The organism is Roseateles sp. GW821-FHT03B02 (assembly GCF_059421025.1).
Genome location: NZ_JBWKUV010000003.1, coordinates 1 through 220054, shown reverse-complemented (window position 1 = coordinate 220054; position 220054 = coordinate 1). Strand labels below are relative to the sequence as shown.

Sequence of the window (220054 nt, the reverse complement as noted above, 5' to 3'; positions counted from 1 at the left end):
CGTGGGGCTGCGGCAGATGTTGCCCATGCAGAAGAAGAGGATGCGGCGCGTCATGGCCGCATTCTCGGACGGGCTAGAAGCGCAGGTCGGCGCGCAGCGAGATCACGCGGAAGGTCTTGTTGCGCGACCAGCTGTCGGTCACCAGCGTGTGGCCGGTCAGCGTGTCGACGTTGACCGCCTCGGACGCGACCTGCGCATCGCGCGGCAACAGGTTGGCCAGTGACAGCCGCCAGTTGATGCCGTCGCGCACCGAGCCGCTGGCCCAGGACAGGTAGGCGTCGAACTGGCGGCGGGCGGTTTCCTCGCGCCGCAGGTTTTCGGTCTGCTGCACGCGGCTGGCCGGCACGTAGTTGAAGTTGAAGCCGCTGCCGAAGTTCTGGCCCAGCGCCTTCCAGCGGTGGTCCAGGCCGAAGTTCAGGCTGCCGCGCGGCTGCTGGTCGAGCCGCGCGTTGGCGCCGGGGATGCCCCTGACCTTGCTGTCGAACACGGCGACGTTGAAGCGCAGCAGCAGCAACTGCCACTCGGGCGGCGCGTCTTCCCAGACCTCGTCCAGCCGGGCCTTGACCTCGAACTCCACCCCCATGGTGCGGGCGCCTTCCATGTTGCGCGGGCGGCTGACCCAGCGCGGCGATGCGTCCCAGGGCACGGTCTCCAGCTCCAGCCGGCTGCGGATCAGGCTCTTGATGTCGCGCACGAAGGCGCTGCCCGACACGATGCCGCCGGTGGGCAGCCAGTGCTCCAGGCTCAGGTCCACGCCGGTGGCGAGTTCGGGCTTGAGGTCGGGGTTGCCGGCGCGGTCGGCATAGGTGGGCAGGTTAGGGCCGGTAGGGTAGGTGGTGTTGATGGTGGGTCGGGCGATCAGGTCGTTGAGGTTGGGCGAGCGGTAGCTGCGCGTGAGGCTCAGGCGCACCTGGTCCTTGGGCATCGACTCGGGCTTCCAGAGCAGGTGGAAGAGCGGCGAGGTGACCTGGGACACGTTGCGCGTGTCGGGCATCAGGCCGCTGCCGTCGGCGCGGGTCTCGATGCGCTCGTAGCGGATGCCCGCGTAGACCGACCATTGCTTGCTCGGGCTCCACTCGTCCTGCGTGTAGCCGGCCAAGCGCTGGTTGCGCGAGCCCAGCGTGTCGCCGAACTTCTGCAGCGCGAGGGACTCGACACCGTCGACGAGCGTGCGGCGCACCTGGCTGCGGCGGCTCTGCTCGCCCTCGACGCCGCTCACCCACTGGTGCTCCTGGGCGGTCTTGAGGCTCCACTTGGCGCCCAGGCTGGTCTGGTCTTCGTCGGTGACGTTGTGATCGTCCTGCACGCGCTGCAGGTCCACGCCGACGTCCTTCAGGCTTTCGCGGCGCTGGCTGTTGCTGGTGTTCTTGAAGCCGCCGCGGCCCAGGCGGAAGTCCCAGCTTTCGCCCGGCTGGGGGCGCCAGTTGGCCGACAGGTTGAGGCGCAGGTTGTGCATGCGGCCGTCGAAGTCGCTGTTGACGTCGCGAAAGCGCGTGAAGCCCACGGCGTTGTTCTGGCTGTGGCCCTCGTTCTGCGACAGCGCGAAGAAGGGCGCGAGGTTGAAGCTCAGCGTGTCGCTGTATTTCCAGCGCAGGCGCGCATTGCCGTTGAGGTTCGCGCTGTTGCCGACGCTCGTGCCCTGTTGCACGGTTTCATTGAGCACCTGGCCGGTATCGGTGTCGACCACGCGGTTGTGCGAGTCGATGTTGTTGAAGCGCCGGTGCAGGCCGCCGTTGGTGGACATGGCGCCGACGAACTCGTCGCCGTTCGGCCCGCCCCACTTGAGGTTGCGCGTCCAGCTGAAGTCGGCCTGCGGCTCGCCGCGGTCCCGGCCCAGCGTGAAGCGCAGCTCGTGGTTGGCCTTCTGCAGCGGCTCGCGCAGGATGATGTTGATGGTGCCGGCGATGGCCCGTGCGCCGGTCTCGGCGGTGGGGGCGCGGTAGATCTCGATGCGCTCGACCTGGTCGGGCGGCAGGTCTTCCACCGCGAAGCCGGCGGGGGCGCGCTCCCCGTCGACGAGGATCTGCGTGAAGCCGGCGCCCAGGCCGCGCATGCGGATGTCGCCACCGCGGCCTGGGCGGCCGCCGAGGGTCACGCCGGGCAGGCGGCGCAGCACGTCGCCCAGCACGGTATCGCCATAACGGTCCAGGTCCTCGCGCTCGATGACGATCTTGCTGGCCGTGCTGTTGCGGCGGCGGCTGTTGGCCGTGGGGCCGCTGCTGACCTCGACGCGGTCCAGCCGGTTGGCCACGCCGCTGGCCGCCGCAGCGGGGGCGCTGGCGGCGGCCGGGGGCTTCGGGGGAGCGGGCGTCTGGGCCGCGCTGACAGCGCAGGCACACAGCGCGGCCAGCGCGAGGAGGAGGCGGCTCATGGCCGCGCATTCTGCTGGCTGGGCCGTTACGCCCGCTCACGTAAAGCGCTCATTTACATGAGCGGAAGTTATGGGCGCTTGGGCGTCAGAAGCGCCAGCCCAGACCCACGCTGGCCAGCGTCGGGTTGACCTTGAACTTGCCGGCAGACGCACCGTTGGAGTAAACGGTCGTGCCGAGCTGAACCTTCTTCAGGTCGAAGTTCAGGTAGGTGCCCTTGGTGATCTCGACGTCGGCACCGATCTGGAAGGCCGCGCCGAAGCTGTTGTGCTTGATGCCGGGCTTCAGTGCCGCGGCCACGGCGGGAGCGAACTCGACCGACGAGAAGTTGGTGTAGTTCACGCCGGCGCCGACGTAGGGGCGCACGGTGCCGGTCGGGTTGAAGTGGTACTGCAGCGTCAGCGTCGGCGGCAGGTGCTTGAGCGAGCCGATCTCGGCGCCGTTGGAGTACAGGCGCTGCTTCTGCGGATAGGTCAGGATCAGCTCGGCCGCGATGTTCGGAGCGATGAAGTAGCTGAAGTCGATCTCGGGGAAGGTCTTGTTGTTGATCGACAGGCCCAGGCCCGTGCTGTCCTTGTTGGCCGAGTCGAGATGCAGGGCGCGCACGCGCACCAGCAGGGGGCCTTCGTCGGCCTGGGCCAGCGGGGCGGCCAGGGCGGCGAGAACGGCGACGAGGGCGGGAACTTGCTTGAACATGGATGGCTCCTGTGAATGGGGCGGCGCCCCGATGGAGTCATTCCACGCCGGGCGTCCTCCGGCGAATTTGATGCAGCGCAACATGGTCGCGCCGCCCTGCCCGCGGAGGCGGTGTGGCTTTGTGCTGGGTCAATCTCGGGCCAGATTGCTTGGGGCTCCGCGCAACAGCGCGGCCGCCCCGCCACCGCCTCAGCTGCGCCAGGGCAGTTGCAGCTCGCGGCCGTCCGGCCAGCGTGTCGGCGCCGGCGTCTGGCCGAACACCGCCAGCGTCTCCAGCGGCACGCTGCCGGTATTGAAGATCTGGTGGGGCCGGCCGCCGGGCAGCACCAGCAGCTGGCTGGCGTCGAAGCGCAGCGCCTGGCCGTCCACATGCACCTCGCCGTTGCCGGCCAGGCAGAACACGACCTCGTCGCAGTCGTGCATATGCGGCGGCGTGGCGCAGCCGGGGGCCATGCTCTGGCGCCAGACGGAGAGCTGCTGCAAGCCTTCCGGCGCGCCGGCCCAGGTGGCATGGGCGACGCCCGGCAGCTCGGTCAGTTGGGGAGGGGATTGTTCAAGGACATACATGAAGACTCCGTGCGGTTCGAGAGAAGGGAGTCGCAGTGTCCGGGCCGATGACTAGACCGTGAAGAGGCGTGAGATGAATAACATTGCCGAAAGAAATTCCTTAATCGAGGTCTGCCATGCAGGGACTGCAGCCGCTCATTGCCTTTGCCCAGACGGCTCGTCGCGGCAGCTTCGCCGCGGCCGCGCGCGACCTCGGCGGCACGCCCTCCACCATCGCCAAGAGCGTGGCGCGGCTGGAAGCCTCGCTGGGCGTTCGGCTCTTTCATCGCACGACGCGCCAGGTGTCGCTGACGCCGGACGGCGAGCGCCTGTTCCGCCGCTGCGAGCGCGTGCTGGCCGAGCTGGACGACCTGCAGGCCGAGGCCGCCGGCACGCGTGCGACGGTGGGCGGCGTGCTGCGCATCGACGCGCCCATCACCTACGGCCGCAAGGTGCTGATGCCGGTGCTGGCGGAGCTGCTGCGCCGGCACCCCGAGTTGCGCCTGGACCTGCGCCTGCAGGACAGCTATGCCGACCTGATCCGCGACGGCCTGGACGCCGCGGTGCGTGTCGGCGAGCTGCAGGACTCGCGCCTCGTCGCGCGGCGCTTCGACGAGCAGCACCTGGTGCTGGTGGCCAGCCCGGCCTATCTCGCAGCGCGGGGGCGGCCCGAGCGCGTGGACCAGCTGGCTGGTCATGCGGCCGTCGTGTTTCGCCTGCCGAGCACCGGCCGGCAGCGCCCCTGGCAATTCCGCAGCGGCCGCCAGGTGGTGACGTTGCTGCCCGAGCCGGCCGTGGAGGTGAACGATGGCGAGGGCCTCGTGGCCGCCGCGGTGCAGGGCCTGGGACTGGCCCAAGTGCCCGACAACATCGCGGCAGACGGGCTGGCCAGTGGTGCGCTCGTGGAAGTGCTGCAGGCCTGCCGGCCGGCGGCCATGCCGATCAGCGTCGTCATGCCTACGGCGCGCATGCAACCGCCGCGGGTGCGCGTGCTGCTGGAGGCCTTGGCGGCGATGAAGCGGGGCTGAGGCGGCTCAGCGCCCCAGACCGAGGCGCTTGCAGAGCTCCAGCGTCAGCGCGCTCTGGTTCAGCGTGTAGAAGTGGATGCCCGGCGCGCCGCCGTCGATGAGGCGCTCGCACAGCCGCGTGATGACGTCCAGGCCGAAGGCGCGGATGCTGGCGGCGTCGTCCATGAATCCTTCCATCTTCATCTGCACCCAGCGCGGGATGTCGATGCCGTCGCGCTGTGCGAACTGGGCGATGCGGCCGTAGTTGTGGAAGGGCATGATGCCCGGCACGATGGGCTGGGTGACGCCCAGCTTGCGGGCCTCGTCGACGAAGTGGAAATAGGCGTCGGCGTTGAAGAAGAACTGCGTGATCGCGCCGTCGGCGCCCGCCTTCATCTTGTCGGCGAAGTGCTGCAGGTCCTTGGCGGCGTAGCGCTGCTGGGGGTGGACCTCGGGGTAGGCGGCCACCTCGATGTGCCAGTCCTCGCCTTGCGTCTCGCGGATGAAGCTGACCAGCTCCGACGCGTAGCGGAACTCGCCCGCTGTGGCCGTGCCGCTGGGCAGGTCGCCGCGCAGCGCGACGACGCGGTGGATGTTCCTGGCCCGGTAGGTGGACAGGATCTCGGCGATGCCCTCACGCGTGGAGCCCACGCAGCTCAGGTGCGGCGCCGCCTCGAAGCCGGCGGCGGCGATGTCCATCACCGCGCTGAGCGTCTTGTCGCGCGTGGAGCCACCGGCGCCGTAGGTGACGCTGAAGTACTGGGGCTTGAGCGCGCCCAGCTCCTGCACGACGGTCTTGAGCTTCTCGACACCGACCGGGGTGTTGGGGGGGAAGAATTCGAAGGAGACAGGGGTTGTCATCGGGACGCCCACAAGAAGAATTCGCGGTTGCCATCACCGCCGGTGATGGGGCTGTCGAAGTAGTCCAGCACCTTCAGGCCTAACGCCGTGCAGGCCAGGCGCACGCGGGCTTCGAGGCGGGGATAGTCGGCCTCGTCCTTGACCAGACCGCGCTTGTCCAGCGCCTGCGGGCCCAGCTCGAACTGCGGCTTGATCAGCACCAGCAGGTGGCCGTGCGCCTCCAGCCAGGGCAGCAGCTCGGGCAGGCTGCCCACCATGGAGATGAAGCTCAGGTCGCCGACGATGAGCGGGAAGCCACCGGTGGGCGCGTGCGGGCGCAGGCTGTCGAGCTCGCGCACATGGGTGCCTTCCAGCGCCGTCACGCGGGCATCGCCCTTGAGCCGCTCGTGCAACTGGCCGTGGCCGACGTCCACGCCGACGACATGACGCGCGCCCTGGGCCAGCAGGCAGTCGGTGAAGCCGCCGGTGCTCTGGCCCACGTCGAGCACGGTGATGGCCTTCACGTCGGTCTTGACGTGGGCGAGGGCGCCTTCCAGCTTGAGCCCGCCGCGCGAGACGTAGCGCAGCTCGGCGTCGTCGGTGACGCGCAGCTGGGCCGTCTCGGGCAGGTCCTCGCCGGCTTTCTTCAGCGCGGCCCAGCCGGTGGGCGAGGCCCATTCGGCCACGCCGTGCTGGATGAGCCGCTGCGCGGCCGAGCGCGTGGGCGCCAGGCCTTGGGCGACGAGGAGCTGGTCAGCGCGCATCGGCCTTAATAGCGATACGTATCGGGCTTGTAGGGGCCGGCCTTGGGCACGCCGATGTAGGCGGCCTGCTCCTCGGTCAGCTCGGTCAGCTGGGCGTTCAGCGTGGACAGCTGCAGGCGCGCCACCTTCTCGTCCAGGTGCTTGGGCAGCACGTAGACCTTGCCGATGTCGTAGGCGTCCTTGTGGGCGTAGAGCTCGATCTGGGCGATGGTTTGGTTGGCGAACGAGGAGCTCATCACATAGCTCGGGTGGCCCGTGCCGCAGCCCAGGTTCACGAGGCGGCCCTTGGCCAGCAGGATGATGCGCTTGCCGTCCGGGAAGATGACGTGGTCGACCTGCGGCTTGATCTCTTCCCACTCGTACTTTTCGAGCGCCGCGACCTCGATCTCGTTGTCGAAGTGGCCGATGTTGCAGACGATGGCGTTGTTCTTCATCGCCAGCATGTGCTCGTGGCGGATGACGTTCTTGTTGCCGGTGGTCGTCACGAAGATGTCGGCCTTGTCCTGCGCGTATTCCATCGTCACGACGCGGTAGCCCTCCATCGCGGCCTGCAGCGCGCAGATGGGGTCGATCTCGGTGACCCAGACCTGGGCCGACAGCGCGCGCAGCGCCTGGGCCGAGCCCTTGCCCACGTCGCCGTAGCCGGCCACGACGGCGATCTTGCCGGCCACCATCACGTCGGTGGCGCGCTTGATGCCGTCCACCAGGCTCTCACGGCAGCCGTAGAGGTTGTCGAACTTGCTTTTGGTGACGGAGTCGTTGACGTTGATGGCGCGGAACAGCAGCGTGCCCCTGGCGGACATTTCCTTCAGGCGGTGCACGCCCGTGGTGGTCTCTTCCGTCACGCCGATGATCTCGGCGCTCTTGCGCGTGTACCAGCTGCCGTCCTCGGCGACCTTCTTGCGGATGGCGGCGAACAGGATGCGCTCCTCCTCGCTGCCGGGGTTGGCCAGCACGGACAGATCCTTCTCGGCCTTCTGGCCCAGGTGCATCAGCAGCGTCGCGTCGCCGCCGTCGTCCAGGATCATGTTGGGGCCTTCGCCCGGCTCGCCCTTGCCGGCGAACTCGAAGATGCGGTGGGTGTAGTCCCAGTAGTCCTCCAGCGTCTCGCCCTTGTAGGCGAATACCGGCGTGCCGACGGCGGCCAGCGCGGCAGCGGCGTGGTCCTGCGTGGAGAAAATGTTGCACGAGGCCCAGCGCACTTCAGCACCCAGGGCCTGCAGGGTCTCGACCAGCACGGCCGTCTGGATCGTCATGTGCAGCGAGCCGGTGACGCGTGCGCCCTTGAGCGGCTGGCTGGCCGCGTATTCCTTGCGGATGGCCATCAGCGCCGGCATCTCGTGCTCGGCGATCTTGATTTCCTTGCGGCCCCAGTCGGCCAGCGACAGGTCCTTGACGATATGGGCGGGGAGGTTGGCGGTCATGAGCGGGCTCCTTCAAGCGAATGAAGCCGCTGGCGATGACGGTGCGAGGGGAGATCAATCCTCACCCAGGCACGGTCGGCCAGCGGGTGAGCGCAGTTGCAGGGGGCTGAACTTCCGAGCCTGGCCTCAATGTGTGAGGTTGCAACGCTCCTCGGAAGGAGGCGACATTCTACCCGCCCGCGCTGCGCAGAAGCGAGATGTCCTCGCGCGGCGGGGCGCCGAAGAGGCGACGGTATTCACGGCTGAACTGGGAAGGGCTCTCGTAGCCGACCCGGTGGGCGGCGCTGGCGGCGTCCAGGCCGTCGCCCAGCATCAGGCGGCGCGCCTGCTGCAGCCGCATCTGCTTCTGGAACTGCAGCGGCGAGAGCGCCGTCAGCTGCTTGAAGCGCAGGTGCAGGGTCGATGGGCTCATGTGGGCAAGGGCGGCCAACTCGTCGATGGACAGTGGCTCGGCGAAGCGGCGCGTCAGCTGTTCGATGACGCGGTTGAGCCGGCGCGCGACGCCGTCGCCCTGGGCCAGCGTGCGCAGTCGCGGACCCAGCGGCCCGGTCAGCACGCGGTAGAGGATCTCTCGCTGCACCAGCGGCGCCAGCGTCTTCAGATCCTGCGGACTGTCCAGCAACTGCAGCAGGCGCAGGGCGGCGTCCAGCAAGGGTGCGGTGACAGGGGCGACATGCAGGCCGGCGTCGCCGTCGTCGGGCCGCGCATCACCGTCCAGCAGCAGTTCGGCCAACGCCTGCGTTTCGCAGCTCAGGCGCACGCAGACATAAGGCGCGGCCGGGCTGGCCTCGATCACCTGGCCGCGCGGCAGCATGGTCATGGGCACGACCAGGCATTGCATTGCGTCGTAGTGCACCACGCGCGCGCCCAGCTCCGCGCGTTTGCGCCCCTGCAGCACCAGCACGAGGCCGGGTTCGTAGACTGCCGGCAGGGCTTTGGCCGGGGCGCTGGCGCGGATCAGCCGCAGCCAGGGCAGGGCGGTCGCATGCAGGCCGTCGCCGGGCGCGCGGGCCAGAGCGGCGGCGATGGTGCGCTCGCGCAGGGCCTGCAGGTTGTCGTCGTTGGGCATGCGGGCGATTGTGCAAACGCTGCGCTTGGCCTGGCGCGTCCGGGGCTTTGGCTCGGAGGATCGGGCAAGCTTGCGCCAGCTTTGTGCTGGGCGAGGACGGCCTGGCTTCCTAAGCTCTCGGCATCGCTTTCGATCATTCGTTCAAGGAGTTCGCCATGACGCAACCGCAACTGCCCCGCCGCCGCCTCGGCGGCCAGGGCCCCGAAGTCTCGGCCCTGGGCCTGGGCTGCATGGGCATGTCCGATTTCTACGGTCCGGCTGACGATGCCCAGTCGCTCGCCGTGCTGAACCATGCGCTGGACATCGGCATCAACTTCCTCGACACGGCCGACATGTACGGCGTGGGTGCCAACGAACGCCTGCTGTCCCGGCTGCTGGCCGGGCGCCGCAGCGAGGTGGTCATCGCGACCAAGTTCGGCAATGTGCGCGCGTCCGACGGCACGGTGCTGCGCATCGACGGCAGCCCGGCCTATGTGCGCGAGGCCTGCGACGCGAGCCTGGAGCGCCTGGGCGTGGACCGCATCGACCTGTACTACCAGCATCGCGTCGACAAGACCGTGGCCATCGAGGAAACGGTGGGCGCGATGGCCGAGCTGGTCCGGGCCGGCAAGGTCGGGCATCTGGGACTGTCCGAAGCCTCGGCCGCCACCATCCGCCGCGCCCACGCGGTACACCCCATCGCCGCCGTGCAGACCGAGTATTCGCTGTGGAGCCGCGACGTCGAGGCCGAGATCCTGCCGACCTGCCGCGAGCTGGGCATTGCGCTGGTGCCCTACAGCCCGCTGGGCCGCGGCTTCCTGACCGGTGCCATCCGCTCGGCCGAGCAGCTGGCCCCCGACGACCGCCGCCGCATGCATCCGCGCTTCCAGGGCGGGAACCTGGATCACAACCTGGCGCTGGCCGATTCGCTGTCCACGCTTGCGAAGCAATGGGGCCACACGCCGGCCCAGCTGGCCCTGGCCTGGCTGCTCGGCCGCAGTGACAACATCGTGCCCATCCCCGGCACGCGCAGCGCCGCCCGCCTGGACGAGAACGCGGCCGCCGCGCGCATCGTGCTCGATGCCGGCCAGCGCGACCAGATCGAGACCTTGCTGGCGGTGCACGCCGTGGCCGGCACGCGCTACCCGGCGGCGCAGATGGGGGCGCTCAACGTGTAGTGCTGCGGTAGGCCCAGAAGCGCGGCAGCAGGAAACCCGTCGCGACGACGCCGGCCAGGCAGATCGCGCCGCCGATCCAGATGGCCGCCGGCACGCCCCAGGCATCGGCCATGAAGCCGGCCCGCGCATTGCCGATCAGCGGGCCGGTCAGGTAGCTGATCATCTCGATGCCGGCCAGCCGCCCGCGCAGCGTGTTGGGGATGGTTTCGTTCCAGATCGTGCCGCGGAACACGCCGCTGACCATGTCGGCCGCGCCCGCCACGGCCAGGCATGCGAGGCCCAGCGTCAGGCTGGGCGCGAAGCCCAGCGCGACGATGCCGATGGCCCACACGGCCGCCGCGACGACGACGGCGCGGCCATGGCGCGAAACCTTGCCCGTCCAGCCGCTGAACAGGCCGATGACGAGCGCGCCCACCGACATCGCCGACAGCAGCCAGCCCACCGATTCGGTGCGCCCGTCCGCCGCCGCCATGGCCGGGAACAGCGCCACGGGAAAAGCGAAGGCCATCGCGACGATATCGACGATGTAGGTGCCCATCAGCTCGGGCCGCACCCAGGCGAAGCGCAGGCCTTCGGCGAGGTCGGCCAGCAGGTGCGGGCGCTCGCCGGCGGCGTCCAGCCTGCCGATGGCCTCGCGCGGGATGCGGGCGATGAAGAGCAGTGCGGCGATGAAGGTCGCGAAGTCGAAGACATAGGCTCCGACCGCGCCCCACCTGGCGAGCAGCAGGCCCGCCAGCGCCGGCCCCGCCACCATGCCCACCGTGCCGCGCACCGAGGACAGCGCCGCCACGGCGGCGAACTCCTCGGGCCGCGCCAGCTTCTGCGTCAGAGCCTCCAGCGCCGGGCGGTGGAAACCGCTGGCGCCCTGCAGCACGGCCACCAGCACGTAGATGACCAGCACGTCGGGCGCGGCGCGCAGCGCATTCGTCAGCAGCCCGGCCAGGCACAGGGCCATTAGCGCTTCGGAGGCGATCAGCAGCCGCTTGCGGTCCACCCGGTCCGCCACTGCGCCGCCGAGCAGGCCGCAGACGACGACCGGGATCAGCTGGACCAGGCCCAGCAGGCCGACCTGGGCGTTGGAGCGGGTCAGCTCGTAGAGCTGCCAGGGCACGGCCACATAGCTGACCATGGTGCCCAGGCCCGAGATGAACTGGCTGGCGAAGAGGCGTCGGAAAGCGGTGTTGCGGCGCAGCGGGCCGACGTCAAGAAGCATTCAGCGGGCCTGGCTTTCGAAGCGGGCGAAGCGCGCTTCCAGGTCCCATTGCAGGCGGGCCTTGGTGTTGGCGGCGAGGAAGTCGCGGCAGCGCACCGTGCGCGGGTCGCGGCCGGGGTGTTCGCCGGCGCAGGCGGCCGTGAAGCGGCCGCTGCCGGTATCGGCCAGCAGGGCCTGGCCCTCGACAAAGCCGTGGTGGAGGGCGTTGCGCGACAGTTGCTTGAAGTCGCGGTAGCTCAGCTGCGGATAGGTGGCCGCCGCGCGCTGGTACTCGTTTGTCAGGTCGATGCGGAACACGCCCTCGTCGTCGGCCGACAAGGCCGTCGGCACGCCGAACTGGCGGTAGAGCAGGAAGGGGTGCTGGTCGCCCTTGAGGTCGTGGACGATGGCATTGCTGGTCAGGTTTATCTCGACGGCGATGCCGCGCCTGGCCATGTCGCGCAGCGTGTCGAGGGCGCCCGTTTCCAGCCCGATGGACTCGCCATGGCCGATGCGGCGGGCGCCGGCGATGGCGAGGGCCTGGCGGATGTGGTCGCGGAAGTCCTCGGGCGGCACCAGGCCGAAGCCGAACTCGCCGGCATGCAGGCTGACATTCACCTCCGGGTAGAGCTTGCCCAGGGCGCCGATGACGCTCATCTGCTCGGTGTAGTGGCGCAGCGTGCTGGGGTCGTCCTCGGGCGCGACGAGGTTCAGTCCCGCCCAGCGCGGGTCGGCCTTCGCCAGCAGGAAGGCCAGCGCAATCTGCGCGTTGACCTGCTCCGGCGGGAAGGTGCGGATGACCTGGGCCAGGTAGCGCAGGGCGACCCCGCAGCCGGGTTCGGCCGCCGTCTCGTCGCAGTGCGACAGCTCGCGCCAGCGCTTCTCGATGCGGTCCAGCTCGATGCGCGTGTCGGCCACGATCTTGTGCAGGGCCGGATGGTTCGCCCAGTCGCCGGCCGGCCGGTCGGCGCGGAAGGCGCCGGGCTCGGCGGCCGCGACGGCCCGCGCCTTGTCCATGCCCCAGGACTGCAGCAGCTCCAGATACACCGTGTTCTCGGCGCCGCGACGGTTCGTGGCCTCGCGCAGCATGTCGCCTTCGCGGCCCAGCGTGCCGGGGATGAAGCGGCCGAAGGTGTCGAAAACCTGGTCATGGCCGGACTTCGGGCCGCGCTCGTAGTTGCGCACCGAGTAGGCGTCGACGAGCTGGCGGTAGTTCACCGAGTCGGCCGCGTGGTCCTTCATCGGCGGCCGCGAGGCGTCGCAGGGCGGGAAGCTGATCTGCCCGGTGGCGGGTGCCACGCATTTGCCGTCGGCTGCCGCCCACTGGATGATGTTCTCGGCGTAGATGCTGCCGTCCAGGTGGTTGTGCAGGTCGCCGCCCTTGGGGAAGCTGGCCATGAACTGGCGCAGCAGCCAGGGGTTGCCGCGCAGCTTCTGGAAGGCGGCAGCCGTGCCCGCCTCGTCGGCCCGGGCACCGCCCATGAGCGCGAGGGTGGACAGCAGCAGGGCGGCGAGGCGGTGCATGGCGATTCCTTTCAGTCGTCGAGTCCCAGGAAGACGTGCAGGCGCTGGATCTCCTCGTCCAGCGCCGCCTTGAAGCCGGCCTCGCGCGGCGCGCGGCCGCTCACGTAGCCGCAGTCCATCTTCAGCTGCCCGCCCTTCACCCCTGCATTGGCCCAGCCGATGATCTGGTCGCGCCACAGCAGCGGCAGGGCGTAGTGGCCGCGCACCCGCTTGGCCGCGGGCGTGTAGGCCTCGAAGCGGTAGGCCCAGCCCCACAGCAGCTCGAAGCGGCGGCGGTCCCACACCACCGGGTCGAAGGGCGCCAGCAGCCGCACCTGCGACGGGATGCGCCAGCCGCGCGTCGGGTCTTCGTCGGCGGGCCAGTACCAGTCGCTGCCGTCGACCCGGGCGTGGGCCAGGCGGGCCTTGGCGCGGGCGAAGGTCGGCTTGCGCAGGTGCTGCCACTGGTGGGCAGCGTTGAAGAGCATGTTGATGAGCTGGGACAGGCTGCCGGCCGGCAGCGGGGCGTACTTCTGGATCAACACGTCGGCCATCGCGTCCATGGCGGCCTGCGGGTCGGGATGGGCTTCCCAGGCGGGTGCGAGGCGGTAGACGCGCGTGCCGCTGTCGCGCCGCACGACATCGAGGTGGCCGCGGTAGTGCAGGCCGTCCAGCAGCTCGGTGGACAGGCGGCTGTTGCCGCCGAACCAGTTCTTCACCGGGCCGTGGCCCAGGGCGGCATCGACCTCCGCCGGGTGGGCCTCGCCCAGGCGCTCGACCTCGGCGAGCACGGCGTTGGCCAGCTTCCAGCGCGGCTTGTCCCAGACGCGGCGCGCGGTGCGCGGGTGCATCAGCGCGCGCAGCTCGGGCGTGACGAAGCCGTAGTTGATGAAGAAGTCTTCCTGCAGCGGCAGGCGCGGGTAGCGGCGCTCCAGGTCGCCGGCCTGGTAGCCCTTGACGCGGTGGCGCAGCGTCAGGTCCTGGGCGCGGGCCGGGGCGCGCAGCGGGTCGGCCTGCACGAAGCCGCCGAGCTTCTCGACGGCCTTGAGCAGGGTGGTGGGCGTGAACAGGCTGCGCGCGACGGCGTGGCGGCGCAGCGCCGCGATGTCAAAACCTTGAGGCATTCGAGCTGGTGTTCGGCTGGGCCTGCCTGCGGGCGTACATGTCGGCGTCGGCGTGGCGCAGCAGGCTCTCGGTGTCCTGGCCGTCGTCGGGATAGAGGGCGATGCCGAAGCTGGCGCCGACGACGAAGTCGGCCGGGGCCAGGCCGGCCAGCGCCTCCAGCGGCGTGCGCATGCTGGCCTCGAGGTGGTCGCGCGCGGCCTCGGCGTCGGCACGGTTCTCGACCGACTCCAGCAGCAGCACGAACTCGTCGCCGGCATATCGGGCCACGATGTCGCCGATGCGCACGCCGGCGCGCAGGCGCTGCCCCGTCTCCTTGAGCACCGCGTCGCCGACGCCATGGCCGAAGCGCTTGTTGACCTCCTTGACGCGTGCCAGGTCGACGAACATGACGGCGAAGGGCCAGCGGTCGCCACGGCGGCGTTGCTGCAGGATGCGGTCCTCGATGCGGCGCAGGATGGCGCCGCGGTTGGACAGGCCCGTCAGCTGGTCGGTCAGCAGCCGCCGCTGCATGTCGGCGAAGCTGCGCGCGAGGTCACCGAGCTCGTCGGTGCGGTGCACCTCGGGAGGCTCGTCCAGCACGCCGTCGCCGACGCGCCGGGCTGCCTCGGCGAGCTCGCGCAGTTCGCGCGTGACGATGCCGAGCACCAGCCAGCCCAGGCCCAGCGCGACGATGACGCCCAGGCCGGCCAGCACGGCGGCCTGCACGAAGTTGCGCTGAACGCCGGCCAGGAAGTCGGCGCGCGGCGCGGCGACGACGACGAGCCAGTTCAGGCCCAGCGCCGGGTCGACGCGCGCATAGCCCAGCTGCACGGTGCGGCCATCTGTGTCGCTGAAGCTGTCGGTGCGCGGCGCCGTGCCCAGCGCCTCCGGCGCGGCGGCCGTGCGCTGGCGGACCGCATCGAAGGCGGCAGCGACGAGGGCGTCGGCGCTCTGAGCGGCGTTCAGCCGCTCGTGCTGACCGCTGGCCAGCGTCTTCATGTGCGCGCCGCGCGACACGCCGACGAGCTGGCCGTCGGTCTCGACGACCATGGCGACCGCGTTCTCGGTCAACGCCAGCCGCTGCAGCAGGGCGTTGACCTGCTTGAGCGGCAGGTCGGTTGCGGCCACCCCCTCGGGTTCGCCGACATCGTTGCCGACGCGCTTGGTGCGCGTGACGACGAGGTCCAGCGTCTTGAAGTCGATGTAGACGGGCGTCCAGCTCAGCGGCGCCGGGTTGGCCAGCGCGGCCTGGTACCAGGGGCGCTCGCGCGGCTCGAAGACCTTGTCCTCGGTGACTGGCGAGCGCAGGTCGCCGGTGATGCCGCTGAGCCGGTAGATGGTGCGCGGCCCGGTGCCCTCGGTGCGGGTGCGCAGTTCGGCCTCCAGCTCCGAGAAGCGCCACAGGCCGAGGAAATGGCCGTGGCGGTCGCCGTAGTAGACGTAGTTGTTTGGGTCGCGGTGTACCGAGGTGGCCAGCCAGAAGCGGGTGCGCAGCGTGTCCAGCTCGCGGCCGACGTTGTCGGGCGCCGGCAGGCCGGTGGGGAAAGCGGCCTCCAGCACGGCGTCGGCGCCGCCGACGTGGCGTTCCAGGGACACCGTGATACGACTCACGGCTTCCACGAGCAGTTGGCCGGACAGCGTGCCCACCGTGTCGCTCCCGGCACGCCAGGAAAGGCCCCCCATCAGCAGCACCAGGGCCAGCACGAGCACGACATAGGGCAGGGTCAGCAGGCGGCGCAGGCTGATGCGCGCGGGCAGGGCCCTCAGAAACATGCGCTCTCCATCAGAAATGGGGGATGGGCAGGCCGCCGTCGGCCACGCTGGCCGTACGCAGCAGCTCGGCGGCCGAGCCGCAGCAGCTCGCCGTAGGTGTTCAGCATGTGTGATGCCAGACCTGCAGCTCGCCATGCGCCAGGAAGCGCCTCTGGGGCGGCTGGCCGACGTTGATGCGCGGGTTGCAGGCGTCCATGGGCGCAGCATAGCGGCGCGGCCCCCGGCCCGGCAGGGACTTAGAATCCTGGGTTGCTTGCGCCTGGACCTGCGGTCGAGGCCGCGGCGGGGTTCGGTCTCCGCCAGGCGCACCGTCAATTTCCGAGTGAACCTCCAAGGAACGCAACGTGTTTATCTCCAACGCCTACGCCCAGGCCGCCCCGTCCGCCAGCCCCGACAACGGCCTGCTCGGCATGCTGCCTCTGGTGCTGATGTTCGTGGTGCTCTACTTCGTCATGATCCGGCCGCAGATGAAGCGCCAGAAGGAGCACAAGGCCATGATCGAGGCGGTGCAGAAGGGCGACGAAGTCGTCACCGCCGGTGGCCTGATCGGCAAGATCGCCAAGCTGGGCGACAACTTCATCCACCTCGAAGTGGCCAATGGCGTGGAAGTGCAGCTGCAGCGCAGCGCCATCACCCAGGTTCTCCCTAAGGGCAGCTTGAAGTAATTGGCCGCGTGCCCATCTCCCGGGCCACGCCGTCCGGGCGATGACTGCGCCGCACAGGCGCTGACAAGGACCTCCCCATGAACCGCTACCCGCTCTGGAAGTACGCGATCCTGCTCGTCGCGCTGCTGATCGGCACCCTCTACACCCTGCCCAACCTGTTCGGCGAAGCGCCGGCGGTGCAGGTGTCGAGCGCCAAGGTGACCGTCAAGATCGACACCTCGATGACCACGCGCGTCGAGGCCGCGTTGCAGCAGGCCGGCGTCAAGGCGGACTTCGTCCAGTTCGACGGCAACTCGGTCAAGGCGCGCTTTGCCGACACCGACACTCAGCTCAAGGCGAAGGACGCGATCAGCAAGGCCCTGAACCCCGATGCGGCCGAGCCGACCTACATCGTGGCGCTGAACCTGCTGTCGCGTTCGCCGCAATGGCTGTCCAGCCTGCATGCCAACCCGATGTACCTGGGCCTGGACCTGCGCGGCGGCGTGCACTTCCTGATGCAGGTCGACATGAAGGCGGCCCTCACCAAGAAGGCCGAGGCGCTGACCGGCGATGCACGCACCATGCTGCGCGACAAGAACATCCGCCACGCCGGCATCAGCCGCGACGCCAACACGGTGGTCATCGCCTTTCGTGACTCCGAGCAGCGCACGGCGGCGCAGAACCTGCTGAGCAACCAGCTGCCCGACGTCATCTGGACGCCGCAGGGCGAGGGCGCCGAGCTGCGCCTGGCCGGCAACCTGAATCCCAAGGCCCAGGTGGCCGTGCAGGAAGCGGCGCTCAAGCAGAACATCACGACGCTGCACAATCGCGTCAACGAGCTGGGCGTGGCCGAGCCCGTCATCCAGCAGCAGGGGCTGGACCGCGTCGTCGTGCAGCTGCCCGGCGTGCAGGACACGGCCAAGGCCAAGGACATCATCGGCCGCACTGCCACGCTGGAGCTGCGCATGGTGGACGATGGCGCCGAGGCGTTGGAAGCCCTCAAGGGCAACGGCCCCGTGCCCTTCGGCACCGAGCGCTTCATCGACCGCGGCTTCGGCCCCATCATCGTCAAGCGCCAGGTGGTGCTGACCGGCGACGCGCTGGTCGACGCCCAGACCGGCTTCGACGAGAACCACCAGCCCTCGGTGGACCTGACGCTGGACGCCAAGGGCGCCCGCATCATGAAGGACCTGTCGCGCGAGAACATCGGCAAGCGCATGGCCATCATCCTGTTCGAGAAGGGCAAGGGCGAGGTCGTCACGGCGCCGGTCATCCGCAGCGAACTCAGCGGCGGCCGCATCAAGATCTCGGGCGCCATGACGACGCAGGAGGCCAACGACACGGCCCTGCTGCTGCGCGCCGGCTCGCTGGCCGCGCCGATGGAGATCATCGAAGAGAAGACCATCGGCCCCAGCCTGGGCAAGGAAAACATCGAGAAGGGCATCGCCAGCGTCACCTGGGGCTTTGCCGCGGTGGCCGCCTTCATGTGCGTCTACTACCTGCTGTTCGGCGTGTTCTCCTCGCTGGCCCTGGGCTTCAACCTGCTGCTGCTGGTGGCGGCGCTGTCGCTGATGCAGGCCACGCTCTCCCTGCCGGGCATCGCCGCCATCGCGCTGGTGCTGGGCATGGCTATCGACTCCAACGTGCTGATCAACGAGCGCGTGCGCGAGGAGCTGCGCGGCGGCGAGTCGCCCCAGCAGGCCATCCGCCTCGGCTACGAGCGCGCCTGGGCCACCATCCTGGACTCCAACGTGACAACGCTGATCGCCGGCGTGGCGCTGCTGGTGTTCGGTTCCGGCCCCATCAAGGGCTTTGCCGTCGTGCACTGCCTGGGCATCCTGACCTCGATGTTCTCGTCCGTCGTGTTCTCGCGCGGCCTCGTGAACCTCTGGTACGGACGCCAGAAGAAGCTCAAGAGCGTGTCGATCGGCCAGGTCTGGAAGCCTCAGGACGACAAGCCTGGCGAGACGACCGACGTGGCTGCCAAGGCCTGAGGAACGTAGAACATGGAACTCTTTCGCATCAAGCGCGACCTGCCGCTGATGAAGCACGCGTTGGTCTTCAACGCGATTTCCTTCATCACCTTCGCGGCCGCCGTGTTCTTCCTGGTCACCCGGGGCCTGCATTTCTCCATCGAGTTCACCGGCGGCACCGTCATCGAGGTGGCGTACCCGCAGGCGGCCAACATCGAGAAGACCCGCCACGTCGTCGAGAAGATGGGCTTCGGCGAAGTCCAGGTGCAGAACTTCGGCTCCTCGCGCGACGTGATGATCCGCCTGCCCGTGCGCGGCGACGTCAAGCAGACCGAGCTGGTCGACAAGGTCTTCGGCGAGCTGTGCAAGGACGAGTCCGGCACCATCAGCCAGCACCAGATCGTCACGCCGCAGGGCGAGCAGGTCAGCAAGCAGGTCTGCAAGAAGGCCGACGGCACCGAACCCATCGTGCTGTCGCGCTCCGAGGTCGTCGGCCCGGCCGTCGGCGCCGAGCTGGCCCAGGATGCCGCCAAGGCCCTGGCCGTGACGGTGGCCGGCATCATGATCTATTTGGCCATCCGCTTCGAGTGGAAGTTCGCGCTAGCCGGCATCATCGCCAACCTGCACGACGTGGTCATCATCCTGGGCTTCTTCGCCTTCTTCCAGTGGGAGTTCTCGCTGGCGGTGCTGGCGGCCATCCTGGCGGTGCTGGGCTACTCGGTGAACGAGTCCGTCGTCATCTTCGACCGGGTGCGCGAGGCCTTCCGCAAGTTCCGCAAGATGAACACGCACGAGGTCATCGACCACGCGATCACGTCGACGATGAGCCGCACCATCATTACCCACGGCTGCACGCAGCTGATGGTGGTGTCCATGCTGCTGTTCGGCGGCCCGACGCTGCACTACTTCGCCGTGGCGCTGACCATCGGCATCCTGTTCGGCATCTACTCGTCGGTGTTCGTGGCCGCGGCCATCGCGATGTGGCTGGGCGTGAAGCGCGAGGATCTGATCAAGGCGGCAGCGAATCGTGACGACCCCAACGACCCGAACTCCGGGGCCGTCGTGTAGAGTGAAGCGAAGCCCGCAACCCCGCCGAGTCGCCCCCTTAGCTCCATGACCGCCGCCCGCAACCAGGCCCTGGCCACGCAGGCACGGCGCGTCTATCTCGAAGCCCTGGTGCGCGGCATGACGCCGCTGGTGGCTGCGGTGGGCCAAGGGGCGGGCAACCTGCTGGCCCAGGGCGCGCCGCACGCCGTCATGATGGCGCGGCGCGATGCGGTGCAGGCCTGGCAGAAGTCCGGCCCCAACTGGCAGATGGCCGTCGTCGCGGCCCTGCGCCATGCAGCCGTGCATGGCGTCACCGACAACGCCCGCGAGCACGAGCCGACGGCGCCGGCCTCGTCGCTCAAGATGAGCCTGGTCGACGACTCGACCATCGAGCGCGAGATCACGAGTTCCCGCCTGGCCCTGGTCATGATGGACCGCGCCACCTGGGAGTTCACCGACCTGCGTACCCGCATGCAGGCCCTGGAGGCGCAGGACGACCTCGATCCGCTGGACCTGCTGCGTGCCCACGTCGTGGCCCGGATCGCGCTGGACGCCTGGAGCCGCGTCGGGCTGGACGCCAACATCTGGCAGTTGCTTCACCATGAGCTGCACGAGGAATTCGCCCAGCTCATCAGCGAGGCCTACCACGAGACCAACCGCTGGCTGATCGCGCAGAAGGTGCTGCCCGAGGTGGACCTGCGGCCCTTCATCCGCCGCACCGCCCAGGCCGCCAAGGACGCGGTGGCCGCGGCCGGCGGCATGCCGCCGCCCCCGCCCATGTCGCCCGGCCCGGGCCTGGGCCCCAGCACCGGCTCGGCGCCGATGACGGGCCTGCCGGCCGCCCGCAGCAAGGCGAGCAGCCAGGCCGACGAGGTCATGGCCCAGCTGCAGCGCGTGCTGGCCCGCCATGTGCCCGGCTTCCCGGTCACCAAGAGCCAGGTGCCGGCCCGGCCGGGTGCCGGCAAGCCCAGCCTGGCCGATGTGGCGCCCGGCCAGGCGACAGGTTCGTCGGCGGACGCGTCGTTGGCGGCCGGCGCCAGGCCGTCGCTGGCCGATGCGCCGCCCCTCGCTGCGTCGCCGCGCCTGATGGGCGCCATCAAGCATGCGCAGGAGTCTCTGCAGCGCCGCCCGGCCGTCGGCTCGGAATCCGGCGGCGGCGGTGCGGCCACGAGCGCACCCCGGGCGCTTGAGGAAATCGGCGCCCGCAACCAGGCCTTCAAGCAGGTCCTGAAGCAGGCCGCGAACAACCCGGCCGAGCGCGCGACCATCGAGATCGTCGCGATGATGTTCCAAAGCATCCTGACCGAGGAGCGCATCCCGGCCACGGTGCGGGTCTGGTTCGCTCGGCTGCAGATGCCGGTGCTGCGCGTGGCCGTCAGCGAGCCCGACTTCTTCGCCGCCGCCGATCACCCGGCGCGCCGCCTCATCGACCGCATGGGTGCCTGCGTGATGGGCTTCAACACGGCCCACAATAGTGGGCCCGGCGCCGAGCGTGCCAGCAGCGATGCGCTGGAGCGGGAGATCAAGCGCGTCGTTCAGGTCGTCGAGGCCTACCCGGATACCGGCCGGCGGGTCTTCTCCACCGTGCTGACCGAGTTCGAGAAGTTCCTCGACCACTATTTCGAGAACGAGAACCAGGCCTCCAAGCGCGGCGTGTCGCTGGCCCAGCAGGTCGAGCAGCGCGAGACGCTGGCCATCCAGTACACCATCGAGCTGCGCAAGATGCTGTCCGAGGTGCCGGTGCAGGACGGCGTGCGCGACTTCCTCTTCCACGTCTGGGCCGATGTGCTGGCCGTCACGGCCGTGCGCGCCGGCGCCCAGTCAGACGTCACCAAGGTCATGAAGCGGGCCGCGGCCGACCTGATCTGGAGTGCCAGCGCCAAGGCCTCGCGCGAGGAGCGCGCCGACGTAATCCGCCGCCTGCCACCGTTGCTCAAGACCCTGCGCGACGGCATGAGCCATGCCGGCCTGCCCATCGACAAGCAGGACGAGCATGTGCGCCAGCTCAACAACGCCCTGGCGGCAGCCTTCACGGCCAAGACGGCCGCCATCCCACGCGAGCGTCTGGACGAACTGATGGACCAGCTGGAAACGCTGGAAGCCCTGCTGCCCGAGGACATCGAGGGCGGCGACAGCCATGTCGACGAGATGCTGGTGCGCGACCTCTCGGGCCACGAGTCCGAGGGCATGGAGGTCGTCGCCGAGGGCGGCTCGGCGCCGACACCGGCCATGGTGGCCTGGGCTCGCGAGCTGCAGGTGGGTGGCTGGTTCATGCTCGACTACCGCGGCCGCAACGAGCAGGTGCAGCTGGCCTGGCGCGGCCTGCGCAAGCAGCTGGCCCTGTTCGTCACGCCCAAGGGCCGCGGCGTTCTGTTCTCGCTGAATCGCATGGCGGCCTTCCTGCAGGCCGGCCTGCTGCTGCCGGCCCAGGACGAGGCCCTGACCGTGCAGGCCACGCGCAAGGCCCTGGCCAAGCTGGATGCCGACCCCGATCAGCTGCTGAAATGAAAAACGGCGCGAGGGACGTCAGTCCCTCGCGCCAGGCGGGCCCCGCTGAACGCGGGCATGGCCGGTCCCCGAGGGGACGAGTCCGCTTGCGGCATTTGGCCGCATGCAGACTCGGACGGGCCGGCTTGGGAGTGGCCGGGCGCTCGGCCCGAAAACAAGAACGGCGCCTGAGGCGCCGTTTTGCCGTGCAAGATCCGGTCAGTGGATCAGCCGGTCTTCCGGCGCGACGAAGAGCTCGTCCAGGATCAGCGCATCGGGCTCCTCGCCCAGGCTCCAGAACACCATCAGCACGATGATCTTCAGGTCTTCCAGATCCATGGGGGCGCCGGAGATGGCCATGGCGCGGTCGATGACCATCTCGCGCATCGGCCCGGGCAGCACGCCGGCGGATTCGAGGAAGCTGATGAAGCCGACCGAAGCTTCGCCCAGATGCTCGACCTCGGCGGCCGAGTAGACGCGCATCGCACGCTCGCTCTGCTCGCCCTGGTAGGACTCACCAGACGCGGCCAACCCGTCGAGCCAGTTCAGCGCCTCCTGGATCTCGTCATTCTCGAAGCCCACCGCCGTCAGCTTGCGCGCGAGCTGCGCATGGTCGGGGCAGGCGTCCGGGCGCCAGTAGGTCTCGTAGAGATAAACCAGGACATCGAACATCGTGAGGGGATGATAGCCCAGGGTCCGGCGGAGGGCGGACGCGAATAACCCCTCGGATACGGCTCTGATATCCGGGGTTAAGCTCGTCATCCCTGCCGGCGGCGCTGGAACAGCTGGCCCGCCAGTCGCGCGATCTGGCCGTCGAGTTCCAGCTCCAGCAGGGCCGCGCTCAGCTCAGCCGCGGGCCAGCCGCTGCGGGCCATCAGGGCGTCCATGCTGACAGGGTCGAAACCCATGGCGTCCAGCAGCGCCTGCTGCTCGTGAGGTGTCTCGGCGGGGGCCTCGGCCGCCGCCGGCGCGGCGCCCAGGGGCGGCGGCAACTCCTCCAGCACGTCTTCGGCCGACTCCACGAGCTTGGCGCCCTGGCGGATCAGCGCGTGGCAGCCGCGCGCCTGGGGCGAATGGATCGAGCCTGGAATGGCGAACACCTCGCGGCCCGCCTCGGCGGCGAGCCGGGCCGTGATCAGCGATCCCGACTGCACGGCCGCCTCGACGACCAGGCAGCCCTGGCTCAGGCCGGCAATGATGCGGTTGCGCTTGGAAAAGTTGGCCGACAGCACCGGCATGCCCAGCGCGTACTCGCTGACGATGAGGCCGCCGCCGGCCAGCAGCCGTGCGGCCAGATCCGCGTTGCGCCGCGGGTAGACCTGGTCCAGCCCAGTGCCGACGACGGCGATGGTCGCGCCGCCGGCGTCCAGCGCGCCCTCGTGGGCGGCGGCGTCCACGCCCAGGGCCAGGCCGGAGACGATGGCGTAGCCGGCGCGGGCCAGCGCACGGGCGAAGGCGCGGGCGTTGTCGCCGCCCTGGGCCGTGGGGTTGCGGCTGCCGACGACGGCGATGGACGACGCCGCCAGCAGCTCGCGGCGGCCCTGCAGCCACAGCAGCAGCGGCGGATCGGCCGTGGCCAGCAGGCGGGGCGGGTAGTCAGCGTCGCCCAGCGCCAGCAGGGCGTGGCCGGGTTCCGCCAGCCAGTCCCGCGCCTTAGCGATCAGCTCGTCCAGATGTTCCGGCGGCTGGTTGAAGGCCTCGCGCTGCTTGCCGGGCAGGGCCTGGTCCAGCGCCACGGCGGGCAGCTCGAACACGGCCTGCGGGCTGCCGGCCATGGCCAGCAGCCGCCGAGCCGTCGCCGGGCCCACGCTCTCGGTGAGCCGCAGCCAGTCGGCCAGCTCGGCCCGGTCGAGCATCAGGGCTGGGTGAAGCGGTCGCCCGGCCGGACGGCTTCCTTTACCGAGATGATGAGGGCGTAGGACACGCGCTCGTAGACCTCGAAAACGAAGAGCACGCCATGGCGCTCGTCCGGCAGCTTGATGGCCTGGGCCTTTTCCTGCGTCTTGTCCATGGTGACGGCGCCGTCCCGCCACAGCGCCAGCACATGGCCGCGCTCGACGCCGTCGCGCTTGCCGCGGTTCAGGGCAACGATCTGGTTCTGCCCCGCATTCAGGGCTTCGCCGTAGATGGCTGCGATCTGACCCGCCATGGCCTTGTCGGGCGCGTGCGGCACATAGCGGTCCAGATTGCGCGGCGGCGTCGGGGCGAGGCGGTCGCCGAGGCCGACTTCCTGCTTGGCCAGCTTGATGCGCATCGTGGCCGGGACGATTTCGGTCTTGCCGTCGGCCAGGCTGCGCTCCTCGCCGGGGCGGGTCAGCTCGGCCGTGCCGACGTATGGCGCCTCGTAGCCGAGGATTTCCTTCGTGGCCGGGTCGCGCAGCGGCCGTGCGGTGCGGAAGACGCGGAAGTCCGTCGCGCCGGCGAAGTCCCCGCGGGCGTAGGCCAGGTCGCCCCTGCCCAGCAGCACATGGCCTTCCTGGGCGGCGACGATGCGCGGCGCGGTGGCGAGCTGGTCGGTCTCGAACACGACGGCGTCGGTCAGGAAGGGCTGGATCAGGTGCAGCGGGATAGCCGTGATGGGGTCGGCGTCCAGCCCGGCGATGCGCATCTGCGGGCGCAGCTTGACCGTGTCGCCAGCGGTGGCCCCGCCGACACCCTGGGCCAGCTGCAGCCGGGCGCGGCCGTCCACCTTGACGAGCAGCAGCACCTGGCCGGGGTAGATCAGGTGGGGGTTGCGGATCTGGTCGCGGTTCATGCCCCAGAGTTCGGGCCAGCGCCAGGGGCTCTTCAGGAACAGCTTGGAGATGTCCCACAGCGTGTCGCCGGCCTGCACGGTGTGCTGGTCGGGGGCGTTGGGGGCCAGTTCAGCCAGTGGCACGCCGGCGGTGGCGACCTGGTCCGCCACGCGGCGCTGTTCGGCCGTGACGGGCAACTGGCTGGTCTGGGCCCAGGCCGTGGTCGTTGCGAGGGCGAGGCAGGCCGCAAGGACGGGAATGTGGGCGGGGCGGGCAGCGGGCATCGGGCTCGGTCTCCGAAGGGATTGCCGGATCGGCGAAAATCCGCGTGATTCTGCCCGCATTCAACCTGGCCGGCTCCCGCTTGCGAGTGCTTACAAAGCACGAGGCGTGGCCGGCGGCCCACACCCCATGGCTCAACTGCATATCCTCCGCTACCCCGATCCACGCCTGCACACCGTCGCCAAGCCCGTGGCCGCGGTCGACGAGCGCATCCGCCAGCTCGTCGACGACATGCTGGAGACCATGTACGCCGCCGACGGCGTGGGTCTGGCCGCGACGCAGGTGGACGTGCACGAGCGGGTCGTCGTCATCGACACCTCGCAGGACCGCGACACGCCGCGGGTGCTGATCAACCCGGAGCTGGTCAAGACCAGCGAGCGCATGGTCGACGGCGAGGAGGGCTGCCTGTCGGTGCCGCAGATCTATGACAAGGTGCCGCGCCACGCCGAGGTGACCGTGCGTGCAACCAACCGCGACGGCGAGGTCTACGAGTTCGACGCCGACGGGCTGCTGGCGGTCTGCGTGCAGCACGAGATGGACCACCTGATGGGCAAGGTCTTCGTCGAGTACCTGAGCCCGCTCAAGCGCGACCGCATCAAGACCAAGATGGTCAAGAAGACGCGCGAAGAGGAAGCGGAAGCCAGGAAACGCAACCAGCGGCTCTGACCGGCATGCGCGTCGTCTTTGCCGGCACGCCGGAGTTCGCCGCCGTTGCACTGGATGCCCTGCTGGCCGCCGGCTTCACGGTGTCGCTGGTACTGACCCAGCCCGACCGCCCGGCCGGGCGCGGCATGAAGCTGCAGGCGTCAAGTGTGAAGCAGCGCGCCGTCGCGGCCGGCATCCCGGTGGCCCAGCCGCAGGGCCTGAAGCTGGACGGCAAATACGCCTCCGACGCCGCCGCGGCCCGCGAGGCGCTGCTGGCGGCGCACGCCGATGTCATGGTGGTCGCCGCCTACGGCCTCATCCTGCCGCAGTGGGTGCTGGACACCCCGCGCCGCGGCTGCCTGAACATCCATGCCTCGCTGCTGCCGCGCTGGCGCGGCGCGGCCCCCATCCACCGCGCCATCGAGGCGGGCGACGCCGAGACCGGCATCACCATCATGCAGATGGACGCGGGCCTGGACACCGGCGACATGCTGCTGGTCGGCCGCGAGGCCATTGCTGCCTCCGACACGACGGCCTTGCTGCATGATCGCCTGGCGGCCATGGGCGGCCGCCTGATCGTGGAGGCCTTGCAGGCGCCGAGCCTCGCGCGCACGCCGCAACCCGCCGCGGGCGTCACCTACGCCCACAAGATCGAGAAGGCCGAGAGCAGCATCGACTGGCGACAGCCCGCCGCCGAGATCGAGCGCCGCCTGCGCGCCTTCGACCCCTTCCCCGGCGGCGTGGCGACGCTGGCCGGCGAGGCCGTCAAGATCTGGCGGGCCGAGCTGGCCGAGGGCCGCGGTGCGCCGGGCGAAGTCATCGCCCCGGGCCCGGTCGTTGCCTGCGGCCAGGGCGCGCTGAGGCTGACCGAGCTGCAGCGCGCCGGCGGCAAGCGCGGTCCGGCCGCGGCCTTTCTGCAGGCACGGCCCATTGCCGTGGGCGAGCGCTTCGACGCTTGAATTCGGGTTGGCGTGGCACCATCTGCCACATCACCCGTCACTTCGAAAGCGAGCCGAGATGTTCAACCTCGTGAAGACCGCCATCCTGATGGCCGCCATCACGGCGCTGTTCATGGCCGTGGGCGCCATGATCGGCGGCCGTGCCGGCATGCTGATCGCGCTGGCCGTCGCCGTCGGCATGAACTTCTTCAGCTACTGGTTCTCGGCGGACATGGTGCTGAGGATGTACAACGCCCGCGAGGTGGACGCCAGCTCGGCGCCGCAGTTCTACGGCATGGTGGCCGAACTCAGCGCACGCGCCGGCCTGCCCATGCCGCGCGTCTACCTGATCGACGAGGCCGCGCCCAACGCCTTCGCCACCGGCCGCAACCCCGAGCACGCCGCCGTGGCCGCGACGACGGGCATTCTGCGTGCGCTGACCGAGCGCGAGCTGCGCGGCGTCATGGCCCATGAACTGGCCCATGTCGCCCACCGCGACATCCTCATCAGCACCGTCAGCGCGACCATGGCCGGCGCGATCTCCATGCTGGCCAATTTCGCGGCCTTCTTCGGCGGGCGCGACGAGAACGGCCGCCCGACCAACCCCATCGCCGGCATCGCCGTCGCGCTGCTGGCGCCGCTGGCTGCCAGCCTGATCCAGATGGCCATCAGCCGCGCGCGCGAATTCGAGGCGGACCGTGGCGGCGCGGAGATCTCCGGCGATCCGGCAGCCCTGGCCTCGGCGCTGGACAAGATTCACCGCTTCGCCCAGGGCATCCCGCTGCCCACCACGGAGGCCCACCCCGAGACGGCGCAGATGATGATCATGAACCCGCTGTCCGGTGGCGGCCTGCGCAGCCTGTTTTCCACCCACCCGTCGACGCAGGAGCGCATCGCGCGCCTGCTGGCGATGGCCCGGCGCTGACTCAAGTTCGCCGCCGCGGCGCCGATACCTGAGCAGATGAAGCGACTTCTCCTCGCCCTGCCCCTGCTCTCAGCCCTGTCGGCCTGCGAGCAGCTGGGCATCGACGACCCGGTCAAGCTGGCCGCAGCCAAGGAGGCGGAGGGCAAGGCCATCGGCAGCGCCTGCCGGCACGCCATGCGCGCCATCGAGGACTGCTACGTGCTCAACCCAAAGGCGCAGAAGGCGGCCGTGTACACCGGCTGGCGCGAGATGGACGAGTACATGCGCGAGAACAAGCTCGAAGGCATCGCGCCCGTCGTGCCCCGTCCGGGCGCCAGGCCCGCGCAGGCCGCCGAGGAGGCCGAGGCCAAGGCGGCCGAGAAGCCCGCTGAAAAGGGCGCCGACAAGACCGTGGACAAGACCGTGGACAAGGCCAAGGCCCACTGAACAGCGCGCCCAGCCGCATTTCGGGCCGCGAATCCTGCGCATCGTCGCGCCGCCCTCGGCCAGGCGTGGTGCGCTCGGCACCATGGCGACCATCACAACCCCGATGGAGCCCGTCATGAACCACTCCCGCCGCCTTTTCGCCCTCGGTCTCGTGGCCGCCGCCGTCCTCAGCGGCTCCGCCCAGGCCTGGAGCTGGAGTAACAACAGCGAGCGCGTCAACGGCAACGGCGACATCGCCACCGAGGCCCGTGACCCCGGCGCCTTCGACGGCGTCGCGCTGACCGGCGGCTTCAACGTCGTCATCCGCCAGGGTTCGGGCAACAAGGTCGAGGTCAAGGCCGACCGCAACCTGCTGCCCTACATCGAGACTCGCGTGATCGAGGGCGGCAAGGGCCGCACGCTGCAGATCGAGCCCAAGAAGGGCTTCAACATCAGCTCGTCCAGCAACCCCAGCTTCGTCATCGAGATGCCGGCGCTGCGCGCGGTTTCGGTGGCCGGCTCGGGCACGATCAAGGTCGAGGCGATGAAGACCGGCGGCGTCGACGCGGCCATCGCCGGCTCCGGCGACATCCGCTTCGCCGGCCTGGACGCCGAGCGCCTGGGCATGAAGGTCAGCGGCAGTGGCGACATCGTCGCGGCTGGCCGCTGCGGCAGCGCCAGCGTCTCCATCGCCGGCAGCGGCGACGTGAAGGCCGCCGACCTGGTGGCCGAAGAAGTCAAGGTCACCATCGCCGGCAGCGGCGATGCGCAGGTCAATGCGACCAAGCGCCTCAACGTATCCATCGCCGGCAGCGGCGACGTGAAGTACGCCGGCTCGCCCGAGATCACCTCCTCCATCGCCGGCAGCGGCAAAGTCCGTCGCCTCGGCCAGTGATTGAAGTGCCGCCGACAATGGCGGCATGACTCTGTTTTCGAGGCTGCGCGCGCTGGCGGCCGACCCCGATTTCCGCCAGGGTGCGCGCGACATGGCCTCGCCCTCCCTGGGCCTGGCCGCCTGGGGCCTGGTGACCGGCGTGACGATGGTCAAGAGTGGCCTGAGCCTGCCGCTGGCCTTCGGCATGTCGCTGCTGGTGTTCGCCGGCAGCGCCCAGCTCACGGCCCTGCCGCTGATCGCCTCCGGCGCGCCGCTGTGGGTGCTGCTGGCCACGGCCTTCTGCGTGAACCTGCGCTTTGTCATCTTCAGCGCGCAGTGGCGCCACTACTTCGGCCATCTGCCGCGCCTGAAGCGGCTGACGCTGACCTACTTCGCGGCCGACCTGAACTTCGTCTACTTCATCAAGCGCTACCCTGACCCTGTGCCGGCGCGGCCGCAACGGCGCTACTTCTGGGGCGGCGTTGCGGTGAACTGGCCGACCTGGCAGGCCTGCTCCTTCACCGGTATCCTGCTGGCCGACCGCATCCCGACACACTGGGGCATCGGCTTCGCCGGCGTGATGGCGCTGCTGGGCCTGTCTTACTCGCTGCTGACCGAGCGGGTGCTGTGGTGGGTGGCCGTCACGGCCGGGGCTGTGTCCATCGCGACCTACTCGCTGCCGCTCAAGCTCAACATCCTCTGCGCCATCGTCGCGGCAGGCGCCGTCGGTTGGTGGCTGGATTCCCGGAGGGCCGGGCGATGAGCGAGGCCCTGGCCTGGGTCGCCCTGTTCGGCCTGGGCGCCATCACCGTGCTGACGCGCGGCTTCTTCATGATCGGCAACGAACCGCTGCCCATCCCGGACTGGCTGCGCGAGTTGCTCAAGGTCGCGCCGCTGGCGGCGCTGGTGGCCGTGGTCGCACCCGAGATCTTCATGACGCAGGGCCATGTCATCACGACCTGGCAGGACGCCCGTTGGCCGGCCGCGCTGGCCGCCACGGCCTACTACTTTTGGCGCAAGGGCATCCTTGGCACCATCGTCGTCGGCATGGCCGTCATGCTGCCGTTGAAGCTCGGTCTCGGTTGGTAACCGCGCCGGACCGCCCGCGCGCGAGAATGCCGGCAGTATTTCTCACCAACTGCCCCGTCCGACCATGAACGTCATCCGCTTCTCCGACCTGATCGCCGCCGGCAAGGTGGCCGGCCAACGCGTCTTCATCCGCGCCGACCTCAACGTGCCGCAGGACGACAACGGCAAGATCACCGAGGACACCCGCATCCGCGCCTCGCTGCCGGCCATCAAGATGGCCCTGGACGCCGGCGCCGCCGTCATGGTCACGTCCCACCTGGGCCGCCCGACGGAGGGCGAGTTCAAGCCCGAGGATTCGCTGGCGCCGGTGGCGGAGCGCATGGCCGAGCTGCTGGGCCGCCCCGTGCCGCTGCAGCGCGACTGGGTCGACGCCGTCTCCGTGGCGCCGGGCCAGCTGGTGCTGCTGGAGAACTGCCGGCTCAACAAGGGCGAGAAGAAGTGCAGCGAGGAACTGTCCAGGAAGCTGGCCGCCCTGTGCGACATCTTCGTGCACGACGCCTTCGGCACCGCCCACCGTGCCGAGGCCACGACCTACGGCATCGCCAAGTTCGCAAGAACGGCCTGTGCCGGCCCGCTGCTGGCCGCCGAGATCGATGCCATCACCAAGGCCCTGGCCAACCCGCGCCGGCCGCTGGTGGCCATCGTCGCCGGCTCCAAGGTCTCGACCAAGCTGACCATCCTGCAAAGCCTGGCGAGCAAGGTCGACGGCCTCATCGTCGGCGGCGGCATCGCCAACACCTTCATGCTGGCGGCCGGCCTGAAGATCGGCAAGTCGCTGGCCGAGCCGGATCTGGTCGACCAGGCCAAGGCCGTCATCGCCGCGATGGCCGCGCGCGGTGCCGAGGTGCCCATCCCCGAGGACGTCGTGACGGCCAAGGCCTTTGCCGCCGGCGCGACGGCCTCCGTCAAGGCGGCCACCGACGTCGAGGACGATGACCTCATCCTCGACATCGGCCCCAAGACCGCCGCCAGGCTGGCCGAGAAGCTCAAGGCCGCCGGCACCATCGTCTGGAACGGCCCGGTCGGCGTCTTCGAGTTCCCCGCGTTCGCCCATGGCACCGAGGCCATCGCCCGCGCCATCGCCGAGAGCGTCGCCTTCAGCATCGCCGGGGGTGGCGACACGCTGGCGGCCATCGCCAAGTACGGCATCGAGAAGGACGTGGGCTACATCTCCACCGGCGGCGGCGCCTTCCTGGAAGTGCTGGAAGGCAAGACCCTGCCGGCCTTCGAGATCCTCAGCAAGCGCGCTGCGGGCTGACGCAAGTCCGCCCCTGGCGGCGGACCGATTTCACGCACCCACTCGGGCGTTGTGACAATTTGTTGCAGCCGGCCGCCAGAATGTCCGGATGGTCCTGCGCTGGCTGCTCGCTCTGCTCGTTGTCGCAACGTTGCTCGGGCTCTATGCCAACGAGCACTGGATGACGCGCAGCCTCGCGTTGGACGGGCGCGGCCCGGCGCAGCGCCTTCAGCTGGTCGATGACAGCAGCAGCGGCGGCGCGAGCCACGCGGTGCTGGTCGAAGGGGCAGCCGGCGGGCCGCTGGCCATGCGCTGCGAGATCAGGCCCGGCTTCCAGTGGCCCTACTGCGAGATGCAGATCGAGATGCTGGGGCATGACCTCGATGCCGGCGGCTTCAGCCACATCCGGCTGTGGCTGCATGCCGAGGGCCCGACGCTGGACAACAGCGCGCCGCAGCTGCGCGTTTTCCTGCGCAACTTCCATCCCGCCTATTCGGCCACGGGCCAGGGCGTCGATCTCAAGCCTCACGAGGTCGTCTTGGCGCCCGGCGCCCAGCCCCTGCCGGTGGAGCTGCGGCTGTCGCAGTTCATGATCAGCTCCTGGTGGGCCCAGAGCCATCCGCTGCCGGTGGCGCTGATGGGTCCGCAGATGGACCGCATCCGCGTCTTCAGCCTCAGCACCAGCGGGCAGGTTGCGCCGGGCGTGCATTTGATCCGCCTGGATCGCGCCGAACTGGTGGGCAACTGGATCGCCCCGGAGACTTTCCGCCTGGGCCTCGTCGGCCTGTGGATGTTCAGCCTGCTCGGCTATCTGGCCTGGGAGAGCTGGACGGTGCGGGGGCGGCTCAGGCGCTCGATGACGCGCTCGCGGGCGCTGGAGAAGATGGCCCTGCGCGACCCGCTGACCCGCGTTGCCAACCGCGACGGTCTGAACCGCGCGCTGGAGCTGCTGCTGCAGGTGCAGGGCGACATGAGCTTCCCGCTGTCGATCGTGTTCGTCGATGCCGACCACTTCAAGCGCATCAACGACGAGCATGGGCACGACGTGGGTGACCATGTGCTGGTGCTGCTGGCCCGCACGCTGCGCGCCAACCTGCCGCGTGACGACCTGCTGGCGCGCTGGGGCGGCGAGGAGTTCGTCATCGTGATGCCGCAGACCCCGGCCGAGGAGGCCGTGGCCGTGGCCGAGCGGCTGCGCCAGGTCATGGCGCGCACCGAGTGGCCGGCCGGCCTGACGGTGACGGCGAGCTGGGGCGTGGCCCAGGCCGTGACGGCGGCGGAGGTGGACACCGCCTTGCGCGAGGCCGACCAGGCCATGTACCGCGCCAAGCGCGACGGGCGCGACCGCGTGATATCGGCTTCTGCATAGATCGCCAAGAAACCTGCATCGCGCGGGGCCTGAAACGCGGCGTAATCTTCCGGGTTCCCTTCCGGAGATGTGCTGCCATGGAAAAGAACAACGCTCCCTTGTCGCCTGCCGAAGCCGCGCTGCGCGACGCTGCCCGTGACTATCACCGCGCGCCGACGCGCGGAAAGATTTCCGTCACGCCCACCAAGGCGTTGAGCAACCAGCGCGACCTGTCGCTGGCTTACTCGCCGGGCGTGGCCTATCCCTGCCTGGACATCGAGCGCGACCCGGCCCTGGCCGCTGACTTCACGTCGCGCGGCAACCTCGTCGGCGTCATCACCAACGGCACGGCCGTGCTGGGCCTGGGTGATATCGGTCCGCTGGCGGCCAAGCCGGTCATGGAAGGCAAGGGCTGCCTGTTCAAGAAGTTCGCCGGCATCGACGTCTTCGACATCGAGCTGGCCGAGCGCGACCCCGACAAGCTCATCGACATCATTGCCGCGATGGAGCCGACGCTGGGCGGCATCAACCTGGAAGACATCAAGGCGCCCGAGTGCTTCTACATCGAGCGCGAGCTGTCCAAGCGGATGAACATCCCCGTCTTCCACGACGACCAGCACGGCACGGCCATCATCTCGTCGGCCGCGCTGCTCAACGGGCTGGAGCTGGTGGGCAAGGACATCGGCAAGGTCAAGGTCGCCGTGTCGGGCGCGGGCGCAGCAGCCATCGCCTGCCTGGACGTCATGGTGGGCCTGGGCGTGAAGCGTGAGAACGTCTTCGTCTGCGACTCGCGCGGCGTCATCCAGAGCGAGCGCGAGGACGCCAAGGCGGGCAAGCTGGACGAATCCAAGCAGCGCTACTGCCAGATCACCGCTGCCCGCACGCTGGCCGACGTGGTGGCTCGCGCCGACGTCTTCCTGGGCTGCTCCGCCGCCGGCGTGCTGACGGCCGAGATGGTCAAGACCATGGCCGACAAGCCCATCATCCTGGCCCTGGCCAACCCCGAGCCCGAGATCCGCCCCGAACTAGCCAAGGCCGTGCGGCCGGACTGCATCGTGGCCACGGGCCGCAGCGACTACCCCAACCAGGTCAACAACGTCCTGTGCTTCCCCTACATCTTCCGCGGTGCGCTGGACTGCGGCGCCACCAAGATCACCGAGGGCATGAAGCTGGCCTGCGTGCGCGAGATCGCGGCGCTCGCCAAGGCCGAGACGAGTGATGAGGTCGCCGCGGCCTACGCCGGCCAGGAGCTGGCCTTCGGCCCCGAGTACCTCATCCCCAAGCCCTTCGACGCCCGCCTCATCCTGCGCATCGCGCCAGCCGTGGCTGCGGCGGCAGCCGTGGATGGCGTGGCCACCCGGCCCGTGGCGGACCTCGACGCCTATCGCCAGTCGCTGGAGCGCTTCGTCTACCAGACCGGCATGTTCATGCGGCCCGTGTTCACCGCCGCCAAGGCCGAGAAGGCCCGCGTCATCTACGCCGAGGGCGAGGACGAGCGCGTGCTGCGCGCCGTGCAGGTGGCGCTGGACGAAGGCCTGTGCCGGCCCACGCTGATCGGCCGCCCCGAGGTGCTGGCCTCACGCATCCAGCGCGCCGGCCTGCGCCTGAAGCTGGGCGAGGACGTGGCCGTCATCGACCCCGAGGACGACCCGCGCTTCCGCCTGTACTGGGAGGCTTACCACGCGCGCATGAAGCGCAACGGCGTGACGCCCGAGATGGCCAAGTCGGCCGTGCGCCGCTCCAACACCGCCATCGGCGCGCTGGCCATCGAGCTGGGCGATGCCGACGCGATGATCTGCGGCATGGTCGGCCGCTTCGACCGCCACCTGGAGCAGGTGCGCGAACTCGTCGGCCTCAGCGCAGGCGCCCGCCAGTTCGCCGCGATGAACGCGCTGATGCTGGAGAGCATGACCCTCTTCATCGCCGACACCTTCGTCAACGACGACCCGACGGCCGAGGAGCTGGCCGACATCGCCGCCATGGCCGCCGAGGAGGTGCGCCGCTTCGGCCTGCCGCCCAAGCTGGCCTTCGTCAGCCACTCGATGTTCGGCTCGTCCACGCGTCCGTCGGCGATCAAGATGCGCCGTGCCCACGAGCTGTTCTCCGCCGCTCACCCCGAGGTGGAGTGCGACGGCGAGATGCACGGCGACGCGGCCCTGTCCGAGAGCGTGCGCCAGGCCTTCCTGCCCGACAGCAAGCTCACGGGTGCGGCCAACCTGCTGGTGCTGCCGACGCTGGACGCCGCCAACATCCTCTTCAACGTGCTGAAGATCAGTGCCGGTCACGGCGTGACGGTGGGCCCCATGCTGCTCGGCGCGGCGCGGCCGGTGCACATCCTGACGCCCTCGGCCACGGTGCGCCGCATCGTCAACATGACGGCTCTGGCGGTGGCTGACGTGCGGGAAGCGCGGCTCGCGAAGGGCTGAATTGCGCCAGCGCCACGCCGGCGAGGATGACGCCGGCGCCCAGCAGCTTGTGGGCGCTGAACTGCTCGCCGCCCCACAGCCAGGCGGCCAGGCCGGCCACCAGCGGCATCAGGTAGATCAGCGGCGCGGTGCGGGCCACGCCGCGCTTCTCGTTGGCCCAGCCCCAGGCCAGCCAGCCGATGAAGCCGCCGCCGGCCACCTGCCACAGCGTGCCGCTCCACACCCAGTGCGGCTGGGCCCGCCAGTCGATGGCGGTCAGCTCGGGCCAGCACCACGCCAGCATCGGCACGGTGCAGACCAGGCTGCCGTAGCCCAGCACCGTCACGCCGCCGTGATGCTGGATCAGCGGCTTGGCTGCAACCGTGTAGTAGCTGAACAGCGCGGCGGCGGCGAGCAGCGTCAGGTCGCCCAGCGAGGCCTGCCAGTCCGCGGCCAGCAGCTTGTCGGACGTGAACAGCAGAGCGCCGGTGGCGGCGGTCGCCACACCCGCCACCTGGCCGGGCGACAGCCTCTCGATGCCGCTCAGCCGCAGGATCAGCAGCGTGAACACCGGCCCGCAGGCCAGCAGCACGCTGGCGCTGAAGGCCGTGGAGCCCTGCATGCCATAGGCCGACAGCAGCAGATGCAGGCCCTGGCCCACCAGGGTCAGCCGCACCAGCGGCCAGACCTCGCGGCGGTCCAGCCGTGGCCAGCGCAGGCCGAAGCGCCAGCACAGCAGGGCCACGGCGCAGACGGGCACCAGCAGGTAGCGCAGGCCCAGGAAACCCGCTGGCCCGACTTGGTTGAACAAGGCCTTGGACAGCGGGAAGTTCAGCCCCCAGGTCAGCACCACCGCGAGGGCGGCGGCAAGAGGCGCGGCGGAACGGTCAGTCATGCCGGCATGTTCTCATCCGGTCTTCACGCTGTTGCTGGCCCGTAACCGATGACGACCTCCGAGCCCCTGCCTCGCCTCGCCCCGCTGGACCCCGTCCACCCCGACGCCCAGGCGCTGATCCGCCAGTCCGAGGCGCTGATGACGGCCCTCTACCCGAGCGAGAGCAACCACTTCGAGCCCGCCGAGGGGCTGCGCCCGCCGGGCGGCGCGTTCTGGGGGCTGTGGCTGGGCGAGACGCTCGTGGGGTGCGGCGGCGTCAAGTTCCAGGCGCCCGAGGGTGAGCCGCCCTACGGTGAGATCAAGCGGCTTTTCGTGCTCGACAGCGCCCGTGGCCGCGGCATCGCGCGACAGCTCATGGCGCAGCTCGAAGCGGATCTCCGCGAGCGCGGCGTGACCCTGGCACGGCTGGAGACAGGTGTCCACCAGCCCGAGGCCCTCGGCCTGTACCGGCGCCTGGGCTATGTCGAGCGCGGGCCGTTTGGCGACTACGTGCCCGACCCGCTCAGCATCTTCTTCGAGAAGGCGCTGACTTGAAACGCAACGAAACTCCGGCGGGGCCTGGCGGACCATAATTCCGCGCCCCCCAGACATTCGAGACAAGCCATGACCCGCGCCACCAAGATCGTCGCCACCCTCGGCCCAGCCTCCAACACGCCGGAGGTGCTGGAACAGATGATCCGCGCCGGCGTCGACGTCGTGCGGCTGAACTTCTCCCACGGCAAGGCCCAGGACCACATCGATCGCGCCACCATGGTTCGCGCGGCGGCGGCGCGCGTGGGCAAGTCGGTGGCCATCATGGCCGACCTGCAGGGCCCCAAGATCCGCGTCGGCAAGTTCGAGAACAACAAGATCGAGCTGGTGCCCGGCGCCAAGTTCGTGCTCGACGCCGACCGCACCGAGCTCGGCACGCAGGACATCGCCAGCCTCGACTACAAGGAGCTGCCGCGCGACGTGAAGCCCGGCGACACGCTGTTGCTCAACGACGGTCTGCTGGTACTCATCGTCGAGGCCGTGCGGGGCGCCCAGGTGCACACCGTCGTCAAGCTCGGCGGCGAGCTGTCCAACAACAAGGGCATCAACAAGCAGGGCGGCGGCCTGACGGCGCCGGCGCTGACCGGCAAGGACATGGAGGACATCAAAACCGCGATGTCCTTCCAGTGCGAATACTTGGCGGTGAGCTTCCCCAAGAACGCCACCGACATGGAGATGGCGCGCCAGCTCGCCAACGTGGCCGGCGAGCCCTACCGCCACAAGCCGGCCATGATCGCCAAGATCGAGCGCTACGAGGCCATCCCCCACCTCGAAGCCATCCTGAAGGCCAGCGACGGCATCATGGTTGCCCGCGGCGACCTCGCCGTGGAAGTGGGCAACGCGGCCGTGCCGGCGCTGCAAAAGCGCATGATCAAGCTGGCCCGCGAGCTGGACAAGGTCGCCATCACGGCCACGCAGATGATGGAGTCCATGATCGTCAACCCGGTGCCCACGCGCGCCGAGGTCAGCGACGTGGCCAACGCCGTGCTGGACGGCACCGACGCCGTCATGCTGAGCGCCGAGACGGCCGCCGGCAAATACCCGGTCGAGACCATCGAGCAGATGGCCGCCATCGCGCTGGAGGCCGAGCGGGCCGAGTTCGTCACGCTGGACACCGACTTCGCCGGCCGCCAGTTCGGCCGCATCGACCAGTCCATCGCCATGGGCGCGCTGTTCACCGCTCACCACCTCGGCTGCAAGGCCATCCTGGCCCTGACCGAGTCCGGCTCGACGGCGCTGTGGATGAGCCGCCACCGCATCCAGGTGCCCATCTTCGGCCTGACGACCCAGGTCGTCAGCCAGCGCAAGATGGCGCTCTACCGCAACGTCACGGCCCTGCTGATGGACAAGTACGAAGACCGCGACCAGGCCCTGGCAGCGGCCGAGAAGATCCTCGTCGACCGCGGCGTGCTGATGCCCGGCGACACCTACGCCATCACCTGCGGCGAGCCCATGGGCTACCCGGGCGGCACCAACATGCTGAAGGTCTGCCGGGTCGCCTGAGCGGACGAGTGGCTGAGCGGGCGATGGACATCAAGGTCCTGTTCCCGACGCTGGTCGGCGTCAGCCAGGCCGACGCCGCGACCTTCGCCGCCATCCAGGCCGAGGTGCTGGCCAGCGAGGCGCGCATCAAGCCGCTGCTGGCGCCCGCCTGGGGCGACCAGGTCTGGTCGTCCTTCGAGGCCGAGAAGCATCTCTTCGTCGCCGCCGGCCTGCACCGGCTGCGCGCCTTCGTCGAGTCCAGCATCCTCGACTTCGTCGCCCGCACGCGCGAGTCGGCCGCCGACATGGCCTTCGTCGACGACTACTCGCAGAGCTGGATCAACGTGACGGCGCGCCACGGCTACCAGGAGCGCCACAACCACGAGCGCGAGGCCGTGGGCCTGCCCATCAGCGGCGCCTTCTACTTCCGCACCAACGGCCAGGACGGCGACCTGTCCATCATGCCGGTGGACATGCAGACCAAGCTCTTCGATCCCGAAGTCATCGCGCCCGCGGTCGGCCAGCTGGTGCTGTTCCGCTCCGAGGTCTTCCACCGCGTCGGCGCCAACCTGACCGACTCGGACCGCATCTCCTTCAGCTTCAATTACCTGCTGCGCCGCCGCGGCGCCTGAGCGCCGCCGCTGCCCGCACGCTGGCGGGCGGGTAAGGCTGCGGTCAGTCCGGCATAAGGCGCGTGTCATGGACTGCGGCAAGAATGCAGGCATGTCTGCCGTGACCCGAGATCCCGGTGCCAGCCTGGACGTGGTCCTGCCGGCGTTCAATGAAGCGGCCAATCTGCCGGCCCTTTTCGGGCAGCTGCAACGCGTGCTGGGCCCGCTGACGCCGCGCTGGCGCATCCTGCTCGTCGACGACGGCAGCAGCGACGACACCGGTGCGGTGGCGCTGGCCGCGCGTGCCGCGGGCCTGCCGCTGCGCTATGTGAAGCTGTCGCGCAACTTCGGCAAGGAGGCCGCGCTGACCGCCGGCCTGGCCCTGGCCGACGCCGACCGCGTGCTTCTGATGGACGCCGACGGCCAGCATGCGCCCGAGCTCGTCGCCGCCATGCACGCGGCCTGGCTGCGCGGGGCCGACATGGTCTGCGCCGTGCGCGCCAACCGAGACGAGGAGGGCGCGCTCAAGCGCTGGGGGACCCGGCTGTTCTACCGCATCGTCAATGCCTCGACCCGGCTCTACATCCCGCCCGATGCAGGCGACTTCCGGCTGCTGGACCGCTGCGTCGTCGACGCCCTCAACGCACTGCCGGAGCGCAACCGCTTCATGAAGGGGCTGTACGCCTGGGTGGGCTTCCGCACGGAGTTCCTGCCCTACACCCCGCGGCCGCGCGCCAGCGGCCGCAGCCACTTCTCGATGAGCCGTCTGCTGCACCTGGCCTTCAATGGCGTGACGGCCTTCAGCAACCTGCCGCTGCGCATCTGGAGCGCGCTCGGCGGCCTGGTTGCGTTCTGTGCCCTGGCCTACGGGGGCTGGATCGTGCTCGAGCACCTGCTCTACGGCCATCCCATCCCCGGCTGGCCGACCGTGGTGGCCGGCCTGATGTTCTTCAGCGGCGTGCAGCTGCTGTCCATCGGCATCATGGGCGAGTACATCGGCCGCATCTTCGACGAGGTCAAGCACCGGCCGGTCTACCTCGTCGCGCAGGACAGCGGCAACCCGCCATGACGCCGCCGCGCCGGCTGGCGGTCTGCGCCGACGACTATGGCCTGGGGCCGGCCATCGATCGCGGCATCCTGGCGCTGGCGGCACGGGGGCGCATCACGGCGCTGAGCTGCCTGGTCACGGCGCCACGCTGGGCGGCAGCCGGCCCGGCCCTGCAGGACTGCGCCGCCGCCGCCGGCCTGCACTTCAACCTCACCGAGGGCGAACCGCTGAGCCCGGCGCTGCGCCGCCACTGGCCGCGCCTGCCGAGCCTGGGCGCCCTGCTGACCTGGGCCGCCCTCGGCCACCTGCCCGACGCGGTGGCCGACGAATTCCAGGCCCAGCTGCAGCGCTTCGTCGCCGTCGCCGGCCGGTCGCCCGCCTTCATCGACGGCCACCAGCATGTGCATGCCCTGCCGGGCGTGCGGCCCTTGGTGCTGGCCGCCGCGCAGGGCCTGGGCCTGCCGCTGCGCAACACCGGCCGGGTGCTCGGCCCCGGCTTCGCCTTCAAGCGCCGCGTCATCGAGGCCTGCGGCGGCCGCGCGCTGGCGGCCGAGATGCGCTCGCGCGGCTGGCCCGTGGCGCCGGCCCTGGTCGGCGTCTACGGTTTCGATCCGCGCGCCGACTACCGCGCGCTGATGCGGGGCTGGCTGCGCAGCGCACCCGACGGCGCGCTGCTGTTCTGCCATCCGGCCCTGGGCGGGCCCGATCCCGGCGATGCCATCGCCGCCGCGCGGGCCCGCGAGATGGCCTACCTGGCCAGCGATGCCTTCGCGGCCGACCTGGCGGAGTTCGGCGTCACTCTCGGCTGAACGACCAGACCCGGTTGACCGCATAGCCGGCGAGCATGACGACGACGGTCGCCCCGGCCTGGGCCAGCAGATAGTGCAACCCGAGGCGCACGCCCGCGGCGACCAGCCCCATGCCCAGCAGCGCACCGGCGCCGGCCGTGACGTGGAAGCGGCACCAGGCCGGCGCCCAGCGGCCGCGGTGCGCGAAGGTGTAGTGCCGGTTGGCCCAGAACGCCACCTGCGCGCCCAGCAGCGCGCCAGCGCCGGAGGCCAGCCAGGCCGGCCAATGCCCCGCTTCCACGGCCAGGGCCATCAGCGCGTAGTGCGCGGCCGTCGCGGCTCCGCCGACGGCGGCGTAGCGCCCCAGCCGCTTCACGGACAACCGGCCGGGCGCGGCAGCTCGAACAGCGTCCCGCGCCGGCCGCTGAGGACGGGGCGCGCCCCGGGAAGCGCGTCTTGCGGCGCGGCCACGAGCCAGATCCGCCCCGGTGCGCAGCGTTCGCGCGCCAGGCGCTCCGGAGTCCACAGCACCCGGCTGCCGCCCGCCGGATCGAAGCGTGCGGCATCCAGCAGCTCGCGCTGCCAGTTGTCGCCGCCCTGGCTGCGCAAGGCATCCCAGTCGGCCAGCACGGCCGGCGGCACCGCGAGGCGGGCCTGCAGGCGCAGGTCGAAGAAGGGCTCGCCGGCCAGCAGCACGCGGTCGCCCGCGGCCAGGCGCTCGTGCAGGGCCCTGCCTAGGTCGGCATGGTCGGGCTGGCCCCAGCGCACGACGGCGGGCACGCTGGCCGCGCAGACGAGCGCGCCCGCCATCCAGGCGGCACGCGCGCTGCGCCGGCCGCGCCAGGCCTCGGCCAGCAGCAGGGCTAGCGGCAGCAGCGCCGGCAGCGCGTAGCCGACGAGCTTGGAGCGCGGCAGCGAGAAGAAGGCGACGATGACGACGATCCACCAGAGGTCGAACCCCAGCCGGCGCAGCGCGGCGGGCAGGCGCAGGCTCAGCGGCAGCGTGCCCAGCGGCAGCACGGCGAGGAAGAACCACCAGGGCTGGGCATTGTTGAAGCGCGCCTCGGTGTAGCGGCGGAAATGCTGCTCGACGACGAAGTAGTCGAAGAAGCCCGGGAAGCGCTGCTGCATGCCCCACATCCAGGGCAGGGCAATGGCCGCGAACAGGCCCAGGGCCAGCGGGTGCAGCGCGAAGCGCAGCGCCGCCCAGCGCCGGTTCCACAGCAGCCAGGGCAGCACGACGAGGCCGGGCAGCACCGCGCCGATCAGGCCCTTGGACAGCAGGGCAAGGCCCATCGCGGCCCAGGCCAAGCACAGCCAGCCGAGGCTGTGCCCCTCGGGGGCCAGTGCCCGCCGCGTGCTGACGATGGCCAATGAGATCCAGCCCGCCACCAGCATGTCGTGGTTGGCGTACTGGCCGCCCAGGTAGAACAGCGGCAGCACCGCCAGCACGGCCAGGGCCTGCCGGGCGCCGTCTAGCCCGAAGCGGGCGCGCGCCTCGATCCACAGCGCCAGGCCCAGCAACCAGGCGCCCAGCAACGGCGCTGCACGCAGGGCCAGCGGCGTGGGGCCGAGCAGATGGATGGCCGCCATGTCGATCCAGTACATCAGCGGCGGCTTGTGGAAATAGGGCAGGCCGAAGAGGGTGGGGGTCAGCCACTGGCCGTCCGCCAGCATCTCGAAGGCCACGCCGCCGTAGCGCCCCTCGTCGGGCAGGGCCACGGGCCGCCAGCCGGCCAGGGCGGCGAGCCACAGCGCCAGCAGCGCGAGCGGCCACCAGGAGGGCAGGCGGCGGGACAGGGATTCGGGCAGGCGCATGCCGACAGCCTAGGGGATGCCTGTGACGCTGCTTGTCACGGAGCTGGTGGCGGGCTTGCGCGCAGGCGTCAGCGCGGCCGCGTCATCTCGTGACGATGTCGCGATGGAAGAAGGCCATGCGCGCCAGCAGCCTGTTCTGCGCGCCGAAGGGCACGCCGGCGGCATCCATGGCCCATTGCAGGTTCTCGACCAGCGCGTTGAAGGCGGCGCGGTCGATGCCCAGGTGGGCGTGCGCGTCCTTCATGCCGACGCCGTCGTAGACGCAGGGGCCGCCGGCCACGACGCAGAAGTAGTCGGCCAGCACCCGCTTGAGGTGCTTCATGTTGATGCCGTCGAAGTAGCGCGCGATGCGCGCGTCCTGCAGCATGCGGTCGTAGAAATCGTTGGTGAAGGCCTGGATGACCTCCTTGCCGCCGAGCTCCCGGTAGAGCAGGTCGTCGGCCGCCACCGGCGCGGTGCCGGGCATCACGGTGCTGGCCCGGGAGTCCTGGGCCTGAGCCAGCGGGGCCGCCAGGGCCAGGGCGAGGGTGGCGAACAGCAGGCGGGACTTCATCGGGCGGTCGTGGGAGAGGGTGACGGGCCAGTCTAGCGGGGCCACCCGCGCCGTGGCGCGCAGGCGTGGCGGGTTTTGCGTGCGCCGGTCACATTCGGGCCGGGGTCGATCGGCCCCTGCCCGCCTCGGAATTGGCAGGCGCGGCATGATGCAGCCCCATGGTCGGCACAAGGCGTCGTTGGGGGCGGAGGATGCTGGGCGGCGTGGCCGCCCTGCTGCTGTGCCCGCTCGCCGGCGCGCAGCCGCCCCGCCCGCTGGTGATGCTGGTGGAGACCAGCGCGCTGATGCCCCAGGCCCGTATCGAGGGCGAGCGTGTCGTCGAAGGGCTGCACCTGGACATCGGCCAGGCCCTGGCCCGGCGTCTGGGCCGCGACCTCGTCGCCCGGCCCGTGCCGCGCAAGCGTCTGGCCGAGGCCCTGCAGCGCGGCGAGGGCGACCTGCTGTGCGACTACCAGAGCGACTGGCTGCCCGGCGCCTTCGCGTGGAGCCGCCCCTTCATCCCCGACCAGGCCCTGTTGATCAGCGCCGCCACGGCCCCGGCCCCGGCCGGGCTGACGGCGCTGGCCGGCCAGCCGGTGGGCACGGTGCGCGGCTACGTCTACCCCGAGGTGTCGGACGCGCTGCGCGCCAGCTTCATGCGTGACGATGCCCCCGACGCGCTGACCAATCTGCAGAAGCTCGGCCTCGGCCGGGTGCAGCACGCGCTGACGGGCAGGCGCGCGCTGGAGTACCAGCAGCGCATCGGCCACTTCAAGCTGCCGCTGCACCCGCCGCTGGTCGTCTCCGAGGTGCTGGCGCAATGTGCGCTGTCGGCCAGCAGCCCGGTCGGGCTGGCGGCGTTGAACACGGCCATCCAGAGCCTGGTTGGCGAAGGCGAGCTGAACCGGCTGCTGGCCAGGTATCGCTAGCCGGCCAGTTCCCGGTGCAGCCAGGCCCGGGCCAGCGCCCAGTCGCGCTTGACCGTCGTGCGGCTGAGCTGCAGCACGTCGGCAATCTCCTCCAGTTCCAGCCCGCCGAAGAACTTCAGCTCGACGACCTTGGCCGCACGCGCGTCCTGCTGCTCGAACGCCAGCAGCGCCTCGTGCACGCGCAGCACGTCGGCGTCGATGCCGCCAGCCACCTGCTGGGCCTCCGTCAGCGTCAGCGACACCAGTGCCGCCTCGCGCTTGGCAGCCTGCTTGGCCATGGCGTGGTTGATGAGGATGCGTCGCATCATCAGCGCGGCCACGCCCAGGAAGTGGCTGCGGCTCTGCCACTCGGTGCGGGTCTGCTCGGCCATGCGCATCCAGGCCTCGTGGGTCAGCGCCGTAGCGCTCAGCGTGTGGCCGGCGGCTTCGCGCCGCATCTGGGCGGCGGCACAGCGGTGCAGCTCGTCGTACAGGCTCTGGTTGAGGGCGTCGGACGGCGCGGCGGGCGGGCTCATGCGGAAATTCTTGCATGGCGCATGGTCCTCGCGGCCCGGATCGGCTGCGTGTGCAGATGCAAGCCGCCATGCCCCGCCGAATCCCTATCCCCGCCGCCGACATCGCGCCACAGCACGCGATGCTGATTGCCCGCATGGTCAACCGGCGCTGATTGGCAATACTCGCCGCCCATGCAGGGAACCCCCATCCAGGACGTTGCGCGCTGGGCGCGGCTGAAAGCGCTGTTCGACGCTGCCGCCGAGGCCGGGCCGGCGCGGCGCGAGGCGCTCATCGCCGAGGCCGATCTCGCTGCACAGGATCTGGCCGAGTTGCGCAGCCTGCTGGCCCACCACGAGGAGGCCGCGGGCGAGCGGGGCTTCCTGGCCAGCCCGGCGGCCGTGCCCGGGCCGGCCGCGCGGCTGGGCCAGCGCCTGGGCAACTGGACGCTGGTGCAGGCCATCGGCGCGGGCGGCATGGGCGAGGTCTTCGAGGCCCGCCGCGCCGACGGTCAGTACGAGGGCCGGGCCGCCGTCAAGCTGCTCAAGCGCGGCATGGACAGCGCCGCCGTGCTGCAGCGCTTCGCGCAGGAGCGCCAGGCGCTGGCGCGGCTCAGCCATTCGGGCATTGCGCGGCTGCTGGATGCTGGCGCCAGCGCCGAAGGCCTGCCCTATTTCGTCATGGAGCACGTGGACGGCCAGCCCATCGACCAGGCCGCGCTGCCGCTGGACCTGGAGCAGCGCCTGGGACTGTTCCTGCAGCTGGCCGATGCCGTGGCCCATGCCCACCGCAACCTGCTGGTGCACCGCGACCTCAAGCCCGGCAACGTCCTCGTCGATGTCTCTGGCCAGGTCAAGCTGCTGGACTTCGGCATCGCCAAGGCCCTGGACCCGCTGGAGGGCCTGGACGGCGGCGAGACGACGGTGGGCGGCCAGCGCCCCTACACGCCCAACTACGCCAGCCCCGAGCAGGTGCGCGGCGAGCCGGTCAGCACCGCCACCGACATCTACAGCCTGGGCGTGCTGCTCTACCAGATGCTCACCGGCACACGGCCCACCGGGCGCAAGGCCACCACGCCGGCCGAGGCCGCGCGCAGCGTGCTGGAAGAGGCGCCCACCCGACCCAGCCGGCTGTCGCCCACTGAGGCGGTGGACCCGCAGTGGCTGCGCACGAGGAAGCGCCTGGAGGGCGACCTCGACAACATCCTGCTGAAGGCGCTGGAGAAGCAGCCCGGCCGCCGCTACGCCAGCGTGGACGCGCTGCGGGCCGACGTGGAAGCCTTCCTCAGCGGCCACCCGGTCAGCGCCCGCGCGGCCAGCGTGGGCTATCTGTTCAGCAAATGGCTGGGCCGCAACCGTGTGGCCGCCGGTGCGGCGGCGCTGGGCCTGCTGGGTCTGGTCACCGGCCTGCTGTCCACGCTGCTGCAGGGGCATGTGACGCTGGCCCTGGGCGTGGGCGGCATGGCCGCCGGCCTCGTGCTCGCGCTGGTGCAGGCCCGCCGGGCGCAGCTGGCGCGCGACGAGGTCGCCCGCGCGCGCGATGCCGCCACCCGCAACCTGGCCGAGCTGCGCCACCTGGCCAACAGCATGGTGTTCGAAGTGAACGACGCGTTGGAGCAGGGGCTGATCGAGGGGCGCCGCCAACTGGTGCGCACGGCCGAGCAGTCGCTGGAGCGCCAGGCCGAGTTCGGCCCCATGGGCGACGCCGAGCGCATCGCGCTGGGCTGGGCGCTGGCCCGGCTGGCGCGGCTGGAAGGGCACGAGAACGCGAACAACCTGGGTAATGCGCGCGGCGCGCTGATGCACTACGACCGCGCGCTGGAAGTGCTGGAGCCGCTGGCGCCACGCCAGCAGGCCTCGGCCGACTGGCATGCCGCCATGGCGGCGGCGCTGGAGGGGCGGTACGCGGTGATGCGGCAGATGCGCCGCTCCGAGGCGGCTTTCGAGGCGGTGGAGCGCGGCGCGGCCCATGCCGGCCGCGCCGCCGCGCTGCGGCCCGAGGCGCTGGCCCTGCACCGGCAGGCCTGCAACCTGCGCGTGCTGGTGGCCGAGCAGCGTTACTCCATCATCCGCACGCACGGCCTGTGCCGGCTGGCCGAGGCCCGGGGCTATGGCGACGAGGCGCTGCAGGCGGCACGCGATTTCGTTGCCCGCGCGCCGCAGGAGCCCATGGCCTTGCGCTGCCTGGCCTTCGCGCTGCGGCTGGTGGCGGGCTACCAGGCCATCGGCGGACAGATGGACCTGGCGCTGGCGACCGATGCCGAGGGCCTGGCTGCGCTGGCGCAGGGCATGGCGCTGCCGGGCGGCCAGGCGGTGCGCACGTCCGACTTCGCGCAGTCACGCATCCGCCGCGCCATCACGCTGCGGGCCGTGGGGCGCTACGACGAGGCGCAGCTCGTGCTGGAGCCGGCGCTGGCCCAGGCCCAGGGCGACCTGCTCGCCAACCCCGGCGACGACCACCGCCAGCGCCAGTTCGTGGCCGTCACGCAGACGCTGCTGGACCTGTGCCTGCACCGGGGCGACGAAGCCTCTGGCCCTGCGCTGTACGAAGGCGCGCGCCGCCGGCTGCCCGAGCTCACGGCCCAGCGCCTGGCCGACCCGCTAAACCGCTGGAGCTGGCAGCATGCATGGATGGACAGCCTGATGGCGGTCAGCCATGTGCGCTGCGGCGCGTTGGGGGAGGCCGAGGCGCTGACGACCCGGCTCACGGCTTGGACGCGCGACGGCGTGCTGATCCTGCGCGAGGATCCGGGCGCGCTGGACGCAGAACTCGAAGCCAACCTCCACATCGCTTGCGCCCACCTGGCCGCAGCCCGTGGCGACGCGGCGGCATCGGCCACGGCGGCACAGGCCGCGCAGGAGCGACTGGACGCGATGCGGGCGCTGCGGGACCCCACCGATGCCATCGAAGGCCTGCGCAGCTGGCAGCTGCTCGTGCGGCTGGCGCAGGGCCTTGCGGACGGACCCCAACAGGCGGCCGTGGTGGCGCGGGCCTGCGAGCAGCGCAGGGCGCTGGTCGGGCGTGGCTGGATGAGCGCCGACGACGACCGCGCCGAAAGCCGCTGGCTCAGCCTTGCAGGCCGCGTCAGGCCAGTGGCCTGACCCTTCGGCAGGCGTCGAACAGCGCGCAGGCGCTGTTCTCGGTCCTGCCTCAGCCTTCGCTGATGCGCTTGGACAGGTGGGCCAGCGCTTCCTCGACCTGGTCGACCAGCACCAGGCAGAGGTCGCCCGGCTGCAGGCGAGCCAGCGCGCGGTCGATGGCGATGAACTCGCCGACGATCTCGTCGATGTGCCTGGTCCGCGAAGCACCCTGCAGGCCCGCGCGCAGCAGCGCCACGACCTCGCCGGCCTGGCGGCCGCGCTGGCAGGCATCTTCGTAGAGGATGACCTCGTCGAAGGCTGCGCCGAGGATCTCGGTCTGCACGCGGATGTCCTCGTCGCGGCGGTCGCCGGCGCCGCTGATGACGACGACACGCTTGTTCGCCGGCATGGCCGCGACGGCGCCGACGAGAGCCTTCATCGCGTCGCCGTTGTGACCGTAGTCGGCGATGACGGTCGCGCCGCGGTAGTCCATCACGTTGAAGCGGCCGGGTGCGTTGTCGGCGTCGTTGGCGAAGCTGCCCACGCCGCGGCGGATGGTGTCCCAGTCCAGGCCCACGGCCCAGGCCGCCGCCACGGCGGCCATTGCGTTCTCGACCTGGAAGCCGATGACGCCGCCGCGCGTCAGCGGCACGTCGCGCAGCGGGATGCTCTCGCGCCACACGCCCTGGGCGGCGACGAGCTGGTCACCGTCCACGTAGACGCAGCGCTTGCCCTGGGCGCGGTGGGTGGCCATCAGCGGGTGGTGGCGGTCGGCGGCGAAGTAGATGACCTGGCCGGGGCAGACGGCGGCCATCTGGGCCGTCAGCGGGTCGGTCGCGTTCAGCACGGCGTAGCCGGTCGGCGCCACGTTCTGCACGATGACGCGCTTGACCAGCACGAGGTCTTCCGCCGTGTGCAGGAAGTTCATGCCCAGGTGGTCGCCCGCGCCCACGTTGGTCACGACGGCGACCTGGCAGCGGTCGAAGCCCAGGCCTTCGCGCAGGATGCCGCCGCGGGCGGTTTCCAGCACGGCGGCTTCCACGTCGGGGTGCATTAGCACGTTGCGGGCGCTCTTGGGGCCGGAGCAGTCGCCGCTGTCGATCTGGCGGCCGTCCACGTAGACGCCGTCGGTGTTGGTCATGCCGACCTTCAGCCCGCAGCTGGCGAACATGTGGGCGATCAGGCGGGTGACCGTGGTCTTGCCGTTGGTGCCGGTGACGGCCACGACCGGGATGCGGCCGTCCTCGGCCTTGTTGCCGCTGCCGAACAGGTGGCCGATGATGCCCTCGCCGACGTTGCGGCCCTTGCCGAAGCTGGGGCTCAGGTGCATGCGCAGGCCCGGCGCGGCGTTGACTTCGACGATGCCGCCGTTGATCTCCTCCAGCGGGCGCAGCACGCTCTCGGCGACGACGTCCACGCCGCAGACATGCAGGCCCACGACCTGGGCCGCCGCAATGGCGCGGGCTGCCACCTCGGGGTGCACGTCGTCGGTCACGTCGGTGGCGGTGCCGCCGGTGGACAGGTTGGCGTTGTTGCGCAGGATGACGCGCTGGCCCTTCTCGGGCACCGACTCGGGGGCCAGGCCCTGCTGCACGAGGCGGGCGACGGCGATGTCGTCGAAGCGGATCTTGGTCAGCGACGTGGCGTGGCCATCGCCGCGGCGCGGGTCGGCGTTGACCTTGTCGACGAGCTGCTTGACGGTGTGCTGGCCATCGCCGATGACATGGGGCGGGTCGCGGCGGGCGGCGGCGATGAGCTTGTCGCCGATCACCAGCAGCCGGTAGTCGCCACCGGGCAGGAACTTCTCGACCATGACCTGGCCGATCTCGTCGGCGGCCTTGTAGGCGGCTGCAATGCCTTCACGCGTCGTCACGTTGACGGTGACGCCCTTGCCCTGGTTGCCGTCCTGCGGCTTCACGACGACGGGCAGGCCGATCTCCAGCGCCACGGCCCAGGCGTCGTCCACCGACTCGACCGGGCGGCCGATGGGCACGGGCACGCCGGCGGCCTGCAGCAGGCGCTTGCAGAGGTCCTTGTCCTGGGCGATGGATTCGCTGACGGCGCTGGTGGCGTCCACCTCGGCGGCCCAGATGCGGCGCTGTTTGGCGCCCCAGCCGAACTGCACCAGGCTGCCCTGCGTGAGGCGGCGGAAGGGGATGCCGCGGGCGATGGCCGCGTTGACGATGGAGCCGGTGGATGGGCCGAGGCGGATGTCCTCGTCCAGCTCGCGCAGCGCGGCGATGACGGCGTCGTCGTCGAACTCGCCGTCGCCCAGTGCGGCCTGGATGAGCTTGACGGCCTGCTCGAAAGCCAGGCGGCCGACGTCTTCCTCGCTGTACTCGATGACGATCTGGTAGGTGCCAGCCTCGGGCGTCACATGGGTCTGGCTGAAGGTGACCGGGCAGCCGGCCTGGGCCTGCAGGGCCAGCGTGGCCTGCTCCAGCACCTGGGCCAGCGAGGTGTCGGCGCGCAGTTCGCCGATGGTGGGGAAGAGCTGGCGCAGGCGGGCCTCGAAGCCGGGCAGGCGTTCGAGCGAGCGCTCGGCCTCGCTGCAATGCACGACGGCCTCGATGGTCGTGTGGCGGCTCCACATGTTGGGGCCGCGCAGGGCGCGGGTGCGGGAAACGTCCATTTGGGTTTCGAGTTAGGCGAGGTGGAGTTCGGGGACGAAGGTGTCGAGGCCGGCAGCGATGAGCTCGGGCGAAATGCCCAGCGCCCAGGCGGCGGCGACGGCAGCCAGCAGGGTGGCGGCGTCGGTGGTGCCGGCGCCGAAGCGGCGCAGCAGGGCGTCGATGTTGGCGCCGGGCGTCTCGGCCGGGCCTTGGGCCAGCACGGCGGCGCCGCCGCGCAGGAAGACGGCGCGGCCGCCGCGGTCGCGGTGATGCTGGACGGCCTCCAGGCTGCCGTCCTCGGCGTAGAAGACGACCTCGCCATCGCTGAGTTCGGCCATATCCACGAGGCGCGGGTGGGCGGCGTTCAGCACGCTGGCGCCGTCGCTGAGCACGACGTCCACCTGCGTGCGCAGCACCTTGTAGAGCTGGTCGATGTCCTGCACGTCGAAGTCGGCGAGGGACTCGATGCCGTCCAGGTCGGTGACGACGCCGACGAGGGCGCGGTCATAGGCCAGGCCGTCGCGCAGGATGGAAGCCGCGTCGTTCTCGACGACGACGGCGTTCACGCCGCGGTTCATCAGCAGCCGGTGGGCGGCGTCCCAGCGTGCGCTGTTGGTCTTCTCGACGCGGCGCGTGCCCAGGAACAGGCCGTCGCGGCAGGCCAGGCCGACATGGCGGCCGTTCAGGTGCAGCAGCCAGGCGACGAGGCGGGTGATCTGCGGGCCGCCGCGCGAGCCGGCCACGCCGACGATGGGGATGCGGCCCGACTCGTCCTCGGCGAAGAGGTGGTCGATGATGGCCTGGCCCACCGGCTGAGGCGCACCGCCGGCGGGCTTCAGGTGCATCAGCAGTCCCGGGCCGGCGTTGACTTCGACGATGGCGCCGCCGGTCTCGGACAGGGGCTTGGAAATGTCCTCGGTGACGAGGTCCACGCCGGCGATGTCCAGGCCCACGGTGCGGGCGGCCAGCGAGACGGCGTGCGCGACCTCGGGGTGGACGTCGGGCGTGCAGTCGATGGCGACGTTGCCGTTGCGCTGGATCAGCACGCTCTTGCCCGCGGGCGGCACGGCCTCAGGCGAGAAGCCCTGGCGCTGCAGGTCCAGCAGCACGACGGCGTCTTCGCCGAGCTGGATCCGGTTGAGCGGGAAGTCCTCGGTCAGGCCGCGGCGCGGGTCGGTGTTGATCTGGCTGTCGACCAGCTCGGCGATGGTCTGCTTGCCGTCGCCGTGCACCCAGGCCGCTTCGCCACGCGCGGCCGCCACGACCTGGCCGCCCACCACCAGCACGCGGTGCTCGTTGCCGCGGATGTAGCTCTCCACCAGCACGGACGAGCCCTCCGCATCGGCCAGCTTGAAGGCGGCCTCGCAGTCGATCTCGTTGGCGATGTCCAGCGTGACGCCGCGGCCGTGGTTGCCGTCGCTGGGCTTGATGACGACGGGCAGGCCGATGTCCTTGGCGGCCTCCCAGGCGTCCGCGGCGCTCTTGACCTCCTGGCCCGCGGGTACCGGCACGCCGACGGCCTTGAGCAGTGTCTTGGTCAGGTCTTTGTCGCCGGCGATGCCCTCGGCAATGGCGCTGGTCATGTCGGTCTCGGCCGTCCAGATGCGGCGCTGACGTTGGCCGTGGCCCAGCTGCACGAGGTTGCCGTCGTTCAGGCGAATGTGGGGGATGCGGCGGTCGGTGGCCGCGGCCACGATGGCGGCGGTGGAGGGGCCGAGGTAGCAGTCGTCGAGCTTGTCGCGCACGCGGGCCACGGCGGCGGGCACGTCGAAGTGCTCGTCGTTGATCATGGCCATGATCAGGGCGTGGCCCTCGGCCAGTGCCGCGCGGGCCACCTGCTCGTCACGGGCGCGGAAGACCATGCGGTAGACGCCGCGCTTCGAGGTGGAGCGCGTCTGGCCGAATCCGGTGGGCATGCCGGCCAGGTTCAGCAGCTCGATGACGATGTGCTCCAGCACATGGCCGCACCAGGTGCCTTCGCGCAGCCGCTCGATGAAGCCGCCGCGCTCGCCGACGCCGCAGTGGTGCTCGATGAGGGCGGGCAGGGCGGTGGTTAGGCGGTCGTTGAAGCCGGGCAGCAGGTGGCTGGGGAAGTCCTCCAGCTCGCCGAGGTCCAGCCAGACTTCCAGCACCGGCCGGTAGGTCCACATATTGGGCCCGCGCAGGTAATTGACGCGCAGCAGGCGGATGTCGTTCTTCTTGCTCATGGGGTCGGGAGTGGGTGCAGGAGAGCGCGTGGAATTGTGCGCCGAAGTCATGGCCGAGAATTGCGACAGTCCGTCGGAACGAACAACAACATGCAAGACCTTCCTCCCACCATAGCGCCTCATCCTCAAATGGCCGCCCTGCAGGGGCGACTCCTTGCTGGCGAGAACGTGGTGGCCACGCTGGAGGTTGACCTGGACGCCGAAGGACGCTTCGCCCGGGGCCTGATTGCGCTGACGAATTCACGCCTGCTGGCTTGCGAACCCGGCGCCGGGGCCTGGCGCGAGCAGGCCCTGGCCCCGGGCCAGAGCCTCAGGCTCAGCGACCACGGCGGTCTGGCCTTCATGGAGCTGTTCGACGCGGCGCAGCGCCTGGCCCGCTGGCGCTTCACGCTGGCCTGCAATCCGGCGGCCGTGCGCTTCGCCGACGCCTTCGACCGCGAGCAGCAGCGCCTGGCCGGCCAGGCGCCGCGTGAGCCGGAGGACGACGAGGGCGAAGACTTCGATTTCGGCGAGGCCAGCAAGCCGCCCAGCACCTGGGTGCTGCTGCGTCTGTGGCGCTTCGCGCGGCCCTACCAGGGACAGTTGCTGCTCGGCTTCGCGCTGATGCTGGGCGCGACCGGCGCGACGCTGGTGTCGCCCTACCTGACCATGCCCCTGATGGACAAGGTGCTCATCCCCTTCCAGAACGGCCAGGCCATCGACCCAGGGCTGGTCATGCTGCTCTTGAGCGGGCTGTTCGGTGCGGCGCTGTTTTCCTGGGCGCTGGGCTGGGCCAAGACCTATCTGCTGTCGCTGGTGTCGGAACGCATCGCCGCAGACCTGCGCACGGCGACCTTCGAACACCTGCTGGGGCTGTCGCTCGAATACTTCGGCAACAAGCGCACCGGCGACCTGATGTCGCGCATCGGCTCGGAAACCGACCGCATTAGCGTTTTCCTGAGCCTGCATGCGCTGGACTTCATCACCGACGTGCTGATGCTGGCGATGACCTCCATCATCCTGTTCAGCATCCACCCGGGCCTGGCGCTGGCTACGCTGGTGCCGCTGCCTTTCATCGCCTGGCTGATCCACTTGGTGCGCGACAAGCTGCGCACCGGCTTCGAGAAGATCGACCGCGTCTGGGGCGAGATTACCAACGTGCTGGCCGACACCATTCCCGGCATCCGCGTCGTCAAGGCCTTTGCGCAGGAGAAGCGCGAGGCCCAGCGCTTCCGCGAGGCCAACCAGAAGAACCTGCAGGTCAACGACCGGCTGAACAAGACCTGGAGCCTGTTCACGCCCAGCGTGGCGCTGCTGACCGAGATGGGGCTGCTGGTGGTCTGGGGCGTGGGCATCTGGCTGATCTCGCACCAGAGCATCACCGTGGGCACGCTGACCGCCTTCCTGGCCTACATCGGCCGCTTCTACGGCCGGCTGGATTCGATGAGCCGCATCGTCTCCGTCACGCAGAAGGCGGCGGCCGGCTCCAAGCGCATCTTCGACATCCTGGACCACGTCTCCAACGTGCCCGACCCCGTGCAGCCGCTGCCCTTCCACGACGTGACGGGCGCCATCTCCATGCAGGGCCTGAACTTCCGCTACGGCTCGCGCTCGGTGGTTCGCAACCTCAACCTGGACATCCGCCCCGGCGAGATGGTGGGCCTGGTGGGCCACAGCGGCTCGGGGAAGAGCACGCTGGTGAACCTGATCTGCCGCTTCTACGACGTGACGGAGGGCAGCATCAAGGTGGACGGCGTGGACCTGCGCCGCATCAAGGTGGCTGACTACCGCCGCCACATCGGCCTGGTGCTGCAGGAGCCCTTCCTGTTCTTCGGCACCATCGCCGAGAACATCGCCTACGGCAAGCCGGAGGCGACGCGCGACGAGATCGTCGCCGCCGCCCGCGCGGCCCATGCCCACGAGTTCATCCTGCGTCTGCCGCATGGCTACGACAGCCTGGTGGGCGAACGCGGCCAGGGGCTGTCGGGCGGCGAGCGCCAGCGCATCTCCATCGCGCGGGCGCTGCTGATCGACCCGGCCATCCTCATCCTCGACGAGGCGACGAGCGCCGTGGACACCGAGACCGAGAAGGAGATCCAGCGCGCGCTGGACAACCTCGTCAAGGGCCGCACGACGATTGCCATCGCGCACCGCCTGTCCACGCTGCGCAAGGCCGACCGGCTGGTGGTGATGGACCGCGGCGAGATCGTCGAGCTGGGGCCGCACGACCAGCTGATCGCCAAGCAGGGCCACTACTGGCGGCTGTGGGAGGCCCAGGCACGTCGCGTCGATGCCGAAGAGGCGGATGACGCCGGCCTGATGGTCGTGGCTCCCAACCCGAACGCGCACACGGTGAACGCATGAGCACGCTTCCTTTTCGCGACCTGCAGCTGGACGCTTTCGGCAAGCTGGTGCTGACCGACCTGAACGGCGTCGCCCACGCCGGCGTGACGCCGGTGCGCGCGCATCCGATCTCGGCGCCCGACGAGGGGGTGTCGCTGGTCGGCGTGCACGGCCACGAACTGGCCTGGGTGCCGCGCCTGCCCGGCCTGCCCGACGGCCCGCGCCGCCTGCTTGAAGCCGAGCTGGCCGCGCGCGAGTTCCACCCGACGCTGCAGCGCCTGATCTCGGTGAACACCTTCGCGACGCCCAGCACCTGGCGTATCCAGACCGACCGCGGCGAGGTCGACTTCGTGCTGAAGAGCGAGGAAGACATCCGCCGCCTGGAGGAAGGCCGGCTGCTGATCACGTCCAGCCACGGCGTGCAGCTGCAGGTGCCGGACCGCTGGGCGCTGGACAAGCACTCCAAGCGGCTGCTGGAACGTTTTCTCTGACGCAAGAAAAAGCCGCCTGGGAAGAGGCGGCTGATGCGGAAGACGCAGCGGCTCAGCTCGCTTCGCTCATCTGCGACTGCAGGTAGTTCTGCTCGCCCACCGTCTTGACCAGCTCCAGCTGGGTTTCGAGGTGGTCGATGTGCTCTTCGGTGTCATCGAGGATCTGCACGAAGATCTCGCGGGAGACGTAGTCGCGCACGCTTTCACAGTGGGCAATGGCCTCCTTCAGGTGGGCATGGCCGGTCTTCTCGATCTTCAGGTCGCATTCCATCGTCTCGACGGCGTTCTCGCCGATCAGCAGCTTGCCGAGGTCCTGCAGGTTCGGCAGGCCCTCCAGCGTCAGCACGCGTTCGATGAGCTTGTCGGCGTGCTTCATCTCCTCGATGGACTCCTCGTACTCGTGCTTGGCCATCTTCATCAGACCCCAGTTTTTCAGCATCCGGGCATGCAGGAAGTACTGGTTGATGGCGGTCAGCTCCAGCTTGAGTTGCTGGTTCAGGTGGACGAGGACTTGTGCATCGCCTTTCATGGGGAGCTCCAGAACGTGAAATCGGCACGCAGTATCGCGAGCGAAAGCCCCTCGGCAAATCCGCTCTTTTTGCAAATGAGATCGATTCGCATTAATATTGCGTCCATGATTGTCTGTGTCTGCCACCGCGTCTCCGACCGCGACATCGCGATTGCCGCATCCAGCGGCTGCCCGAGCTTCGAGGCCCTGCAGGACGACCTGCGCGTGGCCACCGCCTGCGGCGCCTGCCGCGACTGCGCCTGCGCGGTCTTCGAGGAGGCCCGCGTGGACGGCGGCGCGCCGCGCGCCCGCGGCATGGCGGTGGCTGTGCAGGCCCTGATGGCCGCCTGAACTAGAATTCAGCCCGGCGCCGACATTCCGGCGCTTTTTTGTTGGCTTGTTTCCTGAACGTTGTTGTGAATCCCGCAGCCGCTCTGGAGCGGGCCGCACAGCACGACAACAGCAAGGAAATTCCATGAGCACCCTCCAGACCGGCACCGTCAAATGGTTTGACGACGGCAAGGGCTTCGGCTTCATCACGCCGGCCGACGGCAGCAAGGATCTGTTCGCCCACCACAGCGAAATCAAGAACAACGGCGGCTTCCGCACGCTGGCCGAAGGCGCCCAGGTCGAGTTCGAAGTGAAGCAGGGCCCCAAGGGCCTGCAGGCCGCGAACATCCGCGCGCTGTAATTCACGCGTCGCCCCCACACAAAGCCCGCGCCTGGCGCGGGCTTTGTGCTTTCCGGGGCTGCACAACGACAATTGAAGGCCATGTCCGCCCTGCCCGCCACCGCCCCGAAGGCCCTGACCGCCTACCGCCCGTTCTGGGCCAAGCGCTTCGGCCCCGCGCCCTTCCTGCCGATGAGTCGGCAGGAGATGGAGCAGCTCGGCTGGGATTCCTGCGACATCGTCATCGTCACGGGCGACGCCTACGTCGACCATCCCAGCTTCGGCATGGCCGTCATCGGCCGCACGCTGGAGGCCCAGGGTTTCCGCGTCGGCATCATTGCCCAGCCGGACTGGAATAGCGCCGACGCCTTCAAGGCGCTGGGCAAGCCCAACCTGTTCTTCGGCGTCGCGGCCGGCAACATGGATTCGATGATCAACCGCTACACGGCTGATCGAAAAATCCGCAGCGACGACGCCTACACGCCGGGCGGCGAGGGCGGCAAGCGGCCCGACCGTGCGACGCTGGTCTACACGCAGCGCTGCCAGGAAGCCTTCAAGGACGTGCCCGTCGTCATCGGCGGCATCGAGGCGTCGCTGCGCCGCATCGCGCACTACGACTACTGGCAGGACAAGGTGCGCCGCTCCATCCTCGTGGACAGCAAGGCCGACCTGCTGGTCTACGGCAATGCCGAGCGCGCCATCGTCGAGATCGCCCACCGCCTGGCGCGCCGCGAGCCCATCGAGGCGCTGACGGACGTGCGCGGCACCGCCTTCATGCGCCGCACGGGCGACCCGACGGTCGAGGGCTGGTTCGAGCTCGATTCGACCGAAGTGGACCGCCCCGGTCGCATCGACGAGCTGATCAGTCCCTACCAGGAGATCAAGCAGGAAACTTCCTGCGCGACCGAACCTGAATCCGCGTCGGCGCCCAAGCCCATCACGATCCACAAGACCGGCCGCATCACGATGCCGCCGCGCGACCACACCGTCGTGCGCCTGCCGGCCTACGAGAAGGTCAAGAGCGACCCGGTCCTCTACGCCCACGCCAACCGCGTGCTGCACCTGGAGACCAACCCCGGCAACGCGCGCGCGCTGGTGCAGCGCTACGACTTCAACGGCATTGAGCGCGATCTCTGGATCAACCCGCCGCCCATCCCGCTCTCCACGCCGGAGATGGACCACGTGTTCGACCTGCCCTACGCGCGCAGCCCGCACCCGCGTTACGCAGACGAGCAGGGCGGCCACGACGGCGCGACCAAGATCCCGGCGTGGGAAATGATCCGCTTCAGCGTCAACATCATGCGCGGCTGCTTCGGCGGCTGCACCTTCTGCTCCATCACCGAGCACGAGGGCCGCATCATCCAGAGCCGCTCGGAAGACTCCGTCATCCGCGAGATCGAGGAGATGCGCGACAAGGTCAAGGGCTTCACCGGCATCGTGTCGGACCTGGGCGGCCCCACGGCCAACATGTACCGCATCGGCTGCAAGAGTCCCGAGATCGAGGCCGCCTGCCGCAAGCCCAGCTGCGTCTACCCCGGCATCTGCCCGAACCTGAACACCAGCCATGACCCGCTCATCAAGATGTACCGCCGCGCGCGTGCGCTGCCGGGCGTCAAAAAGATCCTCATCGGGTCGGGCCTGCGCTACGACCTGGCCGTGCAGTCGCCCGAGTACGTGAAGGAGCTCGTCAGCCACCATGTCGGCGGTTATCTGAAGATCGCGCCCGAGCACACCGAGAACGGGCCGCTGTCCAAGATGATGAAGCCGGGCATCGGCACCTACGACCGCTTCAAGCAGATGTTCGAGGCGGCGAGTGCGGCGGCCGGCAAGAAGCAATACCTGATCCCCTACTTCATCGCCGCCCACCCCGGCACCAGCGACGAGGACATGATGAACCTCGCCGTGTGGCTGAAGAAGAACGGTTTCCGCGCCGACCAGGTGCAGACCTTCTACCCGAGCCCGATGGCCACCGCGACGGCCATGTACCACTCCGGCATGAACCCGCTGAAGGGCATCAGCCGCGACGAGACCCGTGGCGAAAAGGTCGACATCGTGCGCGGCGAGCGCCGCCGCCGGCTGCACAAGGCCTTCCTGCGCTACCACGACGCCAACAACTGGCCGCTGCTGCGCGAGGCGCTGAAGGCCATGGGCCGGGCCGACCTCATCGGCAACGGCAAGCACCACCTGATCCCGACCTACCAGCCCGTCACCGACGGCAGCTACGAGAGCGCGCGGCGCAAGAACTCCACCACCGCCAAGCCCGCCGCCCAGGCGCCGATGAAGGCTGCCAAATCAACGATGACGGCGCGCAAGGGCCAGCTCTTGACCCAGCACACGGGCCTGCCGCCGCGGGTGACGGGGGGCGGCCGCAGTGCTGCGCCGCGTCCGGGCAAACCCGCAAAACGTTGAGGCGAATCGCGGGACTTTTGTCCCCGCTTTTCGTGGCGGCCGGCGTGAGGATGCACTACGCTTGCGGCTCTTGACGAGAAGAGGCCGCCGCACTGGCCGCCCAAGCCCGGAGCCCTGGCCCCCATGCAAGAGACACCCGCCGCTGACGACGATCTGCTCGAACTGCTCGACGAGCCCGAGCACGCAGACGGCGAACACCGCCACAACGACCGGCCCTGGCGCATCCTCATCGTCGACGACGACGGCGACGTCCACAAGGCCACCGAACTGGCCATGCAGGGGCTGACCGTCGAAGGCCAGCCCCTCGTCTTCCTGCACGCCAGCTCCGCTGCACAAGCCCGCCAGTTGCTCGCCAGCGAGGATGACCTCGCCGTCGTGCTGCTGGACGTCGTCATGGAGAGCGAGGACGCCGGCCTGCAACTGGTGCGCCACATCCGCGACGAGTTGCGCCTGAACGCCGTGCGCATCGTGCTGCGCACCGGTCAGCCCGGCTATGCGCCCGAGATCGAGACGGTGCAGGCCTATGACATCAACGACTACAAGACCAAGTCCGAGCTGACCCGCACCCGGCTCTACACCGTGCTGACCGCCGCCGTGCGCTCCTACCGCCAGATCTGCGCGCTGGAGGCCAACCGCCGCGGGCTGGAGATGATTGTCGAGAGCAGCACCTCGCTGTCCCGCATGCGTGGCCTGTCGCGTTTCGCGGAAGGCGTCGTCACGCAGCTTTGCGCCTTGCTGGGCATCCTGCCCGAGGGCCTGGTCTGCGCCCAGGTGGGTGGCGAGAACGGCGACGAGGTGCGCATCGTGGCCGCCGCCGGCCAGTACAGCGGCCTGATCGACCGGCCGCTGGCCCAGGTCAAGATCGCCGCCGTGCGCGAGCGGCTGGAACGCTGCCTGCGCGAGCAGGCCAACCTCTATGACGACGGCACCTGCCTGTACTTCGGCATGGGCCAGGGCCGCGCGATGGCGGCCCTCGTGGACGTGGGCCGCGAACTCGACGAGCTGGACCAGCAGCTGCTGCGCGCCTTCTGCTCCAACATCGCCGTCGGCTTCGAGAACGTGGTTCTGTACAGCCAGCTGCTGGACCAGGCCTACAACGATCCGCTGCTGCGCCTACCCAACCGCAACCGCTTCGTCGAGCTGCTGGACAAGAACCTGAAAGACCCGTCCGGCGTCACGCTTGCGCTGATCGACATCGACGACTTCTCCGACATCAACGACGCCTTCGGCCACCACTTCGGCGATCAGGTGCTGCAGGCCGTCGTGCACCGCATGAGCGAGATGCTGGGCCTGAACACGGCCATGGCCCGCGTCGGCGCCGACACCTTCGGTGTGCTGGGCGAGCACGCCAAGGTCTGCCCCGAGAGCGTGCAGGCCGTCTTCGCCGATCCCTTCATGGTGTCCGGCGAACGCCTGCAGCTGTCCGCCACCACCGGCCTCGTGCGCCTGGGCGAATCCACGGCCGTCGGCTCCGAGCTGCTGCTCGACGCCCAGATCGCGCTCAAGCGCGCCAAGCAGCAGCAGCGCGGCTCGTCGCAGTACTTCTCGGCCGCCATGGGCAGCGACGCGCGCGAGCGCTTCAAGCTGCTCAAGGGCCTGCGCGCCGGCTTCGAGGAAAGCCAGCTGTTCGTCGTCTACCAGCCGCAGGTGGACATCGTCAACGGCCGCGTCATCGGCGCCGAGGCGCTGCTGCGCTGGCGCGCGACGGACGGCCGCTTCATCCCGCCCGACCAGTTCATCCCGCTGGCCGAGCAGAGCGGCCTCATCATCCCCATCGGCGAATTCGTCATGCGCACCGCCTGCGGCCAGCTGAAGAAGATGCAGGGCCTGGGCCACGCCGACTTCCGCATGGCCGTCAACGTGTCGATGGCCCAGTTCCGCCACCCCGGCTTCATCGACATGCTGGCCCGCGCGCTACAGGACTGCGGGGTCGTCGGCCAGAGCATCGAGCTCGAGATCACCGAGTCCATGGCCATGGAGGACGCCGACCTCGTGCTGCGCGTGCTGGCCGACATCAAGCGCCTGGGCTTCAGCGTCGCCATCGACGACTTCGGCACCGGCTTCTCGTCCTTGAGCCAGCTGCGCCAGCTGCAGGTCGACCGCCTGAAGATCGACCGTGCCTTCGTGCAGGAGGCGCAGTCCTCCACCGCCGGCTCCACCATCGCGCAGATGGTCGTCAACCTCGGCCGCGGCCTGGGCCTGACCGTCATCGCCGAAGGCATCGAGACCGAGGAGCAGCGGCAGTACCTGATCGGCCTGGGCTGCCACGAAGGCCAGGGCTGGCTGTTCGCCAGGCCCATGCCGGCCGATCAGCTCGAAAGCTTCATGGCGAGCTGAGCCCGGGGGCTCGGGAGCGGCCCGCAACAACTCCGCGGCCCCTAAACTGCGCCGTCACTCGACGACAGCCAGGAGCGCTCATGAGTCTCGCGAAGATCCTCGTCGCCCAAGGTGGCGGCCCCACCGCCGTCATCAACCAGAGCCTGGTCGGCGTCGTGCTCGAAGCGCGCCGGCAGGCCGGCGTGGGCAAGGTCTACGGTGCCCGGCACGGCGTGCGCGGCATCATCAACGAGGACTTCGTCGACCTCACGCAGGAGACCAGCCACAACCTGGAACTGGTGGCCGGCACGCCCGCCTCGGCGCTGGGCTCCACGCGCGACAAGCCCGACGCGGCCTACTGCCACGAGATCTTCACGGTGCTGAAGGCTCACGGCATCACGCACTTCTTCTACATCGGCGGCAACGACTCGTCCGACACCGTGCGCATCGTGTCTGAGGAAGCCCAGGCCGCGGGCTACGCGCTGCGCTGCATCCACATCCCCAAGACCATCGACAACGACCTCGTCGGCAACGACCACACGCCCGGCTACGCGTCCGCCGCGCGCTTCGTCGCCCAGGCCTTTGCCGGTGCCAACCTCGACAACGCGGCGCTGCCGGGCGTCTACGTCGGCGTCGTCATGGGCCGCCACGCCGGCTTCCTGACCGCCGCCGCGGCTTTAGGCAAGAAGTTCGACGACGACGGCCCGCACCTCATCTACCTGCCCGAGCGCAGCTTCGACAACGAGCAGTTCCTGCGCGACGTGAAGGCCACGCACGAACGCTTCGGCCGCTGCGTCATCGCCGTCAGCGAGGGCATCCACGACGCCTCCGGCACGCCCATGCTGTCCAAGCTCGCGGGCGACCTGGAGCGTGATGCGCACGGCAACGTGCAGCTCAGCGGCACCGGCGCCCTGGCCGACCTGCTGTGCGAGGAGATCAAGGCCAAGCTCGGCATCAAGCGCGTGCGTGGCGACACCTTCGGCTACCTGCAGCGCAGCTTCCTCGGCTGCGTGTCCGACGTGGACCAGCGCGAGGCCCGCGAGGTGGGCGAGAAGGCCGTGCAATACGCCTTCCACGGCGACCGCGACGGCTCGGTCGCCATCAAGCGCACCGGCACCTATGCGGTCGACTACGCGCTGCTGCTCCTGGCCGCCGTGGCCGGCAAGACGCGCACGATGGAAGACCACTTCATCACCGCCAGCGGCACCGACGTGACCGACGCCTTCCGCCTCTACCTGCGCCCGCTGCTGGGCTCGGGCATGCCGGATGCGTTCCGGCTGCGACCCAACCCCGTGCCCAAGGTGCTCAACCGCGGCTGATCACGGCTTCGGCTTGATGAGCCGGGGATGCCAATCGTTGACGGCCAGCAGTGCGGCCGAGCCGAAGTGGCGGTGCACGTCCGCCACCATCTCGCCGTTGACGATGACGGGGTCGGTGTCGACAGCCTTGCGAGCGGCCTCCACGTCCTTGGTAGCGAAGATGAACAGCCCGCGCAGGCCGTTCTGGCCGTCCAGCGGGCCCGCATACACGAGCAGGCCCTCCTTGGCCAGGCGCTCCATGTTGGCGAAATGGCCCTTGAACATGGCATCGCGCTCGGGCCCGTCGGGCATGCGTTTGGGGCCGGTCTTCAGCAGCACGAAGACGTAGGGACGCAGGCCGTTGTCGTTGGCGCCCCAGGCCTGGGCCTTGGCGGCGTCGTAGGCGGGGGCTTCCTGGGCGTGGGCGGACAGGGCGCTCAGCAGGGCGAGGGCGCAGGCGGCGGCGATTCGTTTCATGGTGTGGCCGAGCAGCAGTCGCAATGCGAGCATTGAACCGCACCCCAGCTTCAGCGAGACCGCGATGAAACCCACCCCACCCGGCTGGCCTCGGCTGTCATCGGCCCTCTACTGCGAGAACGCGCGTGAGGCCATCGCCTGGTACGCACGAGCCTTCGGCTTCGAGGTCGAGATCGTCGTCGACGCGCCCGACGGCAGCGTCATGCACAGCGAGCTGCGCTACGGCGAGGCCATCGTCATGGTGGCTGAGGGCAGCGCAGCGCGCGGGCCGAAGTTCGGCGTCGCGGGCCGCGCGCCCAGGGTCATCGGCGGCGCGGTCACGCAGTCGCTCTTCCTTTACGTCGACGATGTCGACGCCCATTGCGCCCAGGCGCGTGCGGCCGGCGCCGTCGTGAGCTACGAGCCGGTGGACAACGACTACGGTGCCGACTACTGGTGCGACCGCAGCTATGGCTGCATCGATCCCGACGGCCACCTGTGGTGGTTCAGCCAGCGGCTGCGCAACCCGCCCGGGGCGGCCTGAAGCGCGGAGGATTTCACGCCCGCCGTGCGCTTCACGGCGGTGTCACGGGCCCTGCAAACGGGCTGGACAAGATGCGCCCGTCCCGCAGGATGCCCGAGGAGCCGTCATGTCCCAGTCCGTCATTCCCACCAAGACCGAGCTTGCCCGCCAGTTGCTGGCCGGCCCCCGCGGCAGCCTGCCCGCACCGCTGCGCATGCTGCTCATCAGCGTGGACGGCCAACGCACCGAGGCCCAGTTGCTGGATGTGGCCCGCTCGCTGGGCCTGGGTGCGCAGGCGCTGCGGGGCCTGCAGCGCGAAGGGCTGGTCAGTGTTGGCGCCGAGCCGCCGCGCTCCGGAGCGCCCGCCGCGCCGGCGCCGGCCGATGGGGCCGAGGGCCTGCGCCGGCTGATGCGGGCCAAGATGTTCGCGCTCGACCTGGCCGGCCGCATGCTGGCCGGGCGGGATGCCGAACTGCGTGCCCGCGCCCGCGCGGTGGACACCGAGTCGCGCTTTCTCGACTGGATGACCGAGGCCTGCGCCAGCATCGAGGCGGCTTCCAGCGCCGAGCGCGCCCAGCTGTTCCGGGCGCGCGTGGCCGACGCCATCGCCTGAGAACCCCCTGCCGAAAGGCACTTGCCTGCGGGCGCTCGAATCTTCTACATTTGTAGTACGACAACTGTAGAAGCAAATCATGGACGAGGAACCGGGGGCCGGCGAGGTGTCGCTCAGCGATCTTCAGCTGAGCCTGATGCGCGTACTGTGGGCGCGCGGCGAGGCCAGCACGGCCGAGGTGGCCGAGGCCTTGCGCGGCGAGCGCGACCTGGCGCACACGACGGTGGCGACTCTGCTGACGCGGCTGGAGAAGCGCGGGCTGCTGAGCAGCCGCCGCGAGGGCCGGGCGCTGCTGTACCAGCCGCTGGTCACGCAGGCCGACGTGCAGCGCTCCATGGTGGGCAGCCTGGTCGACAGCCTGTTCGCCGGCCGCGCCAGCGCGCTGGTCAGCCACCTGCTGGACGCGCGCGGTGTCGACGCCCGGGAACTGGCCGAGCTGCAGGCCCTGCTGAAGCAACGCAAGGGAGACGCGCCATGACCGATGTGCTGCTGACCTGGCTGTGCAGCTATCTGCTGCACAGCAGCCTGTTGATGGCCGGCCTGTGGGCCGCCGAGCGCGCTGGCGGGCTGGCGCGGCTGTCCACGTCCACGCAGGAGTGGCTGTGGCGCCTGGCCCTGCTCGGCGGCCTCGTCAGCGCCAGCCTGCCGCTGCTGTCCGCGTCGCCGCCGCCGGCGCCGGTCGACGCCGTGCGGCACGTGCTCGTCGCGTCGCCCGACGCGCGGCCCGTCGTGGTCGAAGAGGTGCCGGCCGTCGCGGCACGGCCCAGCGCCCAGCTCGGCGCCCTGCCCATCACGGCGAGCATCGCGCCCAGGGCGCATGACCTGGCCATTGGCTTCGTCGCCGCCTGGCTGCTGGGGGCCGCGCTGATGGGCGCCGGCCTGGCCTTGCAGTGGCTGTGGCTGCGCCGGGCCGTCAAGCGCCTGCCCGAACTGGCCGACGCGCGTTGGCGGCACCTGGCCGCGCGCCTGGCCGCCGACATGGGCCTGCCCCGGCCCGCGCTGCGTCATGCCCGTGCCGGCTGGGCCAGCCCGCTGCTGGCACCGGGTCGCGTCCTCTGCCTGCCGGCCTGGTGCCTGGCCCTGCCCGACGACGAGGCGCGCGCCGTGCTGGGCCACGAACTGGCCCATCTGCGCCGGCGCGACCCCGCCTGGCGCCTGCTCGCCGCCATCGTGAAGGCGCTGCTGTGGCCGCAGCCGCTGAACCGCGTCGCGCTGCAACGCCTCGACCTGCTCGCCGAACTGGCCTGCGACGCCGCAGCCGCCGCGCCCTCGGGCCAGGGCCTGGCGCTGGCGCAAAGCCTGCTGCGCTGCGCCGAGGCCCTGAAGGCCCAGGGCGGCCGGCACGGCCCGGCGCTGGCCTGCGGTGCCGCTAGCGCCGGCTCGCCGCTGCTGGCCCGCGTGCGCCGACTGCTGAAGGCCGAGGGCGAGGCCGCGCCGCGCGAGCGCCGCGGCCTGCGCTGGGGCCTGGTGGCGGCCATGCTGGCCGCGCTGGTCGCCCTGCCGGCGGTAGTCGTGAGCCACACCGACGGGCGTGAACTGCTGGAGCGTTTCGACCTGGGCGGCATCACCGACGGCCTGACGATCTCCACGCGCGGCACGCGCATGTACAGCCGCTACCCCGGCGGCAGCTTCAGCGTGACGCTGGACGGCAAGGTTGACTTCGGTGAGGCCGAAGACGAGGTGCAGGCGCTGACCGGCACCCTCGTCGTGCGCGAGCGCGAAGGCGGTCTGGCGCGCGAGATGAAGCTCGTCTCCATGGGCGAAGGTCGCATCCGGAGCGAGTACCGCGTCGGCGGCGAACCCGCCGCGCTGGACGAGGCCGGCCGCCGTTGGTGGGCCAAGGCCGTGCTGCGCATGGCCGAGCACCTGACCGATCCGCTGGTGCGCGCGAGGAAGCTGTTCGCCAAGGGCGGCCTCGATGCCGTGCTGGCGGACGTCGACAAGCCCGGCGAGGACTACGCGCGCCGCCGCCGCATCGAGGCTGCGCTCAAGCTGGACGGTCCGGTGCCGCCGGCCGCGCAGGACCGGCTCATCGCCGCGTCGGCCGGCCTGCAGGGCGGCTTCGAGCGCCGCGAGGCCCTGAGCGCGATCGCCCGGCTGCCGCTGGCGCAGCCGCAGCAGCTGGCCTGGCTGAAGGCCGCGGGCGGCATCGACGGTGACTTCGAGCGCCGCGAGGCCCTTGCGGCGCTGGCACCGCGCCTCATCGCCAGCCCCGCCGTGCTCGCGGCCTGGGGCGAGGCGGCGGCCCGGATCGGCGGCGACTTCGAGCTGCGCTCCGCCATCGAGGCCCAGGTGGCCGCGATGCCGCAGCCCCCGGTGCTTGCCGCCGCGCTGCAGGCCGTGGCCCGCCTGCAGGGCGACTTCGAGAAACGCGAGGCCCTGGCCGCCATCGCGCGCCGCCTGCAGGGCGACGAGGCCGAGCTGGTCGACGCCTATGCCCGCGCCGCGGCGGGCATCGGCGGCGGCTTCGAGCGGCGCGAGGCGCTGAACCAGTTGCTGGACCGGCCGCGGCTGGGACCGGCGGGCCTGGAGCGCGTGCTCGCCAGCGCCGAGGGCATGGAGGGCGGCTTCGAGCGCCTGCAGGTGCTGCTGCGCGTGGCCGAAAAGATGGGCCAGGCCAGGCCGGCGGACGCCGCCCTCGTCGAGCGCGTGCGCCGCGCCGGGCGCGGCCTGGGCGAGCATGAGCGCGGCCAGATCGAGAACGCGCTCGACCGGCTGAGCTGAGGGCGGCGAGGGCCCGGTGTAGCCAAAGTCACTTCCGCGCCGCGGGCCTTGCTGCCATGCTGCGCGCCGGTCGCCATTCCGGACGGAGCCCATCTTGCAAAGACGCATCTTCATGAGCAGCGCGGCGCTGGCCGCCGCTTCCACGGCGGCCGCTGCCGAGCCCGAGGCCGCCGCCATCGAGGCCTGCGCGCTCGACTACATCGAGGGCTGGTACGCCGGCGATGCGGCGCGCATGGAGCGCTCGCTGCACCCCGAGCTGGCCAAGCGCATCGTCGCGCGCCGGCCCGACGGGCGCAGCGTGCTGCAGACCATGGGCGCCATGACGCTGGTGCAGTCCACGCGTGCCCGCGCCGGCAAGCCCGAGACGGGCAGGCGCGCCGACGTGAAGATCCTCGACGTCTTCGGCCGCGTCGCCAGCGTGCGCGTGGACGCCGAGGGCTGGATCGACTACATGCACCTGGCCCAGGAGGACGGGCGCTGGCGCATCGTCAACGTGCTGTGGGAGTTGCGGGCCTAGCCGATCTATTCGGGCATGGCCCGGATCAGCTTTTCCAGCCCCACCCGTACCTTCAGCCCGGCCAGCGGCACCACGGCGGCGATGCCGAACTCGGGCTTGGTGGTGTCGCGCCGTGCGGGCTCCATGCGCAGATTGCCTTCGCGGTCGGTCAGCACGGCCACGAGGGGCGTGTTGGCGCTTTCGCCGCGGCGCATCACCATGCCCACTTCGCCGGATTTCAGCCGTACCGTGCAGCCCGGCGGGTACAGGCCGAACTCCTTGATGAGGGCGGCGGTCAGCGCGTCGCCCTTGGCGGATTGGTACTGCAGCCGCGCCGCGGCGTCGGCCAGCATCGGCGGGCGCTTCAGCCGCGGGCTGAGCTTGGCGGTGAAGCAGTCGGCGCTGTGCACCAGCTGCGCCACCTCGTGCACCTTGACCGGCCGCCTCGGGTAGCCCGAGCCGTCGTGCTCCTCATGGTGCTGGCGCACGGCCTCCAGCCATTCGGCGTCCGTCACGCCGGCCATCTCCAGCATGGCCGCGCTGCGCTCGGGATGGGACTGGATCTCGGCACGCTGCAGCGGCGTGACCGGCGACACCTGGGTCACCAGCTTGTTCTGCAGTTCGGCCATGGCGATGTTCATCGTCAACGCCGTGCGCAGCGCGCATTGCCGCTGCTGCGCCGACCAGCCCAGCCGCGTGGCCGCCAGGCAGGCGGCCGTGGCCGTGTGCACGGCGTGCCTGCTGGCATACGAGGTCGGGCCACCGTCGACGGCCTCGGTCCGAACCGCCTGCAGGATGGCCAGGTCGGGGTCGCGTTCGATGAGGGCCATCAGCGGGCGGGAGGCATGGTCCAGCGACTGGGTGAAGTCGCTCGTCGGGCTGGCGCGCAACAGCCGCCCCACCTCGCCCATGCTTTCGTCCCAGTAGGCCGGCAGCTGGTCGCGCCGCGCGTTGGCGATCCTGCGGGCCGCGTCGTCGAACTCGCGGACGTCCACCGTCGCTTCGCGCTCGATCAGCTTCTCCAGCTGCTCGGTGCTCTCGAACTGATGGCCCCGGGCCAGCAGCAGGCGCCCGCCGACATCGAAGATGCCGAACGGTGTGGGCTTGCCCGCCTGAAAACGGGTCTTGTGCAGACTCAGAGGCTGAAAGTTCATGGCCTACCGCGAGTGGCCCGCATCGTCTCCAATGCGCCCCGGCCAACCCAACGTCCTTGTTTTTATGACGGGCGGATTACAGCCGGGGTCGGCAGGCCTTGTGCAAGTTTTTTAAGCAGTCAGTTGTGACAACCGACACGTCAGATTCGTTGCAATCGAATGAAATTTCTCAGCTTGCGCGCTTGGCGAGCACCGCTCGCGCCACGCGCGACACCGGCGAGCGGCCCAGCACCTTCGAGATGAAGGCGCCCGCGTCCACCAGCTTATCGAGGTCGATGCCCGTGGCGATGCCCAGGCCGTTCAGCATGAAGACGACGTCTTCCGTGGCCACATTGCCGGTCGCGCCCTTGGCATAGGGGCAGCCGCCCAGGCCCGCCACGCTGGCGTGGAAGCTGTGCAGGCCCAGCTCCATGCTGGCGTAGATGTTGGTCAGCGCCTGGCCATAGGTGTCGTGGAAATGGCCCGACACCTCTGGGGCAGGGAAGTGCTTGAGCGCGCGCTCCATCGCCGCCTGCACCTTGCGCGGCGTGCCGACGCCGATGGTGTCGGCGATGTCGATGGCGTCCACGCCCAGCGCGCGCAGCGGCTTGACGACGGCCTCCACCTGGTCGGCGCTGATCTCGCCCTCGTAGGGGCAGCCCAGCGCGCAGGACAGCGCTGCGCGCACCTTCACGCCGGCCGCATGCGCGCCTTCGATAACCGGCGCGAAGCGCTCCAGGCTATCGGCGATGGAGCAGTTGATGTTCTTCTGCGTGAAGGCCTCGCTGGCCGCCGTGAAGACGAGGATCTCGTCGGGCTGGGTCGCCAGCGCCGGCTCCAGGCCCTTGGTGTTGGGCACGAGGACCGAATAGCGCACGCCGGGCTTGCGCTGGATGGCGGCCATCACGGCCGTGTTGTCACCCATCTGCGGCACCCACTTCGGGCTGACGAAGCTGGTGACCTCGATTTCCTTGAGCCCAGCGTCCTGCAGCATGGCGACCAGGGTCGCCTTGTGCTCGGTGGCGACGTTGGCCTTCTCGTTCTGCAGCCCGTCGCGCGGGCCGACGTCGAGGATCTTGACGTGCGAGGGCAGGGCCATGGTTCAGGCCTCCAGCTTGAGGAGTTCCGCGCCGTCACCGACCTGATCGCCCACGGCGAACAGCAGCTCGGCCACGGTGCCGTCGCGCGGCGACGAGATGGTGTGCTCCATCTTCATCGCTTCCATGACGGCCAGGGGCTGGCCCTTGGTGACGGTGTCGCCGGCCTTGGCCAGGAAGGCCACCAGCTTGCCGGGCATGGGGGCCGTCAGGCGGCCGCCTTCGGCCGCGCCGTCGCCGGCATGGGCGATGACGTCCACCTCGGTCAGCACGGCCGAACCGTCGGCGCCGAAGACGGCGACGCGTTCGCCCTGGGCATAGGTCTTCACGCGGATGCGTTCGTTGCCGAGGAAGAGTTCATGCGTCTCGGCATCGCTGCTCTGCACGGCGAAGGCGATGGCCTCGCCCGCGACCGTCAGCGTCATGCCGCCGCGGTGGTGGCGGGACAGCAGCACCTCGTGATGGCTGCCGCCGGCTTCGAGGTCGAAGCGGCGAGTGGCCGAGCCGAACAGTCGGAAGCCATCGCGGGCGCTCCACGGGTCGGTGTCCTGGGTCGCGCCCTCCACAGCCAGCGTGTGGGCGACGACGGCGGCGGCGCTGACGCGCAGCGGCAGGCTGGGCTGGTCGAACAGCTGGGCCTTCTCGCGCTCGATCAGGCTGGTGTCGAGATCGGCGCCCGCGAACGACCGGGTGGCGGCGCAGCGGCGCAGGAAGGCGACGTTGGTGTGCAGGCCGACGATGTGGGTGTCGCGCAGCGCGGTGTCCAGGCGGGCGAGCGCCTGGGCGCGGTCCTCGCCCCAGACGATGAGCTTGGCGATCATCGAGTCGTAGAAGGGGCTGATGGCATCGCCCTCACGCACGCCAGCGTCGATGCGCACGTTGCCGCGCTCAAACGCCACGTGGGCGGGCCAGCGGGCCACGTCCAGCGCGCCGGTGGCAGGCAGGAAGCCGCCGTCGGGGTTCTCGGCGCAGATGCGGGCCTCGATGGCGTGGCCGTGCATGCGCAGCTCCGATTGCTTGAGCGGCAGCGGCTCGCCGGCCGCGACGCGCAACTGCCACTCCACCAGGTCCTGGCCGGTGATGGCCTCGGTGACCGGGTGCTCCACCTGCAGCCGCGTGTTCATCTCCATGAAGTAGAAGCGGCCGTCTTGTTCAGCAATGAACTCGACCGTGCCCGCGCCGACATAGCCGACGGCCTTGGCCGCCGCCACGGCGGCGTCGCCCATCTGGGCGCGGCGCTCCGGCGTCATGCCCGGCGCGGGCGCCTCTTCCAGCACCTTCTGGTGGCGGCGCTGCACCGAGCAGTCGCGCTCGAACAGGTAGACGCAGTCGCCGTGCGAGTCGCCGAAGACCTGGATCTCGATGTGGCGCGGGCGCTGCACATAGCGCTCGATCAGCACCGCATCGTCGCCGAAGCTGTTGATGGCCTCGCGCTTGCATGAGGCCAGGGCGGCATCGAACTCGTCGGCGCTGTAGACGGCGCGCATGCCCTTGCCACCGCCGCCGGCGCTGGCCTTGATCAGCACGGGATAACCGATGCGATCGGCCTCTCGCTTGAGCAAGGCCGGTTCCTGGTCGGCCCCGTGATAGCCCGGCACCAGCGGCACCTGGGCGGCTTCCATCAGGCGCTTGGACTCGGCCTTCAGGCCCATGGCCAGGATGGCGCTCGGCGGCGGGCCGATGAAGACGACGCCGGCATCGGCGCAGGCCTGGGCAAAGGCCTCGTTCTCGCTCAGGAAGCCGTAGCCTGGGTGCACGGCCTCGGCGCCGGTGGCCTTGGCCGCGGCGAGGATGCGTTCCCACTGCAGATAGGAGTCGCGCGGCGCCGGCCCGCCGATCAACACGGCCTCGTCACAGGCCTTGACATGCTGAGCATCGGCATCGGCCTCGGAATAGACGGCGACCGTCTGGATGCCGAGGCGCTTGGCAGTCGCGGCCACCCGGCAGGCGATCTCGCCGCGGTTGGCGATCAGGATCTTCTTGAACATCTCTCTTGTCTCCTCAGCCGTCTTCTTGTGGATTCGGGATCGGGGCGCGCTTCAGGTCGATGGGCCGTCAGCGCGCGGTGTCACAGGGATCAGTGGGTGCAGACCTGCACCTTGGCCGCCGCGTCGGACGGCGTCAGCTCGGCCTCCGTCGAGCAGCGCATGCCCAGGCGCTCCAGCAGCGCGCGGTCCTTCTCGGCCTGCGGGTTGCTCGTCGTCAGCAGCTTGTCGCCGTAGAACATGGAGTTGGCGCCAGCGAGGAAACAAAGCGCCTGCATGGTCTCGGGCATTTCCTCGCGACCAGCCGACAGGCGCACCATGGCGCGCGGCATGGTGATGCGGGCGACGGCGATGGTGCGGATGAACTCCAGCGGGTCCAGCGGCGCGGTGCCGGCCAGCGGCGTGCCTTCGACCTGCACGAGGTTGTTGATGGGCACGCTCTCGGGGTAGGGGTCGAGGTTGGCCAGCTGCACGATGAGGCCGGCGCGCTGGCGGCGCGTCTCGCCCATGCCGACGATGCCGCCGGAGCAGACCTTCAGGCCTTGCTGGCGCACGCGCTCCAGCGTGTCCAGGCGGTCCTGGTAGGTGCGGGTCGTGATGATCTGGCCGTAGAACTCGGGCGCCGTGTCGAGGTTGTGGTTGTAGTAGTCGAGGCCCGCCTCCTTGAGCTGCTCGGCCTGGCCGTCTTCCAGCATGCCGGCGGTGAGACAGGTCTCCAGGCCCAGCGCCTTGACCTCGGAAATCATCTCGCCGATGGCCTCCAGGTGGCGGGGCTTGGGCGAGCGCCAGGCAGCGCCCATGCAGAAGCGTGTCGCGCCGTTCTGCTTGGCGGCGCGGGCGGCTTCCATCACTTCTTCGAGCGGGATCAGCTTCTCGGCCTTGAGGCCCGTGTCGAAGTGAGCCGACTGCGGGCAGTAAGCGCAGTCCTCCTCGCAGCCGCCGGTCTTGATGGACAGCAGCGTCGAGAGCTGCACCGCGTTGGCGTCGAAGTGCTCGCGGTGCACCTGCTGGGCGCGGAACAGCAGGTCGTTGAAAGGCAGGTCGAACAGGGCCACGACGTCCTTGACCGTCCAGGGGGTGGCCTGGCGGCGCTCGGCGTCGGTGGTGGGGGTGAGGGTCTGGATCTGGTTCATGCGGGGAGGTGTCCGAGCAGGGGTTCGAGCGACAGATGGCGGGCCATCGTGGCGTGGTCGGCGTGGGCCAGGCGCGGCACATGGCCGAGGCAGGGGGCGGCGAGGCCGCGCTGCAGAGCTTGCAGATTGTCGGTGACGTGAGGCTGACGCTCGTCCACGGTGTTGGCCACCCAGGCGGCCAGCGTCAGGCCGCGGGCGCGCACGGCCTCGGCCGTCAGCAGCGCGTGGTTGATGCAGCCCAGGCGCAGGCCGACGACGAGGATGACGGGCAGGGCGAGGTCGGCGGCGAGGTCGGCGGTGTCCCAGCTGTCGTTCAACGGCACGCGAAAGCCGCCTACACCTTCGACGAGGGCCACGTCGGCCCGGCCGCCGACCCAGCGCAGCGCATGCAGCAACGGTTCGCGGACGATGGCCTCGTCCTCGATGCGCGCGGCGATGTGCGGCGCGCAGGCGGTGCGCAGCTGCAGCGCGCCCACCTCGGCGGACGTGAGGCCCATGTTGCCGGCGGCGCGCAGGCGCTCGACGTCGTCGTTGAGCCAATGGCCGTCGATGAAGTCCTGGCCGGCGGAGACGGGCTTGAGCGCGGCGACGCGGCGGCCAGCGAGCGCGAAGGCGTGGGCCAGGCCGGCCGTGACAGCGGTCTTGCCGATCTCGGTGTCGGTGCCGGTGATGAAGAAGCCCTTCACGCTGCGCACTCCTGCGCGGCGGCGGCGCGGTCCAGCGCCGTCAGCAGCGTGTCGACGTCGGCGGCGGTGTGCGTGCCGCACAGCGTGATGCGCAGCCGCGCCGTGCCGGCGGCCACCGTGGGCGGGCGGATGCCCGGCACGCGCAGGCCGGCGCTCTCCAGCGCGGCGGCCAGGGCCATGACCTCGGCGTTGCCGCCGACGATCAGCGGCTGGATGGGCGTGGCCGCATCGGTCAGCTGCCAGCCCAGGCGCGGGTGGCGGTCGATGAGGGCCAGCAGGCCGTCGCGCAGCCGGGCCTGCAGCGCGACGAGGTTGGCTCGGCGCTGCGTGCCGACGGGGCCTTCGATCAGTGCGAAGCTGGTCAGCAGGGCATGCTCGACGGCCGGCGGCGAGGCGGTCGAGAAGATGAAGTTGCGTGCGGCCTGCAGCAGGTAGTCGACGATGGTGGCGTGGGCAGCGACGAAGGCGCCCGCGAGGCCGGCGGCCTTGCCGAGCGTGCCGACCAGGATGAGGCGCTCGCTCTTCAAGCCGAAGTGCTCCAGCGAGCCGCGGCCTGTTTCGCCCAGCACGCCAAAGCCGTGGGCGTCGTCGACGATGAGCCAGGCGTCGAATTCCTCGGCCAGGGCCAGCAACTCGGGCAGGGGTGCCAGGTCGCCGTCCATGCTGAAGACGGCGTCGGTGACGATGAGCCTGACCTTGGCCGTGCTGGCCGCCAGCAGCGAGCGCAGGCCGGCCACGTCGGCATGGCCGTAGCGCGTGACCCGGGCCTTGGCAAGCCGCGCCGCGTCGATCAGCGAGGCGTGGTTGAGCTGCTCCGAGAAGATCTCGGTGTGCTCGTCGCCCAGCGCCGCGACGACGGCGAGGTTGGCCATGTAGCCGGTGCAAAAGCCGATGGCGCGGGCCTGCGGGATGTGCGGCGCGTACCAGCGCGCGAGGGCGTCGGCAACGGCTTCGTGGGCGGCGCTGTGGCCGCTGACCAGGGGCGAGGCCCCCGAGCCGCCGCCCCAGCGGCGTGCGCCTTCGGCCAGAGCCTCGGCGATGGCCGGCTCGGCGGCCAGGCCCAGGTAGTCGTTGGAGCAGAACATCAGCAGCTCGCGGCCGTTGATGGTCTGGCGGGGGGCGGTGCCGCTGTCGGCGCGGCGCAGGCTGCGCTTGAGGCTCTGCGCCGAGATGGCGGCGAGCTTGGCGCTCAGGTGTTCAAGCAAGGACATCGTTCAATGTCGCCGTCACGGCCCCGGCCAGGAAGGCCGCGGTCGCGTCGTCGATTAGGTAGGGGGGCATCAGGTAGACGGTGGCGCCGATCGGTCGGATCAGCAGCTCGTGTGCGCGCGCCGCAAGATGGAAGCGCTCGGCGAAGCGGGGTGGTGCTTCAGGCACATCGAAGGCCAGGATCATGCCGCGTTGGCGGAGGTGGGTGATGCGTGAGGACAAGGGCGCGAAGGCGCGCGTCAGGCGTTCGGCCTGGGCGCGGTTGGCGTCGAGCTGGCCGGCATCGAAGCGGTCCAGCACCGCGTTGGCTGCGGCGCAGGCCAGCGGGTTGCCGGTGTAGGAGTGCGAGTGCAGGAAGCCGCGTGTGACGTCTTCGCTCCAGAAGGCGGCGAACACCTCGTCCGTCGTCAGCACCAGGGACAGCGCCATCGTGCCGCCCGTGATGCCCTTGCTCAGCAGCAGGAAGTCCGGCCACTCGGTGCCGGTCTGCTCCCAGGCGAAGAAGGTGCCGGTGCGCCCGCAGCCCACCGCGATCTCGTCGGCGATGAGGTGCACGCCGAACTCGCGCGTCAGCTCGCGCAGGCCGCGCAGGTACTCGGGCGAGTACATGACCATGCCGGCCGCGCCCTGGATCAGCGGCTCGACGATGACGCAGGCGATCTGCGCATGGCGTTCGGCCAGCAGGGCGCGCATCGCGGCCAGGGCCTCGGCTTCGTTGCCCAGTCGGCCATCCGGCGACGTGACGATGTGGGCGCGCATCAGCAGCGGGTCGTAGGCGTCGCGGAAGACCTGCACGTCGGTCACGCTGAGCGCGCCCAGGGTCTCGCCGTGGTAGCTGTTCTTCAGGCAGACGAACTCGCGCTTGTCCGTCAGGCCGCGGTTCTTCCACGAATGAAAGCTCTGCTTCAGCGCGATCTCGACGGCGCTGGCGCCATCGCTGCCGAAGAAGACGTGACCCAGCGCGCCGGCCGTGCGCGCCGACAACCGCTCGGCCAGGCGCACGGCCGGCTCGTGGGTGCAGCCGGCCAGCATCACATGCGGCAGGGTGTCGAGCTGGTGCTTGATCGCGTCATGCAGTGCGCGGTCGCTGTGGCCGAACAGGTTGACCCACCAGGACGAATTGGCGTCGAAGTAGCGCCGGCCGTCGGTGTCGAACAGCCAGGGGCCGTCGCCGCGGGCGATGGGCAGCGGCGGCACGGCGTCCAGGCGCGCCATCTGGGTGCAGGGGTGCCAGACGGCGGCGCGGCTGCGGTCTTGGAGGGAGGTCATGCGAGGGCAGGGCGGCGCAACCGGCGAAGGAGCGCACGCAGGAATTTGAAGCAGAACCAGATCAGCGCGGCCATGACGGCCAACGCCAACGCCAGCAGCGGGAAGAAGACGAAGGGATGGGCCAGGGCCAGCCACAGCATGGCCGGCACGGCCAGGTCGCCCATCAGCGACAGGCCGATGTTGGAGAAGGGTTCGGGCGAGGTATTGGCCGCCGCACGCGTGCTGGCCTTGGCGACATGCGAGGTGGCTGCAAGCCCGGCCCCCAGCAGTGCAGCGACGATGCCCCAGGCCTGGCCGTGGTCGCCCGCCCAGCCGCTGACGACGCCGGCCACCAGGGCTGCGCCGGCGGGGATGCGGATCAGCGTGTGCAGGGCGTCCCAGGCGCTGTCCAACAACGGGACCTTGTCGGCCAGGAACTCGAACAGGGCCAGCGCCGCGGCGCAGCCCATCACCAGCGGCGTGCCGAGGATCTGCAGCCCCGGTGGCAACGCAATCCACCCCCAGTGCCCGGCGATGCCGACCAGCAGCACCGTCAGGTACAGGCGCAGGCCGCTGGCCCAGCCGAGCGCGGCGGCCAGGGCGAGCAGGTGGACGGCGTCGAGATCCATCGTCAGGCCAGCCAGCTCGGCTTGCTCTTGCCCAGGAAGCTCTGCACGCCCTCACGACCTTCGGCGCTGGCGCGGATGTCGGCGATGCGGCGGGCGGTGTCGTCACGCAGCGCGGGCGTGATCTCACGGCTGGCGACGTCCTTGACGAGCTGCTTGCAGGCGCGCGCGGCGGCTGGGCCGTTGGCCGTGATGGCCGCCACCAGCTCGTCGACCTTGGCATCCAGCGCCTCGGCCGCGACGACCTCGTGCACCAGGCCCAGGCGCCTGGCCTCGTCGGCCGGGAAGCGCTCGGCCGTCACGAAGTAGCGCCGCGAGGCCTGCTCGCCCAGGGCCTTGACGACGTAGGGCCCGATGGTGGCGGGCAGCAGGCCCAGCTTGGCTTCCGACAGGCAGAAGCCCGCCGTCTCCACCGCCACGACGATGTCGGCGCAGGCCACCAGGCCGACTCCGCCGGCGTACACATCGCCCTGCACGCGGGCGATGACCGGCACCGGGCAGGAGTAGATCGCCCACAGCATGTCGGCCAGGCGGGTGGCGTCGGCATGGTTCTCGTCCCAGCTGTAGCCGGCCATGGCCTTCATCCAGTTCAGGTCGGCACCGGCGCAGAAGGCCTTGCCCTCGGCGGCCAGCACGATGGCGCGCAGGTCGGCGCGCAGGCCCAGCTCGGTGAAGGTGGCAGCCAGTTCGCCGATCAGCACCTCGTTGAAGGCGTTGCGCACCTCGGGGCGGTTCAGCGTGACACGGGCGACGTGGCCGGCGGTGGTGACGGTCAGGCAGGTGGTCATGGCGAGGTCGCTTCGGGTTGGGCCGCAGCCAGCGGCTTGCACATCAGCACGGAACGGTAGGTCTTGCCGGCCCACTGCACGGCGCCCACCTCGGCATAGCCGCGGCGGGCGTAGCGGCTGCGCAGCGCGGTGGCCGGTTCGGCGGTGTCCAGGGCGATTTGCTGCAGGCCCTGTGCCGCTGCCCAGCGCTCGGCGGTGTCGATGAGCTGCTCGGCCACGCGCTGGCCGCGCCAGTCGGGGTGAACGCCCAGCTGGGACAGGATGGCGGTGCCCGCCGTCGTGTAGAGCGGCGGCGGTGGGTCGGCGATGTAGGCCTCGCCCGCGGGCTTGGGGCCGCGCACGGCCACGGTGCCGATGATGCGGCCGTCGGCGACGGCGACGAAGCCCTGCGCGTCGGCCAGGCGCTGGCGCGTGACCTCGACGGGCTGGTCCACGGCCGTGAAGTTCCAGCCCTGGGCGGCGAGGCTGGCATAGGCGGCGTGCAGCAGCCGCGTCAGGTCTTCGATGCTGTCGGCCTTGCTGATGGGGCGGATGGCGATGGGCGTCATGGCGTGACCGGCTGTCGGCAGATCGTGAGGATGGGCAGCTGCGCCTGCTGTTCACGCAGCGCGTCGACATCGGCCTCGTGGCGGGGCTGCAGGCGTTCGAGGGTGGGCATCAGCGCTTGGCCGCGCTGGCCGCTGGTGCAGAACTCGCCGGCCGCGTCGCGCAATTGCCTGACGCGCAGCTCGCTGGCGGGATGGGTGTCGTCACCGGTCCGGGACTTCAGCGGCAGGCGGGCGATCAGCGCCGGCCAGTCGGCCGCGAGTTGCCGGACGGGGTAGCCGGCCAGCCCCGCAAGGAACAGGCCGAGCCGGTCGGCGTCCAGCTCCATCTGCAGTCGGTCTTTCGGCGCCTCCTCGTGAGGCGGCGGCGTCCTGCGCTCCAGCATGGGCGCGGCGGCGGGCGGCTGGCCCGCCATTGCGACGCCGGTCAGCGCATGGCCCAGCACCAGATGGGCGATTTCATGGCCGCCGATCAAGGCCAGCTCGGGCTCCGCCAGCAGCTCCAGCAGGGGCTGCGTGACGACCACATTGCCCATGAGGGAGAACGCACGCACGCTGTCGCCGGCGATGGCCTGGATCTGGATCGTGCAGCGCTTGCTGCCGTCGGTCGCCCGTTCACTCAGCCGCTCGCACCAGGGTGCAGCGGCGGCCTGCAGCCGCAGCTGCACGCGCGCCAGCTCCTCGGCGGTCGCAGCCTGGCTGGCGGGCAGGTGCAGGCCCAGGGCCGCTGCCAGCGACGCGATGAGGGCGGCAGGGGGGCGCATCACATCCGGAACACGCCGAACCGGGTGTCCGGGATCGGCGCGTTCAAGGAGGCCGACAAACCCAGCGCCAGCACGCGGCGCGTGTCGGCCGGGTCGATGACGCCGTCGTCCCACAGCCGGGCGGAGGCGTAGTAGGGGTGGCCCTGGTCCTCGTACTGCTGGCGGATCGGCGCCTTGAAGGCTTCTTCCTCTTCGGCGCTCCAGGCGCCGCCCTTGGCCTCGATGCCGTCGCGGCGGATGGTGGATAGCACGCTGGCCGCCTGCTCGCCGCCCATCACCGAGATGCGCGCGTTGGGCCACATCCACAGGAAGCGCGGCGAGTAGGCGCGGCCACACATGCCGTAGTTCCCGGCGCCGAATGACCCGCCGATGATGACGGTGAACTTGGGCACCTGGGCGCAAGCCACGGCCGTCACCATCTTGGCGCCGGCGCGGGCGATGCCGTCGTTCTCGTATTTGCGGCCGACCATGAAGCCGGTGATGTTCTGCAGGAACACCAGCGGGATCTTGCGCTGGCAGCACAGCTCGATGAAGTGGGCGCCCTTGTTGGCGCTCTCGGCGAACAGGATGCCGTTGTTGGCGACGATGCCCACCGGCATGCCCTCGATGTGGGCGAAGCCGCAGACCAGGGTGTTGCCGTAGCGGGCCTTGAACTCATCGAACTCCGAGCCGTCGACGATGCGGGCGATGACCTCGCGCACGTCGAAGGGCTTGCGGGTGTCGGTGGGGATGACACCGTGCAGCTCGGCCGGGTCGAAGGCCGGCGCCTTGGGCGGCTGCATGGCCAGCGGGTTCGCCTTGGTCCAGTTCAGCCGCGCGACCGACTGGCGAGCGATGGCCAGCGCATGGGTGTCGTTGTTGGCCAGGTGGTCGGCCACGCCGGACAGGCGTGTGTGCACGTCGCCGCCGCCCAGATCTTCGGCCGTGACGACCTCGCCGGTGGCGGCCTTCACCAGCGGCGGGCCACCCAGGAAGATGGTGCCCTGGTTCTTGACGATGATGGTCTCGTCGCTCATGGCTGGCACATAGGCGCCGCCGGCCGTGCAGGAGCCCATGACGACGGCGATCTGCGGGATGCCTTCGGCGCTCAGGTTGGCCTGGTTGAAGAAGATGCGGCCGAAGTGGTCGCGGTCGGGGAAGACCTCGTCTTGATTCGGCAGGTTGGCGCCGCCGCTGTCCACCAGGTAGAGGCAGGGCAGGCGGTTCTGCTGCGCGATCTCCTGCGCGCGCAGGTGCTTCTTGACGGTGATGGGGTAGTAGGTGCCGCCCTTCACCGTGGCGTCATTGCACACGATCATGCAGTCCACGCCCGACACGCGGCCGATGCCGGCCACCACGCCGCCGCCCGGGGCCGCGTTGTCGTACATGTTCAGGCCGGCCAGCGGGGCCAGTTCGAGGAAGGGTGTGCCGGGGTCCAGCAGCATCTCCACGCGGTCGCGCGGCAGCAGCTTGCCGCGTGCGGTGTGCTTGGCGCGCGCGGCCGCGCCGCCGCCTTGGGCGATCTGTGCGAGCCTGGCGTTGAGGTCGTCGATTAGCCCGCGCATCGCGTCGGCATTGGCCTTGAAGTCGGCCGAGCGAGGGTTGAGCTGGGTGGTCAGAACCGGCATGGTGTCTCCCGGCGAGCTTGCCGAATCAATGATTAAGCAAGACTCAATTTATGGATGGCAGCCTCGTGAGCCGCGCGAGGGGCGTCAGAATAATCCAGGGTGAACACGGATGCAATGCCGACTTGAGTGTTACTCAATAATTGCGCAGAATGCGGCCCCGATGACGATTACCGCCGCCCCGCCCCAGCGCCGTTCTCCCGCCGGCCCCAAGGCCGAGCAGCGCGTGCGCGACATCCTGCGCGTGGGCCGCGAGGTGTTTGCCGAGCGCGGCTACGAGCGCGCCACGACCACCGAGGTGGCCCAGCGCCTCTCCGTCTCGGAGGCCACCGTCTTCACCTATTTCCGCAGCAAGCGCGAGCTGTGCATGCGTGTCATCCAGGACTGGTACGACGAAATCATCGCGGCCATCGAGGCCGGCCTGCCGCGCAGCGCGCCGGTGCGCGAGCAGCTGGAATTCATCGTGCTGACGCATCTGCGGCTCTTCCTCATCCAGGGCACGGGGCTGTGCGCGCTGGTGCTGTCCGAGGGCCGCACCAAGGGCCAGGATCTCGGCGAGGGTTTCGTCGAGCTGCAGCGCCGCTACACCGCGCCGCTGATGGACCTGCTGGCGCGCGGCCAGGAGGCCGGCGAGGTGCGCAGCGACATCCCGCTGCGCCTGCTGCGCTCCCTCGTCTTCGGCCCCATGGAGCACATGCTGTGGGACGTGGTGGTGGCCGGCCGGCAGATCGACGTCGAGGCCAGTGCCCGCGATCTCGTCGCCCTGCTGTGGCCGGCGCTGCAGGCGCCCGACCAGGAGCTGCTGCGCCTGCGCCGCCTGCGCGGGCAGTTGCTGGACGCGCTCGCCCAGGCCTAGCGCGTCCAGGACTGCACCAGCACCGTCTCGCAAACCTTGAACAGCAGCCAGGCCGCCATCGCCGCCAGCGTCGAGGCGAGCAGTTCCAGAAGCTGGCGCAGGCCGCCGTCCTGCAGACCCTGCCAGCCGTAGTCCGACAACAGGGCGGCATTGGCACTCACCAGGCGCACCAGATCCAGCGTCAGCAGCCCGAAGCTGATGAAGCTCAGCACCATGATGCCGAAGCACGCGATGCGGTGGCGGCGCAGCCAGCCGATGAAGCCCGAAATCGTGAGCATTGCGCGCACTCCTCCCGTGTTCGGCATTCTCCGGCATCGCTAGGATCGCAGCTCCTGCGAGGGAAAGGGAGGCTCGGATGAATGCGATGAGAGTCTGGCTCGCCATGGGTCTGCTGCTGGCCTGCGGTTGGGCACGTGCGCAAACCGAGGCGGTAGACGCCGACTGGCGCTACCGCATCCAGCCCGGCGACACGCTGATCACGCTGACCGACGCCTGGCTGGCGCCGCCCAGGACCTGGCGCGACCTGCAGAAGCTCAACCGCGTGCCCGATCCGCTGCGCCTGATGCCCGGCTCGACGCTGCGCATGCCCATCGCCTGGCTGCGGCGCGAGGCCGGCGTCGCCGAGGCCGTGTTCGCACGCGGCCAGGTCACGCGCCAGCGCGGCAGCGCGACCCTGGAGCCGCTGACGGCAGGCGCCACGCTGCAAAGCGGCGACCGCATCCGCACCGGCGCCCAGTCCAGCGCCAGCCTGCGCTTTGCCGATGGCTCGCGCCTGCTCGTGCCGCCCGACAGCGACGTCACGCTCGACCAGCTGCTGGTGCTGGGCCGCGGCGCGCTCCCCGCGGTGCGCATCGGCGTGCAGCAGGGCGGCGCGGACAGCCGTGTCGCGCCCAACGCCCAGCGCGTGCCGCTGTACGAGATCCGCACGCCGCACGTGAACCTGGGCGTGCGCGGCACCGAGTTCCGCGTGCAGACGGCCGGGGCGCAGAGCCGCATGCAGGTGCTGTCCGGCGCGGTGCATGCCGACGGCCTGGGCCCCGATGTGGCGGCCGGCCAGGGCCTGCTTGCCGAAGGCTCGGCGCGCTCGGTCGGCGCGCTGCTGGCGGCGCCCGACCTGTCCGCCATGCCCAGGCTCGCCGAACGCCTGCCGCTGCAGCTGAGCTGGGCGGCCTCGCCGGCCGGCGCCACCGGCTGGCGCGCCCAGCTCTACGCCAGGGGCGACTACGACAGGCTGCTGCTCGACGCCCGCGTGTCCGGGCCCAGCGTCGCCTGGGCCGAGGGCCGCGAGCTGGCCGACGGCGACTACAGCCTGCGCCTGCGCGCCATCGACGCCCGCGGCCAGGAGGGTGCGGCCGCCGACGTCGACATCCGCCTGCAGGCCCGCCCCGAACCGCCCTTCATCCAGGCGCCGGCCCAGGGTGCCGTCAGCTACACCGGCGGCATTGCGCTGGCCTGGAGCCGCAACACCGTCGCACCCAACGTGCGCCTGCAGATCGCGCGCGATGCGGCGTTCAAGGACCTGGCCCTGCAGCCGCCGCCGCTGGACGCGGCGGGCTACGACGCCAGGCTGCCGGACGGCGTCTACCACTGGCGCATCGCTGCCGTGGAAGCCGGCGGCCGCGCCGGCCCCTTCGGCGATCCACAGAGCTTCGAGCTCAAGCCACCGCCGCCCGCGCCGCCGCCGGCCGAGCCCGAGCTCAGCGGCGACCAGCTCAGGCTGCGCTGGCGTGCCGACCCGGGCGTCACGCGCTACGAGCTGGAATGGGCCCGGACCGAGGCCTTCGACGGCGCCGACGTGCAGCGCTTCGCCACCGACAAGGCGGAGCTCGTCATGCCCAAGCCGTCGCCCGGCAAGTACTTCCTGCGCGCCCGGGCCTTCAACGCGGCCGGCGCGGCCAGCCCCTGGGGGCAGGCGCAGATGATCGAGCAGCCCTATCCGCGCTGGCTCTGGCTGCTGCCGCTGCTCCTCGTGCCCCTGCTTTGAAACGCTGGCCCTGGCTTGCCCTGCCCGCCGCCCTCTTGCTGTGGGCGCTGCTGAGCCTGACAGGCGCCCAGGCGCGCATCGACCGCACCCTCGGCGACCTGCTGCTGCGCGCGGCGGCGCCGCGTGCTGCCGCGGCCACCAGCGTCGTCGTCGACATCGACGACGCCTCCCTGCGCGCGCTGCGCCAGCCTCTCGGCGAGTGGCCGTACTCGCGCGAGGTCTACGCGCTGATGCTGGACTACCTCGGCCAGGCGGGTGCCCGCCTCGTCGTCATGGACATCGTCTTCACCGGTCCGCGCGAGGGCGATGCGCGGCTGGCGCAGACGCTGGCCGCCGGCCCGCCGGTGGTGTTGGCCGCCGCGGGCCTGCGCCAGCGCGCGGCCGTCGAGCTGGCAGCGGCCAGCGCCGCCGAGCAGCGTGCCCTGGCGCGCCTGGGCGCCGCCCACGCGCCGGGCCTGGACTGGGACGCGCTGACGGCCCCCGCCGACACGCTGCTGGACGCGTTGACCGAGCCCGCCAGCCTGGGACTCATCTCCGTGGCGCTGGACGACGACGGCCTGCTGCGCCGCCTGCCGCTGCTGCATCGCGTGCAGGGTCGCAGCCTGCCCAGCCTCGCCTTTGCCGCCCGTCTGCGCGCCGACGGGACGCCCGCCTGGCGGCGCGAGGGCGGCGCGCTGGTGGCCGGTGCGCGCCGCTGGCCGGTCGACGAGGACGGCCGGCTGCGCCTGCGCCTGCCGCTGCTGGAGCGAGGCGAGGGCGGCGAGGCGCCGCGCGTGTCCTGGCAGCGGCTGATGCGCGCGGCGCTCGGCGAAGCGGAGGACGCCGAGCTGGCGCGCCTGCTCGCCGGCCGCAGCATCTTCGTCGGCAGCAGCGCGTTCTTCGCCGACGAGGTCATGACGCCGCAGGGCCGCCTCTCCGGCGTGGCGTTGAACGCGGCCGTGTTCGAGGCCCTGGGCGCGGACCCGCTGCCGCTGCTGCGCGACGAGGGCCCGGCCGTGTGGGCGCTGGACGCGCTGCTGCTGGCCGTCGGCGCCCTGCCGCTGCTGCTGCGCCGCCAGGCCCTTGCCGCGGGGCTGGGGCTGGCGGGTATCGTGCTGCTGCCCTGGGGCGCTGCGCTCGCCGGCCTGCTGGCCACGCCCGCGCCGGGCCTGTGTCTGCTGGCGCTCGCACTGGTGCTGACCGCCATCGAGCACGAGCGCCATGCCCGCCAGCGTGAACGCGAGCTGACGCGCGAGCGCGAGCTGGCCGAGGCGCGCAGCCGCGCCAAGACCGAACTGCTGGCCCAGGTCAGCCACGAGATGCGCACGCCGATGAATGCCGTGCTGGGCTTCTCCGACATCCTGGCCCGCTCGCCGCTCAAGCCCGAGCAGGCCCATTACGTCGAGGTGCTGGGTCATGCCGGCCGCCAGGTCTTCGCCCTCATCAACGACCTGCTGGACAACGCCCGCATCGAGAGCGGCCGGCTGGAGCTGGCCTCGCATCCCTTCAACCTCGTCGACCTCGTCGAGCTGCAGCTGGAACTGCTGCGCGAGCGCGCCCAGAGCCAGGGCCTGTGGCTGCGCGTGTTCGCGCGCACCGAGGCCGCGGGCTGGGTGCTGGGCGACCAGCAGCGTGTCGCGCAGATCATCACCAACCTCGTCGGCAACGCGATCAAGTTCACCAAGGCCGGCGGCGTGACGGTGGAGCTGTCGCGTGACGGCGAGGGCAGGATCGTCATCAGCGTGCAGGACACCGGCATCGGCATCGCGCCGGACCGGCTGGAGCGCATCTTCCAGCCCTTCGCGCAGGCCGATGCGGCCATCGCCCGGGAGTTCGGCGGCACGGGCCTGGGCCTGGCCATCACGCGCAGCCTCTCAAGGCTGATGGGTGGCGACGTCAGCGTGCACAGCCGCGTCGGCGAGGGCAGCCGCTTCGAGGTCACGCTGGACCTGCCCGACGCCCACCCGCCCCAGGCCGACCTGGCGGAGCCGCGCGCCGAGCGCGTCGCGCCCGACCATGCGCTGGCCCTGCTGCTCGCTGAAGACAACGACGTCAACGTCCTCGTCATCGAGGGCATGCTGGCGCCCCTGGGTCACCACATCACGCGCGTGTCCGACGGGGCCCGGGCGCTGGCCGCGCTGCGCGACGGCGACTTCGACCTGGTGCTGATGGACATGCAGATGCCCGGCATGGACGGCCTCGCCGCCACGCGGCAATGGCGGGCCGTCGAGGCGGCCGAGGGGCGGCCGCGCACGCCCATCGTCGCGCTGACGGCGAATGCCTTCGACGCCGACGTGCAGCAGTCCCTCGAAGCGGGCTGCGACGCCCACCTCACCAAGCCCATCAGCCTGGCGGCGCTGCTGCAGGCCCTGGCCAAGTACGCGCGGGCCTGACAAGCCGGGGATGGCAATGCCTGAGTGATGTACGGGGGCACTGCTTCTGGCTAGAGTGGCCGGCTTCCCATCCCGCTGCAGGAGCTCGCCATGATCAACATGACCGTCAACGGTCGCGCCGTCGCGCTGGACGCCGACCCCGACATGCCCCTGCTGTGGGCGGTGCGAGAGGAGCTCCAGCTGACCGGCAGCAAGTTCGGCTGCGGCGCCGCCCAGTGCGGCGCCTGCACCATGCACGTGGGCGGCAGCCCGGTGCGCGCCTGCATGACGCCCATCTCCTCGGTGCAGGGCCCCGTGACCACCATCGAGGGCATCGCCAGCGACAAGGTCGGCCAGGTCGTGCAGGCCATCTGGGTGGAGCATGACGTGGCCCAGTGCGGCTACTGCCAGAGCGGCCAGGTCATGAGCGCCGTGGCCCTGCTCAAGGGCAACAGCAAGCCGACCGACGCGCAGATCGACGCGGCCATGGCCGGCAACATCTGCCGCTGCGGCACCTACACCCGCATCCGTGCCGCCATCCACGCGGCCGCGGCCAAGCTCGCCTGAGGGGAATGACATGCTGAATCCACGCCGCATTGATCAGGCCATGAGTGGCGGCCTGTCCCGCCGCGCCTTCGTCACCACCACCGTCGGCGGCGCCGTCGGCCTGGCCTTGTTGCCGGGCGTGTCGCTGGCGCAGGACAAGGCCAAGCCCGGCTCCAAGCCGACCGAGCAGCCGCTGGCCTTCGTCAGCATCGCCCGGGACGGCACCACCACCATCCTGTGCAACCGCATGGACATGGGACAGGGCATCGAGACCGGCCTGGCCATGATCTGTGCCGAAGAGCTGGAGGCCGACTGGGGCAAGGTCCGCACCGGCTTCGGCGACCAGAAGGCCGAGTACGTGGACCCGCTGTTCGGCATCCACCTGACCGGCGGCTCCAACTCGGTGAAGAACAGCTACCAGCAGTACCGCGAGCTGGGCGCGCGTACCAAGGCCATGTTGCTGGCCGCCGCGGCCCAGAGCTGGGGCGTGCCGGCTGCGTCGCTGAAGGCCGAGAACGGTGTCATCTCGGGCGGCGGCAAGAGCGCCGGTTATGGCGAGTTCTTCGACGCGGCCATGAAGCTGGCCGTGCCGGAGACTGTCACGCTGAAGGACCCCAAGAGCTTCAAGCTCATCGGCAAGCCCACGGGGCTCGTCGTCAGCCAGGCCAAGAGCACTGGCACCCAGGCCTATGGCATGGACGTGCAGTTGCCCGGCATGGCGGTCGCCGTCATCCAGCGCCCGCCGGTCTTCAACGGCAAGGTCGCCAAGCTCGACAGCAGCGAGGCGATGAAGGTCAAGGGCGTCAAGGCCGTGCTGCCGGTGGCTCTGGACCGCGGTGGCCAGGGCGTGGCCGTCGTCGCCAGCGGCTACTGGGCCGCCAAGAAGGGCCGCGATGCGCTGAAGGTCGACTGGGACATGGGCGGCGTCGCCAAGCCCGACACCGGGGCGCTCACCAAGCAGTACCTGGCGATGGCGAAGACGGCCGGCACGCCGGCACCCAAGCCCGAGTTCCAGGCCGATGTGAGCGCCTGGGCCAAGGCGCCGAAGAAGATCACGGCCGACTTCGTCTTCCCCTACCTCAACCACGCCCAGATGGAGCCGCTGGCCTGCACGGTGGACCTGAAGGCCGACCGCTGCGACTTCTACTACGCGGCCCAGATGCCCGGCATCGACGCGATGAACCTGGCCAAGACGGTGGGGCTCAAGCCCGAGCAGGTGCAGATCCATGTGCAGATGGCCGGCGGCGGCTTCGGCCGGCGCGCCACGCCCGCGACCGAATGGCCGCGCGAGGCGGCGGCGGTTGCCGTGGCGCTGGCGCAGGCCGGCAAGCCCATGCCGGTCAAGGTGATCTGGAGCCGCGAGGACGACGTCAAGGCCGGCTACTACCGGCCCATGACCGTGCACCGCGCCGAGATCGGCTTCGACGCCGCCGGCAAAGTGCTGGGCTGGCAGCACCGCATCGTCAGCCAGAGCATCCTGAAGGGCTCGCCGCTGGAGGGCTTCGGCTACCAGAAGGGCGTGGACGGCACGACGACCGAGGGCATGCGCGAGCCCTACGACATCCCGATGAACCTCAGCGTGCACCACCCCGAGGTCAACGTGCCGGTGCTGTGGTGGCGCTCGGTGGGCTCCACGCACACGGCCTACGTCATGGAGACGCTGGTCGACGAGATCGCCTTCGCCACCAAACAGGACCCGGTGGCCTATCGGCTCAAGCTGATGGAAGGCAACGCCAAGGCTGACCGCCATCGCGCGGCCCTGCAGGCGGCGGTCGACAAGAGCGGCTACGGCAAGCGCAAGCTCAAGGCCGGCCAGGCCTGGGGCGTGGCGGTGCACGAGAGCTTCGAGTCCGTCGTCGCCTACGTCGTCGTCGCGAGCATGAAGGGCAAGGGCAAGGACCGACAGCCGGTGCTGCAGGAAGTGCACGCCGGCGTGCACTGCAACCTCTGCGTGAACCCCAAGGCCGTGGAGACCCAGGTGCAAGGCGCCGCCATCATGGCCCTGGGCACGACGATGCCGACCCACCGCGTGACGTTCAAGGACGGGGCCGTCGAGCAGAACAACTTCTACGACATGGCCATGCCGCGCATCACCGACGCGCCGCCGGTGATGACGGTCAGCATCGTGCCGAGCAACGACCCGCCCAAGGGCATGGGCGAGCCGGGCGTGCCGGCGCTGGCACCGGCCCTGGCGAACGCGGTGGCGCGGCTGACGGGCCAGCGGCAGCGGGAGTTGCCGTTCAGGTTCGCCTGAACCGTCGCCCGGGGCTCGGGCCTCGGCCCTCCCCCGGCAGGCCGTTTTTCGGCGGCGCGGCTATCTGCTGCGCCGGGCCTGGTCCTCGGCGCTCGCGCTCGCGCTGGCCGGGGCGCCGCCGGTCCGCCCGCGGTCAGCGCCTGGCGCGACGGCGTGCGCCGGCTGCGGCGAGCAGGGCCGTGAGCGCCAGGCCGGCCGTCATGGGCTCGGGCACCTGGCCGGTCGCGGTGGCGATGGGGTCATTGTTGGGGTCGCCCGAGGTCGAGCCCGCGCCGCAGACGGCCGCGAAGGCGGCGCTCGGCATCTGGCCGCTGCTGTCATAGAGCACGGCTGAGCAGGTGGTGGTGGTCCTGATGTTGCCGGAGGCTTCCGACGTCATCACGTAGGAGATGTTGTGGTCGGCGTTGCCCGGCAGGGCGAGCAGCGGGATGGAGTAGCTGCCGCCGGCGATGCCGTAGCTGAAGTAGCCCGGGCCTTCCTTGCTGGTCCAGCCCACCGACAACGGGCCGCCGTGGTCGTAGCTCTTGGTGATGGCGCCGCCGGCGCTGACCTCGGCGCTCCAGGCCTCGTCGAGGTAGGTGGTGCCGTCGATGACGAGCTTGATGGACAGGCTGGCCTTCTGGAACTCGCCGGCCATGAAGGCCGTGCTGCCGAAGGCGCCCACCTGGCCGGGGTTGATGATGAACGCGAAGTCGGCGGAGTCGCTGCCCCCCTGGGTGCCGATGATGGATGCGATGCCCTGGGCGAAGTAGGTGTTCTCGCCCGAGGCGCGGGCGCCGAAGCTGGACGGGCTGTTGTCGCAGGCATAGGCGTGGATGCCGATGTTGTCGACGCCGGCGCCGTTGAACTCCGTCGAGTCCTGGCCGGCGATGTTGCCGCAGGGACCGCTCGCGGCCACGGTGCCGCCGGGGCCGCTGGAGGTGCCGACGTTGTAGGCACCCGTGCCCGTGTAGGTCAGGCCGGCCCAGGCCGGGGCGGTCAGGGCCGTCAGCACGGCGGTCAGGCAGAGGTTCTTTAGGGCGGACATGACGGGCTCCTTGAGCGCAATGCCCGGATGCTAGGGGGCGGCCCGCACCTCGTGTGTCCCCGTCTTCGGTTTCATTTCACGTCGGGCGCCGGCGCGTAGCCGGCCTGCGTCAGCGCGGCGGCCAGCGCGTCTCGCGGCAGGCCGCTGTCGACCTCGGCCGTGCGGGCCTCGCGGTCGATGCGGACGACGGCCTGGGCGTCGGCCGCCTTCAGCGCGTCGGTGATGGCGGCGACACAGTGGCCGCAGCTCATGTCGGGCAGGGTGAATCTATGCATCTCGGACTCCGGGGCTGGCATCATGCCTTCATGCACATCATCGCCCTCAGCGGCGCGCTGCGCCGCGCGTCCTACAACACCGCCCTGCTGCGCGCCGCCGCCGCGATGGCGCCCGCGGGCGTCACGATCGAGCTGCGCACCCTGCACGGCATCCCGCTGTACGACGGCGACGTCGAGGCGCAGGGCATCCCCGAGGAGGTGACCACGCTGCGCGAGGCCATCCGCGCCGCCGACGCGCTGCTCATCGGCACGCCCGAGTACAACAACTCGATTCCCGGCGTGCTGAAGAACGGGCTGGACTGGCTGTCGCGCCCCAGCGGCGAGGGCGCCAAGCTGTTCGGCGGCAAGCCGACCGGGCTGGTGGGCGCCACGCCGGGCGGCTTCGGCACCGTGCAGTCGCAGGACGCCCTGCTGTCCGTGCTGCGCACCTTCGGCTGCGACTTCTGGATGGCCGGGCGCCTGATGGTGTCGCGGGCCGGCACGGTCTTCGATGCCGACGGCAAGCTCGTCGACGACAAGGTGCTTGAGCAGTTGCAGAACTTCGTCCAGGGCTTTGTCGCCTTCGTGGCGAAGAGGACGGCAGCATGAGCCTGCACATCGAACGCATCACCAGCCACGTCGGCGACGTCGGCGGCATCCCCATCCAGCGTGCCCTGCCAGCCAAGAGCCGGCGCGTCATCGGCGCCTGGTGCTTTGCCGACCACGCCGGCCCGGCCACGCTGCCGCCCGAGAAGCGCATGAACGTCGGGCCGCATCCGCACACGGGGCTGTCCACCTTCAGCTGGATGATCGAAGGCGAGATCCTGCACCGTGACAGCCTGGGCTCGGAGCAGGTGCTGCGCGCCGGCCAGGTCAACCTGATGACGGCCGGGCATGGCATCGCGCACAGCGAGGAGTCGCTGTCCGACCGCATCCACCTGGCGCAGCTGTGGATCGCGCTGCCGGATGCCGAGCGGGAGAGGGCGCCGAGCTTCCAGCATTTCCCCGACCTGCCGCGCTGCGCGGTCGGCGGCTTCGACGGCACGCTGCTGGTGGGCGAACTGGACGGCCAGCGCTCGCCGGTGCCCAGCTTCACGCCGCTGCTGGGCGTGGACCTCGCGGCCGACGGCCCGGCCGATGCGGTCATCGCGCTGCAGCCCGGCTTCGAACACGGGCTGATGCTGCTGGAAGGCGAGGTCGAGATCGCGCCTGCCAGCCACGACGCGGTCGAGACCGTTGCGCCCGGCACGCTGCTCTACATTGGGCCGGGCTGCGCGTCGGTCGAGCTGCGCTGCACGTCGGCCACGCGCCTGCTGCTGCTGGGCGGCGAGCCCTGGTCTGCGCCGCCGCTGCTGTGGTGGAACTTCGTCGGCCGCGAGCCGGCGGAAATGCAGGCCTGGGCGGAAGACTGGGCGCGGGAGGACGGCGGGCGCTTTGGTGAGGTTCAGGGCTACGTCGGCCCGCGCATCCCGGTGCCGCCGGTGCCGCCGCTCAGGCGGACCTGAACGTCAAAGGCCTGCGGGATCGCAGTCCGTGATGGCCTGGCTGGCGGGCGGTTCGCAGCGATAGATGCCGCCGTCAAAACGGCAGCTACGGTGCGATGTGACGGACTTGCTCGCCTCGAAATCGGGCGTGTAGCGACTGCGATGATCGGTGAGGCGCAGGTCTTGCCAGCCGCGGGTCTGTCGAGGGCTCACACTCAAGGTCGTGGACGCCTCGTCCCACGCGTCTTGGCCGATCACGCCCATTCCGGCATCCTGCCAACCCATGGCCTGGCAGAACACGGGGCGCAGGCGGCGACCTTCGGCGACGTACAGCCTCAACGGCGTGCCGCTGCGGCTGTTGGCCAGCGTATTGCCCCGGTCGCTGCTGAAGCGTAGCCCGAGAGCGCGCACACCCGGCCGGAGCAGATAGGGCGCCAAATCCAGGCTCAGGCTGGATCCGCCGATGTAGGTGGTGGCGTCGGCATCCACGGTGGCGCGATGGCTGCTCAGCGTCTGATCCTTGGTCAGGTCCACCAGCGCGATGACCACGTCCCAGGCCTGGTCGCCGTAGGCGCCTATGCCGGGTTTCTCGAAGGCCATCACTGCTGCGGCCACGCGGCCTGGAGCTGCCGGCCAAGGTCGGCAGTCGCTGGCTGTCAATGCGCCTTTGTGCCTGCCCGCTGCGGCGCGCAAGGCTGCCTCGATGGCGTCGTTGCAGCCGCTGTCGCCCTGTGCCCATGCCGAGCCGGCGAGTACCGCCAGGAGGAGTAGTGCGATGCGCCTCACCCCGCCCTCGCACTCATCACCAACGCCGCGATGCGCGGCGTGGTGTTCACGGCCACCAGCTCGATCTGCGGGTTGGCCTTGGCGAAGACGCGGAAGAGCTCGTCCGTGAAGCCGTGGCCCACGTCGATCACGCCGTCAAAGTCGATCTCCGCGCGCTTGAAGGTCGTCAGTCGCAGGCCGACGCGGCGGGCGGCGGCGCGCGAGTCCAGCGCCTGGCCTTCGGTCGTCAGCAGGCGCAGCTGCACGCGGGTCTGGTCGAACTCGATGCCATCGCCCTGGATGCTCCAGGCTTCCATGACGCCGTCCAGCGTGCGCGTCGTGTTCAGCGCGATGGCCATGTAGATGCTGCTGCCCTGGCGGGGCAGGGCGCGGCCTTTCTTCCAGCCGGCGCTTTCCCAGGCGCGGCGCTGGTAGGCGGTGTTGTTGGCGTGGATGTCGAACACGTCGGCCAGCTGGCTGCTGAAGAACAGGCCGCGGCCGGTGTGGGCGTCGGGCGCGCTGGTCAGGCGCCCCTTGCTCAGCTCCAGCATGGCGTGCTGGGTGTCCTCCAGCTGGAAGGCGGTGCAGATCTTGTCGAACACGCCGATGCCGTCGTCGCTGACGAGCAGCTGCACGTGGGTGGGCGTCTGGCGCAGCGACACGGTGACGCTGCTGCCGCCGGAGTGGTCGGCCGCGTTGTTCACGAGCTCGGTGAAGCCGTGCTGGATCATGCGTTCGACGTGTTTCGGCAGCGCGAAATGAGGCGCGAAGTCGCGCTGCCAGGGCAGATCTTCCTGCAGGCCGTGCAGGGTGTAGCTGCGCGCCACCTGGCGCAGGCTGCCGGGGGAGAAGACGGGCCGGCGGCCGGTGCCGGAGCGGGCCAGCCAGCCGGCGTCCACCAGGCGCTTCAGTGCCGACAGCACCGCCCGGTGGCTGGCCCCGGTGCGCTCCTCGATGTGGGCCGCCAGATCCAGGGAATGCTCGCTGGCCGCCGCCGTGATCCAGTTGGTGAGGTGGTCGAACACCAGTCTTGTCATCCGCGCATTGTGCTGACTACTCTCATCCGCGGGGGATGGGGCGCGCCCTGACTCCATAGAATCCCCAACCAGTTACGGCGCGGTTACCAAGTACGTTGGGAGTCGCAGTCGGCCAGATTTCTCAACTCCACCGGGGACATCCCATGCCTCTCGTTTCCATGCGCCAGTTGCTGGACCACGCCGCCGAAAACGGCTACGGCATCCCAGCCTTCAACGTCAACAACCTGGAGCAGGTGCAGGCCGTCATGGCCGCGGCCGACGAGGTCGGCGCGCCGGTCATCCTGCAAGCCTCGGCCGGCGCCCGCAAATACGCCGGCGAGCCCTTCATCAAGCACCTCATCCAGGCCGCGGCCGAGATGTACCCGCACATCCCGCTGGTCATGCACCAGGACCACGGCACCAGCCCCAAGGTCTGCGCCGGCGCCATCGACCTGGGCTTCGGCTCCGTGATGATGGACGGCTCGCTGATGGAGGACGGCAAGACGCCGTCGTCCTTCGACTACAACATGGAAGTCACCCGCAAGGTGGTCGACATGGCGCACGCTGTGGGCGTCACCGTCGAGGGCGAACTGGGCTGCCTGGGCAACCTGGAAACCGGTGACGCCGGCGAGGAAGACGGCATCGGTGCCGAGGGCAAGCTGGATCACTCCCAGATGCTGACCGACCCCGAGGAAGCCGCGGTGTTCGTCAAGGCCACGCAGCTGGATGCGCTGGCCATCGCCATCGGCACCAGCCACGGCGCTTACAAGTTCAGCCGCAAGCCCACGGGCGACATCCTGGCCATCGGCCGCGTGAAGGAGATCCACGCGCGCATCCCCAACACCCACCTCGTCATGCACGGCTCGTCGTCGGTGCCGCAGGACCTGCTGGCCATCATCAACCAGTACGGCGGCAAGATGAAGGAGACCTTCGGCGTGCCGGTCGAGGAGATCCAGGAAGCCATCAAGCACGGCGTGCGCAAGATCAACATCGACACCGACATCCGCTTGGCGATGACGGGCGCGGTGCGCAAGTTCCTGGCCGAGAACCCCGACAAGTTCGACGCCCGCGAATGGCTCAAGCCTGCCCGCGAGGCCGCCAAGGTCATCGCCAAGCAGCGCTACATGCAGTTCGGTTGCGAAGGCCAGGCCGGCAAGATCAAGGGCCGCACGCTGGTCGACATCGCCGGCGCCTACGCCCGCGGCGAGCTGGCGCAGAAGGTGCAGTGACGGCTCACGCCTTCACCTACGGCTCGCTGATGTGGGCCGACATCATGGCCCGCGTCTGCGGGCGTGAGTTCGCCAGCGAGCCGGCCTTGCTGGCCGATCACGTGCGCCGCCCGGTGCGCGGCCAGGACTACCCCGGCCTGCAGGCGGCGCCCGGCCAGCGGGTGGCGGGCCGGGTCTACCGCGACGTCGATGCCGCCGCCTGGGCGCGGCTCGATGCCTTCGAGGGCGAGGAGTACGAGCGCGCCGATGTCGTCGTCGCGCTGACCGACGGCAGCATGCTGCCGGCCCAGGTCTACCGCTTTCGCGCCGCATTCGCCGACCGCCTGCTGCCAGGCGACTGGGACGTCGAGGCCTTCGGCCGCGAGGGCCGGCAGCGTTTCATCGCCCGCTACGCCGGCTTCGATCTGATCGCGCCGCGCTGAAGTCCCGGCAATAAACCACGCTCCAGGGCGGCGAGGCGACCTGCCCAGGGAACACAATCCCCGCCATAACTCCACCGTAGTGGGAGTTTGGAGCGGGAGATGGACGAACTGACCGGGGCCGTCGCGCGGGCCGGCTTCCTGCCTCAAGGCTACTGCTTCCAGTGGTCGCCCGGCCTGCTGTGGACCATGGTCGGCGCCGACCTCGCCATCGCGCTGGCCTATTTCTCCATCCCCCTCGTCATCGCCCGCTACGCGCGGCAGCGCCCGCAGGTCAACCTGGGCAGCCTAGCGACGCTGTTCGCCGTCTTCATCTTTGCCTGCGGCGTCACGCATGTGCTGGACGTCTGGACCATCTGGCGCCCCGACTACGCCCTGCAGACGGCGGGCAAGGTCTTTACCGCCTGCGCGTCGGTGCTGACCGCCGCCGTTGCCTGGCGGCTGATGCCCACCCTGCTGGCCCTGCCGTCCATCGACGAGATGCGCAGCGCCAACGACGCGCTGCGCCGCGAGGTGGACCGCCGCACCAGCGCCGAGGACCATCTGCTGGAGACCGAGCAGAGCCTGGCCGCGACGCTGGCTGCCATCGATGCCGGCTTCATCACGACCGACGGCGAGGGCCGTGTCACGCGCATCAACGCCGTGGCCGAGCGCATCACCGGCTGGCCTGCGCAGGAGGCCCTGGGCCGGCCGGTCTGGGAGGTCTTCCAGCGCGAGGGCATGCCGGCGGCGCTGAAGGCGGGCAACCCCTTTGCCGTCGTCCGCGCCTGGCAGCAGGACGGGGCCTTGCGCCGTCAGGCCATCTGCGTCGCGCGCGATGGCAGCCAGCATCCGGTCGAGATCCATGCTGACCTGACCCGCCATGCCGACGGCCGCGAGCGCGGCATCGCCATCGTCTTCCGCGACGTCGGGCGCCTCACCGCGGCCGAAGCCGAGGTGCGCCGCCTGGCCGCCGTCGTCGAGTCCTCGGCCGATGCCATCGTCGTGAAGACGCTGGAAGGCCGCATCACGAACTGGAACGCGGCGGCCGAGCAGATGTTCGGCTACACCGCCGCGGAGGCCGTGGGCCAGCCGGTGCAGATGCTGATCCCGCCCGAGCGGGAGGCCGAGGAGATGGGCATCCTGAGCCGACTCGCCCAGGGGCAGTCGGTGCCGCCCCTGCGGACCGTGCGCATCGCCAAGGACGGCCGGCGCGTCGAGATCTCGGCCCAGGTTTCGCCGCTGCGCGACGCGGCCGGCCGCGTCATCGGCGGCATCAAGTCGGCCCGCGACCTGACCCACCAGCGCCAGATCGAGGCCGCGCTGCGCCAGAGCGAGGCACGGCTGCGCTTCGCGCTGGAGTCCGCCGCCATTGGCGACTGGGAGCTGGAGCTGGAGACGGGGCTCATCCACCGCTCGCGCCGCTACGATCAGTGCTTCGGCCTCGTCGATCCGGCCGGCACCTGGGACCGCGGGCGCCTGCTGGCCGCCGTGCATGCCGACGACCGCGCCATGGTCGACGCCGGCCTGAACGCCCTGCTTGAGCCGAGTCAGGGCCAGCAGCCCTGGCATGCCGAGTTCCGCGTCCTCTGGCCCGACGACAGCGTGCACTGGCTGCGCCTGGATGCCCGCGTCACGCGCGACGACGCGGGCTCGCCGCGGCTGGTGGGCATCGCGGCCGACGTGACGGCCATGCGCACCGCCGAGCAGGCCCGCCAGCAGGCCGTGTGGTTGGCCGCCGAGAACCGCCGCGTGCAGGAGTCCAGCCGGCTCAAGAGCCTGTTCCTGGCCAATATGTCGCACGAGCTGCGCACGCCGCTGAATGCCGTCATCGGCTTCTCCGAGCTGCTGGCCATGAGCGACCCGCCGCCCGACCCGGCGCGCCAACGCCAGTGGCTGCAGCACATCGCCAGCAGTGGGCGCCACCTGCTGAACATGATCAACGACGTGCTGGACCTGTCCAAGATCGAGGCCGGCAAGATGGACTTCCATGCCGAGCCCGTCGAGCTGCCGGCCCTCGTCGACGACGTGATGGCCACCATCGCGGTGCTGGCCGCGCAGCGCGGCCTGAGCCTGGCGTCCGCCATCGCGCCCGAGCTGCGCGGCCTGGTGCTGGACCCGGCGCGGCTCAGGCAGGTGCTGCTGAACTACCTGTCCAACGCCATCAAGTTCACGCCGGCCGGCGGCCGCGTGGCGCTGCGCATGGTGGGCGAGGGGCCGCGGCTGTGGCGGCTGGAGGTGGAGGACAGCGGCATCGGCATCCCGCCCGACCGGCTCGGGCAGCTCTTCGTCGAGTTCCAGCAGCTGGACGACGGCCTGGCCAAGCAGCACCAGGGCACCGGCCTGGGCCTGGCGCTGACGCGCCGGCTCGTGGAGGCCCAGGGCGGCCGGGTCGGCGTCTACAGCGAGCCCGGCCGGGGCAGCCGTTTCTACGCCGTGCTGCCGCGCCAGCCGGTCGACGCCACCGCCCAGGCGCCGCGGCCGGCGCACCAGCAACTGGTGGCGCTGCGCGACCACCCGCTGCGCGACGGCGTGGCGCGCGAGCTGTCGCAGGCCGGCGTGGCGGCCGACACCGCCGCCACGGCCGCCGAGGTGCTGCGGCTGGCGCGCGTGCGCCGCTACACCGAGCTGGCCATCGACCTCGGCCTGCCCGATGCGCCGGGGCTGGGCATGCTCGCCGCCCTGCGCAGCGGCGGGCCGTCCATGCACGCGGCGGTCAAGGCGCTGGCCCTGACGCCGGCCTCGGGTGCCGGCGTCGCCTTCCCGGTGGCCGACGTGCTCGCCAAGCCGCTGCGCCGGCCGGCGCTGGCGCGTGCCCTGGTGCCGCTGCGCGACCGCCTCGGGCCGGGGCGGCCGGTGCTGGTCGTCGACGACGAGGCCGGCTCCCGCGAGCTGATGTGCGCGGCTCTGCAGGCGGCCGGCGTCGAAGCCGTCGCCGTGGCCGGTGGCGCCGAAGCCCTGCGGTGCCTGCCGGCCCTGCAGCCCGCCGCCGTCGTGCTCGACCTGATGATGCCCGGCGTGGACGGCTTCCAGGTGCTGCACGAGCTGCGCCGCGACCCGCGCTGGGCCGAGCTGCCGGTCATCGTCTGGACGGCGCTGGTGCTGGGCGTCGACGAGATCGAGGCCCTGGCACGCTCGGCGGCCAGCATTGCCGGCGCGGGCGAAGGCCGCTCGCTGGCCGAGGTGCGCGACGCCCTGCTGCGCGCCGCGCAACTGGACCGCCGCGGCCGCCGCCGCGCGGGGAGCTGAACATGGCCGGTGAACGCGTCCTCGTCGTCGACGATAACGAGCTCAACCTCGACCTCGCCCAGTACGTGCTGGAGGCCGACGGTTTCGTCGTCGACCGCGCGCTGCATGTCGACGAGGCCTGGACGCGGCTGCGGGCCTGCCGGCCCGACATCGCCCTCGTGGACATCCAGCTGCCCGGCGTCGACGGCCTCAGCCTGGTGCGCGCCATCAAGGCCACGCCCGACCTCGCCGATCTGCCCGTCATCGCCTTCACTGCCTACGCCATGCAGGGCGACGAGCAGCGGTTTCGCGCGGCCGGCTGCGACGGCTGCCTGACCAAGCCCATCGACGTGCACAGCTTCGCGGGCATGGTCCGGCGCTATCTGGCCGGGCAGGGCAGGGCGGCAACCTAAAATCCGGCGCCTTCTCCCTGAGCCGTGCCGCCATGCCCCAAGCCCTGTACGAATCCAGCCTCACCTCCCTCCCCCTGCTCGGCCGCGGCAAGGTGCGCGAGAACTACGCCGTCGGCGAGGAACGCATCCTGATGGTCGCCAGCGACCGCCTGTCGGCCTTCGACGTCATCATGGGCGAGCCCATCCCGGGCAAGGGCGCGCTGCTGACGAAGATGGCGCTGTTCTGGTTCGACAAGCTGGACGGCATCGTCCCCAACCACCTGACCGGCGAGGACCCGCTCTCCGTCGTCACCGGCGCCGAGCGCGAGCAAATCCGCGACCGCGCCATGCTCGTCAAGCGCCTGAAGCCCCTGCCCATCGAAGCCGTCGTGCGCGGCTACCTGGCCGGCAGCGGCTGGGCCGAGTACCAGGCGAGTCAGAGCGTCTGTGGCGTCAAGCTGCCGGCCGGCCTGCGCAACGCCGACAAGCTGCCCGCCCCCATCTTCACGCCCGCCACCAAGGCCGAGATGGGTGACCACGACGAGAACATCTCGTTCGAGCAGGCCGCCGCCATCATCGGCACCGAGCTCGCCACCCGCGTGCGCGACATCTCCATCCAGCTCTACCAGCGCGCCGCCGACTTCGCCCTCACCAAGGGCATCATCATTGCCGACACCAAGTTCGAGTTCGGCCTGGACGCCGACGGCACGCTGACGCTGATGGACGAGGTGCTGACGCCCGACTCCTCGCGTTACTGGCCCGTCGAGAGCTACGCGCCGGGCAGCAACCCGCCCAGCTACGACAAGCAGTTCGTGCGTGACTGGCTGGAGGCCGTGCGCATCGACGGCCAGCCCTGGGGCAAGAAGGCGCCGGCGCCGGCCCTGCCTGCCGAGGTCATCGCCAACACGGTGCAGAAGTACGAGGAAGCCTTGCAGCGGCTGACGGCATGAGCGCGACGGGGCCGGTGAAGCTGCGCAGCCGGCTGGCGCAGAAGCTGGACGGCGAGATCGCCGCTGCTGCTTCGATGCCGGCGCGTGCCGCGGTGCTGCAGGCCCAGCGCGCCATCCTGTGGCTGCGCCACGGCCGCGAGGCCGAGGCCCGCCAGGAGCTGAACCGCCTGCAGGCCCGCGCCCTCGCGCATCCGCGCATCGAACTGGCCGCCTGGCTGCACCTCGCCGAGGGGCTGACCGCCTATTTCAGCGCCTTCGGCGGCGGCGCCCGCGAGCGGGTGCGCCGTGCCCAGGTGATGGCCCAGGCCGCGGGCCTTGCGTCGCTGCAGGCCTTGTGCGACGCCTGGCTGGCGCAGATGGCCTTCGTCGACCGCGACATCGACCGCCTCGTCGTCCATGCCGCGGCCGTGCTGGCGGCGCCGGCGGACACCGCCGCAGCCTGCCGCGTCGCCTCGGCGCTGGGCATGGCCTGGGATCTCGCGCTGGGGGCCCAGGACGAGGCCACCGCTTCCGCCTGGTACGCCTGGGGCCGCCGTGCGGCCAGCGCCGATGGCGACGACGCCGGCCTCGCGGCCCTGCTCTACAACCAGATGCAGATGCGCGCCCTGCGCATCCGCCATGCTGCCCTGGCCGGCGAACCCGGCGAGGCGCCGGCCGTGCTGCTGGGCGTGGACTCCATCGGTCATTTCGACGACGCCGTCGGCGGCTCGGCCCGCGCCGACCTGACGCCGCTGCTGCGCGCCCAGCTGCTCACCGTGCAGGGCGACTTCGCCGCCGCCGCCGCGCTGCTGGAGGCGCACCTGCCCGAGGCCGTGGCCGCCGGCCTGGCCCGCACCGGCGGCAGCCTGCTGGCCGACCTGGCCTGGTGCTGGGCCAACACCGGCGAGTCGCTGCGCGCCCGGGCGCTGGCCGACCAGGCCGCCGTCGAGGTGCTGGCCGAGGACTCGCCGCACTGCGATCTCGACGAGCGTGCAGCCCTTCACGCCCGCCTGGCCCAGGTCTACGCCCGGCTGCGCGAAGACGCACTCGCCGCCCGCCACGGCGACGCCGCCCAAGCTGCCTGGTCCGACGATGCCGCCCAGCGGCGCCTGTGGGTGACCCGGTTGAGCGAGGCCGGAATGGGCAGTCCAGCACGCTGACCGGGCTTTCTCCCGAGGGCTGGCGTGTCCGGCCTGCGTTACCCTCGCCGGCCTATGACCGCCGACGCCCGCGACGACGAAGCCATCAACGCCTTGCCGGTGGGCACCCGCTTTGGCGAGCTGGAAATCCTCGGCACGCTGGGCGTGGGCGGCTTCGGCATCGTCTACCTGGCGCGTGACCACTCGCTGGAGCGCGAGGTTGCGATCAAGGAATACATGCCCAGCCAGTTCGCCTCGCGCGACGGGCAGTCCCAGGTGTCGGTGCGCTCGGTGTCCATGAAGGAGACCTTCGAGCTCGGCCGGCGCAGTTTCGTCAACGAGGCCAAGCTGCTGGCCCGCTTCGACCATCCCTCGCTGCTCAAGGTCTACCGGTTCTGGGAAGCCAACGGCACCGCCTACATGGCCATGCCGCGGCTGGTGGGCCAGAACCTGCGCGAGGCCCGCAAGGCGCGCCCGACGCCGCCGCCCGAGGCCTGGGTGCGCCGCATCTTCGACGCAGTGCTCGGCGGCCTGGAAACGCTGCACGCCCAGCATGTCTGGCACCGTGACGTCGCGCCCGACAACATCTTCATGCCGGCCGACGGCAGCCCGCCCATCCTGCTGGACTTCGGGGCCGCCCGCCAGGCCATCAGCGACCGCACCCAGGTCTTCACGGCCATCCTCAAGCCCAGCTTCGCGCCCATCGAGCAGTACGCCGAAGCCACGACGCTGAAGCAGGGCCCCTGGACCGATTTCTACGCGCTGGCCGCGGCCATGCACGAGTTGCTGACCGGCCGCCCGCCGCCGCCGGCCACGGCCCGCGCCATGGGCGACGAACTGGCGCCGCTGGCAGTGCCGGGCTATTCGCCGGGCTTCCTGGCCGGCCTGGACTGGGCCTTGCGCGTGGCACCGCACCAGCGGCCGCAGAGCGTGGCGGCCTGGCGGGAGGTGCTCGACGGTCGCGCCGAAGTGCCGCTCGCCCAGCCCGCACCGCCCCGCGCCGCGCCACCGGCGCCAGCGCCCGCCGAGCCGCTGGACCTGGAGTTCGCCGACACCGTGCAAGGCACGCCCTCGCAGCTGGACGACGACCCCGGCGCGACCGTTGTCGTGCCGCTGCGCAAGAACACGCCGCCACCGCCGCCACCGCCGTCGCCGTCGCCGTCGCCGTCGCCGGCAGCCGCGCCGAGCCGGGCTGCGCCCTCCTCGCCCCGCGGTTGGCAGGGGCCGGTCATGGTGGGCGGCGGGGTCGCCGCGCTGGCGTTGCTGGGCCTCTTCGTCATGCAGCTGCGCAGCAGCCCGGCCAAGCCTGAGGCCGCGATGCCGGCGGCTTCGATGGCGGCGCCGGCTTCGCTGGCCGCGTCGCCGGCCGAGGCGGCGACACCGGTGGCCAGCGCGCCGGCCCCCCAGCCGGCGCCGGCGCCGGCATCGGCCCCGCTGCCGGTGGTCACGCCGCCCAAGCCCGCTGCTGCCTCGGCGGCGACCCCCATGCCCGCTCGCACCGCCTCGTCTGCCGCGTCCTCGCCGCTGCGACGGGACGCGGCCTCCAGGCCCGTCGTCACCGAGAAGGCCGGCGACTTCCGCCCCGTGCCGCGCAGCCCGGTGTTCGCTGCGCCCGAGCCGGCTGCGTCCGGCAATGCCGGCGGCAATTCCGCGAAGGCCGGACCGGCCTCAGCAGCGCCCGCGCCGTCCAGCGAACCCAAGACGGCCAACGAGGCCTGCGGCGGCCGGGTGCTGTTCGCGCGCGCCTGGTGCATCGACCGGCAGTGCGAGAAGCCCATCTACAAGGACGACCCCGAGTGCGTGCGGCTGCGCGACATCCGCAACAGCCGCGCCAACCACTGACCCGCGAGGGTCAGAACAGGGCCATCGACAGCTTGCGGCGGTACTGGTCGATCAGCGGGTCGCTGTGCACGACCGCCGCCTTGCCGGCCAGTTCCAGCGTGCCGCTCTTGGCCTCGGCGGCCGGCTTGGGCGCCGGCTTGGTCAGCAGCTCCAGGATGGCTACATAGGTCTTGCGCGCCGCCTGGTCCATCCAGGCCTTGTCGCGCATGATGATTTCCAGCAGCTCGTCCATGGCCTCGGTGAAGCGCTGGCCGGCCAGATGCGTCTGGGCCAGCGCGAAGCGGGCGTCGAAGTCGCGCTTGTTGGCGGCGATCGCAGCCTGCAGCGCGGCCGGGTCGGCGCCGGCGGCGGCATCGAAGGCGGCCAGCCACGTGGCCAGGGCGGCCAGGCGGGGCGAGGGCACCAGCGTGTCGGCGGCCTTGGCGGCCACCGGGGCGAAGGCTTCGCGGGCCTCGGGCACCAGGCCGAGCTCCAGCAGCGCCTTCACGTAATCGAAGCGGGCCACGTCGTTGGACGGGTCGGTCTGCACGGCGTGGGCGAGCTTGCCCAGCGCGGCCTCCAGGTCGCCGCCGGCCATCAGCTCCTCGGCGGCCGCGACGTCTTCCTCGGCCTCCAGCATCTCGCCCGGCGGCACATGCTTGTCCAGGAACTCGCGGATCTGCGCCTCTGGGATGGCGCCGACGAAGCCGTCCACCGGCTGGCCGCCCGCGAACATCACGCAGAAGGGGATGGAGCGCACGCCGAACATCTGACTGAGCTGCGACGCGATCTCGGGCACCTCGTCGCTGTTGAGCTTGGCCAGCGTGAAGCGGCCGGCGTAGGCGGTCTCTAGCTTCTCCAGCATGGGGCCGAGCGTGCGGCAGGGGCCGCACCACGGCGCCCAGATGTCCAGCAGCACGGGGCGCTGCTGAGAGGCGACGATGAGTTCGGCTTCGAAGTTCTGGAGGGTGATGTCGATCATGGCGGACAGGAGATTGGGCCCGAACGGGAGGTGGAGCCCCGGCTTCTACAATTCAAGGCTTTCCTGAGCTCCGGAGCCTGCCTTGTCTATCTCAGCCCCCTCGAACCCGGACGCCGTCATCGGCATCGTCATGGGCTCCAGCAGCGACTGGGAGACGATGAAGCTGGCGGCCGAGATTCTGACCGAGTTCGGCGTCGGCTTCGAGGCGCGGGTCGTGTCGGCCCACCGCATGCCCGACGAGATGTTTGCTTACGCCGAAGCCGCCGCGGGCCGCGGGCTGAAGGCCATCATCGCCGGCGCCGGCGGCGCTGCCCACCTGCCGGGCATGCTGGCGGCCAAGACGACGGTGCCGGTGCTGGGCGTGCCGGTCGCCAGCCGGCACCTGCAGGGCGTGGACTCGCTGCACTCCATCGTGCAGATGCCCAAGGGCATCCCGGTAGCGACCTTCGCGATCGGCAACGCCGGCGCGGCCAACGCGGCGCTGTTCGCCGTGGCCATGCTGGCGACGTGCGATGCTGTGCTGCTGGCCAGGCTGAATGCCTTCCGCGCGAAGCAGACGGCGGCCGCGCAGGCCATGACCGAGGATCTGCGTTGAGCGCGCTACTCCCGGGCGCCGCGACGCTGGGCGTCCTCGGCGGCGGCCAGCTGGGCCGTATGTTCGTCCACGCGGCTCAGGCGCTGGGCTACCGCTGCGTGGTGCTGGACCCGGATGCCGTCAGCCCGGCCGGCTCCGTCGCCGAAATACACGTCAAGGCCGACTATCTCGACCCGGTGGGCCTGGCCCAGCTGGCGCGCGACTGCGACGCCATCACGACCGAGTTCGAGAACGTGCCGGCCGTGGCGCTGCAGACGCTGGCCGGCATGCGCATCGTCGCGCCGGCCGCGGCAGCCGTGGCCGTCTGCCAGGACCGCGCGGTCGAGAAGGCGCATTTCGAGGCCGCCGGCGTGCCGTGCGCGCCGTACGCCGTCATCACCAACGACATCGAGCTGGCCGCCGTCGACCCGACGCTGCTGCCCGGCATCCTGAAGACCAGCCGCATGGGCTATGACGGCAAGGGCCAGGTGCGCGTGGGCACGGCTGCCGAGCTGGCCGAGGCCTGGGCCAATCTGAAGCGCGTGCCCTGCGTGCTGGAGCAGCTGCTGCCGCTGAGGTTCGAGCTCAGCGTGCTGGTGGCGCGCGGCGCGGATGGCCAGATGGTCAATTACCCCGTCCAGCAGAACCTGCACCGCGGCGGCATCCTGGCCGTCACCGAGGTGCCGGCGCCCGACGTGCCGCCCGAGGTGGAGAAGCTGGCCGTGGCCGCCGCCCGCCAGGTGGCCGAGGCGCTGGGCTATGTCGGCGTGCTCTGCATCGAATTCTTCTGGCTGGACGACGGCCGCCTGGTCGTCAACGAGATGGCGCCGCGGCCGCATAACTCCGGGCACTGGACGATGAACGGCTGCGACATGTCGCAGTTCGAGTTGCAGGTGCGGGCCCTGGCCGGCCTGCCGCTGCCCGAGCCGCGTCAGCATTCGGCCAGCGTCATGCTGAACCTGCTGGGCGACCTGTGGTTCGGCGAGGAAGGCGGCCCGACCCCGCCCGCCTGGGACCGCGTGCTGGCCCTGCCGGGCACGCATCTGCATCTCTACGGCAAGTCGGACGCACGCCACGGCCGCAAGATGGGCCACCTGAACATCACGGCCGAGACGCCCGAAGCGGCGCATGCCGTTGCCGTTCAGGCCGCTGCCATCCTGGGCCTGCCCACGGATTTCTGATGTCCGCACTGCCCGGCAACGACGCTGACGCCGTCCAGTCCGCCGCCCGGCGCCTGGCGGACGGTGAGCTGCTGGGCCTGCCGACCGAGACCGTCTATGGCCTGGCCGCGCGGGCCGACCGGGACGTCGCCGTGGCGAAGATCTTTGCCGCCAAGGGCCGCCCGGCCGACCATCCGCTCATCGTCCACGTGCTGGACGCTGCCGGCGCCGAGCCGTTTGCCGACCACCTGCCCGACACCGCGCGCCGGCTGATGGATGCCTTCTGGCCCGGCCCGCTGACCGTCATCGTGCCGCGCGCGTCCGGCGTGGCCGAGGCCGCCGCCGGCCGGCAGGCCACCGTGGCGCTGCGCTCGCCGGCCCATCCGGTGGCCCGCGCCGTGCTGGCGGCTGCGCGCAAGCTGGGTGTGCCGGGCGTGGCCGCCCCCAGCGCCAACCGTTTCGGCCGCGTCAGCCCGACGCTGGCCCGCCACGTGGTCGAGGAATTCGGCCCCGGGCTGATGGTGCTGGACGGCGGCGCCTGCGAGGTGGGCATCGAATCGAGCATCGTCGACTGCAGCCGCGAGCGGCCCGCCCTGCTGCGGCCCGGGCTGATCAGCCGCGCCCGCATCGAGGCGGCGCTGGGCGAGGCCCTGGCCGAGCCCGACGCCGCCGCGCCCAAGGCTTCCGGCACGCTGGCCGCCCATTACGCACCCAGCGCCCGCGTGCGCCTGCTCGACGCCGACCGGCTGGCTTTACTTTTTGCGACAGCGGCGGCCAGCGGGGGGCTGGAAGGGGTGGCGGTATATTCACGCGCCCAGCTGCCGGCCTGGCGCTGGCAGCCGCAGCCGGGCGACCCGGCGGCGGCGGCCCACGAGCTGTTTGCGGTGCTGCGGGCCCTGGATGCGGCCGGCGCCCGCGAGATCTGGGTCGAGGCGCCTCCGCGCGACCCGGCCTGGGATGGCGTGCGCGACCGGCTCAGCCGGGCCGCCGCCGCCTTCACCGATTGAGTTTTCCTGCCCTGAGTTGATCGTCATGCAACGTGTTGTCTCCAAGAAAATCAAGCGCGGCCTGGTCCTGGCCGCGGTCGCGGCGGCCGCGCTGATCGCCGGCTGCGGCGGCGGCAGCACGCAGCAGATCGACCCCTTCGCACCGACCCGCGTCATCGCCTTCGGCGACGAGAGCGGCACCATCCTGCAAAGCGGCAAGAAGTACGGCATCAACGGCCTGAACGCCGACACCAAGCTGGTGGACTGCCGCCTGAACCCGAACTGGAGCCAGATCCTGGCCAGCGGCTTCGCCTTCGTCTACCCGCAATGCAACAGCGACTTCGTCGCGCTGCCCCAGGGCATCATGTACGCGGCGGCCGGCGTCAAGGTGGCCGATGTGCGCGACAAGATCGACCAGCACCTGTCCAACGACCGTTTCGGCCCCAAGGACCTGGTGTCCATCATGGTCGGCGTCAACGACATCCTGGAGCTCTACCGCCAGTTCCCGGCCCAGAGCCGCGACTCGCTGATCAACGAGGCCAAGGCCCGCGGCAAGCTGCTGGCCGAACAGGCCAACCGCATCGCCAATGCCAACGGCCGCGTGCTGGTGGGCACCATCTTCGACGTCGGCCTGACGCCCTTCGGCCAGAAGGAAAAGCAGCAGCAGACCGACATCGACCGCGCCATCTTCCTGGATGACCTGAGCACGGCCTTCAACACTTCGCTGCGCCTGAACCTGCTCAACGACGGCCGCCTGATCGGCCTGGTGCTGGTGGACGAGACCATCCAGCAGATCGCGCGCTTCCCCGCGGCCTTCGGCTACGTCAATGTGGTGGATGCGGCCTGCCGCAACGACGTCGCCCGCCAGGACTGCACGACCGATACCCTCGTTACCGACGCCAGCACCACGCAGTGGCTGTGGGCGGGCGACACCTTGCTGGGCCCGAGCGCACAGCAGCGCATCGGCACGCTGGCGCTGACCCGCGCCAGGAACAACCCGTTCTAGATTTAGCCCACCCCTACCGGCTTCGCCGGCCCCTCAAGGGGCACTCCGCGCTGCCCGGCTAAGCCGGATCAGCGGGAGTCGCTGGAGGGGCGGCCGGCCTTCGGCGGCCTGGCAAGGCTCAGGCGGTGTTGGTGCGCAGTTCTCTGCGCAGGATCTTGCCGACGTTGCTCTTGGGCAGCTCGTCGCGGAACTCGATGAACCTGGGCCGCTTGTAGGCCGTCATCTGTTCGTGGCAGTAGGCGGTCAGGTCTTCCTCGGCCAGGGCCGGGTCGCTCTTGACGACGAAGAGCTTGACCGCCTCGCCGGACTTGGCGTCCGGCACGCCGACGGCGGCGCACTCGAGCACGCCGGGGTGCATGTTGACCACCTGCTCGATCTCGGTCGGGTAGACGTTGAAGCCGCTGACCAGGATCATGTCCTTCTTGCGGTCGACGATGCGCACATAGCCGCGCTCGTCCATGATGCCGATGTCGCCGCTCTTGAAGAAGCCGTCGGCGTACATGACGTTGGCGGTTTCGTCGGGGCGCTTCCAGTAGCCGGCCATGACCTGCGGGCCGCGGATGCAGATCTCGCCGCGCTCGCCGATGGGCACGTCGCGGCCGTCGTCGTCGCGGATGGCGATTTCGGTGGACGGCACCGGCAGGCCGATGCTGCCGTTGAAGGCGCGCTGGTCCAGCGGATTGATGGTGGCCGCCGGCGAGGTCTCCGACAGGCCATAGCCCTCCACCACCGGGCAGCCGGTGACCTTGAGCCATTTCTCGGCCGTGGCCTGCTGCACGGCCATGCCGCCACCGTTGGAGATGACCAGCTCGGAGAAGTCCAGGCGCGAGAAGCCCGGTTCGTTGGCCAGCGCGTTGAACAGCGTGTTGACGGCCGGGAAGATGTGGACCTTGTGGCCGCGCAGGGTGTCGATGAAGCCGGGGATGTCGCGCGGGTTGGGCACCAGGATGTTCAGGTGGCCCATGCGCGCACCGAGCATGAAGCAGGCCGTCAGCGCGAAGATGTGATACAGCGGCAGCGCGCAGACGTTGGTGAACTGCATGTTCTGGTCGGGCAGCCTAGCCAGCATGGGCTGGAACCAGGCCTCGACCTGCAGGATGTTGGCGACGATGTTGCGGTGCAGCAGCGTCGCGCCCTTGGACACGCCGGTCGTGCCGCCGGTGTACTGCAGGAAGGCGACGTCATCGGGGCCGAGTTCGGGCTTCTTCAGATGCAGGCGCTCGCCGTGGCTCAGGGCCTCGTTGAAGCGCACCACGGTGCGGCCGTCGCCCACGGGCAGACGGAACTCTGGCACCATCTTCTTCAGGTGGCGCACGGCGAAGTTGATCAGCGGGCCCTTCCACCAGTTCAGCAGGTCGCCCATGGAGGCGAGCACCACGTGCTTCACGTCGGTGGCGGCGATGACCTCTTCCAGCGTGTGCGCGAAGTTCTCCAGCACGACGATGGCGCGGGCGCCGGAGTCCTTGAGCTGGTGCTCCAGCTCGCGCGGCGTGTACAGCGGGTTCACGTTCACGACGACGAAGCCCGCGCGCAGGATGGCCGCGATGGCCACGCCGTACTGCAGCAGGTTGGGCATCATGATGGCGACGCGGTCGCCCTGCTTGAGCCCCTGGGCCTGCAGCCAGGCGCCCAGCTGCGTGGAGAGCTGGTCGATCTCCGCGAAGCGCATGCGCTGGCCCATGCAGATGGCCGCGTCGCGCTGGGCGTGCTTGCGGAAGGCCTCGTTCAGCAGGTCCACCAGCGAGCCGTAGACGCCGGTGTCGATCTGCGCTGGCACGCCGGCCGGATAGCTGGCCAGCCAGGGCCGATCGTGCGAGGTGAGGCGTGAGCTCAGCACGGGGGCGTCATCCAGGGTGGCAACGGCGGCGGTCATCGGCGGGCCTCGGCGGAGAAAGGTCGCTGATCTTGTGTTCCGCCGTGTAACCCGACTAGGGGACTTGCCCTACGTCGCGGCGGCGACAAGACATTCAGTTACCGCTGAAGAGGGCGCGCGCCAGCGCGTCCTCGCGCTGCTTCACCGTGGCCAGGAATTCGCCGGCACCCTTCATGGCACGGAAGGTGTCGAAGCCGCTTTCGAGGAAGCTCTGCAGCGCGCCCAGCCCCGCCATCTGCGCCGGGCCGCGCATCAGCCTCAGCGTCTGACGCAGCAGCGGCTTGCGCGTGAGCCGGTCCAGCGACTGGCCCACGGCCATCGTCAGCTCGATCTGCTGCTGGCGCGAGTCCGGCTCGCCGCAAGCGCGCCAGGCGATGCCGTACCCGGCCGGCGTGATGTCGGGCGACGGCAGGAGCTCGGCCATGCGCGTGTCCAGGCGCTCGGACAGCGCGTGCAGTCGGGCCAGCCGGGCCACCGTCTCGACGACCTCCTCGGGGAAGAGGCGGGTCAGTGTCGGGATGACGCGGGCGAACTGGGCGTCGCGCTGCTGGAAGTCGTCCGGCCCGTAGAGCTCGTGCAGGAAGAAACGTGTGGCTGCCTCGTAGCGCGGGTGGGCGAGCAGGTCGGCGTAGGTGTCGGCGAAGCGGCGCTGCTGCCAGCCCTTGAGGGCCTGGACGCGCGCCTCGAGCACGGGGTCGGCAGCGCGGCGGGCGCGTTCGGCATCGACGGCACGCAGCTCCTTCAGCAGGGATTCGGCACTCAGTTCATCCATGGGGCCCGATCATTCTGCCCGCTTAGACTGGGGCGATGAACGGGAGGCTGCAGAGGATCTGGGTGCTCATGCGTCTGGCGCTGGCGCTGGCGGTGGGATGGTTGGCCGGCTGGGGCTGGGGGCTGCTGACGCTGGGGCTGCAGAGCCTCGTGCTGGCCTGTGGCTTCATCCAGCTGCGCTGGGTGAACCGGCCGGCGCCCGGCTGGGGCCAGTTGCTGCGCGCCTGGCTGGGCGAGGCCATGGCCAGCGAGCTGGCGTTTTCCTGGCGCCAGCCCTGGTGTGAATGGGCCGAACCCGACCACCTGCCTGCGGGCGCCCCGGCTGGCGTGCTGCTGGTGCACGGCTTCTCCTGCAATCGCGGGCGCTGGAACGGCTGGATGCGGCGGCTGCGCGCGCAAGGCGTGGCCTTCGTCGCACCGTCGCTGAAGCCGGCCTTCGGCAGCATCGACGCCTATGCCGACGAGATCGAGGCCGGCGTGCAGAAGCTGAAGACGCTCACCGGCCGCATGCCCGTGCTCTGCGCCCACAGCATGGGCGGGCTGGCACTGCGCGCCTGGTGGCGCAAGTTCGGCACCGACCACGAAGCGCCGCACGCCATCACGCTGGGCTCGCCCCACCAGGGCACGCGCATGGCGGCGCTGGGCATCGGCGTCAACGCCGCGCAGATGCGCCAGGGCAGCGCCTGGCTGGCCGAGCTGCCGGGCCTGCCGGACGTGGACTGCTTCTGGACGCCGTGCGACCAGGTCGTCAACCCGGCCGAGACGGCCATCCTGGGCGGCTCACGCGCGCACCGCGTGGACGGCGTGGGCCACATGGGCCTGGTTCATTCGGACCAGGCCTGGGGACTCCTTCAGGAGGCCCTTCGTGCCTCGTGCCTTCAGACCGCCTTGGCCGGCTCGTCCTTCAGCACGCCGCGGCGGATCTGATCCAGCTCGATGCTCTCGAACAGGGCCTTGAAGTTGCCCTCGCCGAAGCCCTCGTTGCCCTTGCGCTGGATGAGCTCGAAGAAGATCGGGCCGATCACTTCCTTGGTGAAGATCTGCAGCAGCAGTTCGTTGTCGGCGCCCAGGTGGGTGGCGCCGTCGATGAGGATGCGCAGGCGGCGCAGCTCGTCGACCTTCTCGCCGTGGTTGGGCAGGCGCTTGTCGATGAGGTCGAAGTAGGTGTCGATGGTGTCCTGGAACTGGACGCCGGTGCTCTTCATGCCTTCGACCGTGCCGTAGATGTCGGTGGTGCCTAGCGCCACGTGCTGGATGCCCTCGCCGTGGTACAGGTCCAGGTACTCGGCGATCTGGCTCTTGTCGTCGCTGCTCTCGTTGATCGGGATGCGGATCTTGCCGCAGGGGCTGGTCATGGCCTTGCTCTTCAGGCCGGTCAGCTTGCCCTCGATGTCGAAGTAGCGCACCTCGCGGAAGTTGAAGAAGCGCTCGTAGAACTCCGACCACTCCTTCATGCGGCCGCGGAAGACGTTGTGCGTCAGGTGGTCGATCTCGGTCAGGCCGTGGCCCGCCGGGTTGGCGTCCACCGGCTGGCCGTCGGCACCGAGCAGCGGCACGAAGTCCACGTCGTAGATCGAGATGTTGCCGATGGCGCCGGCCTTGGCGCCGCCCTTGCCCTGCCAGCGGTCGACGAAATAGATCAGGGAGTCGCCGATGCCCTTGATGGCCGGGATGTTCAGCTCCATCGGGCCGGCCTTGTTGTCGAAGCCCCAGGCGCCCAACTCCAGTGCGCGCTGGTAGGCGTGGGCGGCGTCCTGCACGCGAAAGGCGATTGCGCAGATCGACGGCCCGTGCAGGCGGGCGAAGCGCTGGGCGAAGGAGTCGGTCTCGGCGTTGATGATGAAGTTGACGCCGCCCTGGCGGTAGAGCGTCACCTTCTTGTGGCGGTGCTTGGCGACGGCCTTGAAGCCCATGGTCTCGAACAGCTTGCCGAGGGCGGCCGGATCGGGGGCGGCGAACTCGATGAACTCGAAACCGTCGGTACCCATCGGGTTGTCCCAGGGCGTGAACTTGGCCATGTCTGCCTCGCGAGGTGAATGTCGGAAGCTGAAAATTCTGCGGCGCCAGGCTCGCAGAATTCATGCAAATTTTGGCGCCGCGCCTTGATCTGGCGCAGGAATCGTGCGTTCGTCAGGGCGGCGGCGCCGGCCATTCGGTCAATCCGTAGGCGGCCAGGATGGCTTTCAGGCGGCCGCTGCGGCGCAGCTTGGGCATGCCGTCGTCGAACAGGCGCGCGTACTCCTGCGCCTTGGGGTGGCCCGGCGAAATGGCCATGTAGGCATAGCTCGGCGTCTCGCAGCCGGCCACGCGCGCAGCCAGGGCGGGATGCTGCTTGAGCGCGTAGGCGACCAGGCTCTCTTCCTCGATGAAGGCGTCCAGGCGGCCCAGTTGCAGCCGTCGCAGCATGCGCTCGGTCAGCCCGTCGCCGGTGTGCACCTCGAAGCGCTGCGGCGCGGCCTTGATCGCGGCGTCCAGCGTCGCGCCGTAGGCGTAGTCGCGGATGATGCCGACATGCTGCAGTTGCGCCAGGCTGGCCGCGTCGCGGTAGATCCAGCGGCTGTCGGCCCGCACATAGGCGCAGTAGCGGTTGCGCGAGATCGGCTGCGCGGGGAAGACGAAGTCCGGTGCCTCGTCCCGGGCGGTGGATGGCGTGGCCGCGTAGGTGCCGGCGCGCACGTCGAGCAGCGCGCGGCTGTAGTTCTCGTTGACCAGGCGCACATGGTGACCGGCGGCCGTGAAGATCTCGCGCACGATGTCCACCGTGAAGCCCTCCTGCGCCGCGCCGGCCTTGCAGCTGAAGGGGCACCAGTAGTCTGGCGAGGCCAGCACGATCTCGTCCGCCCGCGCCAGCGGCGCGGCGGCGGTGAACAGCAGCAGGGCCGCCAGGCGTCGAAGGTTCGGGGGTTTCACGGGATTCGAGACTTTAGGCGGCCCCAGGCGCAGGAAGGCTGCACAATTTCCCGCATGGACGCCTCCATCGAGCTCGACGCCATCGACCGCCGCATCCTGCGTGCACTGCAGACCGATGGCCGCCTGACCTACGACGCGCTGGCCGCCGAGGCCGGGCTGTCGTCGTCGGCCGTGCTGCGCCGCGTGCGCCGGCTGGAGGAGGCGGGCGTCATCGCGGCCTACGTGGCCCTGGTGCCGCCGGAGCGCGTGGGTCTCGGGCTTACGGCCTACCTGAACGTGCGCCTGGAGAAGCAGACCGACAACCCGTTGCGCAATCCGCGCGACCTCTTCCGTGCCGCCGTGCAGACCTGGCCCGAGGTGGTGGAGTGCGCCGCGCTGACCGGCGAGATGGACTACCTGCTGAGGGTGCTGGTGCAGGACATGCAGCATTACGCCCGCTTCATCAGCGACACCCTGCTCAAGCACCCCAGCGTGCAGGATTGCAAGACCAGCTTCGTGCTGGAGCGGCTGAAGAACACGACGGCCGTGCCCGTCTGAAATCACCCGGGTTGAACCGGGAAGGCGGCCGGTGGCATTCACCGGCCATGACGGCGGTCGACCCGTTCTCCCCCCACCCCGATCCCGGCCAGATGCTGGGCTGGCTGCCGCGACTGCGGCGCTACGCCCGCGTGCTGCGGCGCAACCGCGAGGACGCCGACGATCTGCTGCAGGACACGCTGGAGCGCGCCTGGTCGCGCGCCGGCCTCTGGCAAGAGGTGGGCGACATGCGCACCTGGCTGTTCAGCATCATGCACAACCTGCACGTCGATGCGCTGCGGCGCGGCCGGCTGGAAACGGTGGACCTGGACGAGCAGGCGCCCGAGATCCCCGTCGCCGCGGCCCAGGCCGAGCGCCTGATCCTGCGTGACCTGCAGAAAACCCTGCTGGCCCTGCCCGAGGAGCAGCGCGAGGTGCTGCTCCTCGTGGCGCTCGACGGTCTGGGCTATGCGGAAGTCGCCCAGGCCCTGGGTATTCCCATGGGCACCGTCATGTCCCGCCTGTCGCGCGGCCGCGAGCGCCTGCGTCACCTGATGTCGCAGGAGGCCCGGCGGTCGAAGTTCTAGAGGGGTGGGGAATAGCCCGCCGGGGCAACCGTCCATGCAGGGAGGCCGCATCGGCCCCGTCAACTAAATCCTTGTGGAGTCAGCATGCGCCTTCTCGTCTCGATCTCCGCCACCCTGGCCCTGCTTGGCCTGCCCCTGGCCAGCCAGGCACTCGATGGCATCACCGGCCCCAAGGGCGACTTCCTCGTCACCTTCGCCGGCAGCATTGCCAGCAGCGATCTGGATGTGCTGAGCGCCAGCGTCTTCTACAACGCTTCCACCGATGTCTTCACGCTGACGGCGACGCTGGACGGCAGCGTTGGCAGCACGGCCACCGGCTTCTACGTCTGGGGTGTCAACCGCGGCGCTGGCACGACCGGCTTCAGCAGCCTGGGCCTGAACGGCGTGCGCTTCGACCGCGTCATCATCCTGCGCCCCGATGGCACGGGCACCGTGGCCGGCGTCGGCGCGCTGCCGGCCGGTTCCGTGACGATCAGCGGCAAGACCATCACCGGCGTCGTCAGCGGCAGCCTGCTGCCCGGCACCGGCTTCACGAACAAGCTGGACTACACCTTCAACCTCTGGCCACGCGACGGCGCCTTCGCCGGCAACGCCGCCATCTCGGACTTCGCGCCCAACAACGCCAACTTCACGGCAACGGCGGTGCCGGAGCCCGGCACCGCCGCGCTCGGCGCGCTGGGCATGGCCGCGCTGCTGGCCTGGCGCCGGCGTCAGTCGAAATCGTGAAGCAGCTTGAGGGTGTGGGCTTCGCCGAGGTTCAGCAGCATGGCGATGTCGTGCAGGTCGTCCGGCACGCCGGCATTGTCCCAGCCCCGCGCGGTGTGCCGCGCCAGGCGCACGGCCAGCTGCACGCAGCGCACCTGCGGGTCGCGGCCGTCCTTCTCGCTGGTGATGCGCGTCAGCAGCTCGGGCAGGTGCCAGCGCCGCATCAACGCCTGTTCCAGGTCGCCCAGCGTGATGCCCAGCATCTGGCGCTGGGCGGCGGCGCTGCGCAGATGCCGGTCGGCCTCCTGCAGCGCGGCGATCTGCAGCGCCAGGTCCGGCGCATGCACCCACAGCAGCATCTCGGCGAAGTCGTGCAGCAGCGCGGCGCTGTGGATGATGGCGGCATCGGGGTCGGCCCGGTGGGCGGCAAAGCCCAGCGCGAAGCGCGAGGCGCGCTCGGCACGCTGCAGCACGCGCGACAGGCCGAGCAGGGCCTCCTCGTGGTCGGCCAGTACGGCTTCCAGCGTCGGCTGCGGGCCGAAGGCGCGGAAGAACGGCGAGATGCCCGTCAGCACCAGGGCCGCGGTCACCGTCTCGGCGTCGGCCCGCAGGCCGGCATTGCGGCTGCGGCGCTGTTCGCTGGCGTGCACCAGCACCTTCAGCGTCATCAGCGGATCGGTGGCGATCATCTCGCCCAGGCCATGGGCGTCGACATCGTCCTCCGTCGCGCGCATGTGCTCCAGCGACTCGGCCGTTTCGGCCAGCACCGGGATCTCGGCTCGCGCGAAGGCATCCACCCAGGCATCCAGGCTGGGCAGCGGGGCGGTCAGGCGCAGAGTCTCGGCCATGATGGCTGGATGCTAGGCCCGGGCGGGGCCGCCTGCTCGTCGGAGGCGGCCCCGATTTGCGGCTCAGTTCACAGCCTGCGCACGCCTTCCAGCTGGGCGATCAGTTTTCCGTCGACGTAGAGCGCCCCTTCGGGCGCGCCCGCTTCGGCATAGAACTCCAGGTGATTGCGGGCGCGGCGGCGGCGGTAGGCCTGCGAGAACACCAGCTTGACGGCACGGGCGGCGCGCTTGATGCGTTTCCAGCGCAGGGCCCAGGCATCGTGGGTTTCGGCGGCGTCGGGGCCGCGCAGTTCGATCAATCTCATGAGGGTCTCCTTGGCACCTTGCCGGCGGCCCTCATCACATGGATCAGGCATGGATGAGGCCGGGGCGGTGCGCTTGTGTCAGGGGCTGTCGTCGGGGAAGCGCTCGCGCAGCAGTCGTCGCAGATCCAGGCGGGCCTGCTGGCGTTGGGCGCGGGCGTCGTGCGGGCTCTGATGTCGGCCGGCCTGGCGTTTCAGGGCCGGCGCGACGAGCGGATTGCGCGGTTTGCGCAGGTTCAGTTGCATCGGACGGGGAGAGGTGAACTGGGGCATGGCGTGCTCCGGTTGAAGCCGCGCGCGGCGCGGCGGGCAATGCAGCGGCTCGACCCGGGAGGGGCCTGCGTCTGCGCGAAAGGGAACGGAGTGCCCGGGGCTTGCGCTCGAGACAAGCTGGCCGGGCGGGTCAGGGGTTGGTGTGCAACCTCGCTGCGACGCCTGGGGACTGCAACGTCACAACTTGCGCAAATGATAAACAAACGTTGATCTTGCGCAAGCGGTTTTTATCCAACATCCCTAATCTGGAGGGATCGGCCTGTCCACTGACGGATGTGCAGATCGATCTGCGCAAGCCGGCGCATGCCGCCCGACTCGCGGGCCGCCTGCGCTCAGCGCTTCTTGGCCTTGAGCGGCGCGATGCCGGACTGCAACCTGCGCCACTCGTCCAGCTCGGCCTGGGGGCTGGGCGCGGCCGGTTTGGGCGCTGCGCGAGGCGCGGCGGCAGGCTCGGGCGTCAGCACCTCGCCGAGCAGATCCAGCAGCCGCGTGCGGGCGCGCTGCGGGTGGCGGCGGTAATAGGTGAGGACGAGACCGATGATGAAGCGCTCGTCGTCGTCCTGCGGCATGCTGGGCGGCGTCTGCGCCGGGGCAGTGGCCGGCGCCAGTGCGGCGGCCATGCTGGCCAGCGGAGCGGGCGCCGGGGCTAGGCCGTGCTCGATGTCCATCCAGCCCGGCGGCTTGTGGCAGAGCTGCTCGAACTGCCGCGCCAGGCGCTCGCCGATCTGCCGCGAGCGGCCCTTGATCTGGCTCCAGTAGCTGGGCTGGATCTGCAGGCGCTCCGCGAAACGGCGCTCCAGACCGCGCAGGGTGGCGGCATCGGGGTGTCTGACGGTGGCGCTGACGAACTCTTCGAACAGCCGCATCGCGTTGTCCAATCGGATCTGCGCGACGTCGCGGGGGGCGCTGGGCATGGGGCGCAATGATAAATGAGCGTTGACCAACGCCCCTTGCCCCGGCGCGCGGGGCTCAGTCGACGTCGTCGCCCGCCTTGTAGGCGCCAACCAGGCTGGTCTGCGTGTTCGGCGGCACCGCCTCGTAGTGCGACAGCAGCAGCGTGTAGCGCCCCTCGCCGGCCGTCATGGCATTGAGCCTGGACTGGTAGCTCGCCAGCTCCGCCAGTGGTGCCAGCCCTTGCACGACCAGGCTGCCCGGCACGGCCGCCCGCGTGCCGTTGACCTGGCCGCGGCGTGAGGCCAGGTCGCCGGTGATGTCGCCGATGCTGTGCTCCGGCGCCGTGATCTCCACCTGCACGATGGGCTCCAGCACCAGGGGCCGGGCCTCGCGCACGGCCTCGATCAAGGCGCGGCGACCGGCGGTGACAAAGGCGATTTCCTTGCTGTCCACCGAGTGGTGCTTGCCGTCGTAGACGACGACGCGCAGGTCCACCAGCGGGTAGCCGGCGATGACGCCGCTGGCCAGGCCTGAGCGCACGCCCTTCTCGACGGCCGGCATGAACTGGCCCGGAATCGTGCCGCCCTTGACCGCATCAACGAACTCGAAGCCCGCGCCGCGCTCCAGCGGCTCGATGCGCAGGTAGACCTCGCCGAACTGCCCCGCGCCGCCGCTCTGCTTCTTGTGGCGGTAGTGGCCCTCGGCCGGCGCCGACACCGTCTCGCGGTAGGCGATGCGCGGCGGCTCGGTGACGACCTCGCCCTTGTAGAGCTCGCGCAGCCGCTCCAGCAGCAGGCGCAGGTGCAGCTCGCCCAGGCCATAGACCAGGGTCTGGTGCGTCTCGCCGGCCTGCTCGATGCGCAGGCAGGGGTCTTCGTCCACCAGCCGGCTCAGCACTTCCCAGAGCTTCTGCTCGTCGCCGCGGCGCGCAGGGCTGATGGCCAGGCCGTGCACGGGCGTCGGGAAGTCCAGCGGCTTGAGGAAGATGTGCTCGTCCTCCTGCGCGTCGTGCAGCACGGCGTCGAAGGCGATGTCATCGACCTTGGCGACGGCGCACAGGTCGCCCGGCAGCGCCTCGTCAATGTCGACGTGCCTGGCGCCCTGCAGCATGAAGAGGTGGCCCACGCGGATGGGCTTGCGCGCGTGCCCGACGAACAACATGCCGCCCTTGGCGACGCGGCCCTGGTGCACGCGCATGACGCCCAGCTTGCCGAGGTAGGGGTCGGACACGATCTTGAAGACGTGGGCCAGCACATGGCCGGCCGGGTCGGGGCGGGCTGGATACGGCTGGGGCTCGGTGCCCTTGCCCTCCAGGAAGGGCGGCGGATTGCCCTCCGCCGGGTTGGGCATCAACGCCTCGATGGCCGCGAGCAGCTCGGCGATGCCCGCGCCCGTCCTGGCCGAGCAGAAGCAGACCGGGATCAGGTGGCCTTCGCGCAGCGCCTGCTCCAGCGGCGCGTGCAGTTCGCGCGGGTCGACATCGCCGTCGGTCAGGTAGCGGTCGACGAAGGCCGCATCCACTTCCACGACCTGTTCGACCAGCGCGCGGTGCGCCTCGGCCACGGACGAAAAATCGGCCTCTAGTCCGTCGGGAGGAGAGGCCGCGAAGAAGCAGTCGGCGACGCGCCTGGCCCCCTGGGCCGGCAGGTTCAGCGGCAGGCATTCCTTGCCGAACACCTCGCGGATCTGCGCCAGCAGCGCGGGCAGGTCGGTGTCCGGGCAGTCGATCTTGTTGACGACGATCAAACGCGCCAGCCCGCGCTCGCCGGCGGCGGCCAGCAGGCGCTGGGCCATCAGCTCGATGCCGTTCTGCGCATTGATGACGACGATGGCCGTGTCCGCCGCCTCCAGCGCCGGCAGGGCCTGGCCGACGAAGTCCGGCGCGCCGGGCGTGTCGATGGCGTGCACGCGGATGCCGCCGTGCGTGAAGTGGGCTAGGCTCGATTGCAGCGAATGCCCGAGGCGCTTCTCCAGCGGATCGTGGTCGCTCACCGTGCTGCCGCGCTCGATGCTGCCGGCCTGCGGGATGACGCCGGCATGCGCCAGCAGCGCGTCCAGCAGCAGCGTCTTGCCGGCTGCCGCCGGGCCAACCAGCGCGACCGTTCGGATCGCGCTCACTCGTGAATCCAGGCCTTCGCTCATCTGGCAGCCCTCCTCGGTGGCAGCGCCAGCGTAGAAGAACCGGCCCGGCCCGGCAAGGGCAGAATCGTTTCATGCATGCCCCATTCGCTTCAACCACGGCAACACTCGCCCTCGCCCTGTCCTCGCTCGCCAGCGTGGCCCAGGCCCAGCCCCTGCCGGCCGACGAACTGAAAGCCATGCTGGCCGAGGTCAGCCCGGCGCGCATCGAGGCGCGCATCCGCCGGCTGGTGGGCTTCGGCACGCGGCACACGCTGTCCGACATCGGCTCCGACACCCGCGGCATCGGCGCCGCGCGGCGCTGGATCACGGCCGAGCTGTCGGCCTGCAGCAAGGCCGCCGGCGGGCGGCTGCAGGTTGAGGAGCAGAGCTTCATCGAACCGGCCGGCAACCGCGTCGGCCAGCCCACCGAGCTCGTCAACGTCGTGGCCACGCTGCCCGGCCGCGGCGCGAGCAAGGGCCGCGTGCTTGTCGTCAGCGGCCACTACGACTCGCGCAACAGCGACGTGATGGACTCGCTGGGCGAGGCCCCCGGCGCCAACGACGACGCCTCGGGCACGGCCGCCGTCATGGAGCTGGCCTGCGTGATGGCGCGGCGGCAGTTCGACGCCACCCTCGTCTTCATGGCCGTGCCGGGCGAAGAGCAGGGCCTGCTGGGCGCCGCGCAATGGGCGCGCGAGGCGCGGGCGGCGAACACCAACGTCGAGGCCATGATCACCAACGACATCGTCGGCAGCTCGCGCGGCGACGCCGGGCAGCACGACGCCAGGCGCCTGCGCCTCTTCGCCGACGGCCTCGATCCCCTCGTGCGCCTGTTGATCGCCGCCAACGCCAACCGCCCGGCCAGCGATGCCGACGCCAAGGCCATCGCTGCGATGCAGGCCGAGCTGCTGCCGCTGCTGCAGGCCGGCGGCAGCGAGGACCTGCCCACCCACCAGCTCGGCCGCCACATCAAGTCGGCCGCGGAAGCGGCCATGCCCGGTTTCACGGTGCAGCTCATCCAGCGCCGCGACCGCTATCTGCGCGGCGGCGACCACATCCCCTTCCTGGAGCGCGGCTATGCCGCCGTGCGCATCAGCGAGCCCTTCGAGAACTTCGCCCACCAGCACCAGAACCCGAGGACCGAGAACGGTGTCGTCTACGGCGACCTGCCCGAGTTCGTCGACTTCCCCTACGTGGCCGACGTGACGCGCGCCAACCTCGCCGGCCTGGCCACGCTGGCCTGGGCCTCGGCGCCGCCCAAAGGGGTGCGGCTGGACGCCCGCGAGCTGACCAACGACTCGACGCTGGAGTGGCAGGCCAGCGACGACCCCGAGCTGGCCGGCTACCGCATCGTCTGGCGCGACACCGACTCGGCCGCCTGGCAGCAGGCCAGGGACGTGGGCAAGGCCACGCGCGTGACGCTGCCCGTGTCCAAGGACAACGTCGTGTTCGGCGTGCAGGCCGTGTCGAAGAAAGGCTTCGCCGGCCTGGCCAGCTACCCGCTGCCGCGTCGCTGACCCGCCGTCGCCGTTCGCAAAACTTGCTTACCGCGCGGCGCGCGGCTTTGCGCCATGATGGCCCCGCCGTCACCGCCAGGGCTCTTGCATGAGCACGACCGCCACGCCCGTTCCGCCCTGTGCCCGCATCGCCGCGCTGATCCTGCTGATCGGCGCCACGGCCTGCGGCGGAGGTGGTGGTGGCTCGAGCGCGGAGCCGGTGGTGTCACCGGCCTCCGCGCCCACCTCGTCAGGTTCGCCGCGCGCCACGGCCCAAGCGGTCAGGCTGAGCAATCCCTGGGGCCTGGCCGAGTTGCCCGACGGCAGCTGGCTGGTCACGCAGCGCACCGGCGGCGTCGTGCGCGTGGCTGCCAACCTGGCCGGCAGCCAGGCCGTCAGCGGTGCGCCCGCCGTTGACAGCGCCGGCCAGGGTGGCTTGCTCGACATCGCGCTGGACCCCGACTTCGCCACCAGCCCCTGGGTCTACCTGAGCTATGCCGAGCCCGGCAGCGGCTCGGAAACGGGCAGGGCCGGCACGGCCGTCGCGCGGGCCCAGCTGGTCGGCAATGCACTGCAGGGGCTGACGGTCATCTTCCGCCAGGCGCCCAAGGTTGGTGGCAGCGGGCACTACGGCTCGCGCCTCGTGTTCGCGCGCGACAAGACGCTGTTCGTCACGCTGGGCGAGCGCCAGCTGGGCAGCCCGGCGCAAGACCTCGCGCAGACGCTGGGCAAGGTCGTGCGGCTGAACCGCGACGGCAGCCTGCCGGCCGACAACCCGGTCTTCGCCGGCGGCGCGCGGGCGGGCATCTGGAGCCTGGGCCACCGCAACCCGCAGGGTGCGGCGCTGCATCCGGTGACGGGCGAGCTCTGGGTGGGCGAGCACGGCCCGCAGGGCGGCGACGAGATCAACATCGCCCGCGCCGGCGCCAACTACGGCTGGCCCAGCGTCAGTTACGGGTGCAACTATGGCGATCCGGTCGGCGACGCCTGCCGCATCGGCGGCGGCACCCACGCGCCGCGCTTCGTCGAGCCGCAGACCTTCTGGGTGCCGACCTCCATCGCGCCCTCGGGCATGGCCTTCTACGGCGGCGAGATGTTCCCGCAATGGCGGGGCAGCCTCTTCGTCGGCGCGCTGGCCGGCCAGGCGCTGTGGCGGCTGACGCTGTCGGGCGACACCGTCACGGCGCGCGAGGCGCTGTTCGCCGAGCTCGGCGAGCGCATCCGCGCCGTCAAGCCGGCCAGCGACGGCGCGCTGCTGATGATTGCCGACAGCGGCAAGCTGTATCGGGTGGCGCGCTAGCAGGGCAGGCCGGAGGTCTGCGCCGAGCAGGACTGGCTGTCCAGCTGCAGCACCAGCCCGTCCTGCGTGCGGCCGGTGATGCGCAGCAGCTTGTAGGCGTTGTCGGCCAGCGCCGCGTTGCCCAGCGTCGCGCTCAGCGCCGCGGCCGTCGCGCTGCCGGCCAGCTCCAGCTCGCTCAGCTTGCTGCTGCAGGCGTTGTCGGTGCACAGCAGCGCGCGGTTCACGGCCAGGCCGCTGCGCGGGAAGGTCCAGATCGGGCCGTAGTTGATCTTGGCGTTGACGGCCCCCTTCAGCGAGGCCAGCGCCGTGGCCGAAGCCGCCGCCAGCGCCGGCCAGGGCTGGCCGCTCTGGCTGGTGGCGGCCAGGGGCAGCAGGCCGGCCACGTCGACGCTGATCGCATCGCCGTCCAGCCCGCCCAGCGGTGCGCCGCAGACGCTGTCCTTGAACAGCTCGATCTTCAGCGCCCGGCCGACGCGGGCGAAGTTGCGTGCGATGGCGTCGCCGTCGGCGCCGCTGCTCACCGGCACGGCGACGATGCTGTTGCCCCGCGTGGCGCCGCTGAAGACGTCGAGGCTGGGCGTCGCGTCGTTGGCGCTGACGCTCCACAGGCTCAGGTACTCACCGTTGCCGGCCTTCTTGAAATAGGCCAGCGCCACGTCGTTGCCGCTGGCGTCCTTCTGGCTGACGCGGGCGCACTGCAGCACGCCGCCGCCGCTCACGCCGACGGCGGGGATGCTGACGTCCAGGAAGCGCGCGTAGGCGTCGGGTGCCGCGCTGTCCACGCGCCGCGTCAGCACGAGGCGGGCCGCGGCCGTGGCCTGCACTTCCAGGCGGTTGCCCAGGAAGGCCCAGCCCGCGGGCCGCTTCACGGCGGCCTGCTCCACGCCCAGGCGGCGCTGAAAGCCCTTGCTGTTCAGGTAGACGAAATCGACGCGGCACAGCGGGTCGCTGCCGCCGATGCTGCAGCGGCCCAGCGTGGTGGGCAGCAGCTTGCCGCCGAACATGACCTCGCCCTCGCCCAGCACGCCGTTCAGCCGCAGGCAGATGACCTGCGCCGCCTGCACGGGCCCGACGAAGGCGGACGAGACCGCATCGATGCTGGCGCGCACGCCGGCGTCCATCAGCGTGGCCAGGCCGCCCTGCGCGCTCTGGCAGGCGGTGTTGTTGGCGGTCGCGGCGATGAGCTTGACGAACAGCGCGTCCAGACCGGTCAGGTCCACGCTGGCGGCGGCGGCATCGAAGCTCAGGCCGCCCTGGGTGGTGCCCGGCTCCAGGTAGGCCGTGCCGCTGCCCAGCCGCGCAGTCAGCGACACGAAGGCCTTGGTGTCGGCGCCTAGACCGACGGCCACGGTGTCGAGCACGCGGTCATAGCCGGTGTGCGAACCGGGCGTCAGCGCGCCCGCCAGCAGGTCGAAGTCGCTGGCCAGGCCGGCGTCGGCCAGGGCCGGGGCGATGGCCGTGCGCAGCTGGGTCTGGGCGCTGGCCAGGGCGGCATCCGCCAGCGTCGCCAGCGCGCCGTTCATCAGCGTCTCCGGCGACTGGCCGCTGGCCAGCACCGTGATGGCGCTGCTCAGCGGTGTCAGGTTCAGCGTGCCGCCGTTGTTCGTCACACCCCAGACGCACAGCGGCTTGTCGCCCACGCTGCCGCAGGCCTCGACGCGGAAAGGGCCGGCGCCGCTCAGCGTGATGGGGCCGTACGCGCCGGTCGAGGCCGTGACCGCCTTGCCGGTGGCGATGGCCTTGCCGGTCGGGTCCAGCACGCGGACGGTGGCGCCGCTCAGTGACAGGCCGGCGGCGACAACGCCGGAGACCGGTGGCGGCGGTGGCGGCGGCGGTGTCGGGGTGGGCGACGGTGCGGGGCTTGGGCTCGGAGACGGGCTCGGCGCCGGACTAGGGGAAGGGCTCGGGCTGGGCGCCGGGCTGGGCGCTGGCGACGGCGCCGGGCTGGGTGACGGTGACGGTGACGGTGACGGTGACGGTGACGGTGACGGTGACGGTGACGGTGACGGGCTGGGCGTCGGCACGGGCACCGGCATGGGCATGGGCAGGGGGCTGGGCGTCGCAGCCGGCGGTGGCGGCGTGGCGGTGTCGGGCGCGGGGCTGCCACCGCCGCCGCCGCAGGCGGCCAGGGCCAGCAGCATGGGCCAGGCATAGGCCGAGGCGCGCCGCGGGGCCGGCGGCGGGGTCAGTGGGGGCAGGGCATGGGAGGGGGCAGCGTCGGGCATCCGGGCCAGCCGCGCGGGCGCGGCACAACGGGCAGGGGTGTGCCGGACTTTAGGCCGCCCCGCCCGGCCGCGGTGACCGGAACTGCGGGCCCGGTGCGGCCTTTTGCGGCCGATCAGTCGTGGCCATGCCCGTGGCCTCGACCGCGACCGCGGCCGCGGTCGTGATCGTGGTCGTCCCAGTCATCGCGGCGCTCGCGCCGGACGACGACGTTCTGGCGGTACCAGCCGTCTTCGACGAAGTAGACCGGTGCACCGCAGGCGCCGTACTGGTCGCAGTAGTGGCGCCAGTCGCGACGGTGGCCCGGCGGCACCCACAGGTAGACCGGGTCGGCACGGTAGACCGGGCGGCCGATGATGACGGGCTGCGGCGCGATTAGCACGGGCTGCGGGTAGCGGCCGATGTCGACCCGGCCGTAGACGCCCGGCTGGCTGAAACCAATGGAGACGCCGACATCGGCCGCGCGGGCCGCCGGCAGGGCGGCCAGCCCGGTCAGGCCCAGGACGGCGGGCACGAACCAGCGAGTGAAGGGGTGGCGGCGGTTGGTCATGGGGTTCTCCTTGTGGATGCGGCGGTGCCGCGGCCTCCAGTGAACGCGAACGGCGCGGCCGGCCTTGTCAGCCCGGCGCGGCGGCTTTTGTAGGACAGGCGGCGATGGCGCGCGAATGCGGTCTTGTCCTACAGGGCGGCGCCCGCCCTGCCGACGTCTTCCGGTGATCACCGGCGTCAAGCTTGCCCGTCTTGGCGACGGAGGAAGCATCGATGAGCGAACCCATGGCCATGTCGGCCGCCGAGCTGGCGCTGGCGCAGAACGCACGCTTCCTGGAGCGTTGCAGCCGGCTGGCCGGCGTCGGCGCCTGGGAATGGCAGGCCGACACCGAAAAGCTGACGCTGTCGGACTCGGCCTGCGAGCTGCTGGGCCTGCCGGCCGGCCAGGTGCCGACGCTGGCGACCCTGCTGCAGCGTTTCGGCCCCGATGGTGCCGCCATGCTGGACGCCGCCCTTCAGCGCGCCGCGAGCGAAGGTCAGGGCTGGGACGTGGAGCTGCCTTGCGACACCGACCGGGCCGGGCGGCGTGTGCTGCGCGTCGTCGGCCGGCCCGACGAGGACGGCGGCGGGCGCCGCGTCGGCGTCGTCATGCTGGACGTCAGCGAGCCCGCCGAGGTGCGCGCCGAGCTGGAGCGCACGCTGGAGCGTCTGGCCTTGGCCACGCACAGCGGCGGCATCGGTGTCTGGGAGCTGGACCTGCAGAACTCTCGCGGCGGCCAACTGGTCTGGGATGACGCCATGTGGCGGCTGCACGGCGAGGCCGCACACGGCCAGCAGATCGGCCTGGCGGGCTGGCGCCGGCGCCTGCATCCGCAGGACCGCGGTGCGGCCGCCCTGGCGGTGCGCGATGCCCTGCGCGGCGGGCCGCAGCTGGAAGGCGAGTGGCGGGTGTGCTGGCCCGACGGCAGCATCCATGTGCTGCGCGGCTCCGGCCGCGTGCTGCGCGACGCCGCCGGCCGGCCGCTGCGGCTGTCGGGCGTGTGCTGGGACGTCAGCGAGGCCCGGCGGCTGCAGCAGCAGCTGCAGGAGCAGAGCGAGCTGCTCGAAGTGACGCTGCAATCCATCGCCGACGCGGTGCTGACCACGGATGCGCAGGGCCGCGTCACCTGGCTCAACCCGGTGGCCCAGCGGCTGACGGGCTGGTCCGCCGCCGAGGCGCGCGGCCAGCCGGCCAGCCGCGTCTTCGTCGCCCAGCGCGAGGACGGCGGCGAGGCGCTGGCCGACCCGGTGCAGCGCTGCCTGAGCAGCGGCCGTCCGACGCGCCTGGCCGCCGGTGCCATGCTGCTGTGCCGCGATGGCGAGCTGCGCGCGGTGGACGACTCAGTGGCCCCCATCCGCGACGCCGAGGGGCGGGTGCTCGGGGCCGTCCTCGTGTTCCGCGATGTGACCCAGCAGCGCCGCCAGTTCGACGAGATCCGCTGGCGCGCCAGCCACGACGGCCTGACCGGCCTCGTCAACCGCGTGGAATTCGGCCAGCGCCTGGCGCGCACGCTGGAACGCGCCCGGCGCGACGGCAGCCAGCATGCGCTGCTGGCCTTCGACCTGGACCGCTTCAAGCTCGTCAACGACCACTGTGGCCATGCGGCTGGCGACGAGGTGCTGCGCGAAGTGGCGCGCCGCCTGGAGGCCGGCGTGCGCGGGCGCGACACGGTGGCCCGCCTGGGCGGCGACGAGTTCGCTGCCATCCTGGAGAACTGCTCGCTGGAAGAGGCGCTGCACGTCGCGCAGAAGCTCTGCGACGCGATGGACCAGTACCGCTACGTGCACGGCGAGCAGCGCTTTCGCATCGGCACCAGCATCGGCGTGGCGCCGCTGGACGCGCGCTGGCCCGATGCCGACACGGCGCTGCGCGAGGCCGACGCCTGCTGCATGACGGCCAAGGAGCAGGGGCGCAACCGCGTGCAGGTCTGGGCGCCCGACGATGCCGTGCTGCGCGCCCACCAGAGCGAGCACCGCTGGGCGACGCGGCTGCAGCAGGCGCTGGACGAGGACCGCTTCGAGCTGGACCTGCAGCGCGTGCTGCCCGCTCAAGGGCTGGACGATGGCCGCCTGCGCGGCGAGCTGCTGCTGCGCCTGCGCGAGCGCGACGGCGGCCGCGTGCTGCCCGGTGCCTTCATGGCGGCGGCCGAGCGCTTCCACCTCGCGCCGCGGCTGGACCGCTGGGTGCTGCGCCAGGCCGTCGAGCTGCTGCAGCGCGAGGGCGCGCCGGAGATCGCGTCGCTGTCCATCAACGTGTCGGCGCTGACGCTGCAGGACGCGGCCTATCACCAGGAGGCCCGTGCGCTGCTGACGGCGCTTGGCCCGGCGCGCGCGGCGGCGCTGTGTCTGGAGATCACCGAGACGGCCGTCATCACGCGGATGGACGAGGCGGCGCGCTTCATCCAGCAGATGCAGGCCCTGGGCGCGCGCATCGCGCTGGACGACTTCGGCGCGGGCGCCGCGTCCTTCAGCCACCTCAAGGTGCTGCCGGTGAACCTGCTGAAGATCGACGGCCAGTTCGTGCGTGCGCTGATGACCGACCCGCTGGACCAGGTGGCCGTGCGCAGCTTCGTCGACGCCGCCCGGACGCTGGGCCTGACGACGGTGGCGGAATGCGTGGAGACGCCCGAGGTGCTGCAGGAGCTGGTGCGGCTGGGCGTTGGCGAGGTGCAGGGCTTTCTGCTGCACCGGCCGCAGCCGCTGGCCGAGGTGCTGGCCGGGCTCGAAGAGGCAGTGGCGGCCTAACGTCGTGCCGCGGCGGGCTGCGAGGCGGGGGCGGCTTGGGCCAGCACGGCCTCGGCGGGAGGCTGCTCGCTGCCGTCGGCCACGGCGCGCAGCGACACCTGCAGGCCGCGCGACAGCTGGCCCTGCCAGTCGTTCAGCATTTCGCCGGCCTGGCGCATGGCCAGGCTCAGCTGCACGTCCAGTGGCCGCGGGTCGTCGATGAGATTGAGGCCGGCGCTGGCGCCCAGCGAGCCTACGGCGACGACGAGGGCCAGCGCATGGAACCGACGGCTGTGCAGCGGCGGCGAGATGGCGTCGGCATCGTGCGAGACGACGGGCATGGCGGGCAGGGGCCGCTGCGCGGGCATCTGCTCATGCCAACCCTCGGCGTGCGGCGATTTCGGGAATTGCATGGCCCTCTCCTTGGTGGCGTCCGAGCAGGGCGCCGGCCGGCGCGCAACTCGCTGGCCCTGAGTTTGGGTCGCGCTCCCGCGCTGCCATGTCGGCAGGCGCGGGCTTGGCCTGTAGGACGGGCGGAAGACCGGTGGCAGGCCGGCTCAGGAGCGGATCGGCGCGCCCAGCTCGCCCGGCATGGTGGCCGGCGGCGGCTCGGGCTCGGGGTCCGGCTCGGCCAGCGGCAGCCGTGCCAGCACCAGCGTGCCGCGCCCCGGGGCGGAGAGCAGCTGCAGGTTGCCGCCCAGGCTCTCGATGCGGTAGCGCATGCCCAGCAGGCCGTGGTGGCCGGCACCCACGGCCTCGGGGTTGAAGCCCTGGCCGTCGTCGCGGATGTGCAGCTGCAGCCAGTCGTCGGCCGCGCTCAGGGACACACGCACATGCCTGGCCTTGGCATGGCGCAGCACGTTGGTCAGCGCCTCCTGCACGAGGCGGTACAGCGCCAGCCGGCCGGCCCCGTTGGTGGGCACGTCGGCCAGCTCCAGGCTGAGCTGCAGGCCCGAGCGCTGGGCGAACTCCGTGGTCAGGATCTCCAGCGCAGGGATGAGGCCGAGGTTGGACAGGGCCGAGGGGCGCAGGTCTTCGATGATGCGGCGCTTCAGCGCGATGCCCTGGTCGAGCAGCTCGCTCATGTGCCGCAGGCGCTCGTCGATCTCGGGCGCGGCGGTCTTCGTCATGCGGCGGATGCGCGCCACGTCGAGCTTGGCGGCCGTCAGCAGGGCGCCAAGCTCGTCGTGCAGCTCGCGCGCCAGGTGGGCGCGCTCGTCTTCTCGCACCGTCTGCAGATGCTGGGCCAGCTCGGTCAGCTCGGCGGTGCGGCGCACCACTTCGCGGTCCAGGCGGTCGCGCTCCTGCGCCAGCTCGCGCGCATGCTCGCGGCGCGTGCGGTGCAGGGCCTCGTTGCGGCGCAGGAAGACGGCCAGGCCGAATAGGCTGATCAGCGTCAGCAAGTGCACGCCGAGGCGACCGTAGGTGAGGGAGCGGAAGACGGCGTCGCGCTCGGTGGCGATCTGGATCAGCTCGTGGCGGTCCAGCTGGGCCACGGCCTCGCGCACGGCCTGCATCTTCTCGCGGCCGATGTCGGACTCGACGAGGCCACGCCAGGCCGTGTCCTGCCCGTCGCGGTAGAGCTTGACGACGAGCTGCAGCTCGGAGAGCTTCTCGCTGGCGCGCCGGCTGGCGTCGGCCACCAGGGCTTCCCACTCGGAGCTGGCGTACTGGCCACGCAGGCGGGCGAGCACGCTGGGCAGCTCCTCCTCGGCGAGCTTGATGGGCGCGAGATAGTCGTCGCGCCCGGTGAGCAGGTAGCCGCGCTGGGCCGTCTCGGCGTCGGTCAGCAGCTCGCGCAGGCGCAGCCCGTCGTTGCGTGCGACGTGGCGGGCCTGGCTTTGCTTGAGGGCCTCGTCGGCTCCCCAGAAAGCGGCCTCGCTGACGCCCATGACGGCGGCGGCCGCGAGTGCCGCGAAGAAGATGGCCAGGCCGCGCTTGCGGCTGGCGCCCTCCAGCCAGGGGTCGAGATGGCGAAGCACCAGCAGCCGCTCAGTTGGCCGCGGCTGCAGGGCGCGCTGCTGAGGCATGCTCGGCCAGTTCGGCGCAGTAGCTGATGAGGTCGTCGAGCTCGCGGCTCTTGTCGAAGACGCGCTCCGCGCCCAGGCTGGCGCAGCGGCGGCGCATTTCTTCGGTGGCGTAGTTGGTGAGCACGACGCGCCGGGCGCGCACGCCGAGCTGCTGCGCGGCCTGCAGCACGCCCAGCCCGGTGCCGGAGCGCAGGAAGACGTCGACGATGAAGAGGTCGGCGTTGGCGTCGGGGTCGCGCTTCATCCAGCGCACCGCGCCGGCCTCGTCGGCCACCGACCCGACCACCTCCACCTGGGCCAGCTCCTCCAGCGTCGCGATGAGGTTCTCCAGGATCACCGGACTGTCTTCGACGATGAAGGCTTTGAGTGCTGGCATGGCCCGACGACTGCGGTGGGGAGGATGAGGCTGAAGTATGAACCGCTTCGGCCCCGGGGCGGCAGCGCCGGCAGCGCATCGCGCTGTAGGAATTGTCCTAGGAGCCGCCTTCTGCCGCGCAGGCTTCGCGGCCGCTGGATCAGGTGCCCTGGCGCACGGCGATGTCGTTGCGCACGGCGACGACGCCCGAGGTTTCGCGGGCCAGCTTTTCCGCCATGGCCTTTTCCTCGAAGGACTTGGCGAAGCCCGACAGCTGCACCGTGCCCTTCAGCGTCTCGACACCGATGGACATGGCGCTGACGGTGGGGTCGGCAGCGAACTTGGCCTTGACGCGCGTGGTCAGCGCCGTGTCGTCGACGTAGGCGCCCACGGTCTCCTGGTTGCGCGTGACGGCGCAGCCGCTGGTGGTGGCCAGCGTGGCGACGAGGGCGGTGGCGATGGCGGCGGTCAGGATGGATTTGTTCAGCATGTGGATCTCCTCTGTGGGTGGGGCGACTCCGGGAGCCGCTGGAATCACTATCGCGCCGGCCCGAAGGCGCGGGCATAGTCCCGCGGCGCGGCCCCTTGTCGGATTCGGCCGGCGTCGATGTAGGACGGGAGCTCTCGCGGCCGCTGCGGCCGGCTGCTACGCTGACGGTCACTCCAAGGACTGAGCTTTCACCATGATCCGTATCGGCATCGTCGACGACCACGCCATCGTGCGCACCGGCCTGCGCCAGTACCTGTCCGACCACGTCGACCTGCGCGTCACCGGCGAGGGGGCGAGCGGCCACGATGCGCTGGAGATGGCGCGCGGCGGCGAGGTGGACGTGCTGCTGCTGGACATCTCCATGCCCGACCAGAGCGGCGTCGACGCGCTGGCGGCTATCAAGGCGCGTTTCCCGGAGCTGCCCGTGCTCATTCTGAGCGGCTTCCCCGAGGCGCACTACGCGACGACGCTGCTGCGCCAGGGCGCCAGCGGCTACCTCAACAAGGAATGCGATCCCGAGGAGATCGCCAACGCCATCCGCCTGGTGTCGAGGGGGCGGCGCTACATCAGCCCGGCCGTGGCCGAGCAGCTGGCCGACAGCGTCGTCGGGGGCTCGGGCGCCGGCGGCGTGCAGGACAAACCGCCGCACGAGGCGCTTTCCGAGCGCGAGTTCCAGGTCTTCCTGCGCCTGGCCAAGGGCGAGACGGTGGGCCATATCGCCGAGGCGCTGTTCCTCAGCGTGAAGACCGTCAGCACCTACCGCACCCGCGTGCTCGAAAAACTCAAGCTGCAGACCAATAGCGACCTGACCTACTACGCGCTGAAGAACGGGCTGATTCAGTAGACGGCTTCGTCGCCGTCGGCGGGCGTGTCGACGCCCAGCGCCCAGGGGTGGGCGGATTCATAACCCAGATCGGGCTCGGCGCACTTCTCGGCGCGCGACCACCAGGCCGTCAGTGCCGGCCACAGCGGACGCCGTGCGCCGGTCTCCGACGAAGGGGGCGGGGGGAGGATGGCGTCGTCGGCCATGAGCAGCTCCAGCAGGGATGTGGCCCACAGCATCGCGGGCGAGGCCTGCGGGGCCTATCGGCTGGCGGCGTCTTGGACTGTCGGCGCGGACTGACAGGGTTGACCCTGTCAGTCCGCCAGCGCAGCGGCCAGGATCTGCGCGGCCTGCGGCACGGCCCGGGTGCCGACGAGGCGGCCGTCGCCGCCGAAGCGCGTGGCGACGAAGGCATCGGCCGCGGCCGGGGACGACTGCTCGCGCATCAGCAGCGCCTGCGCGCACAGCACCAGGCCTTGCGCGACGCGGCGGGCCTGGGCTTCCAGCGCGGCCGGGTCGCCGGTCAGCAGGCGGTGCAGGGCCTGCGCCTCGGCCTGCACCGGCGCGTCGGGGCTGGCGGCGAAGCCGTCGAGCAGGGCCAGCGCCACGTCGGGCTCGCGGGCGACGGCGCGCAGCACGTCCAGCGCCATGACGTTGCCCGAGCCCTCCCAGATGGAGTTGACCGGCGCCTCGCGGTACAGGCGCGCGAGCACACCGTCTTCCACATAGCCGTTGCCGCCCAGCAGTTCCATCGCCTCGCCGGTGCATTCGATGGCGCGCTTGCAGACCCACAGCTTGGCGGCCGGGGTCATCAGCCGCTGCCAGGCCGGCTCGCCGTGCTCGAAGCCGCGGGCCAGGCGCAGCATCAGCCGCATCGCGGCCTCGCTCTCCAGTGCCAGGTCGGCCAGCACGGTCTGCATCAGCGGCTGCTCGGCGAGGCGGCGGCCGAAGGCGTGGCGCTCGCGCGCGTTGTGCAGGGCCTGCACGAGCCCAGCGCGCAGCAGCGCCGCGCTGCCGATAACGCAGTTCAGCCGCGTGTAGCCGGCCATCTCGATCAGCGTCGGGATGCCGCGGCCCTCGTCGCCGACGCGCCGCGCCCAGGCGCCGTGAAACTCCACCTCGCTGCTGCAGTTGCTGCGGTTGCCGAGCTTGTCCTTGAGCCGCATGACCTGGACGGCGTTGCGTGCGCCGTCAGGTGCGTAGCGTGGCAGCCAGAAGCAGGTCGGGCCCGCCTCGGTTCGGGCCAGCACGAGATGGGCGTCGCTGCTCGGCGCCGAGAAGAACCATTTGTGGCCGGTGATCAGGTGGCTGCCGTCGGCCTGCTCGACGGCTGTCGTCGTCACGCGGCGCAGGTCGGAGCCGCCCTGTTTCTCGGTCATGCCCATGCCCACCCAGATCGAGGCCTTGTCGGCGATGGGGGCCTCGCCCGGGTCGTGCTCGTGGCTGAAGAGCTTGTCGCGCAGCGGCGCGAACAGCTCGGGCTGCCTGGCCAGCACCGGAATGGCGGCCTGCGTCATCGTGGCCGGACAGAGGGACCCGGCTTCCACCTGGCCGTGCAGATAGCAGCCGGCCGCGAACTGGGCCCAGCGGCCGGGCGTGTCGGTGGCAAATGCGTCGGCGACGAGCCCCTGGCGGCGGTACATCGCCAGCAGCGCATGCCAGGCCGGGTGGAAGTCGACGAGGTCGACGCGGCGGCCGCGCGCGTCGAACTGGCGCAGCTGCGGGCCGTGGCGGTTGGCGTCGCGTGCGAGCTGGGCGGTCTCGGGGCTGCCGAGTTCGGCGCCGTAGCGCGTCAGCGGCTCGACGGCCTGCGGTGCGGCTTCACGCAAGGCTGCCAGCAGGGCCGGGTCGCTGCCGAGCAGGTTGTGGCCGCCCCATTCGTCGACGAGGTTGTCAGATGGGTTCATCTCGGAGTTTCAGAGTGATTCGGGCCGAGCGCCGGGCCTCCCCAAGCCGGCCCGTCCTGGCGATGTGAATGCGGCTCAACGCCGCATGCATCGCCGTCCCCTGGGGGACCGGCCAACGTACCCGTTGGACGAGGGGCCACGTCAATCGGAGACTCCGGGCTCGGCCATCAGCTGGCCGCGGCCGGCGCGCTGGGCTTCGTAGAGGGCCGTCTCGGCGCGGCGCTGCAGGTCGGCGATGCCGCGGTCACCCGGGCGCAGCTTGGCCCAGCCGGCGCTGAAGGACAGCGGCATGCCCAGCTCGGCCGGCGCGCGCTCGGCCAGGGCCGTGCGCAGGCGCTGGTCCAGGGCCTGCGGGCCTTCGGGCAGGCAGCGGGCCATCAGCACGCCGAAGCGGTCGCCGGCCAGCCGTCCGGCCAGGTCGCCCAGGCGCATCTGGGCCTGCACGCAGCTGGCGAACAGGGCCAGCGCGCGGTCGGCGAAGTCCATGTCGCGCTCGGCCTGCAGCGTCTCGAAGTCGTCGAGGTCCAGCACGACGAGGGCCAGCGGCTCGTCGTAGCGGCGGGCCATGGAGATCAGGTCCACCGAGCGCTTGGAGAAGGCCTCGCGGTCGGTCAGGCCGGTGAGGCCGTCGGTCTGTGCCAGGCGGGCGAGCTCGGCCTCGATCTGGCCGCGCCAGGCCAGCAGCAGCATGGGCAGGGCCAGCAGCAGCGCGAGCTGGCCGGTCAGGGCCAGCAGCAGGTCGGGGCGGGCGGAGGGGCTGCCGAACGCCGTGACCACGGCGCGGCTCAGCAGGGCGGCCAGCAGCGGCAGCACGGCGGCGAGGCCCAGCAGCCGCCAGCGCCGGCTGTTCAGGCCCTGCACGACGCTGCTGCGGCCGGGCAGCGTCAGCGCCACGCCCAGCCAGGCCAGCTGGGCGCCGAGGATGAAGTCGGCCAGCGTCTGCGCATGGCCGGGGTCGGTGCCCAGCAGGGCATGGCCGGTGGCCAGCAACAGCGGCGCAGCCGCCATGGCCCAGCGGCCCGACCGCGGCGTCAGCCACAGGCCCAGGGCCCACCACAGCGCCGACAGGCCCAGGCTCAGCACGGCCAGGCCCGTGCTCTGCAGGGCCTGCGGCGCGGCGAAGCGGCCGCTGATGGCCGGGCTCGCGAGGGCCAGGCCCAGGGCCAGCGCCAGCATGCCGCCCTGGGCCCAGCGTCCGCCGGCATTGGCACCGCGCCAGCCGATGAGCGTGACGAGCACCAGCGCCGCGGCCAGCGCCTGCATCGGCATCAGCGCGAACAGGGCCTGCGTGAAGCTCATTTCTTCACCGGGATGGGTGTCTCGCGCGGCACCGGTACGGCGGTGACGCTGTTCTGCGGCGAGCCGTCGATGAGGCGGTCGGAGTAGGTCAGGTAGACCAGCGTGTTGCGCGCCGGGTCGACGAGGCGGACGATGCGCAGCCGCTTGAACACCAGCGAGATGCGTTCGTTGAACACCTCCTCCTGGCGCGCCAGCGGCTGGCTGATCGTGACGGGCCCGACCTGGCGGCAGGCGATGGAGGCCTCGGCCTTGTCCTCGGCGATGCCGATGGCGCCCTTGATGCCGCCCGTCTTGGCGCGCGAGACGTAGCAGGTGACGCCCTGCACCTTGGGGTCGTCGTGCGCATCGACGACGACCTTGTGGTCGGGGCCGATGAGCTTGAAGGCGGTGTCGACCGAGCCGATGGGCTCGGCGCTGGCCAGCGTCGCGGCGGCCAGCAGGAGGGCGAGGCTTGCTTGCTTCATCGGGCCAGTCTAGAGCGAACAGGCACCGGCGGGGCTCGGAACGGCTGTCTGCCGCCCGGTGAAGCGCGGCTGCTCCGGGCGGCCCAGGTCGAAGTGGCTGAGCTGGTCGCTGCGCTGGTTGCAGACGTAGAGGTGGCGGCCGGCGCGGCAGGCGCTGCGCGGGTAGCTGCCATGTACCCAGTGATGGTCCAGCAGGCGCGGACGGCGCGGCTGGGCCAGCGAGATGACGGCCAGGCTGTCGTGCAGGCGGTTCAGTGCGTAGAGGTGGCGGCCGCTGGGCGCGACGAGCAGGTCGGATGCGTAGCTGGTGCCGGCGAAGCCGTCGGGCAGCACGGAGATCTCGCTGAGCAGGCGCGGCCCGGCCTCGGTGAGCTCGACGGCGGACAGCGTGGACGATTCCTCCTGCAGCACATAGACCCAGCGCGGGTCTTGCGCGTGGAAGGCGAAGTGGCGTGGGCCGGAGCCGGGGCTGAGCGCGAGCTCCCGTGCACCGGCCTGCGGTGCGCCGGTGGCGAGCGGCCAGACGAGCAGGCGGTCGCGTCCCAGGTCGGTGCCGAGCAGCCAGCGGCCGTCGGGGCTGGCCTGGATCATGTGGGCGTGCGGCGCGTCGTGGCCGCTGCTCGCCTGGCTCCCGGGCGGGCCGTTCACGGCGCGGGCAGGGCCGGGGCGGCAGTCCGGGCCGGCGCAGCCGGGCCAGCTCCGGGCGTCGCCCAGTCGGCCGTCGGCCAGCAGCGGCAGCGCGGCGAAGCGGGCGTCGCCGTAATGGGCCACCCAGGCATGGCCCGCGCTCACGGAAAGGTGGGCGGGGCTGCGGCCGCCGCTGGGCTGGCGCTGCAGCAGTTCGAGCCGGCCGGCGGCGTCCTGGGCGTAGACGGCGATGTGGCCGCTGCCTTCCTCGGCGGCGTAGACCTGCGAGCCGCTGGCCGCCAGCCAGCTCGGGCTGTTGGCATTGGGGGTGGTGCCCACCGGCTTCAGGCTGCCGTCGGCGGCGATGGCAAAGCTGTACAGCCCCAGGCCGAGCGGCGCGTAGGTGCCGATGTGCAGGTGGCGGCGGGGGGGGGTGGCGGTGGCGGGCATCAAGGGGAGGGCAGACAGGCTCAGCAGGCGGCGGCGGTTCATGAGAACTGGGTCGTGATGGCATCGACGACGTGGTCGTCCTCGTCGGCGATGGCCATCCAGGTCCATTTGTCGAAGGTGGTGCAAGGGTGCGACGGCCCCAGCACCACGCGCTCGCCGATGGCCGGGCCCTGGCAGGCGGCCGGGTCCCAGCGCAGGTAGGCGTGCTGGTCGTTCAGGCCGGTCACGCGCCAGCCCGCCGGTGCCCGGACCCGCTCTGCACCGCGCAGATGCCAGACCGGCACCGGCCAGCCGGCGTCGAAGGACAGGTCGCGCCGGCCCGCGTTCAGCAGCGCCAGGCCCGGCTCAGGAGTGGAGAGCACCTGGGTCCAGACCTCCAGCGCCGGCTGCAGGCTGGGCGAGCCGAGCGGCGTACCCATGCGCTCGTCCATGGTCTGCATGTAGCGGCCGTAGTGGGCATGGTCGTGGCACACGTAGCAGCCCGAGCGCAGCAGGCCCACGCGCCGGGATTGCCCCGGCCGGGCTGACAGCAGCGGCGCGACGAGGTCGAACGCCGCCGAGCCGCCGCCGCTCAGCCACATCGGCCGGGCGTCGGCGTCGAGCAGGCCCTCGGCCTCGATGGCGTCCAGCAGGGCCTGGATGCGCGCCAGCCATTGCTGCATCAGCGCCCGGTCGGGCTCGGTCTCGCCCCGGATCTGCAGGCCCTCGTAGAAGCCGATGCCGCGCAGGCGCAGCGCCGGGTGGGCCTGCAGGGCGCGGGCCAGTGCGAGGGCCGGGCCGTGCTCCCGCACGCCGCAGCGTGAGGTGCCCAGTTCGAGCAGCACGTCCAGCCGGGCCTCGCCGGCGCCGCACGTCGCCCAGTGCGTGGCCATGAGGTCGAGCTGGGCCTGCGAATCGACGAAGAAGGCCAGCTCCACGCCGGGGTGGCGGCGGCGCAGGTCCAGCAGCTCGGCCAGGTCGGCGGCGCTGACGAGCTGGTTGGCGATCAGCGCCCGGCGTGCGCCCGCGGCCAGGCCGACGCGCAGCTGGTGCACGTTCGCAAACGTCAGGCCCCAGGCGCCGGCATCGAGTTGGCGGCGAAAGAGCTGCGGGCTCATCGTCGTCTTGCCGTGTGGCGCGAGCTGCACGCCGTGGCGCTCGGCAAAGGCCTGCATCCAGGCGATGTTGTGGGACAGCGCCTGCTGGCGCACGACGGCCAGCGGCGTCGGCAGCTCGCGCAGCCGCCAGCCGCGCCCGGCCACGTCGGCCAGCGGCAGCGGCGGCTCAAGCGCGGGGAAGCCCTTCAGCCAGGGGCCCAGCCAGCCGGGGCGCGGGGTGGTGGAGTCGTCTTGTGCCATGCCGACATCATCAGCGAACCACGGTCAGGGCCTGCGGCAGCACGCGCACGCCGATGTCGGCGGCCGAGGGCAGGGGTTCGCCGTCCAGGGCCAGTGGCACAGGGGCGGGGCTGGTGAGGCGCAGCGACCGGAAGCCGCTCAGGTGCACGCCGTGGTGGCGCAGGTGCTGGCCCGTCAGCAGCAGCGGCATCATGGCCAGGGCGCCCAGACGGCCGAAGGCGCCGACGCGCAGCAGCTGCAGCTCGCCGTCGTCGATGCGCGCCCCCGGCGCGGCCGGCATGCCGCTGCCATAGCTCGGCGTGTTCAGGCTGGAGGCGAACAGCATGGGCCCTTCGTGCAGCAGCCGGCCGTCGGCCTCGATGCGCAGCGGGTAGACGCGCAGCCGGCCGATCTCCGTCAGCGTGGCCCAGAGGTAGCGGGGCTGGCCGCGCAGCCACTTCGGCGCGGCCTGGGCGCGGATGGCGATGGCCGCGTCGAAGCCGGCCGTGACGCTGGACATGAAGAGCCGGCTGCCGCCCCCGGGCGTCGTGATCTCGCCGAGGTCCATGCCGGACGCCGGCGCGCGCTGCGCGTGGGCCAGGGCTTCGCGCCAGGACATGCGCGCCAGGCCCAGCGCGCGGGCCAGGTCGTTGCCGGTGCCGCCGGGCAGCAGCGCGAGCTGCAGCTTGCGGGCGACGAGGGCGGGCAGCAGCTGGTGCACGGTGCCGTCGCCGCCGGCGACGATGACACGGCTGCCCTCGGGCAGCGCCAGCAGGCGCTGGCGGGCGCTGTCTACATCGTCGGGCAGCACCAGCGGGACCTGGGCCAAGGCCTCGCGCAGCGGGGCGGCGAGGGCAGCGCAGCGGCCGTTGGCGGCGTGCGGGTTCAGCAGGCACAGGGCCGGAGTCAGGGCGGGAGCGATCACGCCGGGCATTGGAGTCGCCGGTGCCCCGTTGCGCCATCGGCGCAGACCCTGGCGACGCCTGCCGCCGGCGCTGCCTACACTGGGCGCACCCCCCAACAAGAACAAGGCGCCGCCCGCGCATGTCGCTGCACGTCCCCACCCTGGTGCTGATGCTCGTCCTGGGCTTCGGCCTGCTGACGCTGCAGCTGTGGATGGCCGGTCATGGCGCGTTGAACCGCGGCGAGCTTGGGCGGCTGGGCTGGGCGGGGCTGGCCCTTTGCGGCGGCTTCGTCTTCTTCGCGCTGCGGCCGTGGCTGCCCGGCTGGGCCGTGCTGCTGGGAGGCAACTGGCTGCTGATGGCAGGGCTGGCAGGCCTCGCCTCGGCTGTCTCGCGGCATCTGCTGAACCGCGAGCTGCCGGCCTGGCACCATGGCCTGCTGCTGGCCGCCGCCCTGGCGGTGCCGATGGTGCTGCAGGTGTCGGCGCCGGTGCGGGCGGGTGCGATGTCGGCGGCCATGGCGGTGCTGCTGCTGCCCGCCACCGTCGCCGCGCTGCGCCTGGGCTGGCGGGCCGAGCTGAGCTTTCGCGTGGTCGCGCTGATGCTGCTGCTGGCCAGCGCGGCCTTGTGGCTGCGCGTGGGCTTCGCGGCCTGCTGGCTGCGCGCGCAGCCGGCCGAGGCCGAGCCCTGGCAGACCGGCAGCGGTGCCATCTTCATGCTGGCCTTCATGGCCGTGCTGGCAGCGGGCTTCGGCTTCGTGCTGGCCAATTTCGAGCGCATGGCCAGCCAGATGCGCAAGCTGGCCAGCGTCGACGGCCTAACCGGCGCCGTCAACCACACCACGACGGTGTCCCTGCTTGCCCACGCACTGGAGCGCGGCCGGCGGGAGGGGCAGCCGGTGGGCTTCGTCATGCTGGACCTGGACCACTTCAAGCGCGTCAACGACCAGCACGGCCACGCCATCGGCGACCAGGTGCTGAAGGCCGTGGCCGCCTGCACGCGCTCGCGGCTGCGCGGCTCGGACGTGCTGGGGCGCCTGGGCGGCGAGGAGTTCGGCCTCGTGCTGCCAGCCACCGGTGCCAGCGGCGCCAGGCATCTGGCCGAGCAGGTGCGACTGGCCGTGGAGGGCCTGGAGCTGCAGGGCGACGGCGGCCGGCCGCTGCGCGTGACGCTGTCGGCCGGCGTGGCCGAGGCGGCGCGCAGCGACACGCCGGAGACGCTGATGCACCTGGCCGACAAGGCCCTCTACCAGGCCAAGCAGAAGGGGCGCAACCGTGTCGTCGTGGCCGACGAGTGGATGCGCAACTCGACGCTGCAGTCGGTTATCAGCTGATCAGCAGTTCTCGTACTTCCAGTGGCGCGACTTGCCCTCGGCCAGCCACTCCACGGCCTGGGCGATGCGCCTGGCGCGCGTCTCCTCGCGCTTGGCCTCCAGCACCCACTCCAGGTAGTCGCGCTGCTTGCCGGGCGCAAAGGCGTCGTAGTGCTGCCTGGCGGCGCTGACCCGGGCCAGCGCGGCGGCGAAGTCGACGGGCATCTCCAGCGGCGGGCGCGGCGCCCGGTCGGGCTTGCGTGCCCGTGGCGCACCGGCCTGCAGCAGGGCCGCGGCAGCCTTGATCTGCTTGCGCAGCTCGGTGCGTGAGGGCAGGTCGGCCGGGGTTTCGATGCGGCCGAAATCGCCCATCGCGCCCGCCTCGCCCGGCGCCGCGCCCTCGCGCGCCCAGAAGCCGAAGGCGCAGTGCGCCTTGAAGGCCGACATGCCGCACAGCAGCTTGCCGGCAAGCAGGAAATGGGGGCGGCTCCACTTGATGGTCTCGACGACGTCGGGGCAGGCCGCGTGCACGTCTTCGCGCAGGCGCTCAAGGATGGGCCGGGCGAAGTCCGGCGCGCCGGCGAGATAGGCGTCGATGCGCGGATCGGGCGTGGGCATGCGGGCAGTCTAGACTTCCGGCCCCCGAACCGTTCCTCCGGACTCACCCTTGCGCCGCCTGCTGCCCCTGCTGCTGTTTGCCGCCACCGCGGCCTCGGCCCAGCTGCCATCGCTGACGCTGGAGCAGCTGCCTCGGCCGACCATGCCGCCCGGCGAGCGCGGCCCCGTCGTGCCGGCCCAGGTGGAGCGCTGGCGCCAGGACGCCAAGGCGCTGGAGTACGGCGATGGCGTCAAGCGCGACGAGGTGGCTGCCGCCAGGCTCTACTGCCGCGCGGCGCGCTATGGCGACGCCGAGGCCCAGTACAGCCTGGGCTGGATGCTGACCAATGCGCGCGGCATCCAGCGCAACGACGCCGAGGCCGCCCACATGTTCGCCGCCGCCGCCGAGCAGGGCATGGAGCAGGCGCAGAACATGCTGGACCGCATGGGCGGCACGCCGCTGGGCGACCCGCCGCCCTGCCTGCGCCCGCCCGAGACCGACCCGCCGCTGGCCGTGGCGCCGCCGCCTCCGGTGCGGGGTGCCAAGCCCGTGTCGCTCTGGGCCACGCTGCCGCTGCCGCCGCAGGCGCCGCCGGCCATCGTCAACTACGTGAAGCTGATCGCGCCCGAGTACCAGCTCGCGCCGGCCCTGGTGCTGGCGGTGATGGCCCAGGAGTCCAACTTCGACCCGCTGGCCGAATCGCCCAAGAAGGCGCAGGGCCTGATGCAGCTGATACCAGACACGGCACTGCGCTTCAAGGTCACACGGCTGCGCGACCCCTCGCAGAACATCCGCGGCGGCATGGCGTACCTGCGCTGGCTGCTGGCCTATTTCGAGGGCGACGTGATGCTCGCCCTGGCCGCCTACAACGCCGGCGAGAAGGCCGTGGACCGCTATCTCGGCGTGCCGCCCTATGCCGAAACGCGGCTGTACGTGCGCAGGATCATGGCCGCCACCGGCGGCCAGCGCCTGCACCCCTTCGACGCCAGCGTGACGACGGCCTCGCCCATGCTGCTGCGTGTGAAGGTCGCGATGCAGGCGCTGCAGCCGCGGTGAACGACGTCCGCCGTGAGATAAATCATGCCGCCCACGCGCCGCGTGCCAGCGAGGCGGCGCGTTGCAGGCATCGTGCCGACTGAGCCCACTTCGACCCCCATGGAACCCCTGCACGCCGACACGCTGCTGCGCGTCTACCAGCTCGTCACGACCATGCTGGCGCTGGCGACGCTGGGCGGTGCCTGGCATCTGAAGTCCGAGCGTTCGCTGTGGCTATGGGCCGGTGCCTTCGCGGCGGCCGCGCTGACCCAGCTCGCTCGGGCCATCGCCATCACGGTGGAGGCGCCGCGCACCTTCTGGGTCGTCGGCCATCTGGGCGGGCTGCTGTCGGCCCTGCTGCTGCTGCTGGGCCTGCGCGTCTACCTCGGCCTGCCGCTGCGCTGCCGGCTGCCCGTGGCGCTGGCGGCAGCGGTGAGCGTCGCCGCCTTCGCGCTGACGGCCTGGACCGGCGTGTTCTGGCCCTCGCTGACGCTGACCCTGCTGGCCACCGCGGCCCTGACGATGCCGGCCGCCCATGCCGCGCTGAGGGCGTGGCGCGAGCAGCACGGCTTTCCGCTGCTGCTGCTGGCGGGCGACCTCGTCATCAGCGCCGTCGTCGAGGTGGCGCGCGGGCTGGCCGTCAGCCCGCTGATCGCCACCACGCGCGAGGAGCTGATGCAGTACAACGCCATCGGCCTGCTCGTCACCATCGGCCTCGTTATCGGCCAGGCCCTGGCCATGCTGCTGCTGTTGCAGGACCGCGCGCTGCGCCAGATCGAACGCCTCATCGAGGTCGACGTGCTGACCGGCCTGCTCAACCGGCGCGGCTTCGACGAGCGGCTGCGCCGCCTACTGCAGCGCGGCGCCGCCCATCCGCCCGTGCTGGCGCTGCTGGACGTGGACCATTTCAAGCGTATCAACGACACGCATGGCCACGCGGTGGGCGATGCGGTGCTCAGCGGCATCGGCGAACGCCTGCGCGAGACGCTGCGGCCGCTGGACCTGGCCGTGCGCCTGGGCGGCGAGGAGTTTGCCGTCATCTGGGCGCAGCCCGAGGCGGGCGGCGAGGCGCGCCTGGGCGAGCGGCTGCGCGAGGCCGTGGCCACGCAGGCCTTCCTCACGGCGGCCGGTCCGCTGGCGGTGACGGTGAGCGTCGGCGTGGCACGGGCCCATGGCGCCAACGAGGCGCCCGAGGCCGTGTTTAGCCGCGCGGACGCGGCGCTCTACGAGGCCAAGCGGGCCGGTCGGGATCGGGTCGAGCTGGCGGCCTGAGCGGGCCGCCTACATGCTGCGGCGGTACTGGCCGCCCACCTCGAACAGCGCGCCGGTGATCTGGCCCAGCGAGCACACGCGCACGGCGTCCATCAGCACCTCGAAGACGTTGCGGTTCTCGATCACGGCCTGTTGCAGCTTGGCGAGCATGGCCGGCGCCTGGGCGGCATGGCGGGTGTGGAAGTCCGCCAGTCGGGTCAGCTGCGACTGCTTTTCTTCCTCCGTCGAGCGCGCCAGCTCGATGTGCTCGGGCACCGGCTCGCCCTTGGGGTTGCGGAAGGTGTTGACGCCGATGATGGGGTACTCGCCGGTGTGCTTGAGCATTTCGTAGTGCATCGACTCTTCCTGGATGCGGCCGCGCTGGTAGCCGGTTTCCATGGCGCCGAGCACGCCGCCGCGTTCGCTGATCCGCTCGAACTCGGCCAGCACGGCTTCTTCGACCAGCTCGGTCAGCTCGTCGATGATGAAAGCGCCCTGCGACGGGTTCTCGTTCTTGGCCAGGCCCCATTCGCGGTTGATGACGAGCTGGATGGCCATCGCGCGGCGCACGCTTTCGTCCGTGGGCGTCGTGATCGCCTCGTCGTAGGCGTTGGTGTGCAGCGAGTTGCAGTTGTCGTAGACGGCGATCAGCGCCTGCAGCGTGGTGCGGATGTCGTTGAAGGCGATCTCCTGCGCATGCAGGCTGCGGCCCGAGGTCTGCACGTGGTACTTCAGCTTCTGTGACCGCTCATTGGCGCCGTAGCGGTCGCGCATGGCCACGGCCCAGATGCGGCGCGCGACGCGGCCGAGCACCGTGTACTCGGGGTCCATGCCGTTGCTGAAGAAGAACGACAGGTTGGGCGCGAAGTCGTCGATGTGCATGCCGCGCGCCAGATAGGCCTCGACAAACGTGAAGCCGTTAGACAGCGTCAGCGCCAGCTGCGAGATCGGGTTCGCGCCGGCCTCGGCGATGTGATAGCCCGAGATCGACACCGAGTAGAAGTTGCGCACGTTGTGGTGCACGAAGTACTCGGCGATGTCGCCCATGACCTTCAGCGAGAACTCGGTCGAGAAGATGCAGGTGTTCTGGCCCTGGTCTTCCTTCAGGATGTCGGCCTGCACGGTGCCGCGCACATTGGCCAGCACCCAGTCCTTGATCTTGGCGGCTTCGTCGGCCGTCGGCTCGCGGCCGTTGTCGGCCTTGAACTTGGCCAGGTTCTGGTCGACGGCCGTGTTCATGAACATGGCCAGGATCGACGGCGCCGGGCCGTTGATTGTCATCGACACCGACGTGGTCGGGCTGCACAGGTCGAAGCCGTCGTACAGCACCTTCATGTCGTCCAGCGTCGCGATGCTCACGCCGGAGTTGCCCACCTTGCCGTAGATGTCGGGCCGCGGCGCCGGGTCGGCGCCGTAGAGCGTCACCGAGTCGAAGGCGGTGGACAGGCGCTTGGCGGGCATGCCCTCGCTGACCAGCTTGAAGCGGCGGTTGGTGCGGAAGGCGTCGCCCTCGCCGGCGAACATGCGCGTCGGGTCCTCGCCCTCGCGCTTGAAGGCGAACACGCCGCCCGCGTAGGGGAAGCTGCCGGGCACGTTCTCCAGCATCAGCCACTTCAGCAGCTCGCCGTGGCATTCATACGTCGGCAGCACGACCTTGCGGATCTTGGTGCCCGACAGGCTCTGCGTGACCAGGGCCGTGCGGATTTCCTTGTCGCGGATCTTCACGACGTACTCATCGCCGGCATAGGCCTTGACCATGTCGGGCCACTGGGCGAGCAGTTGTCGAGCGTCGCCGTCGAGCTTGCTGCGGCGAGCGTCGGCCAGTTCGCCGAGGACGGTGCGGGCGCCGTTCTTCTCGGGGTTGGCGGCCTGCAGCATCGCGCGGCTGGCTTCGAGCTGCTGGATCTCGCGGGCCAGCGCGGCCTGACGTCGGGCGCGGGCCTTGTAGCTGCGCACGGTGTCGCTGATGTCGGCCAGGTAGCGCACGCGGGCCGGCGGCACGATGGGGGTCTGGTGGGTGCTGTGGCGGGTGCTGACCGGCGGCAGGCGGCCTTCGGCGAGCTTCAGGCCCAGCTCACCTAGCCGCCCCTTCAGCGCCTGGTACAGCGCCGTCACGCCGTCGTCGTTGAAGCGGCTGGCCATGGTGCCGAACACGGGCATCGCGTCGGGCGACTTGTTGAAGGCCTCCCGGTTGCGCTGCACCTGCTTGCTCACGTCACGCAGCGCGTCGAGCGAGCCCTTGCGGTCGAACTTGTTGATGGCGACGAACTCGGCGAAGTCCAGCATGTCGATCTTTTCGAGCTGGCTGGCGGCACCGAACTCGGGCGTCATCACGTACATCGGTACGTCCACCAGCGGCACGATGGCCGCATCGCCCTGGCCGATGCCCGAGGTCTCGACGATGACGAGGTCGAAGCCCGCCACCTTGGCCGCGGCGATGACGTCGGGCAGGGCGGGAGAAATCTCGGAACTAAAGTCGCGCGTGGCGAGCGAGCGCATGAAGACGCGTGCGCCCTGGCCCCAGGGGCTGATGGCGTTCATGCGGATGCGGTCGCCCAGCAGCGCGCCGCCGCTCTTGCGGCGGGAGGGGTCGATGGAGATGAGGGCCACGCGCAGCGCGTCGCCCTGGTCCAGGCGCAGGCGGCGGATCAGCTCGTCCGTCAGGCTTGACTTGCCGGCGCCGCCGGTGCCGGTGATGCCGAGCACCGGTGTCTTGATGGTCTTGGCCTGCTCCCGCAGCGCATCGACGATGGCGCCATCGGCCTTGCCGTTCTCCAGCGCCGTCAGCAACTGGGCTAGCGACCGCCAGGCGGCTTCCGAGTGGCCGGTGATGGCTGACAATGCCTTTGGCGCATGCACGCTGAAGTCCTGGTCGGCTTTCATGACCATCTCGCCGATCATGCCCTGCAGGCCCATGCGCTGGCCGTCCTCGGGGCTGAAGATGCGCACGCCGTGCTCGGCCAACTCGCGGATCTCGGCCGGCACGATGACGCCACCGCCGCCACCGAAGACCTGGATGTGCGCGCCGCCGCGTTCTTTCAGCAGCTGCACCATGTACTTGAAGTATTCGACGTGGCCGCCCTGGTAGGACGAGATGGCGATGCCCTGCGCATCCTCCTGCAGCGCCGCGGTGACGACCTCGTCCACCGAGCGGTTGTGCCCGAGGTGGATGACCTCGGCGCCCATGCCCTGCAGGATGCGCCGCATGATGTTGATGGCGGCGTCATGCCCGTCGAACAGGCTGGCGGCGGTCACGAAACGGACCTTGTGGGTCGGGCGGTACTCGGCGAGCGCCTTGTAGTCGGCGGCGAGATCGGTCATGGCTGTCTCCTTGCTCGGTCGGGATTCTAGGTCGCCAATTGACGTTAACGTCAATTGAGCGTGTCGCTAGGGTTATCCGGACCCGGCGACCGTGCAGGCTGCCACGATGATGCGCACCTCGCCACACCCGGCGTTTGCACCCCAGAAGCATGAGCACCTCATCGCCCGCCACCACGCCCGAACTGGGCACCGAACTGACCCTGCGCGGCATCGTGCTGGGCATCCTGATCACCCTGGTCTTCACCGCCGCCAACGTCTATTTCGGCCTCAAGGCCGGGCTGACGTTCGCGACGTCCATCCCGGCCGCCGTCATCGCCATGGCCCTGCTGCGCCGTGCCGCCGGCAACTCCATCGGCGAGACCAACATCGTGCAGACCATCGCCTCGTCGGCGGGCACGCTGTCGTCCATCATCTTCGTGCTGCCCGGCCTGGTGATGATCGGCTGGTGGACGGGCTTCCCGTACTGGATGTCGGTCACGCTGTGCGCGCTGGGCGGCACCCTGGGCGTCATGTATTCCATCCCGCTGCGCCGGGCGCTGGTGACCAACTCGCCGCTGCCCTACCCCGAGGGCGTGGCCTGCGCCGAGGTACTGAAGGTGGGCCACGCCAGCGACAGCGGCGAAGGCAGCCGCCAGGGGCTGGCGGCCATCGTCGTCGGCAGCGTGGTGTCCGCCGGCTTCAGCATCGTCGTCGCCACGCAACTGTTCGCCGCGAACATCGCCCAGTACTTTCGCCTGCCCGGCGGCGGGAAGAGCGGCGCCTCGGGGTACGACCTGAACTTCAGCTTCGCGCTGCTGGCCGTGGGCCACCTCGTTGGGCTGTGGGTGGGCATCGCCATCCTGGTGGGCGCCTGCATCGCCTGGCTGGGCGGCGTGCCCTGGCTGACGTCGGGCGTCGAGGGCGTTCCCGAGGCGGTGGCGCTGTTTGCCTGGAGCAAGAAAGTGCGCTTCATCGGCGCCGGCACCATCGCCGTCGCGGCGATCTGGACGCTGGTGAAGCTGGCCAAGCCGGTCGTGGCCGGTCTGCATTCGGCAGCCATGTCGGCGCGTGTTCGCAAGGCCGGCAAGGCCGACACGTTGCCGCGCAACGAGCGCGACATTCCCATCGGCACGGTGGGCCTGATCACGCTGGCCTGCATGCTGCCCGTCGGCTTCATGCTGTCGAGCTTCGCCACGTCGGCGGGCCTGGCCGACCAGCTGGGCCTGCTGGTCGTCGGCGGCGTGGTCTACGTGCTGCTGATGAGCTTCTTCGTCGCCGCCGTCTGCGGCTACATGGCCGGGCTGATCGGCTCGTCCAACAGCCCGCTGTCGGGCGTGGGCATCCTGGTCGTCATCGGCGTGTCGCTGCTGCTGGCGCTGGTCGTGAAGCCGCTGCTGCCGGCGTCCACCGGTCAGGCCCTCGTCGCCTTCGCGCTGTTCGTCACGGCCGTCGTGTTCGCGGTGGCCACCATCTCCAACGACAACCTGCAGGACCTCAAGACCGGCCAGCTCGTCGATGCCACGCCCTGGCGCCAGCAGGTGGCGTTGATCATCGGCGTCGTGGCCGGCGCCATCGTTATCCCGCCGGTGCTGGATCTGCTGAACCAGGCCTACGGCTTCGCCGGCGCGCCGGGTGCGGACGCCAAGAAGGCCCTGGCCGCGCCGCAGGCCGCGCTAATCTCGGCGCTGGCCAAAGGTGTCATCCAGGGCGACCTGAACTGGAACCTGATCGGCATCGGCGCGCTGATCGGCGCGGCCTGCATCGTCGTCGACGAGGTGCTGAAGCGCTCGACCTCGGGCAAGGCGCATCTCGCGCCGCTGGCCGTCGGCCTGGGCATCTACCTGCCGATGAATAGCACGCTGATGATCGTCGTCGGCGCGGTGGCGGGCTGGTGGTTCGAGAAGCGCGCCGCCGCCAAGCGCGACCCCGAGGCCACCAAGCAACTGGGCGTGCTGATGGCCTCCGGCCTCATCGTCGGCGAGAGCCTGCTGGGCGTCATCTTGGCAGCCGTCGTCGTGTTCTCCGGCAACGGTGCGCCGCTGGCGCTCGTCGGCGAGAGCTTCGCCACGGCCGGCCAGGTGATGGGCCTGCTGGCCTTCGCCGGCATCGGCGTCGGCCTCTACGCCTGGCTGCTCAAGCGCAGCGGCTGAAGGTTCAGGCCAGGCCCAGCAAGGCCTCGCAGGCCTGCCAGCCCAGCATCAGCAGGGCGACCGACGAGGTCAGGGCGCCCGCACCCATCGTGAGGGAGGCCAGCATCAGCAGGCCGTCCCGCGCGACCAGCGCGACGCCGGCCAGCATCAGCGAGACGGCCGGCAGCAGGTTGCCGAAGGGGATGGGCAGGAAGATCAGCACCGCCATGACCAGCGTCAGCGGCCCCAGCCACCAGCGCGCCCACGGGCCGGCCAGCAGTGCGAGGCGGGGGCGTGTGACGTGGTGGAGTTGCTCATAGAGGCGGGCCAGCAGCGTCAGGCTGCGGCTGGCGCCCTCGTGCGGCAGGTGCAGGCGCGCCAGCCGCGGGGGCAGGGCGCCGTGCGGGGCCAGCCACAGCGTCAGCCCGAGCAGCGCGAGGCCCAGGCTGAGCAGCATGCCCACGCCGGGGATGGGCAGCAGGCAGGGTGCCGCCAGCAGCACCAGCAGGCTGGCCTGCCAGGCGCCGCCGTGGGCTTCGGCCAGCACCGCCAGCGGCACGGGGCCGGGCGGCAGTTCGCCTGCGGCGCTGCGCAGGCGGGAGGCCAGCTCACGGATGCTCATGCGTGGCCTCGCGGTCGGGAGAACGATCAGTCGTCCGAACCAGCGAAGCCGAAGAGTTGCAGCAGGCTGGTGAACAGATTGAAGATCGACACGAACAGGCTGACCGTGGCGAGCACGTAGTTGGTCTCGCCGCCGTCCACGATCTGCTTGGTTTCGAACAGGATCAGGCCGGCCGACAGCAGGGCGACGACGGCGGAGACCGTCAGCGCCAGCGCCGGGATCTGGAAGAAGATCGCAGCGAGGCCCGCCAGCATGGCCACGACCATGCCGGCGAACAGGAAGCCACCCATCCAGGACAGGTCGCGCTTGGTCGTCGTCGCATAAGCCGACAGCGCCAGGAAGACGGCGCCGGTGGCGCCCAGCGCGAGCATGACGGCCTGGCTGCCGGCCGGCAGCGCCAGCGTGCGCGTCAGCAGGGGCCCCAACGTCCAGCCCATGAAGCCGGTCAACGCGAACACGAGGCCCACGGCGGCACCGCGGTTCTTCAGCTTGTGGATGCCGAACAGCAGGCCGAAGTAGGCGACCAGCGTCAGGATGATGCCGGGCGAGGGCAGGTTGAACGCCACGGCAGCGGCAGCGACGGCAGCGCTGAACAGCAGCGTCATCGACAGCAGCGCGTAGGTGTTGCGCAGCACGCGAGGGGCGGTGCCGCGGTCGAGCGTCGTCCCGTAGGGCAGGGCGATGGCGTGGGGGCGGGTTTGCATGGCAGACCTCCAGTTAGAAACGCTCGCAGCGTAGGCAGCGCGGACATCAAATAAAAGCAGAGAATGGCGAAGAATTTCTTCGTCATAACTTGTTGGGTCCGCCTCATGAGCATGAGTTTTAGCTACCGCCACCTCTACTATTTCTGGGCCGTGGCCAAGGAGGGCGGGCTGACGCGTGCGGCCGAGAAGCTGGGCCTGTCCGTGCAGACCGTGTCGACCCAGGTGCGCGAGCTGGAGCAGGCCCTGGGTGCGGCGCTGCTGAAGCCGGCGGGTCGCGGGCTGACGCTGACCGAGGCCGGCATCGCCGCGCTGGAGCAGGCCGAGCAGATCTTCCAGATCGGCGAGACCCTGCCCGAGCGGGTGCGCGACGCCGCCACGGCCCCGGCCATGCGCCTGGCCGTGGGCATCTCCGACGGCCTGCCCAAGCTCGTCGCCCACCGCCTGCTCGCGCCCATCCTCGACACGCCGCAGCTGCGCCTGCTGTGCCACGAGGACGAGTTCGACGACCTGCTGGGCGACCTGGCCTTGCACCGGCTGGACGTCGTGCTGGCCGACCGGCCGGCGCCAGCCAACCCGAACCTGCGCGTCTACAGCCATTCGCTGGGCAGCTCGCCGGTGGCGTGGTACGCCCACCCGCGCTGGGCGGCCGCGGCGGCGCGTGACTTTCCCGCGTCGCTGGCCGACGTGCCGCTACTGCTGCCCACCTCGCACGCCGCGCTGCGCCCGCGTCTGGACCATTGGCTGACCGACCTCGGCCTGCGCCCGCGCGTGACAGGCGAGTTCGAGGACAGCGCCCTGCTGGCCACCTTCGGCAGCGAGGGCCTGGGCGTATTCCCCGCCGCCACTGCCGTGGACGACGCGCTGACGGGCCGCTACGGCCTGGTCAACGTGGGTGCGGCCGTGGGCGTGGCCGAGCAGTTCTACGCGGTGGGCACGGACAAGAAGATCAGCCACCCCCTCGTGCGGCGGCTGCTCCCGCAGGTCAGCCCAGCCTGAAGGCCGACACCGACTCGGCCAGCCGCTGCGCCTGCTCGCGCATGGACTGGGCGGCGGCGGCGGACTGCTCCACCAGCGCCGCGTTCTGCTGCGTCATCTGGTCCAGTTGGGTGACGGCCTGGTTGACCTGCTGGATGCCGTCGCGCTGCTCGCTGGCGGCGGCGGCGATCTCGCCGATCAGGTCGGACACGCGGCGGACGCTGCCGACGATGTCGTGCATCGCCTGGCCGGTCTGCTCCACCAGTGCGGCGCCCTGTTCGACGTTGTCCACCGAGGCGCCGATCAGCGACTTGATCTCCTTGGCCGCCTCGGCGCTGCGCTGGGCAAGCGAGCGCACCTCGCCGGCCACCACCGCGAAGCCGCGGCCCTGCTCGCCGGCACGCGCGGCTTCCACCGCGGCGTTCAGCGCCAGGATGTTGGTCTGGAAGGCGATGCCGTCGATGACGCCGATGATGTCGCCGATGCGGCGCGAGCTGTCGGTAATGCCGGCCATGCTGGTCGTCACCTGGGCCACGACGCTGCCGCCCCGCTGGGCCGCCTCGGCGGCGGACACAGCCAGCTGGTTGGCCTGGCGGGCCGTGTCGGCGCTCTGGCCCACGGCGCCGCTCATCTCCTCCATCGAGCTGGCCGTCTCCTCCAGGTTGGAGGCTGTCTGTTCGGTGCGGGCCGAGAGATCGTGGTTGCCTTGGGCGATCTCGCCCGCGGCGGTGGATATGGACTCCACCGAGCTGCGCACCTGGCCGATGGTGGTGCGCAGCGAGTCCACCATGGCCTGCATCTGGCCCATCAGGCTGTCGCTGCGGGCCGAGTGCAGGCGCAGGCTGAGGTCGCCGCGCGCCACGTCCTGCATGGCCGCGATGGCCACGCGCGGCTCGCCGCCCAGCTGGCCCAGCACGCTGCGCGCGATGGCCAGGCCCAGGGCCACCGTGATCAAGAGCACGACGGCGCCGACGCCGATCTCCTGCAGCGCCGCACGCCAGACCAGCGCCTTGACGTCGTCCAGGTAGAGGCCCGAGCCCACCATCCAGTTCCAGCCGGGGATCTGCACGACGTACTGCAGCTTGGGCACCGCATCCTTGCCACCAGGGCGCGGGAAATGGGTGTCAACGAAGGCTCGCCCATTGCCCGAGGCGCGCAGGCCGGCCACCATGTCCTGCAGCGTCTTGCGGCCGTTGCCGTCGACGATCTTGTCCATCATGTTCTTGCCCGACCACTCCGGCTTCATTGGGTGCATGACGCTGACGCCGTCCAGCGTCCAGGCATAGAAGTACTCCGTCTTGCCGTCGGCCCCGCCGAAGCGCGCTGCGCGGATGGCCTCGCGGGCGGTGGCCTGGGCGGCGTCTTCGGGGATCTTGCCGGCGGCGGCCTGCTGTTGCAGGTCCAGCACGTGATTGCTGAGGGACTGCAGGGCCGTCTGCAGCACCTCGCGCCGCCCGGTCATGATGTCGTTGTAGGCCTGCACCGTGTTGATCACCACCAGCAGGATCACGCCGGCAATGGCCGTGGCCAGCAGCAGCGCGATGCGCCGCTGGAAACTCATCTGGTTCAGCATGTCGTCTCCTCGCGGGCGCCGTGGTTTGTCGTGCTTGCTACAGTTGACGTTTACGTCAATCAAATGCGCCCGGCCATTCCGTTTTACTGCGGGCCGTACCGGGCGGACAGGAGACTTTCCCCATGAATCTGCCCGGCCTCAACTTCCAGCTCGGCGAGGACATCGACGCCCTGCGTGACGCGGTGCGCGCCTTTGCCGACGAGGAGATCGCCCCCCGCGCGGCGGAGATCGACCGCAGCGACCAGTTTCCGATGGACCTTTGGTGCAAGATGGGCGAGCTGGGCGTGCTGGGCATCACCGTGCCCGAGGAATACGGCGGCGCCAACATGGGCTATCTGGCCCACATGGTGGCCATGGAGGAGATCAGCCGCGGCAGTGCCTCGGTGGGCCTCTCCTACGGCGCGCACAGCAACCTGTGCGTGAACCAGATCAAGCGCAATGGCAACGACGCGCAGCGCGCCAAGTACCTGCCCAAGCTGATCAGCGGCGAGCATGTCGGCGCGCTGGCGATGAGCGAGCCGGGCGCCGGCTCCGACGTCGTCAGCATGAAGCTCAAGGCCGAGGACAAGGGCGGCTTCTACCTGCTCAACGGCAGCAAGATGTGGATCACCAACGGGCCGGACGCCGACACGCTGGTGGTCTATGCCAAGACCGAGCCCGAGCTGGGCGCGCGCGGCGTGACGGCCTTCCTCATCGAGAAGGGCATGAAGGGCTTCTCCATCGCGCAGAAGCTCGACAAGCTGGGCATGCGCGGCAGCCACACCGGCGAGCTGGTGTTCCAGAACGTCGAGGTGCCGGCCGAGAACGTGCTGGGCGCGGTGAACGGCGGCACCAAGGTGCTGATGTCGGGCCTGGACTACGAGCGCGCCGTGCTGACCGGCGGGCCGCTGGGCATCATGCAGAGCGTGATGGACAACATCGTTCCCTACATCCACGACCGCAAGCAGTTCGGCCAGAGCATCGGCGAGTTCCAGCTCATCCAGGGCAAGGTGGCCGACATGTACACGGTGCTGCAGGCGGCGCGGTCGTTTGCCTATACCGTGGCCAAGAACCTCGACATGCTGGGCGCCGAGCATGTGCGCCAGGTGCGCAAGGACTGCGCGAGCGTCATCCTCTGGACGGCCGAGAAGGCCACCTGGATGGCGGGCGAGGGCATTCAGATCTTCGGCGGCAACGGCTACATCAACGAGTACCCGCTGGGACGCCTGTGGCGCGACGCCAAGCTCTACGAGATCGGTGCCGGCACCAGCGAGATCCGCCGCATGCTGATCGGCCGGGAGCTTTTTGCCGAGACCATGTGATGGTCGGGGGGACTGACCACAAGCCGCGCAGCGGCGCCGTTGCGGCGAAGGCTCATGTCCGCAATGCGGATGTGTGCCGCAGCCAGACGATGTAACAGCACGCTGAGAAAATGCCGTCATGACGAACGCAACGAACCACGAACTGCAGGACCTGCTCGACAACAACAAGCGCTGGGCCGCCGACACCGAGGCCCGCGAGCCGGGCTTCTTCTCGCGCCTGCTCAAGCAGCAGACGCCGCAATACCTCTGGATCGGCTGCGCCGACAGCCGCGTGCCGGCCAACGAGCTGGTGGACCTGCTGCCGGGCGAGCTGTTCGTGCACCGCAACGTCGCCAACGTCGTCGTGCACTCGGACCTGAACTGCCTGTCGGTCATGCAGTTCGCGGTGGACCAGCTCAAGGTGCGCCACATCATCATCGTCGGCCACAGCAACTGCGGCGGCGTGCGCGCGGCGCTCTACGACATCCGCGTCGGCCTGGCCGACAACTGGATCCGCCACGTGCAGGACGTGCGCAACGACCACCACGCCTGGCTGGGCAGCCTGCCCGAAGACCGCCGCGTCGACGCCCTGTGCGAACTCAACGTGCTGCAGCAGGCCCGCAATGCCTGCCAGACGACGGTCGTCCAGGACGCCTGGCAGCGCGGCCAGGAGGTCGTCGTGCACGGCTGGGTCTACGGCCTGCACAACGGCCTGCTGAACGACCTCTCGATGACGGTGGCGGGTGCGGCCGATGTCGAACCGGCCTACCAGCGGGCGCTGGCGGCCCTGAAGATCCGCCACGCGACCGCTGCCGCCTGAGGCGGCCCCGCCTCGGGATTTCAGCGCTGGCTGCTGCGGCGGATCCGCAGGCCGATGGTCGACAGGCCGAGCCCCAGCATCAGCCAGGTCGTGGGTTCGGGCACGGGAATCAGTTCGGCATAGCCGGTGACGGCGGCCAGATCCCGGCCGCCGCTCAGCGTGAACTGGGTCTGGAATTCCCAGTAGTCGTAGCTGCCGGTGCCGCCGCTCGTGGCGGCAAAGGTGCCATATGTCGTCGAACCGGCGGTGGCGGTGCTCAGGCCGGTGCCGACGCCGACGCCTGCATTGGCCTGCGCCGTGTTGCCCTGGCCCAGCCAGACCTGCTGCACCTTGTTGCCGTTGGCCACCGTCGTGCCGAGGGCCAGGCCGGGCGTGCCGGCGTTCGTCACGTTGTTCAGCGCGCCGCTGATGTCGGCATAGATCGAGTACGCGCCGGCAACGCTGGGCACCAGGCTCTCGCCCTGGGTGTAGGTGTAGGTCTGGGTCGCGCTGGTGTTGTTGCGGACCGCGAAGCCATAGCTCATGTCGGGGTCGACATTGCCGGCGGCGTAGAAGCTGAAGCTGCTGCGCCAGGGGTTGGTGCCATTGGCGGTGTCGGTGCCCACGCTGCCATCGGCGCGCAGCCAGCTGTGCCATTTGATGACCGTCTGCGGCGTGAAGGTCTGGCCCTGGCTGTTGACGACGGTGACGGGGACCGCCGCGTCGTTGGCGCCAGCGCTCCACAGCCCCTGGGCGTCGCTGATGCCGCCGGCCGCGATCTGCGTGTTGACGACGAGGCTGCCCGTGGCCGGGTCGATGCTCAGCAGCGGCGCGAAGTCCAGGTTCCAGCTGAAGCCGGCGCTGTCGGCGATCGTCAGCCGGCCGCTGGCCGAGCCGCTGGCCGAGCCGGCCTGGGCGGACAGGGTGGTGAGCAGGGCAAGGGCGGCGCCGGCAAGGGGCAGCAGCGCGGCACGCGGGGGGCGGGCAGGGCGAGTCATGGCATCTCCTGGGGGGTGACGGGGATGGCGTCACTATGCGCAGCCATGAAGTCAGAATGCCGCTCGCCCCCGCGCTCCACCCCCGGCCGATCAGACTATGCTGTGTGAACGCTGGCGCACCGGCTGCGCCGACCGGCCCAGGGCAGGCTTCGGCCGCCCGCCTCGCTTGGCTCTACACGCCCGCCGATGACCGCGCCCCTGTTCCCCCATAAGCTCACCGACGCCCGCGCCTTCGAGATCGCCCAGGCCCTGCTCGGCGGCTTCGACCGCCACTACAAGCTCTTCCGCGCCACCTCCGCCCAAGCCAAGGGCCGCTTCGAGCGCGGCGACTGGGCCGGCCAGCAGCGTGCCCAGGCCTTGCGCATCGAGTTCTACGACGCCCGCGTGGCTGAGGCCAGCGCGCTGCTGGAAGCACGCTTCGCGGCGTCTGCGCTGCCGATGGACGTCTGGCAGCAGGTCAAGCTGCACTACATCGGCCTGCTGACCAACCATCACCAGCCCGAACTCGCCGAGACCTTCTTCAACTCGGTGTGCACGCGCATCCTGCACCACGCCTATTTCCACAACGACTTCATCTTCGTGCGGCCGGCCATCTCGACCGAGTACATCGAGAACGACGAGCCCGCCGCGCGGCCCACCTACCGCGCCTACTACCCCAGGCCGGCCACGCTGCGCGACACGATCAAGCGCGTCATCACCAACTTCCAGCTCGACGGCGAGTTCGTCGACCTGGCCCGCGACGCCGAGCGCGTGCTGGCCGCCGTGCAGCGCCAGCTCGGCGACTTCCGCTGGCGCGCCAACTTCCAGCTGCAGGTGCTGGCGAGCCTGTTCTTCCGCAACAAGGGCGCCTACGTCGTCGGCAAGATCATCAACGGCTTCACCGAGACGCCGTTCGCCCTGCCCATCCTGCGCCGCGAGAGCGATGGCCGCTTCTACATCGACGCGGCCCTCTTCGGCGAGGACGACATGGCCGTGCTGTTCAGCTTCGCGCGCGCCTACTTTCTCGTCGACATGGAAGTGCCCAGCGCCTATGTGCAGTTCCTGCGCTCACTGATGCCGCGCAAGCCGCGCTCCGAGATCTACTCGGCCCTGGGCCTGCAGAAGCAGGGCAAGAGCCTGTTCTACCGCGACTTCCTCGCCCATCTGCGCCACTCCGGCGACCGCTTTCGCATCGCGCCCGGCATCAAGGGCATGGTGATGCTGGTGTTCGACCTGCCGAGCTTTCCCTTCGTCTTCAAGGTCATCAAGGACTTCTACCCGCCGCAGAAGGACACCACGCGCGAACTCATCCAGGGCAAATACCTGCTCGTGAAGACCCACGACCGCGTCGGCCGCATGGCCGACACGCTGGAGTACACCCGCGTCGCCTTCCCGCGCCACCGCTTCGAGGAGCAGTTGATCGCGGAGCTCAGGCACTTCTGCCCCAGCCTGCTCGAGGAGAACGGCGACGACCTCGTCATCCGCCACCTCTACATCGAGCGCCGCATGGTGCCGCTGAACATCTACCTGCAGGACGCGACGCCCGAGCAGGTCGAGCGTGTCGTCATCGAGTACGGCAACGCCATCAAGGATCTCGCCGCCGCCAACATCTTCCCCGGCGACATGCTGTGGAAGAACTTCGGCGTGACCCGCCACGGCAAGGTCGTGTTCTACGACTACGACGAGATCGAATACCTCACCGACTGCAACTTCCGCCGCGTGCCCGAGCCGCGCAACGAGGAGGAGGAGATGTCAGGAGAGGTCTGGTATGCGGTCGCGCCGCGCGACGTCTTCCCCGAGACTTTCGGCCCCTTCCTGCTCGGCAACCCGCAGGTGCGCGCATGCTTCATGCGGTACCACGCCGACCTGCTGGATGCGGACTTCTGGAGCGGCCACAAGACCCGCATCCTGGCCGGTCAGGTGCACGATGTATTTCCCTACGACGCCGCGCGGCGGTTCGTGGCTCAGCCCTGAGTTGGCCTGAACACCCGCACCCGATGCCCATCCGGGTCGGCCGTCACGGCCGTGAAGCCGAAATCCATCGCCGTGGGAGCCTGCAGCACGGGCCAGCCCGAGGCCTTCCAGGCCGCGACGGCGGCCTGGACCTCGCTGTCGGTGCCAACCGTGATGCCGATCTCGGCACCGCCGCCGCGATGCGGTCCGGCGGGCTGCACATCGTGCGCCGCCCAGAGCCCGAGCATGGTCTTGTCGTTGAGCGCGAACATCGCGAAGTTGGCACTCTGCTCCACCGGCTCGCGGCCCAGCAGGGAGCGATAGAACAGCACGCTCTCCGCGGGGCTGTGCACGTAGAGGATCAGGCAGTCGGGTTGCATGGCGGTCTCCTGTCTTGGGTGAATGGCCGCATGCTCGGCGCCCGCTGTGACAGCGCGTGTCAGCAGTGGCTGCCGCGCCGCCGCGACAATGCGAGGTTCCAGTTTTCTCGCACCCGACCATGTCCGATACCCGCCCCGAATTGCCCGACCACCTCAGCGTCGACCCACGCAGCCCCCATCACGTCGCCGCCGTGTTCGAGCACGACATCGGCATCCGCTTCAACGGCAAGGAGCGCAGCGACGTCGAGGAGTACTGCATCAGCGAGGGCTGGATCAAGGTGCCCGCCGGCAAGACGCTGGACCGCAAGGGCCGGCCGCTGTGCATCAAGCTCAAGGGCCAGGTCGAGGCCTTCTACCGCTGAGACATCAGCACCAGCGCGGCCGCCGCGAGTAGTGCGAGCCAGGCCGGATGGCGGCCGCGGTTGCTCCACAGCACCAGGCCGGCGCCGGCCAGCAGCGTCGTCGCGATGACGGCCTCGACAACCCCGCCCGATGCCGCGCGGGCGGCCGGGCCGGCCAGCCACAGCAGCAGGGCGGCCAGCGCCCAGGCCAGCACCGTCACGAGATGCCAGCTCGCCCACAGGATGCGGGTCTGGAAGCCGCGCAGCACCGGTGCTCCGCCGCTGGGCACGATGTCGCCGCGGCGCAGCGCGCTGAAGATCCTGCGCTCGCCCAGCCAGGAGTGCACGAGGCCGATGACGAAGACCAGGGCGGCGGCGCCGACGAGCCAGGCGTTCATGCGCGTGCCCTCAGTTGCAGGCGAAGCCCGCCCTCCGGCCGCAGCGTCACGGCCATGCGCGGCCTGGGCGCTTCGTGGCCGACCGGGCTCAGCGCAAAGCGCTGCAGCAGCAGCGCCGCGATCAGCGTCATTTCCAGCATCGCGAAATGCTGGCCCAGGCAGACCCGCGGCCCCAGGCCGAAGGGGATGTAGGCGCCGCGCGGGATCTCGTCCGGCGCGCCGGGCAGGAAGCGCTCGGGCCGGAAGGCCAGCGGGTCGGGCCACCAGCGCGCATCGCGGTGCAGCTGCCAGGGCGTCACGCGCACCAGCGTGCGCGCGGGCAGGCGCACGCCGGCCAGCGTGATCTCGCGCGTGAGCCGCCGCGTCAGCATCGCGGCCACCGGCGGGTACAGGCGCATGGCCTCCTTCAGCGTGGCCGACAGGAAGGGCAGGGCGCCCGCGTCGTCGGCCGTCGGCACGCGGCCGGCCAGCACGGCGTCCACCTCGGCGCGGGCGCGGGCCTGGGCTCCGGGGTGGGCCGCCAGCAGCCAGCTCCACCACAGCAGTGCCGTGGCGCTGGTCTCGTGGCCGGCCTGGAAGCTGACCATGCACTGGTCGTAGACCTCGCGCGGCGACAGCGCCGCGCCGGTCGCGTCGTCGCGCAGGGCCATCAGCATGCCGAGCAGGTCGGCCTTGTCTTCGCTGCCGGCGCGCCGGGCATCGATGTGGCCGGCCAGCAGCCCGTGCATCAGCCGGTTGGCGCGGCGCTTGGCGGCCTTGCCGGGCAGCGGCAGCCAGTCGGGCAGCGTGATGGGCCAGAACATCTCGGCCAGGGCCGTCTCGCTGAGCACCTGCACCGCCTGGGCGGCGGCGGCCGTGTCCGTGCCGATGGGCGTGCTGAACAGCGTGCGCGAAATAACGTCCATCGTCAGGTGGCTGAACAGCGTGTCCATCGCGACCTCGCCGTCGCGCACGCCACCCAGCCCCTGGACGGCGGCCTCGGTCATCAGCACGGCATAGCCGGCCACGCGCTTCGGTGTGAAGGCCTGCATCAGCATGCGGCGCTGGCGCTGCCAGGTGGCGCCTTCAGTGACGAGGACGGACTGGCCCATCAGCTCGGCGAAGACCTCGGGCCCGCGCTCCCAGCGGATCAGCGCGTCCGCGTGCTCGACCATGACCTCGCGCAGCAGCTCGGGGTCGAAGACGTCGACGCCGCGCTCGCCGAGGATGCGCTGGCCGACGAGGTCGCCCAGCGGCTGCTGGGCGGCGATGACGGCGAGGTAGTCGCGCCGCATCGCGGCGAGCACGGGCAGGCCCCACCAGCGGTCGGGGTGGCTCGGCAGATCGTTCCAGGTTAGGGTCGTCATGGGCCTTGATGCTGCGCCCGCGGCCCGGCGCGGTCTTGAACGAATGCGACACTGACCGCATGGACGACGCAGCGACCCGCCTCTGGCTGCCGCCGCTGGCGCTGGCCGGCTGCGTGCGCGGCGTGATGCTGCGCGACACGCGCGGCCGCGCGCTCGGTGCGGCGCAGCGCGAGAACTACTTTCCCGCCACGCCGCTGGTGACGCTGTTCTGGTGGGCCGAGGGCAGCAGCGAATGGCTGGCCACGCCCGGCTTCTCCACGCCGCCGCCTGAGCGCCGCCACGCGCCCGTGCTGTTCGGCGGGCCGTTCACGCTGCCCACGCACACCCGCAATCCGGGCGGGATGGCGGCCTTCAAGCTGCTGATGCTGCCCGACGCCTTCACCGCGCTGACCGGCGTGGCGCTGGACCGTCAGGTGAACCAGGTCGTCGACGCCCGCGAGGTGCTGCCGCCCGACTGGCGGGTCTGGGCCGAGGCCATGTCCGCTGCGGCAGACGACGCGGGCCGGCTGCGGCTGCTGGAAGACTTCCTGCTGCCGCGCTGGCAGGCTCTGGGCACGCAGCGCCCCGGCCACCGCTATGCCGACTGGACCGAGGCCCTGGCCGTGCGCGCCGCCACCAGCGCCGCCGGCCGCAGCCTGCGCCAGCTGGAGCGCCGCATCAAGGCCTGGGCGGGTCTGCCGATGCGGGAGCTGCGTGCCGTGTCGCGCGCCGAGAGCGCCTTCTACGCGGTGGCGGCCGCCGAAGCCGGGGCCGGCGGCGCGGGCGTCAACTGGGCCGAGATCGCCGCCGACAACGACTACGCAGACCAGAGCCACCTCTGCCGCGAGACGCGCCGCCTGACCGGCTTCAGCCCCGAGGAACTGCGCCGCCGCATCCAGGCCGAGGAGGCCTTCTGGGCCTACCGGCTGTGGCGTTGACTGCCCCCCTAAACTCGGCACATGCCGCGCTGGTTGCTCCCGATCCTGTTCCTGGCCCTGTTCGGGCAGGCGGCGTGGGCGGCTGACCCGGGCTGCCCGAAGAGCGTGCGCATCGGCTTCAACGATACGGCCTCGCCGCCGATGCTGATGGGCCATGGCGAGCGCTTCGAAGACCCGCCGGGCTGGCAGGTCGTGGCGATGCGCGAGACGCTCAAGCGCCTGGACTGCGCAGGCAGCGCCGAGCTGGTGCGTCTGCCGGCACGCCGCCTCAGCGTCCTGCTGTCCCAGGGCCAACTGGACGTTGCGCTGCTGTACGGCGTCACGCCCGAGCGCCTGCGCACGATGCGCTTTCCCCGCGATGCCCAGGGCCAGCCCGATGTGGCCTGGGCACCGGTGTTCGGCCGCCTGGTGCTGTTCGGCCGCCCCGGCACGCCCGCGCAGCCGGCCTGGGACGGGCAACAGCTGCCGCCGGGTTGGCGCGTAGGCGTCATGGCCGGGTCGGTGCAGGAGGCGTTCGCGCGCAGCCGCGGCTGGGCGGTCGAGCCCATCACGGCGCTGGATTTCGGCATGCAGATGCTGAACGCCAAGCGCTTCGACCTGCTGCTCACCAGCCGCGAGGCCCTGCCTCCCGAACAGCGTGCCGGCCTGGTGGAGTGGGCCACGGCGACCCGGCTGCCTTTCTTCGCGCCGGCGTCGGTCGATTTCGCGCAACGTCACCCTGGCTGGATACGCTCGTTCTGGAATGAGTTCTGCCGCGCGGTGCGGCGCCTGGAGCCGGAAGTCCGCCCGGTGGAGTGCGGCATCGTGCCGTCGGGCGTCGCACGCTGACGCGCCGCGCCACAATTCCGGTTTCGAGTTACCAACGGAGTACAGATCATGTCCGACGCAGTAGTCATCGTCTCTGCCGCCCGCACGCCCATCGGCGGCCTGCTGGGTGATTTCGCCGGCCTCGCGGGCTGGGAACTGGGTGCCATCGCCATCAAGGCGGCCGTCGAACGCGCCGGTGTGCCGGGCGACGCCATCGACGAGGTGCTGATGGGCAACTGCCTGATGGCCGGCCAGGGCCAGGCCCCCGCCCGCCAGGCGCTGCGCCGCGCCGGCCTGCCCGACTCGGCCGGCGCCGTCACGCTGAGCAAGATGTGCGGCTCGGGCATGCGCGCCATGATGTTCGCTCACGACATGCTGGCCGCCGGCTCGGCCGAGGTCATGGTGGCCGGTGGCATGGAGAGCATGACCAACGCGCCCCACCTGATGTTCGCGCGCAAGGGCATCAAGTACGGCGCCAGCGCCGTCTACGACCACATGGCCATCGACGGCCTGGAAGACGCCTACGAGCGCGGCAAGGCCATGGGCGTGTTCGCCGAGCAGTGCGTGGCCAAGTACGCCTTCAGCCGCGAGGCCATGGACCAGTACGCCATCACCTCCACCCAGCGCGCCAAGGCCGCCAACGAGAGTGGCTCCTTCGACTGGGAAATGGCGCCGGTGACGCTCAGCAGCCCCAAGGGCGACACGGTCATCAAGTACGACGAGCAGCCCTTCAAGGCCAAGCTCGACAAGATCCCCGGCCTCAAGCCGGCGTTCAAGAAGGACGGCGCGATCACGGCCGCCACCTCGTCCAGCATCTCCGACGGCGCCGCCGCGCTGGTGCTGATGCGCGAGAGCACGGCCAAGGCGCGCGGCCTCGCTCCGCTGGCCCGCATCGTCAGCCACTCGGTGCACGCCCAGGCGCCGGACTGGTTCACGACGGCCCCGGTCGGCGCCATCCAGAAGGCCCTGGCCAAGGCCGGCTGGCAGGCCGGCGACGTCGACCTGTGGGAAGTGAACGAGGCCTTCGCCGCCGTCACGATGGCGGCCATGGCCGAGTTCAAGCTGCCGCACGAGATCGTCAACGTCAACGGTGGCGCGGTGGCCCTGGGCCACCCCATCGGCGCCAGCGGTGCGCGCATCGTCGTCACGCTGCTGGGCGCGCTGAAGGCCCGCGGCCTCAAGAAGGGCATGGCGGCGCTGTGCATCGGCGGCGGTGAAGCCACGGCCCTGGCCGTCGAGATGCTCTAAACCATGCTCGGCACCCACGACCTGGCGTTGTTTGCCGCGACGGTGTTCGTGCTGAACGCGACGCCCGGTGTGGACATGGCCTACACCGTGGCCAGCACGCTGCGCGGTGGCTGGCGCCAGGGCGTGGCTGCGGCAGTTGGCATCATGGCCGGCTGCGTGCTGCACACCTTGGCAGCGGCCTTCGGCCTGGCGGCGCTGCTGGCCACGTCGGCCGAGGCGTTCACGGTCGTCAAGCTGGTGGGCGCGGCCTATTTGCTCTACGTCGCCTTCGGCATGGCCCGCGCAGGGCTGCGGCCTGCGGCGGCGGCCTCGGCCGAGGTCAGTGCGCCGCCCTCGCTGTGGCGCACCGCGCGGCAGGGATTCTTCACGAATGCCTTGAACCCGAAGGTGGCGTTGTTCTTCCTGGCGCTGCTGCCGCAGTTCATCTTGGCGGATGCGCCGGAAAAGACGCTGGCCTTCCTCTTCCTGGGCGCCTGGTTCATCGCGCAGGGCCTGCTGTTCCTGCTGGCGCTGATCGCGCTGGTGGCGCCGCTGCGCCGCAGCCGGCCGCGGCCCTGGGTGGGGCGCGGCCTCAACCTCGGCGGTGCCGGACTCTTCACCTTGCTGGCGGCCAAGCTGGCGCTCACCAAGCCATGAATGTCCTCATCATCGGCGCCTCGCGCGGGCTGGGGCTGGAGTTCGTGCGCCAGTACCGTGCGGCCGGCGCGCGCGTCATCGCCACGGCGCGTGACGAGGCCGGCCGCGCGCGCATCGCCGAGCTCGGCGCCAAGCCGCTGACGCTGGACGTGGCGAGCGCGGCCAGCGTGTCGGGCCTGGCCTGGCAGGTCGACGGCGAGGCCTTCGACGTCGTCGTCATCAACGCCGGTGTCTTCGGCCCGCGTGCCGGCGCGCTGGAGGCGCCGGCGCAGGACGACTTCGACCTCGTCATGCGCACCAACGTGCTGGGCCCGATGCGGCTGCTGCCGCAGGTGGCCGAGGCACTGGCGCCCGATGCGCGCCTGGCCATCGTCTCCTCGCGCATGGGCTCCATCGGCCTGCGCGCCGGCACCAGCGGCTGGCTCTACCGGGCGTCGAAAGCGGCGGTGAATTCGGTGATGAAGGACGCATCGCTGGCCCTGGCGGGCAAGGCCACCGTCATCAGCTTCCACCCCGGCTGGGTGCGCACCGACATGGGCGGCGGCAGCGCCGACATCGACGCCCCGACCAGCATCGCCGGCATGCGCACCGTGCTTGCCAGCGTTAAACCGGCGGACACGGGCAGCTTCTTCAACTACGACGGGCAGCGGCTGGCCTGGTAGCCGGCGCCGGCAGGGGCGGTCGACAATGGCCCCATCCCCAATGTTTGTCGGAAAGCGCCACCCATGCTCCTCCCCGAAGACCACCTCGCCGTACAAGACGCCATCCGCGCCTTCGTGCAGGCCGAGATCGCCCCCCACGCCGCGGCCTGGGACAAGAATCATCACTTCCCTGCCGAACAGCTCAAGGGCCTGGCCGCCCTGGGCTGCTATGGCGTGGCCGTGCCCACCGAATGGGACGGCGCCGGCCTGGACTACCTGGCCCTGGCCGTCATCCTCGAAGAGATCGCCGCGGGCGACGGCGGCACCAGCACGGTGGTCAGCGTCAACAACTGCCCGGTCTGCTCCATCCTGATGGCTTTTGCCAACGACGAGCAGAAGCAGCGCTTCCTGAAGCCGCTGGCGCGCGGCGACATGCTGGGCGCCTTCTGCCTGACCGAGCCCCATGTCGGCTCCGAGGCCGGTGGGCTGAAGACCACGGCCACCCGTGACGGCGACGCCTACGTGCTCAACGGCGTCAAGCAGTTCATCACCAGCGGCAAGCATGGCGACGTCGCCATCGTCATGGCGGTGACCGACAAGGCGGCCGGCAAGAAGGGCATCAGTGCCTTCGTCGTGCCGACCGACACGCCGGGCTACACGGTGGCGCGCATCGAGGAGAAGATGGGCCAGCACAGCAGCGACACGGCCCAGATCCTGTTCGAGAACTGCCGCGTGCCGGCTGCCAACCGCCTGGGCGAGGAAGGCCAGGGCCTGAAGATCGCGCTGTCGGGCCTGGAGGGCGGGCGCATCGGCATCGCGTCGCAGTCGGTGGGCATGGCCCGTGCGGCCTTCGAGGCGGCGCTGCGCTATAGCCGCGACCGGGTCACCTTCGGCGAGCCCATCTTCAACCACCAGGCGGTGCAGTTCAAGCTGGCCGACATGGCCACGCAGATCGAGGCCGCGCGCCAGCTGATCTGGCACGCTGCCAGTCTGAAGGACGCCGGCCGGTCCTGCCTGAAGGAGGCGGCCATGGCCAAGCTGTTCGCCAGCGAGATGGCCGAGCGCGTCTGCTCGGAGGCCATCCAGATCCACGGCGGCTATGGCTACCTCAGCGATTTCCCCGTCGAGCGCATCTACCGCGACGTGCGCGTGACGCAGATCTACGAGGGCACGAGCGAGGTGCAGAAGATCCTGATCGGCCGGGCGCTGGCCACGGCCTGACGCCGGCCGGCCTGCGCGCCCTCAGGGCAGCCGGGCGAACAGGTGCCGGCTGGCCACCAGCTGGTCGTTCTCGGTGGCGCGCTGGTGCTGGCAGGCGGGCCGTGCCTTGATCGGTCGCGTCATCAGCGTCAGTCGGTCGGCGAAGCCCTCGCAGACCAGGCCCTGCGTCCTGGTGCGAAAGCTGCAATGCCGCCAGAAGCCGATGGCGGCGCTGTTGGACTCCAGCACGGTGACGTACCAGTTGGCTATGCCGGGCCAGCGCCGCGCCTGCTTGCTCAGGCGCTCGACGATCTCGCAGCCGATGTGCTGTTGCTGAAGCTGCCCGGGCACCAGCAGCAGCAGCAAGGCTGCGCAGTCGCGGGTGGGCATATGCATCGCGACCTGCGCCAGCCCGATCGGCTCGTCGCGGTCGAAGGCGGCGAAGGTGTGGCGGTGCTCCGGCCTGCACTCCGGCGGAAAGCGCATCCACACGGGCTCGCTGGTGTCTGCGCTCGGCAGGCGCCCGAGGTTGCGCAGTTCGTAGTCGGGACTGGAAAGAAAGAGCGCCGACGCGATTTCACGGTCGGTGGCCGATTCGGGATTCAGGCGGCGAAGAAACATCAGGTGACGCGGGTACTGCAGTGCGAGAAGACTCGCCAGATTGCGTCAACGGAACGCGTCTCCGACGTAAGCAAAACGTAACGCCTGTAGCCCATTCCATCGATCCCTAACTTCGGGAGCAAGCAGACATTGTGAGGCGTGTTTTGACCTTGCAAATGGACTGCCGGACCGTGCTGTTCAAAACGCTGTTTTGGTGTCGGATGTCGATGAGGTCGACCGAAGCGGGTCCGGGGCCAATGGCGTTGGCTGAGGGCGCTGGCGCAGCGCCTGAACGCGCTGGCGCAGCGCCTGAACGCGCTGGTGGGGCGCTTCAGGGCGCGCTGAGCGCCGGCCCCAGCGACAGCCAGGCCCGTGCCAGCACGGTCGCCGATGCCGCCAGCGCCTGCCGCTCGGCCGTGTCCATCGCCGGCTCGACGACCTGCACCGCGCCGCCCGCCCCTACCAGCGTCGGCAGCGACAGCGCGACGCCCGCCACGCCGCAGGCTCCCGTCTGCATGCGGCTGACCGGCAGCAGCCGGCGCTCATCGCCCGCGATGCAGCCGATCAGTTCGGCCGTCACCAGGCCGATGGCATGGTTGGTGGCGCCCTTGCGCCGGATCACCTCGTAGGCCGCGCGGCGCACCTGGCTGGCCAGCTGTGCCTCTTCGTCTGCCCGCCAGCCGGGCCAGTCGCGCAGGGCCAGGCCGCTGACGCGGGCGCCGTCCCACAGCATCACCGACGAATCGCCATGCTCGCCCACCACCTGGGCATGGATGGACTGCGTCGACACCCCCAGCCGCGTGGCCAGCCGCTCGCGCAGCCGCGCCGTGTCCAGCAGCGTGCCGGTGCCGATGACGCGCTCGGGCGGCAGCCCGCCGGCCTCGGCGACGACACGGGTCAGAACGTCCACCGGGTTGGTCACGACGATGACGATGCCGCCAAAGCCCGCCAGCGCCTGCCCGACGCCGGCGGCGATGCGGGCGTTGTCGCGCAGCAGGTCCAGTCGGCTTTCGTCCGGGCGGCCGTTGCGGCCGGCAGCCAGCACGACGATGTCGGCCTCGCGCATCCGTTCCAGCGGCACGGCGTGCACCGCGCAGCGCGGATAGAAAGCCGCGCCGTCGGCCAGGTCCAGGGCCTCGCCCTCGGCCACGTCGCCGCGCTGGTCGTGCAGCCAGAGCTCGCGGGCATGCCCGGCCAGCAACGTGGAAAACGCGACGCTGGTGCCGACCCAGCCCGTGCCGATGATGCCGATGCGTGCCTTCATGCCGGCAGTATGGCGCGCCACCCACGCCCGTCGTTGTCGATTCGCGCCTCGTTCCGGCCATCCGTCGCACCGCCGCCCGCGCTCGCCAGGGGGGCGCCCTAGCATGCCGGCCAACTCGATCCAGGAGACAAGCGGCATGACGAACGAAGTGCTGGTGGCGCGCGGCCTGCGCAAGGCCTACGGCGACCGGGTGGCGGTGCAGGACGTGAGCCTGGCGCTGCGGCCAGGCGAGGTGCTGGGCCTGCTGGGCCCCAACGGCGCTGGCAAGTCGACGACGGTGGGCATGATCTGCGGCCTGACCGCGCCCGATGCCGGCGGCGTGACGCTGTCCGGCGGCTTGAGCCTCGCCTCCGACGAGGCCCGCTACAAGCGTCGCATCGGCCTGGTGCCGCAGGACATCGCGCTCTACGAGGACCTGCCGGCGCGCATGAACCTGGAACTGTGCGGCGCCCTCTACGGCATGGCGCCCGACCTCATCCGGCGCCGCGCCGACGAGGTGCTGGCCATGGTGGGCCTGAGCGAGCGCGCCCGCGACAGGCCCGCCACCTTCTCCGGCGGCATGAAGCGGCGCCTGAACATCGCCTGCGCGCTGATCCACGACCCCGACGTCATCGTGCTGGACGAGCCCACCGCCGGCGTCGACCCGCAGAGCCGCAATGCCATCTTCGACAACCTGGAGTTGCTCAAGGCGGCCGGCAAGGCGCTCGTCTACACGACGCACTACATGGAGGAGGCCGAGCGCCTGGCCGACCGCATCGTCATCATTGACCACGGCCGCGTCGTCGCCAGCGGCACCCAGGCCCAGCTGTTCGAGCTGCTGCCGGCAGCGCAGATGCTGCACGTCGAGATGGCCGGCGAGCCCGACGATGCCGCGCTGGCCGGCCTGCCCGGCGTGACCCGCGTGGGCCAGCGGCTGCAAGCCAGCGCGGGCGACCTGGCCCGCGACACCGGCCCCCTGCTCGCCGAGCTGTCACGGCGCGGCATCAAGGTCCGCGGCCTCGCCTCGGCGCGCGCCACGCTTGAAGACGTCTTCCTGGCCCTGACCGGCCGTCAACTCCGGGACTGAAGCCATGCAAGCCTTGCTCGCCCTCGTCCGTGCAGAAATCAAGCTGCATTTCTCCAACCGCCGCGCGGTGTTAATGAGCATCGTCGCTCCCATCCTCATCGCCGCCTTCTTCGGCAGCCTGTTCGGTGGCAGCAGCAAGATGGCGGGCATCCCCATCGGCGTCGTCGACCTCGACGCCAGCCCGCTGTCCCAGCGTGTCGTCGCCGCGCTGCAGGCCGAGGCCTCGCTGAAGACGACGGTCACGACCGAGGCCGACGCCATCGCCCAGGTGCGCGCGGGCAAGCTGCGCGCCGTCGCCATCCTGCCGCCCGGCCTCGGCAAGCAGGCCGGCGCCGCGATGTTCGGCGCGGTGCCCAAGCCCGAGATCCAGCTGCACTACGACCCCTCCCAGGCCAGCGCCCTGGCCGTCGTGCGCGGCCTGCTGGCGCAGACGCTGACGCAGGAGGTCAGCCGCTCGACCTTCAGCGCCAGCAGCCCCGTGCTGGCCGAGCTGAAGCAGCAGGTGGCGCAGGACACGGGCCTCGCACCCGAGCACCGCGCCGAGCTGGCGCGCATGTTCGACAGCATCGGCGCCGTGCAGAAGCGCGAGGCCGCGCAGGCCGCGTCGGCGCCGCAGGCCGGTGGGCTGTCCATGCCCTACGTGACGCGCGAGATCGAGGCCCTGCAGTCCGCTGCCAACGCCGCGCCGGTGGCCTACAACAGCTATGCCCACTCCTTTGCCGGCATGGGCGTGCAGTTCATCCTGATGAGCGGCGTGGAGCTGGCCCTCGGGTTGCTGATGATGCGCCGCCTGGGCCTGTGGAAGCGGCTTCGCGCCGCGCCGCTGTCCAAGGCCCAGCTGCTGGGCAGCCGCATCGCGGCCAGCGCGCTGATCTCGCTGATTGTCTTTGCCGTCATCTACGCCGTCGCCATCGCCGCCTTCGGCGTGCGCGTGCTGGGCAGCCCGGCGGGTTTCGCGCTGGTGCTGGTGTGCTTCGCGCTGCTGACGGCCAGCTTCGGCCTGCTCGTCGCGGCCCTGGGCCGCACGCCCGAGGCCACGCGGGGTCTGGCCATCCTGGCCACGTTGCTGATGGTCATGCTCGGCGGCGCTTGGGTGCCGGCCTTCGTCTTCCCGGAATGGTTGCAGACGTTGTCGCTGGCCGTGCCCACGCGCTGGGCGGTAGACGCGCTGGACGCGATGACCTGGCGTGGCCAGCCCTTCGCCGAGGCGCTGCTGCCGAGCGCGGTCATGCTGGGTTTCAGCCTGGTCTTGGGGCTGGTTGCGATCTGGCGCTTTCGCTGGGAAGAATGAGAAGGCTCGATGCTGTCTGCGGGCGCGCCGCACATTGAACGACGAGTGCTGCCACGGGTCGCGGGTCGACGACGGGCTTGGGGTGGTTGAAGAACATCGGCAGCATCAACGGATGGCCGACACCCAGCGCTCGAAGCGCGGCGCCAGGCGCCAGCCGTCCTCGCCCAGCCAGTCCGCCGCGACGAGGACATGGTGTGCCCGCCCGATCAGCTTCTCGCGTGGCACGGTGCCGATGAAGCGCGAGTCCTCGCTGTTGTCGCGGTTGTCGCCCAGCAGGAAGTACTGGCCCGCCGGCACGGTGATCTCGGCGAAGTCGCGCCGCGTCCGCAGCGAGGGCAGCAGCTGCACCGTGTGCGGGCGGCCGGGCAGGGCCTCGGTGGCGCGCACCGCGTCCACCACCCAGCCGGGCGCCACCGTTTCGCCGTGGGTCTGCGGGTCGGCATAGGCCAGCGGCTGGCCGTTGAGGATGAGCACGTCGCCCTGCATCGCCACGCGGTCGCCCGGCAGGCCCACGATGCGCTTGATGAGGCGGGTGCCGCCGGCCGGCGAGCTCAGCGTGACGACGTCGCCGCGCTGCGGCTCGGCAATGGGCAGCAGCACGAGGTCGGTCAGCGGCAGCTTGAGGTCGTAGGCCAGCCGGTTCACGAGCACGACGTCGCCCTCCAGCAGCGTCGGCCGCATGGACGCCGACGGGATGGGGTTCCAGTCGGCCACCGCGGTGCGCAGCAGCGCGAAGCTGAGCAGGAAGAGGAGTAAGCCGCGGTTGTCGCGGAGGGTGCGTCGGATGTCCATGGCCGCCATGCTGCGTCCGGTGCCGGGCGCCCGGCACGCCGGATGGGCGAACGGGAGGCCGGTGCGGGCGAGTGGCGGCCGGGGGCGGGCGAATGGCGGTCGCGGCATCGCCCCGTTCCTGGCCCATGCAGCTCGGCTGAACCGGGCCTGGGCCGCGTGATGGTCAGGGCCTTCGTCGCGACGTCGTTCGGGGATCCGGCGGCCAGCGTCAGACCGAGCCGTCGCCCGATAACTCGGCGCTGCCGGCGGCGGTAGCGACAATCGGCACATGACCGTTCATGCTCCCAGCGTCTACATCAAGCACACCGGCACCAGCAAGGGCCGCGGCGCCTTCGCCGCGCGTGCGCATGCCAAGGGCGAGGTCATCGAGGCCTGCCCGGTGGTGCTCTTCACTGGCTCCTACGCCTCGGTGCCCGGCGAGGTCCGCAAGCTGCTGTTCAACTGGGGCGTGCTGGCCGGCACCGACGCGGGCCACTGCCTGGCGCTGGGCTACGGCAGCATGTACAACCATGAGAACCCCGCGAACATGCGCTACGAGGCCGACGCCGAGGCCCGCCTGCTGCGCTTCGTCGCCATCCGCGACATCGCCGCCGACGAGGAGTTGACGGTCAACTACAACGCCGTCGGCGGCGGCCACGAGTCCACGCAGGACACCTGGTTCGAGGGCATGGGCGTGACGCCCTACGCGGCCGGCTAGGGCTGCGTCCTGGTTTCCGGTGCGTCCTGCGCCACCCACCTCAGCACCGCCTCCAGCACGCCCCGGCCCCCCTGGGCCTGCGGGTGGTTGATGACCGCCACCAGCACCCAGCGCCGGCCCGAGGGTGCGTCGACGATGCCGGCCAGCGCGACGACGTCGCGCAGCGAGCCCGTCTTGAGATGCGCCCGCCCGGCCGCCGCGCCGAAGCGCCCGGGCTGGCGGCTCAGCGTGCCGTCCAGCCCCGCCACCGGCAGCGAGGCCAGCAGCTCGGGCATCCAGGGCTGGCCCCAGGACCAGCGCAGCAGCGCGGCCAGCTGGGCGGGGCTCAGGCGCGTCTCGCGCGCCAGCCCTGAGCCGTTGACGAGGCGGGTGGGCGGCGTGGTGCCGGCGCGGGCGTCCAGCCAGGCCTGCAGCCAGCTCGCCGCCGAGGCAGGTGAAGGCGCGGCCACGCCGGCCGCGCGGGCCGTGCTGAGCAGCACCTGCTGGGCGATCAGGTTGCTGCTGCCCTTGTTCATGTCGCGCAGTGCTTCGGCCAGTGTCGGGCCGGGCCAGAACAGCGTGGGTGCGGCGAGCGGGGGTGGTGTGTCCACAACGGCCTCGCCGCGCCAGGCGATGCCGACGTCGCGCAGCAGCAGCGCCAGCAGCCGGGCCGGGTAGCTGGCCGGTTCGGGGTCGGCCAGCGTCCAGGTCTGCTCGCCGCAGGCGGCGGGAAAGCTGCCGGCAAAGCGCGGGCGCTGGCCCGGCGCCCATTGCAGCTTCAGCGCACCGCGCCAGTCGCCGCAGGGGGCGGTGGTGGCCGGCACGGCCTGAGGTGGGTCCAGCGGCGGGTCGGCGGTGATGCGGGCCTGCTGGCCGTCGATGCGGATGGTGTAGCTCACCGCCTTGGCGTTCAGCAGGAGCGCCTCGGGCTGGGCGTTGCCGACGCGCCAGGGCTCGCCGTCGAAGTCGCCGGGATCGGCGCTGCCGGCCGTGAAGGCGCTGTGATCCAGGTGCAGCGGGCCGCGCAATTCGGCCACGCCCAGACGCCGCAGGCCGGCCCACAGCCGCTCGGTGCTCAGCCGCGGGTCGCCGCTGCCCTGGATGGCCAGGCCGCCGTCCTCGGTCAGCCAGACGGGCGTCTGCCACTGCCAGGCCGGCCCCAGCGTGTCCAGGGCCGCCATGCTCGTGACGAGCTTGGTCAGCGAGGCCGGGTTCAGCGGCGTGGCCGCCTGCCAGGCCAGGCGCGGCCGGGGTTCATCCAGCGCCTGCACGACCAGCCCCAAGGCGGTCGGCGGCAGCTGGGCCTGGCGCAGCGCCACCTGCACCGACAGGGGCAGGGCGTCGGTCGCCTGGGCGCCCAGCCCCCACCCCCCCAACAGCCATGCCAGAGCCCATTTGTGCATGACCCGAAAGTTACACTGCCCCGATGCCCTCTCTCCTGGCTCTCGACAGCTCCACCGACACGATGGCCCTGGCCCTCGTGATGCCGGGGCAGACGAAGGTCTTCGAGGCGGCGGGTGGCGCCCAGGCCTCGGCGCGCATGCTGCCCGAGGTCAAGGCCCTGCTGGCCGGCGCGGGCGTGAAGATGGCCGACCTGGACGCCATCGCCTTCGGCCAGGGGCCTGGCGCGTTCACGGGCCTGCGCACGGCCTGCGCCGTCGCCCAGGGCCTGGCCTTCGGCCTGGACAAGCCCGTGCTGGCCGTCGACAGCCTGATGCTGGTGGCCGAGGACGCCCGCACGCAAGGCGCCGGCGACGACGTGTGGGTGGCGATGGACGCGCGCATCGGCGAGATCTACGCGGCGCACTACCGCTGGGTGGACGGGGCCTGGGCCGTCGTCGAGGCACCGGCGCTCTACGCGCCCGCTGCCCTGGCCGGCCACTGGGGCCGGCCGGTCGCCGTCGCCGGCACCGCGCTGACCGAGTACGCCGACGCTCTGGGCCCGCTGCCGCGCGCCTGGCCGCAGGCCCGCTCGCGCGCTGCCGCCCTGGGCGCGCTGGCGCGGGCGGCCTGGCAGCGCGGCGAGACGCGCGACGCCGCCGAGGCGCTGCCGGTCTACGTGCGCGACAAGGTCGCGCTGACGACGGCCGAGCGGGAGCAGCGCGCATGAATGCGGTGCTGCAACCCGGCCTGCCGCCGTTCGAGGCCGCGCCGATGCGGGTGCCCGACCTGACCGAGATCATCGCGGTCGAGCGTCTGGCCTATCCGGTGCCCTGGACGCATGGCAATTTCGTCGACTCGCTGGCCGCCGCCTACCCGGCCGAGGTGCTGCGCGGGGCGCGTGCCGAGCTGCTGGGCTACTGGCTGGCGATGCCCGGGGTGGACGAGATGCATTTGCTCAACATCACCGTCGTGCCGGCCTGGCAGGGGCGGGGGTTGGCCGTGGCAATGCTGGACCGCCTGGTGGCCGAATGCCGCCGCCGCGGCCTGACGCAGCTGTGGCTGGAGGTGCGCGTCGGCAACGCGCGCGCCCGCGAGGTCTACCGGCGCTACGGCTTTGCCGAAGTCGGCAGGCGCCGCGCCTACTACCCGGTGCAGCAGGGGCCGCGCGAGGACGCCATCCTGATGAGCCTAATGGTCAATTCATGACTTGGGACGAGCGCCAACGGGCCATGCTGGCCGAGATGGGCTACCGGATGCCGGCCGCGAGTGCCGTTGCCGGGGCGGTCGCCGACGTCATCGAGGCCGAGCCCGAGCCCGAGCCCATCGTCGTTGCCGCGCCGCCGCCGGTCGTCGTGCGCGTGTCGGCCCCGGCGGCGCCGTCGAGCTTCGCCGGCCTGGATCTGCCCGCACTGCGCGAGGCCGTGTCCGGCTGCCGCGCCTGCGGCCTGTGCGAGCAGCGGCGCAGCGCCGTCTTCGGCAACGGCGCGCTGCAGCAGGCGCAGTGGCTGGTCGTCACCGATCCGCCGGACGAGGCCGACGACGCCGCCGGCGAGGCCTTTGCCGGCCAGCCGGCGAGTGACGGTGGCCGCCTGCTGGACCGCATGCTGCTCGCCGCCGGCCAGCGCCGCGGCGGCGACGAGGCCACGGCCTTCGTCACCCCCATCGTCAAGTGCCGCCCGCCGCGCGGCCGCGTGCCGCAGCCGGCCGAGCTGGACGCTTGCGAGGCCGTGCTGGCCCGCCAGGCCGAGCTGCTGCGGCCCCGCCTCGTGCTGGCCATGGGGCTGCAGGCCGCGCGCCGGCTGACCGGCCTGGCCGAGCCGCTGGGCCGGCTGCGCGGCCGCGTGCACGTGTGGCGCGACCTGCCCGTGGTGGTCACCTACCATCCGGCCTATCTGTTGCGTTCGCCGGCCGACAAGGCCGGAGCCTGGGACGATCTGTGTCTGGCCCGCAGGACAGCTTCATCGTGACCGCCGCCGAGGTGATGGCGGCGCGTGCGGTCGAGGCTGCACGCTTCAAGCTGCTGGCCGACTACCTGCCGGCCTGGATCGCCCTCTACGACGCCCAGACCGACCTCTGCCTGTTCGCCAACCGCGGCTACGCCGAGGCCTTCGGCCTGACGGAGCAGAGCATCCTCGGCAAGACCTTCGGCGAAGTCATCGGCCCGGAGGCGCTGCAGCGCATCCAGCCGGCCGTCGACAAGGTGCTGTCCGAGCGCGTGGCCGTCAGCTACGAGCGCGAGCTGCCCGCGGCGGACGGTTCGCCGCGCTGGATCGAGGTCCACCTCATTCCCCAGCTCGGGCCGGACGGCGAGCCGGTGGCGAGCTGCGTGCTCATCAACGACATCACCAAGCACCGTCTGGCCGAGCGCCAGGTGCGCGAGTCCGAGGCACGGCTGGACAAGTTCATGCAGGCCACGGTGGAGGGCATCCTCTTCCACAGGGACGGCATCACGACCGACGTGAACCCGCCCTGCTGCGAGCTGGTGGGCTACACGCTGGAGGAGATGATCGGCCGCCACGTGCTGTCCTTCATCGCCGAGGACGAGCTGCCCAAGGTCAAGGAGGTCATGCGCCTGGCCCGCGAGCTGCGCTACGAGACGGCCGTGCTGCACAAGGACGGCACGCGCATCCCGGTCGAGTTCATCGTGCGCACGCTGGAGCGCGACGGCGAGAAGCTGCGCATGACCATCGTGCGCGACATCCGCGACCGCCTCGCCAGCGAGGCCCGCATCCAGCACCTGGCCCACCACGACGGCCTGACCGGCCTGCTCAACCGCGGTGCCTTCATGGACCGCATGGCCCTGCTGATGAAGCGCGCCGAGCGCAAGGGCGAGATGCTGGCCCTGCTCTTCATCGACCTGGACAACTTCAAGCGCGTCAACGACTCGCTGGGCCATCTCGAGGGCGACCAGGTGCTCACGACCGTGTCCGAGCGCCTCATCGGCGCGCTGCGCGCCAGTGACCTGGTGGGCCGCTTCGGCGGCGACGAGTTCGTCGTGCTGCTGACCGACCTGACCAGCCGCGCCGACATCGTCGTCGTGCTGGAGGCGCTGCTGTCCGTCGTCGAGGTGCCGGTCAAGGCCGACGGCCGCGCGCTGTCCGTCACGCCCTCGATCGGCGTGGCTGTCTACCCGGACGACGGCCGGCAGGCCGACGAGCTCATCCAGCATGCCGACACGGCCATGTACCGCGCCAAGGCCAAGGGCCGCGCCACCTACCAGTTCTTCGAGCCGGCCCTGGCCGAGACGGCCTATGCCGACCTCGTGCTGGAAGCCGAGCTGGCGCAGGGCCTGACGCGCAACGAGTTCGAGCTGTTCTTCCAGCCCCAGGTCGAGGCGACGACGGGCCAGCTCTCCGGCGCCGAGGCGCTGCTGCGCTGGCGCCACCCGCAGCGCGGCCTGCTGGGGCCGGACAGCTTCATCTTCGTCGCCGAGCGTCACCGCCTGATGCTGGCGCTGGGCGAATGGGTGCTGCGCGAGGCCGCCGTGACGGCGCGGCGCTGGCGCGAGAAGGGCCTGACCCACGGCCACGGCCCCATGCGCATCGCCGTCAACCTGTCGCGCATGCAGTTCCACCTCGACGGCTTTGCCGACACCGTGAAGAAGGTGCTCGTCGACTCCGGCGCCAAGGGCCAGTGGCTGGAGCTGGAGCTGACCGAGCGCATGCTCATCGACGACATCGAGCACGCGCCGGCCACGCTCACCCAGCTGCGTGCGCTGGGGCTGACCGTGTCGGTGGACGATTTCGGCACCGGCTACACCTCGCTGGCCCACCTGACCGAGCTGCCGCTGGACAAGCTCAAGATCGACCAGAGCTTCGTCGCCCGCCTGCCCGACGACGTCGGCGCCCAGGCCATCACGCGGGCCATCGTGCAGATGGCCGTGGGACTGGGCCTCACCGTCACCGCCGAGGGCGTGCGCAGCGCCGCGCAGTGGCAGCTGCTGGCCGGCTGGGGCTGCCAGCAGTTCCAGGGCGAGCTGGTGGGCGCGCCGATGCCGGCGGCCGAGTTCGAGGCCTGGGTGAAGGCGCGATGACCCTCGTCGAAAAGATCCAGGCCGAGATCGGCGGCAACGGCGGCTGGCTGTCCTTCGACCGCTTCATGAACCTGGCCCTGTACGAGCCCGGCCTCGGCTACTACGCCGGCAGCCGGCGCAAGTTCGGCCAGATGCCCGGCGAGGGCTCGGACTTCGTCACCGCGCCCGAGATGTCGCCGCTGTTCGGCCGTGCGCTGGCGCGCCAGCTCAAGCAGGCGATGGACGCCAGCGGCTGCCGCGACGTCGTCGAGTTCGGCGCCGGCTCGGGCGCGCTGGCGGCCCAGCTGATCGCCGAGCTGGAGGCGCTGGACGCCGGCCTGGCGCGCTACCGCATCGTCGAGCTCTCGGCCGATCTGCGCGAGCGCCAGCGCGAGCGGCTGGCCCATTGGGGCGAGCGCGTCGAATGGCTGGACGAGCTGCCGCAGGAGCTGGAGGCCGTCGTCATCGGCAACGAGGTGCTGGACGCGATGCCGGTGCAGCTCCTCGCCTTCGACGGCCAGGTCTGGCGCGAGCGCGGCGTCGTGTCGCAGGGCGGCGGCTTTGCCTTCGAGGACCGCGACACCATGTTGCGTCCGCCGATCGAGACCGGCTTCGTGCCCGGCACGGTCACCGAGATCCACCCACAGGGCGAGGCCTTCATCGCCACGCTGGCCCGCGCGCTCAAGTGCGGTGCGGCCTTCTTCATCGACTACGGCTTCCCCGAGGCCGAGTACTACCACCCGCAGCGCCGCGGCGGCACGCTGATGTGCCACCAGGCCCACCAGGCTGACGCGGACCCGCTCGTGGCGGTGGGCGACAAGGACATTACGGCCCACGTCAACTTCACCGGCATCGCGCTGGCCGGCCAGGACGCCGGGTTGGTGGTGCTGGGCTACACCAGCCAGGCCAATTTCCTGCTCAACTGCGGCATCGCCGATCTGCTGCACGGCGCCAGCCTCGGGGAGCGCGCGATGGCGCACCGCCTGCTGGCCGAGCACGAGATGGGCGAGCTGTTCAAGGTGATCGGCTTCGCGCCGCTGAGCGCGCCGTTCGACGCGCTGGGTTTCGAACGCGGAGACCGATCCCACAAGCTCTGAGTCGGGACCGAGGACAGCGCCTGCGCGCTGTCCGACGCCCGGCGAAGGACTTGCCGCATGCAAGCGGCAAGGCATGAAAGGAGTGTGCGGATGAAGGCCTGGCTCTTGCTGCTGCTCTGCGCCCCGGCGCTGGCGCAGGATCTCAACGTCGGCCGCAGCCTCGCGGCCACCTGCGCGAATTGCCACGGCACGAACGGCCGGCCGAAAGGCGGCTCGATCCCGCCGCTGGCCGGCATGAAGGCCCAAGTGATGCTGGAGCTGCTGGCCGACTACCGCAGCGGCCGCCAGCCGGGCACGGTCATGCCGCAGATCGTCAAGGGCTACAGCGAGGCGCAGCTGCGCCTCGTTGCGGCCTACTTTGCCGCGCAGGCCAGGCCATGATCGAGCGGCGCCGGTTGATCGCCGCGGGCGGCCTTGCCGCGCTGGCCGGCTGCGCAACGACGACGACGCCCGCGCTGGGCCGCGTCGTCGTCGTGGGCGGCGGCTTCGGCGGCGCCACGGCGGCGCGCTATCTGAAGCTCTGGGGCGGTGCGGCCGTCGATGTGACGCTGGTGGAGCGCAACGAGGGCTTTATTTCCTGCCCCATGTCCAACCTCGTCATCGCCGGCGCGCGCGACCCCATCGGCATCGCCCATGGCTATGGCGGGCTGGAGGCCCAGGGCGTGAAGCGCCTGCGTGGCGAGGTGGTGGGCCTGGACCCGGCCGCGAAGACCCTCCGCCTGGCCGATCGCAGCCTGCTGGCCTGGGACCGCCTCGTGCTCGCGCCCGGCATCGACTTCATGCTCGACGGCATTCCCGGACTGGCCGCCGCCTACGACCGCGGCCGCGCGGTGCATGCCTGGAAGGCGGGCGCGCAGACGCTGGCGCTGCGCCGCCAGCTGCAGGACATGCCCGATGGCGGTGTCGTGCTGATGAGCATTCCCAAGGCACCCTACCGCTGCCCGCCCGGGCCCTACGAGCGGGCCTGCCTGATCGCATCCTGGCTGCGGCGTGCCAAGCCGCGCGCCAAGCTGCTGGTGCTGGACGCCAACCCCGAGATCCAGAGCAAGAAGGCGCTGTTCGAGCGCGCGTTTGCCCAGCATCACGCCGACGTGCTGGAGTACCGGCCCAATGCCGAGCTGCAGGAGATGGCCGGCGACGTGGCCCGCTTTGAGTTCGAGGACGTGCGGGCCGACGTGCTCAACCTGATCCCGCCGCAGCGCGCCGGCGAGCTGGCGCGCGACCTCGCCAACGTCAACGGCCGCTGGGTGGGCGTGGACTGGCTGAGCATGCAGGCCCTGGCCGCGCCGGGCGTGCACGTCGTCGGCGACGCCATCTTCTCCGCGCCGGGCATGCCCAAATCCGGCCATCTCGCCAACCAGCAGGCCAAGCTGGCAGCGGCGGCCGTGCTGCAGCTGCTGCAGGGCGAGGCCGTGAACCCGGCGCCGGTGGTGATGAACACCTGCTACAGCTTCGTCACGCCCACCGAGGCCATGCACGTGGCCTCCGTCCACCAATACGACGCGGCCGAGAAGACGATGAAGGCGGTGGCGGGCGCGGGCGGCGTGTCGCCGGCGGCGAGTGCTCAGGAGGCGGCGTTCGCGCTGGGCTGGGCCGAGAACATCTGGGCTGACACGCTGGCCCTGTGATTCACCAGCTGCCCGTGTTGGGCATCGACGTCCAGGGCTCGGCCGGTGCCAGCGCGGGGCCGGCCTGCAGCAGCTCGATGGAGATGCCGTCGGGCGAACGCACGAAGGCCATGCGGCCGTCGCGCGGCGGGCGGTTGATGGTCACGCCGTGGTCGACGAAGCGCTGGCAGGCGGCGTAGATGTCGGGCACGGCATAGGCCAGGTGGCCGAAGTTGCGGCCGCCGGTGTAGACCTCCGCCTTGCCGTCGGCGCCGGGCCAGTTGTAGGTCAGCTCGACCTGGGCGTCCTCGTCGCCGGGCGCGGCGAGGTAGACGAGGGTGAAGCGGCCGGCTTCGTGCTCGGAGCGCCTGACCTCGACGAGGCCGAGGGCGTCACGGTAGAAGCGCATCGAGGCGTCCAGGTCATGGACGCGGACCATGGTGTGCAGGTATTTCATGCCGTGATTGTCCGCGCCGCTTCAATAGCCTTGCGCCGCCGTCGGCTTGCTCGCGGCGATGGCCGCGGCGGTGAGCATCAGCCCAGCGGCAATGCTGGCGTACCAACAGATGGGCGAGATGAGTGGGCGCATGGCGGCGCAGTATGGCGTGGCCGTCAGTAATCCAGCCATTCCATGGGCGCAACCAGGGCACTGCCGCGGATGCGCTCCAGCGTGCCGGTCAGCACGTCAATGTTGTTGTCGAAGCTGCCGTGGCCGGCGTCGATCTGGTCGCCGGCCTTGGTGGTGCGAACCTTGGGCGCGGCGACCCGGTTCAGCAGCTCGCCGGCCGGCCAGAGTTTGAGCCAGGCGGCGACGTCGGCGTTCGGTGGGCCGGCCCACTGGTCGTCCACCCACGCCGGGTCGGGCTTCACCAGCGCCCGCTCCATGCCCAGCAGGGGCTGCTTGCGCACGTCGTCCAGCGCCCGCGAGACGAGGTAGAGCAGGGACTTGCCGTAGATGTCGCGTCCGCTGTCGGGCAGGCCGTCGGCGCGTTCGTTGGCGTCGGTCAGCACGTGCAGGCGCAGCCGGTCCAGCGACAGCACGCCGGCCTGGTGGGCGGCGCCATAGTGCTGCGCGGCAAAGCCGCTGGAGCAGGCGGCGGCGTAGAGCTCGCAGCTGCTGGCCTGGATGGCGTTGGCGCCGCCCAGCCGGCCGAGCAGGTGGCCGATGAGGATGGAGCCGGCCGAGTGGCCGACTAGGTGGATCTCCAGCGCCTTGCCGCTCTTTGCCAGGTCGTCGCGCAGTTCGCGCAGCATGCGGGCAGCGAGGTCGAGCACGTGGTCGGGCGTGGCGCCGCCCTCGGCGTTCTCGCGCATCTCGCTCCAGATGCCGCGCGCGAACTGGCGGCCCACGGCCTCGATGGCGCGGTCCTTGGCCTCGGCGGCCGCCTCGCGCATGCGGTCCAGCCAGCCGGCGCTGCGGTCGCCCGAGTCGACGACGCGGTGCTTGAGGTCGTCGAGCATGTCCATCAGCGTCTCGCCGGGGCCGGTCTTCCAGGTGAAGAACAGCGGGTAGATGCCGTTGGCGAGGAAGCAGGGCGCGAGCACGCGGATGCGCTGCACGGAGCTGCTCTCGGAGTTCAGGCCGCCGTGGGCGTAGATGGCGAGCTTGACGGTCTTGTCCTGGCTCGCCTTGAACCAGGCTGCGGGTCGCTCGACGACGATTTCGCGTGCCAGGCCCTCGCGGTCGCCGCGGGCGCGCGTGAAGTCGGTAGACATCAGCTGGCCGTCGTTGCCCGAGACCAGGGTGTGGGTGTAGGCCTCGTCGGTGCGCAGGGGCTGGTAGGGCTTGTGCGCGAAAGCGTGGTCGAACGGCCAGGGGTCGTCGCGCGGGTTGTCGTTGTCGCGCAGCGTGGCGCCGACGTCCGACAGGCCGCGGCCGGCCATGACGCGAAAGCCGCCCGCCGCGGCGGGTGCGGCCTTGACGCCTTTCGCGCTCTTGGCGCCCTTGGCTGCCGGAGGCTGGCGACCCTTGATGTCCGACAGGTCCTGCGGCACGCCCAGGGCCACGGCCCAGGCATCGGTACCGTTGGTGATCCAGTCCTCGTAGCTGAGGATGGCGAAGCCGCTGGCACCCCAGCCCGTGCCCCAGCTGTTCTGCACGACGAAGCCGCGCTCGTTGTAGCCCACCAGCGCGAACGCGTGGCCGCCGGTCTTCTTCGCCATGCGCTCGATGCGGGGCAGCTTGTCGTGGCTGGCGGGCATGGGTGATTCGTCCAGCGTCCAGCCATCGTGCACGTCGCCCGACACGTAGATGGCGCCGATCTCGTAGATGGCGGCCTGCATGTCGACGACGCTGCGCTTGTCGACGCGGTAGTACACGCCCAGCGCCCGCCCGGTGGCATCGTCGTCCCAGCCGGCCGCGGGGCGCTCGAAGACGCCGTTGCCTTCGCGGTCCAGCGGGTAGGGCCACAGCGTGGCCGAGCACACGCCGTGCTTGTGCCAGCCCTTGAGCGCGCCGCGGCAGGAGGAGCCCTCGTAGTCCTGGCCGGGCCACTCGTCGTAGAGCTTGGCCAGCTCGTAGAACATGCGCGGGCTGACCATCTCCGGCACGGCGCGGCTGCGCGGCGCGTCGAGGTGGCGCAGCCAGTAGAGGTAGTTGGTGACGCAGGCCAGGCCGAAGCCGGTGCAGGCGCCTTCGTTGCCCTGGTTGAGGATGCGGCCGGCCTTCACGTAGGCGGGCAGCAGGCGCTTGAGGTCGCTGTCCTGCGGCCAGCGCGGCGGCAGGGAGCGCAGCGGCGAGCGGTAGACGAGGTCGCGCAGGTCCAGTCGGTCGGGGCGGGCGTCGAGCCTGGGCGTGGGCGCCGCGTTGGCGGCGGCCTTGCCGGCGGCGGTCTTCTTGGCGACTGACTTGCGGGGCTGGGTGGCCATGGGTTCTCCTCGGCGGCTTTGATGGCTCGGCGGATGATGGCCGCCTGCCTGCAGCGCGACAAGCTCGCGCGCGGGGCTGATCCCCAGGTTGTAGGTCGGCGCGGGTCGCCTTGGCGGGTTCAGGGCTTGAGCCGTGCCCAGCGCTCGTGGTCGCGCCAGCGGCCGCCGATCTTCAGATAGCGGGGCGAGTAGCCCTCCAGCTGGAAGCCACACCGCTTGACCAGCGCGATGGAGGCCAGATTGCCGGGCTGGATGTTGGCCTCGACGCGGTGCAGGCCCAGGTCCTTGAACGCGTGTCGTACAACGGCGTCCAGTCCCTGCGTCATCAGCCCGCGGCCCTCGAAACCGGCGAAGGCGTAGTAGCCGAGGTGGCCGCTGCGGAACGCGCCCATGACGATGTTGGTCAGGTTGATGGCGCCGGCCAGTTCGCCCTCCGCCACCACGACGAAACCGTGATGGGCTGCGCCGTCGAAGCGCGCGAGGTGGCGGGCGAAGGCGGCCGCGTCGCAGGCCGGTTGCACCCAGGGCCGATGCAGGGAGCGGCTGGCCCGTGCGGCGGCGATGAAGGCCGCCTCGTCGGCCGCGATGATGGGGCGGATCATCGGCCCAGCGGCGCGATGCCCAGCCATGCCGCATGTGCCCAGAAGGCGAGGAAGGCCCACAGTGCGAAGCCGACGACGAGGGTGGCCAGCGTGCCGGCCACCGTGCCCTGCGCGGCGACCGGCGCCGTCCGACGCCGCGCCGCGCGGAAGACCAGGATGGACCAGACAAGGAAGCTGCCGAAGAGCATCACGTCGGCCAACGTGTTGTTGGCGATCAGGTGGGCGAAGGCCCAGACCTTGACCGACAGCGTCATCGGGTGCTGCAGCTTGGCCTTGAAGTGGTTGCGCGGCACATAGGCCGCGGCCATCAGGACCATGGCGACCAGCATCAGCGCGGCGGCGGCGTGGTTCATGCCGCGGATGGCCGGCCACAGCACGGCCGGTTCGAGGCGCGCCTGCGAGAAGCCCCACAGGATCAGGCCGAAGCCGATCAGCGACGCCAGGGTGTAGAGGCCCTTCCAGCCCTTTTCGCCGAGGCGGGCGATCTGCGCGTCGCGCCAGCGCGGTGCGACGGCGCGGGTCAGGTGAATGCCAAGGAAGAGGGCGAGGCCGAGAGCAAGCCAGGTCATCGAGGTCTCCGTGAGCGGGTTCCGGGGTCAGGTTTGTCGGTCGACGCGCAGCGCGAGCACGACCGAACTGTTGGTGCGCAGCACGCCGTCGATGTCGCCGATCTCGTCGAGCAGCGCGTCGAGCCGGGCCGTAGTGTCGGCCCGCAGCAGTGCCATGTAGTCGAACTCACCGCTAACGGAGGCGAGCTGGCGCAGCTCCGGCAGTTCTGCCAGGTGCTTCACCACCTCGCGGCCGGCCTTGGGGCTGACGGTGATGCCGACGAAGGCCTGCACGCTGCGCCCCGCCTCGTCGCCGCCCAGCCGGGCCGTGTAGCCCACGATGCGGCCGCTGGCTTCCAGCCGTGCCAGCCGCGCGACGACGGTGGTGCGCGCCACGCCTAGCTTGCGCGCCAGCGTGGCGGTGCTTTCACGGGCATTGGCCTGCAGCAGCAGGATCAGCCGGCGGTCGAGGTCGTCAGGCGGTGAGCCAGGGTTTGCCCTTATTTCATTCATAATGACGAATCATTACGTCGAATCGACGAAATGGCAAATTATTTCGTCGAAGTAGTGCTTTATTTCGTCAGCACCTCTGCCTAGAGTGCGCGCCAACGACAACCATCCTCGACGGAGCACCCCATGAAGATCGCCCTGCTCGGCGCCGGCCACATCGGCCAGACCATCGCCCGCCTGCTGCACGCCACCGGCGACTACCAGGTCACCGTGCTGGACAAGAACGCCGGCTACCTGAAGACGCTGGCCGCCGAGGGCATCGCCACCGCCGAGGTCGACAGCGACAACCGCGTGGCGCTGGCCGCCCAGCTGCGCGGCAAGGACGCGGTCGTCAACGCGCTGCCCTACCACCTGGCGATCACCGCCGCCGAGCTGGCGCTGGAGTGCGGCTGCCACTACTTCGACCTGACCGAAGACGTGGCCGCCACCAAGGCCATCAAGGAAATGGCCAAGGGCGCCAAGACCGCCTTCATGCCCCAGTGCGGCCTGGCCCCCGGCTTCATCGGCATCGTGGCCCACCATCTGGCCAGCGGCTTCGACTCGGTGCGCGACGTGCAGATGCGCGTCGGCGCGCTGCCCGCCTTCCCGACCAACGCGCTGAAGTACAACCTGACGTGGTCGGTCGACGGCCTCATCAACGAGTACTGCCACCCCTGCGAGGCCATCCACGAGGGCGAGACCATCGCCGCGCTGCCGCTGGAGGGCCTGGAGCACTTCAGCCTGGACGGCACCGAGTACGAGGCCTTCAACACCTCCGGCGGCCTGGGCACGCTGTGCGAGACCTGGGCGGGCAAGGTGCGCAACCTGGACTACAAGACCGTGCGTTACCCCGGCCACCGCGACCTGATGCAGTTCCTGCTGGGCGACCTGGGCTTGAAGAGCGACCAGGGCAACCTCAAGGACATCATGCGCAAGAGCATGCCCGCGACGATGCAGGACGTGGTGCTGGTGTTCGTGACCGTGTCCGGCCAGAAGAACGGTGTGCTGCTGCAGGAAGTCTTCGCCCGCAAGATCTTCGCCACGCGTGACGGCGCCCAGCCGCTGAGCGCCATCCAGATCACCACTGCCGCCGGCATCTGCGCCGCCGTGGACCTGTTCCGCGAGGGCAAGCTGCCGCAGAGCGGCTTCGTGCGCCAGGAGGAGGTCAAGCTGCCGGACTTCCTTGCCAACCGTTTCGGCTCGGCGTATCAACAGTCTCGCCAGGTCGAGTCGATCTCCTGAGGACAATGTTCGCCATGAAGCAACAAACCCTTTCCCTCCTCGACGCCCTGGGCGTCCACCTGCCGCCCGGCGGCGACCTGACCGTGCGCTCGCCCATCGACGGCGGCGTGCTGGCCCAGATCCCGACCGCCAGCCGCGGCGACATGCAGGCCGCCGTCGGCCGCGCTCACGAGGCCTTCAAGGCCTGGCGCGTCGTGCCGGCTCCCAAGCGCGGCGAGCTGGTCCGCCTGTTCGGCGAAGAGCTGCGCGCCCACAAGGCGCAGCTGGCCCAGTTGGTGTCCATCGAGGCCGGCAAGGTGACGAGCGAAGGCCTGGGCGAAGTCCAGGAAATGATCGACATCTGCGAGTTCGCCGTCGGGTTGAGCCGCCAGCTGCATGGCCTGACCATCGCCAGCGAGCGGCCGGGTCACCGCATGATGGAGCAGTGGCTGCCGCTGGGCGTCGTCGGCATCATCTCGGCCTTCAACTTCCCGGTCGCCGTCTGGGCCTGGAACTCGGCCCTGGCCCTGGTGGCCGGCGACACCTGCGTGTGGAAGCCGTCCGAGAAGACGCCGCTGACGGCCCTGGCCACGCAGGCCCTGTTCGAGCGCGCGCTGAAGGCCTACCGTGCCGCCGGTCATACGGCACCCGCGGGCTTGTCCGAGCTGGTCGTCGGCCGAGCCGATGTGGGCGAAGCGATGGTGGACGATGCCCGCGTCGCTCTGGTCAGCGCCACGGGCTCGACCCGCATGGGCCGCGCTGTCGGTCCGCGCGTGGCGGCCCGTTTCGGCCGCAGCCTGCTGGAGCTGGGCGGCAACAACGCCATCATCGTGACGCCCAGCGCCGACCTGGAACTGGCCGTGCGCGGCATCCTGTTCGGTGCCTACGGCACGGCCGGTCAGCGCTGCACGACGACGCGCCGCGTCATCGCCCACGAGAGCATCCATGACGCCCTCGTCGAGCGCCTGGATCGCGCCCGCGCTCAGCTGCCCATCGGCTCGCCGGTGGAGCCCGGCACGCTGATCGGTCCGCTGATCGACGCACAGGCCTTCGACGCGATGCAGTTCGCGCTGAGCGCGGCCCGCGAGCAGGGTGGCCAGGTCAGCGGCGGCGAGCGAGCGCTTGAGCACCGCTTTCCCGAGGCGTACTACGCCGTGCCGGCCCTGGTGCGCATGCCGGCCCAGACCGAGGTCGTCTGCCACGAGACCTTTGCGCCCATCCTCTACACGCTGAAGTACCAGACGCTGGAAGAGGCCATCGCGCTGCAGAACGGCGTGCCGCAAGGCCTGTCGAGCGCGATCTTCACGACCGACATCCGTGAAGCCGAGCGCTTCATGAGCGCGTCGGGCAGCGACTGCGGCATCGCCAACGTCAACATCGGCACGTCCGGTGCGGAGATCGGTGGCGCCTTCGGTGGCGAGAAGGAGACCGGTGGCGGCCGCGAGAGCGGCTCGGACGCGTGGAAGGCGTACATGCGCCGCACCACCAACACGGTGAACTACTCCAGCGAATTGCCGCTTGCCCAGGGTGTGAAGTTCGACGTTTGAGCTCTTCTTCGGCAGGGCGCGAAAACTAGGCTATAGTGCGCGGCTCCTGAAAGCCCAGGTGGCGGAATTGGTAGACGCACTAGTTTCAGGTACTAGCGGGTAACTCCGTGGAGGTTCGAGTCCTCTCCTGGGCACCAAACAAGAAAGGCCAGCACGCAAGTGCTGGCCTTTTGCGCTTGGGGAGCCCAGGGGAGGACTCGAAAGGCGCGTCGTCGAGGGCCGAGGACAAGCGGGCTTGTCCGACGCCTCGACGAAGGCCTGGCGCCTGCAGGCGCCGGGCCGGCCGCCGGGGTCGCCGGAGGTGACCGAGTCCCCGCTAAGGTGCCCTCGATGGGCGCCTTAGCGAGTCGTGGCGGAAAACCACCGCTGCTCAAACTCAGCAGCCGGCACGCCCCTCCCAAACCACCACCCCTGCCCCCAGTCGCAGCCCATGTCGTGCAACGCGGTCATCTGCGCCTCGGTCTCCACCCCTTCCGCCACCACCTCCATCCCCAGTTCATGCGCCATCGTCACGATGGCCCGGCACAGCGCCAGCGCCTTGCCGCCACCTTCCAGCCCGGCGACGAAGCTGCGGTCGATCTTCACCGTGTCGATCTCGTGATGCTGCAGATAGCTCAGTGACGAATATCCGGTCCCGAAGTCGTCCAGAGAGATCGCCAGTCCTGCCTCCCGCAGGGCGCGCAGCCGCTCGGCCACGGCTTCATCGCGCTCCAGCAGCAGCCCTTCGGTGATCTCCACCGCCAGCGCCTCGCCCGGCAGGCCCAGCCCGCGCAGATGCGCGACCCAGTCGGGCTGCATGCGGTGGCTGCGCTCGCTCAGAAACTGCACCGGCGACTTGTTGACGCTGATCTGGAAGCCCGCGTGCCCCGAGGCCCGCCAGGCCCGCGCCTGGGCGGCTGCCTCGCGGAACACCCAGTCGCCGATCTCCACGATGAGGCCGCTGGTCTCGGCCAGCGGGATGAACTGCGCCGGGCTGACGTCGCCCAGCGTCGGGTGCTTCCAGCGCAGCAGGGCTTCGGCCTTGCGGGGCTGGGCGGTCGGGTCGCGCAGCGACAGGATGGGCTGGTAGACCAGGCTGAACTGCCCGAGCGGCAGGGCCTCGCGCAGTTCGGCCGCCAGCCGCGCGCGCCGCTGCGCCGCGTCGTGCAGGGCCGGCGTGAACAGGCTCATGCGGTTGCGCCCGGCGCCCTTGGCTTCGTACAGCGCCAGGTCGGCATGCTTGAACAGCGCCTCGATCTCGATGCCGTCGCGCGGTGCCAGGCTCACGCCGATGCTGGCCGATACATAGACCCGCTCGCCCCCCACGTCGAAGGTGGCCGACAGCGCCTCCAGCAGCGCATGTCCGACCCGACCCGCCGCCGCCGCTGCGTCCCGCGCGGCCAGCAGCACCGTGAACTCGTCGCCCCCCATGCGCGCCACGACGCCGCCCGAAGGCATGCAGTCCTGCAGCCGCCCGGCCACCTGCACCAGCAGCGCGTCGCCGACATCATGGCCCAGCGAGTCGTTGATCTCCTTGAAATGGTCGAGGTCCACGAACATGACGGCCAGCTCCTCGCCCCGCATCGCCCGCAGTGCCAGGGCGCGCTCGATGCGTTCGCGCAGCGAGCGGCGGTTGGGCAGGCCGGTCAGCGTGTCGACGCGGGCCTGCTGCCAGACGATGGCCTCTTGGCGCTTGCGGTCGGTGATGTCGGTGTGCGTGCCCACCATGCGCAGCGGCCGGCCAGCCGTGTCGCGCTCGATGACCATGCCGCGGCTGAGGATCCACTTCCAGGTGCCGTCCTTGGCCAGCACGCGATGCTCGTTGCGGTACAGCGCCGTGCGACCCGAAAAGTGATCCTCGCGGTCGCGGTCCATCTGTGCCAGGTCATCCGGGTGGGTGCGCGCGTCGAAGGCTTCGGGCGTCGCGTCGACGTCGCCGGGCTCGAAGCCGTGCAGGCGCAGATAGCGTTCGGAGAAATACTCGGTACCGGCCTGCACGTGCCAGTCCCAGACGCCGTCGCCGCTGCATTCCAGGGCCAGCTTCCAGACCTCGTCCGCATCGCGCAGGCGCGCTTCGGCCGCGCGTCTGGCGGCGATGTCGGTGTGCGTGCCCAGCCACAGGGGCGAGTCGGGCAGCCGCTGGGCCTGGGCCAGCACCCACTGCGTGCCGAGGCGATATTCCATCTCGAAGCGGCCGCTGTGCTGCGCCTCGCCCCAGCGCTCGGCGAAGGCCGCACGGTCTTCGGCGTGCAGCCAGTTCACCAGCGCCGCAGGCAGCGCGGGGCGGTGCAGGGCCTCGGCCAGCCGCGCGTTCATCCAGAGCAGCCGGCCCTGGGCGTCGGCCTTCCAGACCTGCTGGGGCAGGGCGTCGAGCAGTGAGGCAAATTGCACAGGCGAGGAGATCATCGATGGATTGGGGACTCTGCGGACTGTATGCCCGTCGCCATGGGCCACAATCGCGCCCGCCCGAGTCGTTCGGGCGCGTTTTTTGGACGAGACCCCCCGCATGAACAAGACCGATCTGATCGAACACCTGGCCGCCAAGCACGAGCTGAGCAAGGCCGAAGCCGGCCGCATCCTCGAGACCCTGCTGGACGCCGTCGTCACCACCGTGAAAAAGGGTGGCGCCGTGTCGATCCCGGGCTTCGGCTCCTTCAAGCAGCACGCCCGTGCCGCCCGCAACGGCGTGAACCCCAGCACCGGCGCGAAGATCAAGATCGCTGCTGCCAAGCTGCCCAAGTTCACCCCGGGCGCCGGCTTCAAGGCTGCAGTGGACCCCAAGGCCGCTGCCAAGAAGGCTGCTGCCAAGCCCGCAGCCAAGCCGGCCGCCAAGGCCAAGAAGAAGTAATTCTTCGCTGCCATGAGTGCGCGCGGCGGTAGTCCGACGATCGTTGATGTCGCTCGCGAAGCGGGCGTGTCGATCAAGACGGTGTCGCGCGTGCTCAACCATGAGCCCGGCGTGCACGAAAGCACCCGGGAGCAGGTGCTCAAGGTGGTGGAGGCCCTGCGCTACCGGCCCAAGCAGTCGGCGCGCAGCCTCGCAGGCGGACGGTCCTTCCTGATCGGCCTGCTCTATTACGACCCCAGCGCGATCTTCGTCGGCAGCGTCCAGCAGGGCGCCACGCTGCGTTGCCGCGAGCTGGGCTATCACCTCGTCGTCGAGTCCCTGCACAACGATGCGCCGGACCTGCGCCAGCAGATCGACCGCATGGTGCTGGCGCTGCGGCCCGACGGCATGATCCTGACGCCGCCGCTGTGCGACAACCCCGAGGTGCTGGCCGCGCTACGCGAGAGCGGCACGCCCTGCGTGCTGATGTCGCCCGAGCGCGACCTGCGCGGCGTGCCTTCGGTGCGCATGGACGACGTTCACGCGGCCGAGGAAATCACCAACCTGCTGCTCAGCCTGGGCCACCAGCGCATCGCCTTCATCAAGGGGCCGCCGGACCAGTCGGCCAGCGCGCTGCGCTACCAGGGCTTCGTCAATGCGCTGCGCGCGCATGGGCTGGAGCCCGACCCCGAATTGATCCAGCCCGGCGCCTTCACCTTCGCCAGCGGCCGTGATGCGGCCCATCAGCTGCTCAGCCGCCGCCAGCGCCCGACGGCCGTGTTCGCCAGCAACGACGACATGGCCCTGGGCGTGCTCGCCGCGGCCCAGCGTCTAGGCCTGGCCGTGCCGGGCGAGCTGTCGGTTGCCGGCTTCGACGACTCGCCGACCGCTGCCCTCGTCTGGCCGCCGCTGACCACCGTGCGTCAGCCGGTTGCCGAGATGGCGCGCGCCGCCGTCGAGATGCTGGTGTCCGTGCAGCGGCCCGACATGGCCACGCCGGCCGACGAGGCTGACCTGCACAAGGTGCTCCCCCACGAGCTCGTCGTGCGCGACTCCACGCGCGCGCGCTGAACCTTGCCCTGGCCTTCTCGCCGGGTGCCCGGTGGATATCGCTAACATTCGAATTGACAGCGTTGTCAATTTTGCGGCAAGATGGGCCGATTGGGTCGGCAGATGCAGTGCACCGGCTCCAAGGTCCGGGCCCCGAAGGCTCGCAGCGTCCGGGCGCTGACCTATCCCGTTCGTCTTCCGCCACCTGCCATGCCGCCAACCGGCCTGTTTCTGTCGCCATGAACCTCCCCGACCCCGCCCGCCTCGACCCCGCTGCCCTCGCCCAGTCCTTCCCTGCCGACTTCCTGTGGGGCGTTGCCACCAGCGCCGCCCAGATCGAGGGCGCTGCCTTCGAGGACGGCAAGGGCGCCTCCATCTGGGACCATTTCTGCCGCCAGCCCGGCCGCATCAAGGACGCCTCCAGCATCGACGTCGCCTGCGACCATTACCACCGCTTCCGCGACGATGTGGCGCTGATGAAGGGCCTGGGCCTGGACTGCTACCGCTTCAGCCTCGCCTGGCCGCGCGTGCAGCCGCTGGGGCAGGGCGCCTGGAACGAGGCCGGCTTCGCCTTCTACGACCGCCTGATCGATGCCCTGCTCGACGCCGGTATCCAGCCCCACGCCACCCTCTACCACTGGGACCTGCCGCAGGCCCTGGACGAGAGCATCGGCGGCTGGCTGTCGCGCGACGTCATCGGCCACTTCGCCGACTACGCTGCCGAGGTCGCCCGGCGCTTCGGCGACCGCCTGGCCAGCATTGCCACCCACAACGAGCCCTGGTGCACCGCCACGCTGGGCTACGAGACCGCCCAGTTCGCCCCCGGCCACACCAGCCGCGCCGAGAGCCTGCAGGTGGCCCATCACTTGATGCTGTCCCATGGCGAGGCGGTCCGGGCCATGCGTGCCGTCACCCGGACCCGACTCGGCATCGTGCTGAATCACACGCCGTCCTTTCCCGCCACGCCCAACGAGGCCGACCGCCGCGCGGCCCGCATCGACGACGGGCTGAACGTGCGCTGGTACATGGACCCCATCTTCCGCGGCGCCTACCCGGCCGACGCGCTGGAATACGTCGGCGCGGATGCACCGCGGGTCGACGTCGGCGACCTGGAGCGCATCCGCCAGCCGCTGGACTTCCTCGGCATCAACTTCTACACGCGCAGCCTGTTCGGCGCCGACGGCAAGACCGTCCCGGGGCCGGGCAAGCGCGGTTTCACCGACATGGGCTGGGAGATCGTGCCCGAGGTTTTCGCCCAGCATCTGGTGCGACTGGCGCGCGAGTACAACCCGCCGCCGATGTTCATCACCGAGAACGGCATGGCCAACGCGGATCGCGTCGTCGATGGCCGGGTACCCGATGCGGAGCGCATCGCCTACCTGTCAAGCCACCTGCAGGCCCTGGCCACGGCCATGAGCCTGGGCGCCGACGTGCGCGGCTATTTCTACTGGAGCCTGCTCGACAACTTCGAGTGGAACTCCGGCTACGACAAGCGTTTCGGCCTGGTGCACGTCGATTACTCGACCCAGCAGCGCCTGCTCAAGGACAGTGCGCACTGGTATCGCGACCTTGTCGCGCGCCATCACGCGCGCCGCTAAGACCCGCGCCGACGCGACGTCGATGGCGTCGCGAGGGGCGTGGGTCATGCATTCCTCCGCGTTTGCCCCGACAAAGCCACGGAATTTCGGTAACGATCAGGCGCTAAGCTCCGCGTTGTGCCACGCCAAGGGATTTTTCCCGGATGCTGGCGGGCGCAATCGGCCGATTTGACGTATAGCAGGAGGCCGGCTCAAGAACTGCGGCGCGGTTGCCGCAATTTGGGTCGTGTCGAGGGGCGCCCGTCCCACGGGTTTTGAGTGAATGCAGGATAGAGCAAGCGATCCACTGATCGATGTCAGCCAGTTGACCGTCGGGATGTTCATTCATCTGGACCTCGGCTGGATGTCCCATCCGTTTCCGTTGTCGAGCTTCAAGATCGCTTCCAGCGATCAGCTCCTCATCCTGCGTCGCCTCGGCCTGACCCAGGTGCGCTGGAGCCCGGCCAAGAGTGATCTGAACCTCCAGGCGTCCGACGCTGACGTGGCCGCCGCGGCCGCCGCCGACGGCGAGGCCGCTGTCTCGGCAGCCCCCGGAGCGCCCGCCGAGCCCAGCCCCGAGGAGCTGGCGCGCGAGGCCCACCGCCGTGCGCTGGCCGCCCAGCGCGAGGCGTTGCGCCTGTGCGAAGAGCAGTACGGCGAGGCGGCCGACGGCTTCCGCATCGTCATGGACCATGTCCAGTCCGACCCTCACCATGCGCGCGCCGAGGCCGAGAGCCTGACGGCCGCCCTGCTCGACAAGATGCTGGTCGAGGGCGATCTCAACATGCGCCTCCTCAACGAGGCCGCCGGCGACCGCTCCACCGCGCACGCGCTGAACGTCTGCATCATTGCTCTGCTGCTGGGCCGTGCCTTCGGCCTGGGGCGCGACGAGATGATGGACCTTGGCGTCGGCTCGCTGTTGCATGACGTCGGCAAGCTCGAGGTGGCCGCCCGCCTGCGCCACCGCGACGAAAGCTTCACCACCGCCGAGACCCAGGCTTACCAGCAGCACGTCGTCAAGGGCGTGGCCATCGCCCAGACCATGGGTCTGGCGCCCGGCCCGCTGCTCATCGTGGCCCAGCATCACGAGCATGCCGACGGCAGCGGGTTCCCGCAGCGCATCAATATGGACCGCATGAGCACGGGCGCGCGCATCGTCGCCCTGGTCAACCGCTTCGACGGCCTGTGCAACCCGCTGATCACGTCCAAGGCGATGACGCCGCACGAGGCCTTGTCGCTGATGTTCGCCCAGGGCCGCAACCGCTTCGACGCGACCATGCTGAACGCCTTCATCCGCATGATGGGCGTCTACCCGCCGGGCTCCACCGTGCAGCTGACCGACGACCGCTACGCGCTCGTCGTCTCCGTCAACTCGGCAAGGCCGCTCAAGCCCCGCGTCATGGTCCACGACGTCAAGGTCGCCAAGGATGAGGCCCTCATCCTCAATCTCGAAGAGATGCCTGATCTCGGCATCCGCCGCAGCCTCAAGCCGCAGTTCCTTCCGCGGGCCTCGCTGGACTATCTGAGCCCCCGGGCACGCATCGCCTACTTCTTCGATGCGGTCAGCACCGGGCCAGGGGAGCTGGCCGCGTGAACGCCAGCCGCGAGGCGCAGTTGTCCCAGCCTCGCGGTCACGAGGCGCCGTCCTTGATCAGCGCGCTGCTGGAAGGCCTGCCCGAGCCGGCCTGGCTGGTGGACGGCGACAGCCTCACGGTCAGCGTCGTCAACCGCGCCGCACTGCGACTGCTGGGCCTCAAGCCCGAGCGTGCCATCGGCCAGCAGCCGGCAGTGCTTTGCGGGTCGCTGGAGGACGAGGCCTTCTGGCAGGGCGCCGCGCGCGACCCCTTCGCCCGTATCCGCTCCGACACCGTGCTGACCCACAGCGACGGCCAGCCGCGCTGGGTCAGCCGCAGCATCAGCCCGATCCACGCGCCCGACGGTGCGCGCTATTGGCTGGTGCTGCTGCACGACCAGACCCGCCGTCGCCGTGCCGAGGCCGAGCGCGAAACCCTGTTGGCCGAACTGCGCGCGACGCTCGAATCCACCGCCGACGGCATCCTCGTCGTCGACCTGGGCGGCCGCGTGCGCAGCTTCAACCGCCGTTTCGCCAAACTCTGGGACCTGCCTGGCGGCCTGCTGCACGAGCCCGGTGATGCCGGCCTGTGGCTGAGCCTGCAGCGCGTCATGCGCGATGGCGAGCAGTACCGGCTGCGCATCGAGGCCTTGCTGGATGCGCCGCTGATGCGCTCCAGCGACATGCTGCGCCTGGCCGACGGTCGCGTGCTGGAGCAGGTGTCGCTGCCGCAGATGAGTCGCGGCGAGCCCATCGGCCGCGTCTTTTCCTTCCGCGACCTCAGCGAGAAGCTCGCCGCCCACCAGCGCATCGAGGAACTGGGCCGCTCCGACGTGCTGACCGGCGCGCCCAACCGCCGCGCCCTGGCCGATCGCATCGTGCAGCAGATGGCTGCGGTCGACACCGGCGAGCCGCCGCCCGTCTTCGCGCTGCTGCACCTGGACCTGGACCGCTTCAAGCAGATCAACGATACCCTGGGCCACAGCTACGGCGACCGCGTGCTGCGCGAAGTCGTCGAGCGGCTGCGCGGCGCTGTCGGGGCCAACGACACTCTGGCCCGCCTGGGCGGCGACGAATTCGCGCTGCTCATCGACGGCGCGCAGATGTTCGAGGCCGAGGTGGCTGCCCGCCGGGTGCAGCAGTTGCTGGCCCAGCCCTTCAGCTTCGACACCTTGAGCTTCACCGTCACGGCCAGCTGCGGCATCGCGCTCTACCCCGGCGACGGCGGTACGCCCGACGAACTGATGGCCAGTGCCGAGCGTGCGATGCACTGGGTCAAGGAAAGCGGCCGCGCGGGCTTCCGCTTCCACGTGCCGCGCAAGGAAGTCGACCTGCTGTCGCGCATGCGCCTGGACCACGACATGCGCCAGGCCCTGGCGGACGGGCGCTTCCGCCTGCATTACCAGCCCCAGGTCGAGCTGGGCAGCGATCGCGTCATCGGTGCCGAGGCGTTGATCCGCTGGCGCGACCCGCAGCGCGGCGACATCTCGCCGGCCGAGTTCATCCCTCTGGCCGAGGAGAGCGGCTTCGTCGTCGCCATCGGCGAATGGGTGCTGGGCGAGGCGGTCGCCCAGGCCGCCCACTGGCTCAGCCGCGGCCTGCGCATGCCGGTGGCCGTCAACGTCTCGGCCCTGCAGTTCCAGCAGGCGCACTTCGTCGAGACCGTGGCCGAGGTGCTGCGCGAAGCCATGCTGCCGGCTAGCCTGCTGGAGCTGGAGCTGACCGAAGGCGTGCTGCTGGGCGACGCCGAGGAAGCCCTCAAGCGCATGCGCGCGCTGGCGGGCCTGGGCGTCACGCTGTCTATCGACGACTTCGGCACCGGTTACTCATCCCTGGGCTACCTCAAGCGCTTCCCCATTCAGCGCCTGAAGATCGACCGCAGCTTCGTGCAAGGGCTGCCCGGCGACCCCAGTGACGTCGGCATCGCCAATGCCATCGTGCAGATGGGCCGCGCCCTGGGTCTGCAGGTCATCGCCGAGGGTGTCGAGACGGAGGCGCAGCGCGACTTCCTGGCTCAGGCCGGCTGCCACGAGTTCCAGGGCTATCTGTTCGCCAAGCCGCTGCGGCCCGACGAGTTCGAACAGCGCGTGCGTCCGCGCCGCCATGTCGTCGACGCGCCGGCCTCCGGCTGGCTGGGGCTGGTCAACGGCTGACCCTGCACGGCCCGCGCGCACAATGCGGCCATGCTCTACCGCTTCAAATCCAAGGCCGGTGCCGACGTCATCATGATGGCCGATTCGGCCGATGCCGTGCTGCGCCTGATGGGGCGCAGCGCTGCGCCGCAAGGCATCCTTGAAGCCGCAGCCCTGCCGGCACTGATGCAGGCGCTGGAGGCCGGCGTCGCTGCCGACGAGGCGCAGTTCCAGCGCACCGTCGACGAGGCGAAGGCCGCCGGGCAGGCCGCGCCGCGCCGACAGGGCGTGTCGCTGCGCCAGCGCGCCTGGCCGCTGCACGAACTGATGCAGCGCAGTGCGAAAGAGGGTGCCGACGTCGTCTGGGGCGTCTAGTGCTGGAGGCAGCAACCCGACTGATCCTGGTCCGCCACGGCGAGACTGCCTGGAACCGCGTGGCGCGCATCCAGGGGCACACCGACATCCCGCTCAGTCCGCTGGGGCTCGCGCAGGCCGAGCGGGTCGCCCAGGCCCTTGCCGACGAGACGCTGGCCGCCATCTATTCCAGCGACCTCAGCCGCGCCCGGCAGACCGCCGAGGCCCTGGCCGGCGCCCAGGGGGTGCCCGTGCGCTTCGACGCTGAGCTGCGCGAGCGCGCCTTCGGCCGTTTCGAGGGCCTCAGCTGGCAGGAAATTGATCAGGGTTATCCCGAGGATGCGGCGCGCTGGCGGCGCCGCGAACCCGACTTCCCGGTCGGGGGAGGCGAGAGCCTGAACGTGTTCAGCGCCCGCTGCCTGGAGGCTGCCCGGCGTGCCGTTGCCGCCCACCCGGGCCAGAGCATCGCCCTGGTTGCCCATGGTGGTGTGCTGGACTGTCTCTACCGGGCGGCAACGCGCATCGCCCTGGATGCTCCGCGTAGCTGGCAGCTTGGCAACGCCACCATCAACAGGCTGCTGGCCACGCCTGACGGCTTCACGTTGATCGGCTGGAATGACGACCGTCATCTGGCGGGGCTCGGTGCTGACGACGTGGCCGCCTGATACGGAAGCCGGTATTTCAAGGCCCCTAGGGCTACTGTTGCATCCACGCGTCGCTCGGTTCGGGTGTGGCAAAAGCCGCTCCTATACTGGCCGCCACTGTCCTTCTAGGCAGGGCTCAAGGCCCCGCCCAACCCTTCTGCAAAGGCAAACGATGAAGAAGATTGCACTCGTCGCCGCTCTGGCCGCTACCGCTGCCGCTCCGGCTTTCGCCCAAAGCGTCACCCTCTGGGGCCGTATCAACACCACCGTCGAAAGCCAGAAGATCGGCACGCTGGACCGCAAGGTCGTGGTGCAGAACAACTCTTCGCGCCTGGGCTTCAAGGGCAGCGAAGACCTCGGCGGTGGCCTGAAGGCTTCGTTCTCGCTGGAGCACGGCCTGAACAGCGACACCGGCGTCGCCTCCGGCGGCACCACCTTCTGGAACCGCGCTTCGTGGGTCCAGTTGGAAGGCAGCTTCGGCGGCGTGCGCCTCGGCAAGTGGTTCCCGGGCTCCTATTTCGCCACGGCCGACTACGTCAGCAACCACAACCACGACACCGGCACGTCGGCTGACAACCTGTACGCCACGCAGTTCCAGACCAACAACAAGGTCTCCTACTTCACCCCCACCGCCGGCGGCTTCTCCGCCGAGCTGTCGGTGAGCGCCGGCGAAGGCACGACGACCCGTGCCACGGACGTCGCCGTCAACTACGACATGGGCCCCGCCCACGCCGGCTTCGGCTACGAGAAGAAGGGTGACTTCACCCAGTTCGCCGTGCGCGGCCTGTACGAGTTCGGCCCCGTGATCGTCGGTGGCTACGTGCAGCGCGCCGAGAACACCTTCGGCGTCAACGGCAAGAAGAACTGGAACGTGTGGCGCATGTCCGGCATGTACGTCATGGGTCAGTCGGAGTTCCACCTGAACTTCGGCAAGGCCGACAACATCCTGGTCGATGACGGCGCCAAGCAGCTGACGGTTGGCTACAACTACAACCTGAGCAAGCGCACCAAGGTCTACGGCTTCTGGACCAAGACCGACAACCAGGCCAAGGGCACCTACGCCACTGGCGCGGCCGGCCAAGACTTCTCGTCGCTGGCTGCTGGCATCCGCCACAACTTCTGATCCCCGCGATCGGAAACAGGAAAGCGCCCTGCGGGGCGCTTTTTTCATGGCGCGGCGCCCGAGGGGGTGCCGGTCTGCGATGAAACCCGCCGCCCCGGGGGGCGGGGGCTCATTCCGAAAACAGATCGGTCTTGCTGGGGGGGGCCAGGCCGAGATGCCGCCAGGCGGCCAGCGTCGCCACGCGGCCGCGCGGCGTGCGCTGCAGAAAGCCCTGCTGGATCAGGTAGGGCTCGATGACGTCCTCGATCGTGCCTGCCTCCTCGCCGATGGCGGCAGCGACGTTCTCCAGGCCGACCGGTCCGCCATCGAAGCGGTGAACGACGGCTTCCAGCAGCTTGCGGTCCATCAGGTCGAAGCCCTGCGGGTCAACGTCCAGCATGGCCAGCGCCTTGTCGGCGATGCCGGCGACGATGCGGCCATCGCCCTTGACCTCGGCATAGTCGCGCACGCGGCGCAGCAGGCGGTTGGCGATGCGGGGCGTGCCGCGCGAGCGGCGCGCGATCTCCAGCGCGCCGTCGGCGTCGATGGGCGCGCCGAGCAGGCCGGCCGAACGCGTGACGATGCGCTGCAGTTCGGTCGGCGTGTAGAACTCCAGCCGGGCGACGATGCCGAAGCGGTCGCGCAGCGGGTTGGTCAGCATGCCGGCGCGCGTCGTCGCGCCGACCAGCGTGAACGGCTGCAGGTCCAGCTTGATCGAGCGTGCCGCCGGGCCCTCGCCGATCATGATGTCGATCTGGTAGTCCTCCAGCGCCGGGTAGAGGATTTCCTCGACGACCGGGCTGAGGCGATGGATCTCGTCGATGAAGAGAACGTCGTTCTTTTCGAGATTCGTCAGGATGGCGGCCAGGTCCTTGGGTTTTTCCAGCACCGGGCCGGAGGTCTGGCGCAGGTTGACGCCCAGTTCGGCGGCAATGATGTGGGACAGCGTCGTCTTGCCCAGGCCCGGCGGGCCGAACAGCAGCACATGGTCCAGCGCCTCGCGGCGCTTGCGGGCTGCGCCGATGAAGATCTCCAGCTGCTCGCGGGCCTTGGCCTGGCCGACGTAGTCGTCGAGCAGCTTGGGCCGCAGTGCGCGCTCCAGCGCCTCCTCGCGGCTGGACTCGGGCGCGGCGCCGACGATGCGCGGTGCGGGGGCGAAATCGTCCGTCTGGATGCTCATGACAGCTTCTTCAGCGCCAGCTTGATGCCCTCGCTGACGCCGACATCCGGCGGCAAGGCCTTCAGTGCAGCAGCGGCGTCCTTCTCGCTGTAGCCCAGCGCGACCAGGGCCTGCAGGATGTCGGCCTGCGCATCGCTGGCGACCGTGGCGGGCAGGGCGAGGTCGGCGCCGAGCTTGCCCTTGAGTTCCAGCAACAGCCGCTCGGCCGTCTTCTTGCCGATGCCGGGCACCTTGGTGAGCCGGCCGGCTTCCTGCCGCGACACGGCCTGGGCCAGTTCGGCGACCGACAGGCCCGACAGCAGGCCCAGCGCCATCTTCGGTCCGATGCCGCTGATCTTGATGAGCTGGCGGAAGGTGGCGCGCTCCTCGTGCGTGAGGAAGCCGAACAGCTGGTGCGCATCCTCGCGCACGGTCAGGTGGGTCAGCAGCACGGCGCGTTCGCCGAGCTGGCCGAGGTTGAAGAAGGTGCTCATCGGCACATCCACCTCGTAACCCACGCCCGCCACGTCGATGACGACCTGCGGCGGTGTTTTCTCGGCGATGACGCCGCTGAGTCTTCCAATCATGGCCCGATTATCCGGGCCCGCCCGGGCTCAGTTCCTGCCGAACAACCCGAGGCGCTGGGCTTCGAGCGCTGCTTCCGCGCGCGAACTCACGTTGAGCTTGCGGTAGATCTGCTTCACGTAGTCCGCGATCGTGTGGCGGGAGAGGCCCAGCTGCACGCCGATCTCGGGCAGCGTGTAGCCCTTGGCCACGCGCAGCAGCACCTCGGTCTCGCGGTCGGTCAGCGACACCTCGTGCAGCAGGGCCTGCGAGCTGGGCTTGGCTTGGGCGGCGAAATAGGCGATGACCTTGCGCGCGATGGAAGGCGACAGCGGCGGCTCGCCCTGGCTCATGCGCTGCAGCTGTTCGACGAGCAGTTCGCGCGACTGTTCCTTCAGCAGATAGCCGAAGGCGCCGGCCTGCAGGGCGGGGAAGAGGTGTTCGTCGTCGTCGTGGATGGTGACGATGACGGATTGCACTTCGGGCTGCTTCTCGCGCAGCGCGGCGATGACCTCGACGCCCGAGCCGTCCGGCAGGCCCAGATCCAGCAATGCGAGTGTGAAGCGCTGGCCGCTGACGAGCGACAGCGCGTCCTGTACCCGCGAGCATTCGGTGATCTGGGCGTTGGCGAACACCTGCTTGACCAGCGCCTTCAGCCAGGCGCGGATCTCGGGGATGTCTTCGAGCAGCAGGATGTGGTTCATGGGGGCCTCGGAAAACTTAGGGCGAATTCACAGCGGGATGGTCAGACGGATCACAGTACCCCAGCCGGGGCCGGATTCCACCAGACACTGGCCATGCATCTGCTTGGCGCGTGACTTCATGCTCGCCATGCCGTGGCCTCTGTCCAACCGGCCGTCCAGTTCGGACGGGATGCCCTGGCCGTTGTCCTGGATGGTCAGGATGAAATCGCCGTCCTGCACGGCGCTCGAGATCGTCGCGTGCGTCGCGCCGCTGTGCTTGATGATGTTGGACACCGACTCGCGCAGGATGCGCGTCGTCTGCACGTAGGAGCGGGCCTGGAAGGTGTGCTCGATGTCCTCGGCCGGAGACTTCCACTCGGCCAGGATGTTGGCCTGGCCCAGGCGTGAAACGACCTCCGCGCGCCAGTCGCCCAGCGCGTCGATCAGGTGCACCGGCTTGCCGGTGAGGCCGCGCACCGACAGGCGCATCTCCTCCAGCGCCTCGCGCGCCAGCGTGGAGATGCGGTCGGACTCGCTGGTGTGCACGATGGTCAGCAGCTTGGCGCCGAGGTCGTCGTGCAGGTCGGCGGCAATGCGCTTGCGCTCGCGCTCGGTCACCTGCTCCAGCTTCTGCTCGGCGAGCTGCGCGTGGCTGCGCTCCACCTCGGCGATGCGCTCGGCCATGCGTTGCTCGATGGCGGCGATGTGCCTCTCGGCGTCGACGCGGGCGTGCGCCACGCCGGTCACCAGCTGCAGCCCGAGCGCCAGCATCAGTACCGGCAGCATCAGACCCAGCCAGGGCGACGCCGTCCACCACAGCGATTCGCTGGTGGCCGCCAGTACCATCTCGGCGACCAGCGCCGCCATGGTGGGCAGCAGCAGGGCGGCCATCAGGCCGAAGTCGCGGGCCTGGACCTCGTCGGGACCGTCCTGCAGGCGCAGCCGCCGCAGCCATAGTGCCCACCCCATGGCCGCGACGAGTTCCAGGCTCAGCACCGCATGCCAGACCGTGCCAAGGATGCCCACTTGGCCGCCGGTGAGCAGCAGGCTTGCCGGCACCACGAGGCACTGGATCAGCAGCGCATGGTCGATCCAGCTGCGCTTCCAGTTCATCTGCCGCAGCAGGTACTGCACGCCGCACAGCACCAGCAGCGTCATCAGCAGCGGCCGCAGGCCGGCCGCGCCGGGCGCGGCTGCGGCGCGCAGCACGACCCAGCTCAGCATCATGCCGATGAGGAAGCTGGCCGGCCGTTCGCGGTGGTGCAGGCCCGACACCAGGCCCACGACGGTTGCCATCAGCGCCAGCATGGCCGCCACCCACGCGTGCAGCGTGGCGGCCCAGTACAGCCCGGTGGTCGGCGCCTGGGCCTGGGCGGCGGCAGGGCACAGCAAGGCCAGCGCCAGCAGGATGGGAAGAGGCAGGCGCCGCGCCAGGGAGGGCATCGACGCAATCGAAGATTTCATGGGGCGGCATTGTGCGGGACCGCCCGCCGCCCGCGCGCGGGGGAATGCACCAGCGATCAGGTTCTTTGCACGTCGGCGCATGACCCCAGGGCTGGGCTCGGCCGCCCGGCCCTGGCGCGCCATCGGTCCACGGGCCGGGAGCCGGGAGCCAGGAGCCGGCGACAATCCACGGTCACACTTTTTTCAGCCCGCCGTGATCCTGCGCTTCACCCTCGAACCCGTCGACAACACGCGGCTGGCCCGCGTCTGCGGCAGCCTGGACGTCCATTTGCGCGAGATCGAGGCCGCCCTAGGCGTGAAGCTGAGCCGGCGCGATGCGGAGTTCCGTGTCGACGGCCCCAAGGCCGCAGCCGAGCGCGCGCGCAGCCTGCTCGATGCGCTGTACGAGCGTGCCCGCAGGCCCCTGCCGGCCGAAACCCTGCAGCTTGCCCTCGTCGAGGCCAAGGCGCCCGAGCCCGCCGGGCCGGGCAGCGACGAGCCGCTGGTGCTGCGCACGCGCCGCGCCGACCTGTCGGCCCGCACGCCGCGCCAGCATCAGTACCTGCAGCAGATCCTGTCGCACGACATCACTTTCGGCCTCGGCCCGGCCGGCACGGGCAAGACCTTCCTGGCCGTGGCCTGCGCGGTGGACGCGCTGGAGCGCGCGGCCGTGCAGCGCATCATCCTGACCCGCCCGGCCGTGGAGGCCGGCGAGCGCCTGGGCTTCCTGCCGGGCGATCTGACGCAGAAGGTGGATCCCTACCTGCGCCCGCTGTACGACGCGCTGTACGACCTGCTCGGCTTCGATCGCGTGACCAAGGCCTTCGAGAAGGGCCAGCTGGAGGTCGCGCCGCTGGCCTTCATGCGCGGCCGCACGCTCAACCACGCCTTCGTCATCCTCGACGAGGCGCAGAACACGACGCCAGAGCAGATGAAGATGTTCCTGACCCGCATCGGCTTCGGCAGCCGCTGCGTCGTCACCGGCGATACCAGCCAGATCGACCTGCCGCGTGGCGTGCAGTCCGGACTCATCGATGCCGAGCGGGTGCTGGCCAGGGTCAAGGGCATCGCGATGACGCGCTTCACCAGCGCCGACGTCGTGCGCCACCCGCTGGTGGCCCGCATCGTCGAGGCCTACGAGGCGCGCGCCAAGCGCGAAGGACGGGAAGCATGAGCAAGCCGGAGCTGAGCCTGTCGCTGCAGTTTGCCGACCCGCGCCACCGCGCGTTGCTGCCGCGCCACAAGGTGCTGCGCTTCGTCCGCGCGGCGCTGGAGCTGCCGGGCGAAATCGCCGTGCGCATCGTCGATGCCGAGGAGGGCCGCGCGCTGAACCGCGAGTACCGCGGCAAGGACTACGCGACCAACGTGCTGACCTTCGATTACGCCCATGAGCCCGTCGTGGGTGCCGACCTCGTCATCTGCGCCGAGATCGTCGAGAAGGAGGCCGCCGAGATGGGCATCCCGCTGCTGGACCACTACGCCCACATGCTGGTCCATGGCGCCCTGCATGCCCAGGGCTATGACCATGAGGACGACGACGAGGCCGAGTGCATGGAGGCCCGGGAAGCCGAGATCCTCGCGGGCCTGGGCTTCCCGAATCCCTACCGGCAGGGCCGCTGAGCCTCCCCCCAGCCCTGGGGTATCCTCGTTTCCTGGGGGGAGAGCCCGTGGACATCCAGCCGGGCGGTGGGTATGGTCCATCTCTCCCAAAGCAGTGTTTGCGGGCAAGGAGTTCCCATGCTGAAGCCGCTCCGCCTCATCGTCGCCGCCGCCAGCCTCGCGGCTGCGGCTGCTGCCCAGGCCGTCGTCATCGCCGGCGTCGATCTCCCGGCCGGGCAGGTCTTCGGAGTCACCCAGACCTACCAGAACGTGCCGCTCACCATCGGCGACACGCTCAGCGGCTACGGCAAGATCGACTCGATCAACTCGCTGGCCGTGTCCGGCCTGTGCACCAGCTGCGAGCTGACCTATGTCTTCGGCGGCTACACGGTCACGTCCGTCAGCGCCAGCGAGATCCGCTTCAGCGGCGGCTGGCTCAAGGTCTACGCCGGCTTCGGTGTCGACAACGACTTCACGACCCTCAACGCCGGCGGCTCCGCGGGAGATCTGGCCGAGGCCGGCAACGGCACGCTGCTGCTGTCGCTCAAGGGCCATGCGGTGGACGCCGTCAACAACACCTTTGTCGCGACGGGTGTCGGCATCGGCACGGCCAGCCCGACGGGCTTCAGCACCGGGTTGATGGATGTCGATACCGCGGCGGGTGGCGCGGCCAATGGCTATTTCAATACCAACAGCATCGCCGCGAGCTTCGGCGCCGGCGCGGCCGACGTGCAGATCGGCTCCTCGTTCTCGGCCCTGCAGCCGCTCTACCCGAGCGAGTGCCCCGGCGGCGCGGCCTGCCTGCGGGGCAGTTCCAACGTCATCGCCACCGTGACCGCCGTGCCCGAGCCCGAGACGGCCGCGCTGCTGCTGGGTGGCCTGGGCGTCATCCTGACCCTGGCGCGTCGCCGCCTCCGTTGATGAGCCTGCCGCGCGCCGCTGGCTAGCGGCCCGTCAGGTAGCGTTTGCGGCGGAAGACGAACCACAGGCCGAAGGCCACCGCCAGCATCAGCAGCGCGGCATCCCAGAACCCGTTGGCGTTCTTGATCAACGGCATCCACTCGAAGTTCATGCCGAAGATGCCGGTGATCAGGTTCAGAGGCAGAAAGATGGCCGTCAGCACCGTCAGCGTGCGCATGATGCCGTTGGTGCGGTGACCCAGGGCGCTGAAATGCATCTGCACGGCCGACTCGGCGGAAGACTCCAGCCGCCGCACATGGGTCAGCACCCGCTCCACATGCTCCAGCACGTCGCGTGAGCGCACGCGCAGCAGTTCGCGCTCGCGGGCGACCTGCGGGTCGCCGTCGGCCGGCCATTCATCCAGCGCGTCGATCCACTCCTGGATGGCGGCGCGCTGGTCCTCGCAGGTGTCCTCCAGCCGGTGCAGGGCATCGCGGCTTTCCAGCAGCAGCGGCCAGTCGTCGAACTCGCTGCTCTGGTCCAGCAGCACGCGCTGCAGCGTGCCCAGCTGGCGGGTCAGCAAGCGGCGCAGCTCCAGGTAGCTGTCCACCATGTGGTTGACCATGCGCAGCATCAGGTCGGCCGGGCTGGCCGGCAGCCGGGCGCCGCCGCGCGCGTCGCGCTTGTCCCGGCCTTCGGTCAAACGGTCGAGCTTGTGCGCGAAGAACTCGCGCACCTGGCAGTCGGTCGGGTGCACCGTGATCAGCACGCGGTCGAAGACGGCGAAGCCGACGGGGCTGGTGTCGATGGCGCGCAGTGCCCGCTGGGCCGAGGCCAGCGTGCCGTGCTCGTCGTCGACGAACAGATCCTGGCTGCCCGGTGCGGCTGCCAGCCGGCGGAACACCAGCATGTCGTACCAGGAGGTGTAGTCGAAATGCGAGGGCAGCTGGTTGTTGATGAGGTCGGAGACGTGCAGGTCGACGATGTTGCCGCAGCCCCAGCGCGTCAGCGCGTTCTGCAGCACCGGCTCGCCCACCTCGAACACCCGCCGCCCGTAGCCCAGCCACAGGAAGCCGCGCTCGGGCAGCGTTTCCGGCAGCGCGGCCAGCTCGCGGAAGCTGTCGGGTTCGATGTGGAAGACCCGCATGGGTCAGTCCTTCTTCAGCAGCCGCGCGGCGTCCAGGGCGAAGTAGGTCAGCACGCCGTCGGCGCCTGCGCGCTTGAAGGCCAGCAGGCTTTCCATCATCACGGCGTCATGGTCCAGCCAACCGTTGGCGGCGGCGGCCTTGAGCATGGCGTACTCGCCGCTGACCTGGTAGGCAAACGTTGGCACGCGGAACTCGTCCTTCACGCGCCGCACGATGTCGAGGTAAGGCATGCCGGGCTTGACCATCACCATGTCGGCGCCCTCAGCCAGGTCCAGGGCCACCTCGCGCAGGGCCTCGTCGCTGTTGCCGGGGTCCATCTGGTAGGTCTTCTTGTCCGCCTTGCCCAGGTTGGCGGCCGAACCCACGGCATCGCGGAAGGGGCCGTAGAAGCTGCTCGCGTACTTGGCGCTGTAGGCCATGATGCGCGTGTGAATGTGGCCGGCGGCCTCCAGCGCCTGGCGGATGGCGCCGACGCGCCCGTCCATCATGTCGCTAGGGGCGACGATGTCGACGCCGGCGTCTGCCTGTACCTTGGCCTGCTTGGCCAGGATGCCGACCGTGACGTCGTTGATGATGTAGCCGGTCTCGTCGATGACACCGTCCTGGCCATGGCTGGTGAAGGGGTCCAGCGCCACGTCGGTCAGCACGCCGAGCTGCGGGAAATGCTTCTTCAGCGCCTTCACGGCGCGCGGCACCAGGCCGTCGGGGTTCAGTGCCTCGGCACCGTCGGGCGTCTTCAGCGCGGCGTCGATGACCGGGAAGAGGGCGATGACCGGCACGCCCAACTCCACGCACTGCTCGGCCGTGCGCACCAGGTGATCCAGGCTCTGGCGGGACACGCCGGGCATGGAGGCGATGGCGTTCAGGCGGTTCTCGCCCTCGTGGATGAAGACCGGCAGGATGAGGTCACTGCTCTGCAGCGAATGCTCTCGCACCAGGGCGCGGGTGAAGGCATCGCGGCGCAGCCGGCGGGGCCGTGCGGCAGGGTAGGCGGCGGGGTGGTTCAGGGAGCGGCTCACGTCGGAATTCCTCGGGCGGGCAGGCGAATCGGAGGGCTGCGGCCCGGCGCGTGATGGACGACACATCCAGACGTCATTTATTCGTGACGCCACCGCTCAAGCGCGCTAAACTTGTTCGCGAATGATAGCCGCAAGGTGGTCGTTCCCTGCTTTTCCTCCCTGAGCAGGAGCCTTAACGTGATGACAGCGATAAGGCTTTCTCGGCCCCGGTCTTGAACCGGGGCTTTTTTTCGTCCGTTCGAAAGCGCGGCTCCGCTTGGCGCCCCGGCCTGCGCAGCTGCGCCGCACCTCTGGCGGCGTGGCTTGGGTCCATCTCCAAGCCCGCCTGCCCGCGCCACCGGGCTTGACGGCCTCGCCTCAGGCTTGCTGCCCATAATGCTGCAATGCTCTGGGTCAAAGCCTTCCACATCGTCTTCGTCGCCGCCTGGTTTGCCGGCCTGTTCTACCTGCCGCGCATCTTCGTGAACCTGGCGATGGTGCCGGCCGACAGCCATGCGGAGCGCGAGCGCCTGCTGTTGATGGCGCACAAGCTGCACCGCTTCAGCGGCATCCTGATGGGCGTGGCGCTGCTGCTCGGCGTGTGGGTCTGGCTGGGCTTCGGCGCGGGGCGGTTCGCGGGCAGCTACTGGCTGCATGCCAAGCTGCTGCTGGTCGTCGGCGTCGTCGGCTATCACCACGTGAACCGCCGCCTGCTGCGCAGCTTCGAGACACTGACCAACCGGCGCAGCCACCGCTGGTTCCGCGTCTACAACGAGACCTCCGTGCTGCTGTTCGCTGCCATCGTCGTGCTGGTGACGGTCAAGCCCTTCTGAGGAGGATTGCGGTGCGTCGCCGCCAAAGCTCCGCCACCTGGCTGCTGCTGGCCCATGTCGGCCTGGTCATCTACGCCAGCCTCTACCCGTTCTGGCCGCTGCGCGTGCCGCCTGGCCTGGGCTTGCCCTGGCTGTTCGGCCTGCCGTGGCCGCAGCGCTTCTGGGCCTTCGACGTCGAAGCCAACCTGATGGGTTACATCCCGCTCGGGCTGCTCGGCTTCGCGGCCGCCATGCGCTCGGGCTGGGGCCTGCGCGGCGGGCTGCTGCTGGGGCTGCTGCCGGGGCCGGTCCTGTCCTTCCTGATGGAGACGCTGCAGTTCTATGTGCCCGGCCGCGTGCCCTCGCTGTCGGACTGGGCCTTGAACTGCGCCGGCAGCACGCTGGGCGCGGTCTTGGGCCTGGTGCTGAGCGCCCTGGGCGGCCTGGAGCGCTGGGAGGACGTGCGCGACCACTGGTTCGGCGCCAGCAGCGCGCCGGCCCTGGCCCTGCTGGCGCTGTGGCCGCTGGCGCTGCTGTACCCCACGCCGCTGCCCTTCGGGCTGGGCCAGTGGCTGCCCTGGTGGCGGGAGTCGCTGGTTGACGCGCTGGCCGGCACGCCCTGGGCGCTGTCCTGGGGTGAAGGCGTCATCGTCGAGCACGAACTGCCGCCGGGGCTGGAGGCGCTGGCCATCGCGCTGGGGCTGCTCGCTCCAGTGCTGCTGATGATCACCGTCGCCCGCCCCGGCCTGCGCCGCCTGGCCCTGGCCGGGGGCGCCGTGCTGCTAGGCCTGCTCGGCACGGCCACGGCGACGGCCATGGCCTTCGGGCCCGACCATGCCTGGGCCTGGCTCAGCGACGCGACGCGGCCAGGCGTCGGCCTCGGCATTGCGCTGACGATGCTGGCTTGCCTGCTGCCGTCGCGCGTGGCGGCGGCGCTGGGCCTCTTCGTGCTGTGTGCACTGATCGGGCTCATCAGCATCGCGCCGAGCGACCCCTATCTGGCGTTGAACATGCAGGCCTGGGAGCATGGCCGCTTCGTCAATCTCTATGGGCTCACGCGCTGGCTGGCCTGGACATGGCCTTTCGTTGCACTTGTCTGGCTGGCCGCGCGTCTCGTGCAGAGGCCCGAGTGAGAGAATTCCCGGCGATGAGTTACTACGAGCGCCACATCTTCTTCTGCCTCAACCAGCGCACCAACGGCGAGTCCAGCTGTGCTGACCACGACGCGCAAGGCGCCTTCGACCACTGCAAGTCCCGCGTGAAGCAGCTTGGCCTTGCGGCTAAGGGCGGCGTGCGGGTCAACAAGGCAGGCTGCCTGGACCGCTGTGCCGGCGGGCCGGTCGCGGTCGTCTACCCGGAAGCCGTCTGGTATTCCTGGGTCGACAAGAGCGACATCGACGAGATTGTCGAAAGCCATCTGCGCGACGGCCAGGTCGTCGAGCGGCTGGTGCTGCCGGACGCCGTCGGCCGATGAACTCGCAGACCGAAAAGCGCCTCGTTGCCGGCCCGGCCGGCCAGATCGAAGTGGCCATCGACCTTCCCGCCGGTGGTGCCACGCCCATGGGCACGGCGTTGATCTGCCATCCCAACCCCTCCCAGGGCGGCACGATGGACAACAAGGTCGTGCAGACGCTGGCACGCGCCTTCATCCAGCTCGGCTGGCGCGCCGTGCGCTTCAACTTCCGCGGCATCGGCAAGTCCGAAGGCGGCTGGGACGAGGGCCGCGGCGAGGTCGACGATGCGCTGGCCGTGCTGGCCGCCGTCCGCGCGCCGGGTGAGGCACTGGTCCTGTCGGGCTTCTCCTTCGGCGGCTATGTCGCGTCGCGCGCCGCGCAGCGCATCGACCCGCCGGCGCAGCGCCTCGTCCTCGTCGGCCCGGCCACCAGCCGCTTCGACACCGCCCCCGTGCCGGCCGACACCGTCGTCATCCACGGCGAGGTCGACGATGTCGTGCCGCTCTCGTCGGTGCTCGACTGGGCGCGGCCGCAGAGCCTGCCCGTCACCGTCGTGCCCGGCGTGGGCCATTTCTTCCACGGACAGCTGCCTCTGCTCAAGTCTCTTGTCGTGCGCGCCTTCGACCCCACAAAGGTCTGAGTCCTTGCGCCTGAACGCTATCTGATGAAACGACTGCTTGCTTCCTTCCTGACCGCACTCTCGCTGGCCGCCCAGGCCCAGGCCCCGCTGCCGCCCGAGATCGCCGCGCGCAACTACGTGCTGATCGACCTGACCACGCACAAGACCCTTGCCGAGCGCGACGCCGACGCGTCGCAGGACCCGGCCTCCCTGACCAAGCTGATGACCGCCTACGTCGTCTTCGGCGCGCTGCGCGAGAAGAAGCTGACGCTGGAGCAGACGCTGCCTGTGTCCAAGCGCGCGTGGGACGAGCGCAAGGGCGACCCCTCGCTGATGTTCATCGACACCACGATGACGCCCAAGGTCGACGAGTTGCTGCGCGGGCTCATCATCCAGAGCGGCAACGATGCCGCGGTGGCCCTGGCCGAAGGCGTGGGCGGCACGGTCGAGAACTTCGTGCAGCTGATGAACCGACAGGCCCAGGCCTGGGGCCTGAAGAACACCGAATTCAGGAACGTGTCCGGCATGAGCGAGCCCGGCCACAAGACCAGCGCCCGCGACATCGCCGTGGTGGCCGCCCACATCATCTCGGACTTCCCCGAGTACTACGGCTACTACTCGCAGCGCGACTACACCTTCAACAAGATCCGCCAGGACAACCGCAACCTGCTGCTGCGCCGCGACCCGACCGTGGACGGCATGAAGACCGGCTACACCGATGCCGCCGGCTACTGCCTCGTCGCCAGCGCCAACCGCGACTTCCCCAACGGCAAGCGCCGCCTGCTGAGCGTCGTCATGGGCACGGCTTCCAAGGAAGCGCGCGCCAGCGAAAGCCAGAAGCTGCTGAACTGGGGCTACACGGCCTTCGACGCGGTCAAGATCTTCGACGCCGGCAAGGCCATTGCGACCGTGCCGGTCTGGAAGGGCGAGGCCAAGGAGGTCAAGCTCGGCGCTACCGATGCGATCTTCGTCGCCGTGCCGCGCGGTGACGCAGCCAGGCTGCAGACCCAGGTCGAGCGCACCGATCCGCTTGTGGCGCCGCTGAACAAGGGCCAGCGCGTCGGCACGCTGCGCGTGACGACGACCACCGGCGTGCCGGTTGCCGAGGTGCCGCTGACCGTGCAGGAAGCCGTGCCGGTCGCTGGTCTGTTCGGCCGCGCCTTTGACTCCATCCGCCTCTGGATCAAGTGAGGGAGGACCTCGCCATGAACCTGCCGCCCGACATTCCGCCCGAGCAGTCGCTGATTGAATACCCGTCGCAGTTCCCGATCAAGGTGATGGGGGCACATGTCGAGGGCTTCGTCGAGGCCATCACGGCCGTGGCGCTGGCATTCGACCCCGGCTTCGACGCGTCGACCATCGAGCACCGCCCGAGCAAGGGCGGCAACTACCTCGGTCTGACGATCACGATCACGGCCACCAGCCGCGAGCAGCTGGACGAGCTCTACCGCACCCTCACCACGCATCCGATGGTCAAGGTCGTGCTCTAAGCACGCTTTGATGCGGCTGGCGTCGTCCGGCCCCGGTGGCATCCGCCTAGAGTCCACGCCGCCCCAGGGAGGGGCGCCGCCCCGTTTCGAGCGATCAATCGCCTGGGGCGCATCGCTTGGAGGCCGGTGCCATGGACATCCAGACCCTGACGATCGTGACCTGCGTGACGGCCGCCACCATGGCCGTCGCGATGGGCGCCATGGCGCGGTCCAGCCCGGGCGACGCCTGTCTGCGGGACTGGGCCGTGGCGGGCCTGCTGTTCCTGGCCAACAGCCTGCTGGGCTTGGTCGCCCAGGCGATGACCCTGCCGCCCTGGGTGGTCGTGGGCGCCAACGTCTGCACGATCGCGGGCTATCTGCTGGTCTGGTCGGGCCTGCGCCAATACCTCGGCGGGCCGCCAGGCTACCGCTGGGTGCTGGCGGTCACGGCCGTCGCGCTGCTGCTCAACCTGCTGCCGGCCGTGCGTTCCAACCTGCCATTGCGCCTGCTGGTGGGGTGGCCCGTCATCGCCGCCACCTGCTATGCCGCCACCTGGTTGATCCTGCGCACGCCCCGGCCGAGGCGCTCCGCGGCGCTGACGGGCATGGCCTTGTGGATGGCCCTCTACGGCAGCCAGCAGGCAGCCCGCGTGCTGCTGCTGCTTCAGTCCGTGTTGAGCGGGCAGCCGATGGACTGGAACAGCGTCCTGATGACCGCCGGGCGGCTGTTCTTCTTCCTGTTCATCCTGCTGACCTCGATGCTGTGCGCGCTGCTGGTGCTGCAGGACAAGGCACAGGCCTTGCAGCGTAGCGCCGACCTGGACCCCATGACCGGCTGGTTCAACCGGCGCGCGATGGCCCGCATGCTGGATGCCGAACTGGCGCGCGCCCGCCGCCTGGGCATGGGCCTGCATCTGCTGGTTTTCGACATCGACCACTTCAAGGCCATCAACGACCAGCATGGCCATGCGGTCGGTGACCAGGCCATCTGCCACGTGACCCGCGTCGTCGAGCAGGAGCTGCGCGGCTACGACGAGCGGTTCCGCATTGGCGGCGAGGAGTTCGTCGTCTGCGTGCCCGGCCCGCAGGCCCTGGCGCTGGCCGAACGTCTGCGTGCCCGGGTGGAGGGCACGCCGCTGGTGGTCGGTGGCCTCAGCGTCGCCATCACGGTCAGCGTCGGTCACGGCGAGGCTTGGCCCTTCGACACCTGCTGGGACGCCGTGCTGCAGCGGGCCGACAAGGCGCTCTTCGAGGCCAAGCGCGGTGGACGCAATCGCGTGGCGACGCTGGCGGGATCAGAGCCGCTGGCGGCCTGAGGCATCGTCTGCCTCCAGCGCGCGAGCCTTGAGCCGGGCCGCGTCGTCGCCGTTCCTGGCCGCCACGTCGTACCAGTAGCGTGCCAGCCGCGCATCGGCCTCTACGCCATCGCCGGTCTCGAACATTGACGCCAAGATGTATTGGGCGCCGACATCGCCGGCCTTGGCGGCTTCCAGATACCAGCGATGGGCCTGAGCCATGTCCTGGCCGCGTCCGCGGCCCAGGTAGTAGCAGGTGGCGGTGGCCAGTGCGCCATCGCCGTTGCCGTGCTCGGCTGCGCGCTCGAACCAGCCGCAGGCGGCCTTGGCGTCGGGCTTGCCGTGGCGGCCTTGCTCGATCATTTCGCCCAGCGCGTTCTCGGCCAGTGCGTGCTGCTGGGCAGCCGCGCGCTGCAGCCACTGCCAGGCCTTGGCGTCGCTGGCGCCGGGCAGTTCGCGGCGCAGATTCATCATCGCCAGGTTGAATTGGCCCAGCGCCTCGCCGCGACTGGCGGACGCGGCAAAGCCCCTGGCGGCCGCTTTCAGGTCGCCATCGTCGTAGGCGGCCAGCGCGTCGGACAGCGGGGCCGCCCGCGCCAGCGAAGTGGCGAGCAGAAGGGCGGTGATCAGCAGGTTGGTCTTCATCGGTGCGAGTCGGCTCAGGCGCGCCGGGGCTTACAGCGCCTGCCTATGATGCCCGCATGATCGTCAAGACTCTCGGGCGGGTCGAATACCTGCCCACGCTGGAGGCCATGCGCGCCTTTACGGCCGCGCGCGATGCCGACACGCCCGACGAGCTCTGGTTGTGCGAGCACCCACCGACCTTCACACAAGGCCTGGCCGGCAAGCCCGAGCACTTGCTGCTGCCGGGCGACATCCCCGTCGTCGCCACCGAGCGCGGTGGCCAGGTGACCTATCACGGCCCCGGCCAGGTCACGGCCTATCCGCTGGTGGACCTGCGGCGCCTGGGCATCTTCGTGAAGGAGTACGTCTTCCGCCTGGAGACGGCCATCATCCAGACGTTGGACAGCTACGGCGTGACCGGCCTGCGCGTGGCCGGCGCCCCCGGCATCTACGTGCGCCCGGCCGACCCGGCGGGCCACGCCGCACTGGCCGGGCCGGCGGATCCGACCGATGCCTTTCGTGGGCTGGCCAAGATCGCGGCTTTGGGCATCAAGGTCAGCCGCCACTGCACCTACCACGGCCTCGCGTTGAACGTCGCGATGGATCTGGAACCCTTTTTCCGTATCAATCCCTGCGGATACGAAGGCCTGGAAACCACTTCCCTCGATAAAATCGGGGTTTCTACCGACTGGTCCACCGCGGCCGGCCGGCTCGCCGAGCGGCTCTCGGCCCAATTCGAAGTCCTGACGCCCTGACCATGTCCGACACGACCAGCTACGACCCGAGCGTGAAGCAAAAAGCCGAGGCCAAGACCTCGCGCATCCCGATCAAGATCGTGCCGGCCGAGGTGCTGAAGAAGCCGGACTGGATCCGCGTGAAGGCCGGCTCGCCGAGCACTCGCTTCTATGAGATCAAGCAGATCCTGCGCGAGCACAAGCTGCACACGGTCTGCGAGGAGGCGAGCTGCCCCAATATCGGTGAATGCTTCGGCAAGGGCACGGCCACCTTCATGATCATGGGCGACAAGTGCACGCGTCGCTGCCCGTTCTGCGACGTCGGTCACGGCCGGCCCGACCCGCTGGACGCGAGCGAGCCCGAGAACCTGGCCAAGACGATTGCGGCGCTCAAGCTCAAGTACGTCGTCATCACCAGCGTGGACCGTGACGACCTGAAGGACGGCGGCGCCGGCCACTTCGCCGAGTGCATCACCAAGGTCCGTGATCTCAGCCCCTCGACGCAGATCGAGGTGCTGGTGCCCGACTTCCGTGGCCGCGCGGACCGCGCGCTCAACATCCTGAAGGCCGCGCCGCCGGACGTGATGAATCACAACCTCGAAACCGCGCCGCGCCTCTACAAGGAAGCGCGCCCCGGCTCCGACTACGAGTTCAGCCTGAACCTGCTCAAGCGCTTCAAGGAAGAAGTGCCCGGCGTGCCGACCAAGAGCGGCATCATGGTGGGCCTGGGCGAGACGGACGACGAGATCCGCCAGGTGATGCGCGACATGCGTGCGCACAACATCGACATGATCACCATCGGCCAGTACCTGGCGCCGTCGGGCCACCACCTGCCGGTGCGCCGCTACGTGACGCCAGACGCCTTCAAGCAGTTCGAGAAGGAAGCCTACGAGCTGGGCTTCACGCACGCGGCCGTTGGCGCGATGGTGCGCTCCAGCTACCACGCGGACCAGCAGGCCCACGCGGCGCTGAACCCGACCGCTACCTGATCAGAGCGGCCGCGCGGGGCGCGGCTGCGGCGCCATCGGCGGCACCTGCGGCGACTCGTCCAGGCGCAGAAACTTGAAGCCGGCGAGCTGCGGCTTGTTCTGGCCCGCTTGGCGCGCATCGCGCTCGGCCATGCGGGCGATGAAGCCCTGCAGCGTCTCCTCGCGCACCTGCGGCTCCGCCGAGTGCAGCAGCCGGCGCGAACCGTCGGCACCCGTGACGATGAGGCCGACGTGCGAGGCCCAGGATTCGCCGCCGCGGCTGGAGATGACGTTGACGAAATCCCCATCCTGCAACTGCGCCTCGATGGCCGCCACGTCCTGCGTGGCGATGTAGACATCGTCGAAGTCCTGCACCGGGATGTCGCGCCGGACTTTGAATTGCTTCTTCAGAAAGGCCTGGCGGTCGATGCGCTGGCGGTAGGCCTGGGTCTGTGCGCCCAGTGTGCGGGTGATGTCCTGCACCAGCCAGCTGTTGGCGAGATTCCAGTCGGCCTCGGTGTAATGGTTGCGCGAGGCCACGCCGACGACGCCATCGCGGTAGCGGATGCGCTGCAGCACCCAGAAGAACTCCTCCCACGACGCGCTCAGCGCCATCGCATAGGTGTGCTCGGCGAAGACGACGCAGTCGCTCTTGCTCAGGTCGAACAGCGGCTGGCTGTCGTAGGTCTCGTAGGGAAATTCGCCGAGCAGGAAGAGCTCGTAGGGCTGGCCGATGTTCTTGCGTGCCAGGGCCGCGACGCGCTGGCGCAGCAGGGGCTGGTCCAGTTGCTGCCACGCCAGGAAACGGCCGACCTCGGCGGGCTGCATGCGGTACAGCGGCTTGTTGAGCAGGTCGGCCAGCTGCGCGTCGCTGAGGCCGACGCGGGCGGCCGCCTGCAGTTGCGCGGGCGTCGGCTCGAGGCGCGGCGGCTCAGGCGGCTGCGGACGATGGGCGCAGCCGGCCAGCAGCAGCGACAGGGCAAGGGCGGCGAACGTCTTTTGCATTGCCGCAGTGTCGGCCGGGGCCGCCGCGCGCGCCCATGAGAGCTTGTGGGCCAGCCATAACGTTGCAGCCCGTCGGGCTGCGGCGTGCTCAGCCCTCGGCGAGCAACTGCTCGATGAGGCCGTGCAGCGCGGCGAAGTCGGGTTCGCCGACGTAGCGCTTGACGATTTCGCCGCGCTTGTTGATGAGGAAGGTGGTCGGCGTCATCTGCACCGGGCCGAAGGCATTGGCCACGCTGCCGGTGTTGTCGATGGCCACGCCGAACGGCAGACCGCGCGTCTCGGCGAAGCGGGACACGAAGGCCGGCGGGTCGTAGCTCATGGCCACGGCCAGCGTGTCGAAGCCGCGGCTCTTGAACTTGTTGTGCGTGGCGACGACCTGCGGCATCTCCTTCACGCAGGTCGCGCAGCTGGTGGCCCAGAAGTTCACCAGCATCACCTTGCCGGCCCACTGCTGGGAGCTGGCTTTCTGGCCGTTCAGCAGCACGTAGTCGACGGCGGGGGCCTGTTCGCGGGCGCAGCCCGACAGCGTGGCGGCGCAGACCAGGGCAAGGGCAGGGGCGAAGGTGCGGCGGGACAGCATGGCCGCCATTCTAGGAAATCGGCAAAAGCCTCAGAACCCGTTCAGGGGCGGCGTGCCAGCTCGAACATCAGCAGCGAGGGCAGCGCGTCGGGCAGGTGGCGGCGCGAGATGCGGGCCACGCCGTCGCTGGTGGCGGTGGACAGCTGGGTGCGGTGCTCGCCGTCGAACATCTCGACGAAGCAGAAGTCCGGCGCGTCCTGGCTGACGCCGGCGATGAGCTGCAGCAGCGGCTCGCTCATCTGCGCGGCGTCGAACAGCAGTGCATGGGGCAGGCCTTCGCGGCAGAACTGCTCGGCCTCGGCCACGCTGCCGACGGTGTCGATGAGCATGCCCATGTGCCGCACAGCGGCCTGGGCCTCAGCGCGCAGATCGCGGCTGGCCGACAGGATGAGCAACTGGCAGCCCGCCAGCGGGCGGGAGTTGCCGCCCATGCGCTCGGCCTCGGCTTCCAGCCGGGCGTGGGTGCTGTCGGGCGCGGGCGGGGCTTCGTCGGGCGCGAGCTGGTTGAATTCCAGCGTCAGCAGCGTGATGCCGGACTCCTGCTCGCGCAGCGGCAGCACGCCGAGCGTGATGGCCGTCTGTTCCAGCAGCCGCCAGGCCAGGGAGTCCAGCCCCGGCGTCGGGGCGTTCGGATCGGCGTCGTCGCTGAGCAGTTCCAGCGAGCGGTGAGCGAAGCGGCAGCTCAGCCGGGCCTTGACGGGCCAAGGCGTCAGGTCCAGGCGCAAGTCCACCGAGGAATGCGTGTTGGCCAGGGCCCAGTCCATCAGCGCGTTCAGCAGGGCGAACAGCAAGGCGCCATCGGCCCAGATCTCGACGGGCTTGAGCGACTGGCGCACCTGCACGCCGCGCGCCTGGGTCTCGCGGCTGCGCTGGGCCAGCACGCTGCGCAGCATCTGCGTGAGGTGCTGGCGCTCGCGGTTCAGGCGCAGGCGGCCGGAGGCGAGGCGGGCCAGCTGCTGGCCGAGCATGCCGGCGGTGCGGGCGTCGTCCACGCTGCGGCGCAGCAGGCGCAGGCCGCGGCGGTCGATCTGGCCGGTGGTGGCGAGGTTCTGGATCTGCTCCAGCGCCGCGCTCAGCGGCCCGGCGATCTCGGCGCCGAGCTGCTGGACGATGTCCGCCCACTGGACCGGCGTCGGCTCAGGCATGACATCGTTGGCGGCACTCGCTGGCGCTGAAGAAGGTGGTGTGGACATGACCCGGTGGCTGCGGACCCGAGGCGGATGGTTCTAGGTGGTTGGCCCACCTCGGCGCGTGCACGCATGCTGCGGACAGGCGGGCGCCACCTCCATCCCCCGGCCAGGGGGAAACCCTTGGTTCAGGGGTGGGTCAACCCTCACGCGATGACGCCGGCCGCGCGCCAGTTCGTGATTTCTTCCACGCTACAGCCGGCTTCACGCAGCAACTCGTCGCTGTGCTGGCCCAACAGCGGCGGTGCATGGCGGTAGGCCACCGGCGTGGCCGACAGCTTCATCGGGCTGGCGATGAGGTGCAGATCGGGCGTCAGGGGGTGGGGCATGGCAATCACGGCGCCACGAGCTTGCGCCTGCGGATCGGCCAGCGCCTCACCAATTGAGTTGATCGAGCCGCAGGGCACCTTGGCGGCTTCCAGCGCCGCCAGCCAGTCGTTGCGGGGGCGCTGGCGGATGGCTTCTTCCAGCTGCGGCACGAGGACGGCACGGTGGCGCACCCGCTCGGCGTTCGTCGCGAAGCGCGGGTCGGCGGCCCAGTCCGGCCGGCCGGCGATGTCGCAGAACTTGGCGAACTGGCGGTCGTTGCCGACGGCCAGGATCAGGTGGCCGTCGCTGGTCTCAAAGACCTGGTAGGGCACGATGTTCTGGTGCGCATTGCCCATGCGACCCGGCGCCTTGCCGCTGCAGAGGTAGTTGCTGCCGAGGTTGGCCAGCATCGCGAGCTGGGTGTCCAGCAGGGCCATGTCGATGACCTGGCCCTGGCCGGTGGCGTCGCGGTGGCGCAGTGCGGCCAGGATGGCGACGGTGGCGTACATGCCGGTGAAGAGGTCAGCCACGGCCACACCCACCTTCTGCGGGCCGCCGCCGGGCAGGTCGTCGCGCTCGCCGGTGACGCTCATCAGCCCGCCCATGCCTTGCACGGCGTAGTCGTAGCCGGCGCGCTCGGCGTAGGGGCCGGTCTGGCCGAAGCCGGTGATGGAGCAGATGACGAGGCCGGGGTGCTCGGCCAGCAGGCTTTGTGCGTCCAGCCCGTAGCGGGCCAGGTCGCCCACCTTGAAGTTCTCGACCAGCACATCGACCTGGCCGGCCAGCCTGCGCACGATGGCCTGGCCTTCGGGCGTGGCGAGGTCCACAGCCAGGGAGCGCTTGTTGCGGTTAGCGCCGAGGAAGTAGGCGGCCTCCGAGGTGTCCTGCCCGTCGGCGTCCTTCAGATAAGGCGGTCCCCAGGCGCGGGTGTCGTCGCCGCTGCCCGGGCGTTCGATCTTGATGACGTCGGCGCCCAGGTCGGCCAGCGTCTGGGTGCACCAAGGGCCGGCCAGCACGCGGGACAGGTCCAGCACGCGCACCCCGGCCAGGGCTTGGGGAAAGGGCTTGTCTTGCATTGAGGAATTGTCGGCGGCCGGCTGTCGATAATTCGGCCATGCGCCCGAGGACGACCGCCGGATTTGCCCTAATGCTTGGCCTGCTGGCGGCGTGCCAGCCGGCACTGAACTGGCGCGAGGCGCGGCCGGCCGGGTCGGGCGTGGTGGCGCTTTTCCCCTGCAAGCCCGAGGTCGAGCAGCGCAAGGACATGGGCTTGGCCCAGTGCGAGGCGGCGGGCAAGGGGTTCGCGCTGTCCTGGGCCGAGGTGCCCGACCCCACCCAGGTCGGCGCCGCGCTGAAGGCCATGCCCCAGGCGCTGGCCGGCAAGCTGGGCCAGACGCTGCCCCCGGCTTCGCCGCTGCAGGTGCCCGGCATGACGCCCATGCCCGAGGCGGCGCAGTACCGGCTCGGCAGCGCCGGCGGCGTCACGCGCGTGGCGGTATTCGCCCATGGCGGGCGGGTCTATCAGGCCCTGATGACGGCGCCGCAGGACGACGCGGCGGCGTGGGACGCTTTCCGCGCCGGGCTGGCCGTCGAGGCCGCCCGCTAACATCGCGCCCCATGCCCAACTTGCTCGTGATCGCCCACGCGCCGCTGGCCTCCGCGCTGCGGCAGGTGGCCGAACACACGTTTCCGGACTGCGCGCCGACGCTGACCGTGCTGGACGTCCACCCCGGCATGTGCGCCGACGACGTCGAGACGGCGGCCCGCGCGCTGATGGCGCAGGCCGGCCAGCCCGAGTGGCTGGTGCTGACCGACGTGTTCGGCGCGACGCCCTGCAACGGCGCCCAGCGCCTGGCGGGGGAGCAGGTGCAGGTGCTCAGCGGTGTCAGCGTGCCCATGCTGTGGCGCACGCTCTGCTATGCCAGCCAGAAGCCTTTGACCGAGCTGGCACGCCGCGCCATGCAGGGCGCGGTCACCGGCATCGTCGCCACGCCCCCCTTGCCCCCCGACGAATGATCAAGTCCACCCTCACCATCAGCAACAAGCTGGGCCTTCACGCCCGCGCCTCGGCCAAATTGACCAAGCTGGCTGGCAGCTTCAAGTGCGAGGTCTACATGAGCCGCAACGGCCGGCGCGTGAATGCCAAGAGCATCATGGGCGTCATGATGCTGGCCGCCGGCATCGGTGCCACGGTCGAACTGGAAACGGATGGCGAGGACGAGCAGGCCGCCCAGGACCAGATCACCGCCCTTGTCAACGACAAGTTCGGCGAAGGTCAGTGAGCTGAGTTAGACGTCGGACGAAGGTCCGCCGTCATGTAAGGCGGCGGGCATGCAGCTCAGCCCGCGATGCGGCGAAAGCGTGCCGGCAAATCGGCGGTGCGCAGCATCAGCGGCAGGTCGGCGGTGTTGAAGTCGGGGTCCCAGGCGGGCTCGCCCATCAGTTTGGCGCCGCAGCGCAGATAGCCGCGGATCAGCGCCGGGGGTTCCACCACCAGGTCTTGGCGCAGGTGGTCGATCGGCAGCGGCAGGCGCGGGCGCACCTGGCAGTCGATGGGCGCGAGATGGTCGGCGGCGATCTGCTTCCACAGGCTGGCCGCGAAGTGGCCGCCGTCGCGCATGCTGACGCTGGCGCAGCCGATGACGGTGTCCAGGCCGTTGCGGGCCATGAACTCGGCCAGCGCGCCCCACAGCGCCAGGATGGCGCCGCCGCTGCGGTGCTCGGCATGCACGCAGGAGCGGCCGATCTCCGCCACGCGGGGGCGCAGGCTGCGCAGCCGGGTGAGATCGAATTCGGTGTCGCTGTAGAGGCCGCCGGCGCGCTTGGCCGCTGCCGGGGTCAGCACGCGATAGGTGCCGATGACCGGGCCGGGTTCGCCGTCCTCGCCGTCGGTTCGCACGAGCAGGTGCTCGCAGTAGGCGTCGAAGAGGTCGATGTCCAGGCCGGCCGGTGCATCCTTGGGCCTGGCCAGGCGGGCGCCCATCTCGACGGCGAAGACCTGGTAGCGCAGGGCCTGGGCTTCGCGCACCTCGGACTCGCTGCGCGCCCAGCTGACGCTGAGGCGGGTTGAAGGCGTGCGCTGCGTGCGCTGCAGGGCAGGGGCATGCGACAGCGCATGCGTGACGATTTGGCTGCGGTTCATGGCCGCCATGCTGGGCGGCGGCGTTGACGCGGCGGTGAAGGTCCTATGAAAAAACCATGACGAACCGGGTCGCCGCAACAGGCTACATTGGCCCCTCGATCTGCGGAGTGCGCTGATGAGTTTTCAGGTGTTCGGCATTGCGGTCTCGCGTGGCGTGGCCATCGGCCGCGCCGTGCTGGTGGCCTCCAGCCGTGTTGACGTGGCCCACTACTTCGTGGCGCCGGACCAGGTCCAGACCGAGATCGAGCGCCTGCTGCGCGCGCGCGACGCTGTCGTGCATGAGCTGGAGACGCTGAAGGACGAACTGCCCGACGATGCACCTCACGAACTGGCCGCGCTGCTCGACGTGCATCTGATGCTGTTGCATGACGAGGCCTTCACGGGTGGCGCCAGCCATTGGATCGTGGAGCGCCACTACAACGCGGAATGGGCTTTGTCCGCCCAGCTGGAGGTGCTGGCGCGCCAGTTCGACGAAATGGAGGACGACTATCTGCGCGAGCGCAAGGCAGACCTCGAACAGGTCGTCGAGCGCGTGCTGCGGGCGCTGGCCGAGGAGCAGGGCGACACGCCCACGCCGGTCACGCCGCGCGACTTCGGGGGAGAGGATCCGCTGCTGCTCGTCGCCGCTGACATCGCACCGGCCGACATGATCCAGTTCAAGCGCAGCGTCTTCCGCGGCTTCATCACCGACATCGGTGGCAAGACCTCGCACACCGCCATCGTCGCGCGCAGTCTGGACATCCCGGCCGTCGTCGGCACCCGCGAGGCATCGCGCCTGATCATGCAGGACGACTGGGTCATCATCGACGGCGATGCCGGCACCGTCATCGTCAATCCATCGCCCATCGTGCTGGAGGAATACCGCTTCCGCCAGCGCCAGAGCGAGCTCGAGCGCGCCCGCCTTGGGCGGCTGCGCCACACGCCGGCCGTGACGCTGGATGGCGAGCACATTGAACTGCACGCGAACATCGAGATGCCGGCCGACGCCGAAGCGGCCGTGGAGTCCGGGGCTACCGGCGTTGGCCTGTTCCGCAGCGAATTCCTCTTCATGAACCGTGACGGCGAGTTGCCGAGCGAGGATGAGCAGTTCGCTGCTTACAAGGCCGCGGTCGTCGCGATGAAGGGCATGCCGGTCACCATCCGCACCGTCGACGTCGGCGCTGACAAGCCGCTGGACCGGCTGACCGTCAACGAGTTGCGCCACGAGCATGTGCTCAATCCCGCCATGGGCCTGCGCGCCATCCGATGGAGCCTGGCCGAGCCCAGCATGTTCCGTCAGCAGTTGCGCGCCATCTACAGGGCCAGCGCTTTCGGCAAGGTCAGGCTGCTGGTTCCCATGGTGGCGCATTTGTCGGAGGTCAGACAGATCCTCGAGACCGTGCGCAAGGTGCAGCAGCAGTTGACCGACGCCGGGCACGCCTATACCCGCGTCGAACTGGGCGTCATGATCGAGATCCCGGCTGCCGCCATCATGTTGCCGCTGCTGCTCCGACATGTGGATTTCGTCTCCATCGGCACCAACGACCTGATCCAGTACACGTTGGCCATCGATCGGGCGGACGAGGCGGTGGCCCATCTCTACGATCCCTGGCATCCGGCGGTCCTGCAGCTCATTCATCAATCCATCGCCCAAGCGCGCGCGATGAGCAAGTCGGTGAGCGTCTGTGGCGAGATGGCGGGCGACCCGGACTTCACCGAGTTGCTGTTGGCCATGGGATTGCGCAGCTTCTCCATGCATCCTTCCCAGATCCCGGCTGTGAAACAGCGCGTGCTGCGCGCCGACTCCCAAAGGTTGGCGGCGACCTTGCCCAGGGTGATGGAAAGCGATGATCCTCAGGCCGCTGCCGAGAGAGAGCTGGCGGCGGCGCGAGGCGGTGCGACGCTGGCAGCGATGCATTGAAGCGCATGTAGCCCCTATCTATATAGATGTCGAGCCTCGCCGGAACCCGCGCAGGGCGCCTTCTTTGGCGCTAGTTTTCAAAATCTCTTGCCCTGCGCGAATTTCCTGTGCTACAGTCGTGGGCTTCGCTGATCACAAAGCGCAGCGCGAACCGGAAGCGGTTGGTGCGGCGAGTTGAGAGAGGCGGGCAGACTGCAAAGTCTGGGCGAGCTGGAGAGCTCGTTAGGTGCTGAAGTTCTTGAGGCTCTGTCTGAAAAGAATTTTCAAAAAGTGCTTGACGATGCTGCGAAAGCAGATCAAAATCTCGCCTCTTTGCTGCTGACAACTGAATGCTGATGCAAACAGTTTGAGGCGGTAAGGAAAGCCAAGTCGGCCAATGAAAGTTGGCAGAGTATTGAGGAAAGAAATTTTCAAAAATACTTGACGACGAAGCAAAAAGCAGATTAGAATCTCGCTTCTTTGCTGCTGACGACAAAA

Annotated in this window: 209 protein-coding genes, 1 tRNA gene and 1 riboswitch (1 of these 211 cut by a window edge); of the genes, 113 read left to right on the top strand and 97 right to left on the bottom strand. The window is 70.5% G+C overall.

What is annotated here, in order from left to right:
- The 4 genes from AC07VX_RS10785 to AC07VX_RS10770 form a co-directional block, all read right to left on the bottom strand.
- A protein-coding gene (locus AC07VX_RS10785; protein WP_493164724.1) for a low molecular weight protein-tyrosine-phosphatase crosses the window boundary here: on the bottom strand, window positions 1-54 show its start. Its footprint begins 408 nt before the window's first position; only the first 54 of its 462 coding nucleotides appear in the window; it begins with the start codon at window positions 52-54; its stop codon lies beyond the left edge, outside the window.
- A gap of 19 nt (window positions 55-73) precedes the next feature.
- On the bottom strand, window positions 74-2371 hold the full coding sequence (locus tag AC07VX_RS10780; RefSeq protein ID WP_493164723.1) for a TonB-dependent receptor plug domain-containing protein: 2298 nt from the start codon (window positions 2369-2371) through the stop codon (window positions 74-76).
- 85 nt (window positions 2372-2456) lie between these two features.
- Window positions 2457-3065: an OmpW/AlkL family protein gene (locus AC07VX_RS10775; RefSeq protein WP_493164722.1), complete on the bottom strand. Its 609-nt coding sequence runs from the start codon at window positions 3063-3065 to the stop codon at window positions 2457-2459.
- A 189-nt stretch (window positions 3066-3254) separates the two neighbouring features.
- Entirely contained in the window at window positions 3255-3632 is a 378-nt protein-coding gene (locus AC07VX_RS10770) for a cupin domain-containing protein (protein WP_493164721.1), read from the bottom strand.
- A gap of 116 nt (window positions 3633-3748) precedes the next feature.
- Here AC07VX_RS10770 and AC07VX_RS10765 point away from each other — a divergent pair, with 116 nt between their 5' ends.
- Window positions 3749-4639 carry a LysR family transcriptional regulator gene (locus AC07VX_RS10765; RefSeq protein ID WP_493164720.1) on the top strand — a complete coding sequence of 297 codons (891 nt, stop codon included), beginning with the start codon at window positions 3749-3751 and terminating at the stop codon, window positions 4637-4639.
- 6 nt (window positions 4640-4645) lie between these two features.
- Here the strand turns inward: AC07VX_RS10765 and metF are convergent, their stop codons facing one another.
- The 4 genes from metF to AC07VX_RS10745 form a co-directional block, all read right to left on the bottom strand.
- Complete coding sequence (gene metF / locus AC07VX_RS10760; RefSeq protein WP_493164719.1) at window positions 4646-5479, bottom strand: methylenetetrahydrofolate reductase [NAD(P)H]; 834 nt, start codon at window positions 5477-5479, stop codon at window positions 4646-4648.
- Window positions 5476-6222 (bottom strand): TlyA family RNA methyltransferase, encoded by a 747-nt coding sequence (locus AC07VX_RS10755; protein WP_493164718.1) that lies wholly within the window; start codon window positions 6220-6222, stop codon window positions 5476-5478. The genes metF and AC07VX_RS10755 overlap by 4 nt, the downstream gene beginning before the upstream one ends.
- 5 nt (window positions 6223-6227) lie before the next feature.
- Window positions 6228-7646 carry an adenosylhomocysteinase gene (gene ahcY / locus AC07VX_RS10750; protein ID WP_493164717.1) on the bottom strand — a complete coding sequence of 473 codons (1419 nt, stop codon included), beginning with the start codon at window positions 7644-7646 and terminating at the stop codon, window positions 6228-6230.
- An 81-nt stretch (window positions 7647-7727) separates the two neighbouring features.
- A riboswitch (S-adenosyl-L-homocysteine riboswitch) is annotated at window positions 7728-7805 on the bottom strand.
- 10 nt (window positions 7806-7815) lie between these two features.
- Window positions 7816-8715, bottom strand: coding sequence for an AraC family transcriptional regulator (locus AC07VX_RS10745; protein WP_493164716.1), 900 nt, complete (start codon window positions 8713-8715; stop codon window positions 7816-7818).
- Window positions 8716-8870: 155 nt separating this feature from the next.
- On the opposite strand from AC07VX_RS10745, the gene AC07VX_RS10740 reads away from it, so the two are divergent.
- Window positions 8871-9872 (top strand): aldo/keto reductase, encoded by a 1002-nt coding sequence (locus tag AC07VX_RS10740; RefSeq protein WP_493164715.1) that lies wholly within the window; start codon window positions 8871-8873, stop codon window positions 9870-9872.
- Here the strand turns inward: AC07VX_RS10740 and AC07VX_RS10735 are convergent.
- From AC07VX_RS10735 to AC07VX_RS10720, 4 genes are read right to left on the bottom strand one after another with little or no spacing between them, the layout of a single operon-like run.
- Window positions 9862-11085, bottom strand: coding sequence for an MFS transporter (locus tag AC07VX_RS10735; RefSeq protein WP_493164714.1), 1224 nt, complete (start codon window positions 11083-11085; stop codon window positions 9862-9864). The two genes, AC07VX_RS10740 and AC07VX_RS10735, sit on opposite strands and share 11 nt — an antisense overlap.
- Window positions 11086-12588 carry a hypothetical protein gene (locus AC07VX_RS10730; protein ID WP_493164713.1) on the bottom strand — a complete coding sequence of 501 codons (1503 nt, stop codon included), beginning with the start codon at window positions 12586-12588 and terminating at the stop codon, window positions 11086-11088.
- Window positions 12589-12599: 11 nt separating this feature from the next.
- Window positions 12600-13691 (bottom strand): DNA glycosylase AlkZ-like family protein, encoded by a 1092-nt coding sequence (locus tag AC07VX_RS10725; protein WP_493164712.1) that lies wholly within the window; start codon window positions 13689-13691, stop codon window positions 12600-12602.
- Complete coding sequence (locus AC07VX_RS10720; RefSeq protein WP_493164711.1) at window positions 13675-15444, bottom strand: diguanylate cyclase domain-containing protein; 1770 nt, start codon at window positions 15442-15444, stop codon at window positions 13675-13677. Before AC07VX_RS10720 ends, AC07VX_RS10725 begins: the two co-directional genes overlap by 17 nt.
- A 344-nt stretch (window positions 15445-15788) precedes the next feature.
- On the opposite strand from AC07VX_RS10720, the gene yajC reads away from it, so the two are divergent.
- The 4 genes from yajC (at window position 15789) to AC07VX_RS10700 (ending at window position 21616) form a co-directional block, all read left to right on the top strand.
- Window positions 15789-16109: a preprotein translocase subunit YajC gene (yajC, locus tag AC07VX_RS10715; RefSeq protein ID WP_493164710.1), complete on the top strand. Its 321-nt coding sequence runs from the start codon at window positions 15789-15791 to the stop codon at window positions 16107-16109.
- A gap of 77 nt (window positions 16110-16186) precedes the next feature.
- The gene (gene secD / locus AC07VX_RS10710) at window positions 16187-18082 is read left to right on the top strand and encodes a protein translocase subunit SecD (protein ID WP_493164709.1); all 1896 of its coding nucleotides are present in this window, start codon (window positions 16187-16189) and stop codon (window positions 18080-18082) included.
- A gap of 12 nt (window positions 18083-18094) precedes the next feature.
- Window positions 18095-19129 (top strand): protein translocase subunit SecF, encoded by a 1035-nt coding sequence (secF, locus tag AC07VX_RS10705; RefSeq protein ID WP_493164708.1) that lies wholly within the window; start codon window positions 18095-18097, stop codon window positions 19127-19129.
- Between the two features lie 45 nt (window positions 19130-19174).
- Window positions 19175-21616, top strand: a complete 2442-nt coding sequence (locus AC07VX_RS10700; protein ID WP_493164707.1) for a DUF1631 family protein — start codon at window positions 19175-19177, stop codon at window positions 21614-21616.
- A 198-nt stretch (window positions 21617-21814) separates the two neighbouring features.
- Here AC07VX_RS10700 and AC07VX_RS10695 read toward each other — a convergent pair whose 3' ends face one another.
- The 3 genes from AC07VX_RS10695 to AC07VX_RS10685 form a co-directional block, all read right to left on the bottom strand.
- Entirely contained in the window at window positions 21815-22267 is a 453-nt protein-coding gene (locus AC07VX_RS10695) for a Smg family protein (RefSeq protein WP_493164706.1), read from the bottom strand.
- A gap of 86 nt (window positions 22268-22353) precedes the next feature.
- A complete protein-coding gene (gene dprA, locus AC07VX_RS10690) occupies window positions 22354-23451 on the bottom strand; it encodes a DNA-processing protein DprA (protein WP_493164705.1) in 1098 nt (365 codons plus the stop codon).
- Window positions 23451-24614, bottom strand: a complete 1164-nt coding sequence (locus AC07VX_RS10685) for a LysM peptidoglycan-binding domain-containing protein (protein ID WP_493164704.1) — start codon at window positions 24612-24614, stop codon at window positions 23451-23453. Before AC07VX_RS10685 ends, dprA begins: the two co-directional genes overlap by 1 nt.
- Window positions 24615-24741: 127 nt before the next feature.
- Here AC07VX_RS10685 and def point away from each other — a divergent pair, with 127 nt between their 5' ends.
- The 10 genes from def (at window position 24742) to AC07VX_RS10635 (ending at window position 34499) form a co-directional block, all read left to right on the top strand.
- On the top strand, window positions 24742-25278 hold the full coding sequence (gene def / locus AC07VX_RS10680; RefSeq protein WP_493164703.1) for a peptide deformylase: 537 nt from the start codon (window positions 24742-24744) through the stop codon (window positions 25276-25278).
- Window positions 25279-25283: 5 nt separating this feature from the next.
- Window positions 25284-26216, top strand: a complete 933-nt coding sequence (fmt, locus tag AC07VX_RS10675; RefSeq protein WP_493164702.1) for a methionyl-tRNA formyltransferase — start codon at window positions 25284-25286, stop codon at window positions 26214-26216.
- A gap of 58 nt (window positions 26217-26274) precedes the next feature.
- Window positions 26275-27120 carry a zinc metalloprotease HtpX gene (gene htpX, locus AC07VX_RS10670; RefSeq protein ID WP_493164701.1) on the top strand — a complete coding sequence of 282 codons (846 nt, stop codon included), beginning with the start codon at window positions 26275-26277 and terminating at the stop codon, window positions 27118-27120.
- 36 nt (window positions 27121-27156) lie between these two features.
- Window positions 27157-27546, top strand: a complete 390-nt coding sequence (locus tag AC07VX_RS10665; protein ID WP_493164700.1) for a hypothetical protein — start codon at window positions 27157-27159, stop codon at window positions 27544-27546.
- Window positions 27547-27661: 115 nt separating this feature from the next.
- Window positions 27662-28420 carry a head GIN domain-containing protein gene (locus AC07VX_RS10660; RefSeq protein WP_493164699.1) on the top strand — a complete coding sequence of 253 codons (759 nt, stop codon included), beginning with the start codon at window positions 27662-27664 and terminating at the stop codon, window positions 28418-28420.
- A gap of 25 nt (window positions 28421-28445) precedes the next feature.
- On the top strand, window positions 28446-29162 hold the full coding sequence (locus AC07VX_RS10655) for an AzlC family ABC transporter permease (RefSeq protein ID WP_493164698.1): 717 nt from the start codon (window positions 28446-28448) through the stop codon (window positions 29160-29162).
- The gene (locus AC07VX_RS10650) at window positions 29159-29488 is read left to right on the top strand and encodes an AzlD domain-containing protein (protein WP_493164697.1); all 330 of its coding nucleotides are present in this window, start codon (window positions 29159-29161) and stop codon (window positions 29486-29488) included. Before AC07VX_RS10655 ends, AC07VX_RS10650 begins: the two co-directional genes overlap by 4 nt.
- A gap of 64 nt (window positions 29489-29552) precedes the next feature.
- Window positions 29553-30746, top strand: a complete 1194-nt coding sequence (locus tag AC07VX_RS10645; protein WP_493164696.1) for a phosphoglycerate kinase — start codon at window positions 29553-29555, stop codon at window positions 30744-30746.
- Window positions 30747-30834: 88 nt separating this feature from the next.
- On the top strand, window positions 30835-32094 hold the full coding sequence (locus tag AC07VX_RS10640) for a GGDEF domain-containing protein (protein WP_493164695.1): 1260 nt from the start codon (window positions 30835-30837) through the stop codon (window positions 32092-32094).
- Between the two features lie 77 nt (window positions 32095-32171).
- On the top strand, window positions 32172-34499 hold the full coding sequence (locus AC07VX_RS10635) for an NADP-dependent malic enzyme (protein WP_493164694.1): 2328 nt from the start codon (window positions 32172-32174) through the stop codon (window positions 34497-34499).
- On the opposite strand, the gene AC07VX_RS10630 is transcribed toward AC07VX_RS10635, so the two are convergent.
- Complete coding sequence (locus AC07VX_RS10630) at window positions 34441-35373, bottom strand: DMT family transporter (RefSeq protein WP_493164693.1); 933 nt, start codon at window positions 35371-35373, stop codon at window positions 34441-34443. The two genes, AC07VX_RS10635 and AC07VX_RS10630, sit on opposite strands and share 59 nt — an antisense overlap.
- Before the next feature lie 48 nt (window positions 35374-35421).
- On the opposite strand from AC07VX_RS10630, the gene AC07VX_RS10625 reads away from it, so the two are divergent.
- The 5 genes from AC07VX_RS10625 (at window position 35422) to AC07VX_RS10605 (ending at window position 39854) form a co-directional block, all read left to right on the top strand.
- Entirely contained in the window at window positions 35422-35907 is a 486-nt protein-coding gene (locus AC07VX_RS10625; RefSeq protein ID WP_493164692.1) for a GNAT family N-acetyltransferase, read from the top strand.
- Window positions 35908-35976: 69 nt separating this feature from the next.
- A complete protein-coding gene (gene pyk / locus AC07VX_RS10620; RefSeq protein WP_493164691.1) occupies window positions 35977-37407 on the top strand; it encodes a pyruvate kinase in 1431 nt (476 codons plus the stop codon).
- Between the two features lie 23 nt (window positions 37408-37430).
- Window positions 37431-38018, top strand: coding sequence for a putative 2OG-Fe(II) oxygenase (locus AC07VX_RS10615; protein WP_493164690.1), 588 nt, complete (start codon window positions 37431-37433; stop codon window positions 38016-38018).
- 91 nt (window positions 38019-38109) lie between these two features.
- Complete coding sequence (locus AC07VX_RS10610) at window positions 38110-39066, top strand: glycosyltransferase family 2 protein (protein ID WP_493164689.1); 957 nt, start codon at window positions 38110-38112, stop codon at window positions 39064-39066.
- Window positions 39063-39854: a ChbG/HpnK family deacetylase gene (locus AC07VX_RS10605; RefSeq protein WP_493164688.1), complete on the top strand. Its 792-nt coding sequence runs from the start codon at window positions 39063-39065 to the stop codon at window positions 39852-39854. Before AC07VX_RS10610 ends, AC07VX_RS10605 begins: the two co-directional genes overlap by 4 nt.
- On the opposite strand, the gene AC07VX_RS10600 is transcribed toward AC07VX_RS10605, so the two are convergent.
- The 3 genes from AC07VX_RS10600 to AC07VX_RS10590 all read right to left on the bottom strand — a co-directional run bounded on the left by AC07VX_RS10600 (window position 39841) and on the right by AC07VX_RS10590 (window position 42204).
- On the bottom strand, window positions 39841-40209 hold the full coding sequence (locus AC07VX_RS10600; RefSeq protein WP_493164687.1) for a GtrA family protein: 369 nt from the start codon (window positions 40207-40209) through the stop codon (window positions 39841-39843). The genes AC07VX_RS10605 and AC07VX_RS10600 overlap by 14 nt on opposite strands.
- The gene (locus tag AC07VX_RS10595; protein WP_493164686.1) at window positions 40206-41651 is read right to left on the bottom strand and encodes an ArnT family glycosyltransferase; all 1446 of its coding nucleotides are present in this window, start codon (window positions 41649-41651) and stop codon (window positions 40206-40208) included. Before AC07VX_RS10595 ends, AC07VX_RS10600 begins: the two co-directional genes overlap by 4 nt.
- An 82-nt stretch (window positions 41652-41733) precedes the next feature.
- Window positions 41734-42204 carry a group I truncated hemoglobin gene (locus AC07VX_RS10590; RefSeq protein ID WP_493164685.1) on the bottom strand — a complete coding sequence of 157 codons (471 nt, stop codon included), beginning with the start codon at window positions 42202-42204 and terminating at the stop codon, window positions 41734-41736.
- Window positions 42205-42407: 203 nt separating this feature from the next.
- Here AC07VX_RS10590 and AC07VX_RS10585 point away from each other — a divergent pair, with 203 nt between their 5' ends.
- Window positions 42408-43112 (top strand): substrate-binding periplasmic protein, encoded by a 705-nt coding sequence (locus tag AC07VX_RS10585; RefSeq protein ID WP_493164684.1) that lies wholly within the window; start codon window positions 42408-42410, stop codon window positions 43110-43112.
- Here the strand turns inward: AC07VX_RS10585 and AC07VX_RS10580 are convergent.
- A complete protein-coding gene (locus AC07VX_RS10580) occupies window positions 43109-43627 on the bottom strand; it encodes an ECF-type sigma factor (protein ID WP_493164683.1) in 519 nt (172 codons plus the stop codon). The two genes, AC07VX_RS10585 and AC07VX_RS10580, sit on opposite strands and share 4 nt — an antisense overlap.
- 171 nt (window positions 43628-43798) lie before the next feature.
- Between AC07VX_RS10580 and AC07VX_RS10575 the strand changes: the two genes are divergently transcribed.
- Window positions 43799-46705 (top strand): serine/threonine-protein kinase, encoded by a 2907-nt coding sequence (locus AC07VX_RS10575; protein WP_493164682.1) that lies wholly within the window; start codon window positions 43799-43801, stop codon window positions 46703-46705.
- A 49-nt stretch (window positions 46706-46754) separates the two neighbouring features.
- Here AC07VX_RS10575 and cphA read toward each other — a convergent pair whose 3' ends face one another.
- Window positions 46755-49316 carry a cyanophycin synthetase gene (cphA, locus tag AC07VX_RS10570; protein ID WP_493164681.1) on the bottom strand — a complete coding sequence of 854 codons (2562 nt, stop codon included), beginning with the start codon at window positions 49314-49316 and terminating at the stop codon, window positions 46755-46757.
- Window positions 49317-49328: 12 nt separating this feature from the next.
- Complete coding sequence (locus AC07VX_RS10565) at window positions 49329-51503, bottom strand: cyanophycin synthetase (RefSeq protein WP_493164680.1); 2175 nt, start codon at window positions 51501-51503, stop codon at window positions 49329-49331.
- 90 nt (window positions 51504-51593) lie between these two features.
- Here AC07VX_RS10565 and AC07VX_RS10560 point away from each other — a divergent pair, with 90 nt between their 5' ends.
- The gene (locus AC07VX_RS10560; RefSeq protein ID WP_493164679.1) at window positions 51594-53846 is read left to right on the top strand and encodes a cyanophycin metabolism-associated ABC transporter; all 2253 of its coding nucleotides are present in this window, start codon (window positions 51594-51596) and stop codon (window positions 53844-53846) included.
- Window positions 53843-54316: a cyanophycin metabolism-associated DUF1854 family protein gene (locus AC07VX_RS10555; RefSeq protein WP_493164678.1), complete on the top strand. Its 474-nt coding sequence runs from the start codon at window positions 53843-53845 to the stop codon at window positions 54314-54316. Before AC07VX_RS10560 ends, AC07VX_RS10555 begins: the two co-directional genes overlap by 4 nt.
- A gap of 52 nt (window positions 54317-54368) precedes the next feature.
- On the opposite strand, the gene bfr is transcribed toward AC07VX_RS10555, so the two are convergent.
- The gene (gene bfr / locus AC07VX_RS10550; protein WP_493164677.1) at window positions 54369-54845 is read right to left on the bottom strand and encodes a bacterioferritin; all 477 of its coding nucleotides are present in this window, start codon (window positions 54843-54845) and stop codon (window positions 54369-54371) included.
- Between the two features lie 105 nt (window positions 54846-54950).
- Between bfr and AC07VX_RS10545 the strand changes: the two genes are divergently transcribed.
- The 5 genes from AC07VX_RS10545 to AC07VX_RS10525 all read left to right on the top strand — a co-directional run bounded on the left by AC07VX_RS10545 (window position 54951) and on the right by AC07VX_RS10525 (window position 61538).
- On the top strand, window positions 54951-55175 hold the full coding sequence (locus tag AC07VX_RS10545; protein WP_493164676.1) for a (2Fe-2S)-binding protein: 225 nt from the start codon (window positions 54951-54953) through the stop codon (window positions 55173-55175).
- 124 nt (window positions 55176-55299) lie between these two features.
- Complete coding sequence (locus AC07VX_RS10540; protein ID WP_493164675.1) at window positions 55300-55515, top strand: cold-shock protein; 216 nt, start codon at window positions 55300-55302, stop codon at window positions 55513-55515.
- A gap of 81 nt (window positions 55516-55596) precedes the next feature.
- The gene (locus AC07VX_RS10535; protein WP_493164674.1) at window positions 55597-57903 is read left to right on the top strand and encodes a YgiQ family radical SAM protein; all 2307 of its coding nucleotides are present in this window, start codon (window positions 55597-55599) and stop codon (window positions 57901-57903) included.
- A 123-nt stretch (window positions 57904-58026) separates the two neighbouring features.
- Entirely contained in the window at window positions 58027-60240 is a 2214-nt protein-coding gene (locus AC07VX_RS10530) for a putative bifunctional diguanylate cyclase/phosphodiesterase (RefSeq protein ID WP_493164673.1), read from the top strand.
- A gap of 80 nt (window positions 60241-60320) precedes the next feature.
- Window positions 60321-61538, top strand: a complete 1218-nt coding sequence (locus AC07VX_RS10525) for a 6-phosphofructokinase (RefSeq protein ID WP_493164672.1) — start codon at window positions 60321-60323, stop codon at window positions 61536-61538.
- On the opposite strand, the gene AC07VX_RS10520 is transcribed toward AC07VX_RS10525, so the two are convergent.
- A complete protein-coding gene (locus tag AC07VX_RS10520; protein WP_493164671.1) occupies window positions 61539-61994 on the bottom strand; it encodes a YciI family protein in 456 nt (151 codons plus the stop codon).
- A 64-nt stretch (window positions 61995-62058) separates the two neighbouring features.
- Between AC07VX_RS10520 and AC07VX_RS10515 the strand changes: the two genes are divergently transcribed.
- From AC07VX_RS10515 to AC07VX_RS10495, 5 genes are all read left to right on the top strand, one after another.
- Window positions 62059-62517: a VOC family protein gene (locus AC07VX_RS10515; RefSeq protein ID WP_493164670.1), complete on the top strand. Its 459-nt coding sequence runs from the start codon at window positions 62059-62061 to the stop codon at window positions 62515-62517.
- A 106-nt stretch (window positions 62518-62623) separates the two neighbouring features.
- On the top strand, window positions 62624-63109 hold the full coding sequence (locus AC07VX_RS10510; RefSeq protein WP_493164669.1) for a hypothetical protein: 486 nt from the start codon (window positions 62624-62626) through the stop codon (window positions 63107-63109).
- A 79-nt stretch (window positions 63110-63188) separates the two neighbouring features.
- The gene (locus tag AC07VX_RS10505) at window positions 63189-63587 is read left to right on the top strand and encodes a BlaI/MecI/CopY family transcriptional regulator (RefSeq protein WP_493164668.1); all 399 of its coding nucleotides are present in this window, start codon (window positions 63189-63191) and stop codon (window positions 63585-63587) included.
- Window positions 63584-65833: a M56 family metallopeptidase gene (locus AC07VX_RS10500; RefSeq protein WP_493164667.1), complete on the top strand. Its 2250-nt coding sequence runs from the start codon at window positions 63584-63586 to the stop codon at window positions 65831-65833. The genes AC07VX_RS10505 and AC07VX_RS10500 overlap by 4 nt, the downstream gene beginning before the upstream one ends.
- Window positions 65834-65927: 94 nt before the next feature.
- Window positions 65928-66350 carry a nuclear transport factor 2 family protein gene (locus tag AC07VX_RS10495; protein WP_493164666.1) on the top strand — a complete coding sequence of 141 codons (423 nt, stop codon included), beginning with the start codon at window positions 65928-65930 and terminating at the stop codon, window positions 66348-66350.
- 5 nt (window positions 66351-66355) lie between these two features.
- Here AC07VX_RS10495 and AC07VX_RS10490 read toward each other — a convergent pair whose 3' ends face one another.
- From AC07VX_RS10490 to AC07VX_RS10435, 12 genes are all read right to left on the bottom strand, one after another.
- The gene (locus AC07VX_RS10490; RefSeq protein WP_493164665.1) at window positions 66356-67483 is read right to left on the bottom strand and encodes an HD-GYP domain-containing protein; all 1128 of its coding nucleotides are present in this window, start codon (window positions 67481-67483) and stop codon (window positions 66356-66358) included.
- Window positions 67484-67652: 169 nt separating this feature from the next.
- Window positions 67653-68561 carry a hydroxymethylglutaryl-CoA lyase gene (locus tag AC07VX_RS10485; RefSeq protein ID WP_493164664.1) on the bottom strand — a complete coding sequence of 303 codons (909 nt, stop codon included), beginning with the start codon at window positions 68559-68561 and terminating at the stop codon, window positions 67653-67655.
- 3 nt (window positions 68562-68564) lie between these two features.
- On the bottom strand, window positions 68565-70547 hold the full coding sequence (locus AC07VX_RS10480; RefSeq protein ID WP_493164663.1) for an acetyl/propionyl/methylcrotonyl-CoA carboxylase subunit alpha: 1983 nt from the start codon (window positions 70545-70547) through the stop codon (window positions 68565-68567).
- Window positions 70548-70636: 89 nt separating this feature from the next.
- Window positions 70637-71677, bottom strand: a complete 1041-nt coding sequence (gene bioB, locus AC07VX_RS10475) for a biotin synthase BioB (RefSeq protein ID WP_493164662.1) — start codon at window positions 71675-71677, stop codon at window positions 70637-70639.
- Window positions 71674-72363, bottom strand: coding sequence for a dethiobiotin synthase (bioD, locus tag AC07VX_RS10470; RefSeq protein WP_493164661.1), 690 nt, complete (start codon window positions 72361-72363; stop codon window positions 71674-71676). Before bioD ends, bioB begins: the two co-directional genes overlap by 4 nt.
- Window positions 72360-73574 (bottom strand): 8-amino-7-oxononanoate synthase, encoded by a 1215-nt coding sequence (gene bioF, locus AC07VX_RS10465; protein ID WP_493164660.1) that lies wholly within the window; start codon window positions 73572-73574, stop codon window positions 72360-72362. Before bioF ends, bioD begins: the two co-directional genes overlap by 4 nt.
- Window positions 73561-74841: an adenosylmethionine--8-amino-7-oxononanoate transaminase gene (bioA, locus tag AC07VX_RS10460; RefSeq protein ID WP_493164659.1), complete on the bottom strand. Its 1281-nt coding sequence runs from the start codon at window positions 74839-74841 to the stop codon at window positions 73561-73563. Before bioA ends, bioF begins: the two co-directional genes overlap by 14 nt.
- On the bottom strand, window positions 74838-75449 hold the full coding sequence (locus AC07VX_RS10455) for a DUF4126 domain-containing protein (RefSeq protein WP_493164658.1): 612 nt from the start codon (window positions 75447-75449) through the stop codon (window positions 74838-74840). Before AC07VX_RS10455 ends, bioA begins: the two co-directional genes overlap by 4 nt.
- 2 nt (window positions 75450-75451) lie before the next feature.
- On the bottom strand, window positions 75452-76234 hold the full coding sequence (locus AC07VX_RS10450; RefSeq protein WP_493164657.1) for an enoyl-CoA hydratase/isomerase family protein: 783 nt from the start codon (window positions 76232-76234) through the stop codon (window positions 75452-75454).
- Window positions 76231-76782: a GNAT family N-acetyltransferase gene (locus tag AC07VX_RS10445; protein WP_493164656.1), complete on the bottom strand. Its 552-nt coding sequence runs from the start codon at window positions 76780-76782 to the stop codon at window positions 76231-76233. The genes AC07VX_RS10450 and AC07VX_RS10445 overlap by 4 nt, the downstream gene beginning before the upstream one ends.
- Window positions 76779-77543: a M48 family metalloprotease gene (locus tag AC07VX_RS10440; protein ID WP_493164655.1), complete on the bottom strand. Its 765-nt coding sequence runs from the start codon at window positions 77541-77543 to the stop codon at window positions 76779-76781. Before AC07VX_RS10440 ends, AC07VX_RS10445 begins: the two co-directional genes overlap by 4 nt.
- Window positions 77543-79150 carry a carboxyl transferase domain-containing protein gene (locus tag AC07VX_RS10435; protein WP_493164654.1) on the bottom strand — a complete coding sequence of 536 codons (1608 nt, stop codon included), beginning with the start codon at window positions 79148-79150 and terminating at the stop codon, window positions 77543-77545. Before AC07VX_RS10435 ends, AC07VX_RS10440 begins: the two co-directional genes overlap by 1 nt.
- A 160-nt stretch (window positions 79151-79310) precedes the next feature.
- On the opposite strand from AC07VX_RS10435, the gene AC07VX_RS10430 reads away from it, so the two are divergent.
- Window positions 79311-80003 (top strand): TetR/AcrR family transcriptional regulator, encoded by a 693-nt coding sequence (locus AC07VX_RS10430; protein WP_493164653.1) that lies wholly within the window; start codon window positions 79311-79313, stop codon window positions 80001-80003.
- On the opposite strand, the gene AC07VX_RS10425 is transcribed toward AC07VX_RS10430, so the two are convergent.
- Window positions 80000-80281 (bottom strand): hypothetical protein, encoded by a 282-nt coding sequence (locus AC07VX_RS10425; RefSeq protein WP_493164652.1) that lies wholly within the window; start codon window positions 80279-80281, stop codon window positions 80000-80002. The genes AC07VX_RS10430 and AC07VX_RS10425 overlap by 4 nt on opposite strands.
- Window positions 80282-80367: 86 nt before the next feature.
- On the opposite strand from AC07VX_RS10425, the gene AC07VX_RS10420 reads away from it, so the two are divergent.
- The 4 genes from AC07VX_RS10420 (at window position 80368) to AC07VX_RS10405 (ending at window position 87138) form a co-directional block, all read left to right on the top strand.
- On the top strand, window positions 80368-81987 hold the full coding sequence (locus tag AC07VX_RS10420; protein ID WP_493164651.1) for a FecR domain-containing protein: 1620 nt from the start codon (window positions 80368-80370) through the stop codon (window positions 81985-81987).
- Window positions 81984-84359 carry a CHASE2 domain-containing protein gene (locus AC07VX_RS10415; RefSeq protein WP_493164650.1) on the top strand — a complete coding sequence of 792 codons (2376 nt, stop codon included), beginning with the start codon at window positions 81984-81986 and terminating at the stop codon, window positions 84357-84359. Before AC07VX_RS10420 ends, AC07VX_RS10415 begins: the two co-directional genes overlap by 4 nt.
- 90 nt (window positions 84360-84449) lie before the next feature.
- Complete coding sequence (locus AC07VX_RS10410; protein WP_493164649.1) at window positions 84450-84905, top strand: (2Fe-2S)-binding protein; 456 nt, start codon at window positions 84450-84452, stop codon at window positions 84903-84905.
- Window positions 84906-84915: 10 nt separating this feature from the next.
- The gene (locus tag AC07VX_RS10405) at window positions 84916-87138 is read left to right on the top strand and encodes a xanthine dehydrogenase family protein molybdopterin-binding subunit (protein ID WP_493164648.1); all 2223 of its coding nucleotides are present in this window, start codon (window positions 84916-84918) and stop codon (window positions 87136-87138) included.
- Window positions 87139-87271: 133 nt separating this feature from the next.
- Here the strand turns inward: AC07VX_RS10405 and AC07VX_RS10400 are convergent, their stop codons facing one another.
- Complete coding sequence (locus AC07VX_RS10400; RefSeq protein WP_493164647.1) at window positions 87272-88165, bottom strand: hypothetical protein; 894 nt, start codon at window positions 88163-88165, stop codon at window positions 87272-87274.
- Window positions 88166-88236: 71 nt separating this feature from the next.
- Window positions 88237-88440, bottom strand: a complete 204-nt coding sequence (locus AC07VX_RS10395; RefSeq protein ID WP_493164646.1) for a heavy-metal-associated domain-containing protein — start codon at window positions 88438-88440, stop codon at window positions 88237-88239.
- A gap of 30 nt (window positions 88441-88470) precedes the next feature.
- Between AC07VX_RS10395 and AC07VX_RS10390 the strand changes: the two genes are divergently transcribed.
- Both AC07VX_RS10390 and AC07VX_RS10385 read left to right on the top strand, forming a co-directional pair.
- Window positions 88471-89028: an NADPH-dependent FMN reductase gene (locus AC07VX_RS10390; RefSeq protein ID WP_493164645.1), complete on the top strand. Its 558-nt coding sequence runs from the start codon at window positions 88471-88473 to the stop codon at window positions 89026-89028.
- Complete coding sequence (locus AC07VX_RS10385) at window positions 89025-89924, top strand: pirin family protein (protein ID WP_493164644.1); 900 nt, start codon at window positions 89025-89027, stop codon at window positions 89922-89924. Before AC07VX_RS10390 ends, AC07VX_RS10385 begins: the two co-directional genes overlap by 4 nt.
- A 3-nt stretch (window positions 89925-89927) precedes the next feature.
- On the opposite strand, the gene AC07VX_RS10380 is transcribed toward AC07VX_RS10385, so the two are convergent.
- Both AC07VX_RS10380 and AC07VX_RS10375 read right to left on the bottom strand, forming a co-directional pair.
- Window positions 89928-90689 carry a PA3715 family protein gene (locus AC07VX_RS10380; protein WP_493164643.1) on the bottom strand — a complete coding sequence of 254 codons (762 nt, stop codon included), beginning with the start codon at window positions 90687-90689 and terminating at the stop codon, window positions 89928-89930.
- Entirely contained in the window at window positions 90686-91705 is a 1020-nt protein-coding gene (locus AC07VX_RS10375) for an ATP-binding protein (protein ID WP_493164642.1), read from the bottom strand. Before AC07VX_RS10375 ends, AC07VX_RS10380 begins: the two co-directional genes overlap by 4 nt.
- A gap of 143 nt (window positions 91706-91848) precedes the next feature.
- On the opposite strand from AC07VX_RS10375, the gene fba reads away from it, so the two are divergent.
- From fba to AC07VX_RS10340, 7 genes are all read left to right on the top strand, one after another.
- Window positions 91849-92913: a class II fructose-bisphosphate aldolase gene (gene fba / locus AC07VX_RS10370; RefSeq protein ID WP_493164641.1), complete on the top strand. Its 1065-nt coding sequence runs from the start codon at window positions 91849-91851 to the stop codon at window positions 92911-92913.
- Complete coding sequence (locus tag AC07VX_RS10365; RefSeq protein ID WP_493164640.1) at window positions 92910-93335, top strand: gamma-glutamylcyclotransferase family protein; 426 nt, start codon at window positions 92910-92912, stop codon at window positions 93333-93335. The genes fba and AC07VX_RS10365 overlap by 4 nt, the downstream gene beginning before the upstream one ends.
- Window positions 93336-93434: 99 nt before the next feature.
- A complete protein-coding gene (locus AC07VX_RS10360; protein WP_493164639.1) occupies window positions 93435-96560 on the top strand; it encodes a PAS domain S-box protein in 3126 nt (1041 codons plus the stop codon).
- Window positions 96561-96562: 2 nt separating this feature from the next.
- The gene (locus AC07VX_RS10355; RefSeq protein WP_493164638.1) at window positions 96563-96952 is read left to right on the top strand and encodes a response regulator; all 390 of its coding nucleotides are present in this window, start codon (window positions 96563-96565) and stop codon (window positions 96950-96952) included.
- 32 nt (window positions 96953-96984) lie between these two features.
- Entirely contained in the window at window positions 96985-97881 is an 897-nt protein-coding gene (locus AC07VX_RS10350) for a phosphoribosylaminoimidazolesuccinocarboxamide synthase (protein ID WP_493164637.1), read from the top strand.
- Window positions 97878-99020, top strand: coding sequence for a hypothetical protein (locus AC07VX_RS10345; RefSeq protein WP_493164636.1), 1143 nt, complete (start codon window positions 97878-97880; stop codon window positions 99018-99020). Before AC07VX_RS10350 ends, AC07VX_RS10345 begins: the two co-directional genes overlap by 4 nt.
- Before the next feature lie 54 nt (window positions 99021-99074).
- Complete coding sequence (locus AC07VX_RS10340; RefSeq protein WP_493164635.1) at window positions 99075-100841, top strand: serine/threonine protein kinase; 1767 nt, start codon at window positions 99075-99077, stop codon at window positions 100839-100841.
- 10 nt (window positions 100842-100851) lie between these two features.
- Here the strand turns inward: AC07VX_RS10340 and AC07VX_RS10335 are convergent, their stop codons facing one another.
- Complete coding sequence (locus AC07VX_RS10335; RefSeq protein WP_493164634.1) at window positions 100852-101802, bottom strand: tetratricopeptide repeat protein; 951 nt, start codon at window positions 101800-101802, stop codon at window positions 100852-100854.
- A 130-nt stretch (window positions 101803-101932) separates the two neighbouring features.
- Here AC07VX_RS10335 and purE point away from each other — a divergent pair, with 130 nt between their 5' ends.
- From purE to AC07VX_RS10315, 4 genes are read left to right on the top strand one after another with little or no spacing between them, the layout of a single operon-like run.
- The gene (gene purE, locus AC07VX_RS10330) at window positions 101933-102397 is read left to right on the top strand and encodes a 5-(carboxyamino)imidazole ribonucleotide mutase (RefSeq protein ID WP_493165024.1); all 465 of its coding nucleotides are present in this window, start codon (window positions 101933-101935) and stop codon (window positions 102395-102397) included.
- Entirely contained in the window at window positions 102394-103557 is a 1164-nt protein-coding gene (locus AC07VX_RS10325; RefSeq protein WP_493164633.1) for a 5-(carboxyamino)imidazole ribonucleotide synthase, read from the top strand. The genes purE and AC07VX_RS10325 overlap by 4 nt, the downstream gene beginning before the upstream one ends.
- Window positions 103557-104543: an L-threonylcarbamoyladenylate synthase gene (locus tag AC07VX_RS10320; RefSeq protein ID WP_493164632.1), complete on the top strand. Its 987-nt coding sequence runs from the start codon at window positions 103557-103559 to the stop codon at window positions 104541-104543. Before AC07VX_RS10325 ends, AC07VX_RS10320 begins: the two co-directional genes overlap by 1 nt.
- Window positions 104544-104568: 25 nt before the next feature.
- The gene (locus tag AC07VX_RS10315; protein WP_493164631.1) at window positions 104569-105528 is read left to right on the top strand and encodes an SGNH/GDSL hydrolase family protein; all 960 of its coding nucleotides are present in this window, start codon (window positions 104569-104571) and stop codon (window positions 105526-105528) included.
- A gap of 118 nt (window positions 105529-105646) precedes the next feature.
- On the opposite strand, the gene AC07VX_RS10310 is transcribed toward AC07VX_RS10315, so the two are convergent.
- Window positions 105647-107401 (bottom strand): long-chain-fatty-acid--CoA ligase, encoded by a 1755-nt coding sequence (locus tag AC07VX_RS10310; RefSeq protein WP_493164630.1) that lies wholly within the window; start codon window positions 107399-107401, stop codon window positions 105647-105649.
- Window positions 107402-107495: 94 nt separating this feature from the next.
- Window positions 107496-108173: a DUF8198 family protein gene (locus AC07VX_RS10305; protein ID WP_493164629.1), complete on the bottom strand. Its 678-nt coding sequence runs from the start codon at window positions 108171-108173 to the stop codon at window positions 107496-107498.
- Window positions 108174-108241: 68 nt separating this feature from the next.
- Between AC07VX_RS10305 and AC07VX_RS10300 the strand changes: the two genes are divergently transcribed.
- The gene (locus AC07VX_RS10300; RefSeq protein ID WP_493164628.1) at window positions 108242-109099 is read left to right on the top strand and encodes an esterase/lipase family protein; all 858 of its coding nucleotides are present in this window, start codon (window positions 108242-108244) and stop codon (window positions 109097-109099) included.
- On the opposite strand, the gene hppD is transcribed toward AC07VX_RS10300, so the two are convergent.
- Together hppD and AC07VX_RS10290 are read right to left on the bottom strand one after the other, a co-directional pair.
- The gene (gene hppD, locus AC07VX_RS10295; RefSeq protein ID WP_493164627.1) at window positions 109051-110190 is read right to left on the bottom strand and encodes a 4-hydroxyphenylpyruvate dioxygenase; all 1140 of its coding nucleotides are present in this window, start codon (window positions 110188-110190) and stop codon (window positions 109051-109053) included. The two genes, AC07VX_RS10300 and hppD, sit on opposite strands and share 49 nt — an antisense overlap.
- A gap of 112 nt (window positions 110191-110302) precedes the next feature.
- Window positions 110303-111082 carry a substrate-binding periplasmic protein gene (locus AC07VX_RS10290; RefSeq protein WP_493164626.1) on the bottom strand — a complete coding sequence of 260 codons (780 nt, stop codon included), beginning with the start codon at window positions 111080-111082 and terminating at the stop codon, window positions 110303-110305.
- Window positions 111083-111136: 54 nt separating this feature from the next.
- On the opposite strand from AC07VX_RS10290, the gene AC07VX_RS10285 reads away from it, so the two are divergent.
- The 3 genes from AC07VX_RS10285 to AC07VX_RS10275 all read left to right on the top strand — a co-directional run bounded on the left by AC07VX_RS10285 (window position 111137) and on the right by AC07VX_RS10275 (window position 112911).
- Window positions 111137-111619: an Lrp/AsnC family transcriptional regulator gene (locus AC07VX_RS10285; RefSeq protein WP_493164625.1), complete on the top strand. Its 483-nt coding sequence runs from the start codon at window positions 111137-111139 to the stop codon at window positions 111617-111619.
- Between the two features lie 47 nt (window positions 111620-111666).
- Entirely contained in the window at window positions 111667-112185 is a 519-nt protein-coding gene (locus AC07VX_RS10280; protein ID WP_493164624.1) for an RNA polymerase sigma factor, read from the top strand.
- An 84-nt stretch (window positions 112186-112269) separates the two neighbouring features.
- Window positions 112270-112911: a PEP-CTERM sorting domain-containing protein gene (locus AC07VX_RS10275; RefSeq protein ID WP_493164623.1), complete on the top strand. Its 642-nt coding sequence runs from the start codon at window positions 112270-112272 to the stop codon at window positions 112909-112911.
- Here the strand turns inward: AC07VX_RS10275 and AC07VX_RS10270 are convergent.
- The 5 genes from AC07VX_RS10270 to fusA all read right to left on the bottom strand — a co-directional run bounded on the left by AC07VX_RS10270 (window position 112896) and on the right by fusA (window position 117349).
- Window positions 112896-113738, bottom strand: a complete 843-nt coding sequence (locus AC07VX_RS10270; RefSeq protein ID WP_493164622.1) for an HDOD domain-containing protein — start codon at window positions 113736-113738, stop codon at window positions 112896-112898. The genes AC07VX_RS10275 and AC07VX_RS10270 overlap by 16 nt on opposite strands.
- A 68-nt stretch (window positions 113739-113806) precedes the next feature.
- Window positions 113807-114043, bottom strand: coding sequence for a hypothetical protein (locus tag AC07VX_RS10265; RefSeq protein WP_493164621.1), 237 nt, complete (start codon window positions 114041-114043; stop codon window positions 113807-113809).
- 78 nt (window positions 114044-114121) lie between these two features.
- Window positions 114122-114313: a hypothetical protein gene (locus AC07VX_RS10260; RefSeq protein WP_493164620.1), complete on the bottom strand. Its 192-nt coding sequence runs from the start codon at window positions 114311-114313 to the stop codon at window positions 114122-114124.
- Between the two features lie 332 nt (window positions 114314-114645).
- Window positions 114646-115227: a hypothetical protein gene (locus AC07VX_RS10255; RefSeq protein ID WP_493164619.1), complete on the bottom strand. Its 582-nt coding sequence runs from the start codon at window positions 115225-115227 to the stop codon at window positions 114646-114648.
- Window positions 115228-115282: 55 nt separating this feature from the next.
- The gene (gene fusA, locus AC07VX_RS10250) at window positions 115283-117349 is read right to left on the bottom strand and encodes an elongation factor G (protein WP_493164618.1); all 2067 of its coding nucleotides are present in this window, start codon (window positions 117347-117349) and stop codon (window positions 115283-115285) included.
- A gap of 71 nt (window positions 117350-117420) precedes the next feature.
- Here fusA and AC07VX_RS10245 point away from each other — a divergent pair, with 71 nt between their 5' ends.
- Window positions 117421-118845, top strand: a complete 1425-nt coding sequence (locus tag AC07VX_RS10245; protein ID WP_493164617.1) for a M28 family metallopeptidase — start codon at window positions 117421-117423, stop codon at window positions 118843-118845.
- An 88-nt stretch (window positions 118846-118933) separates the two neighbouring features.
- Window positions 118934-120124 (top strand): PQQ-dependent sugar dehydrogenase, encoded by a 1191-nt coding sequence (locus tag AC07VX_RS10240; RefSeq protein WP_493164616.1) that lies wholly within the window; start codon window positions 118934-118936, stop codon window positions 120122-120124.
- Here the strand turns inward: AC07VX_RS10240 and AC07VX_RS10235 are convergent.
- From AC07VX_RS10235 to AC07VX_RS10225, 3 genes are all read right to left on the bottom strand, one after another.
- Window positions 120121-121884: a hypothetical protein gene (locus tag AC07VX_RS10235; RefSeq protein ID WP_493164615.1), complete on the bottom strand. Its 1764-nt coding sequence runs from the start codon at window positions 121882-121884 to the stop codon at window positions 120121-120123. The two genes, AC07VX_RS10240 and AC07VX_RS10235, sit on opposite strands and share 4 nt — an antisense overlap.
- Window positions 121885-122014: 130 nt before the next feature.
- On the bottom strand, window positions 122015-122377 hold the full coding sequence (locus AC07VX_RS10230; protein WP_493164614.1) for a hypothetical protein: 363 nt from the start codon (window positions 122375-122377) through the stop codon (window positions 122015-122017).
- An 85-nt stretch (window positions 122378-122462) separates the two neighbouring features.
- The gene (locus AC07VX_RS10225) at window positions 122463-122897 is read right to left on the bottom strand and encodes a hypothetical protein (protein ID WP_493164613.1); all 435 of its coding nucleotides are present in this window, start codon (window positions 122895-122897) and stop codon (window positions 122463-122465) included.
- A gap of 212 nt (window positions 122898-123109) precedes the next feature.
- Here AC07VX_RS10225 and AC07VX_RS10220 point away from each other — a divergent pair, with 212 nt between their 5' ends.
- Window positions 123110-125620, top strand: coding sequence for an EAL domain-containing protein (locus AC07VX_RS10220; RefSeq protein WP_493164612.1), 2511 nt, complete (start codon window positions 123110-123112; stop codon window positions 125618-125620).
- On the opposite strand, the gene AC07VX_RS10215 is transcribed toward AC07VX_RS10220, so the two are convergent.
- The 4 genes from AC07VX_RS10215 to AC07VX_RS10200 all read right to left on the bottom strand — a co-directional run bounded on the left by AC07VX_RS10215 (window position 125617) and on the right by AC07VX_RS10200 (window position 128474).
- Complete coding sequence (locus tag AC07VX_RS10215) at window positions 125617-126012, bottom strand: hypothetical protein (RefSeq protein ID WP_493164611.1); 396 nt, start codon at window positions 126010-126012, stop codon at window positions 125617-125619. The genes AC07VX_RS10220 and AC07VX_RS10215 overlap by 4 nt on opposite strands.
- Window positions 126013-126156: 144 nt before the next feature.
- Window positions 126157-127581, bottom strand: a complete 1425-nt coding sequence (locus AC07VX_RS10210; protein WP_493183890.1) for a CHASE3 domain-containing protein — start codon at window positions 127579-127581, stop codon at window positions 126157-126159.
- A 10-nt stretch (window positions 127582-127591) separates the two neighbouring features.
- Entirely contained in the window at window positions 127592-128005 is a 414-nt protein-coding gene (locus AC07VX_RS10205) for a response regulator transcription factor (RefSeq protein WP_493164609.1), read from the bottom strand.
- Window positions 128006-128144: 139 nt separating this feature from the next.
- Window positions 128145-128474, bottom strand: coding sequence for a BON domain-containing protein (locus AC07VX_RS10200; protein ID WP_493164608.1), 330 nt, complete (start codon window positions 128472-128474; stop codon window positions 128145-128147).
- 193 nt (window positions 128475-128667) lie between these two features.
- Between AC07VX_RS10200 and AC07VX_RS10195 the strand changes: the two genes are divergently transcribed.
- Window positions 128668-129318 (top strand): response regulator, encoded by a 651-nt coding sequence (locus AC07VX_RS10195; RefSeq protein WP_493164607.1) that lies wholly within the window; start codon window positions 128668-128670, stop codon window positions 129316-129318.
- Here AC07VX_RS10195 and AC07VX_RS10190 read toward each other — a convergent pair.
- From AC07VX_RS10190 to AC07VX_RS10160, 7 genes are all read right to left on the bottom strand, one after another.
- Entirely contained in the window at window positions 129312-129536 is a 225-nt protein-coding gene (locus AC07VX_RS10190) for a hypothetical protein (RefSeq protein ID WP_493183891.1), read from the bottom strand. The genes AC07VX_RS10195 and AC07VX_RS10190 overlap by 7 nt on opposite strands.
- A gap of 75 nt (window positions 129537-129611) precedes the next feature.
- A complete protein-coding gene (locus AC07VX_RS10185; protein WP_493164605.1) occupies window positions 129612-131204 on the bottom strand; it encodes an acyl-CoA dehydrogenase family protein in 1593 nt (530 codons plus the stop codon).
- A 141-nt stretch (window positions 131205-131345) separates the two neighbouring features.
- Window positions 131346-132503, bottom strand: a complete 1158-nt coding sequence (locus tag AC07VX_RS10180; RefSeq protein WP_493164604.1) for a GGDEF domain-containing protein — start codon at window positions 132501-132503, stop codon at window positions 131346-131348.
- Window positions 132500-132967 (bottom strand): CreA family protein, encoded by a 468-nt coding sequence (locus AC07VX_RS10175; RefSeq protein WP_493164603.1) that lies wholly within the window; start codon window positions 132965-132967, stop codon window positions 132500-132502. The genes AC07VX_RS10180 and AC07VX_RS10175 overlap by 4 nt, the downstream gene beginning before the upstream one ends.
- 9 nt (window positions 132968-132976) lie before the next feature.
- Window positions 132977-134086, bottom strand: a complete 1110-nt coding sequence (locus AC07VX_RS10170) for a lactonase family protein (protein WP_493164602.1) — start codon at window positions 134084-134086, stop codon at window positions 132977-132979.
- Entirely contained in the window at window positions 134083-135381 is a 1299-nt protein-coding gene (locus tag AC07VX_RS10165) for an alanine racemase (protein ID WP_493164601.1), read from the bottom strand. The genes AC07VX_RS10170 and AC07VX_RS10165 overlap by 4 nt, the downstream gene beginning before the upstream one ends.
- Before the next feature lie 10 nt (window positions 135382-135391).
- Window positions 135392-136285: a diacylglycerol/lipid kinase family protein gene (locus AC07VX_RS10160; protein WP_493164600.1), complete on the bottom strand. Its 894-nt coding sequence runs from the start codon at window positions 136283-136285 to the stop codon at window positions 135392-135394.
- 119 nt (window positions 136286-136404) lie between these two features.
- Between AC07VX_RS10160 and AC07VX_RS10155 the strand changes: the two genes are divergently transcribed.
- Window positions 136405-137595 (top strand): GGDEF domain-containing protein, encoded by a 1191-nt coding sequence (locus AC07VX_RS10155; RefSeq protein WP_493164599.1) that lies wholly within the window; start codon window positions 136405-136407, stop codon window positions 137593-137595.
- Here AC07VX_RS10155 and AC07VX_RS10150 read toward each other — a convergent pair whose 3' ends face one another.
- Window positions 137596-138192, bottom strand: a complete 597-nt coding sequence (locus AC07VX_RS10150; RefSeq protein ID WP_493164598.1) for a YdeI/OmpD-associated family protein — start codon at window positions 138190-138192, stop codon at window positions 137596-137598. It lies immediately after the preceding gene.
- A 49-nt stretch (window positions 138193-138241) separates the two neighbouring features.
- On the opposite strand from AC07VX_RS10150, the gene AC07VX_RS10145 reads away from it, so the two are divergent.
- Both AC07VX_RS10145 and AC07VX_RS10140 read left to right on the top strand, forming a co-directional pair.
- Window positions 138242-139228: a lytic transglycosylase domain-containing protein gene (locus AC07VX_RS10145; RefSeq protein ID WP_493164597.1), complete on the top strand. Its 987-nt coding sequence runs from the start codon at window positions 138242-138244 to the stop codon at window positions 139226-139228.
- A gap of 99 nt (window positions 139229-139327) precedes the next feature.
- Window positions 139328-140479, top strand: coding sequence for a GGDEF domain-containing protein (locus AC07VX_RS10140; protein WP_493164596.1), 1152 nt, complete (start codon window positions 139328-139330; stop codon window positions 140477-140479).
- 9 nt (window positions 140480-140488) lie between these two features.
- Here AC07VX_RS10140 and icmF read toward each other — a convergent pair whose 3' ends face one another.
- On the bottom strand, window positions 140489-143779 hold the full coding sequence (gene icmF / locus AC07VX_RS10135; RefSeq protein ID WP_493164595.1) for a fused isobutyryl-CoA mutase/GTPase IcmF: 3291 nt from the start codon (window positions 143777-143779) through the stop codon (window positions 140489-140491).
- 149 nt (window positions 143780-143928) lie between these two features.
- Here icmF and AC07VX_RS10130 point away from each other — a divergent pair, with 149 nt between their 5' ends.
- Complete coding sequence (locus tag AC07VX_RS10130; RefSeq protein WP_493164594.1) at window positions 143929-145908, top strand: OPT family oligopeptide transporter; 1980 nt, start codon at window positions 143929-143931, stop codon at window positions 145906-145908.
- 4 nt (window positions 145909-145912) lie between these two features.
- Here AC07VX_RS10130 and AC07VX_RS10125 read toward each other — a convergent pair whose 3' ends face one another.
- On the bottom strand, window positions 145913-146509 hold the full coding sequence (locus AC07VX_RS10125) for an exopolysaccharide biosynthesis protein (protein WP_493164593.1): 597 nt from the start codon (window positions 146507-146509) through the stop codon (window positions 145913-145915).
- Between the two features lie 26 nt (window positions 146510-146535).
- Entirely contained in the window at window positions 146536-147213 is a 678-nt protein-coding gene (locus AC07VX_RS10120) for a Bax inhibitor-1/YccA family protein (RefSeq protein ID WP_493164592.1), read from the bottom strand.
- Between the two features lie 105 nt (window positions 147214-147318).
- Here AC07VX_RS10120 and AC07VX_RS10115 point away from each other — a divergent pair, with 105 nt between their 5' ends.
- Window positions 147319-148209: a LysR family transcriptional regulator gene (locus AC07VX_RS10115; protein ID WP_493164591.1), complete on the top strand. Its 891-nt coding sequence runs from the start codon at window positions 147319-147321 to the stop codon at window positions 148207-148209.
- On the opposite strand, the gene AC07VX_RS10110 is transcribed toward AC07VX_RS10115, so the two are convergent.
- Window positions 148196-149761, bottom strand: coding sequence for a methyl-accepting chemotaxis protein (locus tag AC07VX_RS10110; protein ID WP_493164590.1), 1566 nt, complete (start codon window positions 149759-149761; stop codon window positions 148196-148198). The two genes, AC07VX_RS10115 and AC07VX_RS10110, sit on opposite strands and share 14 nt — an antisense overlap.
- A 122-nt stretch (window positions 149762-149883) precedes the next feature.
- Here AC07VX_RS10110 and AC07VX_RS10105 point away from each other — a divergent pair, with 122 nt between their 5' ends.
- Both AC07VX_RS10105 and can read left to right on the top strand, forming a co-directional pair.
- Window positions 149884-151062 (top strand): isovaleryl-CoA dehydrogenase, encoded by a 1179-nt coding sequence (locus AC07VX_RS10105; RefSeq protein ID WP_493164589.1) that lies wholly within the window; start codon window positions 149884-149886, stop codon window positions 151060-151062.
- Window positions 151063-151180: 118 nt separating this feature from the next.
- Window positions 151181-151861 (top strand): carbonate dehydratase, encoded by a 681-nt coding sequence (gene can, locus AC07VX_RS10100; protein ID WP_493164588.1) that lies wholly within the window; start codon window positions 151181-151183, stop codon window positions 151859-151861.
- A gap of 20 nt (window positions 151862-151881) precedes the next feature.
- Here can and AC07VX_RS10095 read toward each other — a convergent pair whose 3' ends face one another.
- On the bottom strand, window positions 151882-152838 hold the full coding sequence (locus tag AC07VX_RS10095) for a PEP-CTERM sorting domain-containing protein (RefSeq protein ID WP_493164587.1): 957 nt from the start codon (window positions 152836-152838) through the stop codon (window positions 151882-151884).
- Between the two features lie 186 nt (window positions 152839-153024).
- Between AC07VX_RS10095 and aceK the strand changes: the two genes are divergently transcribed.
- Complete coding sequence (gene aceK / locus AC07VX_RS10090) at window positions 153025-154791, top strand: bifunctional isocitrate dehydrogenase kinase/phosphatase (RefSeq protein WP_493164586.1); 1767 nt, start codon at window positions 153025-153027, stop codon at window positions 154789-154791.
- On the opposite strand, the gene AC07VX_RS10085 is transcribed toward aceK, so the two are convergent.
- On the bottom strand, window positions 154782-155150 hold the full coding sequence (locus tag AC07VX_RS10085; RefSeq protein ID WP_493164585.1) for a VOC family protein: 369 nt from the start codon (window positions 155148-155150) through the stop codon (window positions 154782-154784). The two genes, aceK and AC07VX_RS10085, sit on opposite strands and share 10 nt — an antisense overlap.
- A gap of 119 nt (window positions 155151-155269) precedes the next feature.
- Here AC07VX_RS10085 and AC07VX_RS10080 point away from each other — a divergent pair, with 119 nt between their 5' ends.
- Complete coding sequence (locus AC07VX_RS10080) at window positions 155270-155512, top strand: DUF3297 family protein (RefSeq protein WP_493164584.1); 243 nt, start codon at window positions 155270-155272, stop codon at window positions 155510-155512.
- Here the strand turns inward: AC07VX_RS10080 and AC07VX_RS10075 are convergent.
- Window positions 155503-155889, bottom strand: a complete 387-nt coding sequence (locus tag AC07VX_RS10075) for a hypothetical protein (RefSeq protein WP_493164583.1) — start codon at window positions 155887-155889, stop codon at window positions 155503-155505. The genes AC07VX_RS10080 and AC07VX_RS10075 overlap by 10 nt on opposite strands.
- Window positions 155886-157235, bottom strand: coding sequence for a cytochrome P450 (locus AC07VX_RS10070; RefSeq protein ID WP_493164582.1), 1350 nt, complete (start codon window positions 157233-157235; stop codon window positions 155886-155888). Before AC07VX_RS10070 ends, AC07VX_RS10075 begins: the two co-directional genes overlap by 4 nt.
- 59 nt (window positions 157236-157294) lie before the next feature.
- On the opposite strand from AC07VX_RS10070, the gene AC07VX_RS10065 reads away from it, so the two are divergent.
- From AC07VX_RS10065 to AC07VX_RS10040, 6 genes are all read left to right on the top strand, one after another.
- The gene (locus AC07VX_RS10065) at window positions 157295-158152 is read left to right on the top strand and encodes a helix-turn-helix domain-containing protein (RefSeq protein ID WP_493164581.1); all 858 of its coding nucleotides are present in this window, start codon (window positions 157295-157297) and stop codon (window positions 158150-158152) included.
- A gap of 21 nt (window positions 158153-158173) precedes the next feature.
- Window positions 158174-158980 (top strand): hypothetical protein, encoded by an 807-nt coding sequence (locus tag AC07VX_RS10060; RefSeq protein WP_493164580.1) that lies wholly within the window; start codon window positions 158174-158176, stop codon window positions 158978-158980.
- Window positions 158981-159028: 48 nt separating this feature from the next.
- A complete protein-coding gene (locus AC07VX_RS10055; protein WP_493164579.1) occupies window positions 159029-160207 on the top strand; it encodes an acetyl-CoA C-acyltransferase in 1179 nt (392 codons plus the stop codon).
- A 3-nt stretch (window positions 160208-160210) separates the two neighbouring features.
- Entirely contained in the window at window positions 160211-160843 is a 633-nt protein-coding gene (locus AC07VX_RS10050) for a LysE family translocator (protein ID WP_493164578.1), read from the top strand.
- Window positions 160840-161505: an SDR family oxidoreductase gene (locus tag AC07VX_RS10045; protein WP_493164577.1), complete on the top strand. Its 666-nt coding sequence runs from the start codon at window positions 160840-160842 to the stop codon at window positions 161503-161505. Before AC07VX_RS10050 ends, AC07VX_RS10045 begins: the two co-directional genes overlap by 4 nt.
- Before the next feature lie 63 nt (window positions 161506-161568).
- A complete protein-coding gene (locus AC07VX_RS10040) occupies window positions 161569-162705 on the top strand; it encodes an acyl-CoA dehydrogenase family protein (protein WP_493164576.1) in 1137 nt (378 codons plus the stop codon).
- Between the two features lie 21 nt (window positions 162706-162726).
- On the opposite strand, the gene AC07VX_RS10035 is transcribed toward AC07VX_RS10040, so the two are convergent.
- Both AC07VX_RS10035 and AC07VX_RS10030 read right to left on the bottom strand, forming a co-directional pair.
- Window positions 162727-163305, bottom strand: a complete 579-nt coding sequence (locus tag AC07VX_RS10035; protein ID WP_493164575.1) for a GNAT family N-acetyltransferase — start codon at window positions 163303-163305, stop codon at window positions 162727-162729.
- Between the two features lie 310 nt (window positions 163306-163615).
- The gene (locus tag AC07VX_RS10030) at window positions 163616-164548 is read right to left on the bottom strand and encodes a lactate/malate family dehydrogenase (protein ID WP_493164574.1); all 933 of its coding nucleotides are present in this window, start codon (window positions 164546-164548) and stop codon (window positions 163616-163618) included.
- A gap of 136 nt (window positions 164549-164684) precedes the next feature.
- Between AC07VX_RS10030 and AC07VX_RS10025 the strand changes: the two genes are divergently transcribed.
- Complete coding sequence (locus tag AC07VX_RS10025; RefSeq protein WP_493164573.1) at window positions 164685-165614, top strand: ABC transporter ATP-binding protein; 930 nt, start codon at window positions 164685-164687, stop codon at window positions 165612-165614.
- Between the two features lie 4 nt (window positions 165615-165618).
- Window positions 165619-166905 carry an ABC transporter permease gene (locus tag AC07VX_RS10020; RefSeq protein WP_493164572.1) on the top strand — a complete coding sequence of 429 codons (1287 nt, stop codon included), beginning with the start codon at window positions 165619-165621 and terminating at the stop codon, window positions 166903-166905.
- Between the two features lie 105 nt (window positions 166906-167010).
- Here the strand turns inward: AC07VX_RS10020 and lepB are convergent, their stop codons facing one another.
- On the bottom strand, window positions 167011-167697 hold the full coding sequence (lepB, locus tag AC07VX_RS10015; protein ID WP_493164571.1) for a signal peptidase I: 687 nt from the start codon (window positions 167695-167697) through the stop codon (window positions 167011-167013).
- Between the two features lie 268 nt (window positions 167698-167965).
- Between lepB and AC07VX_RS10010 the strand changes: the two genes are divergently transcribed.
- Complete coding sequence (locus AC07VX_RS10010) at window positions 167966-168394, top strand: SET domain-containing protein-lysine N-methyltransferase (protein WP_493164570.1); 429 nt, start codon at window positions 167966-167968, stop codon at window positions 168392-168394.
- On the opposite strand, the gene dacB is transcribed toward AC07VX_RS10010, so the two are convergent.
- Complete coding sequence (dacB, locus tag AC07VX_RS10005; protein ID WP_493164569.1) at window positions 168391-169776, bottom strand: D-alanyl-D-alanine carboxypeptidase/D-alanyl-D-alanine endopeptidase; 1386 nt, start codon at window positions 169774-169776, stop codon at window positions 168391-168393. The two genes, AC07VX_RS10010 and dacB, sit on opposite strands and share 4 nt — an antisense overlap.
- 23 nt (window positions 169777-169799) lie before the next feature.
- Between dacB and tsaB the strand changes: the two genes are divergently transcribed.
- From tsaB to AC07VX_RS09970, 7 genes are all read left to right on the top strand, one after another.
- A complete protein-coding gene (tsaB, locus tag AC07VX_RS10000; RefSeq protein ID WP_493164568.1) occupies window positions 169800-170483 on the top strand; it encodes a tRNA (adenosine(37)-N6)-threonylcarbamoyltransferase complex dimerization subunit type 1 TsaB in 684 nt (227 codons plus the stop codon).
- Complete coding sequence (gene rimI, locus AC07VX_RS09995) at window positions 170480-170962, top strand: ribosomal protein S18-alanine N-acetyltransferase (RefSeq protein ID WP_493164567.1); 483 nt, start codon at window positions 170480-170482, stop codon at window positions 170960-170962. Before tsaB ends, rimI begins: the two co-directional genes overlap by 4 nt.
- On the top strand, window positions 170959-171723 hold the full coding sequence (locus tag AC07VX_RS09990; protein WP_493164566.1) for a uracil-DNA glycosylase: 765 nt from the start codon (window positions 170959-170961) through the stop codon (window positions 171721-171723). The genes rimI and AC07VX_RS09990 overlap by 4 nt, the downstream gene beginning before the upstream one ends.
- Window positions 171693-173789 carry a putative bifunctional diguanylate cyclase/phosphodiesterase gene (locus AC07VX_RS09985; RefSeq protein WP_493164565.1) on the top strand — a complete coding sequence of 699 codons (2097 nt, stop codon included), beginning with the start codon at window positions 171693-171695 and terminating at the stop codon, window positions 173787-173789. The genes AC07VX_RS09990 and AC07VX_RS09985 overlap by 31 nt, the downstream gene beginning before the upstream one ends.
- Entirely contained in the window at window positions 173786-174865 is a 1080-nt protein-coding gene (locus AC07VX_RS09980) for a class I SAM-dependent methyltransferase (protein ID WP_493164564.1), read from the top strand. Before AC07VX_RS09985 ends, AC07VX_RS09980 begins: the two co-directional genes overlap by 4 nt.
- Window positions 174866-174955: 90 nt before the next feature.
- Window positions 174956-175246 carry a c-type cytochrome gene (locus AC07VX_RS09975; protein WP_493164563.1) on the top strand — a complete coding sequence of 97 codons (291 nt, stop codon included), beginning with the start codon at window positions 174956-174958 and terminating at the stop codon, window positions 175244-175246.
- A complete protein-coding gene (locus tag AC07VX_RS09970) occupies window positions 175243-176493 on the top strand; it encodes an FCSD flavin-binding domain-containing protein (protein WP_493164562.1) in 1251 nt (416 codons plus the stop codon). Before AC07VX_RS09975 ends, AC07VX_RS09970 begins: the two co-directional genes overlap by 4 nt.
- Before the next feature lies 1 nt (window position 176494).
- Here AC07VX_RS09970 and AC07VX_RS09965 read toward each other — a convergent pair whose 3' ends face one another.
- The 5 genes from AC07VX_RS09965 to AC07VX_RS09945 all read right to left on the bottom strand — a co-directional run bounded on the left by AC07VX_RS09965 (window position 176495) and on the right by AC07VX_RS09945 (window position 181003).
- Window positions 176495-176929: a VOC family protein gene (locus AC07VX_RS09965; RefSeq protein WP_493164561.1), complete on the bottom strand. Its 435-nt coding sequence runs from the start codon at window positions 176927-176929 to the stop codon at window positions 176495-176497.
- Between the two features lie 155 nt (window positions 176930-177084).
- Entirely contained in the window at window positions 177085-179340 is a 2256-nt protein-coding gene (locus tag AC07VX_RS09960; protein WP_493164560.1) for a C1 family peptidase, read from the bottom strand.
- 119 nt (window positions 179341-179459) lie between these two features.
- On the bottom strand, window positions 179460-179942 hold the full coding sequence (locus tag AC07VX_RS09955; protein WP_493164559.1) for a GNAT family N-acetyltransferase: 483 nt from the start codon (window positions 179940-179942) through the stop codon (window positions 179460-179462).
- On the bottom strand, window positions 179939-180511 hold the full coding sequence (locus AC07VX_RS09950) for an NnrU family protein (RefSeq protein WP_493164558.1): 573 nt from the start codon (window positions 180509-180511) through the stop codon (window positions 179939-179941). Before AC07VX_RS09950 ends, AC07VX_RS09955 begins: the two co-directional genes overlap by 4 nt.
- 27 nt (window positions 180512-180538) lie before the next feature.
- Window positions 180539-181003: an Lrp/AsnC family transcriptional regulator gene (locus tag AC07VX_RS09945; RefSeq protein ID WP_493164557.1), complete on the bottom strand. Its 465-nt coding sequence runs from the start codon at window positions 181001-181003 to the stop codon at window positions 180539-180541.
- 123 nt (window positions 181004-181126) lie between these two features.
- Here AC07VX_RS09945 and AC07VX_RS09940 point away from each other — a divergent pair, with 123 nt between their 5' ends.
- The 3 genes from AC07VX_RS09940 to AC07VX_RS09930 all read left to right on the top strand — a co-directional run bounded on the left by AC07VX_RS09940 (window position 181127) and on the right by AC07VX_RS09930 (window position 183884).
- A complete protein-coding gene (locus tag AC07VX_RS09940) occupies window positions 181127-182221 on the top strand; it encodes a saccharopine dehydrogenase family protein (RefSeq protein ID WP_493164556.1) in 1095 nt (364 codons plus the stop codon).
- A 14-nt stretch (window positions 182222-182235) separates the two neighbouring features.
- Window positions 182236-183747, top strand: a complete 1512-nt coding sequence (gene amaB, locus AC07VX_RS09935) for an L-piperidine-6-carboxylate dehydrogenase (RefSeq protein WP_493164555.1) — start codon at window positions 182236-182238, stop codon at window positions 183745-183747.
- A 52-nt stretch (window positions 183748-183799) separates the two neighbouring features.
- Window positions 183800-183884: transfer RNA gene (locus AC07VX_RS09930), tRNA-Leu, on the top strand.
- Window positions 183885-184086: 202 nt separating this feature from the next.
- Here AC07VX_RS09930 and AC07VX_RS09925 read toward each other — a convergent pair.
- Window positions 184087-186132 carry a putative bifunctional diguanylate cyclase/phosphodiesterase gene (locus AC07VX_RS09925; protein ID WP_493164554.1) on the bottom strand — a complete coding sequence of 682 codons (2046 nt, stop codon included), beginning with the start codon at window positions 186130-186132 and terminating at the stop codon, window positions 184087-184089.
- 100 nt (window positions 186133-186232) lie between these two features.
- On the opposite strand from AC07VX_RS09925, the gene AC07VX_RS09920 reads away from it, so the two are divergent.
- From AC07VX_RS09920 to AC07VX_RS09885, 8 genes are all read left to right on the top strand, one after another.
- Window positions 186233-186574, top strand: a complete 342-nt coding sequence (locus AC07VX_RS09920; protein ID WP_088485602.1) for an HU family DNA-binding protein — start codon at window positions 186233-186235, stop codon at window positions 186572-186574.
- A 12-nt stretch (window positions 186575-186586) separates the two neighbouring features.
- The gene (locus AC07VX_RS09915) at window positions 186587-187624 is read left to right on the top strand and encodes a LacI family DNA-binding transcriptional regulator (RefSeq protein ID WP_493164553.1); all 1038 of its coding nucleotides are present in this window, start codon (window positions 186587-186589) and stop codon (window positions 187622-187624) included.
- A gap of 218 nt (window positions 187625-187842) precedes the next feature.
- Window positions 187843-189201 (top strand): GH1 family beta-glucosidase, encoded by a 1359-nt coding sequence (locus AC07VX_RS09910; protein WP_493164552.1) that lies wholly within the window; start codon window positions 187843-187845, stop codon window positions 189199-189201.
- A gap of 262 nt (window positions 189202-189463) precedes the next feature.
- Window positions 189464-190774 carry a cyclic di-GMP phosphodiesterase gene (locus tag AC07VX_RS09905; RefSeq protein WP_493164551.1) on the top strand — a complete coding sequence of 437 codons (1311 nt, stop codon included), beginning with the start codon at window positions 189464-189466 and terminating at the stop codon, window positions 190772-190774.
- Window positions 190771-192906, top strand: coding sequence for a putative bifunctional diguanylate cyclase/phosphodiesterase (locus AC07VX_RS09900; protein ID WP_493164550.1), 2136 nt, complete (start codon window positions 190771-190773; stop codon window positions 192904-192906). The genes AC07VX_RS09905 and AC07VX_RS09900 overlap by 4 nt, the downstream gene beginning before the upstream one ends.
- A 30-nt stretch (window positions 192907-192936) precedes the next feature.
- On the top strand, window positions 192937-193260 hold the full coding sequence (locus AC07VX_RS09895; protein ID WP_493164549.1) for a DUF1840 domain-containing protein: 324 nt from the start codon (window positions 192937-192939) through the stop codon (window positions 193258-193260).
- Window positions 193260-193904, top strand: coding sequence for a histidine phosphatase family protein (locus tag AC07VX_RS09890; RefSeq protein ID WP_493164548.1), 645 nt, complete (start codon window positions 193260-193262; stop codon window positions 193902-193904). The genes AC07VX_RS09895 and AC07VX_RS09890 overlap by 1 nt, the downstream gene beginning before the upstream one ends.
- A gap of 151 nt (window positions 193905-194055) precedes the next feature.
- Window positions 194056-195006, top strand: a complete 951-nt coding sequence (locus AC07VX_RS09885; RefSeq protein ID WP_493164547.1) for a porin — start codon at window positions 194056-194058, stop codon at window positions 195004-195006.
- A 109-nt stretch (window positions 195007-195115) separates the two neighbouring features.
- Here the strand turns inward: AC07VX_RS09885 and ruvB are convergent, their stop codons facing one another.
- From ruvB to AC07VX_RS09865, 4 genes are read right to left on the bottom strand one after another with little or no spacing between them, the layout of a single operon-like run.
- A complete protein-coding gene (gene ruvB / locus AC07VX_RS09880; protein WP_493164546.1) occupies window positions 195116-196165 on the bottom strand; it encodes a Holliday junction branch migration DNA helicase RuvB in 1050 nt (349 codons plus the stop codon).
- On the bottom strand, window positions 196162-196731 hold the full coding sequence (ruvA, locus tag AC07VX_RS09875) for a Holliday junction branch migration protein RuvA (RefSeq protein WP_493164545.1): 570 nt from the start codon (window positions 196729-196731) through the stop codon (window positions 196162-196164). The genes ruvB and ruvA overlap by 4 nt, the downstream gene beginning before the upstream one ends.
- A 27-nt stretch (window positions 196732-196758) precedes the next feature.
- A complete protein-coding gene (locus tag AC07VX_RS09870) occupies window positions 196759-197412 on the bottom strand; it encodes a response regulator (RefSeq protein ID WP_493164544.1) in 654 nt (217 codons plus the stop codon).
- A 27-nt stretch (window positions 197413-197439) separates the two neighbouring features.
- Window positions 197440-198855, bottom strand: a complete 1416-nt coding sequence (locus AC07VX_RS09865) for a sensor histidine kinase (protein ID WP_493164543.1) — start codon at window positions 198853-198855, stop codon at window positions 197440-197442.
- A 193-nt stretch (window positions 198856-199048) separates the two neighbouring features.
- On the opposite strand from AC07VX_RS09865, the gene AC07VX_RS09860 reads away from it, so the two are divergent.
- The 3 genes from AC07VX_RS09860 to AC07VX_RS09850 all read left to right on the top strand — a co-directional run bounded on the left by AC07VX_RS09860 (window position 199049) and on the right by AC07VX_RS09850 (window position 201354).
- The gene (locus AC07VX_RS09860) at window positions 199049-200008 is read left to right on the top strand and encodes a PhoH family protein (protein ID WP_493164542.1); all 960 of its coding nucleotides are present in this window, start codon (window positions 199049-199051) and stop codon (window positions 200006-200008) included.
- Window positions 200005-200454: an rRNA maturation RNase YbeY gene (ybeY, locus tag AC07VX_RS09855; protein WP_493164541.1), complete on the top strand. Its 450-nt coding sequence runs from the start codon at window positions 200005-200007 to the stop codon at window positions 200452-200454. Before AC07VX_RS09860 ends, ybeY begins: the two co-directional genes overlap by 4 nt.
- A 117-nt stretch (window positions 200455-200571) precedes the next feature.
- Window positions 200572-201354: a PEP-CTERM sorting domain-containing protein gene (locus AC07VX_RS09850; RefSeq protein WP_493164540.1), complete on the top strand. Its 783-nt coding sequence runs from the start codon at window positions 200572-200574 to the stop codon at window positions 201352-201354.
- 22 nt (window positions 201355-201376) lie between these two features.
- Here AC07VX_RS09850 and AC07VX_RS09845 read toward each other — a convergent pair whose 3' ends face one another.
- Together AC07VX_RS09845 and hemB are read right to left on the bottom strand one after the other, a co-directional pair.
- Window positions 201377-202480 (bottom strand): magnesium transporter CorA family protein, encoded by a 1104-nt coding sequence (locus tag AC07VX_RS09845; RefSeq protein WP_493164539.1) that lies wholly within the window; start codon window positions 202478-202480, stop codon window positions 201377-201379.
- A gap of 3 nt (window positions 202481-202483) precedes the next feature.
- Window positions 202484-203500, bottom strand: coding sequence for a porphobilinogen synthase (gene hemB, locus AC07VX_RS09840; protein ID WP_493164538.1), 1017 nt, complete (start codon window positions 203498-203500; stop codon window positions 202484-202486).
- 383 nt (window positions 203501-203883) lie between these two features.
- Between hemB and AC07VX_RS09835 the strand changes: the two genes are divergently transcribed.
- The 7 genes from AC07VX_RS09835 to AC07VX_RS09805 all read left to right on the top strand — a co-directional run bounded on the left by AC07VX_RS09835 (window position 203884) and on the right by AC07VX_RS09805 (window position 209149).
- Window positions 203884-204312, top strand: coding sequence for a CopD family protein (locus AC07VX_RS09835; RefSeq protein WP_493164537.1), 429 nt, complete (start codon window positions 203884-203886; stop codon window positions 204310-204312).
- A gap of 11 nt (window positions 204313-204323) precedes the next feature.
- On the top strand, window positions 204324-205424 hold the full coding sequence (locus AC07VX_RS09830) for a VanZ family protein (protein ID WP_493164536.1): 1101 nt from the start codon (window positions 204324-204326) through the stop codon (window positions 205422-205424).
- Window positions 205425-205438: 14 nt separating this feature from the next.
- A complete protein-coding gene (locus tag AC07VX_RS09825; protein WP_493164535.1) occupies window positions 205439-205765 on the top strand; it encodes a (2Fe-2S) ferredoxin domain-containing protein in 327 nt (108 codons plus the stop codon).
- Entirely contained in the window at window positions 205762-206385 is a 624-nt protein-coding gene (locus AC07VX_RS09820; protein WP_493164534.1) for an alpha/beta hydrolase, read from the top strand. Before AC07VX_RS09825 ends, AC07VX_RS09820 begins: the two co-directional genes overlap by 4 nt.
- A gap of 24 nt (window positions 206386-206409) precedes the next feature.
- Window positions 206410-207555 carry a D-alanyl-D-alanine carboxypeptidase family protein gene (locus AC07VX_RS09815; RefSeq protein ID WP_493164533.1) on the top strand — a complete coding sequence of 382 codons (1146 nt, stop codon included), beginning with the start codon at window positions 206410-206412 and terminating at the stop codon, window positions 207553-207555.
- 14 nt (window positions 207556-207569) lie between these two features.
- Window positions 207570-207854: a DUF493 family protein gene (locus tag AC07VX_RS09810; protein ID WP_493164532.1), complete on the top strand. Its 285-nt coding sequence runs from the start codon at window positions 207570-207572 to the stop codon at window positions 207852-207854.
- 131 nt (window positions 207855-207985) lie between these two features.
- Window positions 207986-209149: a GGDEF domain-containing protein gene (locus AC07VX_RS09805; protein ID WP_493164531.1), complete on the top strand. Its 1164-nt coding sequence runs from the start codon at window positions 207986-207988 to the stop codon at window positions 209147-209149.
- Here the strand turns inward: AC07VX_RS09805 and AC07VX_RS09800 are convergent.
- A complete protein-coding gene (locus AC07VX_RS09800) occupies window positions 209129-209773 on the bottom strand; it encodes a tetratricopeptide repeat protein (RefSeq protein ID WP_493164530.1) in 645 nt (214 codons plus the stop codon). The two genes, AC07VX_RS09805 and AC07VX_RS09800, sit on opposite strands and share 21 nt — an antisense overlap.
- 56 nt (window positions 209774-209829) lie before the next feature.
- Between AC07VX_RS09800 and lipB the strand changes: the two genes are divergently transcribed.
- Both lipB and lipA read left to right on the top strand, forming a co-directional pair.
- On the top strand, window positions 209830-210507 hold the full coding sequence (lipB, locus tag AC07VX_RS09795) for a lipoyl(octanoyl) transferase LipB (RefSeq protein ID WP_493164529.1): 678 nt from the start codon (window positions 209830-209832) through the stop codon (window positions 210505-210507).
- 2 nt (window positions 210508-210509) lie between these two features.
- Window positions 210510-211475 carry a lipoyl synthase gene (lipA, locus tag AC07VX_RS09790; protein ID WP_493164528.1) on the top strand — a complete coding sequence of 322 codons (966 nt, stop codon included), beginning with the start codon at window positions 210510-210512 and terminating at the stop codon, window positions 211473-211475.
- Here the strand turns inward: lipA and AC07VX_RS09785 are convergent, their stop codons facing one another.
- From AC07VX_RS09785 to AC07VX_RS09770, 4 genes are all read right to left on the bottom strand, one after another.
- Window positions 211476-212459, bottom strand: a complete 984-nt coding sequence (locus AC07VX_RS09785) for an N-acetylmuramoyl-L-alanine amidase-like domain-containing protein (RefSeq protein WP_493164527.1) — start codon at window positions 212457-212459, stop codon at window positions 211476-211478. It abuts the gene before it with no gap.
- Window positions 212460-212547: 88 nt separating this feature from the next.
- Complete coding sequence (locus AC07VX_RS09780) at window positions 212548-213039, bottom strand: TlpA family protein disulfide reductase (RefSeq protein WP_493164526.1); 492 nt, start codon at window positions 213037-213039, stop codon at window positions 212548-212550.
- 41 nt (window positions 213040-213080) lie between these two features.
- The gene (locus tag AC07VX_RS09775; protein WP_493164525.1) at window positions 213081-214184 is read right to left on the bottom strand and encodes a hypothetical protein; all 1104 of its coding nucleotides are present in this window, start codon (window positions 214182-214184) and stop codon (window positions 213081-213083) included.
- A gap of 188 nt (window positions 214185-214372) precedes the next feature.
- Window positions 214373-215611 carry a CaiB/BaiF CoA transferase family protein gene (locus tag AC07VX_RS09770; RefSeq protein WP_493164524.1) on the bottom strand — a complete coding sequence of 413 codons (1239 nt, stop codon included), beginning with the start codon at window positions 215609-215611 and terminating at the stop codon, window positions 214373-214375.
- Window positions 215612-215682: 71 nt separating this feature from the next.
- Between AC07VX_RS09770 and AC07VX_RS09765 the strand changes: the two genes are divergently transcribed.
- From AC07VX_RS09765 to AC07VX_RS09755, 3 genes are read left to right on the top strand one after another with little or no spacing between them, the layout of a single operon-like run.
- On the top strand, window positions 215683-216141 hold the full coding sequence (locus AC07VX_RS09765) for a hypothetical protein (RefSeq protein WP_493164523.1): 459 nt from the start codon (window positions 215683-215685) through the stop codon (window positions 216139-216141).
- An 11-nt stretch (window positions 216142-216152) separates the two neighbouring features.
- Window positions 216153-216551: a PTS sugar transporter subunit IIA gene (locus AC07VX_RS09760; protein ID WP_493164522.1), complete on the top strand. Its 399-nt coding sequence runs from the start codon at window positions 216153-216155 to the stop codon at window positions 216549-216551.
- Window positions 216548-216817: an HPr family phosphocarrier protein gene (locus AC07VX_RS09755; RefSeq protein WP_056194300.1), complete on the top strand. Its 270-nt coding sequence runs from the start codon at window positions 216548-216550 to the stop codon at window positions 216815-216817. The genes AC07VX_RS09760 and AC07VX_RS09755 overlap by 4 nt, the downstream gene beginning before the upstream one ends.
- 56 nt (window positions 216818-216873) lie before the next feature.
- Here AC07VX_RS09755 and AC07VX_RS09750 read toward each other — a convergent pair whose 3' ends face one another.
- Window positions 216874-217677 (bottom strand): GNAT family N-acetyltransferase, encoded by an 804-nt coding sequence (locus AC07VX_RS09750; RefSeq protein ID WP_493164521.1) that lies wholly within the window; start codon window positions 217675-217677, stop codon window positions 216874-216876.
- 115 nt (window positions 217678-217792) lie between these two features.
- Here AC07VX_RS09750 and ptsP point away from each other — a divergent pair, with 115 nt between their 5' ends.
- Complete coding sequence (ptsP, locus tag AC07VX_RS09745) at window positions 217793-219577, top strand: phosphoenolpyruvate--protein phosphotransferase (protein ID WP_493164520.1); 1785 nt, start codon at window positions 217793-217795, stop codon at window positions 219575-219577.
- 70 nt (window positions 219578-219647) lie between these two features.
- On the opposite strand, the gene AC07VX_RS09740 is transcribed toward ptsP, so the two are convergent.
- The coding region (locus AC07VX_RS09740; protein WP_493164519.1) for a hypothetical protein at window positions 219648-220054 on the bottom strand (407 nt) is incomplete at its 5' end.

Excerpts from the sequence above, each read along its gene's own strand:
- ruvA (WP_493164545.1), bottom strand. The coding sequence starts at position 196,731 with ATGATTGGAAGACTCAGCGGCGTCATCGCCGAGAAAACACCGCCGCAG.
- AC07VX_RS10425 (WP_493164652.1), bottom strand. The coding sequence starts at position 80,281 with ATGCTCACGATTTCGGGCTTCATCGGCTGGCTGCGCCGCCACCGCATC.
- tsaB (WP_493164568.1), top strand. The coding sequence starts at position 169,800 with ATGCCCTCTCTCCTGGCTCTCGACAGCTCCACCGACACGATGGCCCTG.
- AC07VX_RS09800 (WP_493164530.1), bottom strand. The coding sequence starts at position 209,773 with ATGAAGACCAACCTGCTGATCACCGCCCTTCTGCTCGCCACTTCGCTG.
- AC07VX_RS10420 (WP_493164651.1), top strand. The coding sequence starts at position 80,368 with ATGAGAGTCTGGCTCGCCATGGGTCTGCTGCTGGCCTGCGGTTGGGCA.
- AC07VX_RS10635 (WP_493164694.1), top strand. The coding sequence starts at position 32,172 with ATGGAAAAGAACAACGCTCCCTTGTCGCCTGCCGAAGCCGCGCTGCGC.
- AC07VX_RS10385 (WP_493164644.1), top strand. The coding sequence starts at position 89,025 with ATGAGCCTGCACATCGAACGCATCACCAGCCACGTCGGCGACGTCGGC.
- AC07VX_RS10700 (WP_493164707.1), top strand. The coding sequence starts at position 19,175 with ATGACCGCCGCCCGCAACCAGGCCCTGGCCACGCAGGCACGGCGCGTC.
- AC07VX_RS10035 (WP_493164575.1), bottom strand. The coding sequence starts at position 163,305 with ATGTTTCTTCGCCGCCTGAATCCCGAATCGGCCACCGACCGTGAAATC.
- bioB (WP_493164662.1), bottom strand. The coding sequence starts at position 71,677 with ATGAACCAGATCCAGACCCTCACCCCCACCACCGACGCCGAGCGCCGC.
- AC07VX_RS10660 (WP_493164699.1), top strand. The coding sequence starts at position 27,662 with ATGAACCACTCCCGCCGCCTTTTCGCCCTCGGTCTCGTGGCCGCCGCC.
- ybeY (WP_493164541.1), top strand. The coding sequence starts at position 200,005 with ATGAGCAAGCCGGAGCTGAGCCTGTCGCTGCAGTTTGCCGACCCGCGC.
- fmt (WP_493164702.1), top strand. The coding sequence starts at position 25,284 with ATGCGCGTCGTCTTTGCCGGCACGCCGGAGTTCGCCGCCGTTGCACTG.
- AC07VX_RS09865 (WP_493164543.1), bottom strand. The coding sequence starts at position 198,855 with ATGAAATCTTCGATTGCGTCGATGCCCTCCCTGGCGCGGCGCCTGCCT.
- AC07VX_RS10745 (WP_493164716.1), bottom strand. The coding sequence starts at position 8,715 with ATGCCCAACGACGACAACCTGCAGGCCCTGCGCGAGCGCACCATCGCC.
- AC07VX_RS10520 (WP_493164671.1), bottom strand. The coding sequence starts at position 61,994 with ATGAAACGAATCGCCGCCGCCTGCGCCCTCGCCCTGCTGAGCGCCCTG.
- AC07VX_RS10545 (WP_493164676.1), top strand. The coding sequence starts at position 54,951 with ATGATTGTCTGTGTCTGCCACCGCGTCTCCGACCGCGACATCGCGATT.
- AC07VX_RS10140 (WP_493164596.1), top strand. The coding sequence starts at position 139,328 with ATGGAACCCCTGCACGCCGACACGCTGCTGCGCGTCTACCAGCTCGTC.
- AC07VX_RS10610 (WP_493164689.1), top strand. The coding sequence starts at position 38,110 with ATGTCTGCCGTGACCCGAGATCCCGGTGCCAGCCTGGACGTGGTCCTG.
- AC07VX_RS10245 (WP_493164617.1), top strand. The coding sequence starts at position 117,421 with ATGCATGCCCCATTCGCTTCAACCACGGCAACACTCGCCCTCGCCCTG.
- secF (WP_493164708.1), top strand. The coding sequence starts at position 18,095 with ATGGAACTCTTTCGCATCAAGCGCGACCTGCCGCTGATGAAGCACGCG.
- cphA (WP_493164681.1), bottom strand. The coding sequence starts at position 49,316 with ATGGACGTTTCCCGCACCCGCGCCCTGCGCGGCCCCAACATGTGGAGC.
- AC07VX_RS10445 (WP_493164656.1), bottom strand. The coding sequence starts at position 76,782 with ATGACGCCCATCGCCATCCGCCCCATCAGCAAGGCCGACAGCATCGAA.
- ptsP (WP_493164520.1), top strand. The coding sequence starts at position 217,793 with ATGAGTTTTCAGGTGTTCGGCATTGCGGTCTCGCGTGGCGTGGCCATC.
- AC07VX_RS09970 (WP_493164562.1), top strand. The coding sequence starts at position 175,243 with ATGATCGAGCGGCGCCGGTTGATCGCCGCGGGCGGCCTTGCCGCGCTG.
- AC07VX_RS10275 (WP_493164623.1), top strand. The coding sequence starts at position 112,270 with ATGCGCCTTCTCGTCTCGATCTCCGCCACCCTGGCCCTGCTTGGCCTG.
- AC07VX_RS10085 (WP_493164585.1), bottom strand. The coding sequence starts at position 155,150 with ATGCAACCCGACTGCCTGATCCTCTACGTGCACAGCCCCGCGGAGAGC.
- AC07VX_RS09950 (WP_493164558.1), bottom strand. The coding sequence starts at position 180,511 with ATGACCTGGCTTGCTCTCGGCCTCGCCCTCTTCCTTGGCATTCACCTG.
- AC07VX_RS09920 (WP_088485602.1), top strand. The coding sequence starts at position 186,233 with ATGAACAAGACCGATCTGATCGAACACCTGGCCGCCAAGCACGAGCTG.
- AC07VX_RS09825 (WP_493164535.1), top strand. The coding sequence starts at position 205,439 with ATGAGTTACTACGAGCGCCACATCTTCTTCTGCCTCAACCAGCGCACC.
- AC07VX_RS09845 (WP_493164539.1), bottom strand. The coding sequence starts at position 202,480 with ATGCGGGTCTTCCACATCGAACCCGACAGCTTCCGCGAGCTGGCCGCG.
- AC07VX_RS10755 (WP_493164718.1), bottom strand. The coding sequence starts at position 6,222 with ATGCGCGCTGACCAGCTCCTCGTCGCCCAAGGCCTGGCGCCCACGCGC.
- AC07VX_RS09820 (WP_493164534.1), top strand. The coding sequence starts at position 205,762 with ATGAACTCGCAGACCGAAAAGCGCCTCGTTGCCGGCCCGGCCGGCCAG.
- AC07VX_RS10640 (WP_493164695.1), top strand. The coding sequence starts at position 30,835 with ATGGTCCTGCGCTGGCTGCTCGCTCTGCTCGTTGTCGCAACGTTGCTC.
- AC07VX_RS10165 (WP_493164601.1), bottom strand. The coding sequence starts at position 135,381 with ATGGCACAAGACGACTCCACCACCCCGCGCCCCGGCTGGCTGGGCCCC.
- AC07VX_RS10265 (WP_493164621.1), bottom strand. The coding sequence starts at position 114,043 with ATGAGATTGATCGAACTGCGCGGCCCCGACGCCGCCGAAACCCACGAT.
- AC07VX_RS09925 (WP_493164554.1), bottom strand. The coding sequence starts at position 186,132 with ATGATCTCCTCGCCTGTGCAATTTGCCTCACTGCTCGACGCCCTGCCC.
- AC07VX_RS10615 (WP_493164690.1), top strand. The coding sequence starts at position 37,431 with ATGGACATCAAGGTCCTGTTCCCGACGCTGGTCGGCGTCAGCCAGGCC.
- AC07VX_RS10650 (WP_493164697.1), top strand. The coding sequence starts at position 29,159 with ATGAGCGAGGCCCTGGCCTGGGTCGCCCTGTTCGGCCTGGGCGCCATC.
- AC07VX_RS10055 (WP_493164579.1), top strand. The coding sequence starts at position 159,029 with ATGTCCGACGCAGTAGTCATCGTCTCTGCCGCCCGCACGCCCATCGGC.
- AC07VX_RS10540 (WP_493164675.1), top strand. The coding sequence starts at position 55,300 with ATGAGCACCCTCCAGACCGGCACCGTCAAATGGTTTGACGACGGCAAG.
- AC07VX_RS10665 (WP_493164700.1), top strand. The coding sequence starts at position 27,157 with ATGAAGCGACTTCTCCTCGCCCTGCCCCTGCTCTCAGCCCTGTCGGCC.
- can (WP_493164588.1), top strand. The coding sequence starts at position 151,181 with ATGACGAACGCAACGAACCACGAACTGCAGGACCTGCTCGACAACAAC.
- bioF (WP_493164660.1), bottom strand. The coding sequence starts at position 73,574 with ATGTCCTTGCTTGAACACCTGAGCGCCAAGCTCGCCGCCATCTCGGCG.
- AC07VX_RS10555 (WP_493164678.1), top strand. The coding sequence starts at position 53,843 with ATGAGCACGCTTCCTTTTCGCGACCTGCAGCTGGACGCTTTCGGCAAG.
- AC07VX_RS10655 (WP_493164698.1), top strand. The coding sequence starts at position 28,446 with ATGACTCTGTTTTCGAGGCTGCGCGCGCTGGCGGCCGACCCCGATTTC.
- AC07VX_RS10410 (WP_493164649.1), top strand. The coding sequence starts at position 84,450 with ATGATCAACATGACCGTCAACGGTCGCGCCGTCGCGCTGGACGCCGAC.
- AC07VX_RS10155 (WP_493164599.1), top strand. The coding sequence starts at position 136,405 with ATGTCGCTGCACGTCCCCACCCTGGTGCTGATGCTCGTCCTGGGCTTC.
- AC07VX_RS09780 (WP_493164526.1), bottom strand. The coding sequence starts at position 213,039 with ATGCTGTCCCGCCGCACCTTCGCCCCTGCCCTTGCCCTGGTCTGCGCC.
- AC07VX_RS09770 (WP_493164524.1), bottom strand. The coding sequence starts at position 215,611 with ATGCAAGACAAGCCCTTTCCCCAAGCCCTGGCCGGGGTGCGCGTGCTG.
- AC07VX_RS10130 (WP_493164594.1), top strand. The coding sequence starts at position 143,929 with ATGAGCACCTCATCGCCCGCCACCACGCCCGAACTGGGCACCGAACTG.
- AC07VX_RS10450 (WP_493164657.1), bottom strand. The coding sequence starts at position 76,234 with ATGACCACCTGCCTGACCGTCACCACCGCCGGCCACGTCGCCCGTGTC.
- fusA (WP_493164618.1), bottom strand. The coding sequence starts at position 117,349 with ATGAGCGAAGGCCTGGATTCACGAGTGAGCGCGATCCGAACGGTCGCG.
- AC07VX_RS09750 (WP_493164521.1), bottom strand. The coding sequence starts at position 217,677 with ATGAACCGCAGCCAAATCGTCACGCATGCGCTGTCGCATGCCCCTGCC.
- AC07VX_RS10150 (WP_493164598.1), bottom strand. The coding sequence starts at position 138,192 with ATGCCCACGCCCGATCCGCGCATCGACGCCTATCTCGCCGGCGCGCCG.
- aceK (WP_493164586.1), top strand. The coding sequence starts at position 153,025 with ATGACCGCGCCCCTGTTCCCCCATAAGCTCACCGACGCCCGCGCCTTC.
- AC07VX_RS10065 (WP_493164581.1), top strand. The coding sequence starts at position 157,295 with ATGGACGACGCAGCGACCCGCCTCTGGCTGCCGCCGCTGGCGCTGGCC.
- AC07VX_RS10685 (WP_493164704.1), bottom strand. The coding sequence starts at position 24,614 with ATGCCCGCTGCCCGCCCCGCCCACATTCCCGTCCTTGCGGCCTGCCTC.
- AC07VX_RS10255 (WP_493164619.1), bottom strand. The coding sequence starts at position 115,227 with ATGCCCAGCGCCCCCCGCGACGTCGCGCAGATCCGATTGGACAACGCG.
- AC07VX_RS10105 (WP_493164589.1), top strand. The coding sequence starts at position 149,884 with ATGAATCTGCCCGGCCTCAACTTCCAGCTCGGCGAGGACATCGACGCC.
- AC07VX_RS10400 (WP_493164647.1), bottom strand. The coding sequence starts at position 88,165 with ATGTCCGCCCTAAAGAACCTCTGCCTGACCGCCGTGCTGACGGCCCTG.
- AC07VX_RS09910 (WP_493164552.1), top strand. The coding sequence starts at position 187,843 with ATGAACCTCCCCGACCCCGCCCGCCTCGACCCCGCTGCCCTCGCCCAG.
- AC07VX_RS10770 (WP_493164721.1), bottom strand. The coding sequence starts at position 3,632 with ATGTATGTCCTTGAACAATCCCCTCCCCAACTGACCGAGCTGCCGGGC.
- AC07VX_RS10730 (WP_493164713.1), bottom strand. The coding sequence starts at position 12,588 with ATGCACCGCCTCGCCGCCCTGCTGCTGTCCACCCTCGCGCTCATGGGC.
- AC07VX_RS10375 (WP_493164642.1), bottom strand. The coding sequence starts at position 91,705 with ATGACAAGACTGGTGTTCGACCACCTCACCAACTGGATCACGGCGGCG.
- AC07VX_RS10780 (WP_493164723.1), bottom strand. The coding sequence starts at position 2,371 with ATGAGCCGCCTCCTCCTCGCGCTGGCCGCGCTGTGTGCCTGCGCTGTC.
- AC07VX_RS10240 (WP_493164616.1), top strand. The coding sequence starts at position 118,934 with ATGAGCACGACCGCCACGCCCGTTCCGCCCTGTGCCCGCATCGCCGCG.
- AC07VX_RS10195 (WP_493164607.1), top strand. The coding sequence starts at position 128,668 with ATGATCCGTATCGGCATCGTCGACGACCACGCCATCGTGCGCACCGGC.
- AC07VX_RS10775 (WP_493164722.1), bottom strand. The coding sequence starts at position 3,065 with ATGTTCAAGCAAGTTCCCGCCCTCGTCGCCGTTCTCGCCGCCCTGGCC.
- AC07VX_RS10320 (WP_493164632.1), top strand. The coding sequence starts at position 103,557 with ATGTCCGCACTGCCCGGCAACGACGCTGACGCCGTCCAGTCCGCCGCC.
- AC07VX_RS09945 (WP_493164557.1), bottom strand. The coding sequence starts at position 181,003 with ATGAATGAAATAAGGGCAAACCCTGGCTCACCGCCTGACGACCTCGAC.
- AC07VX_RS10200 (WP_493164608.1), bottom strand. The coding sequence starts at position 128,474 with ATGCTGAACAAATCCATCCTGACCGCCGCCATCGCCACCGCCCTCGTC.
- AC07VX_RS10030 (WP_493164574.1), bottom strand. The coding sequence starts at position 164,548 with ATGAAGGCACGCATCGGCATCATCGGCACGGGCTGGGTCGGCACCAGC.
- AC07VX_RS10580 (WP_493164683.1), bottom strand. The coding sequence starts at position 43,627 with ATGAGCCCGCCCGCCGCGCCGTCCGACGCCCTCAACCAGAGCCTGTAC.
- lepB (WP_493164571.1), bottom strand. The coding sequence starts at position 167,697 with ATGGACATCCGACGCACCCTCCGCGACAACCGCGGCTTACTCCTCTTC.
- AC07VX_RS09815 (WP_493164533.1), top strand. The coding sequence starts at position 206,410 with ATGAAACGACTGCTTGCTTCCTTCCTGACCGCACTCTCGCTGGCCGCC.
- AC07VX_RS10360 (WP_493164639.1), top strand. The coding sequence starts at position 93,435 with ATGGACGAACTGACCGGGGCCGTCGCGCGGGCCGGCTTCCTGCCTCAA.
- ahcY (WP_493164717.1), bottom strand. The coding sequence starts at position 7,646 with ATGACCGCCAACCTCCCCGCCCATATCGTCAAGGACCTGTCGCTGGCC.
- fba (WP_493164641.1), top strand. The coding sequence starts at position 91,849 with ATGCCTCTCGTTTCCATGCGCCAGTTGCTGGACCACGCCGCCGAAAAC.
- AC07VX_RS10205 (WP_493164609.1), bottom strand. The coding sequence starts at position 128,005 with ATGCCAGCACTCAAAGCCTTCATCGTCGAAGACAGTCCGGTGATCCTG.
- AC07VX_RS10525 (WP_493164672.1), top strand. The coding sequence starts at position 60,321 with ATGAGTCTCGCGAAGATCCTCGTCGCCCAAGGTGGCGGCCCCACCGCC.
- icmF (WP_493164595.1), bottom strand. The coding sequence starts at position 143,779 with ATGACCGATCTCGCCGCCGACTACAAGGCGCTCGCCGAGTACCGCCCG.
- AC07VX_RS10285 (WP_493164625.1), top strand. The coding sequence starts at position 111,137 with ATGGACGCCTCCATCGAGCTCGACGCCATCGACCGCCGCATCCTGCGT.
- AC07VX_RS10530 (WP_493164673.1), top strand. The coding sequence starts at position 58,027 with ATGCAAGAGACACCCGCCGCTGACGACGATCTGCTCGAACTGCTCGAC.
- AC07VX_RS09990 (WP_493164566.1), top strand. The coding sequence starts at position 170,959 with ATGACTTGGGACGAGCGCCAACGGGCCATGCTGGCCGAGATGGGCTAC.
- AC07VX_RS10605 (WP_493164688.1), top strand. The coding sequence starts at position 39,063 with ATGACGCCGCCGCGCCGGCTGGCGGTCTGCGCCGACGACTATGGCCTG.
- AC07VX_RS10625 (WP_493164692.1), top strand. The coding sequence starts at position 35,422 with ATGACGACCTCCGAGCCCCTGCCTCGCCTCGCCCCGCTGGACCCCGTC.
- purE (WP_493165024.1), top strand. The coding sequence starts at position 101,933 with ATGGGCTCCAGCAGCGACTGGGAGACGATGAAGCTGGCGGCCGAGATT.
- AC07VX_RS10185 (WP_493164605.1), bottom strand. The coding sequence starts at position 131,204 with ATGAACCCATCTGACAACCTCGTCGACGAATGGGGCGGCCACAACCTG.
- AC07VX_RS10080 (WP_493164584.1), top strand. The coding sequence starts at position 155,270 with ATGTCCGATACCCGCCCCGAATTGCCCGACCACCTCAGCGTCGACCCA.
- AC07VX_RS09940 (WP_493164556.1), top strand. The coding sequence starts at position 181,127 with ATGAAGATCGCCCTGCTCGGCGCCGGCCACATCGGCCAGACCATCGCC.
- AC07VX_RS09810 (WP_493164532.1), top strand. The coding sequence starts at position 207,570 with ATGAACCTGCCGCCCGACATTCCGCCCGAGCAGTCGCTGATTGAATAC.
- AC07VX_RS10595 (WP_493164686.1), bottom strand. The coding sequence starts at position 41,651 with ATGCGCCTGCCCGAATCCCTGTCCCGCCGCCTGCCCTCCTGGTGGCCG.
- AC07VX_RS09760 (WP_493164522.1), top strand. The coding sequence starts at position 216,153 with ATGCCCAACTTGCTCGTGATCGCCCACGCGCCGCTGGCCTCCGCGCTG.
- AC07VX_RS09805 (WP_493164531.1), top strand. The coding sequence starts at position 207,986 with ATGGACATCCAGACCCTGACGATCGTGACCTGCGTGACGGCCGCCACC.
- AC07VX_RS10170 (WP_493164602.1), bottom strand. The coding sequence starts at position 134,086 with ATGAACCGCCGCCGCCTGCTGAGCCTGTCTGCCCTCCCCTTGATGCCC.
- AC07VX_RS09980 (WP_493164564.1), top strand. The coding sequence starts at position 173,786 with ATGACCCTCGTCGAAAAGATCCAGGCCGAGATCGGCGGCAACGGCGGC.
- amaB (WP_493164555.1), top strand. The coding sequence starts at position 182,236 with ATGAAGCAACAAACCCTTTCCCTCCTCGACGCCCTGGGCGTCCACCTG.
- AC07VX_RS10120 (WP_493164592.1), bottom strand. The coding sequence starts at position 147,213 with ATGCAAACCCGCCCCCACGCCATCGCCCTGCCCTACGGGACGACGCTC.
- AC07VX_RS10190 (WP_493183891.1), bottom strand. The coding sequence starts at position 129,536 with ATGCTGTGGGCCACATCCCTGCTGGAGCTGCTCATGGCCGACGACGCC.
- AC07VX_RS10310 (WP_493164630.1), bottom strand. The coding sequence starts at position 107,401 with ATGACCGCCGCCGTTGCCACCCTGGATGACGCCCCCGTGCTGAGCTCA.
- AC07VX_RS09915 (WP_493164553.1), top strand. The coding sequence starts at position 186,587 with ATGAGTGCGCGCGGCGGTAGTCCGACGATCGTTGATGTCGCTCGCGAA.
- AC07VX_RS10695 (WP_493164706.1), bottom strand. The coding sequence starts at position 22,267 with ATGTTCGATGTCCTGGTTTATCTCTACGAGACCTACTGGCGCCCGGAC.
- AC07VX_RS09835 (WP_493164537.1), top strand. The coding sequence starts at position 203,884 with ATGCTCTGGGTCAAAGCCTTCCACATCGTCTTCGTCGCCGCCTGGTTT.
- AC07VX_RS09955 (WP_493164559.1), bottom strand. The coding sequence starts at position 179,942 with ATGATCCGCCCCATCATCGCGGCCGACGAGGCGGCCTTCATCGCCGCC.
- AC07VX_RS10040 (WP_493164576.1), top strand. The coding sequence starts at position 161,569 with ATGCTCCTCCCCGAAGACCACCTCGCCGTACAAGACGCCATCCGCGCC.
- AC07VX_RS10480 (WP_493164663.1), bottom strand. The coding sequence starts at position 70,547 with ATGTTCAAGAAGATCCTGATCGCCAACCGCGGCGAGATCGCCTGCCGG.
- AC07VX_RS10315 (WP_493164631.1), top strand. The coding sequence starts at position 104,569 with ATGCAACGTGTTGTCTCCAAGAAAATCAAGCGCGGCCTGGTCCTGGCC.
- AC07VX_RS10500 (WP_493164667.1), top strand. The coding sequence starts at position 63,584 with ATGACCGATGTGCTGCTGACCTGGCTGTGCAGCTATCTGCTGCACAGC.
- AC07VX_RS10180 (WP_493164604.1), bottom strand. The coding sequence starts at position 132,503 with ATGAGCTTCACGCAGGCCCTGTTCGCGCTGATGCCGATGCAGGCGCTG.
- AC07VX_RS10215 (WP_493164611.1), bottom strand. The coding sequence starts at position 126,012 with ATGCAATTCCCGAAATCGCCGCACGCCGAGGGTTGGCATGAGCAGATG.
- AC07VX_RS09965 (WP_493164561.1), bottom strand. The coding sequence starts at position 176,929 with ATGAAATACCTGCACACCATGGTCCGCGTCCATGACCTGGACGCCTCG.
- AC07VX_RS09785 (WP_493164527.1), bottom strand. The coding sequence starts at position 212,459 with ATGCAAAAGACGTTCGCCGCCCTTGCCCTGTCGCTGCTGCTGGCCGGC.
- AC07VX_RS10440 (WP_493164655.1), bottom strand. The coding sequence starts at position 77,543 with ATGCGCCCCCCTGCCGCCCTCATCGCGTCGCTGGCAGCGGCCCTGGGC.
- AC07VX_RS10515 (WP_493164670.1), top strand. The coding sequence starts at position 62,059 with ATGAAACCCACCCCACCCGGCTGGCCTCGGCTGTCATCGGCCCTCTAC.
- AC07VX_RS10505 (WP_493164668.1), top strand. The coding sequence starts at position 63,189 with ATGGACGAGGAACCGGGGGCCGGCGAGGTGTCGCTCAGCGATCTTCAG.
- AC07VX_RS10115 (WP_493164591.1), top strand. The coding sequence starts at position 147,319 with ATGAGCATGAGTTTTAGCTACCGCCACCTCTACTATTTCTGGGCCGTG.
- AC07VX_RS10735 (WP_493164714.1), bottom strand. The coding sequence starts at position 11,085 with ATGCTTCTTGACGTCGGCCCGCTGCGCCGCAACACCGCTTTCCGACGC.
- AC07VX_RS10110 (WP_493164590.1), bottom strand. The coding sequence starts at position 149,761 with ATGCTGAACCAGATGAGTTTCCAGCGGCGCATCGCGCTGCTGCTGGCC.
- AC07VX_RS09765 (WP_493164523.1), top strand. The coding sequence starts at position 215,683 with ATGCTTGGCCTGCTGGCGGCGTGCCAGCCGGCACTGAACTGGCGCGAG.
- AC07VX_RS10175 (WP_493164603.1), bottom strand. The coding sequence starts at position 132,967 with ATGAAGCAAGCAAGCCTCGCCCTCCTGCTGGCCGCCGCGACGCTGGCC.
- AC07VX_RS09870 (WP_493164544.1), bottom strand. The coding sequence starts at position 197,412 with ATGAACCACATCCTGCTGCTCGAAGACATCCCCGAGATCCGCGCCTGG.
- AC07VX_RS09960 (WP_493164560.1), bottom strand. The coding sequence starts at position 179,340 with ATGGCCACCCAGCCCCGCAAGTCAGTCGCCAAGAAGACCGCCGCCGGC.
- ruvB (WP_493164546.1), bottom strand. The coding sequence starts at position 196,165 with ATGAGCATCCAGACGGACGATTTCGCCCCCGCACCGCGCATCGTCGGC.
- AC07VX_RS10355 (WP_493164638.1), top strand. The coding sequence starts at position 96,563 with ATGGCCGGTGAACGCGTCCTCGTCGTCGACGATAACGAGCTCAACCTC.
- AC07VX_RS09885 (WP_493164547.1), top strand. The coding sequence starts at position 194,056 with ATGAAGAAGATTGCACTCGTCGCCGCTCTGGCCGCTACCGCTGCCGCT.
- AC07VX_RS10740 (WP_493164715.1), top strand. The coding sequence starts at position 8,871 with ATGACGCAACCGCAACTGCCCCGCCGCCGCCTCGGCGGCCAGGGCCCC.
- AC07VX_RS09905 (WP_493164551.1), top strand. The coding sequence starts at position 189,464 with ATGCAGGATAGAGCAAGCGATCCACTGATCGATGTCAGCCAGTTGACC.
- AC07VX_RS10395 (WP_493164646.1), bottom strand. The coding sequence starts at position 88,440 with ATGCATAGATTCACCCTGCCCGACATGAGCTGCGGCCACTGTGTCGCC.
- secD (WP_493164709.1), top strand. The coding sequence starts at position 16,187 with ATGAACCGCTACCCGCTCTGGAAGTACGCGATCCTGCTCGTCGCGCTG.
- AC07VX_RS10225 (WP_493164613.1), bottom strand. The coding sequence starts at position 122,897 with ATGACCAACCGCCGCCACCCCTTCACTCGCTGGTTCGTGCCCGCCGTC.
- AC07VX_RS10300 (WP_493164628.1), top strand. The coding sequence starts at position 108,242 with ATGCGTCTGGCGCTGGCGCTGGCGGTGGGATGGTTGGCCGGCTGGGGC.
- AC07VX_RS10095 (WP_493164587.1), bottom strand. The coding sequence starts at position 152,838 with ATGACTCGCCCTGCCCGCCCCCCGCGTGCCGCGCTGCTGCCCCTTGCC.
- AC07VX_RS09975 (WP_493164563.1), top strand. The coding sequence starts at position 174,956 with ATGAAGGCCTGGCTCTTGCTGCTGCTCTGCGCCCCGGCGCTGGCGCAG.
- AC07VX_RS10280 (WP_493164624.1), top strand. The coding sequence starts at position 111,667 with ATGACGGCGGTCGACCCGTTCTCCCCCCACCCCGATCCCGGCCAGATG.
- AC07VX_RS10725 (WP_493164712.1), bottom strand. The coding sequence starts at position 13,691 with ATGCCTCAAGGTTTTGACATCGCGGCGCTGCGCCGCCACGCCGTCGCG.
- AC07VX_RS09775 (WP_493164525.1), bottom strand. The coding sequence starts at position 214,184 with ATGCCTGAGCCGACGCCGGTCCAGTGGGCGGACATCGTCCAGCAGCTC.
- AC07VX_RS10455 (WP_493164658.1), bottom strand. The coding sequence starts at position 75,449 with ATGGATCTCGACGCCGTCCACCTGCTCGCCCTGGCCGCCGCGCTCGGC.
- dacB (WP_493164569.1), bottom strand. The coding sequence starts at position 169,776 with ATGCACAAATGGGCTCTGGCATGGCTGTTGGGGGGGTGGGGGCTGGGC.
- AC07VX_RS10010 (WP_493164570.1), top strand. The coding sequence starts at position 167,966 with ATGACCGTTCATGCTCCCAGCGTCTACATCAAGCACACCGGCACCAGC.
- AC07VX_RS10510 (WP_493164669.1), top strand. The coding sequence starts at position 62,624 with ATGTCCCAGTCCGTCATTCCCACCAAGACCGAGCTTGCCCGCCAGTTG.
- AC07VX_RS10560 (WP_493164679.1), top strand. The coding sequence starts at position 51,594 with ATGCAAGACCTTCCTCCCACCATAGCGCCTCATCCTCAAATGGCCGCC.
- lipA (WP_493164528.1), top strand. The coding sequence starts at position 210,510 with ATGTCCGACACGACCAGCTACGACCCGAGCGTGAAGCAAAAAGCCGAG.
- dprA (WP_493164705.1), bottom strand. The coding sequence starts at position 23,451 with ATGCTCGACCGGGCCGAGCTGGCCGACTGGCTGCGGCTCACCGAGAGC.
- AC07VX_RS10070 (WP_493164582.1), bottom strand. The coding sequence starts at position 157,235 with ATGACGACCCTAACCTGGAACGATCTGCCGAGCCACCCCGACCGCTGG.
- AC07VX_RS10335 (WP_493164634.1), bottom strand. The coding sequence starts at position 101,802 with ATGATCGACATCACCCTCCAGAACTTCGAAGCCGAACTCATCGTCGCC.
- AC07VX_RS10485 (WP_493164664.1), bottom strand. The coding sequence starts at position 68,561 with ATGGCCCTGCCCTCGCACGTCAAGATCCTCGACGTCGGCCCGCGCGAC.
- AC07VX_RS10125 (WP_493164593.1), bottom strand. The coding sequence starts at position 146,509 with ATGAGCATCCGTGAGCTGGCCTCCCGCCTGCGCAGCGCCGCAGGCGAA.
- lipB (WP_493164529.1), top strand. The coding sequence starts at position 209,830 with ATGATCGTCAAGACTCTCGGGCGGGTCGAATACCTGCCCACGCTGGAG.
- pyk (WP_493164691.1), top strand. The coding sequence starts at position 35,977 with ATGACCCGCGCCACCAAGATCGTCGCCACCCTCGGCCCAGCCTCCAAC.
- AC07VX_RS10645 (WP_493164696.1), top strand. The coding sequence starts at position 29,553 with ATGAACGTCATCCGCTTCTCCGACCTGATCGCCGCCGGCAAGGTGGCC.
- AC07VX_RS09895 (WP_493164549.1), top strand. The coding sequence starts at position 192,937 with ATGCTCTACCGCTTCAAATCCAAGGCCGGTGCCGACGTCATCATGATG.
- AC07VX_RS10350 (WP_493164637.1), top strand. The coding sequence starts at position 96,985 with ATGCCCCAAGCCCTGTACGAATCCAGCCTCACCTCCCTCCCCCTGCTC.
- bfr (WP_493164677.1), bottom strand. The coding sequence starts at position 54,845 with ATGAAAGGCGATGCACAAGTCCTCGTCCACCTGAACCAGCAACTCAAG.
- AC07VX_RS10720 (WP_493164711.1), bottom strand. The coding sequence starts at position 15,444 with ATGTTTCTGAGGGCCCTGCCCGCGCGCATCAGCCTGCGCCGCCTGCTG.
- AC07VX_RS10575 (WP_493164682.1), top strand. The coding sequence starts at position 43,799 with ATGCAGGGAACCCCCATCCAGGACGTTGCGCGCTGGGCGCGGCTGAAA.
- AC07VX_RS10060 (WP_493164580.1), top strand. The coding sequence starts at position 158,174 with ATGCCGCGCTGGTTGCTCCCGATCCTGTTCCTGGCCCTGTTCGGGCAG.
- AC07VX_RS09850 (WP_493164540.1), top strand. The coding sequence starts at position 200,572 with ATGCTGAAGCCGCTCCGCCTCATCGTCGCCGCCGCCAGCCTCGCGGCT.
- AC07VX_RS10025 (WP_493164573.1), top strand. The coding sequence starts at position 164,685 with ATGACGAACGAAGTGCTGGTGGCGCGCGGCCTGCGCAAGGCCTACGGC.
- htpX (WP_493164701.1), top strand. The coding sequence starts at position 26,275 with ATGTTCAACCTCGTGAAGACCGCCATCCTGATGGCCGCCATCACGGCG.
- AC07VX_RS10220 (WP_493164612.1), top strand. The coding sequence starts at position 123,110 with ATGAGCGAACCCATGGCCATGTCGGCCGCCGAGCTGGCGCTGGCGCAG.
- AC07VX_RS10435 (WP_493164654.1), bottom strand. The coding sequence starts at position 79,150 with ATGCCGGTTCTGACCACCCAGCTCAACCCTCGCTCGGCCGACTTCAAG.
- AC07VX_RS10535 (WP_493164674.1), top strand. The coding sequence starts at position 55,597 with ATGTCCGCCCTGCCCGCCACCGCCCCGAAGGCCCTGACCGCCTACCGC.
- def (WP_493164703.1), top strand. The coding sequence starts at position 24,742 with ATGGCTCAACTGCATATCCTCCGCTACCCCGATCCACGCCTGCACACC.
- AC07VX_RS10430 (WP_493164653.1), top strand. The coding sequence starts at position 79,311 with ATGACGATTACCGCCGCCCCGCCCCAGCGCCGTTCTCCCGCCGGCCCC.
- AC07VX_RS10045 (WP_493164577.1), top strand. The coding sequence starts at position 160,840 with ATGAATGTCCTCATCATCGGCGCCTCGCGCGGGCTGGGGCTGGAGTTC.
- AC07VX_RS09755 (WP_056194300.1), top strand. The coding sequence starts at position 216,548 with ATGATCAAGTCCACCCTCACCATCAGCAACAAGCTGGGCCTTCACGCC.
- hppD (WP_493164627.1), bottom strand. The coding sequence starts at position 110,190 with ATGGCCAAGTTCACGCCCTGGGACAACCCGATGGGTACCGACGGTTTC.
- AC07VX_RS10390 (WP_493164645.1), top strand. The coding sequence starts at position 88,471 with ATGCACATCATCGCCCTCAGCGGCGCGCTGCGCCGCGCGTCCTACAAC.
- AC07VX_RS10305 (WP_493164629.1), bottom strand. The coding sequence starts at position 108,173 with ATGGATGAACTGAGTGCCGAATCCCTGCTGAAGGAGCTGCGTGCCGTC.
- AC07VX_RS10765 (WP_493164720.1), top strand. The coding sequence starts at position 3,749 with ATGCAGGGACTGCAGCCGCTCATTGCCTTTGCCCAGACGGCTCGTCGC.
- AC07VX_RS10345 (WP_493164636.1), top strand. The coding sequence starts at position 97,878 with ATGAGCGCGACGGGGCCGGTGAAGCTGCGCAGCCGGCTGGCGCAGAAG.
- AC07VX_RS10020 (WP_493164572.1), top strand. The coding sequence starts at position 165,619 with ATGCAAGCCTTGCTCGCCCTCGTCCGTGCAGAAATCAAGCTGCATTTC.
- AC07VX_RS10590 (WP_493164685.1), bottom strand. The coding sequence starts at position 42,204 with ATGAAGTCCCGCCTGCTGTTCGCCACCCTCGCCCTGGCCCTGGCGGCC.
- AC07VX_RS10565 (WP_493164680.1), bottom strand. The coding sequence starts at position 51,503 with ATGAGCAAGAAGAACGACATCCGCCTGCTGCGCGTCAATTACCTGCGC.
- metF (WP_493164719.1), bottom strand. The coding sequence starts at position 5,479 with ATGACAACCCCTGTCTCCTTCGAATTCTTCCCCCCCAACACCCCGGTC.
- bioA (WP_493164659.1), bottom strand. The coding sequence starts at position 74,841 with ATGACCTCCCTCCAAGACCGCAGCCGCGCCGCCGTCTGGCACCCCTGC.
- AC07VX_RS10340 (WP_493164635.1), top strand. The coding sequence starts at position 99,075 with ATGACCGCCGACGCCCGCGACGACGAAGCCATCAACGCCTTGCCGGTG.
- AC07VX_RS10075 (WP_493164583.1), bottom strand. The coding sequence starts at position 155,889 with ATGAACGCCTGGCTCGTCGGCGCCGCCGCCCTGGTCTTCGTCATCGGC.
- AC07VX_RS10260 (WP_493164620.1), bottom strand. The coding sequence starts at position 114,313 with ATGCCCCAGTTCACCTCTCCCCGTCCGATGCAACTGAACCTGCGCAAA.
- AC07VX_RS10630 (WP_493164693.1), bottom strand. The coding sequence starts at position 35,373 with ATGACTGACCGTTCCGCCGCGCCTCTTGCCGCCGCCCTCGCGGTGGTG.
- AC07VX_RS10405 (WP_493164648.1), top strand. The coding sequence starts at position 84,916 with ATGCTGAATCCACGCCGCATTGATCAGGCCATGAGTGGCGGCCTGTCC.
- AC07VX_RS10490 (WP_493164665.1), bottom strand. The coding sequence starts at position 67,483 with ATGAACTTTCAGCCTCTGAGTCTGCACAAGACCCGTTTTCAGGCGGGC.
- AC07VX_RS10050 (WP_493164578.1), top strand. The coding sequence starts at position 160,211 with ATGCTCGGCACCCACGACCTGGCGTTGTTTGCCGCGACGGTGTTCGTG.
- AC07VX_RS10270 (WP_493164622.1), bottom strand. The coding sequence starts at position 113,738 with ATGGCCGAGACTCTGCGCCTGACCGCCCCGCTGCCCAGCCTGGATGCC.
- rimI (WP_493164567.1), top strand. The coding sequence starts at position 170,480 with ATGAATGCGGTGCTGCAACCCGGCCTGCCGCCGTTCGAGGCCGCGCCG.